This window comes from Streptomyces litmocidini (genome assembly GCF_014649755.1).
In the GTDB taxonomy this organism is placed as follows: domain Bacteria; phylum Actinomycetota; class Actinomycetes; order Streptomycetales; family Streptomycetaceae; genus Streptomyces; species Streptomyces litmocidini.
The window spans coordinates 1-230,686 of sequence record NZ_BMTQ01000003.1 but is presented as its reverse complement, the minus strand read 5'-3'; the positions used below and the strand labels follow the sequence as shown (position 1 = coordinate 230,686).

At 73.1% G+C, this 230,686-nt stretch carries 192 protein-coding genes, 1 tRNA gene and 10 pseudogenes (1 of these 203 cut by a window edge); 114 read left to right on the top strand and 89 right to left on the bottom strand.

What is annotated here, in order from left to right; all coding sequences use genetic code 11:
- The 3 genes from IE180_RS07630 to IE180_RS07620 form a co-directional block, all read right to left on the bottom strand.
- On the bottom strand, positions 1–699 hold the 5' portion of the coding sequence (locus IE180_RS07630; RefSeq protein ID WP_190156002.1) for a sensor histidine kinase. The gene continues 390 nt to the left of window position 1, outside the view; 699 of the gene's 1,089 nt are visible here — the first part of the coding sequence; it begins with the start codon at positions 697–699; its stop codon lies off the left edge, out of view.
- Positions 692–1,387, bottom strand: a complete 696-nt coding sequence (locus IE180_RS07625; protein ID WP_190156001.1) for a response regulator transcription factor — start codon at positions 1,385–1,387, stop codon at positions 692–694. The genes IE180_RS07630 and IE180_RS07625 overlap by 8 nt, the downstream gene beginning before the upstream one ends.
- 70 nt (positions 1,388–1,457) lie before the next feature.
- The gene (locus IE180_RS07620; RefSeq protein WP_190156000.1) at positions 1,458–2,162 is read right to left on the bottom strand and encodes a VanZ family protein; all 705 of its coding nucleotides are present in this window, start codon (positions 2,160–2,162) and stop codon (positions 1,458–1,460) included.
- 465 nt (positions 2,163–2,627) lie between these two features.
- Between IE180_RS07620 and IE180_RS07615 the strand changes: the two genes are divergently transcribed.
- Positions 2,628–3,095: a hypothetical protein gene (locus IE180_RS07615; protein ID WP_190155999.1), complete on the top strand. Its 468-nt coding sequence runs from the start codon at positions 2,628–2,630 to the stop codon at positions 3,093–3,095.
- A gap of 337 nt (positions 3,096–3,432) precedes the next feature.
- On the opposite strand, the gene IE180_RS07610 is transcribed toward IE180_RS07615, so the two are convergent.
- On the bottom strand, positions 3,433–3,729 hold the full coding sequence (locus IE180_RS07610; protein ID WP_190155998.1) for a DUF7489 domain-containing protein: 297 nt from the start codon (positions 3,727–3,729) through the stop codon (positions 3,433–3,435).
- A gap of 682 nt (positions 3,730–4,411) precedes the next feature.
- Between IE180_RS07610 and IE180_RS07600 the strand changes: the two genes are divergently transcribed.
- Together IE180_RS07600 and IE180_RS07595 are read left to right on the top strand one after the other, a co-directional pair.
- A complete protein-coding gene (locus IE180_RS07600) occupies positions 4,412–4,678 on the top strand; it encodes a GlsB/YeaQ/YmgE family stress response membrane protein (protein WP_190155997.1) in 267 nt (88 codons plus the stop codon).
- Between the two features lie 273 nt (positions 4,679–4,951).
- Positions 4,952–5,125, top strand: a complete 174-nt coding sequence (locus IE180_RS07595) for a CsbD family protein (protein WP_123457160.1) — start codon at positions 4,952–4,954, stop codon at positions 5,123–5,125.
- 77 nt (positions 5,126–5,202) lie between these two features.
- On the opposite strand, the gene IE180_RS07590 is transcribed toward IE180_RS07595, so the two are convergent.
- Both IE180_RS07590 and IE180_RS07585 read right to left on the bottom strand, forming a co-directional pair.
- Positions 5,203–6,273 (bottom strand): SRPBCC family protein, encoded by a 1,071-nt coding sequence (locus tag IE180_RS07590; RefSeq protein WP_190155996.1) that lies wholly within the window; start codon positions 6,271–6,273, stop codon positions 5,203–5,205.
- A gap of 4 nt (positions 6,274–6,277) precedes the next feature.
- On the bottom strand, positions 6,278–7,258 hold the full coding sequence (locus IE180_RS07585; RefSeq protein WP_190155995.1) for a histone protein: 981 nt from the start codon (positions 7,256–7,258) through the stop codon (positions 6,278–6,280).
- Positions 7,259–7,458: 200 nt separating this feature from the next.
- Between IE180_RS07585 and gvpO the strand changes: the two genes are divergently transcribed.
- From gvpO to IE180_RS07520, 13 genes are all read left to right on the top strand, one after another.
- Positions 7,459–7,821, top strand: a complete 363-nt coding sequence (gene gvpO / locus IE180_RS07580; RefSeq protein ID WP_190155994.1) for a gas vesicle protein GvpO — start codon at positions 7,459–7,461, stop codon at positions 7,819–7,821.
- 27 nt (positions 7,822–7,848) lie between these two features.
- A complete protein-coding gene (locus tag IE180_RS07575; protein WP_190155993.1) occupies positions 7,849–8,307 on the top strand; it encodes a gas vesicle structural protein GvpA in 459 nt (152 codons plus the stop codon).
- Between the two features lie 2 nt (positions 8,308–8,309).
- The gene (locus tag IE180_RS07570) at positions 8,310–9,023 is read left to right on the top strand and encodes a GvpL/GvpF family gas vesicle protein (RefSeq protein ID WP_190155992.1); all 714 of its coding nucleotides are present in this window, start codon (positions 8,310–8,312) and stop codon (positions 9,021–9,023) included.
- Between the two features lie 46 nt (positions 9,024–9,069).
- Complete coding sequence (locus tag IE180_RS07565; RefSeq protein ID WP_190156352.1) at positions 9,070–9,318, top strand: gas vesicle protein GvpG; 249 nt, start codon at positions 9,070–9,072, stop codon at positions 9,316–9,318.
- A 114-nt stretch (positions 9,319–9,432) separates the two neighbouring features.
- Complete coding sequence (locus IE180_RS07560) at positions 9,433–9,912, top strand: gas vesicle protein (RefSeq protein WP_190156351.1); 480 nt, start codon at positions 9,433–9,435, stop codon at positions 9,910–9,912.
- Positions 9,909–10,766, top strand: a complete 858-nt coding sequence (locus IE180_RS07555) for a GvpL/GvpF family gas vesicle protein (protein ID WP_190155991.1) — start codon at positions 9,909–9,911, stop codon at positions 10,764–10,766. The genes IE180_RS07560 and IE180_RS07555 overlap by 4 nt, the downstream gene beginning before the upstream one ends.
- Entirely contained in the window at positions 10,763–11,005 is a 243-nt protein-coding gene (locus IE180_RS07550) for a gas vesicle protein (protein WP_190155990.1), read from the top strand. Before IE180_RS07555 ends, IE180_RS07550 begins: the two co-directional genes overlap by 4 nt.
- Positions 10,995–11,375, top strand: coding sequence for a gas vesicle protein K (locus IE180_RS07545; RefSeq protein ID WP_190155989.1), 381 nt, complete (start codon positions 10,995–10,997; stop codon positions 11,373–11,375). The genes IE180_RS07550 and IE180_RS07545 overlap by 11 nt, the downstream gene beginning before the upstream one ends.
- Positions 11,376–11,523: 148 nt before the next feature.
- Entirely contained in the window at positions 11,524–11,853 is a 330-nt protein-coding gene (locus tag IE180_RS07540; RefSeq protein ID WP_229860359.1) for a helix-turn-helix transcriptional regulator, read from the top strand.
- Positions 11,854–11,885: 32 nt separating this feature from the next.
- Positions 11,886–12,362, top strand: a complete 477-nt coding sequence (locus IE180_RS07535; RefSeq protein WP_190155988.1) for an STAS domain-containing protein — start codon at positions 11,886–11,888, stop codon at positions 12,360–12,362.
- Positions 12,363–12,541: 179 nt separating this feature from the next.
- Positions 12,542–14,677 carry a PP2C family protein-serine/threonine phosphatase gene (locus IE180_RS07530; RefSeq protein ID WP_190155987.1) on the top strand — a complete coding sequence of 712 codons (2,136 nt, stop codon included), beginning with the start codon at positions 12,542–12,544 and terminating at the stop codon, positions 14,675–14,677.
- An 86-nt stretch (positions 14,678–14,763) separates the two neighbouring features.
- Positions 14,764–15,387: a flavodoxin family protein gene (locus IE180_RS07525; RefSeq protein WP_190155986.1), complete on the top strand. Its 624-nt coding sequence runs from the start codon at positions 14,764–14,766 to the stop codon at positions 15,385–15,387.
- 69 nt (positions 15,388–15,456) lie between these two features.
- Positions 15,457–16,350 (top strand): SDR family oxidoreductase, encoded by an 894-nt coding sequence (locus IE180_RS07520; protein WP_190155985.1) that lies wholly within the window; start codon positions 15,457–15,459, stop codon positions 16,348–16,350.
- Between the two features lie 4 nt (positions 16,351–16,354).
- On the opposite strand, the gene IE180_RS07515 is transcribed toward IE180_RS07520, so the two are convergent.
- The 3 genes from IE180_RS07515 to IE180_RS07505 all read right to left on the bottom strand — a co-directional run bounded on the left by IE180_RS07515 (position 16,355) and on the right by IE180_RS07505 (position 19,537).
- Entirely contained in the window at positions 16,355–17,611 is a 1,257-nt protein-coding gene (locus tag IE180_RS07515; RefSeq protein ID WP_190155984.1) for an extracellular solute-binding protein, read from the bottom strand.
- A 327-nt stretch (positions 17,612–17,938) separates the two neighbouring features.
- Positions 17,939–18,703, bottom strand: coding sequence for a phosphodiesterase (locus tag IE180_RS07510; RefSeq protein WP_190155983.1), 765 nt, complete (start codon positions 18,701–18,703; stop codon positions 17,939–17,941).
- A 237-nt stretch (positions 18,704–18,940) separates the two neighbouring features.
- Positions 18,941–19,537, bottom strand: a complete 597-nt coding sequence (locus IE180_RS07505) for a TIGR03086 family metal-binding protein (RefSeq protein WP_190155982.1) — start codon at positions 19,535–19,537, stop codon at positions 18,941–18,943.
- A gap of 154 nt (positions 19,538–19,691) precedes the next feature.
- Here IE180_RS07505 and IE180_RS07500 point away from each other — a divergent pair, with 154 nt between their 5' ends.
- The gene (locus IE180_RS07500; protein ID WP_190155981.1) at positions 19,692–20,372 is read left to right on the top strand and encodes a DUF6445 family protein; all 681 of its coding nucleotides are present in this window, start codon (positions 19,692–19,694) and stop codon (positions 20,370–20,372) included.
- Between the two features lie 5 nt (positions 20,373–20,377).
- Here the strand turns inward: IE180_RS07500 and IE180_RS07495 are convergent.
- Positions 20,378–20,821: pseudogene (locus tag IE180_RS07495) on the bottom strand (transposase); the annotation flags it as partial.
- 80 nt (positions 20,822–20,901) lie between these two features.
- Here IE180_RS07495 and IE180_RS07490 point away from each other — a divergent pair.
- Both IE180_RS07490 and IE180_RS07485 read left to right on the top strand, forming a co-directional pair.
- Positions 20,902–21,453, top strand: coding sequence for a hypothetical protein (locus IE180_RS07490; RefSeq protein ID WP_190155980.1), 552 nt, complete (start codon positions 20,902–20,904; stop codon positions 21,451–21,453).
- 181 nt (positions 21,454–21,634) lie between these two features.
- Positions 21,635–22,312 (top strand): hypothetical protein, encoded by a 678-nt coding sequence (locus tag IE180_RS07485; protein WP_229860358.1) that lies wholly within the window; start codon positions 21,635–21,637, stop codon positions 22,310–22,312.
- On the opposite strand, the gene IE180_RS07480 is transcribed toward IE180_RS07485, so the two are convergent.
- Complete coding sequence (locus IE180_RS07480; protein ID WP_190155979.1) at positions 22,264–22,482, bottom strand: hypothetical protein; 219 nt, start codon at positions 22,480–22,482, stop codon at positions 22,264–22,266. The genes IE180_RS07485 and IE180_RS07480 overlap by 49 nt on opposite strands.
- A gap of 406 nt (positions 22,483–22,888) precedes the next feature.
- On the opposite strand from IE180_RS07480, the gene IE180_RS07475 reads away from it, so the two are divergent.
- Both IE180_RS07475 and IE180_RS07470 read left to right on the top strand, forming a co-directional pair.
- Positions 22,889–23,947, top strand: a complete 1,059-nt coding sequence (locus IE180_RS07475; RefSeq protein ID WP_229860357.1) for a Gfo/Idh/MocA family oxidoreductase — start codon at positions 22,889–22,891, stop codon at positions 23,945–23,947.
- Positions 23,948–24,148: 201 nt separating this feature from the next.
- Positions 24,149–25,513, top strand: a complete 1,365-nt coding sequence (locus IE180_RS07470) for an NAD(P)/FAD-dependent oxidoreductase (RefSeq protein WP_190155978.1) — start codon at positions 24,149–24,151, stop codon at positions 25,511–25,513.
- Positions 25,514–25,694: 181 nt separating this feature from the next.
- Here the strand turns inward: IE180_RS07470 and IE180_RS07465 are convergent, their stop codons facing one another.
- The gene (locus IE180_RS07465) at positions 25,695–26,108 is read right to left on the bottom strand and encodes an SsgA family sporulation/cell division regulator (RefSeq protein WP_190155977.1); all 414 of its coding nucleotides are present in this window, start codon (positions 26,106–26,108) and stop codon (positions 25,695–25,697) included.
- A gap of 183 nt (positions 26,109–26,291) precedes the next feature.
- Positions 26,292–26,915 (bottom strand): type III effector protein, encoded by a 624-nt coding sequence (locus tag IE180_RS07460; protein ID WP_190155976.1) that lies wholly within the window; start codon positions 26,913–26,915, stop codon positions 26,292–26,294.
- Positions 26,916–27,041: 126 nt separating this feature from the next.
- On the opposite strand from IE180_RS07460, the gene IE180_RS07455 reads away from it, so the two are divergent.
- From IE180_RS07455 to IE180_RS07445, 3 genes are all read left to right on the top strand, one after another.
- Positions 27,042–27,473: an Hsp20/alpha crystallin family protein gene (locus IE180_RS07455; RefSeq protein WP_190155975.1), complete on the top strand. Its 432-nt coding sequence runs from the start codon at positions 27,042–27,044 to the stop codon at positions 27,471–27,473.
- A gap of 98 nt (positions 27,474–27,571) precedes the next feature.
- Positions 27,572–27,967 carry a DUF2267 domain-containing protein gene (locus IE180_RS07450; protein WP_190155974.1) on the top strand — a complete coding sequence of 132 codons (396 nt, stop codon included), beginning with the start codon at positions 27,572–27,574 and terminating at the stop codon, positions 27,965–27,967.
- 68 nt (positions 27,968–28,035) lie between these two features.
- Positions 28,036–28,470, top strand: a complete 435-nt coding sequence (locus IE180_RS07445; RefSeq protein ID WP_373302692.1) for a DUF2267 domain-containing protein — start codon at positions 28,036–28,038, stop codon at positions 28,468–28,470.
- 200 nt (positions 28,471–28,670) lie between these two features.
- Here the strand turns inward: IE180_RS07445 and IE180_RS07440 are convergent, their stop codons facing one another.
- Positions 28,671–29,105 (bottom strand): MarR family winged helix-turn-helix transcriptional regulator, encoded by a 435-nt coding sequence (locus tag IE180_RS07440; protein ID WP_190156348.1) that lies wholly within the window; start codon positions 29,103–29,105, stop codon positions 28,671–28,673.
- Between the two features lie 88 nt (positions 29,106–29,193).
- Here IE180_RS07440 and IE180_RS07435 point away from each other — a divergent pair, with 88 nt between their 5' ends.
- Positions 29,194–30,042: an alpha/beta fold hydrolase gene (locus tag IE180_RS07435; protein ID WP_190155972.1), complete on the top strand. Its 849-nt coding sequence runs from the start codon at positions 29,194–29,196 to the stop codon at positions 30,040–30,042.
- A gap of 120 nt (positions 30,043–30,162) precedes the next feature.
- On the opposite strand, the gene IE180_RS07430 is transcribed toward IE180_RS07435, so the two are convergent.
- From IE180_RS07430 to IE180_RS07370, 13 genes are read right to left on the bottom strand one after another with little or no spacing between them, the layout of a single operon-like run.
- Complete coding sequence (locus tag IE180_RS07430; protein ID WP_229860356.1) at positions 30,163–31,152, bottom strand: sugar nucleotide-binding protein; 990 nt, start codon at positions 31,150–31,152, stop codon at positions 30,163–30,165.
- The gene (locus IE180_RS07425; RefSeq protein ID WP_190155971.1) at positions 31,152–32,225 is read right to left on the bottom strand and encodes an ROK family protein; all 1,074 of its coding nucleotides are present in this window, start codon (positions 32,223–32,225) and stop codon (positions 31,152–31,154) included. The genes IE180_RS07430 and IE180_RS07425 overlap by 1 nt, the downstream gene beginning before the upstream one ends.
- On the bottom strand, positions 32,206–32,610 hold the full coding sequence (locus tag IE180_RS07420) for a cupin domain-containing protein (RefSeq protein WP_190155970.1): 405 nt from the start codon (positions 32,608–32,610) through the stop codon (positions 32,206–32,208). Before IE180_RS07420 ends, IE180_RS07425 begins: the two co-directional genes overlap by 20 nt.
- Complete coding sequence (locus IE180_RS07415; RefSeq protein ID WP_190155969.1) at positions 32,607–33,809, bottom strand: sedoheptulose 7-phosphate cyclase; 1,203 nt, start codon at positions 33,807–33,809, stop codon at positions 32,607–32,609. Before IE180_RS07415 ends, IE180_RS07420 begins: the two co-directional genes overlap by 4 nt.
- On the bottom strand, positions 33,787–35,865 hold the full coding sequence (gene malQ, locus IE180_RS07410; RefSeq protein ID WP_190155968.1) for a 4-alpha-glucanotransferase: 2,079 nt from the start codon (positions 35,863–35,865) through the stop codon (positions 33,787–33,789). The genes IE180_RS07415 and malQ overlap by 23 nt, the downstream gene beginning before the upstream one ends.
- Positions 35,862–38,951 (bottom strand): HAD hydrolase family protein, encoded by a 3,090-nt coding sequence (locus IE180_RS37345; protein WP_190155967.1) that lies wholly within the window; start codon positions 38,949–38,951, stop codon positions 35,862–35,864. Before IE180_RS37345 ends, malQ begins: the two co-directional genes overlap by 4 nt.
- Positions 38,952–38,963: 12 nt before the next feature.
- Positions 38,964–40,079 carry a sugar phosphate nucleotidyltransferase gene (locus IE180_RS07400; protein ID WP_229860355.1) on the bottom strand — a complete coding sequence of 372 codons (1,116 nt, stop codon included), beginning with the start codon at positions 40,077–40,079 and terminating at the stop codon, positions 38,964–38,966.
- Positions 40,072–42,195: a glycosyltransferase gene (locus IE180_RS07395; RefSeq protein ID WP_229860354.1), complete on the bottom strand. Its 2,124-nt coding sequence runs from the start codon at positions 42,193–42,195 to the stop codon at positions 40,072–40,074. Before IE180_RS07395 ends, IE180_RS07400 begins: the two co-directional genes overlap by 8 nt.
- A gap of 1 nt (position 42,196) precedes the next feature.
- Positions 42,197–43,723: a hypothetical protein gene (locus IE180_RS07390; RefSeq protein WP_190155966.1), complete on the bottom strand. Its 1,527-nt coding sequence runs from the start codon at positions 43,721–43,723 to the stop codon at positions 42,197–42,199.
- Positions 43,724–43,731: 8 nt separating this feature from the next.
- The gene (locus IE180_RS07385) at positions 43,732–44,532 is read right to left on the bottom strand and encodes an ABC transporter permease (RefSeq protein ID WP_190155965.1); all 801 of its coding nucleotides are present in this window, start codon (positions 44,530–44,532) and stop codon (positions 43,732–43,734) included.
- On the bottom strand, positions 44,529–45,332 hold the full coding sequence (locus IE180_RS07380) for an ABC transporter permease (RefSeq protein WP_229860353.1): 804 nt from the start codon (positions 45,330–45,332) through the stop codon (positions 44,529–44,531). The genes IE180_RS07385 and IE180_RS07380 overlap by 4 nt, the downstream gene beginning before the upstream one ends.
- Before the next feature lie 8 nt (positions 45,333–45,340).
- The gene (locus tag IE180_RS07375; protein WP_190155963.1) at positions 45,341–46,363 is read right to left on the bottom strand and encodes an ABC transporter ATP-binding protein; all 1,023 of its coding nucleotides are present in this window, start codon (positions 46,361–46,363) and stop codon (positions 45,341–45,343) included.
- Entirely contained in the window at positions 46,360–47,631 is a 1,272-nt protein-coding gene (locus tag IE180_RS07370; RefSeq protein ID WP_229860352.1) for an aspartate aminotransferase family protein, read from the bottom strand. Before IE180_RS07370 ends, IE180_RS07375 begins: the two co-directional genes overlap by 4 nt.
- A gap of 261 nt (positions 47,632–47,892) precedes the next feature.
- On the opposite strand from IE180_RS07370, the gene IE180_RS07365 reads away from it, so the two are divergent.
- From IE180_RS07365 to IE180_RS07350, 4 genes and pseudogenes are all read left to right on the top strand, one after another.
- A complete protein-coding gene (locus tag IE180_RS07365) occupies positions 47,893–48,960 on the top strand; it encodes a glucose-1-phosphate thymidylyltransferase (RefSeq protein ID WP_190155961.1) in 1,068 nt (355 codons plus the stop codon).
- Positions 48,957–49,949: a dTDP-glucose 4,6-dehydratase gene (rfbB, locus tag IE180_RS07360; RefSeq protein ID WP_190155960.1), complete on the top strand. Its 993-nt coding sequence runs from the start codon at positions 48,957–48,959 to the stop codon at positions 49,947–49,949. The genes IE180_RS07365 and rfbB overlap by 4 nt, the downstream gene beginning before the upstream one ends.
- A gap of 156 nt (positions 49,950–50,105) precedes the next feature.
- Positions 50,106–53,171, top strand: a pseudogene (locus IE180_RS07355) (alpha-amylase family glycosyl hydrolase); the annotation flags it as partial.
- Between the two features lie 146 nt (positions 53,172–53,317).
- Positions 53,318–56,371 (top strand): annotated as a pseudogene (locus IE180_RS07350) (alpha-amylase family glycosyl hydrolase); the annotation flags it as partial.
- Between the two features lie 85 nt (positions 56,372–56,456).
- Here the strand turns inward: IE180_RS07350 and IE180_RS07345 are convergent.
- From IE180_RS07345 to IE180_RS07320, 6 genes are all read right to left on the bottom strand, one after another.
- Entirely contained in the window at positions 56,457–58,508 is a 2,052-nt protein-coding gene (locus IE180_RS07345) for a radical SAM protein (RefSeq protein ID WP_190155959.1), read from the bottom strand.
- Between the two features lie 88 nt (positions 58,509–58,596).
- On the bottom strand, positions 58,597–59,541 hold the full coding sequence (locus IE180_RS07340) for an aldo/keto reductase (RefSeq protein ID WP_229860351.1): 945 nt from the start codon (positions 59,539–59,541) through the stop codon (positions 58,597–58,599).
- 35 nt (positions 59,542–59,576) lie between these two features.
- The gene (locus IE180_RS07335; protein WP_190155958.1) at positions 59,577–61,064 is read right to left on the bottom strand and encodes a GMC family oxidoreductase; all 1,488 of its coding nucleotides are present in this window, start codon (positions 61,062–61,064) and stop codon (positions 59,577–59,579) included.
- Entirely contained in the window at positions 61,061–62,002 is a 942-nt protein-coding gene (locus tag IE180_RS07330) for an adenosine kinase (RefSeq protein ID WP_190155957.1), read from the bottom strand. The genes IE180_RS07335 and IE180_RS07330 overlap by 4 nt, the downstream gene beginning before the upstream one ends.
- 98 nt (positions 62,003–62,100) lie before the next feature.
- Positions 62,101–62,352, bottom strand: a complete 252-nt coding sequence (locus tag IE180_RS07325) for a CBM20 domain-containing protein (RefSeq protein WP_190155956.1) — start codon at positions 62,350–62,352, stop codon at positions 62,101–62,103.
- Between the two features lie 211 nt (positions 62,353–62,563).
- Positions 62,564–63,142 (bottom strand): DinB family protein, encoded by a 579-nt coding sequence (locus IE180_RS07320; RefSeq protein WP_190155955.1) that lies wholly within the window; start codon positions 63,140–63,142, stop codon positions 62,564–62,566.
- 204 nt (positions 63,143–63,346) lie between these two features.
- Here IE180_RS07320 and IE180_RS07315 point away from each other — a divergent pair, with 204 nt between their 5' ends.
- Positions 63,347–64,663 (top strand): phytase, encoded by a 1,317-nt coding sequence (locus IE180_RS07315; RefSeq protein WP_190155954.1) that lies wholly within the window; start codon positions 63,347–63,349, stop codon positions 64,661–64,663.
- Between the two features lie 327 nt (positions 64,664–64,990).
- Here the strand turns inward: IE180_RS07315 and IE180_RS07310 are convergent, their stop codons facing one another.
- Positions 64,991–65,518, bottom strand: coding sequence for a PadR family transcriptional regulator (locus IE180_RS07310; protein ID WP_190155953.1), 528 nt, complete (start codon positions 65,516–65,518; stop codon positions 64,991–64,993).
- Between the two features lie 86 nt (positions 65,519–65,604).
- Here IE180_RS07310 and IE180_RS07305 point away from each other — a divergent pair, with 86 nt between their 5' ends.
- Positions 65,605–66,438 (top strand): alpha/beta fold hydrolase, encoded by an 834-nt coding sequence (locus IE180_RS07305; RefSeq protein WP_190155952.1) that lies wholly within the window; start codon positions 65,605–65,607, stop codon positions 66,436–66,438.
- Positions 66,439–66,606: 168 nt separating this feature from the next.
- Here IE180_RS07305 and IE180_RS07300 read toward each other — a convergent pair whose 3' ends face one another.
- From IE180_RS07300 to IE180_RS07290, 3 genes are all read right to left on the bottom strand, one after another.
- The gene (locus IE180_RS07300) at positions 66,607–66,762 is read right to left on the bottom strand and encodes a hypothetical protein (RefSeq protein ID WP_190155951.1); all 156 of its coding nucleotides are present in this window, start codon (positions 66,760–66,762) and stop codon (positions 66,607–66,609) included.
- 62 nt (positions 66,763–66,824) lie between these two features.
- Positions 66,825–67,634, bottom strand: a complete 810-nt coding sequence (locus IE180_RS07295; RefSeq protein ID WP_229860392.1) for an anti-sigma factor family protein — start codon at positions 67,632–67,634, stop codon at positions 66,825–66,827.
- 5 nt (positions 67,635–67,639) lie between these two features.
- On the bottom strand, positions 67,640–68,221 hold the full coding sequence (locus IE180_RS07290) for an RNA polymerase sigma factor (RefSeq protein WP_229860350.1): 582 nt from the start codon (positions 68,219–68,221) through the stop codon (positions 67,640–67,642).
- A gap of 197 nt (positions 68,222–68,418) precedes the next feature.
- Between IE180_RS07290 and IE180_RS07285 the strand changes: the two genes are divergently transcribed.
- Positions 68,419–68,946: a copper-binding protein gene (locus IE180_RS07285; RefSeq protein WP_190155949.1), complete on the top strand. Its 528-nt coding sequence runs from the start codon at positions 68,419–68,421 to the stop codon at positions 68,944–68,946.
- The gene (locus IE180_RS07280) at positions 68,936–69,346 is read left to right on the top strand and encodes a hypothetical protein (protein WP_190155948.1); all 411 of its coding nucleotides are present in this window, start codon (positions 68,936–68,938) and stop codon (positions 69,344–69,346) included. The genes IE180_RS07285 and IE180_RS07280 overlap by 11 nt, the downstream gene beginning before the upstream one ends.
- A 109-nt stretch (positions 69,347–69,455) precedes the next feature.
- Here the strand turns inward: IE180_RS07280 and IE180_RS07275 are convergent, their stop codons facing one another.
- On the bottom strand, positions 69,456–70,067 hold the full coding sequence (locus tag IE180_RS07275) for a hypothetical protein (RefSeq protein WP_190155947.1): 612 nt from the start codon (positions 70,065–70,067) through the stop codon (positions 69,456–69,458).
- A 410-nt stretch (positions 70,068–70,477) separates the two neighbouring features.
- Between IE180_RS07275 and IE180_RS07270 the strand changes: the two genes are divergently transcribed.
- The gene (locus IE180_RS07270; protein ID WP_190155946.1) at positions 70,478–71,722 is read left to right on the top strand and encodes a hypothetical protein; all 1,245 of its coding nucleotides are present in this window, start codon (positions 70,478–70,480) and stop codon (positions 71,720–71,722) included.
- 245 nt (positions 71,723–71,967) lie between these two features.
- On the opposite strand, the gene IE180_RS07265 is transcribed toward IE180_RS07270, so the two are convergent.
- The 3 genes from IE180_RS07265 to IE180_RS07255 all read right to left on the bottom strand — a co-directional run bounded on the left by IE180_RS07265 (position 71,968) and on the right by IE180_RS07255 (position 75,388).
- Positions 71,968–72,897, bottom strand: coding sequence for an oxygenase MpaB family protein (locus tag IE180_RS07265; RefSeq protein WP_190155945.1), 930 nt, complete (start codon positions 72,895–72,897; stop codon positions 71,968–71,970).
- Between the two features lie 718 nt (positions 72,898–73,615).
- Positions 73,616–74,533, bottom strand: a complete 918-nt coding sequence (locus IE180_RS07260; protein ID WP_190155944.1) for a squalene/phytoene synthase family protein — start codon at positions 74,531–74,533, stop codon at positions 73,616–73,618.
- Positions 74,534–74,740: 207 nt separating this feature from the next.
- Positions 74,741–75,388: a TetR/AcrR family transcriptional regulator gene (locus IE180_RS07255; protein WP_190155943.1), complete on the bottom strand. Its 648-nt coding sequence runs from the start codon at positions 75,386–75,388 to the stop codon at positions 74,741–74,743.
- A gap of 144 nt (positions 75,389–75,532) precedes the next feature.
- On the opposite strand from IE180_RS07255, the gene IE180_RS07250 reads away from it, so the two are divergent.
- Together IE180_RS07250 and IE180_RS07245 are read left to right on the top strand one after the other, a co-directional pair.
- Positions 75,533–76,636, top strand: a complete 1,104-nt coding sequence (locus IE180_RS07250) for a serine hydrolase domain-containing protein (protein WP_190155942.1) — start codon at positions 75,533–75,535, stop codon at positions 76,634–76,636.
- A 446-nt stretch (positions 76,637–77,082) separates the two neighbouring features.
- Positions 77,083–80,724, top strand: a complete 3,642-nt coding sequence (locus tag IE180_RS07245) for a hypothetical protein (RefSeq protein ID WP_190155941.1) — start codon at positions 77,083–77,085, stop codon at positions 80,722–80,724.
- Between the two features lie 68 nt (positions 80,725–80,792).
- On the opposite strand, the gene IE180_RS07240 is transcribed toward IE180_RS07245, so the two are convergent.
- A complete protein-coding gene (locus tag IE180_RS07240; RefSeq protein WP_190155940.1) occupies positions 80,793–81,305 on the bottom strand; it encodes a GNAT family N-acetyltransferase in 513 nt (170 codons plus the stop codon).
- Positions 81,306–81,423: 118 nt separating this feature from the next.
- Between IE180_RS07240 and arr the strand changes: the two genes are divergently transcribed.
- From arr to IE180_RS07225, 3 genes are all read left to right on the top strand, one after another.
- Positions 81,424–81,852 (top strand): NAD(+)--rifampin ADP-ribosyltransferase, encoded by a 429-nt coding sequence (gene arr, locus IE180_RS07235; protein ID WP_190155939.1) that lies wholly within the window; start codon positions 81,424–81,426, stop codon positions 81,850–81,852.
- A gap of 154 nt (positions 81,853–82,006) precedes the next feature.
- Positions 82,007–83,500, top strand: a complete 1,494-nt coding sequence (locus IE180_RS07230; protein ID WP_190155938.1) for an MFS transporter — start codon at positions 82,007–82,009, stop codon at positions 83,498–83,500.
- 144 nt (positions 83,501–83,644) lie between these two features.
- A complete protein-coding gene (locus IE180_RS07225) occupies positions 83,645–84,028 on the top strand; it encodes a DUF6479 family protein (RefSeq protein ID WP_190155937.1) in 384 nt (127 codons plus the stop codon).
- Between the two features lie 88 nt (positions 84,029–84,116).
- Here IE180_RS07225 and IE180_RS07220 read toward each other — a convergent pair whose 3' ends face one another.
- Complete coding sequence (locus IE180_RS07220) at positions 84,117–84,770, bottom strand: TetR/AcrR family transcriptional regulator (protein WP_190155936.1); 654 nt, start codon at positions 84,768–84,770, stop codon at positions 84,117–84,119.
- Complete coding sequence (locus tag IE180_RS07215) at positions 84,767–86,263, bottom strand: MFS transporter (RefSeq protein ID WP_373302703.1); 1,497 nt, start codon at positions 86,261–86,263, stop codon at positions 84,767–84,769. The genes IE180_RS07220 and IE180_RS07215 overlap by 4 nt, the downstream gene beginning before the upstream one ends.
- 190 nt (positions 86,264–86,453) lie before the next feature.
- Here IE180_RS07215 and IE180_RS07210 point away from each other — a divergent pair, with 190 nt between their 5' ends.
- On the top strand, positions 86,454–88,775 hold the full coding sequence (locus tag IE180_RS07210) for an FUSC family protein (RefSeq protein WP_190155934.1): 2,322 nt from the start codon (positions 86,454–86,456) through the stop codon (positions 88,773–88,775).
- 17 nt (positions 88,776–88,792) lie between these two features.
- Positions 88,793–89,560 (top strand): uracil-DNA glycosylase, encoded by a 768-nt coding sequence (locus tag IE180_RS07205; protein WP_190155933.1) that lies wholly within the window; start codon positions 88,793–88,795, stop codon positions 89,558–89,560.
- 242 nt (positions 89,561–89,802) lie between these two features.
- Here the strand turns inward: IE180_RS07205 and IE180_RS07200 are convergent, their stop codons facing one another.
- Complete coding sequence (locus tag IE180_RS07200) at positions 89,803–90,381, bottom strand: TetR/AcrR family transcriptional regulator (RefSeq protein ID WP_190155932.1); 579 nt, start codon at positions 90,379–90,381, stop codon at positions 89,803–89,805.
- A gap of 91 nt (positions 90,382–90,472) precedes the next feature.
- Between IE180_RS07200 and IE180_RS07195 the strand changes: the two genes are divergently transcribed.
- Entirely contained in the window at positions 90,473–90,919 is a 447-nt protein-coding gene (locus IE180_RS07195; protein ID WP_190155931.1) for an anthrone oxygenase family protein, read from the top strand.
- 249 nt (positions 90,920–91,168) lie between these two features.
- Here the strand turns inward: IE180_RS07195 and IE180_RS07190 are convergent, their stop codons facing one another.
- The 6 genes from IE180_RS07190 to IE180_RS07165 all read right to left on the bottom strand — a co-directional run bounded on the left by IE180_RS07190 (position 91,169) and on the right by IE180_RS07165 (position 97,284).
- Positions 91,169–91,942 carry an NUDIX domain-containing protein gene (locus tag IE180_RS07190; protein WP_190155930.1) on the bottom strand — a complete coding sequence of 258 codons (774 nt, stop codon included), beginning with the start codon at positions 91,940–91,942 and terminating at the stop codon, positions 91,169–91,171.
- A 342-nt stretch (positions 91,943–92,284) separates the two neighbouring features.
- The gene (locus IE180_RS07185; protein WP_190155929.1) at positions 92,285–93,742 is read right to left on the bottom strand and encodes an NUDIX domain-containing protein; all 1,458 of its coding nucleotides are present in this window, start codon (positions 93,740–93,742) and stop codon (positions 92,285–92,287) included.
- On the bottom strand, positions 93,739–94,377 hold the full coding sequence (locus tag IE180_RS36230) for a hypothetical protein (protein WP_229860349.1): 639 nt from the start codon (positions 94,375–94,377) through the stop codon (positions 93,739–93,741). Before IE180_RS36230 ends, IE180_RS07185 begins: the two co-directional genes overlap by 4 nt.
- Positions 94,365–94,868 carry an NUDIX hydrolase gene (locus IE180_RS07175; RefSeq protein ID WP_190155928.1) on the bottom strand — a complete coding sequence of 168 codons (504 nt, stop codon included), beginning with the start codon at positions 94,866–94,868 and terminating at the stop codon, positions 94,365–94,367. Before IE180_RS07175 ends, IE180_RS36230 begins: the two co-directional genes overlap by 13 nt.
- A 750-nt stretch (positions 94,869–95,618) precedes the next feature.
- A complete protein-coding gene (locus IE180_RS07170; RefSeq protein WP_190155927.1) occupies positions 95,619–95,792 on the bottom strand; it encodes a CsbD family protein in 174 nt (57 codons plus the stop codon).
- 229 nt (positions 95,793–96,021) lie between these two features.
- Positions 96,022–97,284, bottom strand: coding sequence for a beta-ketoacyl-[acyl-carrier-protein] synthase family protein (locus IE180_RS07165; protein WP_190155926.1), 1,263 nt, complete (start codon positions 97,282–97,284; stop codon positions 96,022–96,024).
- Positions 97,285–97,351: 67 nt separating this feature from the next.
- Here IE180_RS07165 and IE180_RS07160 point away from each other — a divergent pair, with 67 nt between their 5' ends.
- On the top strand, positions 97,352–97,969 hold the full coding sequence (locus IE180_RS07160) for a TetR/AcrR family transcriptional regulator C-terminal domain-containing protein (RefSeq protein ID WP_190155925.1): 618 nt from the start codon (positions 97,352–97,354) through the stop codon (positions 97,967–97,969).
- Positions 97,970–98,117: 148 nt separating this feature from the next.
- Entirely contained in the window at positions 98,118–99,707 is a 1,590-nt protein-coding gene (locus tag IE180_RS37340) for a GNAT family N-acetyltransferase (protein ID WP_190155924.1), read from the top strand.
- 436 nt (positions 99,708–100,143) lie between these two features.
- Here the strand turns inward: IE180_RS37340 and IE180_RS07150 are convergent, their stop codons facing one another.
- Positions 100,144–101,085: an SDR family NAD(P)-dependent oxidoreductase gene (locus IE180_RS07150; RefSeq protein ID WP_190155923.1), complete on the bottom strand. Its 942-nt coding sequence runs from the start codon at positions 101,083–101,085 to the stop codon at positions 100,144–100,146.
- A 423-nt stretch (positions 101,086–101,508) separates the two neighbouring features.
- Between IE180_RS07150 and IE180_RS07145 the strand changes: the two genes are divergently transcribed.
- Positions 101,509–101,835, top strand: a complete 327-nt coding sequence (locus tag IE180_RS07145; protein ID WP_190155922.1) for a plasmid stabilization protein — start codon at positions 101,509–101,511, stop codon at positions 101,833–101,835.
- Between the two features lie 245 nt (positions 101,836–102,080).
- Positions 102,081–103,286, top strand: a complete 1,206-nt coding sequence (locus IE180_RS07140; protein ID WP_373302690.1) for an amidohydrolase — start codon at positions 102,081–102,083, stop codon at positions 103,284–103,286.
- A 301-nt stretch (positions 103,287–103,587) separates the two neighbouring features.
- Here the strand turns inward: IE180_RS07140 and IE180_RS07135 are convergent, their stop codons facing one another.
- From IE180_RS07135 to IE180_RS07125, 3 genes are read right to left on the bottom strand one after another with little or no spacing between them, the layout of a single operon-like run.
- On the bottom strand, positions 103,588–105,621 hold the full coding sequence (locus IE180_RS07135) for a S9 family peptidase (protein WP_190155921.1): 2,034 nt from the start codon (positions 105,619–105,621) through the stop codon (positions 103,588–103,590).
- A complete protein-coding gene (locus IE180_RS07130) occupies positions 105,594–107,378 on the bottom strand; it encodes an N-acetylglutaminylglutamine amidotransferase (protein WP_190155920.1) in 1,785 nt (594 codons plus the stop codon). The genes IE180_RS07135 and IE180_RS07130 overlap by 28 nt, the downstream gene beginning before the upstream one ends.
- Before the next feature lie 55 nt (positions 107,379–107,433).
- The gene (locus IE180_RS07125) at positions 107,434–108,597 is read right to left on the bottom strand and encodes a carboxylate-amine ligase (protein WP_190155919.1); all 1,164 of its coding nucleotides are present in this window, start codon (positions 108,595–108,597) and stop codon (positions 107,434–107,436) included.
- 453 nt (positions 108,598–109,050) lie between these two features.
- On the opposite strand from IE180_RS07125, the gene IE180_RS07120 reads away from it, so the two are divergent.
- Positions 109,051–109,890, top strand: a complete 840-nt coding sequence (locus IE180_RS07120; RefSeq protein ID WP_190155918.1) for a class II glutamine amidotransferase — start codon at positions 109,051–109,053, stop codon at positions 109,888–109,890.
- A gap of 88 nt (positions 109,891–109,978) precedes the next feature.
- On the opposite strand, the gene IE180_RS07115 is transcribed toward IE180_RS07120, so the two are convergent.
- Positions 109,979–110,533, bottom strand: coding sequence for a GNAT family N-acetyltransferase (locus IE180_RS07115; protein WP_190155917.1), 555 nt, complete (start codon positions 110,531–110,533; stop codon positions 109,979–109,981).
- A 253-nt stretch (positions 110,534–110,786) separates the two neighbouring features.
- On the opposite strand from IE180_RS07115, the gene IE180_RS07110 reads away from it, so the two are divergent.
- Complete coding sequence (locus IE180_RS07110; RefSeq protein ID WP_229860348.1) at positions 110,787–113,177, top strand: SpoIIE family protein phosphatase; 2,391 nt, start codon at positions 110,787–110,789, stop codon at positions 113,175–113,177.
- A gap of 176 nt (positions 113,178–113,353) precedes the next feature.
- The gene (locus tag IE180_RS07105) at positions 113,354–114,103 is read left to right on the top strand and encodes a ZIP family metal transporter (protein WP_190155916.1); all 750 of its coding nucleotides are present in this window, start codon (positions 113,354–113,356) and stop codon (positions 114,101–114,103) included.
- Positions 114,104–114,310: 207 nt separating this feature from the next.
- On the opposite strand, the gene IE180_RS07100 is transcribed toward IE180_RS07105, so the two are convergent.
- The 5 genes from IE180_RS07100 to IE180_RS07080 all read right to left on the bottom strand — a co-directional run bounded on the left by IE180_RS07100 (position 114,311) and on the right by IE180_RS07080 (position 117,255).
- Positions 114,311–114,577: a DUF4235 domain-containing protein gene (locus IE180_RS07100; protein WP_190155915.1), complete on the bottom strand. Its 267-nt coding sequence runs from the start codon at positions 114,575–114,577 to the stop codon at positions 114,311–114,313.
- Positions 114,574–115,104 (bottom strand): DUF3618 domain-containing protein, encoded by a 531-nt coding sequence (locus IE180_RS07095; RefSeq protein WP_190155914.1) that lies wholly within the window; start codon positions 115,102–115,104, stop codon positions 114,574–114,576. Before IE180_RS07095 ends, IE180_RS07100 begins: the two co-directional genes overlap by 4 nt.
- A complete protein-coding gene (locus IE180_RS07090; RefSeq protein WP_190155913.1) occupies positions 115,101–115,520 on the bottom strand; it encodes a phage holin family protein in 420 nt (139 codons plus the stop codon). The genes IE180_RS07095 and IE180_RS07090 overlap by 4 nt, the downstream gene beginning before the upstream one ends.
- A gap of 104 nt (positions 115,521–115,624) precedes the next feature.
- Complete coding sequence (locus IE180_RS07085) at positions 115,625–116,170, bottom strand: phosphatase PAP2 family protein (protein ID WP_190155912.1); 546 nt, start codon at positions 116,168–116,170, stop codon at positions 115,625–115,627.
- A 32-nt stretch (positions 116,171–116,202) separates the two neighbouring features.
- A complete protein-coding gene (locus IE180_RS07080; RefSeq protein WP_229860347.1) occupies positions 116,203–117,255 on the bottom strand; it encodes a YihY/virulence factor BrkB family protein in 1,053 nt (350 codons plus the stop codon).
- Between the two features lie 512 nt (positions 117,256–117,767).
- On the opposite strand from IE180_RS07080, the pseudogene IE180_RS37475 reads away from it, so the two are divergent.
- The 14 genes and pseudogenes from IE180_RS37475 to IE180_RS07015 form a co-directional block, all read left to right on the top strand.
- Positions 117,768–117,975: pseudogene (locus IE180_RS37475) on the top strand (IS5/IS1182 family transposase); the annotation flags it as partial.
- An 81-nt stretch (positions 117,976–118,056) separates the two neighbouring features.
- Complete coding sequence (locus tag IE180_RS07075; RefSeq protein ID WP_190156338.1) at positions 118,057–118,791, top strand: SOS response-associated peptidase; 735 nt, start codon at positions 118,057–118,059, stop codon at positions 118,789–118,791.
- Between the two features lie 92 nt (positions 118,792–118,883).
- Positions 118,884–119,090 carry a hypothetical protein gene (locus tag IE180_RS07070; RefSeq protein ID WP_190155910.1) on the top strand — a complete coding sequence of 69 codons (207 nt, stop codon included), beginning with the start codon at positions 118,884–118,886 and terminating at the stop codon, positions 119,088–119,090.
- A gap of 398 nt (positions 119,091–119,488) precedes the next feature.
- Positions 119,489–120,505, top strand: coding sequence for a BtrH N-terminal domain-containing protein (locus IE180_RS07065; RefSeq protein WP_190155909.1), 1,017 nt, complete (start codon positions 119,489–119,491; stop codon positions 120,503–120,505).
- A gap of 41 nt (positions 120,506–120,546) precedes the next feature.
- A complete protein-coding gene (locus tag IE180_RS07060; RefSeq protein ID WP_190155908.1) occupies positions 120,547–122,160 on the top strand; it encodes an amino acid adenylation domain-containing protein in 1,614 nt (537 codons plus the stop codon).
- Positions 122,157–122,462, top strand: coding sequence for an acyl carrier protein (locus IE180_RS07055; protein WP_190155907.1), 306 nt, complete (start codon positions 122,157–122,159; stop codon positions 122,460–122,462). The genes IE180_RS07060 and IE180_RS07055 overlap by 4 nt, the downstream gene beginning before the upstream one ends.
- Positions 122,459–123,967 carry a class I adenylate-forming enzyme family protein gene (locus IE180_RS07050; RefSeq protein ID WP_190155906.1) on the top strand — a complete coding sequence of 503 codons (1,509 nt, stop codon included), beginning with the start codon at positions 122,459–122,461 and terminating at the stop codon, positions 123,965–123,967. Before IE180_RS07055 ends, IE180_RS07050 begins: the two co-directional genes overlap by 4 nt.
- Positions 123,964–125,322, top strand: a complete 1,359-nt coding sequence (locus IE180_RS07045; protein WP_190155905.1) for a type III PLP-dependent enzyme domain-containing protein — start codon at positions 123,964–123,966, stop codon at positions 125,320–125,322. The genes IE180_RS07050 and IE180_RS07045 overlap by 4 nt, the downstream gene beginning before the upstream one ends.
- Positions 125,319–125,567, top strand: a complete 249-nt coding sequence (locus IE180_RS07040; RefSeq protein ID WP_190155904.1) for a phosphopantetheine-binding protein — start codon at positions 125,319–125,321, stop codon at positions 125,565–125,567. The genes IE180_RS07045 and IE180_RS07040 overlap by 4 nt, the downstream gene beginning before the upstream one ends.
- Positions 125,564–126,772 (top strand): acyl-CoA dehydrogenase family protein, encoded by a 1,209-nt coding sequence (locus tag IE180_RS07035; protein ID WP_190155903.1) that lies wholly within the window; start codon positions 125,564–125,566, stop codon positions 126,770–126,772. The genes IE180_RS07040 and IE180_RS07035 overlap by 4 nt, the downstream gene beginning before the upstream one ends.
- Positions 126,762–127,928, top strand: coding sequence for an acyl-CoA dehydrogenase family protein (locus IE180_RS07030; RefSeq protein WP_190155902.1), 1,167 nt, complete (start codon positions 126,762–126,764; stop codon positions 127,926–127,928). Before IE180_RS07035 ends, IE180_RS07030 begins: the two co-directional genes overlap by 11 nt.
- Positions 127,925–128,551, top strand: a complete 627-nt coding sequence (locus IE180_RS07025; protein ID WP_190155901.1) for a 4'-phosphopantetheinyl transferase family protein — start codon at positions 127,925–127,927, stop codon at positions 128,549–128,551. The genes IE180_RS07030 and IE180_RS07025 overlap by 4 nt, the downstream gene beginning before the upstream one ends.
- Positions 128,552–128,591: 40 nt before the next feature.
- On the top strand, positions 128,592–129,152 hold the full coding sequence (locus IE180_RS07020; RefSeq protein WP_190155900.1) for a flavin reductase family protein: 561 nt from the start codon (positions 128,592–128,594) through the stop codon (positions 129,150–129,152).
- A 5-nt stretch (positions 129,153–129,157) separates the two neighbouring features.
- Positions 129,158–129,778 (top strand): response regulator transcription factor, encoded by a 621-nt coding sequence (locus IE180_RS07015; RefSeq protein ID WP_229860346.1) that lies wholly within the window; start codon positions 129,158–129,160, stop codon positions 129,776–129,778.
- 76 nt (positions 129,779–129,854) lie between these two features.
- On the opposite strand, the gene IE180_RS07010 is transcribed toward IE180_RS07015, so the two are convergent.
- Entirely contained in the window at positions 129,855–131,159 is a 1,305-nt protein-coding gene (locus IE180_RS07010; RefSeq protein WP_190155899.1) for a condensation domain-containing protein, read from the bottom strand.
- Between the two features lie 226 nt (positions 131,160–131,385).
- On the opposite strand from IE180_RS07010, the gene IE180_RS07005 reads away from it, so the two are divergent.
- From IE180_RS07005 to IE180_RS06985, 5 genes are all read left to right on the top strand, one after another.
- Positions 131,386–132,405 (top strand): NAD-dependent epimerase/dehydratase family protein, encoded by a 1,020-nt coding sequence (locus IE180_RS07005; RefSeq protein ID WP_190155898.1) that lies wholly within the window; start codon positions 131,386–131,388, stop codon positions 132,403–132,405.
- Positions 132,406–132,416: 11 nt separating this feature from the next.
- Positions 132,417–133,592 carry a DegT/DnrJ/EryC1/StrS family aminotransferase gene (locus tag IE180_RS07000; protein ID WP_190155897.1) on the top strand — a complete coding sequence of 392 codons (1,176 nt, stop codon included), beginning with the start codon at positions 132,417–132,419 and terminating at the stop codon, positions 133,590–133,592.
- A gap of 21 nt (positions 133,593–133,613) precedes the next feature.
- Complete coding sequence (locus IE180_RS06995) at positions 133,614–134,117, top strand: NUDIX hydrolase (RefSeq protein ID WP_190155896.1); 504 nt, start codon at positions 133,614–133,616, stop codon at positions 134,115–134,117.
- Positions 134,114–134,935 carry an inositol monophosphatase family protein gene (locus tag IE180_RS06990; RefSeq protein WP_190155895.1) on the top strand — a complete coding sequence of 274 codons (822 nt, stop codon included), beginning with the start codon at positions 134,114–134,116 and terminating at the stop codon, positions 134,933–134,935. Before IE180_RS06995 ends, IE180_RS06990 begins: the two co-directional genes overlap by 4 nt.
- A 62-nt stretch (positions 134,936–134,997) precedes the next feature.
- On the top strand, positions 134,998–136,395 hold the full coding sequence (locus tag IE180_RS06985) for an MFS transporter (RefSeq protein WP_190155894.1): 1,398 nt from the start codon (positions 134,998–135,000) through the stop codon (positions 136,393–136,395).
- A 37-nt stretch (positions 136,396–136,432) separates the two neighbouring features.
- Here the strand turns inward: IE180_RS06985 and IE180_RS06980 are convergent, their stop codons facing one another.
- Positions 136,433–137,530, bottom strand: coding sequence for a DUF1152 domain-containing protein (locus IE180_RS06980; RefSeq protein WP_190155893.1), 1,098 nt, complete (start codon positions 137,528–137,530; stop codon positions 136,433–136,435).
- Positions 137,531–137,791: 261 nt separating this feature from the next.
- Here IE180_RS06980 and IE180_RS06975 point away from each other — a divergent pair, with 261 nt between their 5' ends.
- Positions 137,792–139,171: an STM4012 family radical SAM protein gene (locus IE180_RS06975; RefSeq protein ID WP_190156336.1), complete on the top strand. Its 1,380-nt coding sequence runs from the start codon at positions 137,792–137,794 to the stop codon at positions 139,169–139,171.
- 13 nt (positions 139,172–139,184) lie between these two features.
- On the opposite strand, the gene IE180_RS37705 is transcribed toward IE180_RS06975, so the two are convergent.
- Positions 139,185–140,036: a DMT family transporter gene (locus IE180_RS37705; protein WP_506005089.1), complete on the bottom strand. Its 852-nt coding sequence runs from the start codon at positions 140,034–140,036 to the stop codon at positions 139,185–139,187.
- Positions 140,037–140,646: 610 nt separating this feature from the next.
- Between IE180_RS37705 and IE180_RS06965 the strand changes: the two genes are divergently transcribed.
- The gene (locus IE180_RS06965; protein ID WP_190155891.1) at positions 140,647–141,180 is read left to right on the top strand and encodes a 2'-5' RNA ligase family protein; all 534 of its coding nucleotides are present in this window, start codon (positions 140,647–140,649) and stop codon (positions 141,178–141,180) included.
- 222 nt (positions 141,181–141,402) lie between these two features.
- Here the strand turns inward: IE180_RS06965 and IE180_RS06960 are convergent, their stop codons facing one another.
- The 4 genes from IE180_RS06960 to IE180_RS06940 all read right to left on the bottom strand — a co-directional run bounded on the left by IE180_RS06960 (position 141,403) and on the right by IE180_RS06940 (position 144,978).
- Positions 141,403–143,097 (bottom strand): alkaline phosphatase D family protein, encoded by a 1,695-nt coding sequence (locus tag IE180_RS06960; protein WP_190155890.1) that lies wholly within the window; start codon positions 143,095–143,097, stop codon positions 141,403–141,405.
- A gap of 418 nt (positions 143,098–143,515) precedes the next feature.
- The gene (locus IE180_RS06955; RefSeq protein WP_190155889.1) at positions 143,516–144,112 is read right to left on the bottom strand and encodes a hypothetical protein; all 597 of its coding nucleotides are present in this window, start codon (positions 144,110–144,112) and stop codon (positions 143,516–143,518) included.
- 73 nt (positions 144,113–144,185) lie between these two features.
- Entirely contained in the window at positions 144,186–144,473 is a 288-nt protein-coding gene (locus IE180_RS06950) for a hypothetical protein (protein ID WP_190155888.1), read from the bottom strand.
- 331 nt (positions 144,474–144,804) lie between these two features.
- Positions 144,805–144,978 carry a CsbD family protein gene (locus IE180_RS06940; protein ID WP_190155886.1) on the bottom strand — a complete coding sequence of 58 codons (174 nt, stop codon included), beginning with the start codon at positions 144,976–144,978 and terminating at the stop codon, positions 144,805–144,807.
- Between the two features lie 463 nt (positions 144,979–145,441).
- Between IE180_RS06940 and IE180_RS06935 the strand changes: the two genes are divergently transcribed.
- Positions 145,442–147,037: an FAD-binding oxidoreductase gene (locus tag IE180_RS06935; protein WP_229860345.1), complete on the top strand. Its 1,596-nt coding sequence runs from the start codon at positions 145,442–145,444 to the stop codon at positions 147,035–147,037.
- Positions 147,038–147,229: 192 nt separating this feature from the next.
- On the opposite strand, the gene IE180_RS06930 is transcribed toward IE180_RS06935, so the two are convergent.
- Complete coding sequence (locus tag IE180_RS06930) at positions 147,230–147,721, bottom strand: DUF3237 domain-containing protein (protein WP_190155885.1); 492 nt, start codon at positions 147,719–147,721, stop codon at positions 147,230–147,232.
- Positions 147,722–148,056: 335 nt separating this feature from the next.
- Here IE180_RS06930 and IE180_RS36200 point away from each other — a divergent pair.
- From IE180_RS36200 to IE180_RS06910, 4 genes and pseudogenes are all read left to right on the top strand, one after another.
- Positions 148,057–148,284: pseudogene (locus tag IE180_RS36200) on the top strand (IS5/IS1182 family transposase); the annotation flags it as partial.
- A 159-nt stretch (positions 148,285–148,443) separates the two neighbouring features.
- Positions 148,444–148,517, top strand: a tRNA-Met gene (locus IE180_RS06920).
- 332 nt (positions 148,518–148,849) lie between these two features.
- Positions 148,850–149,251: an SMI1/KNR4 family protein gene (locus IE180_RS06915; protein WP_190155884.1), complete on the top strand. Its 402-nt coding sequence runs from the start codon at positions 148,850–148,852 to the stop codon at positions 149,249–149,251.
- Between the two features lie 160 nt (positions 149,252–149,411).
- The gene (locus IE180_RS06910) at positions 149,412–149,765 is read left to right on the top strand and encodes a hypothetical protein (RefSeq protein ID WP_190155883.1); all 354 of its coding nucleotides are present in this window, start codon (positions 149,412–149,414) and stop codon (positions 149,763–149,765) included.
- Positions 149,766–149,793: 28 nt separating this feature from the next.
- On the opposite strand, the pseudogene IE180_RS06905 reads toward IE180_RS06910, so the two are convergent.
- Positions 149,794–150,123, bottom strand: a pseudogene (locus IE180_RS06905) (ATP-binding protein); the annotation flags it as partial.
- Positions 150,124–150,311: 188 nt separating this feature from the next.
- On the opposite strand from IE180_RS06905, the gene IE180_RS06900 reads away from it, so the two are divergent.
- Positions 150,312–151,259 (top strand): LysR family transcriptional regulator, encoded by a 948-nt coding sequence (locus tag IE180_RS06900; RefSeq protein WP_308434375.1) that lies wholly within the window; start codon positions 150,312–150,314, stop codon positions 151,257–151,259.
- Positions 151,260–151,527: 268 nt separating this feature from the next.
- Here the strand turns inward: IE180_RS06900 and IE180_RS06895 are convergent, their stop codons facing one another.
- Positions 151,528–152,547: a Gfo/Idh/MocA family protein gene (locus tag IE180_RS06895; RefSeq protein ID WP_190155881.1), complete on the bottom strand. Its 1,020-nt coding sequence runs from the start codon at positions 152,545–152,547 to the stop codon at positions 151,528–151,530.
- 160 nt (positions 152,548–152,707) lie between these two features.
- Between IE180_RS06895 and IE180_RS06890 the strand changes: the two genes are divergently transcribed.
- On the top strand, positions 152,708–153,451 hold the full coding sequence (locus IE180_RS06890) for a GntR family transcriptional regulator (RefSeq protein WP_190155880.1): 744 nt from the start codon (positions 152,708–152,710) through the stop codon (positions 153,449–153,451).
- A 17-nt stretch (positions 153,452–153,468) separates the two neighbouring features.
- On the opposite strand, the gene IE180_RS06885 is transcribed toward IE180_RS06890, so the two are convergent.
- From IE180_RS06885 to IE180_RS06875, 3 genes are all read right to left on the bottom strand, one after another.
- Positions 153,469–154,113, bottom strand: a complete 645-nt coding sequence (locus IE180_RS06885) for a DUF47 domain-containing protein (RefSeq protein ID WP_190155879.1) — start codon at positions 154,111–154,113, stop codon at positions 153,469–153,471.
- A complete protein-coding gene (locus IE180_RS06880) occupies positions 154,101–155,075 on the bottom strand; it encodes an inorganic phosphate transporter (RefSeq protein WP_190155878.1) in 975 nt (324 codons plus the stop codon). Before IE180_RS06880 ends, IE180_RS06885 begins: the two co-directional genes overlap by 13 nt.
- Positions 155,076–155,162: 87 nt before the next feature.
- A complete protein-coding gene (locus IE180_RS06875; RefSeq protein WP_190155877.1) occupies positions 155,163–156,440 on the bottom strand; it encodes a phytase in 1,278 nt (425 codons plus the stop codon).
- 289 nt (positions 156,441–156,729) lie between these two features.
- On the opposite strand from IE180_RS06875, the gene IE180_RS06870 reads away from it, so the two are divergent.
- From IE180_RS06870 to IE180_RS06815, 12 genes are all read left to right on the top strand, one after another.
- A complete protein-coding gene (locus IE180_RS06870) occupies positions 156,730–157,926 on the top strand; it encodes an ABC transporter substrate-binding protein (protein ID WP_190155876.1) in 1,197 nt (398 codons plus the stop codon).
- Positions 157,927–157,990: 64 nt separating this feature from the next.
- Positions 157,991–159,847, top strand: coding sequence for an ABC transporter permease (locus IE180_RS06865; RefSeq protein WP_190155875.1), 1,857 nt, complete (start codon positions 157,991–157,993; stop codon positions 159,845–159,847).
- A 6-nt stretch (positions 159,848–159,853) separates the two neighbouring features.
- The gene (locus IE180_RS06860; protein ID WP_190155874.1) at positions 159,854–161,014 is read left to right on the top strand and encodes an ABC transporter ATP-binding protein; all 1,161 of its coding nucleotides are present in this window, start codon (positions 159,854–159,856) and stop codon (positions 161,012–161,014) included.
- Entirely contained in the window at positions 161,002–161,787 is a 786-nt protein-coding gene (locus IE180_RS06855; protein WP_190155873.1) for an HAD family hydrolase, read from the top strand. Before IE180_RS06860 ends, IE180_RS06855 begins: the two co-directional genes overlap by 13 nt.
- Positions 161,788–161,965: 178 nt before the next feature.
- Positions 161,966–162,793, top strand: a complete 828-nt coding sequence (locus IE180_RS06850) for an inositol monophosphatase family protein (RefSeq protein WP_190155872.1) — start codon at positions 161,966–161,968, stop codon at positions 162,791–162,793.
- A complete protein-coding gene (locus IE180_RS06845) occupies positions 162,790–163,647 on the top strand; it encodes an HAD hydrolase family protein (RefSeq protein WP_190155871.1) in 858 nt (285 codons plus the stop codon). The genes IE180_RS06850 and IE180_RS06845 overlap by 4 nt, the downstream gene beginning before the upstream one ends.
- A gap of 590 nt (positions 163,648–164,237) precedes the next feature.
- Positions 164,238–165,179 carry a TIM barrel protein gene (locus IE180_RS06840; RefSeq protein ID WP_190155870.1) on the top strand — a complete coding sequence of 314 codons (942 nt, stop codon included), beginning with the start codon at positions 164,238–164,240 and terminating at the stop codon, positions 165,177–165,179.
- A gap of 4 nt (positions 165,180–165,183) precedes the next feature.
- The gene (gene iolC / locus IE180_RS06835; RefSeq protein WP_190155869.1) at positions 165,184–166,158 is read left to right on the top strand and encodes a 5-dehydro-2-deoxygluconokinase; all 975 of its coding nucleotides are present in this window, start codon (positions 165,184–165,186) and stop codon (positions 166,156–166,158) included.
- Positions 166,158–167,036, top strand: a complete 879-nt coding sequence (locus IE180_RS06830) for a Cgl0159 family (beta/alpha)8-fold protein (protein WP_190156334.1) — start codon at positions 166,158–166,160, stop codon at positions 167,034–167,036. The genes iolC and IE180_RS06830 overlap by 1 nt, the downstream gene beginning before the upstream one ends.
- Positions 167,033–167,998: a 5-deoxy-glucuronate isomerase gene (iolB, locus tag IE180_RS06825; RefSeq protein ID WP_190155868.1), complete on the top strand. Its 966-nt coding sequence runs from the start codon at positions 167,033–167,035 to the stop codon at positions 167,996–167,998. The genes IE180_RS06830 and iolB overlap by 4 nt, the downstream gene beginning before the upstream one ends.
- The gene (gene iolD / locus IE180_RS06820; protein ID WP_190155867.1) at positions 167,995–169,941 is read left to right on the top strand and encodes a 3D-(3,5/4)-trihydroxycyclohexane-1,2-dione acylhydrolase (decyclizing); all 1,947 of its coding nucleotides are present in this window, start codon (positions 167,995–167,997) and stop codon (positions 169,939–169,941) included. The genes iolB and iolD overlap by 4 nt, the downstream gene beginning before the upstream one ends.
- A 591-nt stretch (positions 169,942–170,532) precedes the next feature.
- Positions 170,533–170,832, top strand: a complete 300-nt coding sequence (locus IE180_RS06815; RefSeq protein ID WP_190155866.1) for a DUF6342 family protein — start codon at positions 170,533–170,535, stop codon at positions 170,830–170,832.
- Positions 170,833–170,915: 83 nt separating this feature from the next.
- On the opposite strand, the gene IE180_RS06810 is transcribed toward IE180_RS06815, so the two are convergent.
- On the bottom strand, positions 170,916–171,161 hold the full coding sequence (locus IE180_RS06810) for a hypothetical protein (protein WP_190155865.1): 246 nt from the start codon (positions 171,159–171,161) through the stop codon (positions 170,916–170,918).
- A gap of 180 nt (positions 171,162–171,341) precedes the next feature.
- On the opposite strand from IE180_RS06810, the gene IE180_RS06805 reads away from it, so the two are divergent.
- The 9 genes from IE180_RS06805 (at position 171,342) to IE180_RS06765 (ending at position 179,238) form a co-directional block, all read left to right on the top strand.
- Complete coding sequence (locus tag IE180_RS06805) at positions 171,342–172,232, top strand: SDR family NAD(P)-dependent oxidoreductase (protein ID WP_190155864.1); 891 nt, start codon at positions 171,342–171,344, stop codon at positions 172,230–172,232.
- Positions 172,233–172,296: 64 nt separating this feature from the next.
- Positions 172,297–172,875, top strand: coding sequence for a TetR/AcrR family transcriptional regulator (locus IE180_RS06800; RefSeq protein WP_190155863.1), 579 nt, complete (start codon positions 172,297–172,299; stop codon positions 172,873–172,875).
- Positions 172,876–173,477: 602 nt separating this feature from the next.
- The gene (tap, locus tag IE180_RS06795) at positions 173,478–175,718 is read left to right on the top strand and encodes a telomere-associated protein Tap (RefSeq protein WP_190155862.1); all 2,241 of its coding nucleotides are present in this window, start codon (positions 173,478–173,480) and stop codon (positions 175,716–175,718) included.
- A gap of 12 nt (positions 175,719–175,730) precedes the next feature.
- Positions 175,731–176,288: a telomere-protecting terminal protein Tpg gene (gene tpg, locus IE180_RS06790; protein ID WP_190155861.1), complete on the top strand. Its 558-nt coding sequence runs from the start codon at positions 175,731–175,733 to the stop codon at positions 176,286–176,288.
- Positions 176,289–176,688: 400 nt separating this feature from the next.
- Entirely contained in the window at positions 176,689–177,228 is a 540-nt protein-coding gene (locus tag IE180_RS06785) for a hypothetical protein (protein ID WP_190155860.1), read from the top strand.
- A 2-nt stretch (positions 177,229–177,230) separates the two neighbouring features.
- Positions 177,231–177,632, top strand: coding sequence for a tail fiber domain-containing protein (locus tag IE180_RS06780; protein WP_190156333.1), 402 nt, complete (start codon positions 177,231–177,233; stop codon positions 177,630–177,632).
- On the top strand, positions 177,629–178,309 hold the full coding sequence (locus IE180_RS06775) for a 2OG-Fe(II) oxygenase (protein ID WP_190155859.1): 681 nt from the start codon (positions 177,629–177,631) through the stop codon (positions 178,307–178,309). Before IE180_RS06780 ends, IE180_RS06775 begins: the two co-directional genes overlap by 4 nt.
- A gap of 70 nt (positions 178,310–178,379) precedes the next feature.
- The gene (locus IE180_RS06770) at positions 178,380–178,754 is read left to right on the top strand and encodes a hypothetical protein (protein WP_190155858.1); all 375 of its coding nucleotides are present in this window, start codon (positions 178,380–178,382) and stop codon (positions 178,752–178,754) included.
- Positions 178,755–178,926: 172 nt separating this feature from the next.
- Entirely contained in the window at positions 178,927–179,238 is a 312-nt protein-coding gene (locus IE180_RS06765; RefSeq protein WP_190155857.1) for a hypothetical protein, read from the top strand.
- A gap of 567 nt (positions 179,239–179,805) precedes the next feature.
- On the opposite strand, the pseudogene IE180_RS37660 reads toward IE180_RS06765, so the two are convergent.
- Positions 179,806–179,943 (bottom strand): annotated as a pseudogene (locus tag IE180_RS37660) (IS1380 family transposase); the annotation flags it as partial.
- Positions 179,944–180,073: 130 nt separating this feature from the next.
- Here IE180_RS37660 and IE180_RS06760 point away from each other — a divergent pair.
- Both IE180_RS06760 and IE180_RS06755 read left to right on the top strand, forming a co-directional pair.
- A complete protein-coding gene (locus IE180_RS06760; RefSeq protein ID WP_190155856.1) occupies positions 180,074–180,310 on the top strand; it encodes a DUF6479 family protein in 237 nt (78 codons plus the stop codon).
- A gap of 62 nt (positions 180,311–180,372) precedes the next feature.
- Positions 180,373–180,819, top strand: coding sequence for a hypothetical protein (locus IE180_RS06755; RefSeq protein ID WP_190155855.1), 447 nt, complete (start codon positions 180,373–180,375; stop codon positions 180,817–180,819).
- Positions 180,820–181,091: 272 nt separating this feature from the next.
- Here IE180_RS06755 and IE180_RS06750 read toward each other — a convergent pair whose 3' ends face one another.
- Positions 181,092–181,676, bottom strand: a complete 585-nt coding sequence (locus IE180_RS06750) for a TetR/AcrR family transcriptional regulator (RefSeq protein WP_190155854.1) — start codon at positions 181,674–181,676, stop codon at positions 181,092–181,094.
- 84 nt (positions 181,677–181,760) lie between these two features.
- Between IE180_RS06750 and IE180_RS06745 the strand changes: the two genes are divergently transcribed.
- Entirely contained in the window at positions 181,761–182,630 is an 870-nt protein-coding gene (locus IE180_RS06745; protein ID WP_190155853.1) for a class I SAM-dependent methyltransferase, read from the top strand.
- 104 nt (positions 182,631–182,734) lie between these two features.
- On the opposite strand, the gene IE180_RS06740 is transcribed toward IE180_RS06745, so the two are convergent.
- Positions 182,735–183,892 (bottom strand): PP2C family protein-serine/threonine phosphatase, encoded by a 1,158-nt coding sequence (locus IE180_RS06740; RefSeq protein ID WP_190155852.1) that lies wholly within the window; start codon positions 183,890–183,892, stop codon positions 182,735–182,737.
- Between the two features lie 166 nt (positions 183,893–184,058).
- A complete protein-coding gene (locus tag IE180_RS06735) occupies positions 184,059–184,403 on the bottom strand; it encodes an SCO0607 family lipoprotein (protein WP_229860344.1) in 345 nt (114 codons plus the stop codon).
- Positions 184,404–184,653: 250 nt separating this feature from the next.
- On the opposite strand from IE180_RS06735, the gene IE180_RS06730 reads away from it, so the two are divergent.
- Positions 184,654–185,070 (top strand): hypothetical protein, encoded by a 417-nt coding sequence (locus IE180_RS06730; protein ID WP_190155851.1) that lies wholly within the window; start codon positions 184,654–184,656, stop codon positions 185,068–185,070.
- Positions 185,071–185,390: 320 nt separating this feature from the next.
- Positions 185,391–186,476 carry a tyrosine-protein phosphatase gene (locus tag IE180_RS06725; protein ID WP_190155850.1) on the top strand — a complete coding sequence of 362 codons (1,086 nt, stop codon included), beginning with the start codon at positions 185,391–185,393 and terminating at the stop codon, positions 186,474–186,476.
- 387 nt (positions 186,477–186,863) lie between these two features.
- Here the strand turns inward: IE180_RS06725 and IE180_RS06720 are convergent, their stop codons facing one another.
- From IE180_RS06720 to IE180_RS06690, 7 genes are all read right to left on the bottom strand, one after another.
- Positions 186,864–187,604: a class I SAM-dependent methyltransferase gene (locus IE180_RS06720; RefSeq protein ID WP_190155849.1), complete on the bottom strand. Its 741-nt coding sequence runs from the start codon at positions 187,602–187,604 to the stop codon at positions 186,864–186,866.
- A gap of 285 nt (positions 187,605–187,889) precedes the next feature.
- Positions 187,890–188,585 carry a hemerythrin domain-containing protein gene (locus IE180_RS06715; RefSeq protein ID WP_190155848.1) on the bottom strand — a complete coding sequence of 232 codons (696 nt, stop codon included), beginning with the start codon at positions 188,583–188,585 and terminating at the stop codon, positions 187,890–187,892.
- A 591-nt stretch (positions 188,586–189,176) separates the two neighbouring features.
- The gene (locus tag IE180_RS06710; protein WP_190155847.1) at positions 189,177–189,575 is read right to left on the bottom strand and encodes a YybH family protein; all 399 of its coding nucleotides are present in this window, start codon (positions 189,573–189,575) and stop codon (positions 189,177–189,179) included.
- Positions 189,576–189,963: 388 nt separating this feature from the next.
- Positions 189,964–190,545: an HAD family hydrolase gene (locus IE180_RS06705; RefSeq protein WP_190155846.1), complete on the bottom strand. Its 582-nt coding sequence runs from the start codon at positions 190,543–190,545 to the stop codon at positions 189,964–189,966.
- A 5-nt stretch (positions 190,546–190,550) separates the two neighbouring features.
- On the bottom strand, positions 190,551–191,771 hold the full coding sequence (locus tag IE180_RS06700; protein ID WP_190155845.1) for a cytochrome P450: 1,221 nt from the start codon (positions 191,769–191,771) through the stop codon (positions 190,551–190,553).
- Between the two features lie 76 nt (positions 191,772–191,847).
- Positions 191,848–193,455, bottom strand: a complete 1,608-nt coding sequence (locus IE180_RS06695; RefSeq protein ID WP_190155844.1) for a prenyltransferase/squalene oxidase repeat-containing protein — start codon at positions 193,453–193,455, stop codon at positions 191,848–191,850.
- Between the two features lie 212 nt (positions 193,456–193,667).
- Positions 193,668–194,732 (bottom strand): cobalamin-independent methionine synthase II family protein, encoded by a 1,065-nt coding sequence (locus tag IE180_RS06690; RefSeq protein ID WP_190155843.1) that lies wholly within the window; start codon positions 194,730–194,732, stop codon positions 193,668–193,670.
- Between the two features lie 467 nt (positions 194,733–195,199).
- On the opposite strand from IE180_RS06690, the gene IE180_RS06685 reads away from it, so the two are divergent.
- The 8 genes and pseudogenes from IE180_RS06685 to IE180_RS06650 all read left to right on the top strand — a co-directional run bounded on the left by IE180_RS06685 (position 195,200) and on the right by IE180_RS06650 (position 223,775).
- Positions 195,200–195,607, top strand: a complete 408-nt coding sequence (locus IE180_RS06685; RefSeq protein WP_190155842.1) for a hypothetical protein — start codon at positions 195,200–195,202, stop codon at positions 195,605–195,607.
- 345 nt (positions 195,608–195,952) lie between these two features.
- A complete protein-coding gene (locus IE180_RS06680) occupies positions 195,953–196,171 on the top strand; it encodes an MbtH family protein (protein ID WP_190155841.1) in 219 nt (72 codons plus the stop codon).
- 386 nt (positions 196,172–196,557) lie between these two features.
- Complete coding sequence (locus IE180_RS06675) at positions 196,558–211,353, top strand: non-ribosomal peptide synthetase (protein ID WP_190155840.1); 14,796 nt, start codon at positions 196,558–196,560, stop codon at positions 211,351–211,353.
- Positions 211,350–219,038, top strand: coding sequence for a non-ribosomal peptide synthetase (locus IE180_RS06670; protein WP_190155839.1), 7,689 nt, complete (start codon positions 211,350–211,352; stop codon positions 219,036–219,038). Before IE180_RS06675 ends, IE180_RS06670 begins: the two co-directional genes overlap by 4 nt.
- A 653-nt stretch (positions 219,039–219,691) precedes the next feature.
- A pseudogene (locus IE180_RS06665) lies at positions 219,692–220,219 on the top strand (transposase family protein); the annotation flags it as partial.
- Positions 220,220–220,502: 283 nt separating this feature from the next.
- Positions 220,503–221,051: a hypothetical protein gene (locus tag IE180_RS06660; RefSeq protein WP_190155838.1), complete on the top strand. Its 549-nt coding sequence runs from the start codon at positions 220,503–220,505 to the stop codon at positions 221,049–221,051.
- Between the two features lie 22 nt (positions 221,052–221,073).
- Positions 221,074–221,610, top strand: a complete 537-nt coding sequence (locus tag IE180_RS06655) for a hypothetical protein (RefSeq protein WP_190155837.1) — start codon at positions 221,074–221,076, stop codon at positions 221,608–221,610.
- Positions 221,611–221,639: 29 nt separating this feature from the next.
- Complete coding sequence (locus tag IE180_RS06650; RefSeq protein ID WP_190155836.1) at positions 221,640–223,775, top strand: ribosome-inactivating family protein; 2,136 nt, start codon at positions 221,640–221,642, stop codon at positions 223,773–223,775.
- A 79-nt stretch (positions 223,776–223,854) separates the two neighbouring features.
- On the opposite strand, the pseudogene IE180_RS37470 reads toward IE180_RS06650, so the two are convergent.
- Both IE180_RS37470 and IE180_RS06640 read right to left on the bottom strand, forming a co-directional pair.
- Positions 223,855–224,175 (bottom strand): annotated as a pseudogene (locus IE180_RS37470) (transposase); the annotation flags it as partial.
- 69 nt (positions 224,176–224,244) lie between these two features.
- Positions 224,245–224,961: a DUF1345 domain-containing protein gene (locus IE180_RS06640; RefSeq protein WP_190155835.1), complete on the bottom strand. Its 717-nt coding sequence runs from the start codon at positions 224,959–224,961 to the stop codon at positions 224,245–224,247.
- Positions 224,962–225,628: 667 nt separating this feature from the next.
- Here IE180_RS06640 and uvrA point away from each other — a divergent pair.
- Both uvrA and IE180_RS06630 read left to right on the top strand, forming a co-directional pair.
- Positions 225,629–228,097: an excinuclease ABC subunit UvrA gene (gene uvrA, locus IE180_RS06635; protein WP_190155834.1), complete on the top strand. Its 2,469-nt coding sequence runs from the start codon at positions 225,629–225,631 to the stop codon at positions 228,095–228,097.
- A gap of 60 nt (positions 228,098–228,157) precedes the next feature.
- On the top strand, positions 228,158–228,574 hold the full coding sequence (locus IE180_RS06630) for an AMP-binding protein (RefSeq protein WP_190155833.1): 417 nt from the start codon (positions 228,158–228,160) through the stop codon (positions 228,572–228,574).
- A 182-nt stretch (positions 228,575–228,756) separates the two neighbouring features.
- Here IE180_RS06630 and IE180_RS06625 read toward each other — a convergent pair whose 3' ends face one another.
- The gene (locus IE180_RS06625; RefSeq protein WP_190155832.1) at positions 228,757–229,956 is read right to left on the bottom strand and encodes an FG-GAP-like repeat-containing protein; all 1,200 of its coding nucleotides are present in this window, start codon (positions 229,954–229,956) and stop codon (positions 228,757–228,759) included.
- Between the two features lie 190 nt (positions 229,957–230,146).
- On the opposite strand from IE180_RS06625, the pseudogene IE180_RS36180 reads away from it, so the two are divergent.
- A pseudogene (locus tag IE180_RS36180) lies at positions 230,147–230,436 on the top strand (HNH endonuclease); the annotation flags it as partial.
- Positions 230,437–230,686: the final 250 nt, after the last annotated feature.

Below are 230,686 nucleotides of genomic sequence, written 5' to 3'. Positions count from 1 at the left end.
CGTGGTCCCGCGCCGTTCGGCGAGGGGGAGCAGGGTCTCGGCGGCCTCCTCGGCGACGAGGGAGAGGTCGACGTCCTCGCGGCCGAAGGCCCCCCGGTCGCTGCGGCTGAGCACGAGGAGGGCCTCGGTGAGGCCGATCGCCCGCGTGTTGACGGTCCGCAGCCGCTCCAGGAGCTCGTCCCGGTCCCGCGTGGGGTCCTTGCGGGCCAGGTCGAGCAGCGCTTGCGAGACGGCCAGGGGGGTGCGCAGTTCGTGGGAGGCGTTCGCGGCGAACCTCTGCTGCTCGGCGACGTGCGACTCCAGCCGTTCGAGCATGGCGTCGAACGCGTCGGAGAGTTCGCGGAACTCGTCCCGGCGTCCCCCCATGCGGATCCGGTGGGACAGCGACCCGCTCCCGGCGGCCCGCGCCGCGGCCGTGATCCGCGTGAGCGGCGCGAGCATCCGGCCCGCGAGGAACCACCCCCCGACCAGGCCGAAGACGAGAAGGAAGGCCATCGCCACGGCCGCGGCGGGGCCGAAGGTGTGCACCAGGAGGTAGCGGTTGGGCGAGATCCCGAGAAGACCCTGCGAGTTGTCCGGTACGTAACGCAGCAGGAACCCCCACACCACGGCCAGCAGGAGGGCACCGGCGACGGCGAGGAATCCGGCGTAACTGAGGGTGAGCCTCAGCCGGACGCTGAGCCCAGGCCGTCTAGACATGCGCGCTTCCGGAGCGGGGGCCGTCGGGACCGACGTCGATGCGGTAGCCGACCCCCGGCACCGTGGCGATGACCCACGGCTCGCCGAGCCGTTTCCGCAGGGCGGAGACGGTGATGCGGACGGCGTTGGTGAAGGGGTCCGCGTGCTCGTCCCAGGCCCGCTCCAGCAGCTCCTCGGCGCCCACGACCCCGCCCTCGGCGGCGACGAGGACCTCGAGCACGGCGAACTGCTTGCGGGTGAGCGCGACGTGCCGCCCGTCGCGGAAGACCTCCCGGCGGAAGGGATCGACGCGCAGACCCGCGAGCTCCCGGACCGGGGGCCGGGCGTGCGCGCGCCTGCGGTCGAGCGCCCGCAGCCGCAGGACGAGCTCCCGCAGCTCGAACGGTTTGGTGAGGTAGTCGTCGGCGCCGAGACCGAAACCGGAGGCCTTGTCGTCGATGCGGTCGGCGGCGGTGAGCATGAGGATCGGGATGCCGCTGCCGGAGGCGACGATGCGCCGGGCGACCTCGTCGCCGGAGGGACCGGGGACGTCCCGGTCGAGGACCGCGAGGTCGTAGGAGTGGAGGCCGAGCAGCTCCAGGGCGGAGTCGCCGTCGCCGGCGATGTCGGCGGCGATCGCCTCCAGCCGCAGACCGTCCCGTACGGCTTCGGCCAGGTAGGGCTCGTCCTCCACGATCAGTACGCGCATGGCCGAAGCCTAGACATCCCCGCATATCGCCCGCGTATACGGGGACGCGCGCCCCTCCCCGGCCCGCGGCTCAGCCCACCACCGCCGGAGCGGGGCGGGGCCGCTCCGCCGGAGCGTCCGCCGGGGCGCGCCACCAGCGGCGTGACGCCAGCGCGGCCAGCACGGCGCCGACGGCGTTGACCAGGACGTCGTCCACGGAGGACACCCGGTCGAGCCGCAGGACGTACTGCGCGGTCTCGACCAGGACCGAGCAGCCCGCCCCGAGCGCCAGGACCCTCGGCACGGACGCCACCGCCCGGAACCGCACCGGAGCGAAGAATCCCAGGGACGCGAAGACCAGCAGGTTGCCGGCGATCCCGAGCGGCCCCATCGTGACCAGGTCCCGCAGCGGCACCAGGCTCACCCGGCCGGGGACGGTGCCGGCCCCGGCGCCCGGCATCATGGTCATCCACAGGAACGGCACCGTCCCGTGCACCATCCCCACCTCGGCCAGCGACATCCGCCATGCCGCCGCGACCCCGGCGGCCCGCCGACGGCGTGCCAGGGCCCACGCCACCAGGGCGCCCAGGGGCAGCGTGGCCAGGGTGACGAGCACGACGCCGTTGAAGGTGTCCAGGCAACCGTGCCACCGCCCGGCCAGGCACCTCGGAGCGGACATCATGAGCGGTCCCCGTACGACGAACAGCGCGCTCGCCGTGCCGAGGGCCGTCAGGCAGAGGAGCACGGTCCCGCGCACGCGGCGGGACGGCGGGGTCGGGGACGCGTCGTGGTTCATGCCCCCATGGGAAACGGCGGGCGGTTGCGGGGGCGTATGCGATTTTCGATACGCCCGCGATACACGGGCCTTTTCCGACCCGGCACCGACGCCGGTCGGCGTGCTGTCACCGGCAGGCCCCCGCAGCCGGCACGGGCGCCCGACCGGGGACCTCCACGGCCGGCCGAGGCCTCCGGAGACCGCCCCCGGGCTCCCCCCGGCACGCGCGTCGGGTGGGAAAGGCCCGGAGCGCGTTCTCGCGCGCCGGTACCGCAGGAGTTGCAGGCGCCTTGCCCGTACCGCCGTGGGTGGAGCGGAGATGTCACACCAGCACCGGACGACGCGACGTGCGCGCCCCCGTACGTTTTCGTATCGACCCCGCCGGGCCCGGTCGTGGACCACCGGAGCTGAGGCGCTGAAGGAAGCCGCAGCGCCGGCCGGGGTCGTCCCCCTCATGGTCATCACAACGAAAGGCACGGGGTGAAGATGCTCGAGCAGAACGCACGCGGGACCACGGAGCACGACGCGAGGGCGCGCACGACGCGCTCCGGCAGCCGCATGGTGCTGGCAGCGGTGGCACTCGCCGCGGCGGCCACGGCCACGCTGATCCCCTCGGCCGCGGCCGCGCCGGCGAGCGCGACCGAGGGAGCGTGCACGGCGTGGCGGACCATCCAGGTCAACCACAACGCCGCAGGGGTCAAGTACCGCGAGTGCGACCGGTACAGCGGGCTGAACACGCAGACCAAGGCACAGCTCTACATCTGGGACAACCGCCACGACGGCAAGGTGGCCCAGGTCTACACGGCCACGGGCTCCAACCTGAACGGCCGGTGGCACCAGTCGTGGGAGAAGTTCTACGCCTGGGGCGACGAAAGCCACCACAGCCCGCTCGTGGACACGGGCTGGCACAAGGGCCACGACGTGAAGGTGCTGCTCAAGGCCGTGCGCGGCTGATCCACCCGCGAGGGGCGTGCCGGATCCGGGAGCTGAGGCCGGACCTCGCACGGAAGGGCCCGGTGCCGTACGGGGCGAGAGGCACGTCAGGGCCACCCGCCGCACCACCACCGCGACGGTCTCGCCTCCGCCCACCCCGTACCGGGGTGGGCGGAGGCCGGGTCCGCGTCCCTTGCGCGGTGGTCGCGACGCAGGATGACGGGCCCGGCACCGCCCGTCCGCCGTCCGGTGGGCGTGCTTGCGGGCCTTCGGCCAAGCCGAGTGCCCGGTACGGGGCCGTGAGGTGGTCGCGGGCGGCGAGGGCGTGCCGGACGGTGCGGCAGAGCCGTCCGCTCCGTCACTCCGACCGCTCCGGCCAGCGCCTGCCCCACTCCTTGACCACCCGGTCGCCGACGGCGAGCGACCGATACGTCCGGCCGTTCACCTCGATGCTGAGCTCCCGCCCGTCGTCGGTGCGGATGTGCATCATGTAGTGGCCCGTCGGGCCGTAGGTACCGGTCGAACTGCTCACCCCCCGGCCGGTGACCTCCCCGGTGTAGGCGTCCTTGCTCTCGCCGAACCCGTGCGCGGCGATCATCGCCAGAACCATGGCGAGCGGGCCGATGGAGAGGAGCAGGACAACGGTGTTCGACATGTGCGACCCCCCGCGTCGACGACGGCACAGGCCATCCACGGCAGCGTACCGGTCTTGTGGGCGCCCGCCCAGAAGGCGTACGCGGAGGGGCTGTTCGGCCCCGGTCCGGGGTCAGGGCCGACTCGTGGTCCGGGTGGTGGGCGTCGTGCAGGTCACCGGAGGGCGACGGGACCGGCGAGGCCGTCACGAAAGCGAGGAGGCCCCGGTCGACGGGATGACCGACCCACGCCGCCCTGCACCACCGGAGCCTCGATGTGCCGCCGGTCTGCCATCGTCTGCCTGATCAAGCCGCCCAGCCCCGCCACCCGCGACCTGTCCGTGCCGACGGACCGGTCGACGGCTCTGCCCGACCCGCGCGACCGTCGCGGACGACGACACTCGCTGGTCGCGGTTCTCCTCACCGCCGCCTGCGCGGTCCTGGTCGGCGCCCGCTTCTGCCCGGCGATCGGGCAAGGGGCCCGCCACGCTCCCGGCACACCCCCGACCTGCTCAGGCTGCCCTGACCAGCGACAACCCGTGGCCACGACAACCATGAACCAGCCCTGCCTCCCGGGCGGAGACGGCCGCCCCCTGGCACTTCGACGCTCGTTGACGCTTCAGATTTATGGGCCTTCCATGTTTGGCGTCGCCCGTGCTGCGCAGACGGATTACAGAAGATTGGTGCCCTGACAAGAGGAACACCATGGGAATCATCGGCTGGATCCTGCTGGGCCTGCTCGCCGGAATCATCGCGAAGGCCTTGATGCCGGGCCGGGATCCCGGCGGTTGCATCGTGACGATACTGATCGGAATCGCCGGCGCCCTGCTGGGAGGATGGCTCGGAAAGGTCATTTTCGGCGTCGACTCCATTGACGGTTTCTTCGAGCTTTCCACCTGGATCGCCGCCATCGTCGGATCCGTCATCCTCCTGCTCCTCTACCGGCTCGTGGCAGGCAGAAGACATTCGTGAGGACCGTCGTGGGCCGGAGACGGCATCGCTGGAAGCGGAGCCGACGCCGCAGGCTCGCCCACTGGACGCCCCGCGCCGTGATGTGCCGCGGCGCCGTGCGGACGTCCTGGTGGGGCATGCGGATGACGGCGCGCGGCGGCCGGTGGATGGCCGGCCGAATGGTGCGCACCACGTCTCGGGCCCTGCTGCCGAGATGGCTGCGGCTGGAGGTGTGGTCGCCTCTGGGGGCGTCCTGACTCGGGGAGATCGACAAGCGGTCGGAGGTGAACGTACATGGCCACCGGAAAGAAGGCCAAGAACGTGGGCAAGGGAATGAAGGGCAAGGTGAAGGAGACCACCGGCAAGGCCGTCGGCAACGAGAGCATGGAGATGAAGGGCAAGGCCGAGCAGGCGGCAGCGGACGCCAAGCAGGCCGGGCAGAAGGCCAAGGACACGATGAAGCACTGAATGCCCTGCCCGGAAACAAGATAAGGAGGCTGTCGCCCTCGAGGGCGACAGCCTCCTTCTCCTGTTGCTCTTCTTCCTCAGCGCCTCGTCCGGCGGCCGGAGGGGTCCTCTTCCTCTTCCTCCTCATCCTCCTCCTCGCCCCAGTCGTCCTCGTCCTCGTCCTCGTCCTCGTCCTTGTCCTCGTACTCGCCTTCGTCCTCGTCCTCGTACTCGCCGTCGTTCCCTTCCTCCTCTTCTCCTTCCTCCCCTTCTCCCGCTTCCTCGTCGTCGTACTCCTCGCCCTCGGCCTCCTCCGGCTGTCCCTCCGAGGACTCCTCCTCCGAGGACTCCTCCTCTTCGACCACTTCGTCGTGGCTGCGCACCACCTCTCCGTCGCGGATCTCGCCCCGCCAGCCGTCCGGCTCCTCGTTGGAGAGGGTCACGTGACGGGCGAAGTGCTTGAGGTCGAGGCGCAGCCGCCTCCCCTGGGCGCGCCAGATGTTGCCCGTCTTCTCGAAGAGGCCGGAGGGGTAGTACTCGACGATCACGAGCACGCGGGTGAGGGACGGGGCCAGCTCGTGGAAGCTGACGCATCCACGCGTGGTGCCTTTGGGGCCGTCGGAGCTCCACATGATGCGTTCGTCCGGCACCTGCTCCTGGACGCTGGCCTTCCAGCTGCGCGTGGAGGGGCCGACCTTGATCTTCCAGTCGCTGGTGGTGTCGTCGCCCTGGGAGACGCTGCGCACCCCCTTGGCGAACGTGCTGAAGTCCTCGTACTGCGTCCACTGGTCGTACGCGGTGCGCAACGGGACGCCGATGTCGATCGACTCGCAGATGTGCGTCGGTTTGGATCCGCTCTTGCGGGACTTGCCTTTCTTGCCGACCAGCCCGCCGCCGATGTCCTTGACCTTGTCCTTGACGCTGTCGAAGGTGTTGCCCGCGACGGCCTTCAGGGGCGAGTCGCCCTTGAGGAGACGGCCGCCGATGCCGGCGAGCGACCCCCCGTTCTCCGCCACGTCGGAGAGCTGGTCGGTGAGGTCCCCCACCTTGTCCACGGCCTTGTCGGCCAGGCGGTCCGCCTGCGCCCGCAGGTACTCGCCGGCTTCGGCGAACAGCTGGTCCATGGGGGAGGAGGAGTTCGACGCCGAGCGTTCACGATCGGTGGCCATGGCGCTACCTCCGCGTAGACGGCTTGCGCGCCGTCGTCTTCTTCGCCGACGTGGTCTTCCTGGCGCTGCCACCCGCAGACTTGCGCGCGGTGGTCTTCTTCGCCGGGGTCTTCTTCGCGGCGGCCTTCTTGGCGGGAGGCCGGGACGGCGTGCTCTTCTTCGCCGCGGTACGGCTTCCGGTCGAGGCGGTCTTCTTCGCCGGTGCCTTCTTCGCGGGCGCCTTCTTCGCCGTGGCGCTTCCGCGTGAGGGTGTGGTCTTCTTCGCCGTGCCCCGGCCTCCGGCCGACGTGGTCTTCTTCGCCGCCGTCTTCTTGGCGGCCGCCGGCTCCGGCTTCTTCGCGGGACTCTTGCGGCGAGACCGCTTCGGGGGCTCCTCGTCCTCCTGCTCGTCCTCGGGCTCCCGGCCCTCTTCTCCCTCTCCCTCTTCTTCCTCTCCCTCTTCTTCCTCGGCCTCGGCCTCCTGGTCCTCCTCCGGCTCCTCCTCCTCGTCGTAGGGCTCCTCCTCTTCCTCTTCCTCCTCCTCTTCCTCTCCCCGCGCCTCCTCCGGGCCCGCTTCCTCCTCGTCCGGACCCTCGTCCTCGTAGGCTTCGTCCTCGAGGCCCTCGTCCTCGTCCTCGTCCTCGTACGGCTCCTCCTCGTACTCCTCTTCCTCCTCGTCGGACTCCTCGCCGCGGCGACCGAGGTCGAGCGTGCGCTGGTGGAGGGAGTCGGCGAGGCCGGTGAGCTGACGGTTGGCGGCCGCGCTGAGGGCCTTGCGGCCGGCCTGGAGGGCCTCGCCCCGAAGCTGCTGGCCGAGCTCGGCGGTCTGGGGCATCTCCCCGAGTTTCCGCAGCCCCTGTGCCACGAGCTGTCCGGGCTGGAGATCGAGTTTGCGGCCCGCGATGTAGGTCGCGAGCGACAGGGCCATGCGGCCCTTCTTCGCCCGCCCCAGTACGTAGCCTCCTGCAACGGCGGCTGCCAGGGCGATCTTGGTCGTGTCCTCCATCAGCCTCGTCCTTCCCGGGTGATGGGTGGCCGACGTCCGGTGACGGCCGACCCCGACGCTCGGGGCCTCATCTGGTGGGTGCTCGACACGGCTCCGGATATGCGGCGATATATGAAGAAAATTCCCTTCAGGTGGAGTGGGGGTGGATGTCCGTGGGGAGACGTGGGGGACAGGGGGAGTCCGATTCGCGAAGGAATCAGATGACCACACCGGACCCAGAACGCCGTCGACGCCGTCCCGCACGGGACGACGACGCGCCGCGGTCCACCCGGCCCGCGCGCAAGGCGTCCGGCTCCCGCAGGCAGGGCGCGGCGGCGGCGATGCGGGCCGCGGCCCAGCAGCTGTCGGAACTGCTCGGCAGACCCCCGGAATCGGTGACGTCCCTGAGGCCCACCGACGAGGGCTGGGAGGCGGTGGTGGAGGTGGTCGAGCTCGAACGCGTCCCGGAGACCACCAGCGTCATGGGCAGCTACCGGGTCGAGCTGGACGCCTCCGGCGAGCTGATCTCCTACGAACGCATCCGACGGTACAGCCGGGGCATGATCGACCGGTCCGACCGCTGAGGCGGCCGGACCGCGAAGGGAGACGTCATGACGGTGATGCCGCAGGGAGCGAGCGGGAGTCCCGCTCGCGGCGGCCAAGGCGGTACGGGCAGTCTCTACGACGTCCTGGAGCTCATCCTCGACCGCGGGCTGGTCATCGACGCGTTCGTCCGCGTCTCCCTGGTCGGAATCGAGATCCTCAAGATCGACGTCCGGGTGGTCGTGGCCAGCGTCGACACCTACCTCCGTTTCGCGGAGGCGTGCAACCGCCTCGACCTGGAATCCGGTCGCAAGGCGCCCACCCAGCTGCCGGAGATGATGGACAAGATGGTCGAGGGCGGCAGCAAGGGCAAGACCAAGGGCGCCCTCAGCGGCGCGATGGAGGCCGTCACCCAGTCGCTGTCCGGCCGGGAGGACGAGGACGACGACGAGGGCGACGAAGAGGAGCAGGAGGCTCCTCGGCGCCGGAAGCCGGCGCGGCGGACGGCGCGACGCGAGAGGGAATGACCATGGCCGTCTACGTCTACGCGGTGACCACGCGCGAGCACCCCTGCCGGGTCGAGGGAATGACGGGGGTCGGATCCGAGGGGGCGGCGGTGCGGGTCCTTTCCACGGAGGCGCTGCGCGCCGTGGTGAGCGACATCGAGGGAGAGATCCGTCCGAAGCGGCGGGACGTGGCCGCCCATCAGGCGGTCCAGGACCGTCTGATCGAGGACGGGACCCCGCTGCCGCTGCGGTTCGGCTACACCGCCCCCGACGACGACGCCGTCCTGCGGGTGCTCGACGAGAAGGAGGACTTCTACCGCGGGGCACTGGAGCGCGTCGCCGACTGTGCCGAGTATCACGTGAAGGCCTCCCGGGCGGAGGACCTCCTCCTCCGGGAGATCCTCGACGACCTGCCCGAGGCGCGTCGGCTCAACGAGGAGATCCGCCAGGGCTCCGAGGATCCCCGGCTGCCCGTGGAACTGGGGCGCATGGTCGCCGGAGAGGTCGAGCAGCGCCGCGCGAACGCGGCCGAGGCGCTGATCGGATCCCTGGCACCGCTGGGGCGGGAGTACGTCGTCCACCCCGTCGGCGGCGACGACTTCCTCGCCCTGTCCCTGCTCGTCCGGCAGGACGACGAGGACGCCCTGAAGGCCCTCCGCGAACACGCGGGGGACCGCGGCGACGGCGTCGAGGTCCGGCTGACCGGGCCGCTGCCCCCCTACAGCTTCATGTCGTAGGGCCCGCCGGCGTCCGGCCGGAGGGAGCGAGGGAGGAGTGAGCGCGATGGGCCTGCTGGGAAAACTCGTCACCTTGCCGCTGGCCCCGGTCCGCACCGCGGTGTGGGCCGCCCAGCGCGTCGCGGAGAAGGCGGAGGCCGATTACTACGACCCGGCACCGGTCATGGCCCGGCTCGCCGCCCTGGAACGGCGGCTGCTGGCGGGCGAGATCGACGAGGAGACCTTCGACCGTGAGGAGGACCTCCTGATCGACCGTCTCGAGGAGATCGAGCGGTACCGCAGGGGCGGCCCCTGACCGGGCGGCCCCGATCCGAGTGCGACGGCAGACAGTCCGAGTGCGACGGCAGACAGTGGGAGGCGAACCTTCGTGACCGATCCCCTCGCCCGCAGGTTCGGCGCCGACCCACCGATGGCCGGCTATCCGCCGAGTTCCGCGAGCAGTCTCGCCGACATCCTCGAACGGGTCCTGGACAAGGGCATCGTCATCGCCGGCGACATCCGCATCAACCTGCTCGACATCGAACTCCTCACGATCAAGCTGCGCATCCTGATCGCCTCCGTGGACAAGGCCAAGGAGATGGGCATCGACTGGTGGGAGCACGATCCCTCCCTCTCCTCCCGCCACGACCGGTTCCGCCGCGATTCCTCCCGCGTCGACTCGTCCCACCGCGACTCCTCCCCGCTGGATTCCTCCCGCCAGGACGACGTCGCCTCGCTCGCCGCCGAGAACCGGCGCCTGCGGGAGGAGATCGCGCGAATGCGCCGCGAGGGCCTCACGACCGGGTCGGGTCCGGCCCCCGACGCGATCGGCAGGGAGGAGGCCGAGGAGGAGGCCGAGGACGAGGCACGCCCGGCCCGTCGCACGACGAAGCGGAGGACCGGGACATGAACGGACCCGCCGCGGCGACGCTCACCTACGTCTACGCCGTCACGCCCCCGACGCCCGCCCTGGACGACGTCCTGCCCACCCTGACCGGGGTGGCCGGCAGCCGGGTCACCCTCCTCGCCCCCGTCCCCGACGACACCGGCCCGGTCGCCTTCGCCATCAGCGACGTCCCCCGCGCCGATTTCGGGGAAGAGGTGCTCCCCGCCCGCTTCGAGGACCTGCACTGGCTGGAGGAGACCGCGCGCGCCCACCACCGCGTCATCGAGGCCCTCGCCGCGCGCACCACCGTCCTGCCCCTGCGCATGGCCACCCTCTACCAGGACCACACCCGCGCCCTGCGGGCCCTGCAGCCCCAGGGTCAGGAGTTCGCCACCCAGCTGGCCCGGCTCGCCGCCCACACCGAGTACGGCGTCAAGATCTACGTACGCCCCGCCGGTGCCCCGGACGCCGGGACGGCCGCGCCGGCCGCCACCCCCGGAAAGGCGTACCTCCAGGCCCGCCGAGCACAGCGCGACGCCCACGAGGACCACTACCGGCAGGCCAGGACCGCCGCCGACCGGATCGCCGAGATCGCCCTGCGGTACGCGGCCGACCGCGTCTCCCATCCACCGCAGAGCGGCCCGCTGGCCGCCTCGGTCGGGGAGAACGTGGTCAACGCCGCCTTCCTGGTGCCCGACGCCGAAGCCGACGCCTTCCGCAGGGCGGTCCGGGCCGTCGCGGAGGACCTCCCCGGAATCCTGCTGGAAACGACCGGCCCCTGGGCCCCGTACTCGTTCACCGCCCTCCCTTCCGCCTCCGAGGTGCCGGCCTCCGGAAACCCGGCCCCCGAGCCCCCGCCGTCCAGGCCCCGGTCATGAGTTCCGCCGACCGCGACGACCCCGCGCTGCCCGGCCGACAGGTCGCCCTCGTCGACCTCCTCGACCGGCTGCTCGCCGGAGGCGTGGTCATCACCGGGGACGTCGTCCTGTCCATCGCGGACATCGACCTCGTGCGGATCTCCCTCCGCGCCCTCATCACCTCCGTCACCGACTCGGTCGGCGACCTCGGGGTTCCGCGTCCGGCCGGGCGGGGCGGAGGTGTGTTCGATGGGCCGTGAGACCCCCGACGTGCGGGCCGTCGGAGAGGCGATGGCCGATGCCGTACGGCTCCTGCCCGCCCTGCCGGACGACACCGCCCGGCAGCAGCCCGCGCGGCGGATCCGCACCGGCTCGGACACGGTCGAGGAGGACCTGGTCAAGCTGGTCCTGACCGTGGTCGAACTCCTCCGTCAGCTCATCGAACGCCAGGCCCTGCGCCGTGTCGACGCCGGCGGCCTCACCGAGGGCCAGGAGGAGGAACTCGGCGCGACCCTGCTGGCCCTCCACGACCGCATGACCGAACTGTGCGCCCAGCACGGCTTCAGCCTGGACGACCTCAATCTCGATCTGGGCCCCCTGGGCCCCCTGCTCCCGCCCCCCGGGTCCTGACTCCCCGAAGACCCTCCGAACTCCGGGTGACCTCCGACGGACCGGTGACGGAAGACGGAAGACGGAAGACGGAAGACGGAGGACGAAGGGGAAAGCGGAAAGCGGAAACAAGTATGGCAAAACCGGAATCCCGGTTCATAATGGATGCGTGTCGGAGCAGCAGCGCGCACCGCGGACGGGCTGGACGTTCCTGACCCACCACGCCCGGGTGCTGGTCATGATCTCGCGCGACACCGAGGTGCGCCTGCGCGATCTCGCCGCGGGGTGCGGCGTGACCGAACGGGCCGTGCAGGCCATCGTGAACGATCTGGAGGGTGCCGGTTACCTGACCCGCTCCCGGCGCGGACGGCGCAACCACTACGAGGTCGCCCGACACGCGTTCTTCCGCCACCCCGCGGAGGCCCGGTACGAGATCGCCGACTTCCTGGATCTGTTCGCCGGCCTGCCGCCGCCTCCCCGTGACCCTTCCCCTCCCTGACCCTGCCCGCCGATCCGAAGACGGTGAGTTCCATGACCGGGAACCGGAAGACCGGAGCCGGAGGGAACGCCCCCGGCCCGGGCGCGATCCCCACGGTGGCCGGCAGCCGCCCGCATCCGGTCTACGGGGCGACATCCGGCCACGCCCGGGTGCGGCGCGAGAACACCGGCTCCCCGGCCACGTGGCTGCTCAGCGCGAGCGGCGAGTTCGACGTCGACACGATCGACTGCCTGCGCGACGCCCTGACCGCCGCCCGGCAGGCCGGCGCCGAGCGCATCCTGCTCGACCTCGCCGACGTCGTCTTCGGCGACTGCGCGTTCCTCCATGAACTCGTCCGGGCGCACCGGGGGTCCTCCCGGCTCGTCCTCGTCGGACCGCTGCCCGCCCAGATCCGCCGGCTGCTCGAACTGACGGGCACCTACCCCCTCTTCCGCATCACCCTCGACGGCGACGGAGTCCTCGCGGCCGACGTCGCGCCTCCGGGCGCTTCCGCGGCCGACACCGTCTGACGCGTCCGGTGCCGGGCGTCGGCCGGGCGGCGCGACCTGGTGATGGGACACATCCGGCGTATGGTCGGTATACGGGCGCGACAGGACGTTCTTGTCCGCCCGACGGTCGTGACGGTCGGCACCCGCGCAACCGCTCGGAGACGTCGCGGGGTACGGGCGGAAGGGACGAGGTGCGACGAATGGACAGGCCCGAGGATCCGGACGGGGCCGGGCTGCTGGGCGAGACGCTGGCCGACACGGTCCGGCGCACCGGGGCCTCCGCCGGAGCCCTCTACCTGCTCGACGAGGCCACCCGGATCCTGGCCATGACGGCACTCTGCGGCGTGCCCCTGGAAGTCGTGTGGCCGTGGCGGAGGGTGCCGCTGAACGCGCCCGTCCCGGTGAGCGACGCCGTCCGCGAGAACCGCCTGGTGTGGGTGGGCTCGCAGAACGACATGGCCCGCACCTACCCCCGGGCCGCCGCCAGCCTGCCGTACCGGTTCGCCCTCGCCGCGGCCCCGCTGCCCGGGCGCGACCGCTGCCGAGGAGCGATCTTCCTCCTCTGGCCCGCCAGCCACCCCGCCGAGCCCTCCCGCCGCGAGCACGGCCACATCGCGTCCGCCGCCCGGCGCATGGGCCGTGTCCTGGACGGCGTCACCGTACCGCTCCCCCTCCCCGACCAGCCCCGCCTCGTCCCCGTCGCCCCGGCCGCCCGCTCGCACGGCGACCGGCAGTCCCAGGCCGCCGCGGACTACGCCGAGCGCCTGCCCGAGGGAGCCCTCGGCATGGACCTGGAGGGCCGGATCACCTTCCTGACCGCCGAGGCGGCGTCGCTGCTCGGCCTCGAAGCCGGACGGCTGCTCGGCACCCGGCCCTGGCAGTCCCTGCCCTGGCTGGACGACACGGTGGCCGAGGACTGCTACCGCACGGCCGTCATCAGCCGCGATCCCGTCGCCTTCACGTCCTTGCGCCCCCCGTCCACCTGGCTGCGCTTCCAGCTCTACCCGGACGCCAGCGGCATCAGCGTCCGCATCACCCGCGCCGACGCGACCGCGCAGGGCCGTCCCCCGGCCGCCGCGGCGACCCGGTCCACCCCTTCCGCCTCCGCCCCGTCCAGTACGGCGCAGGTCGGACGCCTCTACCAGCTGGTTCACCTGGCGGCGGCCCTGACCGAGACGGTCGCCGTCCGCGACGTCGTCGAGCTCGTCGCCGATCAGGTGCTGCCCGCCTTCGGCGCCGACGGCCTGGTGCTGTCCGCGGCCGATGCCGGACGGCTCAAGATCACCGGGCACCACGGATACGACCAGGAGACGCTCGACCGACTGGACGGCCTGCCCCTCGACACGGACCTCACCCCCGCCGGGCGGGTCCTGGCCGACGGGGTCCCGTCGTTCTTCGCCGACCGGGACGAGATGGCGCGATGCCACCCCGAGGCGCCCCCGATCAGCGGCAAGCAGGCCTGGGCGTTCCTGCCGCTGATCGTCTCCGGACGGCCCGTCGGCTGTTGCATCCTCTCCTACGAACGGCCCCACGCGTTCAGCGCCGACGAGCGGGCCGTCCTGACCTCCCTCGCCGGGCTGATCGCCCAGGCCCTGGACCGCGCCCGCCTCTACGACGCCGCCCGGGACCTCGCCCACGGCCTGCAGCAGGCCCTCCTGCCGCACCGGCTGCCCGCCCTGCCCGGCCTGGACACGGCGGCCCGCTACCTCCCGGCCAGCCGCGGGATGGACATCGGAGGCGACTTCTACGACGTCATCCGCCTCGACGGCACCACCGCCGCAGCGGTGATCGGCGACGTCCAGGGCCACAGCGCGGCGGCCGCCGCCCTCATGGGACAGGTCCGCACCGCCATCCACGCCACCGCCGGAGGGCCGCCCGGGCAGGTCCTCGCCCGGACCAACCGCGTCCTGACCGACCTCGAGACCGACCTCCTCGTCTCCTGCACGTACGCGCACATCGACCTCGCCCGTCAGGAGGTGCTCCTGGCCAGCGCCGGCCACCCGCCCCCCCTGCTGCACCGCCCCGGCCGGCGGGCCCGCCCGGTGGAACTCGACCCCGGCCCGCTGCTGGGCATCGACCCCGGCCTCTCCTGCCCCGTCACCACGCTGCCCCTCAGCCCCGGGTCGACGCTCGCCTTCTACACCGACGGCCTCGTCGAAGCGCCCGGTGTGGATCCCGACCGGATCGCCGAAGACCTGGCCGCCCACCTCGCCGAGCACGAAGGACAGGACCTGGACCGGCTGATCGACACGCTCCTGCGCAGGGCCCGGCCCACCGCCCACTACACCGACGACATCGCCGTGCTCCTGCTGCGCACCACCCCACGGCCCGGGTGAAGGCCCCGCGGGAACCCGTACGCCCGTACGGGGCATCCGCGGGAGACGGGGAGGATTCGTCCGCCCCGTGCGGGTAGCCGGGGGATATGACTGCCAACGAGAAGACCCCGCTCCGTGCCGTCGCGCTCGTGTGCACGCTGTCCCCTTCCCCCGCCCCCTCCAGCTCCCAATTGCTGGCGGAGCAGGTGCTGGAGGAGCTCTCCGGCCACGGAGTGACGGGAAGGGCCATCCGGATCGCCGACCACGACGTGAAGCCCGGCGTGAAGACCGACATGGGCGAGGGCGACGACTGGCCGGCCATCCGTTCCGCCGTCCTGGACGCCGACATCCTGGTCCTGTCCACCCCGATCTGGCTCGGGCACCCCGCGAGCCTGGCCCAACGCGTCCTCGAACGCCTGAACGCCGAGCTCTCCGAGTCCGACGACGAGGGCCGCATGCTCACCTACGGGAAGGTCGCCGCCGTCTGCGTCGTCGGCAACGAGGACGGCGCCCACAAGGTCAGCGCCGACCTCTTCCAGGGCCTCGACGACGTGGGCTTCTCCCTCGCCCCCAACGCCGTCACCTACTGGGTCGGCGAAGCCATGCAGGGCACGGACTACCAGGACCTGGACAAGACGCCCGAGAAGACCGCGGCCACGACGGCGACCCTCGCCGCCAACACCGCCCACCTCGCCCGGCTCCTCCGGGACGCTCCGTACCCCTCCTCCTGACCCGGAGCCCACCACCGCGAACCGGCCCGGTACCGATACCGGGCCCACGACCGTACGAAGGGACCTGCGATGTCCGACCGGCGAGCCCCCGCCGTCCCCGACCCCACCACCCAGCACCCCGCTCCGCCCCAACCCGACCAGCACCAGCAGCACCCCGGTTCGACCGGGGCCATGGAGCCGCGGCCCGACCACGGCGAGGACTCCTACGAGGGGCACGGCCTGCTGACCGACAGGGCGGCGCTCGTCACCGGCGGCGACTCCGGGATCGGCAGGGCCGTGTGCCTGGCGTTCGCACGGGAGGGCGCGGACGTCGTGTTCACGCATCTGCCCGAGGAGAAGGCCGATGCCGAGGAGACCGCCCGCCTGGTCCGCGAAGCGGGCCGCACCGCGATCGCCGTGCCGTGCGACATCCGGGACGAACGACAGTGCGACGACCTGATCGACCGCACGGTCGGCGAACTCGGCCGGGTCGACCTCCTCGTCAACAACGCCGCGTACCAGATGTCACAGCCCGACGGCATCGAGGCGATCACCACGGAGCAGTTCGACCGGGTGATGAAGACCAACCTGTACGGCATGTTCTGGCTCACCCGCCGGGCCCTGGCCCACATGCCGCGCGGCGGATGCGTCATCAACACCACGTCCGTCCAGGGCTACCAGCCCAGCCCCCACCTCCTCGACTACGCGATGACGAAGTCGGCCATCATCTCCTTCACCCACGGCCTCGCCCAGATGGTCGCGGAACGCGGCATCCGGGTGAACGCGGTCGCCCCCGGGCCGGTGTGGACCCCGCTGATCCCCGCGACGATGCCGGAGACCGGGCACTTCGGCGAACAGTCGCCCCTGGGACGTCCGGCCCAGCCGGCGGAGATGGCCCCCGCCTACGTCTTCCTGGCCTCGCCCCGGGCGAGCTACATCACCGGGGAGATCGTGAACGCCACGGGCGGGACGCCGCTTCCCTGAGCCGCTACTCCTGCCGCTTCTCCTCCCGGGCCTGCTCGGCGATGTCCTCCAGCACGGCCTTCGGGTCGGCGGACGGCGCGACGGCCTTGCCGATGTTCCGCTTGATGGTGTTGCTGACCTGCAGCCAGGACGGCTCGTTGACCGGGTAGAGCTGCGCGCTGTGCAGCGCGTCCAGGAACCGCTCGGTGTCGGGATCGGCCTGCGGGCCCTGGGACGCCTCGGAGGCGGACACCGTCGACGGCAACAGGTGGTAGCGCCCCGCGAACTCGCTGAGGTTCTTGTCCTGGTAGACGAAGTCCAGGAAGGAGCCCACCGGTTCGCGGTTGCCGTCCCGCTTGAAGGCCATCATCCAGTCCGCGACGCCCGCCGCCGGCGGGATCTTCCCGTCCTCCAGCGTGTCCGACACCGGCATGCTCAGGGTGCCGACCTTCATCCCCTTCGCCCTCGCCTCGTGGAGGAGCGACGGGTAGCCGTTGACCATGCCGACGTCGCCGCGGAGGAAGGCGTCGAAGGCGTCCTGCCGGTTGAGCTTGGCCGGCGGGACCGGGCCCGTCAGACCGGGCACGACCAGGTTGTCCTTGATCCAGCGGAACGTCTGCGTGTTCTGCTCGGAGGCGATGGCGTACTGGCCGCTGACGTCGGTGTACCCGCCGCCGTTGCTCAGCTCCCAGATCAGGGCTTCGGCGTGCGCCTCCTCGGGGCCGAGCGGCAGGGCGTACGGATAGGGCACGCCCTTCTTCTTCAGGGCCTCGGCCGCTTCCTTCAGTTCCGACCAGGTCTTCGGCGGCTCGGCCCCGGCCTCGTCGAACAACTCCTCGTTGTAGAAGAGCAGCCGGCTGCTGGCCACGAAGGGCAGGCCGTACAGGGTGTTGTCGACCGAGCCCGCCGCCGCGAGCGGCCGCAGGAAGTTCGCCTCCGCCCTGATCGACAGCAGCTCGTCGGCGGAGTAGAGACGGCCCTCCGCGGCGAAGTCGGAGTACGCGCCCATCAGAGCGACGTCCGGCGCGTTGTCCTCCTCGACCATGCGGGTGACCTCGCGGTCGACGTCGGCCCACGGGTAGAGCGTCACCTCGACCTTCGTGCCGGGGTGGGCGGCGGTGAAGGCGGCGGTCAGCTTGTCCCAGTACGCCTTGGAGCTGGTCGCCGGGCCGTCGCCGTACTCGGGAGCCACCAGACGCAGCGTCGTCCCGGCGCTCTCGGACGAGCCGCAGCCGGTGGCGAGTGAGCCCAGCAGTCCGAACGCGGCCACGGAGGCGGTCATGCCGAAGATTCTCGGTCGCACGGGTCTTCCCTCTGATGTTCTGGACAGTGCGTCCGGGATTCTCCCCTGGCCAGAGGCATATTTCGCCCCCTACTCGGCGGTTGTGGTCCTACCTCCAACAGGGCGGATTCCCCTTGGTGCCTTCCGATAGGAGGGCGCTGGCTCCGACGCGCGTAGAACCTTCCACCCAGTCCACCGTGACTCCGGTGAGGCACATTGACGGGCAGGCGAACGGCCTGGCGCCGCCCCCCTCGACGGGCGTCGAGCCGGCCGGCGGCGCGTTCCTCCGGGCGCCCCCGGGGCCTGCCCGGTCCTCCCGTGCCGGTCTCAGGTGCGGCTGCCCGCAGGACCCCGCCTCCTGTTCCGCCCGGCCCGGGACCCCGCGTACGCGGCGACGCGCAGCGCACGCAGGCGGTCGACCGGGCGGAAACCGGACAGGCAGTTCCGGTAGGGGTCGAACCCGAGCCGGCCGGACGCGGGCTCCTCGCGGAAGAGGGTGAGCCGAGCCAGCAGCCGCCAGCCCACGGACGTCCCGACCCGCAGGTCGAAGACGACCGGCCGCGAGGCCGCCGCCGCCCCCACCGCGGCGGGGTCGGCGGGGATCCTGGGGGAGCCCGGTGCGGGAAACGCCGCCACGACGCCCTGCCCGTCGCCCACGGCATAGGCCAGGAGCGTGGTGTACGGACCGGAGGTGGCGGACGTGCGGGGGATCGGCACGTGCCGGGAAAGGCGCCCCCGGCCGCTGCTGGTGAACAGCAGTTCCAGGGGGCACCCCGGTCCGTCCGCGTCCTCCACCCGCAGCGCGAGCCCCAACCCGTCGGGAAGCGGGCGGGGCAGCCCGGCCGCCCGCGACCACCGTGCCGTCACCGGGTACGACGCGGGGCGGTCGCACCACGGCACGCCCCACCGGATCTCCTGCGCCGGCACGTCGAGGCGTCCCGCGAGCACCACGCCATGGGGATGCAGGGCGGGCCGGGCACCCCGGCGGCGGGCGACGAACCGCGCCGCGCGGAAGACGACGCCCGCCTTTCCGGCGCCGGCGTCCGAACGCCCCGGGTCCGTCCGCCCGGTGCTCCTGCCGTCCGTCCTCATGCCCGCCGACTACCCAGGTCTCGCCGATCGATCCGGCCGTCACCGATCCGTACGCACGCCGATCCGGCCGCACGCCGATCCGGCCGTCACCGATCCGTACGCACGCCGATCCGGACGCCATCGGCCCGTACGCCCCCTGAGGCGCCCCTCACCGGTAGCCGGACGGCAGCTCCTCCGGCCCGGCGGCCCGGGCGGGGCCGCCGGGCCGTGAACTCACGCCGTCGCACGGGGCACACCTCAGGCCGGACGCCAGTCGGGTCGACGGCCGCTGAGGCCGATCACACGGTCCAGCAGGGGCGCGGTGTCCGGCACCGCGACGACGGGGCCGAAGAAGCCCTCGTCGGAGGAACCGTCGGCCGGGGTCAGCAGGGCCTCGGAAACCCTCAGCTCCTCCTCGCTCACCTCGTACGCCTGACCGCTGGCCCGTGCCAGGTCCCAGCCGTGGATCAGCAGCTCGTCGAGCGCGACCCGGCCCATGACGGCGGCCGGCAGGGCGACCCCGCCCGCCTGCGTGTCCCCTTCCCAGGCCCCGGGCTCCCGCCAGGCGGCCGCCAGCTCGCCCAGCGCCCGCGGCAGGGTCGTCCGCCAGTCCTCGGAGAGCACCGGACGGGACGAGCCGGGCGGCGTGGCGGTGGTGGGACCGAAGCGCTTCAGGGCCGCGTCACGGAAGGCGACGCTGAGCCCGGCGACATGGGCGAGCACCTCCCGTACCGCGTACTCGGGGCAGGGCGTCGGGCCGTCGAGCCGCTCGTCGTCGATGGCCTCCGCGAGCCGGGCGACCCGCTCGGCGGCCGCCCCCAGGTCGATGGGCTCCGTGCGTGAAGTGTTCTCCATGCGGGGTGGACCGCCGGGCCGTCGGAAACTCATCGCTCCGCGCCCACCGTCTTTTCCTGCGGATTGCCTGCATGGTGATGTCTTGCCGCAGTCTTGGCGGCGCTTTGGCGACGCCTTGGCGGGACGCATCCTTCCTCGCACTAGCGTTCCCGCCATGCCGTCATACCCCCCACGCCCCGGTGCGCTTCAGGTCCTGCCGTACCGCAAACCCACCCGCGGTCGGGACTACTGGATCCTGGACGACGTCCTGCCCGACCCCGACGCCGTACGAGCCCGCATGCTCGAACGGGACGACTGGGTGGAGGGCTACCCCCACAAGCCCGAGCCCTGGCCGGGACTGCGCACGATGCCCGGACTCGAACCGGCGGAACTCGCGCACGTGGAGAAGCTGGTGCGCAGGACCGTCGGGGCGCAGAGGCTCTGGACGGTGGACCCCTCCGGCGGTGGCACCTTCAACCACAACTGCGTCCAGGTCGTCGGTGAGGGCGAGTGCGAACCGCGCCCGCACACCGACTCCCGGAGCCTGTGCCGTTACGCGGCGGTGCTGTACCTGACGCCGGACCTGCCCAAGGACTGCGGCACCAGCTTCTACCGCCAGAACCTGCCCGGCGGCGTGCTCGGCGGCAATCAGGTCCTCGCCCCGCACAACAACCTGGTGGACGCGCTGGGCACCCGCTTCGTGCCGGGAGACTCCTTCACCGAGGACCTGCGCGTCCCGCCCCGCTACAACCGCCTGCTGCTGTACTCGGCCAACCTCATCCACACCGCGACCGGTTACACCGGCACGACCTTGCGGGACAAGCGGATGACGGCCGTCTTCTTCTGGATGGCCTGAGGGCTGTCCCGTTTCCAGTCCGGAAGTTGGGTCTGGCCTCGCTGTCGGCGGTGCGGGATGACGAGGCCGGTGCCCGGGTAGCCGCCGTCGGCGATCGTGGTGGTCTTGCCGACGGCGGCCTTGGCGCCGGATTCCTCCCATGCCCTGCAGTCGTTGCGGTTCCCGGCGAGCGGTCGGCCGACCACGGCGACCAGGCGAGTGTCGGCGTCGATGACGACCTGGTGGTCGGTGGAGTACCGGTGGTTCTTCGACCGCTCGGTGATGGCGTGGTCGCGGGTGGGGACCAGGGTGCCGTCCACGATGAGCACGGTGTCCTTGGCGAACCGCTTGCGGGGCTGGAGTGCGAGCAGGGGGCCGAGGTGGTTGATGACTCGGCCGGCCGTGGACTTCGAGACGCCGAACAGCGGAGCGAGCTGCCGCAACGTCAGGTTGGTTCGCATGATCATCGCGCAGACCGGCCTCACCCCGAGACAATCCCACAGCTACGCTGCTCGGGGCAGTCCACAGGGAGCAAGATCCGGGGGAAACCGTGAACCGACCTCTGCTGTTCCTCGACGTGGACGGGCCGCTCAACCCTTATGCGGCCAAGCCGGAGAGGCGTCCCGACGGCTACACCACACTCCGGGTCCCCCGGAACGGCGCCCCTCAGGACGGCAGGGGCCTGTCGTCCCGACGACGCCCCCTGCGGGTCTGGCTCAACCCGGAGCACGGACGCATCCTGCTCCGGCTCGGCTTCGAGCTGTGCTGGGCCACCACATGGATGGACGACGCCAACCGGTGGATCGCACCGGTCCTCGGCCTTCCGGAACTTCCCTTCGTGGACTTCGGCGACGTCCTGCTCCAAGAACGCCCCGATGGAGTCCACTGGAAGACCGGACCGCTGGTGGACTACGCAGGCGGCCGTCCCTTCGCCTGGGTGGACGACGAGCAGAGCGCGCTGGATCAGACCTACGTGACGGCCCACCACCCGGGCCCAGGGCTCCTCCACCACGTCAACCCGCGGATCGGCCTACGCGAGAACGACTTCCACACGCTCGCCGGCTTCGCCCAGTCCCTGGACACCTCACGAACCACCGGCTGAGCACCTCGCCGGCCCGGCAGGCAGCTCCGCACTCGAAACCGAGATCTTTGCCGGACAACCCTTAGGGCGTTTCCTTCGGACCTCGCGGGCTTGTCACACTTCCCGAGGGGAGGTGCAGGCCGAGGAGGCGGCGCGGCGGTGACCGGCCGACCAGGGCGTCAGCCGGGTGTGCGACGGGTGGGTGAGCGACGAGGCCCCCGACGTGTTGCTCACCGCCGACCAGGTGGCGCACTCCTGGGCCGGCGACGTGTTCGCCGAAGATCTGGACGCCGCCGACCGGCTGCGGCTGGCCTTCGGGCTGCTGGACCTCCTCGACGAATACTGGGTCACGTGCGAGATCCGGTTCGCGAACGAGGGCGCAGAGGGTCCCCTGCCGGCCGACGTGCTGGGGGACGGCTACCGCCGGCGGCTGGAGGCGGACCGACATGCCGAGGCCGTCACCTACTCGCTGTGGGTGGACTGGTTCGAGGACCCCGCCACGTCCGCGACGGCCTTCGCCGAGGTCCTCGGCGACGACGTCGACCGCGTGGTGACCGAGGCGTCGGAAGCCCTGCTCCGCGGGGCCCGTCGGGTCCTGGAGTGCTCGGGCCCGGTGCGCTGGACGGTGAAGGAGCCGACGTACCGCGCCGCCGTGCGGCTTCCCGCCCTGCACCCCGCCCTCTTCCGCGGCCTCCTGGCGGGCTTCCACGACGTCCACGGCGACCTGGAACCGGCTGCCGCACCGGCCCTGCTCGACCGGCTGGCACTCCCCGCGGGCACCTGGCACCTCGCCGAACTGCGCCACGTGCTCGCCGCGGGGCACAGGAACCACTACCGCAGCCCCGGTGCCTGGGACGACGCGGTCCGCTCCTGCTCCTGAGCCGTGGACCCGGCGGACCGAAGGAAGACGCCCGCGATGTGGAGTCCGGCCGGGTGGAGGGTCGGGGTCTTCCCGTAGCGGTTGGCGACGCCTTGCCGGTCGCCGTACTCCTCGGGCGGGCGGACCCATGGCGAGCCGGTCCGGAACTTCCGGGCGATCGCGTCGATCACTTCACTGTGGTCTCCCCATCGGCCCCGCGCCTCCCCGGTCCTGAGGAGCGAGGTCACGCAGCACCGAACGGTCCGAACGAAGTGCCCTGGTGATCTGAGCCGGGGAGCTCTCGGCCGAAATGGCCGGCCGCGCCGATTCCGGAGGTTCCCGCTCCGGGATCGGCGCGTCGCATCCCTCGACGGCGTCCGACACCTCGGCCGTCATGGCGCTTCCCCGCCGCCCGAGTCGGGCGCGACCGGCCCGTGCACCGTGCACCGTGCTTCAGGGGAAGCAGGTGCTGAGTGTCGTTCTCACCGCGGCCGTGGCTGGCGACAGTGGGGTACGAGGCAACCGCCACGGGCGAAGTCCGGTGTCGCTGAACACCGTGCCGCGGGCGTGTCGACCGGGACAGCCAGGGGAGAGAAGTTGAGTGATCGTGTCGTCGTCGTGGGTCTCGGCGCCACCGGCCGGGCCATCGCTTCTTCCTTGCTGCGACGCGCGGACGTGGAGGTCGTCGGAGCGGTGGACCAGGACCCCCGCGTGGCTGGTCGAGACCTCGGAGCGCTGCTCGGCGGCGCCGCGAACGGCGTCGTCGTCGTGGGCGACCCGGCCGACCTGCCCGCCGCCGACCTCGCGATCGTGGCGACCGTCTCGGACCTGCACAGGGCGGCCGACGTCCTGCTGCCGCTGCTGGAGCGTTCGTACAACGTCCTGAGCATCTGCGAAGAGCTGGCCCATCCATGGCAGAGCCATCCCGACCTGGCCCGACGGCTCGACGACACGGCGAAGGCACACGGCGTGACCGTCCTGGGCGGCGGGGCGAACCCGGGCATCCTGATGGACACCCTTCCTCTCCTGCTGACCGCATTGACCCAGCGTGTGGAGAGCGTGCGCATCCGCCGACGGACGAACATGTCACGCTACGGCGCGATCCTGTCGAAGTTCGGCCTCGGTCTGACCACGCGCGAGTTCGCGACGGCTCGCAGCCGGGGCGAGGTCGTCGGACACCACGGCTTCGAGCAGGCCATCGGGGCGCTCGCGGCAGGGCTCGGATGGGATCTCGACTCGGTGGACGTGGGAGAGGTCGAACCCGCTGTCGTGACGACCTCGCCGCGCGTCGGGGACCACATGCGTATCGAACCGGGGCAGATCGCGGCTGTCACTCATGCCGCCCGGGGCGTGTTCGAGGGCGAAGTGGTGATCGACCTGGAGATCACGTTCGGGTTCTTCGAGCCGGCCGACGAGGTGGCCGCGGGCGACGACTACCGGATCGTCGGAGAGGAGCAGGTCGTCGACCTCCGTTCCTCCGGGGGCTTCGATTCCTTCCTCAGCACGGTCGCGGCGGCGGTCAACGCCTCCACCGCGGTCGTCGGGGCGCGCCCCGGTCTCCTGTCGATGGGAGACCTCCCGGCCCGCTCGGTCGCGGCCAAGGGAGAGCGACGAGCAGCCCGGGCCCCGCTCGGGGCCACGACCTCTCAGGACTGACACGGAGCCGCAGAAGACGGAGAACCTCCTGCTCGCCGTCTTCGCGCGTCTCGCCGAAGAGGCGCCCGTCGCGGTCGATCCGCTGGACGGGGACGAGGGCTCGGGGCGTGCTGCCGAGCATGCCCCGACGCGGGGCGCGAAGCAGGACGGACCCCCCACCCGACAGGACAGAAACCCCACCCAGAAGGAGATCGGGACGACATGAGGACCGACGGCACGAAGTACAACAGCTTCACCGGCTGGATCGACCGGCCGGACGACGTGCGGCCCGCACTGGACCGCGATCTCACCTGTGACATCGCCGTCATCGGCGGCGGCATGGGCGGCATGGCGGCCGCGCTGCGCCTCGCGGAGCGAGGCCAGGACGTGGTGCTGCTGGAGGCCGAGTTCTGCGGCTACGGCTCGGCCTCGCGCAACGGCGGTCAGATCGCCGGGGCGCCGGGTGGCGACCTGCGGATGCTCAGCCTCCAGTCCCCGAAGAAGATGCCGGTCATGACCAAACTGGCGGAGCACGCGGGCCGCTACGTGGAAGACCTCATGAAGACGCACGACATCGACTGCGACTACGTGGCGAACGGCCTGGTGTGGGGTGCGGTCTCCCCCCTCATGATGCTCAGGGTGCGCACCCAGGCGGCGATCCTGCGCGCCTACGGTGGGCACGGGACCGTCGGCAGCAGGGAGGAACTCGGCCTCCCCGCCGGATTCGTGGGCGGTATGCGGGAGTCCGTCGGCGGAATGCTGAATCCGGGCAAGCTCGCTCGTGGTGTGCGTCGCGCGCTGCTCGCCTCCTCGGCCAAGGTCTTCGAGCAGACGCGGGTGAGCGATGTCCGGCGGACGGGCGGCACCGTCGAGATCACGACACCGCACGGCGTCGTGCGGGCCAACAAGGTGCTGCTCGCCACCAGCGTCTACGGCGGCGAGTGGGACATCACGCCCAAGAACCTCGCGACGCCGCTGTACGTCATCGAGATCGAGTCGGAACCCATCGCGCCGGAGCGGCTCGCCGCGCTGGACTGGACCAGTCGGTCCGGCATCATCACCCAGCACCAGTTGATGACCCACTACCGTCTCACCGAGCGCAACACCATCGTCTGCGGGGTCCGCCAAGCGCAGCGGGGCCAGACCTACCCGCTCCCGGACCGGGTCCCGGACCCCGCCGTCGTGCGGGACATGGGGAAGGATCTGGCCAACCGGTTCCCATCGCTGTCCGACGTGGCCATCGAGCGCGCCTGGGGCGGTTGGATCGGCATCAGCCCGGACTGGCTGGCGATCGCCGGGCAGGTGGGCGACAACGTCTTCTACTCGAACGCCTGCAACGGCCACGGCCTCTGTCAGGTGCCGTACGTGGCCCACCAGCTCGCCGACTACATCGTCGACGGTGAGATGCCGGAGGACCTCGCCGGCATCTGGTCGGACGCCACGAAGTACTCACCGTCGATGTCACTGCTGATGCAGCCGTTCGTCCTCCGAGCCGTCTCGGGGCTGGACCGGTTCAACGACTTCTTCAACGGCAGCAGGACGCTGGCCCGGCGGACGCTCCGTCGTGGCAGGCGCGGGAACTCCTGAGGGTTCGGGCGACGCCCGATCCGTGACGGCGTGGTGTGGGATCGCCACCCGCTACGGCAAGACCGCCGAGTCCTGCGAAGCGGCCGTCGCCCTCGCGCCACTCCTGATGCGGGCCTGACGTCCGACGACGGGACCCGGTCCCGCCGACCGGGCCCGAGCGGGGACCGGCACGGGTCGGCGGTCAGTGCCCGAGCGAGGCGAGCAGGGGACGCCAGTCGATGTGGCGTTCCTCCGTGCCCTGGGGGACCAGGGCGAACGTCTCCCGCACCACGGCGGCCAGCCGGTCCGCCTCGACCAGGACGTGGGCGCGGTGCCCGGGGGGACCGAGCCGTATCAGCAGCCTGCCCTCGTCGGCGGGCCGCAGGTGGACCTCCCCGTCGCCGGTCGGCGAGAGCGAGCCGATGACGACCATCTCCCGGTCCAGGTGCCAGACGACGGGATCGGGATCCAGGAGGTGGAAGGTGATGCTCAGCGCATGGGGGTTGCGGGAGGTGTAGTGGAGGGTGGTGTCTACCCGGACCTCGGTGTCCGAGGTGAGCAGTTCCATGGGCATGCTCCGCGTCAGGGTCTTCACCGCGGGGAGCGACTGGGACATGAGATCCTCCGGCTTCGTGCTTCGGAAGCGGGTGTGGTCTGCTCCTCACCCCTCGATCCCTCCTTACTCCTCGCCCTCGTGAGGCAGATGCGATGACCCTGTCGCGATTCTGTGGAGAAGATCCGCGCCCGAGCACCTCCCGGCCCTCGGCGGGGCCCGCGCGCGCCGTGGACTCCGGCACGTTCAAGGGGGCGTCAGGTCGTCGAGCCGCGCCGCGAGTTCGGGATGGTCGGCCAGGTGGGGGCGGGTGGCGGTGAGCGGGTCGACGAGCTCCGCCGGGTCGTTGTGGGCGAGGGCCGCGTGGAGCCGGCTCAGCGGCAGGTCGGCCGCGGTCGGCAGGTCGGTGAGGGCGGTGATCCGCCCGGCGATGCTGCGCAGGTCCGCCGCGTTGCGCCGGGCCCAGGTGGCGGTGGTGCGCTCGGCCGCGCGGCGCTCGCGGGTGGCCTGGACGCGTTGCTCGCCGGTCGTTCCGACGGGCCCGGGCCGGTTGCGCAGGTAGCGGCGCTCGGCGGCCTGGCGGCTGGCGACGCCGAGGGGGTGGGCGAGGTCGGCCCAGCTGGCGCCCGCGTGGCGGGCGGTCTCGATCAGGCCGGTCTCCCATCCGGCGAGCTCCTCGCGCACCTGCCGCAGCAGCAGGAGCGAGGCCAGGGCCTGGTCCGTGCCGACGGCCTCGCCGGTGCCGGGCGCCGTGTGCCGGGCGGCCCGCAGGGTCTCGTCTATGGCCCGGAGGGCCGCCGCGGCGGCGAGGAACGACGCCGGGCTCTGTGCGTCGGCGCCGGACTGGTCCGGTCGGTCGGCCGGGGTCATGGGCATCTCCCTCGGTGGTCATCCTTCGGATGACGGCCTCACTTGTCATCCAATGGATGACATGTTACAACGGTTTCAGTGAGGCGCATTGGCAGCAACTGCCCGAACCTCTGGAGGTGTTCTTCGATGTTGATGCGCACTGACCCCTTCCGCGAGCTCGACCGGCTGGCCCAGCAGATGATGGGCCCGGGGACCTGGACGCGACCGTCCCCGATGCCCATGGACGCCTACCGCGAGGGCGACGAGTACGTGGTGGCCTTCGACATCCCCGGCGTCGGTCCGGACGCGATCGACATCGACGTCGAACGGAACATGCTGACCGTCAAGGCCGAGCGCAGGCCCGTGACCAAGGCCGACGACGTGCAGATGGAACTCTCGGAGCGGCCGCTGGGAGTCTTCTCGCGCCAGATCGTGCTGGCCGACACGCTGGACACCGAGCGCATCCAGGCCGACTACGAGGCAGGCGTGCTCACCCTGCGCATCCCGATCGCCGAGCGCGCCAAGCCCCGCAAGATCTCCATCGGCGTCGGAGCGGGCCGCAAGGAGATCTCCGGCTGAGCCGGACACGCAAGGGCTGACGAGCGGCGGAGGACGGGCGTTCGATCTCCCCCCTCCCGTCCTCCGCGCCCCTGGACCGAGGAAAGGTGGCGGCCGACGTGACCGTACGACGGGAAGCGTTTCTCGATCAGGTGGAGGAACGAGGCAGGTACGACACCGTGCGGGAGGCCGAACGCGCGGCCCGCGTGGTGCTCGCCCTGCTGGGAGCGCACCTGGTGGGCGAGGTGCGCGCCCGGCTGGCCGCGCGCCTGCCGGAAGGCTTCGCCCTGATCCTGCTCAACCCGCTGCAGAGCGCCGAGCCGCTCTCGCCCGAGCGGTTCGTACGGGCGACGGCGGCCTGGATCGAGGGCGCGACGGAGCGGACCGCCGCCTGGGACGTGGGCGCCGTCCTCTCCACGGTCGCCGACGCCGCCGGCGACGACCTCCTCAAGGAGGTCCTGCTCCAGCTGCCCGCGGGCTACGACCTCCTCTTCGGCCGCCCCCAGCCCACCTGACCACCCCACCTCCGGTGGCCGCGCACCGGCCACCACGACCCGGTGACAGAAAGGCAACCACCGCAGTGATGTCCGACCAGAGCGCACCGTCCCGGCAGCCCTACGGAAGGGCGTACGAGCAGATGCTGGAGAAGGTCCGCTACGACGGCGCCTACCCCGACCGCGAGAGGGCCGAGGAAGCCGTCCGCCTCGTCCTCGGGGGACTGGGACGCCAGCTGACCGGCGACGAACGCGTCGAACTGGCCGCCCGCCTGCCGTTCGAGGCCGCGTGCGTCCTCACCGCCCAGATCCCCGACCCCCGGCCGCTGGGGGGCTGGGCGTTCGTGAAGGAACTCGCCGCCCGCACCGGCGCCTCCCTGGCCACCACCCGCTGGGACACCGGATCGGTCTTCTCCGCCGTCGCGGCCTACGCCGGCCCCGACCTCCTGACCCGCATCCTCCAGCAACTGCCCACCGGTTACGCGCTGCTGTTCGGCCGCGCCGAACTCGCGTCCGCCGCGTAGCGCGCGACGCGGGCGCACGGGGCGGGCGCACGGGGCGGACACGACCGACGCGCGACTGCCCGCCTCGCCTCGCCCCGCCCCGTTGCGTGCCGTGGGCCGGGGCGAGGCGGCCACCGAGGGGACGGGGCGGGGCAGTCACCGCCAGGGCGGGGTGGAGCGGTCACCGCCCGGACCGGGTGCTCTCACCGGCCGGAACACCGTCAGCTCGAACGCGCCCGCCCGACGGACCCCAGCACGGCGGTGAGGAAACGGCGCACCGTCTCCAGCTCGCCCGCCCCGAAATCCTCCGCCACCGCCACCACTTCGCCGATCACCGGCCCGAAGAAGGCCCACCCGAGTTCCGCGGCCTTCTCCTCCACCTTCAGCAGTACGCGCCGCCGGTCCGCCGTGTCCCTGCTGCGGGAGGCCAGTCCGAGCCGCTCCAGCCGGTCCACCAGGGAGGTGGTCCCGGCGGAGTTCAGCCGCAACTGTTCGCCGAGCCACCCGGGCGTGGCCCGGAGGCCCGCACGTTCCGCGTCCAACAGGTGGATCAGCGCGCGCACATCGGTGGGATGCAGCCCGTGGCGCGCCGCGAACTCGGCGCCGAGCACGTCGAACTCCACGGTGACCGCGCGCAGCAGGTGCACCAGCCCCATCACCGGGCTCCGGTCGTCCACGTACACTCCTCGGTCTCACGGTTAATATCTCGCTGAGCGAGATTATCGCCCAGCGAGAGGAATCGCCGTGTCCCCGTCCGAGTTCGACCGCGCCTACGACGAGCTGCGGGCCTGCTGGCCCGAGTCCACCGAGGAACACGACGTCGCCACCCCGTACGGGCCCACCCGGGTCCATGTGTACGGCTCGCCCGGCGGCAGCCCCCTGGTCCTGCTGCCCGGCGGCTCCGCGACCGGCCTCGTCTGGTTCGCCAACGCACCGGCGCTGGGGGAGCGGTACCGGATCCACGCGGTCGACCTGATGGGCGACGCCGGCCGCACCGAACGCCGGGGCGCACCGCTGAGGAACGCCGACGATCTCACGGCCTGGATGGACGCGCTCCTGGACGGCCTCGGTCTCCCCCGCACGCACCTGTGCGGTCACTCGTACGGCGCCTGGCTGGCCGCCCGGTACGCGACCCACGCACCGTCGCGAGTGAACCGCCTCGCCCTCGTGGACCCCACCCAGGTCTTCGCCGGCTTCCGCCCCGGCTACCTGCTGCGCGCGCTGCCCACCCTGATCCGCCCGAGCGAGGCCAGGGCGCGCGCGTTCCTGGCCTGGGAGACGGCGGGCACCCGCCCGGACGAGACCTGGCAGCGCCTCTACGCGCTCGCCGCCACCCTCCCCGGCCGCAAGCCGGTCACCGGCAGCCGTCCCCGGGCCGCCGACCTCGACATGCCCGTCCTGGTCCTGCTCGCGGAAGACAGCCGCACCCACGACTCGGCCGCGGTCGCCGACCGGGCCCGCCGGGTGCTCCCGCACGCCGAGGTGGCACTGCTCCCCGGCGCCACCCACCACTCCCTGCCGCTCACCGCGCCGAAGGAACTCGACGGGCGGCTGCTGGCCTTCCTGGACGGAGGAACCGGTGGAAGGCCGTGACTCCCGGCCGCCCCGGCCCGTCCCCACCGGCTCGGCTTCCAGCGGTCCGGCCGGCCCGGGGGCGCTCCGCGCCGCCGCCGTACCGGACGGGGCGGCGGGAGGCGACGTCCCCGTCGCGCCTCAGCGGCGGAGGAACAGCGGCGCCAGGGACTCGGCCGCCGCGGCCACGCCCCGCAGGGGGACGGCGTCCATCCCGGGCACGGCCGACAGCAACGTGCTGGAGAGGCACGTGTTGCGCGGCCGGGAGGCGTAGCGGCCGGCGGCCCGGGGGACCGGCTTCACCAGCTCCGTCGGCACGCCCAGGGCACGGGCGATCTCGCCGGCCCACGCCGCACGGGAGACGCGCTCCGGACCTCCCAGGTGCAGTACGGGGGGAAGACCGCCCTCGTGGGCGAGGAGACGGGCGACCACCAGGGCGACGTCGTCCACGAGGACCGGCGTGGTCCACTGGTCGGCCGGCGCCTCCACCGTCTCGCCACGGGCCAGCCGGTGAGCGCAGGACGAGAAGAAGTTCAGCCACTTCCCGCCGTCCGCGGGCTCGTGGCCGTAGACGAGGCTGACGCGCAGGGCCGTCGCCGGGGAGGCCGCCCGGGACAGCAGGATCTCCTCGGCGGCGCGTTTCGCCGCCCCGTAGGCGTTGGCGGGCGCGACCGGGGTGGACTCGACGTTCTCGGCGCACCTGCCGTCGAACACGTTGTCCGTCGAGATCATCAGGACGCGGTCCAGGCCCGGCAGCGTGGCGAAGTGGGCGGTCGCGGCCCGGTGCGCCGCGGCCGCCTCCTCCGGATGCGCCTCGCACCAGGTGACGTCGGACGGCCCGTGGACCAGGACGACCGTGCGGGGAGCGACCGCCGCCACGACCCGGGCGCAGGCCCCCGCGTCGGTGGCGTCCAGCGCCCTCCAGCGCGCTCCGTACGCCTCGGGACCGACGGCGGGCCGTCCTCGTGAACCGAGCGTCACCTCGTGGCCCTCCAGGACGAGCCGGCGGGCGATCTCGGAGCCGACGAACCCGCTGCCGACCACGAGCGCCCGGCGAGCCGCGCCGGGCGGCGCGGCCGCGGCCGACGCGGAGTCCTCCGTACGGACGGACATCGGAGTGCGGACGGACATCAGAGGGTCACCTTCTCCCGGTGCGCCGCGAGACGGCGGCCCATGAGCCGGCCCACCCCGATCAGGCCGTGGTCGTCGTCGTCCTCGCCCAGCACGACCATGGCGTCCACCCGGTCGGCCGTCAGGCCGAAGCAGCCCTGCCGTACGAGCTCCTCCACCAGCAGCTCCCGGTAGCGCTCGCCGACCGCGAGGGCGAAGCCGCCCATCAGGACGTAGCGGCGGATCCCGATCGAGGCGAACACCGCTCCCACGGCCGCCGCCAGGTGCACGAGGGTGGAGCGCAGCACGGCCGTCGTGAACGGGTCCCCGTCCCGTACGGCCTCCGCGATCTCCGGATTGCCGAGGAGGCGCGGATCGGCCGCCCCGGCGCGGGCCGGTGCCGACCGGGCGTACCCCGCCGGGTCGGCCGCCGCCGCCCGGCGCACCGCGGCGAGGACGCCCCGCCCCGAGGCGATCGCCCCCAGGTGCCCGCGCGCCCCGCAGTCGCACAGCGGGGCGTCGGGGGAACGGTCGCAGGTCCAGTGACCGAGCTCCCCGCCGTACCCCCCGGCGTCCAGGAGCACCTCGCCGTCGCGGAACACCTTGTTCCCGATGCCGGAGCTGACGGTCAGCAGACAGAACGGGACCGCGCTCTCCGTCCCGTACCGCCAGGCGGCCGCCGTGAGGTCGTTGACGACGAGCACCGGCACGGACAGCCGGGCGCTCAGGATCTCCTGGAGCGGGAGGGGATCGCCGCCCCCGCCCCACACCGTCGGGGCGCCCAGGACGGTCCCGTCCCGGGCGACCGGGCCCGCGAAGGCGACGGCCAGGGCCGCCGGGGCGGAGCCGGGGAGCGCTCCGGTCCGCCGCTCGGCCTCGCGCACGATCTGGTCGACCACCTGCCGCTGGAGGACGGGCAGGGGCGTCCCGGGGTGACGGTCCATGCCGTCCACCCGCATCCGGTCCACGTCCGACAGCCGTCCGCCGCCCCGGACGTCGAAGGTGCCGACGCGCAGCGTCGTCCCCCCGACGTCCATGACGGTCAGGAGCCGGCCGGTCTCCGTCACCGCCGGGTCACCGGGCGGAATCGTCATCGTGGTCCCTCCTGCCGTCGGCCTCCACCTCGAAGACGAGAAGCGCCAGTTCCGTATCCGTGTCGTTGCTCAGGCCGTGTTCGCCGAAGGGCTCGTTGGGGACGACGTCCCCGGCCTCCACCCGGAACGACTCTCCGTCCCGGTACATCACGCCGCTGCCGTTGAGCACGACGTACGTCTCGCGGTCGTGACCGTGCCGGTGCCGTCCGATGGACGTCCCCGGCGGCAGGACGGCCAGGTCGATGAAGCCGGCACCGGCCCCCTCGCCCCGGGCGAAGATCCGGTGGGCGAGGATCGTCCCCGTCCCGCCGTGGTCGCGCGGTTTCGGGGACAGCAGGTCCCGCAGGTTCGCGAGGGGCCGCGCGGCCCCGGCGCCCCGGGTCACGACCGGCCCCCCGCGGCGATGCCGTCGGCCCTCAGGGCGAGTTCGTCCAGGGCGAGGCGGAGCACGTCACCGGGCACGTCGGCGAGGTCGTCGACGAACGTCGCCTTGCCCGCGGCGACGGGGACCACCAGGTGCAGCCGGCGGCCACGCCGTTCCCAGGACTCCTCGAGGGCCCGCGTCATCAGTTCCGGCGTGCAGGTCTCCGCGTCGAAGACGGGCAGTCCGATGCGGGCGAGGAGACCGATGATCCGGTCGCACTCCCGCTCGTCGACCAGACCGAGCCGCAGCGCCAGACAGGCCGAGAGCGCCATGTCGACGGCGACGGCCTCGCCGTGTTCGAGGCGGTGGTCGCCGGCCGTCTCGATCACGGGGCTGAAGGTGTGGCCGAAGTCCACCAGACGGGCGAGCTGGTGCTCCCGCAGGTTCGGGCACAGCTCCTCCATCATCAGCCGCATCGAGGTGCGCAGGACGTACGTCTCGACCTCGGGCGGCGTCGGGGTCCCGTCCCGCCGGAACGCGTCCGGGTACCGCTCCAGCGTGCGGAACAGCTCCTCGTCCAGGATCACGGCCATCTTCACGATCTCGGCGAGACCGCACCGGATCTCCCGCGGGGGCAGGGTGGAGAGGAACGCGGGGTCGCTCAGCGAGGCGTGCGCGGGGTGGTAGGCCCCGAACATGTTCTTCGTGTGCAGGGCGTTGACCCCCGTCTTGACGCCGACGCCGACGTCCACCTGGCCGACGAGGGTGGTGTTGACCCGGATGTGGCGGATACCCCGGGAGTACATCGAGGCGGCGAAGCCCACGACGTCCGAGACGATCCCGCCGCCGAGGGCCAGCATGACCCCGTGCCGGTCGAGCCCCGCCGCCTTGGCCAGCGAGCAGACCCGCTCCGCCGTGGCCAGGGTCTTGTTCTTCTCCCCGGTGGGGATCGTGTGCAGGGTCCACGTCCCCGACGTCAGGTTCGCCTCCAGGTAGTCGCGCAGCGCCCGCCCGTACAGACGGCCGACGGTCGGCCCCGTGAAGGCGACGACCCGGCGTCCGCCCACGGCGCGGGCGAGGGCGGGATTCCCGGGGGAGAGCACCCCCGGGACGAGGTCCGACCGGTACCCGGTGCCGTCCGGCGCGAGCAGGCTGAAGCCGTCGGCGTCCTCCCACACCCCCGACAGACGTGCCTCGTCAACTAGAACCCGGCTTGACATGCCTCTCCTCGTTGGTCACTCGGTGTGCTTGCGGCCGGCGTGCGTACACCTCGGCCAGGTGGTGGACGAGCGGAGCCTCGGACAGCTCCTCCAGGGACACGGGACGGCCCCGTCCGTCGGCGATCGGCAGGCACCAGTTGGGGTGGATCCCCGCCGTGCCCGGCAGGTTCTGCGGCCGTCGGTCGCCGGTCGTGTCCGGGAGCCAGACGCCGATCATCCGGGCCGGCGTCAGGCTCAGGTACGCGTGCAGGGCCGCGACCTCGCCGGCGGGATCGGGCAGGAGCCCGAGCCGTTCCAACTCCTCGAGCCAGCCGTCCCGTTCGGCGGCGGCCTCGGCCTTCTCCTCCTCGGGCGCCCGGGCGAGCAGCCCCAGCGAGGCCCGCAGGTCGACGTGTTCACCGCTGAGCCAGGCCGCCGTGGTGGGCAGGTCGTGCGTGGTCAGGGTGGCCAGGCAGTGCTCACGCCACTGGTCCGGCGGCAGGGGACCCACCCGGCCCTCGGAACCGCCCTCGTACTCGAAGCGCTGCACGGCCGTCCCCAGCACGCCCCGCGCCGAGAGCTCCTCGCGGACCTCCGGCTCGACCGTGCCCAGGTCCTCCCCGATGACGAACGCCCCGGCGGCCTCCGCCTCGGCGCACAGCACGGCCAGCATCGCCGCGCCGTCGTACCGGACGTAGGTGCCGTCGGCCGGAGGCCGCCCCTCGGGCACCCACCAGAGGCGGAAGAGCCCCATGACGTGGTCGACGCGGAGGGCGCCGGAGTGCCGCAGCCCCGCACGCAGCAGACGGGCGAAGGGCCGGTAGCCCTCCGCGGCCAGCGCGTCCGGACGCCACGGCGGCTGACCCCAGTCCTGACCGACCGGATTGAAGTCGTCCGGCGGGGCCCCCACCGACATGCCCTCGGCCAGACAGTGCCGGAGCGCCCAGGCGTCGGCCCCCTCGGGAGCCACCCCCACCGCCAGGTCGTGGACGAGCCCGACGCGCATCCCGGCCTCCCGCGCGGCGCGCTGGGCACCGGCGAGCTGCTCGTCGGTGATCCAGGCGAGCCACCGGTGGAAGTCGACGGCGCCGGACAGGACCCGCCGGGCGTCGGCCACGACCGCCGACCGCGGGTCGCGCAGCGCGACGGGCCAGGAACGCCAGGCCGGGCCGTGCACCTCCGCCAGCGCGCACCAGGTGGCGAAGTCCGTGAGGTCGCGGCCCTCCCGCGCCGTGAACGCGGCGAACGCCGCCTCGCGCCCCGGTGACCGGGGCACCTCGTACACCTCGCGCAGGGCCGCCAGCTTCAGCTCGCGCACCTCCTCGCGGCGGATGAGCGACTCCCCGGCGAGGACGGCGGAGTTGAGGGACGCGGCCCGGTCCGCCAGCCGCCGGACGCGGGCGCGCGGCCCCTCCGCCAGGTACGCGAACTCGGGGACGGCCTCGACCCGCACGTGCATCGGATCGGGGAAGCGCCGGCTGCTCGGGCGGTAGGGCGACGGGTCCGGCAGCGGACCCGGCTCCATCGCGTGCAGCGGGCCCAGTTGGACGAAGTCCGCCCCCAGGTCCCGTCCCGCCCAGGAGACCAGCTCGGCGAGGTCGCCGAGGTCGCCCATGCCCCAGGAGCGGCGCGAGAGCAGGAAGTAGAGCTGGACGAGGAAGCCCCAGGAGTACGGCGCCGGGGCCGACCGCTCCGGCGCGACCAGCAGCACCGCGGCGTCCTGCCGTCCGTCCCGCTCCACGCTCAGGGTGTGGGACCCCACGGGCAGCGGCTCGTCGAGTCCCCGCGTACGGCCGTCGGCGCAGAGCACCTCGGCCCGGGCCCCGGCCGGCAGCCCCGGACGGGGGCCGCGGGGCCCCCGCACCACGACGCACGGCGGGACGAGCCGGCGGGCCCGCTCGGCGCGGTGGGCCGCGAGGGCGGCTTCCGCGGCGGCGGGCGTCGAGGCGTCGACGCCGCACGCGGCGAGCACCGAGACCAAGGTGTCCCGGGGGACCTCGACCGGACGCCCCCGGTCGGTGCGGTAGGCCGTCGCCACGCCGTGGGCCTCGGCGAGACGGGAGAGGAGGTCGCTCACGCGCCACCTCCCATGGGCACCACCGGCGCGCCGAAGAGGCGCTCGAGGACCTCCGCCACGCCGTCCTCCTCGTTGCTCGGCGCGATCTCGTCCGCGACGGCCCGCAGCGCCGCGTGCGCGTTGGCGACCGCCACACCGTGGCGGGCGAGTGCGAGCATCGGTACGTCGTTGGGCATGTCGCCGAAGGCCAGGGTCTCCTCGCCCGTGGCGCCGAGGAGCTCCAGGGCCCGCGCCACCCCGGTCCCCTTGGTGACGCCCCGCGGCAGGACCTCGACCATGCCCTGGACGGAGTGCACGACGGTCACCTCCTCACCGCAGAGCCGGCGGGCCGTCTCCGCGAGCTCGTCGTCCCCGAGGGCACGGTGGTGCAGCACCAGCTTGTCGATCGGCGTCTCCCACAGGAGCGGGCGGTCGGCCGTGACGTCCCAGCCGTGCCGCACCCGCTCGCCGAAGCCCGGGGTGACCCGGAAGCGGCTCTCCGGCGGCGAGGTCACCACCCCGAGTTCGAGCGGCCCGACGACGTCCTCGACGCGGGCGACGACCGAGCGCGCGAGTCCGGTGTCGAGCCGCTCCGCGGACAGCAGCCGGTCCGCGCCCGCGTCGTACAACTGCGCGCCCTGTCCGCAGACGGCGAGCCCCGTGTAGCCGAGGGAGTCGAGGAGCCGACGGCACGCGGCGGCCGGACGGCCGGTCACCACGAGGTGCCGGGCTCCTGCCGCGGCCACCAGACCGAGCGCGCGCCGGGTCCGCGACGAGACCGTCAGATCGTCGCGGAGCAGCGTGCCGTCGAGGTCGGTGGCCACGACGCGGTAGGGCGGGGCCTCCGGGAGGGGGATGTTGTCCCAGGTCACGCGGCCGCCGGTGAGCGTGAGCCGGAGGACGAGGCCCGCCCGCAGGCCGTCGGCCAGGACGGAGCCCCGGAAGACGCCGTCGGCGTCCCGCCGCAGCGCGGCGGTCCGGGTCGTGCCGACCGGCGGCACCGGCTCGTCCGACAGCGCGGCCTCGGCAGCCGATTCGAGGGGTTCCGGACCGGACGGGTCCGTGCCGCCGAAAGCCGCCACGTCCCCCTCGACCACGACGTCGACCGCCGCCACCTCCGGATGCCGGTACTCCACCCGGAGCATCCCGCCCGGATCGGCGGGCGAGACGCGGCAGCGGTGCCGGACCGGGGCCATCAGCGCCTCGCGGCCCGCCGCCCCCGCCAGCTCGGCGCAGCGCGGGAAGTCCGCCCGCCGGTACGCGGCGGCGAACAGCGCCTCGTACGCGGCCCCGTCGAGCTCGGCGCACCGCCCGTAGGCGGCGGCGTCCCCCAGCGCGAGGGCGCGCCGGGCGATCGCCTCCCGGTGCTCGGCCCACTCCGCCCCGTCGAGCAGATCGAACCATCCGTACCGGATCGCGTCCCCCGCCGGCAGCCGGCGGGGGACGTCGTCGAGGAGCTCCCGGAACGCGCCGAGGCGGCGGCGCGCGCTCTCGCCCCAGGTGAAACCGCGGGCGGTCACGACGGCCGCGGCGGACAGCCGCGCGTACTCCTCGGGCGCCTCGCGGAACGTCCGCTCCGCGGCACGGATCCGGTCCGCGAGCAGCGACGCGAGCTCGCGGTCGTCGTCGCGGAACGAGCCGCGGACCGCGAAGCCCGTGGCCGCCGGGTCCTCGTGGGGAAGCGCGTGCCCGAAGTGGGCGGTGGCCCGCTGCGCGGTGGCGACGGGCACGGCACCGCAGGCCATCGCCTCGGCCTGGGCGATGAGGAACCCGTCGAGCTCGAACTTCGACGGATAGACGCAGAAGTCGGCGCAGGCGGCCTCCGTGAAGAGCGTCTCCTCGTCGACGAGCCGCCAGTCGAGCCGTACCCGGTCCGGATACGCGTCCGCGACCCGCTGGAAGTACGCGTTGGCGGGCGACGCCCCGGCCGCCCCGCCCGCGCCCGTCGCGCACCGCAGGAGGAAGCTGACCTCCGCACCGCCGGCCAGGACCTCCTCCACGGCCCGCAACAGCTCCAGCTGGCCCTTGTGGTGCACGGCGTACCGGGCCGCGTGGTAGAAGACCGGCCGGGCCGGATCGAGTCCCAGGGAGCGCAGCACCGCATCGCGGTCGACCCCCGCCGGGTCCCTCTCCAGCCACGTCCCGGAGACCCCGCAGCCCCCGTCGAACAGCTTGCCCGCCTGCTCCCGCAGCAGGCCGGAGACGGGCAGCGAGGCGACGTACCGCTCCATCGGAGTGTCGGCGAAGGTGCTGTAGTGGTCGCGCTGGCCGGGGGAGACGAAGTCCACGAGGTCGGCGTGGGCGAGGAGTTGCGGGAAGAGGCCCACGTGGTCGGGGCCGTACTCGGTGTGCAGGCGCGTCGCCGCGAGGGCCCGCACCATGGCGGCGGCCGGCGAGTCCTCCGGCGGCGGCACCTCCTCCCAGGCGTCGAGGGAGATCGCCCCGACCGTCCCGGTGCCGGCACCGGCCGGTTCGGGCGACGCGTCGAAGAGACCCAGCAGGGCCTCGATCTGGGGCCGGTAGACCTTCTGCGTGATCGGCGCGTTGGCCGCCACCGTGCTGACACAGCGCCACCGGGGATCGTCGCGCAGCACCAGCGGGACGAGGTGGTGATAGGACGGTTCGAAGCCGTGGACGATCGCCGGCTCCTTCCCGCCGAGCCGCTCCCGCAGGAAGCGCAGTCCGGCCACCTGGAAGACCAGCGGCTTGAAGAACGACAGGTCCCGGCCCTCGGAGTCCGGCGGGGGGTACAGCCGGTCGGGCAGCAGATCCAGCTGGGCGTCGGACAGGAAGTACACGTCCACGCCGTCGAGCCGCAGCAGATGGGCCCGGGTCGTCAGCGACAGCGCCGTCTCGGCGGGACGGCCCGGCCAGGTCTTCGGATCGAGCACCAGCGGCACCGTGTGGTCGAGCCGGAAGTCCAGGTCCTCGATCGCGTACGACTCGCGCAGCCGGTCGAGGTGCCCGTGCGCGGGAGTGACGATCGACACCCGGTGCCCCAGGGAGGCGTACTCCCGGGACAGGTTCCACACCAGCGGCGAGAGGCCCCCGCGCATCAGCCGGGGGTCGAAGCCGCCGCATTCGTAGGCGAAGTTGATGATGTGCATGGATGTGCTCCCTCAGCGTGCGGCGTTCGGCGCGGGTTCGACGTGCTGGACGAAGCCGTTCTCCAGGACGACCGCGGAGTCGATGTCGGCGCCGTCGGGCACGACGGCGCCCGGCAGCACCACGCTGCGCCGCACCCGCGCCCCCTCGCCGATCCGGACACCGGGGAAGAGCACGCTGTCCTCGACGCGTCCCCGGTTGACCATGTCGAAGGGGACCACGGAGCGGCGGACGCCCGGTGAGTCGACCCGGCGGCGGTGCAGACAGGGCGAGATGGTCCAGGGCAGCGCCTGGACCGGCAGCCCGGCGTCGGGGCGGGTCATCGCGAGGTGGGCGCGGTGGTAGCGCTCCACCGTGCCGATGTCCTCCCAGTGGCCCTCGACGCGGTGCCCCCGGATGCGTTCCCCGGCCGCGAGCATCGCCGGGATCACGTCCCGGCTGATGTCGTGCTGCCAGTCCGTGCCCTCCAGCTCCTCCAGGTACCGCCGGAGCACCTTGGCGTCGAACACGCAGAAGGCGGCGAACACGAGGTCGGACGTGGGGTGCTCGGGCTTCTCCACGAAGGTGGTCAGGGAGCCGTCCCGGTCGAACGCGACCATGCCGAAGAGGTGGACCCAGCGCGGGTCGATCCGCTGGTAGGCGACGGTGAGCGCCGCCCGCGACGCGATGTGCCGCCGGATCAGCGGGCCGTAGTCGAAGCGGTAGACGTGGTCGGCGTGGAGCACCATCACGTGCTCGGTCCGGGGACCGAAGATGTGCTCCCCCTTGCGGATGAGGGCGTCGGCCGTCCCCTTCTCCAGGGGCCAGGTGCGGTCGGGAAGCCGCGGGGGCAGTCCCTCGCCCGCGGCGCGGTACACCGCGTCGTACGGACCGAAGTGGATCCGGAAGTCGCGCGAGGCGCCGTTCCAGGCGGAGTGCAGGTCGTCCATCAGCAGGCGCTCCTCGTACTGCGAGAGCAGGAGCACCTCCCCGAGGCCGGAGTCGCGCGCGTTCGCCAGGCTGAAGTCGATGAGCCGGCAGGCGCCGCCGTACGGCACGAGCGGCTTCAGCCGGCCCTCGCCGAGCCGCCCCATGCGCTCGCCCCTGCCGCCGGCGAGCAGGACGGTGCGGACCGCGTCGAACTCAGCCACGACGCACCTCGTCCCAGGCGGTCCGGCCGTTCGAAAGCGTCAGGAGCAGCCGGGCGTCCGTGCCCGCGGGCGGAGCGGCGCCCACGAACTCCCCGGCCGCCCCGCGGGTCCACTCGGTGACCTCCGCCTCCGCCCGGCCGCCGGGGTCCCGGGGGCCGGGGACGACCAGTTCGACGCGCTCCGCGTGGGCGAGCCGGTACCGCAGGCCCTCGCCGTGGGGCGCGCACCGGTCGCCGAGGCGGGCCACCCGCTCCGGGGACATCGCATCGGGCCACCGCCCCGCCACCTCCTCGCACACGGCGAAGTCGGCGCGCTCCCAGGCGGCGTCGAAGAGCCGGAGGGCCAGGGGCCCGGTGACGGGGCCCAGCCGCTCGACGGCGGCCAGGTCGCCGGCCGCCACGGCCGCGTCGAGCACCTCCCGGGGGCGCTCCTCCCAGGTCCGGGGCGGAAGGACGTCGAACCAGCCGTGCCGCAGGGCCGTGTCGGCCGTCGGCCGGGGGGCGATCCCGTGCCAGAGGTCCCGGAAGACCTCCAGGTGCAGATCGGCGCAGTGGTCCCAGGTGAAGGTACGGGCCACCTGCCGGGCGCGGGCCGACAGGGCCCGGTACTCGTCGGGCTCGTCGTGGAAGAGGCGCACGGCCCGGTGGAAGCGGTCGGCGAGCCCGTCGACGAGGAGCGCGTCGTCCTCCGCGAACGACCGGTTGACCGAGAAACCGGTCCGCGTCGCGTCCTCGGCGGCGTGCCGGAAGTGGGCCGTGCCCCACTGGGCGGTTGCCACCGGCACCGCCCCGCACGCCATGGCCTCGCCCTGGGCGATGAGGAAGGTGTCCATCTCGAACTTGGACGGGAACACGCAGAAGTCGGAGGAGGCGGCGTAGGCGAAGACCCGGCTCTCGTCGACCCGCTCCCACTCCAGGTGCACCCGGCCCTTGTGCCGTTCGGCGACCTCGTGGAAGTACGGGTCGTCGATGCCGGTGCCGGTGATGCAGCGCAGGACGAAATTGGCCGCGAGCCCCTCGGTGAGGACCCGGTCGATCGCCCGGACCAGTTCGACCTGGCCCTTGTGGTGGACCGCGTAGCGGGCGTTGTGGAAGAACGTCGGCAGGGACGGGTCCAGGCCGAGCCCGGAGAGGACGCCGTCCCGGTCCACCGCGTCCGGGTCCCGGGCGAGCCAGCCGTCCGAGATCGCGCAGCCTCCGACGAACTGCTTGTGCGCGTTGCGGCGGACCGTCCGGGAGATCGGCAGCGCCGCGAACAGCTCCTCGAAGGGGGTGTCGCGGAAACCGTTGGAGAAGTCCCGCTGGCCGGGGCAGAGGAAGTCGATCCGGTCGGAGTGGTCGGCGACCAGACCGTAGACGGTGAGGTGGTCGGCCGGGTACTCGTAGTGCAGATGGGTACGGGTCTGGTACTGGCGCTGGGCCTCGCGCTCACCGGCCGGAAGCGACGGCTCCTCGTCCGGCAGCGGGGCCGCGCCGAGGAGTTCGAGGAGCCTGCGGACCTCGGGCCCGTACACCTTCTTGGTGATCGGCATGTTGCTCTGCACGGTGGTGACCACGCTCTTCAGCGGGTCGCCGCTCAGCGCCGGCGGCAGCAGGTAGTGGTAGTAGGGCTCGTGGGCGTGGACGATCGCCCGTTCGTCGCCGAACCAGCCGCGCAGGAAGCGCACGCTGTCGACCTGGAAGACCAGCGGTTTGAAGAAGGTGAGGTCCCGGCCCTTCGCCGAGTAGGGCGGGTAGAAGGTGTCGGGCAGCCGGTCCAGGTAGTCGTTCGACAGGAAGTAGAGGTCGACGCCCTCCAGACGTATCCGGTGCGCCGTGGTGCGCAGCGCCACGTGCACCTCGGAGGGGAAGCCCCGCCACACCTCGGGGTCGAGGACGAGGGGGAGGGTGTGGCGGTCCTCGTAGGCGAGGTCCTCGACCGCGTGGCGGCGGCGCAGGTCGTCGAGGCGCCCGTGGGCGGGCGTCACGACGGACACCCGGTGGCCCTTGCGGGCGAAGGCGCGGGAGAGGTTCCAGAGGTACACCGAGGTGCCGCCCTGGAGGAAGGTGTGGTCGAAGCCGCAGCATTCGAAGTACGTCTCGATGACGTGCAGCGGTTCGTCGGTCACGTGACTCACGTCAGGTCCTCGTGGTCAGGGTGCGGGCGAGCGGGGAGGGGAGACCGAGCGCCATGGCGTGACGCAGGTCGATCGCGGCGTGGTAGGGCCGGGCGTGCGCGAAGTTGTGGTCGAGTTCGTGCAGGAGGCGGCGCAGGTAGAGCAACCGTCGCAACGGCTCGTCGGGGGCGCCGGGTCCGGCACGGTCCCCGTCGGGTCCGGGGGGCGCGAGCAGCAGACCGGCGACGTGCCGGCGCCACGCGTCCGCCGCCCCGAACACGAGCAGGAGCACGGACCGTTCGCGCGGCGGCAGGCCGGCACCGCCGTCGAGCGAGGCGAGCATCGTCTCCGTCGCGTCGACGCCCAGGAGCCGGGCGCTCTCGTACGCGGCCTCGTCGGCGGCGAAGTACTCCAGGGCGCGTCCCAGCGCGACCAGGTCCTGCAGCGGAGACTGCTCGGCCCAGCCCGGGGAGTCCGGGCCCGTGCCGGGAGTGGAGATGTCGATGAGCCCGGGCGGGTCCCCCAGCAGGTGCGACAGGTGGAGGTCGCCGTGGCAGGGCCCCGAGGGGTGCGCGCCGGACGCGTCGAACTCCTTCCGCAGCAGCGCGATCTCCCGGGCCAGGGAGTCGAAGGCGGAGTCCAGCGCGGCCGCGGGGAGCCCCGCCTCACGGCCGGCCCGCTCCGCGAGCGCCCGGCACCGCTCCTCGGCGGCGCGGAGGGCGCGCTCGACGGGGTAGTCCGGCGGGGGAGTCCCCCGGCCGAGGCGCACGCGCAGTTCTTCGTGGAACCCGCCGAGGAACGAGCGGGCCGCGCGGAGCGGGGCGGCGAGGGGAGCGAGGTGCTTCCGGACGAGGGCGTCCAGGTTCGTGGGACCGTCGGCGCCGTCGGACGGGGCGGACTCCCGGACGCCCGTCGGGCCGTCCGTCAGCCCGGGCCAGAGCGCGCGCAGGTTCGCGCGCAGCGGGGCGTCGATCCCACTGCCCGGCGTGTACGTGTAGACCACCCCGAGCGCCAGTCGCTCCGTCCCGCCCGGGGGCACGTAGCCGTAGTCGCCGAACCAGCGGGGCGTGTGGGCGCTGCCGTCCATCAGACGCAGCAGTTCGGGCTCCCGCACCTCGGCACCGAGGGAGCGGTAGGTCTTGTGGAGGTGGGGGCGGCCGTCGATGTCGAGGAGCGAGAGCGAGTTCGAGGACCGGCCCTGTGCGAAGGGGAGCGGGGAGACCGCGCGGGCCGCGGCTCCGCCGCGGAAGTCGACGTGACCGCCGCGGGCGGTGCGGATCCGGCCTCCGGCCGTCATCAGCCGCACACAGGCGAGATCGAAGTCCTCGGAGCCCTGGGCGTCCACCAGACGGCCCGAGCCGTCCGCGCGGGCGGGGACGAGGAGGAGCCTGCCGTGCGCCGGGCCGCCGACGACGGACACGACGCACAGCGTGGTGCCGGAGCCGAGGGGGGCCTCGTCGATCGGCGCGTAGCGGTCGGCCCGGCGGACGTCCTCCGGTGGCCAGTCCGCGCCGCGCAGCAGTTCATGGAGCTGGGTGTCGCTGGTCACGCAGTTCGTCAACTCCCGGTCATCTCGTATCGGGAAAGGCCACGCCGCCAGAGCGACAGCGCGGCGAGCAGGGAAAGGCCGGTCACGACCGGAAGCCACCGGACCAGTCCGGTGGAGCCGTGCAGCAGGTAGACGGCCGGCGCGTAGGACGTGAAGGCGAAGGGCAGCACCCAGGTGAGGAGCGTCCGCAGCGACGGGTGGTACAGGTCGAGCGGATAGCCGGCGAACTCGGACACCTGGGTGGCCGCCTGCATCGCCGGCATGCTCGTCACCGTCCAGAACGAGAGGGACGCGAAGAAGAGCTTCACGGCGGCGTGGACGAGCGCTCCGCAGAGGACCAGCGGCACCACGAGAGCCCATTGCAGGGCGGTGGGGTCGAGGCCCAGCTCGGCTCCGGACCAGAGCACCAGGACGGCGCCGACGGCCAGTTCGCCGAAGCCGTCCGGGTGGAAGAAGCGTTCCGACAGGAGCGAGAAGAGGGGGTTCACCGGGCGGATCAGGTAGCGGTAGAACTCGCCCCGCTGGATCAGCTTGCGGCTCAGCTCCCACAGCTGGTCGGTGAAGAGGTGGTCGAGCCCGCGCGGCAGCAGGGAGCAGCCGAGCAGGAACAGCACCTGGTGGTAGGACCAGCCGGCGACGGCCGGGACGTGGGTGAAGACCACGCCCACCGCCAGGGTCTGGAGCCCCACCCGGACGAGGAAGGCCCCGGAGCCGAGGAGGAAGTCGAGACGGTACGCGGTGAGCCGGTGCAGGCCCACGCCGCCGAGGAAGAAGGCCAGGCGCAGATGGCCGCCGAGGGTCCGGTTCATCCGCCCAGCACCTCCAGCCGGCTCGCCGCGGCACGCCACAGAACGGCGCACAGCAGCACCAGGCCCACGGCCCAGCCGAGCTGGTGGCCGAGGACGGCGGACGCCCCGCCGACCCCCTCGTACCGGCCGAGCAGCAGGGTGAGGGGGCCGTCCGCCATGGCGCGGAAGGGCAGGACCATCGCCAGGGCGTGCAGGGGGCCGGGGAGCAGGGCCAGGGGGACCATCTGCCCCGCGAAGAACGAGACGATCCCCTGCTTGACCATGCGGACGCCCCAGGTGTTGGTGGTGACGAACCCGGCCATGCCGGTCAGCAGGTTCACGCAGAAGGCGATGACCGTCGAGAACGCGGTGGACAGGACGAAGAGCGCCGCGTCCACCGGGGTGGGGACGGTCAGCGGGACGAGGACGGCGAAGAGCGCGAGCAGCGGGACGCCCACGAGGAGCGCGTTGGCGGCGATCACGGGGAGACAGGCGGCGAAGCGGACCAGGGGATAGCTCACGGGGCGCACGAGCATCACCGCGATGTCGCCGCGGTAGACCTCGGCCGCGACCTCGTCGTCGACCCGGTTCGCGTGCACCACGGCCAGGACCTGGGCGACCACCAGGTAGGTGGTGACGCCCGCCGGGGTGAAGCCGCCGGGCCCGGGGCCCGTGGAACCGGCGTAGACCGCCCGCCACAGGAAGACGGTGACGGCGGCCCCCGCCGCGGCGGTGACGCCGGTGATCAGGAAGGTGGATCGGTACTGCAGCAGGGACTGCAGCCCGCTGGTGACGAAGGGCACGTAGGTGCCGGCGCGCACGGGGGCCCTCACCCGGCACCGCCGTCCCGCGCGGCGGGCACGCCACTCCGGTAGGTCTGGCGGAGCACGGTCTCCAGGTCGGGTTCGGGGGCGTAGCAGTCGGCGAGCTCGAAGTGGTCCAGCAGGAAGCCGAGGACGTGCCGGGAGGTGAAGGCCTCCGCCGGGTAGTCGACCCGGATCCGTCCCTCGCCCGTGAGGCCCGCCGTGGCACCGGGGAGTCCCGTCTCGATCCGGAGCACGGCGTCCGCCACGCCGGGACCGCCGCGGTGGTCGAAGACGACCGACCGGCGGTCGGCGCGGCGCAGCAGTTCGTGGAGCGTTCCCTCGTGCACGACCCTGCCGCCGTCCACGACGAGCGCGTCGTCGCAGATGGCGGAGATGTCGGAGAGGTCGTGGCTGGTGAGCAGCACGGTCGTGCCCAGTTCGGCGTTGGCGCGGTTGACGAGGGCGCGGACGGCCTCCTTGAGCACCATGTCCAGGCCGATCGTGGGCTCGTCCCAGAAGACGACCTTCGGGTCGTGCAGCAGGCTCGCCGCGATCTCGGCCCGCATCCGCTGCCCGAGGCTCAACTGCCGTACCGGGGTGGTCCCCAGGGCGTCGATGTCGAGGAGCTCGCGGTAGAGCGCCAGGTTCCGCTCGTACACCGCGTCCGGTACCGCATAGATCCTGCGCAGGATCTGGAAGGAGTCCGGCACGGAGAGGTCCCACCACAACTGGCTGCGCTGCCCGAAGACCACACCGATCGAACGGGCGTTGTCCCGACGCTGCCGGTAGGGCTCGACGCCGTTCACCAGGCACCGGCCGGAGCTGGGGGTCATGATGCCGGTGAGCATCTTGATCGTGGTCGACTTGCCGGCCCCGTTGGCACCGATGTACGCGGTCTTGGAGCCGGCGCGGAGGTGGAAGGAGATGCCGTCCACGGCGCGCACGGTCCGGTGTTCCCGGGTGAGGAGGGTGGAGAGGCTGCCGAGGAGGCCCGGCCGTCGCTCGGCGACGCGGAAGTCCTTGGTGAGCCGTTCGGCGACGATCACGCGTTCACCACCCGTTCGATGGCCTGTCCGAGGATCCGTACGCCTTCGTCGAGGAGCGCCTCGTCCAGGGTGAAGGGGGGTGCGAGCCGGATGATGTGGCCGCCGACCGAGGTGCGGAGCCCCAGTTCGAGAGCGGTGGTGTACACGGCGCGGGCGGTCTCGGGGGCGGGGGCGCGGGTGGCACGGTCCCGGACGAACTCGAGGCCGTGCAGCAGTCCGACGCCCCGGACCTCCCCGACCGCGTCGAACCGGGCGTGCAGGGAGGCGAGCTGCTCGCCCAGCCGGTCGCCCAGCACCCGGACCCGGTCGATGAGCCGGTCGCGCTCCACCACCTCGAGCGTCGCCCGCGCGGCGGCGATGCCCAGCGGATTCCCGGCGTAGGTGGAGGCGTAGGCGCCCGGCGGGGCGGCCGCGGGGGAGTGCAGCAGGTCGTGCCGTCCCGCGAGGACGGCGAAGGGGAAGCCGTTCGCCATCCCCTTCGACATCGCCACGAGGTCCGGCTCCACGCCCAGCAGCTCGGAGGCGAGGAAGGCCCCCGTCCGGCCGCCACCGGTCGCCACCTCGTCGGCGACGAGGAGGACGCCGTTGTCACGGCAGGCCTCCGAGACGCGCTCCCAGTAGCCGGGGGGCGGCACGATGACTCCCGCGGCGCCGAGCACCGGCTCGAAGACCAGGGCGGAGACGTTCGGCTTCGACGCGATGTGCCGCTCGACGAGGGCGGCGCACCGGACGCCGCAGGTGGGGTACTCCAGTTCCAGCGGGCAGCGGTAGCAGTACGGCGCGTAGCCGAGGACGCTGTTCCCGGCGAAGGACTGGTGTCCGACGTCCCAGTGGACCAGCATCCGGGCGCCCATGGTCTTGCCGTGGAAACCGTGCCGCAGCGCGCCGACGCGGTTGCGGCCCGGTTCGGCCGTGGACTGGACGACCCGGAGCGCGGCCTCCACCACCTCGGCGCCGGTGGAGAACAGCGCGTACGTGTCGAGGTGTTCGGGCAGCAGGCGCGCCAACAGCTCGAAGAAGGCGGCCCGTTCGGGAGTGGAGCTGTCGTGCACGTTCCACAGCCGCCCGGCCTGGCGGGTCAGTGCCGCGACGACCTCCGGGTGGCCGTGCCCCAGCGACTGGGTGAGCGTGCCGGCGGCGAAATCCAGGTACTGGTTGCCGTCGAGGTCCGTGAGGACGGCCCCGCGTCCTTCGGCGAAGACGCGCCTGGCGAGTGCCGCCTCCTCCGAGGCGCCAGGGGCCAGATGCCGTGCCTCTCTGACCAGCATCTCTTGCTGGTGTCCTGCCACCGATGCCCCCATGGGTCGGACGAACTGAAGTACGTCGAAAGTCAGTTGATCGTTCCGATGTGCGAGTCAAACACCCTCGGGCGATGGCTAGCAAGAGATTTCAGAAAGTTTCAGACATGGCTTGCAGTTCATGGCGCGGCTCTGCTTGAGTCGCCGGTGCGACCGCCGACAAGTGCCTCGAGAGCGAGGAGGGACCGTGCACAGACACCGCCAGGCCGCACCCCACCGAAGGCAGCCGATGTGAAAGCCCTGGTCCTGGCCGGCGGAACCGGCAGCCGACTGCGCCCCTTCACCCACTCCGGGACCAAACAACTCCTGCCGATCGCCAACAAACCGGTGCTCTTCTACGGCCTGGAGGCCATCGCGGAAGCCGGCATCAGCGAGGTGGGCCTCGTCGTGGGCGACTACGCGGACGACATCCGGCGGGCCGTCGGTGACGGTGGCCCCGCCTTCGGACTCGACGTCACGTACATCCCGCAGAGCCGCCCGCTCGGCCTCGCCCACGCGGTGTCCGTCGCCCGCGACTTCCTCGCCGACGACGACTTCCTCGTCTACCTGGGCGACAACTACCTCCAGGACGGCGTACGGGACTTCATCGCCCACGCGGCGCTCCAGCCCGCCGCCGCCCGACTGCTCGTCACCTCCGTCCCCGACCCCAGCGCCTTCGGCGTGGCGGAGGTCGAGGCGACCGGCCGCGTGACACGGGTGGAGGAGAAACCCGCCCACCCGCGCAGCGACCTCGCCCTCATCGGCGTCTACGCCTTCAGCCCCGCAGTCCACGAGGCGGTGGGTGCGATCCGCCCGTCCCCCCGGGGCGAACTGGAGATCACCCACGCGGTCCAGTGGCTGATCGACGACGGGCAGGACGTCCGCGCCGAGGAGACGACCTCCGTGTGGCGCGACACCGGCAGCGTCGACGACATGCTGGAGGTGAACCGCCACGTCCTGGACGGTCTGCGCGGGCGACTCGACGGAAAGGTGGACACCGACAGCGCCGTCGTGGGCCGCGTCGTCCTCGGCGAGGGCGCCGTGGTCCGGGGGTCGCGGATCACCGGCCCCGTCGTCATCGGCCCGGGCAGCGTCATCAGCAACGCCGTCATCGGCCCCTACACCTCGATCGGCGCCAACTGCCGCGTCCACGACAGCTCGATCGAGGCCTCGGTCCTCCTCGACGGTGCGGACGTCGAGTGCGCCGGCCGCATCGAGCGCTCCTTCATCGGCCGTGACGCCGTCGTGGCGGCCCCCCGATTCCCCTACGCCCACCGCCTCGTCCTCGGCGACCACAGCAAGGTGCAACTCCACCCATGACCCGACGCATACTCGTCACCGGCGGCGCCGGATTCATCGGCTCGGCCCACGTCCTGCGCCTCCTCGGCCCCGACGGGCCGCCGGAGGTCTCCGTGACCGTCCTCGACGACCTGACCTACGCGGCCGGCCCCGCCCATCTGGACCCGGTGCGCGACCACCGGCTCTTCCGATTCGTCCACGGCAGCGTCGCCGACGCGGAACTCGTCGACCGGATCGTGCCCGGACACGACGAGATCGTGCACTTCGCGGCCGAGTCCCACGTCGACCGGTCGATCGAGGACGGCTCGCTCTTCGTCCGCACCAACGTCCTGGGCACACAGACCCTCCTGGACGCGGCCGTCCGGCACGGGGTGCGGACCTACGTCCAGATCTCCACCGACGAGGTGTACGGCTCGATCGCCGCGGGCGCGGCCACGGAGGACGCCCCGCTCCGGCCCAGCTCGCCCTACTCCGCCTCCAAGGCCGCCGCGGACCTGATGGCACTCGCCTACCACGCGACCCACGGCCTGGACGTCCGGATCACCCGCTGCTCCAACAACTTCGGACCGCGCCAGCACCCCGAGAAGCTGATCCCGCGCTTCGTGACCGCCCTCCTGGCCGGCCAGGACGTGCCCCTGTACGGCGACGGCTCCCAGATCCGGGACTGGCTCCACGTGGAGGACCACGTCACCGCCGTCGAACTGGTCAGGAACGGCGGGCGCCCCGGCCGGACCTACAACATCGGCGGCGGGACCTCCCTGACCAACCTGGACCTGACCCGCCACCTCCTCGGTCTCTGCGGTGCCGGACCCGACCGGATCGTCCGGGTGACGGACCGCAAGGGCCACGACCAGCGGTACGCGGTGGACGACACCCGCATCCGGCGGGAACTGGGCTACGAGCCCCGCGCCGACTTCGCCACGGCCCTCGCCGACACGGTCCGCTGGTACGCGGACCGGCGCCCGCGGACGCCCGGCGGACGCCCCGCCGTCGGGGCCGCCCGCCGCTGAGACCGGGCCGGCGCCCCGCCGGGCCGCCTGTCCCCTCCCGGGGCCGGGCCGGGCCGGGCCGGGCCGAGCCTTGCCCGGCCGCCCCTTCCGCACACAGACCCCTCCACGCTCCCGAGGAGCAGCACACCCGTGACCGGACCTCTCCGGCGCTCCGCCATGACCCTGGCGACCGCCCTCCTGGCGACGGCCCTCACCGGCACCCCGTCGACGGCGTCCACGACACCGGCACCCTCGCCGGCTCCGCCGCCGTCGGACCGGGCGCTCGCCGCCCAGCCCGCCCGCCACGACCTCACCCGCGAGCAGTTCTACCTGGCCCTGCCCGACCGCTTCGCCAACGGCGACACCGCCAACGACCGGGGCGGCCTCACCGGCGGCCGTCTGGAGACCGGTTTCGACCCCACGGACAAGAAGTTCTTCCAGGGCGGCGACCTCAAGGGCCTGACCGAGCGGCTCGACTACATCAAGGGCCTCGGCACCACCGCCCTGTGGATGGCCCCCGTCTTCACCAACATCCCCGTCCAGATCAGGGGGGACGCGAAGGACGCCACGGCCGGCTACCACGGCTACTGGATCACCGACTTCACCCGGGTCGACCCGCACTTCGGCACCAACGACGACCTCAGGAAGCTGATCGCCGCCGCCCACGCCAGGGGCATGAAGGTCTTCTTCGACGTCATCACCAACCACACGGCCGACACCGTCGACTACGCCGAGAAGGAGTACGGCTACCGCCCCAAGGGCGCGTTCCCCTACCTCGACAGCACCGGCCGCCCCTTCGACGACACCGCCGAGACCCCCCGGGTCGACGCCGACTCCTTCCCGTACACCCCGGTCGTCACGAAACCGGTCAAGGTCCCGGCCTGGCTCAACGACCCCACAATGTACCACAACCGGGGCGACTCCACCTTCGTCGGCGAGAGCGGCCTCGACGGGGACTTCTTCGGCCACGACGACCTGTGGACCGAACGCCCCGAGGTCGTCGAGGGCATGAAGCGGATCTACGAGAAGTGGGTCGAGGACTTCGCCATCGACGGCTTCCGCGTCGACACCGCCAAGAACGTCGACATGGACTTCTGGACCCGGTGGGCCACCGCGCTCGACGCCTACGCCGCGGCACGGGGACGCGAGGACTTCTTCATGTTCGCCGAGGCCTTCTCGGCCGACGCGACGATCACCGCCCCCTACGTCACCCAGGGACGCCTCGACTCCACGCTCGACTTCCCCCTCCAGGCCGCCCTGCGCAACTACGTCTCGCGCGGCGGACCCGCCGGAGACCTCGCGCACGTCCTCGCCCAGGACCACCGCTACACCACCGACAAGGCCAACGCCTACGAGCAGGTCACCTTCCTCGGCAGCCACGACATGGGCCGGATCGGCGCCTTTCTCACCCAGGACAACCCCGGCGCCACCGACGCCGAACTGCTCCGCCGCGACCGGCTCGCCCACGAACTGCTCCTCCTGAGCCGCGGCAACCCGGTCGTCTACGCCGGCGACGAACAGGGCTTCACCGGCGCCGGCGGCGACGCCGACGCCCGCCAGACCCTCTTCGCCTCACGGGTCCCCGACTACCTCGACGACGACCTCATCGGCACCGACCGCACCCACGCCACCGACGCCTTCGAACCGAGCCACCCCCTCTACCGGACGATCGCCGCACTCTCCCGCCTGACGAAGCGGCACCCCGCGCTGCGCGACGGCGTCCAGATCGAGCGCCACGTCGCCGACGGACAGGGCGTCTACGCCTTCTCCCGCGTCGACCCCCGGGACCGCACCGAGTACCTCGTCGCCGTCAACAACGCCGAGGAACCCCGCACCGCCGAGGTCCCCACCGGCGCTCCGCACCAGGACCTCCTCCCTCTGTACGGCACCCGCCGCCCCCTGCGCAGCGGACCCGCGGGCGACGTGACCGTCACCGTGCCCGCCCTGTCGACCGTCGTCCTCAGGGCCCGCACCCCGCTTCCCCGCAGCGCGGCCGCGCCCTCCCTCACCCTCTCCGTCCCCCCGGCCGGAGCCCGCGGCACCGTGGAGATCGACGCGGCCGTCTCCGGAGACCCCCTCAGCCGGGTGGTCTTCGCCGCCCAGGTCGGCGACGGACCCTGGCAGGTCCTCGGCTCCGCCGACCACGCCCCGTACAAGGTCACCCAGCAACTGCCCGCCACCGTGCCCGCCGGCACGACGGTCCGCTACAAGGCCGTCGTCGTGGACGGCTCCGGCCGCACCGCCGCCGCCCTCGGCACCACCACGACCGGCGAGAACCCGCCCCCGGCCAAACCGAAGGCGGAGCACCGGCACATCGTCGTGCACTACCGGCGGTCCGACGGCGACCACGACGGCCTGCGGCTGCGCGCCGGTTCCGTCACCGCGGAGTTCGCCGGCCGGGACGCGTACGGCGCCTTCGCGTGGGTGACCCCGCCCGAGGGAATGACGAGCCTCTCCTTCACCGTGGAGAAGGACGGCGTGCCCGACGGCCCCGCACGCGTCCTCGACGTCACCGCCGCCGGCGAGATCTGGACCCACCAGGGCACCACCCTGGTCGACGCCGTCCGCCCCGCCGCCGCCGAAGCCCCCCAGGACCCGACCAGGGCCGTGATCCACTACCACCGGCCCGACGGCGACTACGACGGCTGGGGACTGCACGCCTGGACCGGAGCCGCGCACCCGCCCGAATGGAACGATCCGATCCGGCCCGCGCGCCGCGACGCCTTCGGCCTCGTCTTCGAGGTGCCCCTCGGCGAGAGGGCCGGCTCCCTGAGCTACATCCTCCACAGGAAGGAGGAGAAGGACGTCCCCACCGACGAAGTCCTCGACTTCCGCCTCCACGGCCGCGAGGTCTGGCGCCTCGCCGGCGACCCCGTCCCCCTGTCGCCCTCCCTCGGCGGGGCCTTCCCGCTCGACCTGAGCCGCAGCGACGCCGTCTGGCTCGACGACACCACCGTCGTCTGGCGCGGCACCGGCACCGGAGTCGCCAGCCAGCAACTCGTCTACGCCCCCGGAGGCATCACGCTCGCCGACGGGGCCCTCTCCGACGAGGGCCGGTGGCTGCGCCTCCTCCCCACCACCCTCACCGCCGACCAGCGAGCACGCCACCCCCGGTACGAGGGCTGGTCGGCCTTCGCCCTCGATCCCCGCGACCTCGACCGAGCCGCCGAGGCGCGACGAGGACAGCTGATCGCCACCCAGCGGGCCGCCGACGGCGCCCTCCTGGGCGCGACCGGCGTCCAACAGCCCACCCACTGAACCGCCCATCTGGAAGGGACCCAGACGTGCACGAGCCAGCCACCCCCACATCCGCTCCCGCCGCACCGCGCACCGCGCCCGCCCCCGCACGCTCCGGAGCACGCGTCGCCCTCGCCACCGCCGTCGCGCTGATGGCGACGGCCGTCGCCGCCCCCGCACCGGCGGCGACCGGCCACCGGACCCCCGCCCCGCCCTCCGACCGGACCCTCGCCGCCCAGCCCGCCCGCCACGACCTCACCCGCGAGCAGTTCTACTTCGTCCTGCCCGACCGCTTCGCCAACGGCGACACCGCCAACGACCGGGGCGGCCTCACCGGCGGCCGTCTGGAGACCGGCTTCGACCCCACCGACAAGGGCTTCTACCAGGGCGGCGACCTCAAGGGCCTGACCGAGCGGCTCGACTACATCAAGGGCCTGGGCACCACCGCCATCTGGATGGCGCCGATCTTCAAGAACAAGCCCGTCCAGGGCACCGGCAAGGACGCCTCCGCCGGCTACCACGGCTACTGGATCACCGACTTCACCCAGGTCGACCCCCACTTCGGGACCAACGACGACCTGAAGAGGCTGATCGCCGCCGCCCACGCCAAGGGCATGAAGGTCTTCTTCGACGTCATCACCAACCACACCGCCGACGTCATCCGCTCGGGCGAGAACCGGTACGCCTACCGCAGCAAGGGCGCCTACCCCTACCTGGACAGCACCGGCCGGCCCTTCGACGACACGAAGACCGCCGCCCCCGTGGACGCCGACGGCCTCCCGTACACGCCCGTCACCGCTCCCGCGGAGCGGAACGTCAAGAAGCCCGCCTGGCTCAACGACCCCACGATGTACCACAACCGGGGCGACTCCACCTTCGTCGGCGAGAGCGGCCTCTACGGCGACCACACCGGTCTCGACGACCTGTGGACCGAGCGCCCCGAGGTCGTGCGCGGACTCGCCGAGATCTACGAGCGGTGGGTCGGGGACTTCGCCGTCGACGGCTTCCGCGTCGACACCGTCAAGAACGTCGACATGGAGTTCTGGACCCAGTGGGCCACCGCCCTGGACGCCTACGCCGCCGAGCACGGACGGAAGGACTTCCTCGTCTTCGGCGAGGTCCTCTCCTCCGACCCCGCGGTCACCGCCCCGTACGTCACCCGGGGACGACTCGACTCCACCCTCGACTTCCCGCTCCAGCAGGCCGTCCGCGACGTCGTGTCCCTCGGCCGCCCCGCCTCCTCCCTCGCCGACGTCTTCGCCCAGGACTACCGCTACACCACCGACAAGGCCAACGCCTACGAGCAGGTCACCTTCCTCGGCAACCACGACATGGGCCGCCTGGGCGGCTTCCTGCGCAAGGACAACCCCGGCGCCGACGACCGGGAACTCCTCGCCCGGGCCCGCCTCGCCGACGAGATCCTCTTCCTCTCCCGCGGCAACCCCGTCGTCTACGCCGGCGACGAACAGGGCTTCACCGGCGCCGGCGGCGACAAGGACGCCCGCCAGACCCTCTTCGCCTCACGGGTCCCCGACTACCTCGACGACGACCTCATCGGCACCGACCGCACCCACGCCACCGACGCCTACGACACCACCCACCCGCTCTACCGCTCCATCGCCGAACTCTCCCGCCTGACGAAGCGGCACCCCGCGCTGCGCGACGGCGTGCAGATCGAGCGGTACGCGGACACCCGTGCCGCGGGAGTCCACGCGACCTCCAGGATCGACCCGAAGCGGCGGACCGAGTACCTGGTCGCGGTCAACAACGCCACCGCCCCACGGACCGTCACCTTCCGCACCGGGACCTCACGCACATCCTTCACCCCGCTCTACGGACACACCGCGGCGGTCCGCAGCGACGGCGACCGTGAGGTCACGCTCACCGTCCCGGCCCTGTCCTCGGTCGTCCTCGAGGCCGGCCGCCCCCTGGACACCCCCCGCACGGCACCCGCCCTGACGCTCAGGGCCCCGGCCGCCGGAGCCACCGGCACCGTCGAACTCTCCGCCGACGTCCGGGGCGGAGAACTGAGCCGCGTGGTCTTCGCCGCCCAGGTCGGCGACGGCCCCTGGAGCGTCCTCGGCTCCGCCGACCACGCCCCGTACAAGGTCACCCAGAACCTGCCCGGCGACACCCCCGCGGGCACCCCCCTGCGGTACAAGGCCGTCGTCGTCGACGACCTCGGACGCGTCGCGAGCGACCGCGCCGCCTCCACCGCCGGCGAGCCCGCCGCGCCCACGCGGCCCAGCGCCTTCGCACGCGACCACGCCGTCGTCCACTACCGGCGCCCCGACGGGGACTACACCGGCTGGAAGCTCGTGTCCGGCGGCACCACCGCCGAGTTCACCGGCCGCGACGCCTACGGCGCGTTCGCCTGGGTCAAGGTCGACCCCGCCACCGCCGGCGTCCCCTACACCGTCGAGAAGGACGGCGTGACGGACGGGCCCCGGCGCACCGTGGAACTGCGGCGCACCGGAGAGGTCTGGGTCGAGGCCGGCGCCGAGGGCCAGTCCGAGACCGTCCCCGCCGGGGTCTACCCGCCGCAGGACGAGAGGAAGGCCGTCATCCACTACCGCCGGCCGGACGGCGACTACACCGGCTGGGGGCTGCACACCTGGACCGGCGCCGCCGCCCCCACCGACTGGTCCCGGCCGCTCGCCCCGGTCCGCACCGACGCCTTCGGCGCGGTCTTCGAGGTGCCGCTGGCCGAAGGAGCCACCTCCCTCAGCTACATCGTCCACCGGGGCGACGAGAAGGACGTCCCCGGCGACCGCTCGCTCGAGTTCGGCTCCTACGGCAAGGAGGTCTGGCTCGTCGGCGGCGACACCGGCTACCTCCTCCCGAGCATCCGCACCACGCCGGACCTCGACCTCTCCCGCTCGGAGGCGACCTGGCTCGACGCCACCACCGTCGTGTGGGACGTCAAGGCGACCGACTCCACCAGTCAGCAGCTCGTCTACGGCCCCTCGGGAAGCATCGCGATCGAGGACGGCGCCCTCACCGACGAGGGGCGCTGGTTGAGGCTCCTGCCCACCGCCCTGACGGAGGAACAGCGGGCGGCCCGGCCCGACCTGGCGCACGCCCAGGCCTTCACCGTCGACCCCCGCGACCGCGACCGGATCCGGGAGGCGCTGCGCGGCCAGCTCGTCGCCACCCAGCGCAACACCGCGGGCGCCCTCCTCGCCGCCACCGGAGTGAGCGACGCGGACCCGCGCTGACCCGCACCGGAACGCACCGTGCCCCCGAGCCGCGAGCTCGGGGGCACGGTGCGTTCCGCCGGCACCTCGACGTTCAGCCCAGCGGGTGCGCCGAGCGGGCCGACGGACCACCGGCACGACGCAGGGCCTCGCCACGGAGCCGTACGAGCGCCGGGTCCCGCAGCTCGCGGGCGAGCAGCAGTCCGGCCAGCTCCTCGGCCGACACCGCGGAGCGCAGGGCGCGCACCGCGTCGATCAGCGCCGCGACCGACGGCACGTCGGCGGCCGGGGCTCCGTCCAGGAGCCGGTCGAGCGCGTCGGCCGAGGCCCCTGGCGCCCCGCTCGTCGGGGGCGTCGTCCCGAGGAGCGGGGCGGCCGCGTCGGGCGGGAGCAGCGCTGCGTACGCCGCGAGTTCCCCGTCGGCCGCGACCAGGAGCAGGTGCTTGGCCAGCAGCGCGGCCTCCGCGAAGGGCTCGCGGGAGGCGAGGGGGGCGAGCTCGGCCGCAGGGAGACCGAGCACACAGCCGGCGTGGAGCAGGATCTGCCGCACGCGCGCGGACTCGGGGGCCACGGGCAGCAGTTCCCCGGTCCGCGCCAGGAACCGGGCGACCACACCGTCGGCCTGCCGGGTGCACAGCTCCTCGCTGCCCCGGAAGTACCGCCCGAGGTAGGCCCGCCACCAGGCGAGCTGCACCCCGTACAGCCCGGTCACGACCTCCTCGTACGCCTCCCGGGACACCGGGCCCCGCTCCGCGAGGCCGCGCAGCAGGGGCACGAGCTCGCGGTAGACCAGCCGGATCCAGAGGTGCGGCGAGCGCTGCACCTCCCAGCACTGCTCCCGCACGTGGTCGGCGAGGACCTCCTCGACGGCCGTCCGGCCGGCGACGAGGTCCCTGCGCAGCCCGGTGGACGTGACGTCGAAGCGGTAGAGGTGGTCCTCGGCCGATGGTTCGCGGGCGTCCGGCAGCCGGGTGTCGACGAACCGTTCCAGTTCGGCGAACTCGCCGAGCAGCGGTTCGGGCGCGACCGCGACGCGGGGGTGGAGCGGATCGACGAACCGGCCCTTGATCTTGGCTATCTCCTCGGACAGGGCCTGGTAGAGGAAGACCTTGTCGAAGCGGTAGCTGAAGGAGAGCCCGACGTAAGGGAAGACCGTGCACCCCCGGCACTCCGGACGGAAGCCCACCTCCTCGTCCCTGACCCGCGCGAACTCCTCGTCCCGCACCGCGTCGGCCAGCCCCCGGCCCCACGGCACCGAGTTGTCGAAGGCGTGGTAGCAGGGCAGCACCAGCCGCCCGTCGGGGCCGACCGTCAGGATCCGCTTGTTGGCGTAGCACTGCGTCGGCGCGCTCGGGTCCTGCGTCTCCACGTACTTGCGGAAGTGCAGGTTGATCAGCGAGAAGGGCGCGTACAGCAGACCCAGCAGCAGATCGGGGAGGCAGGCGTCGTCGGGGCCGGGCGCCGCGGCGCGGGCCGGTCCGCAGGAGCCCCCGCCGGCCACCGGCCTGCCGTTCTGCTCCACCAGCTTCAGCTTGCGGGCCGTCCTGCGCACGTCCCGGACGGTGTCCTGCTCGTCGAAGTACTCGAACATGGTCGAGAAGTAGACGGTCACCCGGTTCTCCTGGGCGAAACGCAGCAGGTCCGGCACCTCGTCCACGTTCTCGCGCGTCACCACGCAGATCAGCTTCAGGTTCCCGGCGCCGGAGGCGACGATCCCCCGGATCACGTCCAGGGCCCGGTCGAGCGTCGGCACGCCCCGGATCGCCCGGTAGCGTTCGGGCCGCAGCGTGTCCAGGGACACGTTCATGGTGTCGACGTGCGGCACGATCGCGTCGATGTGCCGGGCGAACCGTATGCCGTTGCTGGTGATCTCGACGGTCATGCCGAGGGACTTCGCGTGCTGGACGATGCCGTCGATGTGCGGATGGAGCACCGGCTCCCCGCCGGTGAAGTCGACGTAGCGGACGCCGAGCGCGTGCAGCTCGTCCAGGATCCGGCGGCCCTGTTCGAGGGTGAGTTCCTCGTAGCCCTTGAACTTGTCGTCCTGCCAGACGTTGCAGTAGCCGCACAACGAGTTGCAGCGGAAGGTGATGTAGAACCGGGCCGACTCGAAGGAGCCCGCCACGGTCGCGGCGGTGGTGGTCACGGTGTTTCTCCGTCCAGGGGGCGCGCCGGGGACGGCCGGGGCGCTCGGGGGAAAGCCCGGCGCCGGAGCGGCGCCGGGCGGGGGCGGTTCACGGGAGCGGCGCGCCCCGCGCGGCCGTCCACAGCGCGTACCACTCCTCGTGGCCGAGGTCGGGCATCCGTCCCACCGCGTCGCGGCAGGCCCGGATCCGCTCCGGCCGGGAGGTCCCGACGACCGGGACGATCCCCGCGGGGTGACGCTGGAGCCACCACAGCACCACGGCCTCCGGGGTGGTGCCCTTGGCCTCGGCGAGCCGGGCCACGAGCGCGCCCGCCGGACCCGCCTGCGGGTCGGAGAAACGCCCGCCGGCGAGCGCGCCCCAGGCCTGGAGCTCGATGCCCCGCTCGCCGCAGTACTCCACGGTGCCCGAGGGGAAGCCGACCCCGGCGCCCGCCGGGGTGTTGACGAGCACCGCCTCCTCCACCCAGTCCCTGCGGTGGAGGCTCATCTCCAACTGGTCGACGGTCAGCGGCACGTCGAGGAAGGACTGGAGCCGCGCGATCTGGGCGGCGTTCATGTTGGACACGCCGAACCGGCGCACCAGGCCCTGCCGGTGCAGGGAGGCGAGCGCCCCCGCCAGCTCTTCCGGGTCGGCCAGCGGGTCGGGCCGGTGCAGCAGCAGGACGTCGACCGCGTCGGTCCGCAGCCGGGCGAGGCTCTCCTCCACCCGGCGCAGCACGCTGGGGCCGCGCAGGTCGTACAGGCCCGGCCGGCCCTCCTCCGGGAGCCGGATGCCGACCTTGGTCTGCAGCGTGATCCGGTCGCGCAAGCCCGGGGCCCGGGACAGCACCTCGCCGAACACGGCCTCGGACTTGCCGTACCGGTAGATGTCCGCGTGGTCGAACGCCGTGATGCCGGCGTCCAGCGCCGCCTCGACCGCGGCCTCGGCGCGGGCGACGTCGGCGGCCCGGTACGGCAGGTCGTCCCAGCCGCCGCCGAGCCCCATGCAGCCGTACACCAGTCGTCCGCCGCGGGCGGCGGGACTCTTCGTCATGCTCGTCGATCCTCCTGGGTCGATGCGGCCTCGGGTCACGAGGCGGCCATGGCGGCCGCCAGCATCTCGGCGGCGGCCAGGACGGGCAGCTGGGTGTTGGCGGCCGGGACCGTGGGCAGCACGGACGCGTCCGCCACCCGCAGGTTCGTCACGCCGTGCACCCGGCCCTCGCCGTCCACCACCGAGGACGGATCGTCCGCGGGCCCCGTCGCGCAGGTTCCCACCGGATGCCAGTACGTGCCGAGACGGGCGCGCAGCTCCGCCTCGGGCAGTTCGTGCGCGGCCGTCCCCTCCGACAGCCCGGCGAGCCCCTTCAGCGCCGCGGACCCGGCGAACCGGCGGGCGGTCGCGAGTCCCGACCGGAGCACGGCCACGTCGCGCCCGTCCGGGTCCGACAGGAACGCCGGATCGATCGCGGGCGACTCCTCCGGGTCGGTGGACCGCAGCCGCACCCGGCCCCGCGAGAGGGGCTTCATGAGGAAGGCCGACACCCCCGCCTCGTACCGGCCCGGCGGCAGGGAACCGAAGAGCGGCGGTCCGGCGCAGGGGAGGATGTGCAGGTCCCAGCCGCCCTCAGCGGCGTACTCGCTCGCCGCGCGGACGAGGACCCGGCTGACGTACAGCTCGCCCTCGCGTTCCTTCTCGGCGAGGGCCGCGTCCAACTCCGGTGTCGGCGCGAGCGGCAGGAAGACGCCGGGCTGGTCGCTCAGGTTCGCCCCCACCCCGGGCAGGTCCACCGTCGGGGAGACGCCGGTGTCCCGCAGCAGGTCGGCGGGGCCGATGCCGCTGCGCATCAGCAGCGCCGGGGAACCGAAGGCGCCGCCGGCCACCACGTACAGTCCCGCGCGGAGCGTGCGGGGCACGCCGCCGACGTGCACGACGACCCCCTCCACCCGCCCGCCGCGCAGGATCATCCGGTCGGCCACGGCGTTCCCGAGCACCGTGAGGTTCGCCCGCCCGCGGGTGTCCGCGTCGAGATAGGCGAGTGAGGCGTTCCGGCGGAGGCCGTTCACGGCGTTGATCAGTGGGAAACCGTAGCCGGGCGACCCGGGCAGACCCATGTCGACCTCGCCGTGCCCGAGTTCCCGGGCGGCCTCGACGGCGGCCCGGCTCCACGGGGACAGCTCGCGGTCGGGCACCTCGCGCAGTCCCATGCGGCGCACGGCCGCGGCGCGGTACGGCTCCATGGCCGCGAAGCCCCATCGAGGACCGCCCGCACGCTCCCACTCGTCGTGGTCCGTCGTCGAACCCCAGGTGTTCCAGCAGCCGTTGACACAGGACGAACCGCCGATCACACGGCCGCGGAACCGATGGACGGGCACGTTCCGCTCCCACATGTCCTCGCGCGGGAGCGCACGGGCGTCGAGCGTCCCGGCAGGCCAGCCGCCCGGGTCCGGGCCGTAGTCGGGCCCCGCCTCGACGAGGCACACGGAGCGCCCGCCGTCCTCGCTGAGCCGGGAGGCGAGGACGCAGCCGGCCACGCCTCCGCCCAGGACGACGACGTCGTAGGAGTCGGCGGTCACTCGGCGCCCCCCGCGGCGGACCGGGGGCCGGTGAGCGCGGCGACCTCGTCGATCAGCGTGGCACGGTCGATGGCGTCGCTCCCGGTGGCCGGTACGGTGCAGGCGTAGGCTCCGGCGACGGCGCCGTGGAGGGCGCACCGCCGGGGGTCCTCGCCGGAGAGGCGGGCGAAGAGGAAACCGGCCGCGTAGGCGTCGCCCGCGCCGTTGGAGTCCACCACCGGTTCGCGCGGGGCGACGGCCGGGACGTGGACCGGGTCCTCGTCGGCGGCGGTGAGCAGGTAGGAGCCCTCGGCTCCCGCGGTGGCGACGACGACCTCGGCCCGGCCCCGCTCCAGGACGCGGCGCATGGTCGACGCGGGGTCCGGCAGGGCGGTGGTGGAGACGAAGACGATGTCGGCGGCGTAGGCGAAGGCCTCGTGGTAAGGATTCTCGCCGTCCCAGTTGTGCAGGTCCGTGGAGACGGTGAGGCCGGCCTCGCGCAGGAGGGGCAGGGCGAAGGCACACGGATAGGTGATGGACACGTGGGCGTGGCGGCTGGCCGCGGCCAGCTTGTGGACCAGGTCCTCGGGGAGGCGGTCGGACTCCCGCGAACGGGTGTCGTCGTAGAGCGACAGCCTGCGGCCGTCCGGGTCGACGAGGTTGACGGCCCGCTTCGTGCCGCCCGGCAGGGGGATCTCGGTGAAGCCGATGCCCCTGTCGCGGTGGAAGGCGCGGACGAGGTCCCCGGACGGGTCGTCGCCGATCATGTCGACGTGGTGGGTGCGCAGCCCCAGGGCGTGGAGGCCGAGGGCCACGAAGTCCCCGGTCTGGCCCGCCCGGGTCTCGATGCCCGGTCGGATCATGTAGCTGTCGGCGTAGGGGAGCGGGAGCTCGGGGACGTAGACGATCGTGTCGACGCCCGACCCTCCCAGGACGAGGACGTCGTAGGTGCTGCTCATTGCTGTTCCTCTCGCGTGCGGGTGCTGTCGACTGCCGCGCACCGGGGGTGGGTCCGGCCCGGCGCGGCCGGGCCGGACCCACCCCCGGTGCGGACGGATCAGTCGCGCCAGGTGTCCGTGAGGGACGCGCCGTCCTCCGCCGGCACGGTGGCCGTGCGGTCGGCTCCGCTCTCCCGGGTGACGTCGCCGAGGTGTTCCGTCGGCGAGACGGCCCCGGCGCCGTCGGCGCCGGGGGAAGCCGCCGCGGGCGGGGCGGACGCGGCGAGCGTGGCGGTGAGCCCGGGCGGGAGGGCGGCGGATGCGGATAACGCGGTGGTGCGCCTGGACGTGGCGGCGAGGCCGATCGTCATGGGGCTCCTCTTGCGGGTGCGGGTGCGGGTGCGGGTGCGGGTGCGGGGACGAGGCTCGTATCGTCCCAGGAGGATGGAAGTTCTTGCTGTAAATTTCCGCAAGAACTTGAGCAAGCTAGGGGCGAACTCCCGTGGGAGTCAAGGGTCCTGACGTGGCGTCCGGGGCGCGCGGGCCGCCGACCGGCGCTCGTCGGCCGTCGGCCGTCGGCGTTCAGCGTCCCGGCTCCCACGGCCGGAACCAGGGGTCGGGCCACGCCTCGGCCGCGGCGAGCAGTGGATAGAGGGTCGCGCCGTCGATGCTTTCGCGGATGACGTCGGCGTGACCCCCGTGGCGTGCCGTCTCCTCGATCAGGTGCAGCAGGACCCAGCGGACCGACCACTCCTCGACCTCGGCGGGGAACCAGGGGAGTCCCCGTGGCACGGGAACGGCCTGTCCGAGGTCCGCGACGCCGGCGATCACCGCGTCCGTCCGCTCGGCCGCCGCCGCGTGCGCGGCCAGTGCCCAGGCCAGGGTCTCGTCCGGGGCGAGCCGGAACTCGTCGTCGTCCGACTCGTCCGCCCTCCGCTGCGGCTCCCGCTGCTGCTGGAGGATGAGGTCGGTCCAGAAGGTCTCGCACCGTGCGGCGTGCTTGATCAGCCCGCCGATGCTCAACTCGCCGGCGGAGGCCGCCGTGCGGGCCTGTTCGTCCGTCAGGCCGTGGGCGGTGACGCGCAACGCGCGCCGCTGGTGGGCGAGATAGGCGGTCAGGGCGGTGCGCTCGTCGGCGACGGGCGGGGCGAATCCCGGCATGACTGGTCCCTCTCTGAATTGCAAAGACTTGCAGAAAGTTTCGCCGGACTCTACTGCTCCGCCCCGTCCGCGTACACCGGGTCGGCCGCCCCGCCCCGATCCCGTCGGCCGGCGAGTGCTCACGCCGCGTTCACGACCGTGTGGCGATCCCTTTGCCGAACTTCCCTAACCTCCACGGCGATCAGCCCTCTACCAAGGAGTGACGTGAGCGCCTTCGCTCTCAGCGGCCTGACCGCACTCGCCACCGCGTTCGCCCTGACCGCCGGGCCCGTGAGCCCGGTCCCCGTCACCGCCACCGTGGAGACCCCCGCGGTGTACGACGACGAGGCCGGGGGCAACGCCGACGCCGACGACCCGGCCGTCTGGGTCGACCCCGAGAACCCCGGCCGCAGCATCGTGGTCGGCACGCTGAAGGAGGCCGGCCTCGACGTCTACGGACTCGACGGCCGCCGCCTGCAGCACGTAGCGGCGCCCCCGGCCCCGCACGAGGACGCCAAGCCCGGTCGCTTCAACAACGTCGACATCGTCTACGGGTTCGAGCTGGGCGGCCGGAAGACGGACCTGGCCCTCGTCAGCGACCGGGGTCGTGACCGCGTCCGCGCCTTCGCCATCGATCCCGCCGCCGTCGCGGCCGGCCGGCCGCCGCTGAGGGACGTCACCGCCCCCGGCGCCGCACCGGTCTTCGCCGCCGACGAGGCCGGGGTGGAGGGCCAGCGCACCTCCTACGGCCTGACCGCCTTCAGCGACGGCGACGACGCCTACGCGGTGGTCTCGCAGCGCGAGGAGGCGCGGCTGCGCCTGCTCCGGCTGACGGACGACCACGGGCGCGTCGGCTACGAGACCGAGGACACCCTCGATCTCCCCTCCGCCTTCACCCTGCCCGACGGCAGGACGTGGGCCCCCTGCGCCGACCCGGGCGAGAACCCGCAGGTCGAGGGCATGGCCGTCGACCTGGAGGAGCACGTCCTGTACGCCGCCCAGGAGCGGGTCGGCCTGTGGCGGATCGACCTGGACGACGAGGAGTTCGGGGACCCGAAGCCGGTCGACCGCGTCCACGAGTACGGCACGCCCTGGACGTACGACGCGGCGGAGGAGGAATGCGTCCTCGACACCGCGCACGACCCCGGCTTCGGCGGTGAGCACCTGCGCGCCGACGCGGAGGGCGTCACCGTCTACCACGCCGAGGACGGCACCGGATACGTCCTCGCCTCCAGCCAGGGCGACAACACCTTCGCGGTCTACGAGCGCGACGGCGACAACGACTACGTCGGTTCCTTCCGCGTCGACGACGGCACGGTCGACGGCGTGCAGCACTCCGACGGCTCCACCGTGGTCAACGTCCCCCTCGGCCGGAACTTCCCCGAGGGCCTGCTGGTCACTCATGACGGCGAGGCGACCCCCGCCGACGGCGACCGGGCCGGCACCGGCTTCAAGTTCGTCCGCTGGGACGCCGTCGCCGGAGCCTTCCCCGAGCCGCTGACGGTCGACACCGACTCCTTCGACCCGCGCGACACCGACTGACCCCACCCGGCCCGCCATCCGGGTCGACGCCCGGCCGCCCCGTCACGGCGTGCGGCCATCGGCCGCGCCTCATGATGTCCACGGGGTGGGGGGGACCCGACCCTCCCCTCACCCCAGGACGTGACCGTTCCCCGGGGAGGACGGAGGGTGCGGCAGTGATCGGGGCCGTGTCCCGAGGTGGGGACGCCCCGTCGGCGAGCGGTCCGACCGCCGGCGCGAGCCGATCGGCCGCAGCCGCGCGAACGACACGACCAGCCGTTCGACACGACCGGGCCTCGGACGTGCGCGTCCGGCCGGCGGGCCGATCCGTCGGAGGGGCGGCGCCCGCTAAGCGCTCTCCAGGTCGCTGAGGGTGGCGCGGAGCCAGGTGAGCTCCGCCCGGCTGGTGGCGCGGGCGATGGTCAGGATGCCGTGGCGGAACGGATCGTCCAGTTCCTCGGCGCGCAGGGGGCGGTCGCCGTCGTGGAAGAAGCTGGAGGGCTCTTCCAGGAAGGCGAGGCGGCGGCGGAGGACCGTGGCCTGGGCGGCGGGGTCGTCGAGGTGGCGGAGGAAGGCCAGGAGGGTGAACCAGCGGTTCTCGTCGGTCACTTCGGGGCCTTCGGCGTCGGCGAGGCGGCGTCGGAGTTCGTCCCGGCCGGCGGGGGTGAGGGTGAGGACCTGGCGGGGTGCGGCGGCCGGGCCGGGCCGGGTCTCCCGTACCAGCAGTCCGGCCTTCTCCAGGCGCTTGATCGCCGGGTAGAGCGTGGACTCGCCCACCGGACGGACGTGGCCGGTGAGGGCGGTGATGCGTTTGCGCAGCTCGTAGCCGTGCAGCGGGGTCTCGTGGAGGAAACCGAGGATCGACAGTTCCAGCATGCCCGCATTCTCCCCCAGGGTGACGCTGCCGTAGTACTGCGTTGTCGTAGTACTGTGATGCCGAGGTATCGAGAGGGGAGTGGACCGTGCGCGAAGCGCGATTCGACGAGCGGGGCAGCGTCGTCCGATGGACCGAGGCGGCCGGCGAGGGGCCCGCGGTGGTGTTCGTGCACGGCCTCGGCGCCGCGTCGACCGTCTACCACGCGCACATCGCGGCCCGCCCCGAACTCGCCGGCCGACGGCTCCTCTTCGTCGACCTGCCGGGCCACGGCATCAGCGACCGGCCCGCCGACTTCGCCTACGGGCTGGAGGACCACGCGGACGCCCTGGCCGCCGCGCTCGACGCGGCCGGGGTGCGCGACGGGGTGATCGCGGGGCACAGCATGGGCGGAGCGGTCGCCATCGTCCTCGCCCACCGCAGGCCCGACCTGGTGGGACGGCTCGTCGTCACCGAGGGAAACCTCGACCCGTTCCCGGCACCGGCGGCAGGCAGCAGCGGCATCGCGTCGTACACGGAGGAGGAGTTCGTACGGGGCGGGGGCTTCGCCCGCGTCCTGGAACGCGTCGGCCCGACCTGGGCGGCCACCATGCGCCTGACCGACCCGCTCGCCCTCCACCGCTCCGCCGCCCACCTGGTACGGGGCACCGAGCCCGTGATGCGGGAGATGTTCGTCCACGCGCGCGTCCCGCGCGTCTACCTGCAGGGCGGGCTGAGCGGCGACCTGCCGGGCGCGGACGGACTCCGGGCGGCCGGTGTGGACGTCGTGACCGTGCCCGACGCCGGCCACAACATCATGTTCGACGACCCCGACGTCTTCGCCGGGGCGGTGGCGGCCCGGGCCGAGGGGCCGGCCACCCTGACCGGAACCGGCCGGGGACCGGCCGGTCGGCGGGCGGCGTTCACGGGCCCCGGCTCGTAGGCGCTGATCACCGGCGGGCACGATCGCGCGCCCGCGGCCCGTGCAGGGGCGGCCGGGGCGCGCCGCACCTCGGCGAGCGCCTCCCGGCCGGTCCGCCCGATCGCCCGGAGCGCGTCTCCTCCCGGCGCGCGTCGGCCACGTGGCCGCCGCTCCCCGCCTTCACGACGCTCACGCTGAGGCCGTGCGGACGACGTCGTGCGACTCCCTGGTGGCGCGCAGGCGTTCCCCGGCGAGCGCCACCGCGCAGACGGCCAGGGCCGTGGCGCCGCAGGGGGCACGGACGATGGCGAGGAACGCGGCCGCCACCGAAGCACCGAGGACCACCGCGAGGACGGGCGGCGGACACGGACGCCGAACGGCCGGCGGCATCCCCGCACCCACGGCGATCACCGGCCGGCCGGCCCCGCCCCGCCCCGCTCGTCGGCCCCCGCGCCGGCCGGGCCCGAGGCGAGCGGTGCGGCTCCGGCGAAACGGGCCGTCGCCAGGACCGTCCCGTCCGCGGCCACCAGGCGGGCGCCGCTCAAGGTGCCGGGAGCCAGGTCTGCGGGGGCCGGGGCGCCCCAGTAGCCGTAACCGGCCTTCACGTGGAACGAGCCGAGCGGTACGACGGACCCGTCGGCGCGCACCAGGAGGCACCGCACCGGACCGTCGGCCACCGCTCCGCCACCGAGGTCGACCGACATGTACACCCAGCCGTGTCCGCTCGTGGCGTCCGCCGGGTGCGCGTAGATCCGGCCGACCTCCCGACCGTTTCCGGCCCGGTCCGGGGAGACCAGCGCCGCCTCCAGGACGTGCGGCGCCGGCGCCACCACCCGGGGCGCGCCCTCCACCACGGTCCCCACCGCCCAGCCGCCGAAACCGAAGGCCAGGGCCGTGGCCACGCCCGCCGCCGCCGCCCGGAACCGGAAGCGGCGCTCCCGCAGCCGGCGCCCCCGCGTCCTGGGCCCGGCCGCCGCAGGGGGAGCGGGGTCGGGGGCGGGGCGTACCGTCCGCACCACCCGGCTCTCGAAGCCCACCGGCGGCTCCGCCCCCGGCAGCAGCCCGAGCAGCCCGTCCCCGACCGCCGTCAGCCGCTCCACGTACGCCCGGCAGTCCGGGCAGCGGTCCAGATGGGCCACCGCCTCGGCCCGCTCGCGCGCGGGAAGGATCCCGAGCGCCAGCTCGGCGCCCTCCTCACGCAGCCGCTCGCAGTCCATGCCGCTCACCGCGTCTCCTCGCTCTCCAGGAGCGCCCGCACCTTGATCGTCCCCGCCCGGATCCGGGTCTTCGCCGTGCCCAGCGGCACGCCCTCGAAGGCGGCGACCTCTCGCGCCGTCATCCCGTAGATCCCGGCCATCACCAGCGCCCGTGCCTGCTCCCGGGGCAGCGCCGCCACCGCCCGCCGGACCCGCTCGGCCGCGTCGTCGGCGAGCGCGCGCCGTTCCGGGGTCTCCGACACGATCCCGACCAGCGTCTCCAGGTCCTCCGGCGACACCGGGGTCGCGCGCCGCGCCCGTACCGCGTCGATCGCCAGGTTGTGCGCGATGGCCGTCAGCCAGGTCCGCACCGATCCGCGCCGGCCGTCGTACACCTGGGCGTGCCGCCAGGCCCGCTCGAAGGTCTGCTGGGCCACGTCCTCCGCGAGCCGCGGGTCGCCGACCACGGCGACGGCCACGCCGTAGACCGCGCGCTGGAAGCGGCGTACGAACGCCACCGCGATCTCCGGATCGCCCGTGGCGAGACCGGAGAGCAGTGCCTCGTCGGAAACCCGCTCCAGCGGAAGGCCCATGCGTCCCACACCCATGGATACGTCCGACGTCCCCGAAGGGATCGCCTGCGCCCATTGTCCGCCCGGCCCCGCAATCCCGGAGGGGCCCGGCGCCGTACTCCCTGTGGGGGAGCGAACCGGGGGACCGGGCCGGGACCGATCCGGACGACCGGGCCGGACGACCGGGCCGGACGGCCGGGCCGGAAGGGAAGCCCCGTCAGGAGGACGGAACGATGACGGAACCACGTACCCGCGCAGTGCTCGCCCTGTCGGCCGTCGGGCTGGCCGGCGTCCTCGCCGCCTGCGGAAGCGGCGGGAACGGTTCGAGCAGCGGCACCACCGCGCCACCCCCCGCCCGGAAGAGCACGGCGCCGGCGGGCGCGACCCGGGTGACCGCGGACCTGGCAGACTTCAGGATCACGCTGTCCCGACGGACCTTCACGCCCGGCACCTACGCCTTCGTCGCGACGAACACCGGGAAGCACGACCACGCCCTGGAAGTCGAGGGACCCGGCGGCGGGAACCGCTCCGGCACCGTCGCCCCGGGCGGGGCCACGACCCTCACGGTGACCCTGAAGGCGGGAAGGTACGAGGTCTACTGCCCGGTCGACGGGCACAAGGACCTGGGGATGAAGACCGAGATCACGGTGGCGGGCGCCCCCGTCGACAAGTCCGGCGCCAACGAGTCCGGCACGGTCCCGGCCACCCCGGCGAATCCCGGCACCCCTGCCCCTCCCACCTCTCCCGGCCATGGCTACTGACTCGACCGGCCGTGCCGCCGTGCTCGTGCTGCGGGCGGCCGCCGCGGCACTGACCGCGACGACGGGTGCCATCCACCTCGCCCTGTGGGCCGACGGCTACCGCGACCTGGCCACCATCGGCAGCCTGTTCCTGCTGAACGGCGTCCTCGGCTGCCTCCTCGCCGCGGCCCTGCTCCTCGCCCCGTCCCGCAGGCTCGCCCCGGTCGCCACGGTCACCGCGCTGTTCACGGCGGGCACCCTCGGCGCGCTCTTCCTGAGCCTCACCACGGGCCTGTTCGGCTTCGAGGAATCGGCGGACGCGGAACTGGTCCGTCCCACGGTCGTGGTCGAGGCGGTCGACGTCCTCGTCCTGACCGCCCTGGCGGTGACCGCCCTCGGCCACCGCCACCGCGGGCGGTGACCGGACCGCTCGTCCGGACGCGCGCGGTCCGGACGGGCACGACGTCGTGCCCGTCCGGACCGCGCGGGTCGCCGGAGCGGGGAGTCCCGGCCGGTGTGGTGGCGGGGGGTCAGCCCCGGTCGATCGTCTCGCAGGTGTTCGTGACCCGGTCCAGGACGGCGGGGTCCGCCGTGACGGTGTCGTTGCCGCCCTCGCACTCGACGCGGTCGTAGCCGCCGTTGCGGCTGACGATGACGTCGTTGCCGGCGAGGCCGCGGAAGGTGGCCTGGAGGGGGCGGACGGGCCAGCCGTCGGGATCCTCCAGGTGGTCGTCGGCGGTGCCGCCGACGAGGACGTCCCGGCCGGGCCCTCCGTTGAAGTCGACGGGGACGTTGAGGTCCGCTCCGGCCGCGAGCCGGTCGTCGCCGTCGCCGCCGTCGGCGTGGATGACGGTGATGCCGTCGATCGTGCCGCAGGTCGCCGTGCGGGGGCTGGTCTGGGTGCAGCCGGGGCCCGCGGTGATTCCGTTCGGGTCGGACACCCGCAGGAGCGGGGCGGTGGCGACGTAGAAGGTGACCTGGTTGGCCACGCCCGGCTGCGCTTCGTACGTGACGACGCCGCCGGAGCGGGTGACCGTGCCGTTGGAACACGCCGCGGCGGGGGAGGCGGACACCAAGGGCACGGCCAAGGCGACGGCCAGCGCGGGCAGGACGAGGCCACGACGCCCACGGTCGGTACACAAGCGCATTCCTGACTCCTGTCTGGATTGTCCGACATCAACTGAGATGCACTCTTGAGTGGCTCCTGGGGGATGTCAAACGCTCGCGGTGCGATGTGATGACTCCGAGCCCTCCCGCCCCCCGTGACGACCCCTCACGGCGCGCCCACCACGTCTCCCGTCCACCCGTCCATCCGGCCATCCGGCGCCCCGTCCACCCGACCTCCGCACCGGTCGAAACCGTCGTGCGGGAGCCGACGGGGCCGTGCGTGCCGTGCGGGCGACCGGCTCCGGACGAACTCGACGGCCTCCCCGGCATCAGCGCCCGACGCACCCCTGTGGCGTACGGGGAGAGGTCCCGAAGGCGCGTCGGCCCTCACCTGTAGGGTCTTCCGGTCGGGAGAACGATCACGCAGGGGGAGCAGGGGGAAGCGATGGACACGCCGGCCGCGCGGGAACGGACGCACGAGCGGTTCAGGGCCCGGCTGGCAGCGGCAGTGGGCACCGAGGCCGCCGACCTCGAACGCGTCGCCGAGGAGGTCGCCCTCCAACTCCACGAGAGCGGGCGGGAACCGGACTTCGAGGTCAGGACCGCGGACTTCGCGACCGACCCGTTCTTCGTCTGCGCCGACCGCTACTGGCGGCGGCGCTTCGCCGACAGGCCGTCCACGGACACCGCGTCGGCCTGCGCGCGCTGGATCGCCCTGCACACCACGCCCGGATGCCGTTCCGCCGTCCGCGAGCAGTGGACCCTCGGCAACGGCTTCATCAACCGGTCCCACGTGGAGACCCGCGAACAACTCGACGAGGCGGCCCGAGGTCTCGTCGGAGTCCCCGGAGCCGCCGACACGGCCCTCACCCTCCTCCTCTACCACGCGGGAAAACTCCGCGCGAACTTCGCCTTCGACGACCTGAACGCCGCCCTCACCACCTCCGCCCTCGCCACCGTGGCCGGCCGCCACCGCGACGAGCCGGTGCTCCTGGCCCTGCGCGCGTTCGCGGCGTTCGGAAGCCGCGCCCTGACCACCGGGCACGCCCGCGACCTGCTGGAGCGGGCATGGGAGGCCGCGCACCGCTCGCGGCACGTGATGGACGTGTGCCTGAACGGACTGGCGTTCTCCGTGCCCTTCGACGGCCAGGGCGAACTCCTGCGCCGGCTCGCGCAGGAGGCCGTGGACGCCCACCCCGATAACCACATGTTCCGCTTCCGCCTCGCCACCGCCCACCACCTGTGCGCCGACCACGACGAGGCCCTGTCGCACGTCGACGCCGCACTGGCCCTGCTCGCCCACCACGGCACCTTCAGCCGCGAGCTGCTGATGGAGCAGTACCTCGTCAAGCGGGACGCCATCCAGGAAGCCCGGCTGCGGGCGGCGCGCGAGGCGGAGCACGAGGCCCGCTGGCGACGCCAGGAGGCCGCCAACGCCGACCTGGAACGCGCCCTGCACAGCTCCTCCATACGGGCGGTCGAACTCGTGGCCGTGTTCACCTCGGCGATCGCCTTCGCCGTCGGCTCCCTCCAGGTCACCCTCAGCGGCACCTTGAGGCTGCGCGAACGGCTGTGGTTGCTGACCGCGCTGGGTGCGGTGCTGGCCGTCTTCGCCCTGATCGTCGTCGGCGGCACCTGGTTGATCACCCGCGGGCGCTCCCGCGGCGGGGGTCAGGGGCATTCGGGGTAGAGGAACCCGCCCGGGAGGAGCCGACCGGCGACGGTACGCCCGCCCGCACCGCCCACGCACCGGCGGGCGGTGCGGGAGACGCGGTACCGGTGAGAACGACCGCGCCCGAGGTGCGCGCGAGACGATGCGCCCTGCTGCCGGCAGAGGAAACGTGGGCGTGTGGGTTCTCCGGAACGTCCTGGGGGAGTCGGACGGGAACGCCGTCGCCCACGGGCGCTCCAGGACCGCCGGGGCGTCCCACCGGATCACTCCCGTGGACGGGACGAGGGCGACTCGCGCCGGGGGAGACCGCCTCCGGGACCTCGCGTCCGCCGGGGCGCCGAGGGCATGATCCAGCGGATCCCCGCGACGACGGCGCGCCCGCCGGGACGGGCGAGCGGCAGCAGCAGGCGCGTGGCGTACGGCAGGTCGAGACGGGCCCGGACCCACGGGGGCAGCAGCTCGACCGCCGCGGCGGCCAGGAACGCGTAGGGCAGCCGCGCGGGCCACGGCAGCGGGGGCCGGGAGAGCAGATAACGCGCCGCGGCACGCGACTGCGCGGTGGCACGCAGCTCCGGCCGGTACTCCGCGAGCCGCGCCGTCAGGTCCGCGGTGCTCTCCGGCGGGTCCACGACCCCGAGCCGGCGCGCGACCCCGGCCATGTCGGCGACGTAGCCGTCCGCCGCCGGGGGATCCAGCGGATGCCGTCCGTACCGCTGGTGGGCCCTGAGGAAACAGGCGGTCTCGGCCGCGTGCACCCAGGCGAGCAGATGCGGATCGGAGGCCCGGTACGGCACGCCCTCCGGCGTCCGTCCCCGCACCGAGTCGTGCACCCGGCGCACCCGGAGCACCGCGCGCTCCGCGTCCTGCGCCGTGCCGAACGTCGTGGTCGCCAGGAAGGTGCTGGTGCGCTGGAGCCGCCCCCAGGGGTCGCTCTCGAAGCCGGAGTGCGCGGCGACCGCCGCCATCGCGACGGGGTGCAGCGACTGGAGGAGCAGCGCGGCGAGCCCGCCGACGTACATCGCCGCGTCCGCGTGCACGAGGAGCACCGGACGGTCGGGACCGAACCAGCGAGGCCCCGGCGTCCCGTGGATGCGGGCCCGCTTCTCGTGCGCGCTGGGGCCCGCGACCCGGTGCAGCAGCGCCTCACCGGCCCGCTCCCGCAGCTCGCCGAGACACGGTGGGGTCCAGAGCACCCTTCCAGTGTGCGCCAGGGTCCCGTGTGAGCACTGCTCCCGCCCGGGCCTCCGGGGCCCTCCGGGGCCCTCCGGGGCCCGGAGGGCCCCGGAGGCACCCCAACCCCGTGCGGGCCTCGCGTCCCGCCGGCCGGGCCTCTCACGCCGTACGCCGACGCGGGCAGGTCCTGTGCGCCCCCGGCCCGGGGACGACGGCGCCGCGCCGGTCCTCCACGTTCCTCCACGAGGCGCGCGCCGACCGTTGCGGGTGGGGCCGGAGCCGGCGTCCGGCCGGCCAGGGCGTCGTCCTCCACCGGGGGACCGACGGTCCCCGTGAGCAACCCGGACCGCACGTCGTCGGCCGGTCGGCGCCGGGCGGGCACGCTCCCGTGAGCCTCCCCCACGGAGCCGTTTTCACCGCTTCCGCCGCTTCCGCCAGGAAGACACGCCCGACACGGTCCCGCGGCCCTACGACGGCGCCCCGGCCGGAGCGGGGTCTCCTTCTCCGGCCGCGATCCGCCTGCGGTTCGAGATGAACGTTTCCTCTTCGACCAGCCCCACGGCCCGCCGCCCGAGGTCCTCAGGAAGGCCCGCCGGACGCTCGACGCCGAACGGCTGCGGTACGGCGTCTCACCGCGTGTTCCCCATCCCACCGACGCGGGCAGGAACGGAAGACGGGACGCCTTCGCGATCGAGGTCGCCGACCGGACCCGGCGCGGCACGAGCGGAGCGGACGGCGCTACTTTCCGGACGCCCCGGCCCCCGGGGCCCACCGCACCCGTCGTGCCGCCGTCTCCCGCAGCAACAGTGCGGCGGCCGCCGGCGCCGGCGGCCCGGAGGCCCGCGTCGCCAGGGACGCGCCCGCGCGGCGCATCGCGTCGAGACGGAGGTGCTGGACCCCCACGAGGGCCCGCACGAAGGGCCGGTACGAAGGGGCCACCAGGCCCGTGAGGGAGACGGCGGCCAGGTCGGAGGCGGCCAGGTCCGCCTGTTCCTCGACGAGCCGGCCCAGCGCCGCGTCGGGCCGGGTGAGGTCCGCCCCGTGGCGCGCCACCGCGTCGGCGGGGACGCCGGCCCGGCCCGCGCGCACGTCCTCGGACAGGTCCTCCAGGAAGTCGATGCGCTGCATCGCGCGGATGAGCCGGTGGCAGCCGTCCGTGAACGCCGCCCGGGCCGCCTTGTCGCCGGGGGCGAACAGACAGGCCGTGAGCATCAGGGCGGGCAGGCAGTACTCCCGTACGTACCGCTCCAGCTCCTCGTCGTCCGCGATGGTCCGCCACGCGACCTCGCGTTCGCAGCCCCGCAGGAAATCCTCCACGTGGGCGCGCACGCCGGGGTGGTGCTCGGAGGTGCGCACCAGGCAACGCAGCACGGGCAGCCCGGAGTCGCCCTCGGCGAAGGCCTTCCGCACGAGCCCGTCCCACTCCGCGAGCGCGGCCGCCCGTTCGTCCGGGGTCCCGCGGTCGATCCGCTCGTCGGTGTCGTGCATGAACGCGACGGCGGCCACGACGTGCGGCAGCAGCCCGGCGGGGAGCAGCAGCCGCGCGGCCGCGTACTCGGCCGTCCTGTACCTCCGCGCCGCCCGCCGCTGCTCCGTGTAGTCCCGCCGCAGCCGTGGTTCCCCGACCCCGGCCCGGTCGAGGGCCCGCTTCCACATGCCGACCTCCTGTCGCCGTCGGTGGTGAGCCTACGGGTGTCCGGTTCCGAGCCGGTGCGGGTCACGGCCGAGGCGCTGTCGTGGGGCGCGGAGCCCGAGGGTTCCGGCGGGGGCCCCGGAGCTGCGAGCTGCCGGCGGACGGCCCGGCGTGCGGCCCTGGAGCTCGTCGGGCGGACGAGTGGCCGATGCGCCTCGGGGCTGCCGCCGTCATCGCCGGGGCCGGGCCCGGTTCGTGACGGCGGTGACGAGGAGGTCGATCCCGGCGGCGAAGGCGGTGTCGTCGTCGGGGAGCCCTTCGGCCAGGAGCGCCGCCAGGTGGGGGAGCCGGTCCGGGTCGAACTCGGGGGCGGGGACGGAGGTGTCCGGGCGGTGGTGGGGCGGGTCCCCGCGCCGCTGCTCCTGGAGGACGAAGCCGGTGACGTAGCTGAGCAGGGTGTCCCCGGCGACGGCGGCGAGCGGGAGGGGCAGCCCGGCCTCGCGGGCGATGCCGCACAGGCGGTCGGCGAGGACGAGGGAGTTGGGCCCCGGTACGGCGTGGCCCGCCACGAGGGCGGCGCCGTCGGGGTGGGCGAGCATCGCGTTCCGTACGGCGTGGGCGGCGGCCGTCAGCCGGGCGGCCGGGTCCGCGGGCGGGTCGGCCCTTCCGTCCGGGACGGGGACCCCGGCCAGGCAGGAGCCGACGACCCTGTCCGCGAGTTCGGCGAGGAGCTCGTCCTTGTCCTTCAGGTGCCAGTAGATGGCGCCGACGCGGACGCCGAGCCGGTCGGCGATCCGGCGGGTCGAGAGCTGGTCGAGGCCGCTCTCGTCGAGCAGTTCCATGGCCGCGTCGATCACGTCGGCCCGTCGTACCGGCATGTGTCCGCCCCTTTCCGTTTCCTGAGCGCCCGACACTTCGCGCTCGCCGTCTGCCGCTTGACGCTTGAACAGTGCTCAGGTTAGCTTGAGCACTGTTCAACTTGAGCAGTGTTCAGGACAGCTTACGGGTAAAGGGGAACCCTGATGGCGGACATACAGGCACAGGTCGAGAACATCCTCCGGTCGCTGGTCGACTCCGGCCGGGAGACGGGCGCGCAGGTCGCCGCGTACCTGCACGGCGAGCTGATCGTCGACGCCCACGCCGGCGACGGCGTCGGCTCCGGCTCCCTCTTCCACAGCTTCTCCACGGGCAAGGGGGTGACGGCGACCCTCGTCCACGTCCTCGCGGAGCGCGGCCTGCTCGACTACGACACCCCGATCGCCGCGTATTGGCCCGAGTTCGGAGCCCACGGCAAGGACCGCGCCACCGTCCGCGACGCCCTGGCGCACCGCACGGGCGTGCCGCAGCTGCCGCCGTCCCTCACCATCGAGGAGCTGTACGACTTCGACGGCATGGCCGCGCTCGTCGCCGGCCAGGAGCCGCTGTGGGAGCCCGGGACCGCCACCGGCTACCACGGCTGGACCTTCGGCTGGATCCTCGGCGAACTCGTGCGCCGCGTCACCGGCCTCTCCGCCGCGGAGGCCCTGAGGACCCACGTCGCCGAGCCGCTCGGGATCGCCGACTCGCTCCTCTACGGCGTCCCCGAGGAGCACGCGCACCGCGTGGTCCCGCTGGTGGCGGGCTCCTGGGAGGAGAGCCTCGCGAAGATCCCGCCCGAGGCGCCCTTCTTCCTGGCCCTGCCCCACCGCGGCGTGTGGCCCGCCGCCGACAACGCCAACCGTCCCGACTACCTGCGCGCGGACCTCCCCGCCGCCGCGACCGTGTCCGCCCGGGCGGCGGCCCGGATGTACGCGGCCCTGCTCGGCGAGGTGGACGGCGTCCGACTGCTCCCGGCGGAGGCGCTGCCCCGCCTGTACGAGCTCCAGACGTCGGAGCCGGACCGCGTCCTCGGCGCACCGATCGCCAAGGGCATGGGCTATTTCCTGGACCTGCCGGCGATGGGCGGCGAACCGGCCTTCGGCCACAACGGCAGCGGCGGCAGCATCGCCTTCGCCGACCACCGCCGCGGCCTGTCCTTCGCCTTCACCCACAGCCTCCTGACCGGCGGTCCCGCCGCCACCACCGCCGCCGACCTGGCGGCGGTGATCCGCGCGGCGGTCGACCAGGAGGGCCGGGGCCGGCTCTGAGGCCGGACCCCGAGGACGGTCGGGAGCCGTCGGCGTAACCCACCTCCTGCCGGAGGCCGCCGCCGCGTTGACGTGAGGATCCCGCTCCGGCCCCTTGCCCCGATCCCTGGTTCCGGCCTCCGGGGAAGGCGTGTGCACGACGGGCGAACGGCGTTCACACGACTGGCCGCCGTCCTCGCCGAGCTCGGTCTCTCGCTCGGCACCCAGGAGTACGACGCCCTCGGCGCCACCGAGCACGGGGTGGACCCGGGGAACCCCTGGAGGAACCGATCGAGGCCGAACGCGAGAAGCGCGGTCTTCGCTGAGCGGGAGAGAGGCGCAGAAGCGCAGAGGCGCAGAAGCGCAGAGGCGCAGAAGCTCAGAAGTCCAGAGGCACGGATGCGCTGCACGTCTTCGGCCGTCGCCTCCCCCGCGATTGTCAGTGGTCGCACCTAGCATGGCGACCCATGAGGAAGACGCAGGTGGGGGCGGCCGGACGGCTGCTGCGCGAGATGATCGGGGCCGGCCGGGACACGGAGGACGCGGGTGTGCCGCCCGGCGGCGCGCTGCGAGCCGTGGAGCGGACGCGGCCCGCGCGCTCGGTGGCGGCCGAGGTCGCCGCCGTGGGGGGAGTCGACGAGGAGGCGGCCGCCTTCCTCGCGGAGTTGACGGCACGCCACCTCGGCGCGGACGCGGCCCGTTGGCGCGGGCTGCACGACGCCCTGGCCGGCCACCGCGGCGGCCTGCCCGAACTGATCGCCGCGCCGCCGGTTCCGTCGGTCTCCGACGGCGCCCTCCGCCCGCCCGTGCCGCGCAGCGTCCACCGCACGCTCGGCCTGCTCCTCGGGCACGCGGAGCCGCAGCACGCCGCGGCCGCGCTCGCCGCCCTGCCGGAGCGGGTGACGACGGAGCTGCTCGCCGGTGGGACCCCGCCGGCGCCCGCCCTCGTCGCCGCGGTCGTCGACCACGGCGACACCCGCACCCGGACGGCCCTGGCCCGTCACCCCCGCCTCGACACGCGGGTTCTGGCCCGGCTGGTCGCGGTCGGCGACGCCCGGGTCGCCGCGGCCGTCTATCGCAACCCCCGCACCACCCAGTCCCTGCGCCGCACCGTCGCGGAGCGCCTCGACACCGTTCCGCTCGACGACGGGCTGCGCACCGAGCTGACGGCCCCGCACGGCCGGGTCCCCCGCACCTGGCTCGCCCCGCTGCTCGCCACGGGCGACCCCCAGCTCGTGGTGCCGGCACTGCGGTGGGGTGTGCGCCAGGTCGCCCAGCAGCACGCCCTGTTGAGGATCTGGGAGCGGACCGGCCCGGAGGCCGTACGCGCCCTGCTCGACGACCCCGCCGCGGCCGCCCGGCTGAACCGGGCCGTCGTGGACACGGTCACCGAAGCCCTGGCCGCCCCGGACGGCGAGGGCCCGCGCCGACTGCGCGCGCAGGGCGAGGCGTACGAGGACCCGACCCGGCTGCCCGCGCTGCTCGCCGGGACGCGGGGCACCAGCACCCTACGCGACCTGCTGTCCGAGCCGTACGCCCACGATCTCGACGCCCTCGCGGCGGCCCATGCCGCTACCCCGTTCATGCCCAAGGCCTGCGAGGAGCTGGCCCGCCACGAGGCGGCGAGCGATGCGCAGCGCCACGCGTTCCGGCTGAGCGTCCTCAACGAGCCGTGGCGGGCCGGGGGCCGCCGCGCGGGAAACACCACCCCGCCCGCGCGGCGCCTCGCGGAGGAGGAACTCGACGACAGCGCCGCCGCCTGGGCGGAAGGCATGGCGGCGGCGGGACTCCTCGACCCGGTCGACCTGATCGACACCGCGCGCCCCGCCGCCCGCGCCGTGGCCGCGCTCGCCCGCCTCGCCCGACGGCGCCTGCTGGGCCCGGCGGCGGTCGCCCGGCTGCGCGCATCGACGGAGGCGCACCTGGGGGAGCGGGGGCGAGCCTGGGAAGCGCTCGACGTCCTGCTGCCCGGACACGGAGGCACGGTCGCGGAGCTGATCACCGAGGCGGGGAAGACCCCGGACGAGCCCACCGCGGAGCCCGCACCGCACGCCGAACCCGCACCACCTCCCGAGGGCACCGCCCGGCCCGCACCGCCGCGCGACGACGACGCCCGGCCCGCACCGCACGCCGAGCCCGAGCCGCCGGCCGTGGAACCCGCGCCCCGGCAGGCAGTCCCCCGGAGCGAGCGCGTGCACGCGCTGGCCGCGCTCGACCTGCTGTACTCCCTCGCCCCGGACGACGCGCCCCGCCCGAAGGATCCCGAGGTACTGCGGGCGCTGGCCGTCCACGAGCAGGCGACCGCCCCTGGCCTCGCCACCCCGCGGTGGTTCACCGACGCCTGCGCGGCCCATGGCGTCCCCGCGTCCGAGAGCGGCTTCGCGTACGAGACGCCCAGCCTCCAGCAGGTGCGCGCGCAACTCCCCGAGACGTACGGCTCCGGCGTACAGCACATCGAACAGGCCTACGCACAGGGCGTGTTGCCCGCCGAGGACTTGCTCACCCTGCTGCCCGCACGGCGCCTGCTCCTGCTGCCCCACGACTGGCGGCGGCTCGCGTTCGCCGACGCCTGGCGGGCCGCGCTCGCCCGCCGCCTGCGCGCCGAACTCGGCACCGACCCGGACGCCTGGCTCCGCCTGGCCGCGACCGTGACGGCGTCCGAAGCCGACTCGGAGGGGCTGACCTGGGCGGAGCTGCTGGAGCGCGCGCAATCCGGTGCCGACCCGGTGACCCCCGCCGAGAAGCCCATCGGCAGGGCCAGGCCGGGCACGCCCGACCGGGCGATCGAGCTGCTGGAACACGGCGACCACCTGTGGGCCTGGCCGGAGGGCACCCTGCTCTGCCTCGCCGACCCGGAGGTGGTCGAGGCCGTACTGCCCCGGCTCGGCCCCGACGGGCCGTGGCTGCTCGCCGCGTACCTGCTGCGCCACGAGCGCACACCGCGCGCCGTCCTCGACCGGCTGCTCGCGGACCGCGACCCCGCCGCCCTGCGGATCCTCGCCGCCCAGGCCCGCTGGATGGAGCGGAGCGGCGCGGTGGAGCACCTCGTCGACCTCGACGACCCCGACGTGGACCTCACCCTGCTGCGGTACTGGAACCCCCGGGCGGTCGTCCACCGGATCGTGACCAGGTCGCGTCCCGGCACCGGGCGGCCGTCCCTCGGCGCCCGGGTGCTGGCCGACTGGCGCGCCGGGGGCGCCGCGTGGCCGGTCGGCGGACTGGCGTGGCTGTGCTCCGCCGAACCCGACCTCGTGGAGGAGCTCCTCGAGAAGCACGGCTCGCGACTCGGCCTCGGCCACCAACTGCTCGGCTGCCTCAGGCTGTTCGAACACGGCGGCGCCGACCGGCTGGCGCGGCTCGCGGGGCGGGACGCGCTGGGGCGCTCCGCCACGACCCTGTGCGCGAAGGCCCTCGCGGCCGCCGACCCCGCTGCCGTCCTCCGTGCTCGGCTCGACCGCGAACTGGCGCCGGAGAAGCTCGTCCGGAAGCTGCGACGCGCCCCCCACGCCCCGTACGCACGTGACCTGGTCGAGTCCCTCCCGCCGGGCGAGCCCGTGGACTGGACCGCTCTCGAAGCCGCCCACGCCCAGGAACCGCTCCCGTACTGGCGGGACGTCGTCCGCCTGGCGGGCGTCCCCGAGGACGTACGACTGCGGCATGCGGCGCTCCTGCACGAGCCGGGCCCCGACGGCATGTCCGGCAGCGCGCGACTCACCCGGGAGCGGGCCCGGCACGGCCTGGGCGGCCTGTTCCACTGCGCGCCGTCCACCCAGCTGGACGGACTGCTCACGGCGCGGCTCCTCGACGGCGCGGACCTGGTGCGCCTCGCGGCCCCGGCCGCACGGCTGCTCGCCTACCTGGGGGCCGCCGCCCGCCGCACGGACGCGCCGCCCGAGGCCGCGGAGGCCCGCACCGTCCTCGCCGGCCTCGTGCACTCCGAACTCGGCACGGACCCGACGGCCTGGCACCGGGTCGCCGAGCGGCTGGCCGGCCTCGATCCCGCGTGGGATCCGGTCTCGACGGCGGAGACGCTGCTCGCCGACCGTGAGGCGCCGGCCGGAGGGCGCCGGTCGGAAGGACCCATCCGATGCGTGACCACCGGTGCGTGATCACCGACGGGCGGAGGGCCGGACCGGTCCCGACACCGGCCCGGTCCGTCGAGGCGGACGGGAAGGGGTCACCGCACCAGCTCGGACGCCAGCAGGTCCATGAGCAGCCCGTCGTGCCAGGTGCCGTCCTCGCCCCGCTCGTACTGCCTCATCACGCCGACCGGCCGGAACCCCACCTTCTCGTAGCAGCGGATCGCCGCGCCGTTGTCGGCCGCCGGGTCGATGACCAGCCGGTGGTGTCCGAGGTCGTCGACCAGATGGCGGGCGAGGGTCCGGACGGCGTCGGTGCCGAGACCCCTGCCGTGCACGGAGGGGTCGAGGAACAGGTCGATCCCGGCGTGCCGGTAGTCCGGTTCCTCCTCCACGTACCACTGGATCATCCCGACGATCCGGTCGTGGTGAAGGACCGTCAGGCAGCGGGTGGCGGAGTCCTCCAGGCCGGAGATCACCTCTGCCGTCATGTCGTCCCCGCCGCGCCACCGCGCCCGGACCTCGGGGGTGGCGCGGACGGCCGCCAGGGCCGGAACGTCCCCGGGGCCGGAAGGACGCAGGACGACGGCCGAACCGTGCAACTCGTTCATGCGTACAGCCTGCCCCGAGGAGCGAGCGGGGGAAAGCCACTTCTTCGGGGCCGCGACTGGCAAAATCCCCCAGTGACGTCCGGCCCTCCCGAGGGCGGCCTGAAACACAGGAGGACCCATGACCAGCGAACCCGTACCTTTTCAGGTGTACGAGGCGGGAACCTACCTGCACGGGACGAAGGCGTGCCTGATGCCGGGAGACCTGTTGAGTCCGGGCCACGCCTCCAATTTCGAGGAAGGGCGCGTCTCCCGCCACGTCTACGTCTCCGAGACCCTGGACGCCGCCGCCTGGGGCGCGGAACTCGCCGCCGGCGACGGACGGGGGCGGATCTACGTGGTGGAACCGACCGGTGACCTGGAGGACGATCCCAACGTCACCGACAAGAAGTTCCCGGGCAACCCCACCCGTTCCTACCGCACGCGTCAGCCCGTGCGCGTCCTGTCCGAGCTGGAGGGCTGGTGCGGGCACTCTCCACAGAAGATCCAGGCCATGCGGGAAGGGCTGGCCGAACTGCGCCGCCAGGGCATCGCCACCATCCTGGACTGACCGCAGGACCCGGCACGCGTCCCCCGGACGGCGGGCGTTCGCGTGGTGCGGCGACCGCGGTGGCCACATGCTGGACATGGCGTCCGGCATCTGCGCAGACATGACTGCTCCCGAGCGGGGCACTCGCAGGAGGGTGCCTGACGGAGAGGGAGTCATGACGAGAGAATCGACCCGGGCATCCGCGCCCGCGACCACGGGAACCGTGACCACGGCCGTACCGGCCCGACTGGACCGCCTGCCGTGGTCGCGCTGGCACTGGATGATCGTGATCGGCCTCGGGACCGTGTGGATCCTGGACGGCCTCGAGGTGACGATCGTCGGCAACATCGCCGGCCGTCTCGCCGAGAGCGGCAGCGGCCTCGACATCACCGCCGCCCAAGTGACCGGAACGGCGGCCGCCCTGTACGTCGCGGGCGCCTGTTCCGGAGCACTGTTCTTCGGGTGGCTGACCGACCGTTACGGCCGCAAGAAGCTCTTCATGGTGACGCTGGTCGTCTATCTCGGGGCCACGGCACTCACCGCCCTGTCGATGGAATCCTGGTGGTTCTTCCTCTTCCGCTTCCTCACCGGCTTCGGCATCGGCGGAGAGTACGCGGCCATCAACTCGGCGATCGACGAACTGATCCCGTCCCTGTACCGGGGCCGGGTCGACCTGATCATCAACGGCAGCTACTGGCTCGGGGCGATCGGCGGGGCCCTGCTCTCCATCGTCATGCTGGACACGAACATCTTCGCCGCCGACGTGGGCTGGCGGCTCAGCTTCGCCCTCGGCGTCGTCCTCGGCCTGGTGATCCTCCTGGTCCGACGCCACGTACCGGAGAGCCCGCGATGGCAGTTCATCCACGGTCACGGCGAGGAGGCCGACCGGCTGGTGGCGTCCGTCGAGCGGGAGGTCGAGCGGGAACACGGCCGTCCGCTGCCGGCGCCCGCCGGCGAGATCACCATCCACCAGCGCCGGAGCATCGGCTTCGGACTGATCGCGAAGACGGTCTTCAGCCGCTATCCGCGCCGCGCCGTCCTCGGCCTGTCGCTCTTCATCGGCCAGGCGTTCCTCTACAACGCCATCACCTTCGGATTCGGCACGATCCTCACCACGTTCTTCGACGTGCCGACCGGTCACACGGGCTACTACTTCGCCGTCATCGCCGCCGGCAACTTCCTCGGCCCGCTGCTGCTCGGCAAGCTCTTCGACACCGTCGGCCGCCGCATCATGATCTCGTCGACCTACCTGCTGTCGGGCCTGCTGCTGTTCGGCACGGCCTGGCTGTTCGGCAGCGGCGCGCTCAGCGCCACCACCCTCACCGCCTGCTGGTGCGTCGTGCTGTTCTTCGCGTCGGCCGGCGCGTCGAGCGCGTACCTCACCGTCTCCGAGGTCTTCCCGATGGAGACCCGGGCCATGGCCATCGCCTTCTTCTACGCGATCGGCACGGCGGCCGGCGGCATCAGCGGCCCCCTGATCTTCGCCGGCCTCACCGAATCGGGCGTGCCGTCCGAGACGGTCCTCGCCTTCCAGATCGGCGCCGGTCTGATGTGCGCGGCCGGACTCGTGGCCGCCTTCCTGGCGGTGAAGGCGGAACGCCGCTCCCTGGAGGACATCGCCGAGCCCCTGTCCGCGGCCCGCGACGAGGCGGAGCCGACCCGCACCTGACACCCCACCCTGACACCCCACGAACGCCACCGCTCGACCCCCCGCATCCGCGGCCGGTGCGCGAGCGGAAGGACGAAAGACGTGGCCGGACCCCCGATCCGGCGTTCGGCCCGCGGAGCACGAAGAGATGAGCGAGGTACGTCCATGCACGTGTACGTTTCGCAGGAGCCCGTCCTTGCGGCCGGAGTCTGGCAGTCCGGCCTGGCCCAGGTGCTGGGCGGGCTGGTCGTGGTCGTGATTCTGATCGGAGCCTTCGTGTTGGGCATCCGGATCAAGAACCGCGAGCTCCCGCCGCCGGACCCGAAGTCCCAGCCCCGGCGGCCCGACACGGACCGGCTGCCCGGCGAGTTCTCCGAGCACCGTAAGCCTTCGGAGGTGCCGCAGACCGACGGCGAGCACCGGCTCAGCCCCCACAACCTGAAGAACTCGGGCGAGGCCGACCCCGGCCCGCAGAGCGAGGAGAAGCGCAAGTGGGGCGGCATCTCCAGCGGCGGCTTCGGCAGCGGCGGAACCGGCCACGGGGACTGATTCCCCCGCCTCGTTCCCGCCCGGGGTGGCGTCCGCCCGCCTCGGGCGCGGTCTGCGCCCAGGGGGAGCCGCTCCGGGGGCCGCCGCGTCACGTCCGGGCGACGCCCCCGTCGACCAGGTGCTGGATGCCGGGGGCGTAGAGGTCCGCCAGCCGTTCGGCGCTGGTGTGGGCGGTGGCGCCGTCGGGGCGGTGGAGGCTCAGGGTGGCGCCCAGGCCCAGGAGCTGGCCGGCGACGAGTTCGGCGCGCAGCCGGGCGTCGGGGCCGGTGAGGACCTCCGCGAGGCGGTCGGTGATCTGCTCGCGGAAACGGGCGCGCAGCAGGGTGCGTTCGTCCTCGATGCCGAGGGAGAAGACCACGCGCAGGAGCGGGTCGCCGCGGAGCCGGTCCCGGAGCTCGACCATGGTCAGGACGAGGTGCCGGCCCAGTCCGGGCAGCGGGGCGGCGAAGAGTTCGGCGGCCGCCGGACGGAAGTCGACGACCGTGTTGAACAGGGCCTCCTTGCTGCCGAAGCGCTTGACGATCAAGGACGGGCTCACCCCGGCCGCCGCGGCGACGCCCCGCATGGTGACCTCGGCGTAGGGCTTGAGCGTGAACGCCCGCCGTGCGGCGCGAATGATGGCCTCGCGTCCGGTCTCCGGGCCCGTCCCCCCTCCGTCCGCGGGGGAGTTCCCGGCTTCCCGGTGGACGGTCCCCTCCGTGTCGGCCGTGGCGGGGGAGGCGGATTCGTCGGCGGTGCTCATGCGTTCCCTCGGGCGGCGCTGGCGGGCGGTGGCACCGCGACCGTACCGCCCGGCCGGTCACCGCCGCGCGGGGCGCCCCGGCCCGGCCGGTCGGACGGCAGGAGGAGGGTGGCGACGAGGGCGGCGAGGGCCGCTCCGGCGGCGATCAGGAAGATCAGCAGGTAGGCGTGGAGCGTCGGCGCGGTCCGGCCGTCGGCCACGAAGGTCACACGGGCCAGCACGGCGGTGACCACGGCGCTGCAACACGCCTGTCCCACGGAACGCATCAGGGTGTTGAGGCCGTTGGCCGACGCGGTCTCGCTCACCGGTACGGCCCGCATGACGAGGGCGGGCAGCGCCGAGTAGGCGATGGCGGTGCCGCAGGCGACCACGGTGGCACCGGAGACGATCAGCCAGAGGCTGTGGCTCGTGAAGAAGCGCACCACGTAACCCAGCGTCATGACGACCGCCGCGACGGCGAGCGCGGTGCGGGGCCCGTACGAGGCGGAGATCCGCGCCGAGAGCGGGGACAGGGCCACCATCGCCAGTCCGCCGGGCAGCAGGCAGAGCCCGCTGACGACGAGGGAGGCGCCGAGGCCGTACCCGGTGCTCGTGGGCTCCTGCACGAGCTGGGCGGTGACCAGGGAGTTGGCGTAGAACGAGAAGCCGATGAGCAGGGCCGCGACGTTGGTCAGCAGCACGGCGGGACGGGCGGACACCCTGAGATCCATGATCGGGGACGGGGTACGCAGTTCGTACCGGGCCCAGAGCAGGCCCACGGCCACCGAGGCGCCGAGCAGACCGAGCGTCGGCGCGGAGGTCCAGCCCCAGCCGGAGCCCTGGGTGATCGCCAGGAGCACACCGACCAGCAGGGCGGCGAGGCCCAGCGTGCCCGGCACGTCGAAACGCCCCCGGGAGCGCACGGCCGACTCCGGCACGATCCACAGCACGAGCAGGAGGTCGAGCAGGCCGAGCGCGGCGGACGCCCAGAACATGGTGTGCCAGTCGAAGTGGTCCGTCACGACGGCGGCCAGGGGGAGTCCGATCGCCGCGCCGATGCCGAGGGTGGAGCTCATGAGCGCGATCGACGGCAGGACGCGCTCGGCGGGGAGCTCGTCGCGGATGATGCTGATGCCGAGCGGGATCACGGCGAGGGCCGCGCCCTGGAGGGCCCGGCCGGCGATCAGCACGCCGATGTCGGAGCTGACCGCGCAGAGCACGGAGCCGAGGGTGAGCACCCCGAGCGACGCGAGGAGGACCCGCCGCTTGCCGTACATGTCGCCGACCCGGCCGAGCACCGGAGTGAAGACCGCGCCGGTGAGGAGGGTGACGGTCACGAGCCAGCCCGCCGCGCCCGCGCTCGCCCCGGTCAGCTCGGGCACGTGCGGCAGCAGTGGCACGACGAGGGTCTGCATGACGGCGACGACCACGCCGCAGAAGGCGAGGACGGGTACGACGAGCCGGGAAAGGGCGGGTCCGGACGTCGTGCCGGGCGCGGGTTCGGCGGGGGCCATCATGCTCCAGAGGCGGTGCGAGAGCCGGGAAAGACAGGGGTGAACATCTGTTCACCCCAGGGTAAACGGGTGTGCACCCCCTGCCAAGACCGGGCCCCGGCACCTCGCCCGGCCCCGTACGGCCGCCCCTCCGGGCGGGCGGCGGCCCCTCCCTCGTGCCGGGCGCGGCGGGGCGGGCGATGCTGGGGGCATGGGTGACGCGTTCCCACGACGGCCCTCGCCCGCCTACCGGACCGCGGCGCGGAGGGCCCTGCGCGTCACGATCGCCGCCTCGACCGGGTTCTACGTCCTCCTCCACGGCTTCGACTCGGCGGTCGGCGCGACGTACGCCCTGTTCGGCGCGGTCGCCATGGCCGGGCTCTCGCACCTCCCCGGCTCCGGACGCCAGCGGGCCGTGCTCCTGACGGGCGCGGTGCCGGTGTGCTGGGTGCTGATCACGCTCGGGACGTACCTGTCCGTACGGACGTGGAGCGCCGTGGCCGGCATGCTCGTGGTCGGGTTCGTGCTGGCGTTCATGGCCGTCGGAGGGCCACGGTTCGCCGGCGCGGCCACGGGGCTGCAGCTGATGTACATCCTGCCCTCGTTCCCGCCCTACGACCCCGGTTCGATGGGCGAACGGCTGGCGGGGGCGACCTTCGGGATCGCCCTGCTGGCCGTCGCGGAGGCGGCGTTGCTGCCCGAGCCGACCGCCCTGCCCTACCGCGAACGGGCCGCCCGGGCCGCCGAGGGCGCGGCACGCTGCGCGGACCGGCTGCGTTCCGCGCCGTACACACTGCCGGAGGCCACGCTGCGCACCGCCCGGGCCCTGAGCGCGGGGCTCCGTTCCTCCCGCGTCCCGGAGGCGGAACGACCGGCGGGAGCGGGCGTGCGACCGAGGGCACTGGCCCACACGGGCCTGGCGACGCGCACGCTGCTCGGCCGGTTGACGGCGTTGCCGCCGCCCCCTTCGACCGGGGCCCCGCCCCGGGAAGCCGGGGCCGGGCCCGGAGCGGACGGGGGCGCGGCAACGGGAGGCGCGGACGCGGAAGACCGGGCCGGGGAGGCCGAGCCGTCCGGGGCCGATCCCCCGGACCCGCTGCGGGCGGTCGCGGACGTGGCGGAGGAGACCGCCGCCCGGCTGCGGGGCGCCATGCCCGACGGCCGGGCGCACGCCCGTCTGCGGCGGACCCGTCGAACACTGACGGCAGCCGATGACGCCCCTCCCGCCGTGCTGCGCCGCAACGCGGCGCTCCTGGAGCTGGTGGACGTCGCACTCGCGATGTCCACCGCGGCCGACATCGCCGTACGGGGCCGAGCGGCCGACGCGCCGGCACCCGGCCCGTTCTGGTACGCGCGGATGCGGGCGCCACGGCTGTGGTGGCGGCGCCTGTCGGGCCACGTCGGCAGCCGGTCGGTGTTCTTCCAGAACGCCGTGCGGATCAGCCTGGCCCTGGCGGCGGCCCGGCTGATCGCGGGCATCGACACCCTCCCGCACGGCTTCTGGGTGCTGCTGGCCACCCTGACCCTGACGCGCACGACGGTACGGGAGACCCGCAGGACGGAGCGGATCGCGCTGACCGGCACGCTCGTCGGCGCGTTGGTCGCGGCGGCGTCGCTGGCGCTGGTCGGCACCGACATCGAGGTCTACGCGGTGGCGCTGCCGCCGCTGATGCTGGTCACCTTCACGCTGGGACCGGTGAAGGGCGCGGGGTGGGCGCAGGCGCTGTTCACGGTGGTGGTCGCCCTGGTCTTCGCACAGCTGGCGCCCGCCACCTGGCAGCTCGCCGAGTTCCGGCTGCTCGACGTGCTGACCGGCAGCGCGATCGGCGCCGTGTTCGGACTGCTGGCCTGGCCGCGAGGCGCCCACGACGAGCTGCGGCGGTCGGTCGCGGCGCTGCTGAGGATCGCCGCGGAGATCGTCGTGGCCACGACGGCGCAGATCGCGGCGGGCGGACGGCGCGTGCCGGTGGTCACCGCACCGGGCCACCGCTCGCTGCAGCACGCCCTGGTCATGGCGGAGTCGGCGTACGCGCAGTACCAGAGCGAACCGAAGGGCCCCGCCCGGCCGCCGGCCGGCCAGGACTGGCAGGCCGCGCTCATCGCCGGCCACCACACGCTGTGGGGCGCCGACCGGCTCCTCGTACCTCCCGATCCGGTCGTGGCTCCGCCGCTGGGGAGAGGAGCAGCGGAGTCCGTCATCCGCACGGGCGACCGGATCGCGGCGGACATGCTGCTGGCCTCCGCCCGCATCGACCCCACCGGGGACGCCGTGGACACACCGGTACCGCTCCACGCCCCGACGGCCTCCGCCGTCCTCGCCGCGGACCCGCCCGGCGCACCGCGCGTGTACTACGCGACGGTGTCCTGGCTGACCTCGCTGGCGACGGACCTCGTGCGCCTCTCGGGCGACACCGACACCGACACCGCTGCCGACGCGCCCGTCGGCAAGCGGGGTGTGCCCCGGGCAGGCGATCCGGGAGCGGCACCGACGGCCGACTGCCAGGATGGAACCGACCGTCGGGACCGACCGTGAGGGGGAGTGGGGCGAGGATGCCGACCGCCGAGGGGTATCCGGTGCGTGCCGCCGACCGTGCCCACACGCTGGCCGACCTGGACGCCCGACTCGTGGAGTGCCGGGCGTGCCCCCGGTTGGTGGCGTGGCGGGAGGAGACCGCCCTCGAGAAACGGGCGGCGTTCCGGGACCGGGAGTACTGGGGCCGCCCCGTGCCCGGGTTCGGGCCCGCGGACGCGGCCCTGCTGATCACCGGCCTCGCGCCCGCCGCGCACGGCGCGAACCGGACCGGGCGGATGTTCACCGGGGACCGGGCCGGCGACCTGCTGTTCGCGACCCTGTACGAGCTGGGGCTGGCCTCCCGGGCGACCGTGACCGGTCCCGACGACGGGCTGGAGCTCACCGGCGTGCGGGTCACCGCCCCGGTCCACTGCGCACCGCCGGACAACCGCCCCACGCCCGGCGAACGCGACACCTGCCGCCCGTGGCTGACCCGCGAGACGCAGCTGCTGCGACCGACCCTGCGCGTGGTCGTCGCCCTGGGCGCCTTCGGCTGGCAGGCCGCGCTGGCGGCGCTGGGCGGGGCCGGGTGGAGCGTGCCCCGGCCTCGGCCGGGGTTCGGGCACGGCACGCGGGTGTCCCTGGCCGCCGCGGAGGGGACGGGCGCCCCGCTCGCGGTCTTCGGCTGCTACCACGTGAGCCAGCGCAACGTCTTCACCGGCAGACTGACGCCGGAGATGCTGCGCCGGGTCCTCGCCGAGGCGGCCCGGACCGCTGGTCTGCCGGTCGAACGGCGGGGCGGATAGACCAGACCTCCGGGGACGCGGACCGTGGTCCCCCACGGACGCGGTCACGGCGGAACGCCAGGCGATTCGCGACGCGTCCCGGGCCTCCTGCCCGAACCGGGGGCATCGGGCCCTCCCGCCGCCCTCGTCCGGGCCGGGCCCGGCGGTGGACCGCTGCCAGCGACACCGAGGGGCGGCGGCTTCCGGAGCGGGTGAGCAGCGGCTTCCGGAGCGGGCTCCTGACACCCCGTCGGAACGGCGTGTCAGAGCACGGCGAGCCGCTCCACGAACAGTTCCACCCTCTGCTCGGTGTCCCCGGGCGGTAGCCGTCCCGCCCGGGTCAGGGTGGCCAGCCCGTGCAGGGACGCCCAGAACACCTCGGTGAACAGCGCCGGGTGGACGCCGTCCCCGGCGACCTCGCCGAGGCTCTCCAGCAGGGCGGCGAAGGCGTCCTTCAGCGGCTCCGGGGTCTCCTCGCGCGCGAATGCCAGACCCCCGTCGAGCTGGAACATGGCGTCGTAGACCGCCGGATTGCGCTCGGCGAAGTCCAGATAGGTGCGGGCGAGGGCGGTGACCCGGGCGCGAGGGCCGTCCGCGGCGGAGGTCGCGGCCCGCAGCGCCGCCGCCATCTCGGCGGCACCTTCGAGGGCGACGGCGCCGATGATCTCGCGCTTGCCGCGGAAATGGCTGTAGAGGACGGGCTGGCTGTATTCGATGCGCTCGGCGAGCCGCCGGGTGGTGACCGCGTCCCAGCCCTGCTGCTCGGCGAGTTCGCGGGCGGTCGCCACGATGAGGCGCTCGCGGTCCGCCCGTTCGCGCTGCTTGCGTTCCTGTACCGACATGATTCGATCCTAGCACCGCTAGACAATCGAGCGGCAGCAGTACTAGCGTTGCCTCATCGGCTAGCACTGCTAGACATCTGGAGGGGTCATCATGCTCAACGCACTCGAGGTCTTCACCACCGTGGTCGTCGGCCTGATGGTGGGGGTGGAGTTCTCCGTCGCCTTCGTCATCAACCGGATCCTCGACGCCCTCCCCGAGGACAGCGGCCAGCTCGGCCGCGCCCACGGGGGCCGGATGCTCGGCGCCCTGATGCCCGTCTGGTACATCGGCTCGCTCCTCCTGAGCGCGGCCTGGGCCGTCGCGGGATGGCACCGCCCCGGCGCCGGCCTCGTCGTCATCGCCGCCGCGCTGCTGATTCTGAGCGTGATCATGTCGATCCTGCTGCTCGTCCCGATCAACGACCGGGGCAAGACCTGGACCCCCGAGAACCGGCCCGCCGACTGGAAGCAGCAGATGAACCGCTGGGACCGCTTCCACTACGTCCGCGTCGCCGTCATCGTCGCCGCCTTCACCCTGCTGGTCACCGCCCTCGTCTGAGCCCGCGAGCAGGCATCACATCGGTGCGGCTTTTCGAAGCCCGGTCGCAGCGGCTCGCGATGCCGCGCCTGCGCGGGTGGAGCGGTTCCCGGCCCCGTAAGGGGGCAGGGCGGCGGGGTGGTACTCGCGCGGCGGCGAGCGGATCCCGCGGCGCCCTGATCCCAGAACCCGTCCGTCCGCGTTCGGCACGACATCCCTATGACGTCCCTTCGCGAACACGGAGATCCGAAGGAGGCGGTGGCGCACGGGTCAGGCGGTGAAGTACCGGTCGAACAGCTGAGGCAGGTAGTCCGCCGTCGAACCGAGGCGACCGGCCGCGACCGGCGAGGACACGAAGTCGATCTCGTCGAGTTCCGGTCCCGCGCCGGACGCGGTCTGCACGACAGACAGGTCCGCGTGCAGGCGGCGTACGAGGGCCCCGGACGCGGGCGGACAGAGAAAGTGGAAGCCGAGGCCGCCGAACCGGCTGCTCCGGGTGAGGGCCCACAGCTCCAGCTCCTCGGCGCCGACGCGCACACCGGTCTCCTCCACCAGCTCACGGGCGGCGTGCCGGCGCAGCTCTGCCGCGTTCAGGGGCTCGCCGGCCCCGGGCGGTTCGACCGCGCCGCCCGGCAGGCTCCACCGGCCGGGCGCCGCGGTGGCAGGAGAGCCGCGCCCGACCACGAGGCCGTTCTCGGTGGGCAGGAGGACGGTGACGAACACAGACCCGGGGACCTGCTCGGGCGGCCGCAGCCGGCGCAGGGCACGAAAGCGGTACGTCATCGGGGCCCAGCGCACGACCAGGCTTCCGTCTCCGGACCGGTCGAGGCCGAGAACGGCCACCAGCGGGCCGTCGAACGTGGCGGGGTTGCGGGCCGTCGTCTCCTCCCAGAGCCGGTCCACTTCCCGTTCCTCCCAGGAGGAGAGGACCGGCGTCGCCTGCTCGGCGAACACCAGCGCGCGGGCATCGAGGAACTCGACCGGAGGCCGGGCGGACCCGGGCGCGTCCTCCGGCTCGGGCCGGTCGGCGGTGCTTGTCGTCATCGTTCCTCCGATCGGCGGGGTTCGTGCCGGGGGCGCGGCGCCGCCCGGCGCACCGCCACGTCCGCGAGGGCAGTGCCCTTCCCGCGCCGTCCGCCCGCCTTACCGTACGGCGCGCGGGCGCTGCGCGACCGGCTCGTGCCGGCACGGTGCCCGGGCGTGCGGCCCGGCACCCCCACAGCTCCGGGCCGGTCGGTGCGACCTGCGCGCCGCGGACCGAGGCGGTGAACACGCGGGACGTCCGCGCGACGTCCCCGGTAACGGCCGGCGCCGTGAACACCGGTGGAGGCGTGGTCGGTTGCTCGATTCGCGTCGGCCTCCTCGACGGAGGCGGGCAGGGAAGGGTCACGGCCGACCGCCACCGTCGGGGCTCCGGTCGGATGCGCCACCGGCCGCCCACGTCCCCGTCCTCCCGCCGCCGGGCCACGTGCCGCCGGTACGCAGGCGGGCGAGGGCGCGGCGGCCGCGTTCGACGAGCTCCGGGTCCCCGGATCGCGTCCCGAAAGCGATGCCGGAGACCGAGTCCAGGGCGACGCTCGCGACCAGATGCGCCCCCTCCGTGTCGGACAGCGGGCGGCCGTAGCCGACGAAGAACGCCGTGGCCAGGTCGTCCCGGCCGTCGAAGTGGTCGAAGAGGCGGACGAAGTCCCCCACTCGGGGCCGAAGTTCACTGCGCTCGACGTCGATGAAGCGCACCGCGCCGTCGGCGCCGAGAAGAAGGTTGCGCAGCTGCAGGTCGCCGTGCGTCACCACCGGCATGAGCGGCCCGGAGCCCCGGGCGGCGGCGACGGCCGCGCGGACGCACTCCTCGTCGCCCGGTTCGAGCAGCGGCCGCGCCGCGTCCAGATGCCGCTCCATTCGGTCGTACGGTCCCACGGGCGCGGCACCGGAGGCCGTCGCGGGGAGGGGACTCGCGTGGATGCGGGCCGCGAGCGCGCCGATCGCCTCGAACACCGCGCGCTCCTCGGCGCCGGTCAGCACCATGCCGTGCAGGGAGCGGCCCGCGACCGCGGTCACCACGATCGCCCGGAGGTCCGGGTCCGCGGCCACGAGGCGGGGCCCGGCGCCGCCCAGTCCGGGAACCCAGCCACGCAACGCGGCCGTCTCGCGACGGTGGAACTTCTCGTTCTGGTGGACCTTCACGAACCACTCGCCGCCCGCCGCGCCGCGGACGCGCCACACACGGCTGTTCTCCCGGGCCCAGGACACATCCGCCCATGCGGCGACGCGGCCGACGGCGCGCTCGGCGAAATCCCGCACGCCCGGATCCGGCCCAGGACCCGCGGCCCCCGGCCCGTCGAGGAGGCGGAGACGGTCGACGCACGGGTCGTGGGCGATCGGGTCCTCGGGGGCGTGGAAGTGCAGAGCGACCGGCGCACCGGTCCGATAGGCGTCGAGTCCGGCCCGGCAGTAGGCGACCATCGGCTCCGGCAGCGCCGCGATCGGGAACCACTCCATCGCGTCGCACTTGTCCGGCTCGGCCACCCGCGGCGTGCCCCGCCAACGGCGGACCTCGAAGAAGAACCCGACCCGTTCCCGCCCGCCGCCCGGCGGCCGGTGGTGCACGACCACGGCCGCACGGACGTCCCCCGGATCGACCACGAGGCCGGTCTCCTCCAGCGTCTCGCGTACGACGGCTTCCACGACGGTCTCCCGCTCCACGTGACCCGACGGCGCGTGCCACAGACCGGACGCGTACACGCCGCCGGCCCGCCGGGACAGCAGCACCTCCGGACCCCGCTCTCCGTCGCGGACGGCGATCAGGTGAACGTCCACCGGCACGGTGTGCCGCACGCCGCTCACGTGCCGCCTCCCGGCCGCCGGGCCGACAGCACCGTGCACCCGGTGTCCCCGACGTGCCCGCCGCCGTCCTCGCCGTGCTGCTCCGGCAGTTGCCGGACGTCGCCCTCGGAACGGTCCTCGTCCACCATGTCCACGCGGGCCGTCCGGTGCGCGGCCGGAAGCTCTCCGGCACCGGCACCGGCACCGGCACCGAGATCGAGCGGAACCGGCGAGTCCACGTCTCCCACCATGACGACGAGGACCGGGACCGCCTCGGGGGTGACGCCCGGACGGGCCGCCCGGCGGGAGACCGCGACCCCCGGACCGAGCCGGCCGGGGTTGCGCCGGGCGAAGGAGGCCATGTGGCCGTCACGCTCGGCTCCGGCGGCGAGACGGGGGCCGGTGACGGCGAGGGAGATCCCCGGGCCCGGGCCGAGCTCCAGGTGGCGCTGCCCGGGTTCCAGCCGGAGGACGCGGTCGACGCGGAGGGGCATCTCGCCGTTCCCGCAGCCGGCATCGAGAACCGTGACGGGACGGCCCGGGAGTTCGGTGAGAAGCCGGCGCCCGACCAGACCGCGGCGGAGCCGGCCCCGCGCGCTGTCGGAGCGGGCGGCGTACGCGGCGCCCCCCGTGCCGCAGCCGTTCAACGCCCCCACCCCAGTTCCGTGTAGGCACGACCCGTCCGGATGCCCTCGATCGCCTCACGGGCGTAGGGCACGGTCGGCTCGGGCAGGTCCTCCGCGCTCCACCACTGCCAGGCGACGCACTTGTCCGGTTCCCGGTGCTTCGGGGCGCCCTCCCAGTGGTGGGCACGGAAGAAGAGCTGGATGCGGGGCGGATCGTCGGGCCGGTCCACCATGTGCACCGTGTGGACGGGCTCGACGTCGGCAGGGTCGATCACCAGCCCCGTTTCCTCGTGCGCCTCCCTCGCGAGGCACGCGGTGGCGGCCTCCGCCTCGCAGTGGCCCGCCGGCACGTGCCAGGACCCACCGGCGTACGCCGAATCCGGATGCCGCAGACCCATCAGGACCCGCCCTTCCTGCTCCAGGTAGAGGTGGACACCGACCACGTTCGGCACGGTCCCGGACGGGGCGTTCGCCGGTGCGGTCCCGGCGGCGGCCGCCGGCGCCTCACCGCCGCCCGTCATGCCCCCCACCCCGCGTCCGGCCGCGCCGTGCGACGGGAGGTGGCGGCTGGACGCGGAGCCGTGACCGAAGAGAATCCGCGCCCGCACTGATCGTCCTGAGGCCGCTCGGCCCGAGACCGGTCGTCCTGAGACCGGTCGGCCCGAGCAGGAACAGCGGGAAGGGGGTACATCACGGCCTCCGACGGGTCGAGTGAGGGTGTCGGACGGCTCAACGACGCCGGCCCGCGTCTCGAACACACGTGTTTCGGACGGCATTCGAACCCCGCTGTCGGGCGAAAGCTCGTTCGTGCGGTGTGCATCGATCCGTGCGGGACGGGGGTCCTTGCGAAAGCCGGGTATGGCCGAAACGCCGACATCCAAGGTGCCCCCCCTGTAAAGGAGTCCGGCCGTGAAGGAGACGGCGTCCGCATGCGGGGGAAAGCGGGGAAAAGGGGGGACGCTCAGGAGAAGCGGGCCCGAGCCGTGACCCACCGGTGAAGCCCCCGGCGCGGGCGGAGCGGCCGTCCGAGGCGGGGAGGGCGGGCCGGGGCGGTCACGAGGGCGGGGCCGGGGAGAGGAAGCCGTCGGACGGCGGTCCGCTGTTCCGGAGGGACGGGGCGCACGCCCCGGAGGACCCCGGGGCGGGGCCGAACCGGCCCGGTGCGACACACCGGGCTCGGTTCAACAAGCCGGGTGAGGGAACCCCGAGGGGCGGGGGAGCCCTCCTCGGCCCTCCACGTGCCCCGGCGGGCGCCCCGGCGCCCCGCCGGCTCAGTGCTTGAAGACGTCCTTGCCGCGCTCCTTCGCCTCGCGGGCTTTGCCACGGGTCTCCAGAGCGGCGCCCTTCACCGTGACGCTGCGGTTGCCCACCGCGTGCGCCGCCTTCCGTATGGCCTTGCCGGCCACCTGTTCGGCCTTGGCCTTGATCTTCTCGCTGGCGCTCATGTCCGTTTCCTCTTTCCTCCGTGCCCCTACCCAGACAGGGGCGGAAAATGGGACAGATCCGCGGCTGCCCGGTGATCATGCGGCTTTCGCGGGAGCAAGGTGCGGGACGCGCGCCCGGGAGTGACGTGAGGGCGGGCGCGCATGCGGACGGTGCCGCGAGCGCACCTGCCCGATCGACCGGCGTCCCGTCGACGGCGGCCCTCCACGGACGACGGTGCGTTCGCGTGGGTCATGAGGTGGGGGAGGCCGTACGGGGCGTGCGGTGCCGTGTGCCGGTGACGACGAGCGAGACGTTCTGTCCACCGAAGCCGAAGGAGTTGCTGAGCACGGCTTCCTGGGGGGCGTCTCGCCGCTCCGCGACGACATCGAGATCGATGTCGGGCCCGACGCCGGCCGCGGTGAGGTTGCGGGTCGGCGGGATGACGCCGCGCTCCACGCTGAGGACGGCGATGAGTGCCTCGATCGCACCGGCCGCACCGAAGAGATGCCCGAGCGCCGCCTTGGGGGCCGTCACGGTGGCGCGGCCGAAGACCTCCCTGATCGCGTGCGCCTCCGCGATGTCGCCGACCGGGGTTCCGGTGGCGTGGGCGTTGACGTGGCTGATCCGTTCGGGAACCAGGCCGGCTTGTGCGAGGGCCTTCCGCATGGCCGAGATCTGACCTGAGCCGTCGGCGGCGGGGGCCGTGATGTGGTGGGCGTCGGCGGCGATGCCGGCGCCCGCGAGCACCGCGTGGACGCGTGCGCCCCGGGCGGCGGCGTGTTCGGCGCTTTCGAGCACCACGACAGCGGCGCCTTCGCCGAGAACGAACCCGCTGCGGTCCGCGGCGAACGGCCGGGACGCCGAGGCGGGGTCCGCGGTGTGCCGCGACAGCGCCTGTGCCTGGGCGAAGCCGGCGACGGTGATCGGAGTGATCGCGGCCTCGGTGCCGCCCGCTATGACCACGTCCGCCTCGCCGGCACGGATGAGCCTGGCCCCCAGGGCGATCGCCTCGGCACCGGAGGAGCACGCCGAGACGGGCGTGTAGACCCCGGCCCGTGCGCCGTATTCGATGCTGATCAGCGCCGCCGCCGCGTTGGGCATGAGCATCGGGACCGTGCGCGGCGAGACGCGCCGCACCCCGGCCGCCTCCAGCACGTCGTCCTGCTTCAACAGCGTGTGCACGCCACCGATACCCGTGCCGATCGCCGAGGCGAGCCGGTCCGGGTCCACCGCCGGGGCACCGGCGTCGGCCCAGGCCTCGGCCGCGGCGGTGAGGGCCGCCTGCTGCGAGCGGTCGAGCCGCCTGGCCTGCGCAGGCGGCAGCGATGCCGCGGGGTCGGCCGCCATGGTCCCCGCGACGACGTCGGAAAGGCCGGTCTCCTCCTGGCCTCGCAGGACGTCACCACGGATGCCGGACTCACCGGCCAGCAGGGCTTCCCAGGTGGACTCCACGTCTCCACCGAGCGGCGTGATCGCGCCGAGTCCGGTCACGACGACTTCAGTCCGGTGCATCCTCTTCAGCCTTTCTTGTATGCGATACAAGTCAACAAGGCCATGTTGTATCACATACAATTCGGGTGTGGAGAAGAAGCGAACCGAAGCCCGATCGACGTCCACTCGATCGCGCGACCGTGGCCGCGCGACGAGGCGCCGACTGATCGAGGCGACCGCGCGGCTCTGCAAGGAGCGGCCCGGCGCCGAGGTGAGCGTCGCGGAGATCGCGAACGCGGCAGGCGCCTTCCCCAACCAGGTCACCTACTACTTCGGCTCCAAGGACTCGCTGCTCGTGCACGCCGCCTTTCTCGGCCTGCTGCACGACGCCCGACGGATCGAGCGCATCGGTCGCCAGGCCCCCGACGCGGCGACGTTCCGGCGCAACATCGCCCGTGCCGTACTGGCCATGCCCTCGCTCCCCCCGGTCGCGCGCGCCCTCGCCGCCGCGATCTCCAAGCCCGAACTCGCCCCTGTGGTCGACCGGCACCTCCAGCTGCTGTTCCGGCAGTCCGAACGCTTCGTGGGCCGGCTCGTCGACGGGCGCGGCTGGAAGGCCCGTCGGCCGCTCGACGTGGAGGCCAGGACGTTCTGGAGCACCGCGCTCGGCGCGGTCCTGCTCGTCCGCGCCGGCGCACACGGCACTGTCGCCGATCTCGACCTCGCCGGAGCGCTGACCATCCACGACGAAATCGAGCCCGGCTAGCTCGGTCGAACGGTTTCGGAGCCTGTCTCCCGGGTTCCGTCGGACGACCACGGCGCATGCCGTTCGTGGACGGCCTTCCACGGGCCGAAGCGTCCGCGCGGCGCCCGCTGCCCCGCGCCCGAAGGTGACACGCCCCTTCGGGCGGGCCATGAAGATAAGGGCCGTCGAGAACGCCCGGGTCGTCGTCGAGCCCTGGGAGCCCGAGCATCACGAGCACCTTCGCAGTCGACCGCGCTTCACGGAAGCGGGGTCGAACCTGACGCCGTCCAACTACAGCCGCCACTGGAACAGTTCGCTCACCGTCGCAGGGAACGGCGACCTGTACGACGGTTACACCGCGTACTTCTCGCGCCTCGCCGCCCAGAACCGTTCGGACCGGTCGTACACCTACGGCAACGCGGGCGACCACAAGTACTCCTTCTTCCCGAGGGCAGGCGGGGACGCGAGCACCGACACGGTCGTCAACGCCCTGGACGACGTCACCTGCCGTTGGAGCGACGCCGCCGGCAGCCACCGCACCACCGTCCATGCCGCCATGCCGAAGATCACCCGGCAGGCCGTCGCCGACAAGCTGCGGCAACTGGCCGGGGCGGGATGTCTGGTCGATCTCGTCTACAGCGAGACGGACGCCGGCACGTGGAGCGCCCTGCACGGCGTCTCCGGCATCACCCACCGCTACTACCAGCACGACGACGACGCGGACCCCACCACTCCGAGGCGGATCGTGCACTCCAAGAACCGGCTGATCAGCGGCATGTACGCGGGATCGGTGCAGAAGATGAGGTGGACCGGCAGCCACAACTGGAGCGGTCCGGCCCTGCGCAACAACGACGAGGCGATGCTCCGGGTCACCACCGCCTCGGTGCACGACGCCTTCGAGGCCGACTTCCAGGCCGTCCGTGCCGCCGCGGTCCCCGGTGTCGACGACGACGTCGCCCTCTGCAGGAGCGACGACGCCGACGGACACCCGTCGGCCCGACCCCGCTGCGTGGACCGCCCCTCGCGGACGCTCGCACGGCAGGACGTACGGTCGTCCTGCACCCACAGGAGCTCACCGGAGGCGCGGCTCCCGCCGGCGGGGGCCCCGGCTTCGGGCGGATGCCGACGTTCACGACAACGGACGGCGTCCCTTCGGCATGATGGATCGATGATCGATCCGACAGCCCCCGTGGTGCCGCCCGGCCGCATGAAGCAGACACGGCAGCCCGACTTCACGCTCCCCGGGAACATGCGTCTGCGCCCATGGGAGGAGAGCGACGCACAGGTCCTGGTGCGGTCGTGCCTCGACCCGGACGTCCAGCACTGGAACCGCCCCGGCCGGCTGACCACGGACACGGCCCGGGAGAAGATCGAGCGCTGGAAGCTGCGGTGGCAGGACGAGGAGGCCGCGATCTGGGCCGTCACTCCCGCGGACGGCACTCCCGTCGGATTGATCGGCCTCGCCGACCCGGACCTGCCGGGCGGCGGCGGCGAGTTCGTCTACTGGCTGCTGCCCGCCGGGCGCGGGCGCGGGGCCATGGTCGACGCCATTCTCGCCGTCAGCCGAGGGGCCTTCGACATCCTCGGGCTGCATCGCCTGCGCCTTACGCACTCCGTGGCCAACACGGCCTCCTGCGGGGTCGCCACCCGAGCCGGGTTCGCCCGGGAAGGGACGATGCGCAGCGCGCTCCTCCACGCCGATGGCTGGCACGACGAACACCTCCACGCACGCATCCAGGGCGACACCGGACCCGCGTGACCCGTCGGAGTCGGCTGAACCGTGGGGGCGCCCACCGGTCGGCCACGTTCGGAACCGGCCCCGCGCGTCGACCCCCGATCACGCCGACGACGCCGAGCGACGGCGTCCGGATCCACGGACGGCTGTCTCCACCCCGGGCGGGTCTTCGGCGTCTCTTCTCGGCGGGGCCGTTCGCCGTCCGTGACCTCGGCGCGCAGGGTCTCTTCGACACGGCGCTCCAGGACCCGGCCGCCGGTCGCTGTCGCCGGAGACGCCGGCTGCCGTGACCGACAGGGCCAGGAGCGGGCCGAGGAGGCCGACGCCGACGTGGCGTTCGCGGTCGACGATCTCCTCGTACCCCTCACACGGTCCGCGGGACGGGGCCTGACCCGCCCCGTGGGGCGTCCGGCGTCCGCGGCCGGTTCGACGCCCGTCGGCCACCGCGGGCGTGCCCGGGCTACCCGCAGGCGGTGGAGGGGTCGACGCCGGTCAGTTCACAGCTCGCGTCCCACAACCGCGCCGCGACGGAGCGGTCGGCCAGGTGGCTCCAAACCGCTTCACGTCGAGGCTCGCCGCGCAGGCCGAAGACGCGCGGCCCCCAGAGCTGGCCTCCCCGCACGGCCGGGTCGAGCACCGCCCGGACCGCGGGCCGTGCGCCGGCGTGCTTGCCCTGGACGAGGAGGGCCGCAGGCGCCGCGCTCAGCCGTGCGCCGGTGGCTCGCACATGGACCGGCGGCCGCGACGGGGTGAGGGAGTCCAACGCGCCGCCGGGATGGACCACCACGCTCGCCACCGTGCTGCCGGCAGCACGCAGGCGGCGATCGAGTTCGAGGCCGAAGTGCATCTGCGCCAGCTTGGAGCGTCCGTAGGCGCGCTTGGGCCGGTAGTCCTTCCGGGACTGCAGGTCGTCCAGGTCGAGGCGCTCGGACTTCGCCGCGAAGCTTCCCATGGTCACCACGCGGGCCGCAGGCGCGGCCGACAGCAGGGGCATCAGCCACTGGGTCAGGACGAAGTGCCCGAGGTGGTTCGTGCCGAACATGAGTTCGTGACCGTCCCCGGTCTCCCTGCGCGGCGGGTCGTCGAGCGCGACGCCGGCGTTGTGGACCACCGCGTCAAGGCGCTCCGTCGCCAGTGATTCCACCGCTGTTCCGAGCGACGGGAGGTCGGCGAGGTCCAGTCGTACGGCCCGCACCCGCGCACCGGGGACGCGCGCCCGGATCGAGGCCGTGGCGGCCTCGGCCCTGGCGGGACTCCGGCTGCCGAGCACGACGGTGGCTCCGGTTGCCGACAACTGCTCGGCGACGAAGTACCCGATGCCGGCGTTGCCGCCGGTGACCAGGAAGACGCGGCCCTCGGCACCCGGCAGGCGTCGGACGTTCCAGGGCGGGGTGGGCGACATGACGACGGGGCTCCCTTGCCGTTGAAGACGGTTGCGGCTGCCCCTCGGGCAACCCGGCATCCACGTTTCCAGCGGCCACCGACAGATCGCCTATGAACCACCGACGGACCCACGGGGCGACCGACGGCTACGGCTACGGGCGCGGGCCGCTGCCCGGTCGCGTACGGGGGCCGCCACGGCCGGTCAGGACCGGCCCCGAGCCCTTGCCGTGCGGTGAGGGTGCTGTCCTCCACAACCCGCAGTCGTTGCTCGGCGGATTCCAACGGGGCCCGGGCGCACCGCCCCGGGCGCCTCTGCGGAAGGCCTGCGGTGAACGGAACGGCCCGCTTCCGATTCCCCTTCGGCCGCGCGTGAAATGCGCGACGGTCCGGGTACGCGCAGCATGGCCGGGAACCCCGGATCTCTCACGAAGGAAGTGTTCCCATGCCCAGAGGAAGCAGCTCCAAGCGCGAGCGCCAGTACGAGCACATCAAGGAGTCCGGCGAGAAGCGCGGGATGTCCGAGGGCCGTGCCGAGGAGATGGCCTCCCGCACCGTGAACAAGGAACGGGCGCGGTCGGGCGAGAGCAAGTCGGCCAGCCGCAGCTCGACCTCGGGAAAGTCCGCCTCGCAGCGGGGTGGTGAGAAGTCCGGGGGCGGCGGATCGTCCGAGCGCACCAAGGACGACCTCTACCAGGAAGCGAAGAAGCGCGGCGTCGAAGGCCGCTCCACCATGACGAAGCAGCAGCTCAAGAACGCCCTCGGCCACTGAGCACGAGGAAAGCGGAACCGAGGGCCGGTCGCTCGTGGAGCTGCCGAGGAGCGACGAGGCCCTTTCCGGCCGTTTCCGGAGGACACGACGAGCAGGTCCCGCCGCCCGCTCCTCAGCGAGCGGGCGTGGGCTCCGCGGCCCGGCCGGGTGCCCGGGGCGGGGCCTTCCCCCGCGGTCACACGTCGTGGCGCCCGCCCGTCGTCGTGGAACACGGGGCGGCGAGCGGAGAGTCCTGAGGAGTGCGCGTGTCACAGATGGCGGAGTCCCTGTACGCCCGTGTCAGGCAGGAGGTCGCGGCCCGCGCCGACCGGCTGTGGGAGGTGAGCCTGGCGTTGCACCGAGACCCGGAGACGGCGTACGAGGAGCACCGGGCGGCCGGGCTGTTGGCGGGCGAGCTCGAACAGGAGGGTTTCGAGGTGCAACGCGGGGTGGCCGGCCTGCCGACCGCGTTCACCGCCCGCACCGGTTCGGCCGACAGTGCCCGGGAAGGGCCCTCCGTGGCCCTCCTGATGGAGTACGACGCGCTGCCGCTCCTCGGGCACGCGTGCGGCCACAATCTGATCGCGGCGGCGGGACTCGGTGCCGCACTCGCCGTGCGCGCCGCGCTCGGCGAGGTCGAGGGGACGCTGCTGGCCGTCGGGACGCCCGCGGAGGAGCGCGGCGGCGGCAAGGTCGCGGAGGTGGCGGCGGGGCTGTTCGAAGGAGTGGACGCGGCGCTCATGTTCCATCCGGGCGTCCACGACTGGACGTGGGCGCCGCTGACGGCCAGCGCACAGGTCCGGGTGGGTTTCCACGGTCGCGCCGCGCACCCGACCGGCAGCCCGACCGAGGGGATCGACGCGCTGGGAGCGCTGATCCAGCTCTTCAACACGCTCGGTGTACTGAGCAGGCGGCTCCCCCCGGGATCGCACGTCCAGGGCATCGTGACGGAGGGCGGCCGGGCGACGAACCTCGTCCCCGCCTACGCGGAAGGCCTCTTCGGACTGCGCGGGGAGACCACGTCGGCCTTGGAGCGGCTGGTGGAGGAGCTGCGGTCGTGCGCCCAGGGCGTGGCCCTGGCCACCCGTACCGAGGTGGAGGTGACCGACGTGGGAGGGCGGTACGAGCACTTCCGCGACAACGAGGTGCTGTCGTCCCTGTTCGCCGGACACCTCGAACGGGCCGGCATCCGGCTGTCGGAACCTGCGGCGGGCGTGTACCTGGGGTCGTCCGACATCGGAAACGTCAGCACGCGCGTGCCCGCGATCCACCCGTGGATCGCCATCCTGGGCCCTGAGGCCTCCGACCACACGCCCGAGTTCGCGGAGGCGGCGGCGGGGCCGAGGGCCCGGCACGTGATGACCGCCGCGGCGGAGGCGCTGGCCTGCACGGCGGCCGACGTCCTGCTGCGTCCGGACGTGCGCGAGCGGGCCTGGACCCGCTCGGGGGAGAAGGCCGCGGCGGGGCGGTGAGGGCAGGAGGGGTAGTGGCGGGGCAGGAGCGACGGCCCTGCCGGGTACCGGTGCGCCGATGACCGGAAGGGCCCTGCCGGGTGCCGGGTGCCGGGTGCCGGTGCGCCGATGACCGGAAGGCACGGTCGACCCGGTGGGGTGCGCGGATCCGGTCGGCGATGACCGGGAGGAGGGCGCGGCCGACCGTACGCCCACGGCCGCGGAACTCGTCGCGGCCGTGGCCGTACGCCCCGCCGGTCCGCGCGCCCCGCCCCGGCGTGCGCCCCCGTCCCGGCTTACGTCTGCCGGTCCGCGCCCCGCCTCAGCCGAGCAGCCACCGCTGCATCCACGCCGCGGCGCTGCGGCGGAACAGCCGCCGGTTGTCGGCACGCCGGAAGTCGTGGCCCTCGCCGCGCAGCAGCAGCAGTTCCGCCACCAGCCCCCGTGCGCGTGCGGCGTCGACGATCTGCCCGGACTCTCCCGGCGGGACGTTCGTGTCGTGCTCCCCGTGCACCGCGAGCAGCGGGACGCGCAGTTCGTCCACACGGCTCATGGGCGACAGCGCGCGCAGGAGGGCCCGGTCCCGTTCGGGATGGCCGTACTTGTGGGCGGCCGATTCCGCGAGCCACGGCTCGGTGCCCGCGAAGAAGGTGGCGAAGTCCGACATCCCGCACACGGTGACGCCCGTGCGAAAGAGCTCGGGGTGCCACACGAGAGAGGCCAGAGTGAGGTAGCCGCCGTAGGAGTGCCCCATCACGGCGAGGCGACGGGGGTCGGCGAGGCCCGACGCGACGGCGTGCATCGCGCAGTCCGCGACGTCGTCGATCGCGGCGAAACGGCCCTCGCCCAGATCGGCGTCGACGAAGGAGCGGCCCCAGCCGGAGGAGCCGCGGACATCGGGGGCGTAGACGTCCAGGCCCCGTCCGAGCAGCTCCTGGTAGAGCGGGTCGAAGACGGGGCGTTCCTGCTCCTCCGGGCCGCCGTGCAGATGCAGGACGCAGGGCGCCGGTTCCCCGGGCCCCCGACCGGGGGCCCGGTGGTACCAGCCGCCCAGGAGCAGCCCGTCGCGGGCGGCCGCACGCAGGGGGACGGGCCGGACGGGCTCCATCCCCCGCGGGACCGAGTCGCGGTCGCGCGCCGACCACGGCGTGCGGACGGGCGTCGCGGAGGACGTCACGGCCCATACGCCGGGGCGGCGGCGGGACCCCGACAGCGCGATCACCATCCCGTCGGGCCCCGCCGGCGCGACGCGGGTGACCACCTCGTGGGCCAGCTCCACCCGGCGGGGCGGAGGGCCGGCCCACCCGTCGGTCAGCGGAATGGTCTCGAGCCGGCTCACCCCTCCGTCGTTCCAGGTCAGGGCGGCCCGCCGACCGCTCTCCACGAGAGCGAGCAGTTCGAGGTCGCACGCGTCGCGTGCGGCCACCACGGAAAGGTCCTTCTGCTCGTCGGCGCCGTCCAGGTGGACCGCGAGCAGCGCCGCGAACTCACGGTCGTGGTCGCTGCGCAGCCACACCGTGCGCGCGTCGGACGAGAAGCGGCCGATCCACGGATCGCCGTCCGCGACCCGCAGGACGCACGTCGGCGTCCGGTCGGTCCGGCGCACGACCACGGCTTCGCGCCTTCCCCGGGGTCCGCGGCGCAACAGGGTCAGGCGCCCGTCCTGGCTGAGGTCGCACACGCGGAGCGTCGCCGCCCCCGTCTCGTCGGCCAGGAGCTCGGGCGCGGCCGTCCCGGCGGGATCGACGAGATAGGCCGTGAGCCGGTCACGGGCCGGTTCCGGCGGCCGGCCGCCCGCCGTCGAGTCGGGACGGGGAGCGTCGAGGAGGGTGGCGTGCCCGTCGCGTTCCGTCCAGCCGGCGGGCCGGTCGGCGTCGAACGGGTCCGCCTCCTGCCGGAGGGGCTCGGCGACCGTCACCGCGAGGGCCGATCCGTCCGGTGCCCAGCACCCCAGATAGGCCGAACTCCCCGGTTCCGCGCCCGCCAGGACCCTGCGGTCCGAACCGTCGGGGCGGACGCAGAGCACCCGGGTGTGTCCGCTTCCGCCGGGGGCCGCGGTGTACGCGATCCACCTGCCGTCCGGGGACCAGGAGACCTCCGTGACGTGGTCCGGACCGGTGTCCAGGAGGTGCGCGTCGTCGACGCCGACCGGGCCGGTCCAGAGCTGCGGCGCGCCGTCGCGGTCGCAGATGAACGCCACGTGCTCGCCCCGCGGGTCGGAGGACGGGTACCAGCAGCCGTGGGCCACCCGTGGCGGCGGCGCTTCCCTCGGGCCGGCGGCGTCGGCCAGCGGCTCCGCCAGGGGAGCCGCCGACTCGGGGGCCGCGTTCAGTGGATTCCGTGCGTCTGCAGCCATATCTCCAACAATGCCGCCTGCCACAGGGCATTCGCCCCCCGGTTCGTGCGGTGCTCGTCGGGCGCCGCCAACAGCGAGGCGACGTACTCGTCACGGAACAGCCCGCGCACCCGGGCCTCCGGGGCCGACAGGGCGTCCCGTACGCGTTCGAGGACGGGGCCCGCCATGTGGCGGACGGCCGGCACCGGGAAGTAGCCCTTGGGCCGGTCCACGACGTTGCGCGGCAGCACCGTGCGTCCGGCTCGCTTGAGCACGCCCTTGCCTCCCTCCGCGAGCTTCAGCTCCGGCGGGCAGGCGGCCGCGAGCTCGACCAGTTCGTGGTCGAGGAACGGCACGCGCGCTTCGAGTCCCCAGTCCATCGTCATGTTGTCGACCCGCTTGACCGGGTCGTCCACGAGCATGACGTGGGTGTCGAGGCGGAGCGCCGCGTCCAGTGCGGTCTCGGCCCCCGGCGCGGCCATGTGCGCGCGGACGTACTCCGCGGACACGTCGCGGTCGGGCAGCATGTGCGGTTGCAGGATCTTCGCGAGATCGGCGTGCGAACGGTCGAAGTAGACCTCCTCGTAACGCCGGGGCTCCTGCTCCCGCTCGACGGACGCCAGGTCGGGGTACCAGCCGTATCCGGCGAAGACCTCGTCGGCGCCCTGGCCGCTCTGGACGACGCTGACCTCCTTGGACACCAGCTCCGACAACAGGTGGAAGGCGACGGTGTCGTGACTGACCATCGGTTCGCTCATGGCGGCGATGGCGTCGCCCAGGGCGGTGGCGACCCGGTCCGACGGCACCATCAGTTGGTGGTGGTCGGTCCCGAAGTGCCGTGCGACCTGGTCGGAGTAGACGAACTCGTCGCCCTCCTCGCCCGCCTCCGACTCGAAGCCCACGCTGAACGTCGCCAGGTCCTTCTGCCCCTCCTCCGCCAGCAGGGCGACGATGAGGCTGGAGTCGAGGCCGCCCGAGAGCAGGACGCCGACGGGCACGTCGCCCACCATCCGTCGCCGCACCGCCGTGCGGAGCGCGTCGAGGACGGCGTCCCTCCAGTCGTCCGGTCCCATCCCCGCGAACGCGCTGCGCCGCGTGTAGGAGGGCTGCCAGTAGCAGTGGTCGTGATGGGTGCCGTCCGGCTGCACCACGCGTACGGTGGCCGGCGGAAGCTTGCGCACGCCGGCCAGGACGGTACGGGGCGGAGCCACGGTCGCGTGCCAGCTCATGTACTGGTGCACCGCCACCGGGTCGAGCGTCGTGTCCACCCCGCCGCCCGTGAGGAGCGCGGGGAGCGTCGAGGCGAAGCGCAGCCGGCCCGGCAGTTCGGCCAGGTAGAGCGGCTTGATGCCCAGCCGGTCACGGGCGAGCACGAGCCGCCCCGTCTCGTGCTCCACCAGCGCCACGGCGAACATGCCGACGAGGTGCTGGACGAAGTCGCGGCCCCATTGGCGGTAGGCCTTGAGCACCACTTCGGTGTCGGAGGTGGTGTCGAAGTGGTGACCGAGCTGTCGCAGTTCCTCGCGCAGCTGCCGGTAGTTGTAGATGCAGCCGTTGAAGACGCAGGTCAGCAGTGCCTCGCTGTCGGTCATCGGCTGGGCGCCCCGCTCGGACAGGTCGATGATCTTCAGACGGCGGTGTCCGAGGGCGACGGCCCCCAGGGACCACAGTCCCCGGCCGTCGGGGCCGCGGGCCGCCATCCGGTCGGTCATGCGCTCGACCGCGGCCACGTCCGCAGGTCTCTTGTCGAAGCGGATCTCACCGCTCAAGCCACACATCCACAATCTCCTCGTCGATCGGACACGGATACGAGATCGGTCATCCTCGGCAGCCTTACGCCGGCACGCCCCACGCTCGGGAACGAGGCGTCCTGAAGGCGTTGCCCGCCCGCTTGCGCCCGCTCCAGTCCTCACCGCGGGTCTCGGCCAGGAAGAGGTCCACGGCCGCGAGCAGGTCGGCGTCGGACGCCACGCGGCGGAGCCGGTGGGCGGCGCTGCCGCGGCCCAGTGCCTCCTCGGCCAGGCTCCGGGCGGTCTCCCAGTCCCCGTACGCCTCCAGCGTCGGGCGCAGGTGGCGGAGCAGGGCGCGCACGACCTCCGGCGCCGGCGCCGGCCGGCGGGTGACCGGGTGGACCAGGTCTCCTTCGAGGCCGGAGCGGGCCGCCCGCCACGTCGCGGCCCGCAACCACTCGTGTCTGTCGGTGCAGGGCTCGCCCCCCGCGGCCTCGACGCGCGCGCAGGCGTCGACGACGAGCGCCCGGAAGAGGACCGCGACCAGCACCACCGTCTCGACGCGGGGAGAGGCGTCGCAGACGCGCAGTTCGAGCGTCGACAGGTGCGCGGAGGGGCGGACGTCGTAGTAGATCATCCCCGCGTCGCTGATGACGCCGGAGCCGATCAGCTCGTCGATGGCGGCGTCGTAGTCATCGGCACCGGCGAAGCATCCGGCGGGGCCCGAGGTGGGCCAGCGCTGCCAGATCATGCTGCGCCAGCTCGCGTAGCCCGTGTCGGCCCCGAGCCAGTAGGGAGAACTCGCGGACAACGCCAGGAGGGGCGGGACCCAGGGGTTCAGGACGCAGAGGGCCCGGACCGCGGTGTCCCTGTCGGGGACGTCGACGTGCACCTGGGCGCCGCAGATCAGCTGCTCGTCGGCGACCCGGCGGTAGTCCTCCGCCATGGCGAGGTAGCGGGGGTCGTCCGTCGCCCGTACGGCTCCGAGGCGGGCGATCGGGGCCGTCCCGGCGGCCATGACCGCGAGGCCCTGGGAGGAGGCCGCGGCGTCCAGGAGCCGTCGCGACGCGGAGAGGTCGGCGTACAGTCCTTCGGGGGACGCGTGCACCCCGCTGTTCGACTCGACGACTGATCGGGGCAGCTCCCGCGTGAACTCGTCCCCGCGCCGGGAAAGCCGCCCGAGGACGGCGTCCGCTCGCGGGGTGAGTGCGCCGCTCTCGGCGTCGATCACATGGAATTCCTCTTCGACGCCCATTCGGACGAGCACGGTGACTCCTGGAAAACTCGACGATTCTCGGGCCGGTCGCCATCTGACTGGCGGCTCTGTCTGGTGCGGGTTCCCTGTCGGTCGTGATCTAAGCACACCCGCTCTCATGAGGCAGGAGATGCTCATTCGAGCATCATTCTTCATGGTGCGACACCGGGGCCCGACCGGCCACCCCGCCCGTTTCGGCGGCTGCGCGACGGGCAGGAGGGACCTCCCGGACGGGGAACGAAGATCGCGTGGCGGCGTCCGGGAGCGAGGCCGAGAATGAGAGTCGGACGGGTTCGCTACGGAACGCCCGTGGAGCAGGGGGAGAAGCAACGTCCCCCACCGGGGCTCCTGGAGCACAGCGGGACCGGCGCCCGGCCACGACGGCGGACCGGGCGCCGGTCAGCGCCACGCCGAAGGAGCGGGAACGCCCCCTCCGCCGCGCCACAGGGACGCAGGTGATCACGCATGTGCCGATGGCTCGCGTATTCGGGAACGCCCGTACTGCTCGACACCATCCTGTACAGACCGACCCATTCGCTGATCGATCAGAGCCGTTTCGCCAAGCTCGGCCTCGAGACGACGAACGGCGACGGGTTCGGCGTCGGCTGGTACTCGGAGCACAGCGACACCCCGGCGCTCCTCAGGGACGTGGGCCCCGCGTGGAACAACCGGAACCTGCGGGAGCTGGCGGACCACGTCCGCTCCCCGCTGTTCTTCGCCCACATCCGGGCGTCGACCGGGACGGCCGTGCAGCAGTCGAACTGCCACCCGTTCCGGCACGGACGCTGGATGTTCATGCACAACGGCGCCATCACCGGGTTCCACCTCATGCGCCGCGACCTCATGCTGCTGATAGACCCCTCCCTCTTCGCCCACCTCGAAGGCACGACGGACTCCGAGGTGATGTTCTACCTGGCCCTCACCTACGGCCTGGACCAGGACCCGCCCGGCGCCGTCGCGCGCATGGCGGGGGAGGTGGAACGCGTCGGACGCGAACACGGCGTGGAGTTCCCCCTCCAGATGACCCTCGCCATCACCGAGGGCGAACGCGTCTGGGCCTTCCGCTACTCCACCGAGCGGGCATCACGCTCGCTGTTCTACAGCAGCCGGATGGAGGACCTGCGCAGGCTGCATCCCGACGTCGCCTTCCTGCAGGACATCTCCCCGGAGACCCGCCTCATCGTGTCCGAGCCCCTCGACAACCTGCCGGGCGCCTGGAACGAGGTGCCGGAGAGCAGCTACAGGTTCGTCGGACCGGGCTCCGACGAGCTGCACCCCTTCGCCCCGGCACCCGCGCCCGGCTGAACCGCGCACGCGGACGGCCCCCACGGCCGTCGGCCCCTTCGCGACGACGGCGCGCGTCCTGCCCAACGCGAACGGACCGCCCTGCCCGTCAGCCGCTCGCCCCGAGGCCGCGCTCGTCGCTCCAATCAGGAACCGTCGTGCTGCCGGAAAGCCAGTCACGCCGCAGGATCGCGTACCCGACGGCGTCACGGACCGTGCCGTCGGCCGTCGGCCACGCGTCGCGGTAGTGCGCCTCCTTCGCGTAACCGCACCGTCGAAAAGCGCGGCGCATCGCCACGTTGTCCTGACGAGTGGTGCCCTCGATCCGCCGGACCTCGGGGAACTCGGTGAACACGTACCCGGTGAGCCAGGACAGGGCCTTCCCGCCGAGCCCCCGCCCCCGGTGCCCGGAACCGATCCGCAGATCGAACAGCGGAGTGTCGTCGCACAGGTCCATCAGCCGGACGAGGCCGGTTCGCTCACCGGCGACCACGATCCAGAACGCCCGGTTGTCCCGGCCGTCGTAGCGGCCCTCTCCGATCCACTGCCGGACTTCGGCCCGGCCGACGACGTCCGAGCCGTGAAACGGCCACGTGTCGCCCGAGAGGAAGTCGACCAGTTCTTCCGCGTCGGTCGATTCGAAGCGTTCGTAGGTGATCTCCACGTCCGCACCCTAGGGACGGAGGCAGCGGCCCGGAACCGAATTTTCCGGACCGCCGACGGAACACCCGAGGAGGGCGAGGAGGAAGAGGGCCCCGCCGCGTGATGGCCGAAGCCCACCGCCCGCCGTCCCGCCCCCTCCCCGTTCGAGGATTCCCGTCGTACCGTCACCGCCGCTCCGACCGCCCCCACTGCCCTGACGCCGGGCGCGGACCGGGCACGCTGCGCCCGGGGCCCGCCGGCAGGATGATGGGCGTATGGAAGGGATGCCTTTCCCCGTCGGCGCAGGCACGGGAGAGGCGGACGAAGGCGGGCCCCTCGGCCCGCCCCCGGCTGCCCTCGCCCTGCTCGACGCGGACGGAGTGCTCGTGGGGTGGAGCCACGAGGCCGAGGACCTCCTGGGGTACCCGGCTTCGCAGGTACTGGGACGCCGGGCGGTGGACCTGATCGCCACCGTTTCCACCGACCGCGACGGATCGCGGGAGACCCGGCCCGACGGCCAGCGGCCGAAGCTCGACGGAACGCACAGTTCCGTGGTCGCCGTGCGCCGTCCTTCGGGAGACACCGTGCGCATCGCGGTGACCCTGCACCCCCTGACCCCCGCCCCGGGCGGGGCCGCCTCCTCCGTCCTCATGGCGACCGAGCTGGAAGGCCTTCGCTGGTGGGAGACCCGCCAGGCGATGCTGCGGGGTCTCGTCGCCCAGTCCCCGGTGACTTTGACCATCTACGGCCCCGACACGCGCCTCCTGTGGGCGAACGCGGCCAGCATCCGGGAGCTCGGCGGCGACCTCACCGCACTGGTGGGCCGCTCCATGAGCGAGCTCTTTCCCGGTGATGTCCTCACGGCCCAGCACCTGGCACCGCCGGAGGAGCTCGTCCAGCAGATCCTGGAGACCGGTCGACCCATCATCGACGTACAGTTCCGGGGCCGCGCCCCGGGCGACCTCCGTGAGCACGTCTGGTCCTCCTCCTACTTCCGGCTGGTGGACGGCCGGGGAGAAGCCGTGGGCGTGTGCGAGCAGTCCATAGACGTCACCGACCACTACCGCGCGCAGCAGCGTCTGGCGCTCCTCGCGGAGGCAGGCGCACGGATCGGGTCGACGCTGGACCCGGCCGGCACGGCAGGGGAACTCGCCAAGGCCGCGGTGCCGCGGTACGCCGACGCCGTGGTCGTCGACGTGGCGGCGGAGGTGCTCGAGGGCGAGGACCTGAAACCCGTCACGCCCTGGGACCTCGTGCGGGTGGCGGATTCCGGCGAGAACCCTTCCCGGGTGGGAGAACGGGTCACGTACGCCGCCTCGTCGCCGCAGGCCGAAAGCCTCGCCGGGGCGCGGTCGACGACGGACGCGGCACGCGCGCCGACACGGCTGTACGTCCCGCTCCGCCTGCGGGAGACGCCTCTCGGGCTGGTCACCTTCGTGCGTGCCGGCCACTCCGAACCCTTCGACGAGGGCGACCGGGCAGTGGCCGAGGAACTGGTGTCGCGCACCTCCGTATGCATCGACAACGCCCGGCGCTACCTGCGCGAGCGCACCGCCGCCGTCACGCTCCAGCGCAGTCTGCTGCCCCGCTCGGTCCCCGAGCAGAGCGCGGTCGAGGCGGCGAGCCGCTACCTCCCGGCCGACAGCCACCTCGGCGCGGGCGGCGACTGGTTCGACGTCATCCCCCTCTCCGGCGCACGCGTCGGACTCGTCGTCGGCGACGTCGCCGGCCACGGTGTGGCCGCCGCCGCCGCCATGGGGCGGTTGCGGGCGATGCTGCGGACCCTGGCCGAACTGGACCTCGCGCCCGACGAACTCCTCGCCCGGCTGAACGACCAGGTCGGCAAGGAAGCGCTGGACCAGAACGGCCACGGCTCGGACGGCAGCGGCATCACCGGTGCGACCTGCGTCTACGGGGTCTACGATCCGGCTTCTCGAACGAGCACCTGGGCGCTGGCGGGCCACCTGCCGCCCGCCGTCGTGGAACCGCACGGAGGCACCGTCTCCTTCCTCCGTCTGCCTCCGGGAGCCCCTCTGGGCGTGGGACGGCTCCCTTTCGAGAGCGCGGAGGTGGACCTGACCGAAGGAAGCCTGGTCGTCCTGTTCACCGACGGTCTCGTGGAGGCCCGCGGGCAGGGAACCGAAGCGGGTGTGGACCGGTTGGCGGCCGTCCTCGGCGAGCAGCGGGAATCGTCGCCCGACCGACTGTGCACCCGGATCGTGACGGAGCTGTCCTCGGACCGGGCGCAGGACGACGCGACCCTCCTCGTGGTCCGTACGCGCGCGCTCGGGGCGCGTGAGGTGGCCACCTGGGACCTGCCCCCGGACCCCGCCCTGGTCGCCCGCGCGCGGTCGATGGCCGCGGAACAGCTCGCCCGGTGGGGCCTGGACGAGCTGATCTTCACCACCGAGCTGGTGGTCAGCGAACTGGTCACCAACGCCATCCGGTACGCCTCGGGCCCGATCGGTCTGCGGTTGATCCGGGACCGGTCCCTCATCTGCGAGGTCTCCGACTCGCAGCACACTTCGCCGCACGCCCGCTATGCGGGCAGCGACGAAGAGGGCGGACGCGGACTGTTCATGGTCGCCCAGCTCACCGAGCACTGGGGCACGCGCTACGTGCCCACGGGAAAGACGATCTGGGCGGAACAGGCCCTGCCCTCCTGACGACCACGCCCGTCGACGCGTGCCACGGACTCCCGACGCGTGCCACGGACTCCCGGGCCGTGCTCCGGCTCGACGAGCCGGAGCGCCGGTTCCCCGGACGACGCGGGCCGGCCCTCTTGTTCCTCGACGCAGCGGGTACATGCGGTGCATCTGTCAGCAGTGGGAAAGGGGAGACCGTGACGGGAGCGCTGGTTGCGGGAGGGTGGGGACTGTTCGCGGGAGCGGCGCTGCTGGTCGGCGCCGCTGCCGGTTCGTTCGTACGGGTCCCGCCGCGGTGGATCGCGCTGGTCATGGCGTTCGGCAGCGGGGTGTTGATGGCCGCCGTGTCCTTCGAGCTGATCACCGAGGCGTACGAGCGCTCCGGCCTGGGACCGGTGGTGTCCGGTGCGGTCGGCGGGGCCGCGGTGTACTCGGGCGCGAACGTCCTGCTGGCACGGCGCGGTGCCCAGCACCGCAAGCGCTCGGGACAGCAGCAGCCGTCCGAGTCGGAGGCACCCGGTTCGGGCAACGCCATCGCGCTGGGGGCGCTGCTGGACGGGATACCCGAGTCCGTGGTCATCGGCACCGGTCTCCTGGGAGGCGGCCACCTGGGCGCCGCCACGGTGGGAGCGGTGTTCATCAGCAACCTTCCCGAGGGCCTGGCCAGCGCCGCCGGGATGCGCAGCGCCGGCCGCAGCCGCCGGTACGTCTTCGTCCTGTGGGGCGGCATCGCGCTGATCAGCGGCCTCGCGGCACTGGCCGGGTACGCGCTGCTCGGAGGAGCGTCCGAGACGGTGATGGCGGTGATCACCGCGGTGGCCGGGGGAGCGATCCTCGCCATGATCGCGGACACGATGATCCCCGAGGCCTACAGCAAGGTGCACCTTCTGACGGGCCTGGTCACCGTGGTGGGGTTCCTGTCGGCATTCGCCATGGCCCATGTGTAGGAGACGGTCCACCGTGCGCCGCCCGGCACTCGGCGCTCGCCGTCGCGGCGGCGGCAGCGGCGGCGGCAAGGGCGTGGAGCCCGGGGCGCGTGGCCACGGCGTTCCTCCCAAGAGCAGCGCAAGGTGGGGGCCGGGCCAAGGGCAGTGCAAGGTGAGGGGCCGGGAACCCGTCCGTACGGGACGGGTTCCCGGCCCCCGGGGGCGGGCTCAACCGGGCCAGGTGCCGGTCAGACGCCTGGTGGTGACGGCTCCCGCACGGTCGACCGCGGCCTTGACGACGGCGAAGATCGCCCCCTGCAGGCCTGCGGCCAGCAGGATCTCCCGCCAGGTGCGTTCCTCGTCGGTGGCGTCGGGTGCGTCGTCGTCGTGCCCGATCATCTTCCACGCCTGCTTGAAGGCGGTGCTGGCGATCAGTCCGCTGACGGCACCGAGCGCCAGCCCGACGGGCTTGTAGACGATCTTGGATGCCTTCACTTGCTCCTCCGGCCGCGACGCAGGAGCAGGAACACCGCCAGGGCCGCGACCCCGACGACCAGCGGGGCACGGTTGGCCCTCGCCACGGTCGCGGCCGACGCGGCCTTGTCGCGTACCTGGTCCGGGGTCTTGTCGGCTGCCAGGTGCCCGGCCCGGGTCACGCCGTCGCGTACGCGAGCGGCGGCGAGGGCGGTCTTGTCGAGCACGGGATCGGGAGTCCTGTCCTTGGCGTGCTCGACCGCCTGGGTCACCTTGTGCCGGAGCTGCTCGGCTGCCAGGGTCGCCTTCTCGACGGTCTGCTCCTTGACCACGACCGCCTTCTCCTTGGTCTGCTCCTTGACCATGACCGCCTTCTCCCTGGCCTGTTCCTTGGCCTCGACCGCCTTCTCCTTGGCCTGTTCCTTGACGTCGGCCTTGGCCGCCAGTGCTTCCACGGTCCGGCCGAGCTCGTCGCGGGTGCGCTCGATCTGTTCGCGCAGCAGGTCCGGGGTCGGTGCGGGTTCGTCGTTCTGGGGCTGATGGCTCATCGGTGCGCCCTCTCCTTGATCTCGTCCACGTCGGCCTTGACGCTCTCGATGGTCTTCTCGGGTGCGGGACTCCCCGCCTTGGCGACCTGTTTCTTGCCGACCGCGGCCAGCAGGGCGGCCACCGCAGCGAGCAGGGCGGCGATGACCAGAGCCGAGGCCCACACCGGCAGGACCAGCGCGAGGGCAGCGATCCCGGCGGCCACCAGAGCCTGCGCGGCCAGGACGCCGACGAGGCCGGCCCCGCCGAACAGGCCGCCGCCCACCCCGTAGCGCTTTCCCTTCTGGGCCATCTCCGCCCGAGCCAGCCGCATCTCCTCACGGACCAGCTCCGAGACCTGCCGCGACGCCCGTGTGACCAGCTCGCCCACCGGCTCGTCCCCGCCGTGGCCGTGGCCGTGGGTTCCAACGGCGCTCATCTCATTCCTCACCTTCTTACGCTTTCCCGGTGGTGTTTTCAGACGCGCCTACCCGCCGATCCGCCGGTCACCCGCCGACCACGCCCGGTCGTCACCGGTGGCCGTCACCGGCGGCGGGAGAGGAAACGCGGCACCGTGCGGACCAGGGCGGCGGACGCGGCACCGATCACGGCGCCGGCCGCCACGTCGGAGGGGTAGTGGGCGCCGCTGTGGACCCGCGCGACCGCCACCAGCACGGCCGGGGCCGCGCAGGCGGCCCCGGCCCACGGCCACGTGGGAACCACCGCCGCGGTGAACGCGACCGCGGCGGCCGTGTGCCCCGAGGGGAACGACGAGCTGTCCGGCCGGTCCATGACGTCGCCGTGCGGAATCCACTCCGCGGGCGGTCGACGCCGCTCGACCAGCTGCTTGGCGACGCCGTTCGACAGCAGCTCCGCCACCGCCATCGCCAGGACCCCCGAGGCGGCGGCCCTGCGGCCCCGCCGTCCTCCCCGGGCTGCCATCCCCAGAGCGGCGACCCACCACAGCTTCGTGTGCTCGGCCGTCTCCTCGACCGCGGGCAGCAGCCGGCGCGCCACGGGAGAGTCCCAGGCGGCGATGCGCCGGGTCAGCCGGTGGTCATGCCCCTGCAATCCGGTCGGCACCCGCATGCCCCCACCGCCTCCTCCCGGGCCGAGCCCGCCTACTCCAGGCGGCGACGGTCCTCATCGCTCCACGTCCGTGTGTCCCGCGGCTCGACGTACGGCTCCTCGTCCGCGGGAAGCCCCCCGGCGATCGCGCGCTGGCGGATCATCTCGGCGTCGAACTCCAGACCCAGCAGAATGGCCAGGTTGGTGATCCACAGCCACACCAGGAAGATGATCACGCCCGCGAGCGTGCCGTACGTCTTGTTGTACGAGCCGAAGTTCGCGACGTAGAACGCGAAGCCGGCGGAGGTGACCATCCAGATCGCCAGGGCCAGGAAGCAGCCCGGAGTCACCCACGTGAAGCCGCGGCCCTTCGCGTTCGGCGCCGCCCAGTACAAGATCGCGATCATGATCGTGACCAGGACCAACAGGACCGGCCACTTCGCGATCGACCACACCGTCATCGCGGTGTCCCCGATTCCCAGCGCCGTGCCGGCCTGGCGGGCCAGGCCGCCGGTGAACACCACGATCAGGGCGCTGGCGACGGCCAGGACCATGAGCGTCACGGTCAGGGCGAGGCGCAGGGGCAGCACTTTCCACACCGGGCGGCCCTCGGGCATGTCGTAGACGGCGTTCGAGGCGCGGATGAACGCGGCGACGTACCCGGAGGCCGACCAGACCGCGACGGCCAGGCCCACGACGGCCAGCAGCGAGCCGATGCCGGCGTTGCCCTGCAACTGCTGCACAGCGTTGCTGATCACATCGCGCGCGGCCCCCGGGGTGAGCTTCTGCAGGTTGTCCAGCACCTGCTTCGTCGCCGACTCGCCCGCGATGCCCAGCAGCGACACCAGCACCAGCAGGGCGGGAAAGAGGGCCAGCACGCCGTAGTAGGTCAGCGCAGCCGCCCGATCGGTCAGTTCGTCGTCCTTGAACTCCTTCAGCGTCCCCCGGAGCACCGCCTTCCACGACCGCTTGGGCATCTGCGAAAGCCGATCGGGCGCCCGCTCCTCGACCTCCCTGTCCGGGCCCGGGCCGTCCGGCTGATCAGCGCCGTCCTGCCGGTGGTGGTCAAGGGGTTCACCATGCTGTTCTCTCCCTGTGGACCTCATGGTCGGCGCCTTTCCACTCGTGCCCCACCCATGCATTCCGCGGAGTGCTCCGCGGGTCGGGAGGGGGCCGTCCCCCGTGGAGCGCGTCACGACGGTGAGGAGAGGACGCCTCCGATCCGCAGGAACCGTTCGAGACGGTCGGATCGCCGCAGGAGCGGCGCTCCCGCGGCCGGACCGGGGCGAATGCCGGCATCACCCCGTCACCGCCGGCGCGGCGGCGAAGCCGGCGCCGCGCCGTTCCGGCCACGGGGCCGGAACCCGGCCGGCCCTGACGGGTGATCAGCGGTTCACGCCGAGGCCGTCGGGACCGGCGCCGGGCTGTGGCGGGCGGCCACGTGATCACCGTTCGAGTGGAGCCCGGGACATGCGTACGGCCCGCACCGTTGACCGGTGCGGGCCGTACGTGTGTCGCCGCCCTCGCGGTCGGGGGAGGCCGCAGGGCAGACGGTCGGAGCGGTCCCATTCGCTCACTCCCCGCCTGCCCCCGTTCCTCCCGGCCACACCCCTCGGTTTCCCGTGGCATCCGCGGGGTGATCCCCGAGCGTGCCGATCAGCGGGCCAACCGCACGAGGAAAGGCCGCAGCGGGGGACGCCCCCGGGTCCTGGACAACCGAGACCTACAGGCGCAGGAACGTCGTGGAGCGGACGTTCGGCCTGCCCAAGCAGCGGCGCGGCCCGGCCGCGCGAACGGTCCGGCTCTCCCGCACCCACCAGGCCGCCCTCTCCTCCGACTCCCGCGACTCCCGCGCTCATGGGGCCGGCTTCACCACCTCTGTCAGGGCGCCGTGGCACAGTGGATGCATGTGCGGCCGTTACGCCTCGACTCGCAGTCCTGAGGATCTGACCCGTCTCTTCCAGGTCTCCGACCGGCACCCCGACGAGAAGCTGGCGCCCAGCTGGAACGTCGCGCCGACCGACGAGGTCTACGCGGTCCTCGAACGCGCCGGACAGGACGACGGCGACGGGGTGCGCCGCGAACTGCGGGCGCTCCGGTGGGGTCTGGTTCCGTCGTGGGCGAAGGACCCGAAGATCGGCTCCCGGATGATCAACGCCCGGGTGGAGACCGTGCACGAGAAGCCCGCGTACCGGCGCGCCTTCGCCAGGCGCCGCTGCCTGTTGCCGGCCGACGGCTTCTACGAATGGGAGACGGTGAAGGACGGGTCCACGGGCAAGACCCACAAGCAGCCCTACTTCATCCACCCGTCCGACGGGCAGGTGATGGCCATGGCGGGTCTGTACGAGTACTGGCGCGACCCCGACGTCACCGGCGACGACGAGCCCGACGCCTGGCTGACGACCTGCACGATCATCACCACCGAGGCCACCGACGCGGCCGGCCGCGTACACCCGCGCATGCCGCTCGCCCTCGCCCCGGACCACTACGACGCGTGGCTCGACCCCCACCACCACGACACGGACGACCTCCGGGCCCTGCTCACCCAGCCCGCGGAAGGCCGGCTCGACGCCCGGCCCGTCTCCACGGCGGTGAACAACGTCCGCAACAACGGAGCCCACCTCCTCGCCCCGGCCACCTGATCGCCGTTCCCCGGGCGGCTCGACCGGGATGCGGTGTGGTCCGCCCACTGCGCTGCCCGTCTGCCGGACGGCGAGGCCCCGGAGGTGATCGCGTGAGTTCCGCCCCGGGGACGAGCGGCGTCGCCCCCTCCCGCCACGTCCTCCTCGCCGTCCGCGAGACGGCGAAGGCGGAGGGGGCCGAGGCCCGGCAGACCGAGCCGAAGAGGCGGACCACCGCGGTGCGCGACGAGCTCGGTACCCGTGGTGGGCCGGACCGGGCCCGCTGTGCGACGGCCCGACGCGCACGCGGGCCCTGGTGAAGAGGACCTGACGGCTCCGAGTCCCAGGGATCCGGCGGATACGGAGCGAAGATCCACTTCTCCGCCTTCGCGGGCGTCGCCCGCGCCCTCGGCCGTTGCCGCGGAACCGCCGGTCGGGGCGGCCTTTCGGGGAACCGGAAAATCCCGAAGTGCGTGTCCCCCAAACATGTTACGGGGGGTGTGAGTGTCGGGGTGTGCGGCCCGGGTAGCCGAACGGCGGCATGGCCGGTTTCGTCGTCGACGTCAGGGAGGGGCCAGGGGAATGTGCGGGTGCGGTTCGCCCCCAATGCCTTGACAGGGGTATTTGTCCGGGATGAGAAAGAGTTTCTGCCCATCTGCCTCGTGGGAGATGATTGCGTTGCGTGACGCCTCCCGATCGCAGGGATTATGGAGAAATCATGCATGACTCCGCACCGCTTGACGTGGGGCTTTCCTGTGCCAGGCATCTCGCGCGAGTTCCGGGGGCGCTGCTGGACTGCGTCTCCGACGACCTGTCCCTTCTTCTCGCCCACCATGGAGTGCGGGACAATGAAGAACCCTTTTCCATGGACTGGCGATTCGACCTCCAGGAGGAGTCGCCCGAGGGCCCCGCCCGGATTCTGCTGCCCGTGGCGGACCTGGAGGAGCGGATCGCCGCGAGGACGGGACTGCTCCTGACGTGGCACGCCACGCGGGACGCGGCCGGTGCCGCCCGGGACTGGGCGGACCACCTCACGGCCGGCCGGCCGGTCCTCGTGGTGGGCGACGCCTGTCACCTTCCCTGGCTCCCCTACCACGGCAACGAGCACATGGACCACGGGTTCGTCGTGGACGGCGTGCACGGCTCTCTCCGGCGCCCGCGGGACCTGGTGCTCGATGTGACCGACCCCTACGACAACGCCACGCGCTGGGGGGCCTGCGCACCCCTGTCCACCACGATCACGCTGGGGGAACTCGCCCCGGCACTCGACGGCGGTCGTTGGGGCGTCTTCCGGAGCCTCCGGGAGAATTTTCCGGAAAACCAGTTCCCCTCGGCCCCGGAATGCCTGACGGACAACCTCCTGGCCTTGCGTCCGGCCGTCGAGGAGAATGCGTACAAGGAATTGTGCGGAAGTCTGGACGAGCGGAGTCCGGCGAGCTGGGACCATTACTCCCTGCAGACGTGGCTGCTGGCCCGGTCCCGGGCCCTGCATTCCCGGTGGTTGACCTCCCGCGCACGTGAACTGCCGGAATTCGAGCGAAACGGAAAATTCCTTCCCGCCCTTTTCGACGCGCATGTGACCGAACCGTGGAAGAGAGCCGCGCGGTCCTGTTACCTCGCCTCCCGGCGGACCGCCGCAGGGAAGGACGCGCCACCGTCGGCACGCGAGAGCCTGGAACACGCGGCGACGTCCGAGGCGGAATTCGCCGACGCCCTGATCCGGCACTTCCTCTGACACCGCGCCTGTTCCCGTCCGACCCACAGGTCAGGAGAACGATGTTCTGGTACGAACGCATCCTGGACGAAGCCGTACGCCGGCCGGACACGATCGCGCTGGAGGACCCCGAACGACCGGTTTCCTACGGTGAACTGGCGGCAGCCGTCCGAGCCGTGTCGGCGCGCCTGCGGCGGCTCGTCCCCGGCCGTGGACGCGTCGCCGTGCAGACGGACAAGACGCCCGGCACCATCGCGGCGATGCTCGCCGTCCTCGACAGCGGTCGCGCCTACGTGCCCCTCGACCCCGCCTCCCCACCGGAGCGACGGCGGTTCGTACTCCGCGACGCCTCGTGCGCACTGCTGCTCACCACCCGCCCCGACCCGGCCGACACGGACCTGCCGGTCCCCGTGCTGGTCCTCCCGGAGAACCCCGCCGACCTCGCGGCCCTCCACCGGCACCTGGACGCCGACGCCGATCCCGCGGGCTCCGCCGACGGGCCCGCAGAGCCCGCCACCGAGCCCGGCAGCCGTACCGCCGCCCCCGACGCGGGGGCCGACGCGGAGGCGTACGTCCTCTACACCTCCGGTTCCACCGGCACCCCGAAGGGCGTCGTGATCAGCCGCCGCAACGTCACGGCCTTCCTGGACTCCGTCGGCGGCGCCTACCCCCTGCGCCCGGGCGACCAGGTGGCCGTGCACGCCCCCCTCCACTTCGACCTGCCGGTCTACGACGTGTACGCGGGCCTGACCGCCGGTGCCACCCTGCACCTGGTGCCCGAGCGCACCGCGCTGTTCCCGCAGGCGCTGCTGCGCTTCCTCCAGGAACGCCGCGTCAGCCACCTCTACGCCGTGCCGTCCGCGCTGACCGCGCTGCTCCACCGCAGCTCCCTGGAACCCGGCGCCCTGCCCGACCTGCGTCAAGTGCTGTACGCGGGGGAGGAGTTCCGGCCGAGCGCGCTGGCGTCCTTCCTGGCCGCCGTCGCCCCGGCCCGGGTCGCCAACCTCTACGGCCCCATCGAGACCAACGTCGTCACCGCGCTCGACGTCGAGCGCCGCCACACCGAGGCCGGCCGCGTCCCGCTCGGCCGCCCCGTGCCCGGCGTCACGCTCGCCCTGCTCGCCGAGGACGGCACCGCCTCCGAACGGGCCGCGATGGAGGGCGAGATCCTGGTCGCCGGGGACTCGGTGACCCCCGGCTACCTCAACCGCCCGGAGCTGACGGCGGACGCCACCGTGGTGACGGCCACCGAGTCGGGCTCCCACCGCTTCCACCGCACCGGCGACTTCGCCCGGCGCGACGAGGAGGGACTGCTGCATCTGCTGGGCCGACGGGACGGGCTGGTCAAGACCCGTGGGTACCGGGTCGAACTCGGCGAGGTGGAGGCCGTCCTCGGCGATCACCCGCTGGTGGCCGACGTCGCCGTCCTGGCCGTCCCCGACCCCCGGCTCACCCACACGCTCGCCGCCCTGGTGGTGCCCTCCGGGACCGGAGCAGGCCTCCCCGAGGCGGAACTGTCCCGGACGCTCACCCGGCACTGCCGCGCCAGGATGCCCGCCTACATGGTGCCCGGGACGCTCGGCGTCGTGACGGAACTTCCGCGCACCAGCACCGGCAAGATCGCGCGCGCCGCACTGCGCGACCTGGCCGTCCCGTCGGCGGGGGGCACCCGGTGAACGGCGCCGCGCGACCCCGGGCCGACAGGCCCGCGCTGGAGGACGAGGTCGTCGCGCTGGTGTCCGAACACCTCGGCCTGCCCGAGGAAGAGGTGCGTCGCGCGCCCTCGCTGCTCGACCTGCCCGGATTCGACTCCCTCGCCGTGGTGGCCGTCCTGGAAGGGCTGGAGGAGCGGACCGGCCGCGAGGTCCCGCCCGAACGGATCGTGCCCGAGGCGTTCGAGTCGATCGGCTCCGTCACCGCGCTGTTCCCGCCCGCCGGCTCCCCGGGATCCGACTGCCACGAGAAGGGCACCGCATGACCGTCACCCTGCTCCACGACCTGCTCGACCGACAGGCGGACCGCACCCCCGACGCCCCCGCCCTCACCCGGGGGAACACCACCTGGACGTACGGGGAACTGCGGCGGCACAGCCGGGCGCTGGCCGCGCGGCTCGCCGGGCTCGGGGTCGGCAGGGGCGACCGGGTGCTCGTCCTCGCGCCCCACGCCGCCGAGACCGTCGCCGCCCTCTTCGCGGCCTCCCGCCTGGGCGCGCTGTACTGCGTGGTCAGCGACCAGACCCGTCCCTACCACCTGCGGCACATCCTGGCCGACAGCGAACCCGCGGCCGTCCTGGCCACCGGCGAGGCAGCCGCCCGCGCCGAGGAGGAGGCCGGGTGCGCCGTCCACTGGTACGACGCGCACACGGACGCGCGTGCGCCGCTCGACGACGCGCCGCACGAGGACGACGGCCGGGCGCCCTGCCTGTCGGTCGACGCCGTCGCCCTCACCTACACCTCCGGCAGCACCGCCATGCCCAAGGCCGTCGTCTCCACCCACCGCCAGGTCCTCTTCGCGACCGCCGCCATCCAGGACGCCCTCCACTACCGGGCCGACGACCGGATCCACTCCTGCCTGCCGCTCTCCTTCGACTACGGCCTCTACCAGGTGTACCTGGCCTGCGCCTCCGGCGCCCACCTCGTCCTCGGGGACAGCAGCCAGGCCGGTCCCGCCCTGCTCACCGCGCTGCGCGCCAGCGGCGCCACCGTCATGCCCCTGGTCCCCTCACTGGCCTCCAACCTCCTCCGGCTGCTCACCCGGTCCGGCAGCGCACCGCCGCCCCTGCGGCTCGTCACCAACACCGGCGCGGCACTCCCGCCCGCCCTCAGCGCCCGACTGCGCCAGGCGATCCCCACCCTCGCCGTCGTCCCCATGTACGGCCTCACGGAGTGCAAACGCGTCTCCATCGCCGAACCCGACCTCGACCTGACCCGCCCCGGATCGGTCGGCCGGCCGCTGCGCGACACCGAGGTCTACGCCGCCGACCCGGACGGCCGGCCCCTGCCACCGGGGCGCACCGGGGAACTCGTGGTCCGCGGCCCCCACGTCATGGCGGGCTACTGGCGTGCCCCCGAGCTGACCGCCGCCCGGTTCGGCCGGGACGACATCGGCCAGCCGCTGCTGCGCACCGGCGACCGCGGACGGGTCGACGCCGACGGCTACCTGTACTTCGCCGGGCGCGACGACGACCAGTACAAGCAGCGCGGCTTCCGGGTGAGCGCGGTGGAGGTGGAGGCCGCCGCGCTGGACGTCCCGGGCGTCCATCTCGCCGCCGTACTGCCGCCGTCCGACAACCGCGGGGCGGTACTGGCCGTCAGCGCCGAGATGTCCGCCGCGCACCTGGCCAAGGAACTGGGCGAGCGTCTCGATCCGGTCAAGCTGCCGTCCGACTACCGGGTCCTCGACGAGCTCCCGCTGAGCGTCAACGGCAAGGTCGACAAGCGGGTCCTGGCCGACCTGCTGCGCACGCTGGGGAGGGGCGCGTGACACCCCTCGCCGACCTCGCCCGCGCCTACGGCACACCCGCCTACGTGTACGACCTCCAAGCGGTCCGTTCCGCCCACGCCGACCTGCGGACCGCGCTGCCGTCCGGCACCGGGCTGTACTACTCCGTCAAGGCCAACCCGCACCCCCTGGTCATCGCCTGCCTGGCCGGCCTGGGGTGCCGGGCCGAGGTCGCCTCCCCCGGCGAACTCGACGCCGCCCTCGCGGCCGGCGTGTCACCCGACCGGATCCTGGTGACCGCCCCCGGCAAGAGCGAGAGCGCCGTCGCCCACGCCCTGACCCGGCGGGTGACCCACTTCTCCGCGGACTCCCCGACCGACCTCGCCCGCATCGCCCGCCAGGCCGAACGGCTCGGGGTACCGGCCGACTGCCTGCTGCGGGTCAACGCCGACAGGGCGGTGCCCGGCATGGGGCTGTCCATGACCGGCACCGCGTCGCAGTTCGGTGCCGACGCCTCCTGGATCCTGCGCGAACCCCGACTGTTCCGGGGCCACGACACGGCCCGGGTGACCGGCCTGCACCTGTACATGGGCACCAACATCGGCGAACAGGACAAGCTGCTGAGGCAGTTCTCCATCGGCGTCGAACTGGCCGCCGAACTGCGGGCGTCGATGGGCGAACACCTCACGACCTTCGATCTCGGCGGCGGCTTCGGCACTCCGTTCGCCCGGCAGGGCGAGCGCCCGGTCTTCACCTCCCTGGCCGCGGAGCTGACGTCCGTCCTGGACGACGGCCTGCCGGGCTGGCGCGACGGCGAGATCACCGTCGCGTTCGAGTCCGGCCGCTACCTCACCGGGGACTGCGGCCATCTGCTGACCACCGTCCTGGACACCAAGGAGTCCAAGGGCACCCGCTTCACCGTCCTCGACACCGGCATCCACCACCTCGGCGGCATGTCGGGACTGCGACGGGTCCCGCCGGTGTCTCCCGACGTCCTCCACGCCGACGCCGACGCCGACGCCGACGCCGACGGCGGCACCGGCGTCACCGCCACCGGGTCCGCCCCCGGGCCCGTGCCCGCGTCCGGGGCCGAGCGCCCGGGGACGCCGGGTGTGCTCGCCGGCCCCCTGTGCACCCCCCTCGACACCCTCAGCCGCAGCGTCCCCCTGCCCCCCATGGAAACGGGCGACGTGCTCGCCGTCCCCAACGTCGGCGCCTACGGACTCTCCGCCAGCCTCGTCGCCTTCCTCGGCCACGACCTGCCCGTCGAGATCGTCGTCGACGCCGGACACGTCGTCTCGGCCACCCGCCTGCACCTGACCCGCCACGACGCCGGTCCCGACGCGACCGGACCGTCAGCACACCCCACCCACCCCCTCGAAGGAGCCCCGGCATGACCGACGACCGGTTCGAGAACCTGCTGCGCGCCAGGCTGCCGCACCTGCCGGCCGACGAACCCCTGCGCGACGACGCCGACCTCACCCAGCTCGGACTCGACTCGATGCAGGCCATGGAGCTGCTGTTCGACCTCGAGGAGGAGGCCGGCATCACCGTCCCGGACTCCGCCATGAACGCCGAGACCTTCGCCACGCCCGCCAGTCTGCGCGCCGTCGTGGACCAGCAGGCCGAGGAGGCCGCGTGAGCGCCCCCGCGGCCCTCACGACGCAACGGCCACCGGCGACACCGCTCGACGCACGCGTCGGGGCCGTACTGCCGGTGCTGCGCGAGGACGCCGACCGGATCGACGACGCCGCCGCCTTCCCCGTCCGCGGCCTCGCCGCACTGCGCGAGAGCGGACTGATGGGCCTGCTCGTCCCGCAGGAACACGGGGGCCTGGGCGGATCCTCGGCGGACCTGACCCACGTCGCCCAGGAACTGGCCGGGGAGTGCCTCTCCACCGCCATGATCTGGGCCATGCACTGCCAGCAGGTCGCCGCCCTCACCCGGCACGGCAGCCCCCGCCTGAAGGCACACCTGCTGCCCCGCATCGCCCGGGGCGAGGTCTACGTGGCCTCCGTCACCAGTGAGAAGGCCAAGGGAGGGCACCTGCTCAGCGCCCACTCCCCGCTGACCGGTGAGGGCGACGGCACCCTCCGGTTCGACCGCGACGCGCCCATCGTCACCGGAGGCGCGCACGCCGACGGCTTCCTGATCACCCTGCGCGACGGCCCCGAAGCGGCCCCCCACCGGGTGACCGCCGTCTACGCCGACCGCGACCGGATCACGGTGGAGGAGGGGCCCGACCGGTGGAACCCCATGGGCATGCGCGGCACGCACAGCATCCCGCTGCGCCTGAGCGGCACCGTGGACGAGACCGCGGTCGTGGGACGGCGCGGCGGCTTCAAGGACGTCGCGGTCGCCGACTTCGTCCCCGCCGGCCACCTCGCCTGGGCCGCCTGCTGGCTCGGGGCCGTACGCGGTGCGCTCCGCTCCGTCCTGAAACTGCTCCGGTCCCCGGCGGGACGACGCCAGTTCGACCTCTCCGGGCAGCAGTTGCGCGCCCGCCTCGCCCGGGTCCGCATGGAGCTCGACGCCATGGCCGCGCTGCTCACCCAGGTGACCGCGGACAGCGACCGGCACCGCGGTACGGCCGGCGCCGAATCACCGCCCGTGCAGATGCGGCTGAACGCCCTCAAGGTCTACACGGCTGAACGCTCCTTCGCCTGTGTCGACGAGCTGATCCGGGTGGTGGGCCTGCGCCACGGGTACATGCGCCGCTCCGGTCTCCCGCTGGAGCGGCTGTTCCGGGACCTCAGGTCCGCCGGTCTCAACTACGCCGACGACCGCCTGCTCGCGGCGAACGGCGCCATGTGCCTGCTCGACAGGGAGGTCTCCCTTGCCGACTGAGAGGACCCTCGCGGTCGCCCGGCCGCCGGACACGGACGGCTCCCACGGCACGGTGCCGCGTCTGGCCCAGGCCCTGGAGTCCCTGCCGGTCGCCGCCTCCCGGGCCGACGGCCGGACACTGATCCGCGCCCTCGGCGAGGCCGGAGTCGTCGCGGACTGCCTCGCGGGCTCCGACCCGCGGCAGCCGCTGCGACTGCCGCTCCTGCGCACCGTGCTCGGCGGCCTCACCGGCAGGGTGCCGCACGGTGCCCAACTGGCCTGTCTCCTGCACCTGTCGACCGTCACGCCGCTGGTGCTGCGACTGGCCGGCGGGGAACGGGCCGACCCGCTGGTCCGGGGCCGGGCGACGGCCGCACTGGCCGCCACCGACTCCGGAGCGGCCGGCTCCGACCTGCCGGGCCTGACCACCGCGGTGCGCCGGCACGGAGAGGACCTGGTGATCGACGGACACAAGACCTGGATCACCGGCGCCCGGTGGGCCGACCACTTCCTGGTCCTGGCCCGGCACCGCCCCGGCCGCCACTTCTCCGACTTCTGCCTCGTCATGGTGCCCGCCGACGCACGTGGCGTGAGCGTCGAACCGATCGGCACCCCGGTGATGGCCGGCGCCGGTCTCGGCTCGCTGGCCCTCGACGGCGTCCGCCTGCCCGCGGAGGCGATGCTGGGCCGCCCCGGCAGGGGGATGGTCGCCTTCACGGAGCAGATGGGCGCCGAACGCCTCGCGGGCGGCATGTGGACGGCGTCGCTGTGCCGCCGGCTGCTGGCCACCGCCGCAGCCGGCGCCACCCGGCGCCACCTGGCCGGCCGTGCCCTGTGGACGGAGTCCGCCGTCCGGCAGCGCCTGGCCGCCCTGCTCGCCCGGGTACGGCTCCTGGAGGCCCTCGTCGACGACGTCACCGCGCGCACCACCGCGACCGGCCGCTTCCCGCTCGCCGACACCGCCGTGGTCAAGGCCACGGTCGGCCCGCTGGCCGCGGAGGTGGCGGACGCCTGCCTCCACCTCGCGGGAGCGGCAGGCCTCACGGACGACGGCGACCTGCTGCGCACCGCCCAGGACGTCCGTACCTTCGCGGTCGCGGGAGGCAGCACCGAGACCATGCTCGAACTGGTCGCCGAGGAGCTCCCCGCCGCGGGACGGGCGGAGCCGCGGCCGTGACCCTCGTCCAGGTGGACCCCACCACGTTCGTCCGCGTCCTGCCGAGGCCGGAACACGCCCAGGGGGACGACACCGTGCTGTCGCCCGAGGAACGCGCCAGGTGCGCGGCCATGCCGCCGCACCGGCGCCGGGAGTTCACGCACGGCCGGATCCTGCTGCGCCACCTGGTCGCGGAACTCACCGGAGCCGACCCGCGCCGGGTCCCCCTCCGCCTCGACGCCCGCGGGGCGCCCCACGTGCCGGGAAACGGCCCGGGCGTGTCCGTCTCCCACTCGTCCCGCCACACGGCGGTCGCCGTACGGCTCGCCGGTCTCGTGGGCGTCGACGTCCAGGACCCGCCACCGGTACTGAGCGAGCGCATGGTCCGGCGGTGCTGCGGCGCACAGGCCGACGAACTCCTCGCCCTGGACCGGGCCGAGGCCGGCGCCGCGTTCGCCCGTGTCTGGGCGGCCCAGGAGGCCGTGGTCAAAGCACGGCGCCTGGGACTCGCCGGAGCGCCCTGGCGCGTCCCGGTCGACCTGCACGAGCCGTGCGGTCTCTGGCACGGCGTTTCCTGGCGGTCGCTGCCACAGGTCGAGCCGGTGGCGCTGGCCGTTGCCACCGGTTCCGCCGACACGGTGTGACCCCCGTTCGTTCCCGTCCCATCCCATGGAGGAGTACGCGATGACGGCTCACCCGCTCGCCCGTGCGACGCAGTCCGTCTCCACCCCACCCCTCGACCCGACCGCGGCCGGTCCCCCCGGCGGTGTGGCGCCGGAGGAGTTCCGCGCCTTCATGACCTCCTGGCCCAGCGGCGTCTCGGTGGTCACCGCCCGGCACGGCGACGAGGATCCCGTCGGCTGCACCGTCAACGCCGTACTGTCCTGGTCCCTGCAGCCGCCGATGATCGCGGTGTGCCTGTCGGAGTCCAGCCGGACCCTGCGGGCCGTCCGCGCCTCCGGCACGTTCGGGGTCAACATCCTGAGCTGGGACCAGCGCCGGCTGATCGACCAGTTCGCCACGGCCCCGGCCCACCGGCGGTTCGACGGCGTGGACCCCCTCCACCGCTCCGGTCCGGCGCTGCTGCGCGGCGCCGCCGCCGCGGCGCGGTTCACGGTGTGCGCGACCTTCGCCCACACCGACCACGTCCTGGTGATCGGCCGCCCGGTCGGCCACCTGTACGCGGCGGACGTGTCCCCGGTCGTCCTGCACAACAGGACCCGCCGCCGTCTGACGGAAGGATGAAACCAGTGCCGATCCCGTCCGCCGAGGTCCTGGAAGATCGGACGACGAAAAGACCCGACACCTCGGAATTACATTCGTACACCCTGGCGGTACTGGTCGGGAACATGTCTCCGGAAGACGTGCGCGACGTCTTACGCGGAAACGCGGGATGCGGCGTGCGCGTAGTGGCCGTTTCCAATGTCGCGACGGAGCGCGTCGAAGGAAGGACGAATGTGATGTCGGCCGTCCTGGCGGCGGCCGCCGAAGCCCTCGGGGAAAGCGGGGGCGGCTCGAGGAATTCCGCGCGGCCCGACGGCCCGGCGCGGCGGACCGGAGGCGACGGCGGGGAAATCCGACGGAGCGGGGGGTGCGGGCGGGCCGGGGAGGCGCCCGACACGGACCGGGACCGGCCGCCCGGCCCGTCCGCCCGGGAGGGGTCGCCCGGTCTGTCCGCCCGGGAGCGGGAGACGCTGCTGCTCGTCGCGGACGGACTGACGCGCAATCAGACCGCGCGCCGCATCGGCATCAGCCCGCACACCGTCGACACCTATCTCAAACGGATAAGGGCCAAACTGGGACTCGGCAACAAGGCCGAACTCGCCAGAGCCGCGGAACGCTACCGGCACGACGACGACCCCCGCGCCTGATCCCGCCACCGACCGACCGGACGATCCGCCGCGAGGCCCCCGGGGCCCCGCGGCGGATCGTCTTCCCGGGCCGCCCTCACTCCACCAGCTTGGCCACCGGCTGGTGCCCCGCGCCCGCCGCCCGGCGCAGCAGCGCCACGACCCCGTCGGCGATCTCTCCCGCCGACGGGGCCCCGGAGCGCGGACCGCCGAAGAAGCTGCGCACGAGCGTCTGCCGCGGGTCGAAGTCGAACCGGACCGTCGTGCAGGTCATCGGCCGCCCCGGCAGGAACGCGCCGAGTTCCGTGGTGCGGGGCACCGAGGCGTCGGGGCCGGGCCGGCCGCTGCCCGGCAGCTCGCCCGTGCCGCGGCTGACGTGCAGCTGCACATAGCCGACCCGGTCGTCCTCCAGCACCGCCCGGTAGGCGGGCACCGCCCCGGCCAGCTCGGGGACGGACAGCCGCGAGTGGCGGACGGCGCGCAACGAGGAGTGGTACATGTCCTGCGCGTGCTCGACCAGACCGCGGTCCTCCTCGATGTGGCAGACCAGCGGCCGTTCGTTGATGAAGTAGCCGACGACCTCGTCCACCTGCTGCCGCCGACGGGTGGAGACGGGCGTCTGGACGACGAAGTCGCGCTGCCCCGTGCGCTGCCACAGCACCAGGGAGAGCAGGGCGGAGACGGTGGCGAACTCCGGCACGCCGAGTTCGGCGCTCAGCCGCCGTACCGAGCGGTCCAGGTCCGCGCCGTCGTGGACGCGGTCACGCTGGCTCAGCACCGCGGGGCCGACGGCGCCGTCCAACGCCGGGTCGCGCAGGGGGGAGACCCCTTCCAGGGCGGAGCGCCAGGCGGCGGTCTCCCGCGCCGCGCTCCGTTCGCCGTCCGCCGCGCGCCGCCGGCACCAGTCGGCGTAGTCGCCCGGCGCGGGAAGGCCGGGACCGTACCGCCCGCTCTCGACCAGGGCGGCCAGCTGACGGGCGGCGACGACCGAGGAACGGGCGTCGGACACCAGGTGGTCCATGGCGACGACGAGGACCGCCCGCCCGCCGGGACCGCGGACGAGTTCGAAGGCCGCCCGCATCGGCACCCCGGCCGGATGAAGCTCCGCGAGGTGCAGCGCCCGCAGGCGCTCCCGCACGGTCCGCTCGACGTCCGTGCTCTCGACGACCACCGTCCGGGGAAGGTCGGACCCCGTCCATTGGGCCGTGGGCGGGCCGCCGCGCAACGCCGCGCGCAACGCCGCCTGGTGCTCGCAGAACACGGCCACGGCACCCGCGACCCGCGCCTCTTCGCCGCCCGGGGGGAGCGGTACGGTGAACGTCATGTTGTGCGCCACTCCCGGCCCCAGGAGTTTCTGGGCGTAAAGCATGCTGTATTGCTCGGCGAGGAGGGGAAAGGACATTCCACCTGCTCCTTCGGGGAATCGAGGCATGGCGGTGACATTCCCACCGTATTCCGCGCGGGCTTTTCGCACACGTCCCCGAAAAAAGGGTCAAGATGATCCCGCATCAGCTGGGGAGAGTCGGGAACGCGGTCGGAGCACCGGTCGAGCCGGATCGACGGCGGCCGACACGCGCCCTTTCCAGAAGGGGAACCGGCGCGAAACGTCCCGGCAGAGGAGACTCATCGTGACTTCCCTACTGATCACCGGCGGGCAGGGCTACATCGGATCGACGCTGGTCCGTCAGCTCGTCGCCCGCGGGGTGCGCGTCACCGTCGTCGACAACGGCCTGGTCCCCGGCGCCAGGATCTCCGGCCCCCGGGTCACCTACGTGGACGGGGACATCCGCGAACCGGGCGAGTGGCAGCCGGCCCTGCGGGGCGTGGACGCCGTCATCCACCTCGCCGCGGTCGTGGGCGACCCGGCGTGCGGCCTCGACACTGACCTCGCCTGGCAGACCAACTACCTGGGCACGGTACGCGTCGCGGAGGCGTGCCAGAAGGCCGGCGTCGGCGCCTTCGTGTTCGCCTCGACCTGCAGCAACTACGGGGCCACCGAGAACGACGAGGAGGTCGACGTCTGGTCGCCCCTCAACCCCCAGTCGGTCTACGCCCAGTCGAAGATCATGGCGGAGCACTACCTGCTGTCGCTCGGCGGGAGCGCGCTCACCGCGCACATCCTGCGTTTCGCCACCGTCCACGGACTGTCCGACCGCATGCGGTTCGACCTCGCGGTGAACGTCATGACCGCCCACGCGGTCACCCGCGGCGAGGTCGTCGTCCACGGCGGCCGCCAGTGGCGGCCCTTCCTGCACGTCCAGGACGCGGCCAGGGCCCTCCAGACCGCGACGGACAACACCTCCCCGACCCTCTACAACTGCGGCTCGGGGGAGGAGAACTACCGGATGGCGCAGATCGGCGAGGTCATCGCCCGGGAGGTTCCCGGCACCCGCGTCCTCGTCCAGGAGGACGCGGAGGACCCGCGCAACTACCGGGTCAACTTCGAACGCATCCGCGAGGCCCGCCGCTTCCAGCGCCGCTTCGGCGTCGTCGACTCGGTCCGCGAGATAAGGGACGCCATGACCCGGGGCCGCTACCCGGACTTCGCCGACGCCAAGTACAGCAACTTCCTCACGGCACGGAACGCCCTCGCCGCCGCCTCCGAGCAGGCCGCCGCTCGCGTGTTCTCCCCCGCCGCATCCCTCTGAGAGGAACACCGATGACGCCTGTCAGCACCGACGCCGCCACGCCCGCCCCGTCGCGGACCGACGCCCGCCCGCCCATCCCGCTGGTGCGGCCCACCACCGAACCCGACGGCGTCCTGCTCAGCAGGATGGACGACGTCCTGAGGTCGGGGATGCTGACCAACGGGGCCTGGGTCCGCCGCTTCGAAGAGGCGGCGGCCGAGTACCTCGGAGTGCGCCACGTCGTGGCCGTCAGCAACTGCACGGCCGGCCTGCTGCTCGTCCTGCGCTCCATCGGCAGGGACAAGGACATCGTCGTACCGGGCTTCACCTTCATGGCGACCGGCCACGTCGGCGTCTGGAACGCGCAGCGCGTCCGCTTCGCCGACAGCGACCCGCGCACCTGGACCCTCGACCCGGCGTCCTGCGCCGGAACGGCACCGGACGCCGACGCGGTCGTCGGCATGCACACCTTCGGCACGCCCTGCGACGTGGACGCGCTCCGGCGGGCGGCCGGCTCCCGGACCCCCGTGGTGCTGGACGCGGCGCACGGCTTCGGCAGCCGTTACCCCGACGGCACCATGGTCGGCGGCAAGGGACTCGCCGAGGTCTTCAGCCTCAGCCCCACCAAGCCGCTGTCGGCAGGCGAGGGCGGGCTCGTCACCACCGGCGACGACAGCCTGGCGGAGGAACTCCGGATCGGCCGCGACTACGGCAACCCCGGCGACTACGACGCCCGCTTCGTCGGCCTGAACGCGCGCATGCCCGAACTGTCCGCCCTCGTCGGGCTCTCCGCCCTCGAACGCTTCCCGTACTGGCTGGAGCGCCGGACGGAACTGGTCCGGCGCTACCGCCACAACCTCGACGACCTGCCCGGACTCGCCTTCCAGGACGTCCCCGAGGGCGCCCGCAGCTCGTACAAGGACCTCGGCGTCCAGGTCGACCCCGAGGCGTTCGGCACAGACCGCGCGGGACTCGCCCGGGTGCTGTCCGCCGACGGCATCAGCAGCCGCTTCTACTTCGACCCGCCGCTGCACCGGCAGACCGCGTACCGCTCCGAAACGGCGCCGCCCGCACTGCCGGTGACGGACCGGCTGGCCGCCCGGATGATCACCCTCCCGCTCTACTCGCACATGCCGGAGCACGACGTCGACCGTGTTTGCGACGCCGTGCGCCGGGCACATGTCGATGGCCCCGCGCACGCCGTCTGACCACCGCCGAAAGGAGGACGCGTGAACGACTACGTGGCCGAACTGCGCGCTCTGCTGGGTCACCGGCCCGTCATCTTCCCGGGAGCCTCGGTGGTCGTGACCGACGACTCGGACAGGGTCCTGCTGCTGGCCCGCGCCGACACGGGCGGGTGGGGGCTGCCCGGCGGGCTGATGGATCCCGGCGAGTCCTTCGAGGACACCGCCCGCAGGGAGGTGCTGGAGGAGACTGGGCTGACCGTCGGCGAACTCACCCTGCTGGGCCTGTTCTCCGGCGGGCCGGAGTACTTCTACCGCTACCCGAACGGCGACGAGGTCCACAACGTCACCGCGGCCTACGTCACCTCCCTGCCGGCCGGCGCCACCATGGTCCTCGACCGGACCGAGAACACCGACGCCGCGTTCTTCGACGTCGACGACCTGCCCGCCGACGTCATCGCGCCGGAACGCCCGATCCTCGACGCGTACCGGGACGCGTGCCGGGGCCGGCCGGCCGCGCCCACGGCGAAGCCGACGGGGGAGCGGTGACCGACTACCTGCCCTGGCTCGACACCGTCCTGGACCGCGCGGACGAGCTGGCCCTGCGGTACGCCGGTTCCGGCGGCGCCGTCGAGGTCGTCGGGGTGAAGGCCGAGGACCGCAATCAGGTCAGCACCGCCGCCGACCACGCCATCGGGGAGATGATCGTCGCGGAGCTCGCCCGGGACTTCCCCGCCGACTCGGTCATCGAGGAGGAGAGCGGCGTGCGGGCGGCTTCCGGCCCGGTCACGTGGATCATCGACCCCCTGGACGGTACGAGCAACTACGCGGCGGGCAGCCCCCTGTACGGCGCGATGCTCGCCGCGGTGGACGACCGGGGCCTGCTGGCCGCGGGCATCACTCTGCCGGCCCTGGGACGGCGGTACCTGGCGCAGCGCGGCCGGGGAGCGTTCCGCGACGGCGTCCCCTTCCGCACCCCCGCATGCACCGGCCTGGAGGACCGCCTGGTGGCGTACGGCATGGACAAGGCCGGCCCGGAACGGATGGCCGAGGACGCCCGGCTCATGACCGCCATCGCCGCACAGTGCCTCGGCACGCGCGCCAGCAACAGCGTCTTCGACGCCGCCCTCGTCATCGACGGCGCCTACGCCGGCTACGTACACCGCAGCTGCCGCATCTGGGACGTCGCCGCACCGGCGTGCGTGCTGTCGGAGAGCGGCGGGACCCACGGCGACCTCGGCGGACGGCCGCTGGACTTCCGTGATCCGCTGCTCAAGGTGGACCTGGTCTACGAGGTCATCCTCGCCGCCGACGGCGCACGCGAACCGCTCGCGGCGCTGGGCCGACAGGTGGGAGCGGCAGGATGAGCGGCGGCCGGGCGCCCGGACACCGGACAAGCTCCCGAGCGGAAAGCGATGGACCACCCCCGATGCCGACATCCCCTGGGCGCCCCCTCCGCCGGCCCGGCACGGCGGTCGGTCTCGCCGCCGTGCTCCTCGGCCTGACCTACGGATACGACGGCACGGCGATGGCCGGTGCCCAGATCCTCGTCACCCAGGCGTTCCACCTCTCGCCCTTCGAGCAGGGAACGCTGTACGCCGGTCCCGTCGTGGGCCTGATGGCGGGAACGCTCCTGGCCGGACGGCTCTCCCAGGTGGCGGGCCGGCGCGGCGCGCTCCTCGTCGCCGCGGCCGTCTGCTCCCTCACCACCCTCGTGTCCGCCCTGTCCGTGAACCTCCCGATGCTGGTGGGCACCCGTACGGTGCTCGGCATGACCATGGGGGTGCTCATCGTCATCGCGCCCATCCTCATCGCCGAGTCCGTCCGCACGGCGATCCGCGGCCGGGTCGCCGTGCTCTACCAGTGCGCCACGGCGGGCGGATGCGCCGCCACGTACTTCGTCAGCTACCTGCTGGCCGGCGGCGGCCACTGGCGGCTCATGCTGGCCGTCCCGGCGCTCTGCGCCGCCGCGGCGGCCGTCGCCCTGCTGCGGCTGCCGGAGACGCCGAGCTGGCACCTCATGAGGGGACACGCGGACCGCGCCGCCGAGGCCGCCCGCGTCCTCGGGACGCCGGAGCCGGCCACCGTACCCGGGAAACCCGCCTCCGCCGAGCCCGCCGAGGGGCGGCTGCGCGAGTTGTTCGGTCCCACGTACCGGCAACTGACCCTCTTCGTCGTCACCCTGGGCTTCCTCGTCCAGATCACCGGCATCAGCGCCATCGGCTACTTCAGCCCCCGCATCTTCCAGCGCATGGGCTACGAGGGCGACTTCAGCCTGCTCGTGCTGCCCGGCTTCGTCCAGCTGGTCTCCGCCGTCGCCGCGCTGGTGTGCGCGGTGGCGATCGACCGGGTGAGCCGCCGGGTCGCCCTGCTCACCGGCACCGCGCTGATGACGGCGGGCCACCTGCTGCTCGTCGGCGTGTTCGCGGAGGTCCTTCCCGCCACGGCGGGCCTGCTCGGGCTCGCCGTCTTCGCGGTCGGTTTCAACGCCGGTTTCGGTGCCCTGATCTGGGTGTTCGCCGCCGAAGGCTTTCCCGACCGGCTGCGCGGCACGGGGGCGTCGGCCATGCTCCTGTCCAACCTCAGCGCCAACCTGATCATCGCCCAGTTCTTCCTCAGCGCACTGTCCTCCCTGGGCGGCACCACCACCTTCTCCCTGCTCCTCGCGGTCAACGTCGTCGCCTGGTTCTACGTGTACGCCAAGGTGCCCGACACCACCGGCAGGACCCTCGCCGAAGTGCAGGCGTACTGGGAGAACGGCCGCCGCTGGAACAGCCCTCCCGCCACCTCCGCCGCCCCCGAGGCCGCGGGTGGTGAACGGCCGTGACCCACCGGGCCGGTCCCGTCTGTCGTCCGGCGCCCCCTCAGGCCGTCGCCAGCCGCCACAGCGGTGCCACGCGCCGGGGCGGCTTCCCCGTGGCCAGGGAACGGTGCAGGGCGTCGGCCTCGACCGGGGTGAGGGCGAGTTCCTCGGTGATCCTGCGGGTCGTGACGTAGGCGAGGCCCTCGGCGCGACGGGCGCGTTCGAAGGCGAGGTACCGGTCCAGGACGGCTTCGGGCTCCGCAGGGGGGCGGGGAGCGGGCGGAGCCGGGAGGAGGGCGGCGCGCTGCCGTTCCCGGGCCACCTCGGAGAAGCCGCAGACGGCGTGCGACACCCTTTCGGCGGCCTCCAGGCTGGGGCACAGGGCGAGGGCCCGTGCGAGCGGGCTGAGCCGGAGCGCGTCCTCGCAGGCGAGCCGGTGTACGCGGTGTGAGGAGTCGTCCAGGACGACGGGGGCGGGAGCGTCGCGGGTGCCGCAGACGCCGCGGACGCCGCGGGCCGCCGCGACGAGCATCGCGCCGGCCTCGGAGGGGTGCCAGTCGAAGACGGGCAGCACGCCGTCGGTGTCCTCGGGCGCGAGGGCGAAGGCCGGTTCACCGAGCCGGGGCGCCAGGACGGCCCTCGGCACCTCGTTGTCCAGACCGGGTCCGGCGACGTACACGGTGGTCGAGAGGCCCGTCGCGGCGCAGGCGGCCAGGGCCAGCGCGTCGCCGAGCGGGCTGCGCAGCGTCGGTTCGTCACCGCGCGCGACGATGTCGCCGCCCACGTCCACGAGAGCGATCCGGTCGGTGCCGCACCAGCGGGCCGCCGCCTCGATCTGCCGGGTGAGGCCGACCACTCCCTCGTACGGGTCGAGCAGCCCCAGCGCGGGCTGCAGACCGCCGGCGAGCCGGGGGAGCAGCGAACCGGCCGGAGCCCTGGGAGCGGTCCGCGGAGTGACGAGGGCGAGATGGGGCGCGGGGCGGTCGAGCGAGGTGAAGTCCGCGCTGCCGCGCGGCCCGGGCACGGGGTCGACGACGAGCCGTTCCCACGCGTAGGTGAGCACCAGAGCGGGAGTGCGCGGGCCGTGCAGCGCGGCGTGCACCATGGCCGCCGTGATGGCGTCGCCACCGCCTCCCGCGGCGATGAGAAGTCGCTTCATGGCGGACACACAACCCCATGCGCGCCCGCTCCGTCAGCCGTACCGGACGGTCCGGACCGCCCGCGGCCCGCGCCGGGGGCGGCAATTCGGGAGGAAGTGCGTTCTTCGCGAAAAGTGCAGACGAAGATCTAGGACGTGAAACGTATCTTTTGGTGATCACACTACAGATATCCGCCCTCGGGCCGCCCTAAGGTGCCGAGCTGTCACCCCCCGTGACGACCCCTCAGAGAGCGAGGCACATCGCCCATGGGCAAGCCCGTCATGCTTCCGTCCCCCTCCCTCCCCACCACGGCACCCACCGAGGCCGAAACCCCCTACCAGCAGTACGTCTACGCCTACCCGCACCAGAAGGCCTACCGCCTCCTGGACGACGGCCCCCTCCTGAGCGACCTGTGGTCCGGAGAACGGCTCGACGCCCTCTCCCTCTACGCCCACGTCCCCTTCTGCGAGATGCGGTGCGGGTTCTGCAACCTCTTCACCCGCACCGGCGCCCCCGAAGAAGTCACCGCCGCCTTCCTGGACACCCTCGAACGCCAGGCCCGCGTCACCAGAGAAGCCCTCGACGCCCAGGGCGAGCCGTTACGCTTCACCCTCGCCGCCTTCGGCGGCGGCACCCCCACCTACCTCACGGCCGACGAACTCACCCGGCTCTGCGACATCTCCGAGAACGTCATGGGCGCCGACCTGCAGGCGGCGTCCTGGTCGGTCGAGACCTCGCCCGCCACCGCCACCACCGACCGGCTCGCCGTCCTCGCCGAACGCGGCGCCACCCGGCTGAGCATCGGCGTACAGAGCTTCCTCGACGACGAAGTCCGCGCCGCCGTCCGCCCGCAGAAACGCCAGGAAGTCGAATCCGCCCTCGCCCGCCTGCGCGACGCCCGGTTCCCCATCCTGAACATCGACCTCATCTACGGCATCGACGGCCAGACCGAACGCACCTTCCGGATCTCCCTCGACGCCGCCCTCGCCTGGGAACCCGAGGAGATCTACCTCTACCCCCTCTACGTCCGTCCCCTGACCGGTCTCAGCTCCCGGCACGCCACCAGCCCCGCCGAATGGGACGACCAGCGACTGCGCCTCTACCGCTTCGGCCGCGACCACCTCCTGTCCGCCGGGTACGAGCAGACCTCCATGCGGGTCTTCCGCCGCCTCGGCAGCGCCGCCACCGAGGACACCGAGGGCAACAGCATCAACGAGTACAACCAACAGGCCGGCATGGTCGGCCTCGGTGTCGGCGCCCGCTCCTTCACCACCGACCTGCACTACACCACCGACTACGCCGTCGCCGTCCCCGAGGTGCGCCGCATCATCGACGACTACATCGCGACCCCGACCGAACGCTTCCGCCGCGCCCAGTGGGCCTTCGCCATGAACGACGACGAACGGCGCCGGATGTACGTCCTCCAGCACCTGCTCGAATCGTCCGGACTCGACGTCACCCGCTACGAACGCCACTTCGGCACCCGCTTCGAGACCGACTTCGCCACCCAGCTCGACACCCTCCTGGCCCGCAACTGGGTCCGGGCGGCCGGCACGGTCCTGCTGCTCACCCCGGAGGGCATGGCCCGCGCCGACGCCATCGGCCCGCGGTTCTTCTCCGACCACGTACGCGCGAACATGAGCAGCTACCAGGACCGGTGAGCCGTCCGGCCCCTCACCGCCCCACCGGCTCGGGCCGAGACCCCGGGGCCGCCGTCCGCCGCCGCCCCGGCACCGAGACGGCCACCAGCCCGCCCAGCAGCAGCACGCCGCCCACGACGGCGAGCGGCCCCGGCCGCTCGCCGAGCAGCACCACCCCCAGCGCGGTGGCGACCAGCGGTTCGGTCAGGCTCAGCGTCCCCACCGTGGCGGCGCTGAGCCGGCCCACCCCCCGCGTGAACAGCAGGTACCCCAGGGCCGTCGTCCCCAGCGCCAGCCACCCCACCAGCATCGCCCCGCGCACCGTGAACAGCCCCTCCGGAGCGACCAGGAGGGACGGCGAGACCACCAGACCGGCGCACACCACGCTCACCGGCGCCGCCGCGTCCAGATCGCCGCCCCGCGCGCCCACCCCCTTGGTCGCCGCGATGTAGACGCCGAAGGCGGCACCCGCCGCCACCCCGTACCCCACACCGAGGACGTCCGCCCGTCCCTCACTGCCCGGCAACAGCAACGCCCCGACCCCGATGACCGCGCACAGCGTCCCCACGGCCCACCGCCGCGACAGCCGCTCACCGGACAGCACCAGCCCGCACACCCCGCTGACCACCGGCACCGTCCCGAACGTCGTCGCCGTCGCCAGTGCCGCCCCCGAACGCTCGACCGCCTGCAGGAAGCACACCTGGAACGCGGCCGTCACCAGCACGCTGACCACGATCCACCCCCGCACCCCCCGCCGCGTCAGCGTGCGCAGCCCGGCCGGCCGCACCATCACCACCGTCAGCAACAGCCCGCCCAACAACATCCGGGCCGCCCCCAGCGACACCGGATGCGCCCCGCTTCCGGCCCAGATCTGCGCCGGCCCCACAGTGCCCCACAACACCGCCGCCACCAGCACCGACACCACACCGCCCACGCCGACCCCTCCCTAGGTACAGACGGCGTGAACGTACCGGGGCGGACAGCCCTCCGGCCCTTGGCGGAACCCATGAGATCCGGGCCGCCTCACCGGCGGATACGACGCCGGGCCGAACCTTGCGGGTACGCGTACGGGTACGGGTGCCGGCCAGGTCGAGGTGGATCATGCGACACGGGGCGTCCGGGCACGGAGTGGTTCACGCCGCCCGCGGCGGGTACGCCGACGGACCGTGCGAGGACACGGTCGTCCACCACGCACCGGCCGCGTGAGCTCGTGGACCCACCGGCCCGGCGGCGTCGGCACCGCGGCCGCGCAGGGGGCGGGGACGCCGATCCGGCGCACCCGGGCGACCCCCGGGCCGGGGCCGAGCCGGACGGGTGACCGCTCCGGAGACGAACCACCGCACGAGCGCCGCGGCGAGGTGAGGTCCGGTCCGGGCCGACCCCGGCGTCTCGGGGCAGGCGGGCGACCGGCCCCCGTGACGGGAAGTCCGCCCCTCCCGCAGCGCACGCGTCGCCGCCTCGCCGACTTGTCCCGGCCTCCCCGGTAGGCTGCGGCGGTGCGCACGGTCGAGCTCTTGTTGGACGAGGCGGCGGACCTGGTGGTGCGGGAGGCCTGGCGGCGACTCGCGGACGCGGGGCTGCCCAGCCAGGCGCGCCACCGCTCACCGACCAACAGCCCGCATCTGACCCTGGCGTCCTGCCCGGAGCTGACCGCCCCGATCCGGTGGGAGCTCGCCGAGGCGGCCGCCGTCCTGCCGTTGGCGGTGCGGTTCACCGGGGTGGTCCGCTTCGAGCGGCCCACCTCGGTGCTGGCCTGGGCGCTGGAGCCGGACTCCGCACTGACCGGTCTGCACCGCCGGGTGTGGGAGGCGGTGGTCTCGGACAGCCCGTCCGAGACCCTCAATCCGCTCCACGAACCGGGGCGCTGGAGCCCGCACGTCACCCTCGGCCGCACCCGGCGCGCGGGCGCCTTCACCGATCGGCGCATCCCCGAACTGCTGCCCGGGCCGCCGCCCTCGGCCCGGCTCGTCACCCTGCGCAGCTACGACACCGAGACCGGTGCCCTGGAGGTGCTGGAGCCCCGTCCCTGAGCCCACCCCGACCCCGACCGGCCGGCGCCCCTTCGCCGAAACCGGAGGCGAGGACGGTCCGACCGCGTGCCCCACCGCACCGCGCATACGGTGGCGGGCCCGGTGACGATCGGGGCGGGCCGGGCGGTGGCCCCCTGGTGACGGCCGAGGACCGTCGGCGTACGGATCCGGGCGGCCAGGGCGTGAAGTGCGGGACGGGGAGGCGCGCCGCCCGGCGAGACGTCAGCTTCCCTTCGTCAGGTCCCGGTCGAGGACCCCGATGAGCAGTGCTCCCGCGCGGTCCGTCCCACGGCGCTCCTGCTCCGCGCCCGCCGAGGCCCTCTCCAGTCGCAGCCGTGCTGTACGTCCACGCAGCGTCAGCGTCATCAACTGGTTGCCGAACCAAGGCCCGCCGGTGCGCTCCCACCGGACCGCCGGTCGCGCGACCCGTCCGTGACGGGCGAGGAGGTGCCCGATCCCCTTGGCGAACCGGCTCCAGCCGAAACGGAACCCGGCCCGCATGACCACGGGCACCGAGTTGTGCAGCGGCGAGCAGGTGAACTGGAAGACGCGGGAGCGCGGCGGCCGCCCGGTGGTCCAGACGGGCTCGGCCACATACGCGTGGTGGACGTCCCCGGAAAGCACGCACACGGTCGCCGGGGCGGCGTCGGCCCTCCCCACCCCGGCGACCGTCTCCGTCAGTCTTTCGAACGACGAGGTGAACGCCGCCCAGTGCTCCAGGTCCGCCCGCCGACGCAGCCACTCGCCGAAGCGCGCCCAGCGCGGGCCGCGTTCGCCCCGGCAGAGCGCCGCGTGCCAGCCCTCCGCGAAGTGGACCATCGGAGGCAGCAGCCACGGGAGCGAGGTCCCGACCAACAGGTGGTCGACGCCGCCGAGCTCGTCGAACGCCTGTGTCCGCAGCCAGGCCGCTTCCTGAGCGTCCAGCATCGTCCTGTGCTGCTCCTCCAGCACCCGCGCGGCCCGGGTGTCGACCATCAGCACCCGGGTGCGACCGAAGTCCCTGCGGTAGCTCCAGCGCACCGACGCCGGGTCGGCGTCGGCGCGTTCGGCGAACGCGCGCAGCACTTCCGTGGCGTCGTCGGCCGCCAGTACCGCCGCGTACAGCTCGTCCTCGGCGAGTTCGGCGGGGGAGAGGTTCCCGAGGTGCTGGTAGACCCAGTACGACATCAGACCGCCGGTGATCCGCTCGTGCCACCAGGGCGTCGCCCGCATGTCGGCCACCCAGGCGGCGCTGGTGTTCCAGTCGTCGATGACGTCGTGGTCGTCGAAGATCATGCAGCTGGGCACGGTCGACAGCAGCCAGCGCAGTTCGGGGTCGCCCCAGGACTCGTCGTAGAGGTGGGTGTACTCCTCGTAGTCGGCGACCTGGTCCGGCGGGGCGGCGGAGCCGGTGCCGGCGGCCCGCCGGTGCCGGGCGATCCAGGCGCGGGTGTCGGCGGACGTCTCGTCCGCGTACACCTGGTCGCCGAGGAGGAGGAGGACGTCGGGACGCTCGGCCTCCGGGTCGGCGGCCAGTCGGGCGGAAAGGGTGTCGAGGACGTCGGGGCCCACCGGGTCGGACTCGCCCACGGCAGGCGCCGCCCACCGGCACGAGCCGAAGGCGACCACCGCGCCCGAGGAGGGGACCGGCGGCGTGCGGATGGTGCTGGGCGGCCGGGACGAGTCAGCGAGGGGCCACACCTGCTCGCCGTCCAGCAGCACCTCGTACGCCGTGGCGGACCCGGGGGCGAGTCCGGTCACGATCACCAGCGCGTAGTGGTGGTCGGCGACGCGGAACGTCGGAGCCGAACCCCCCGCGCCCCCCGGGCACCGGACCTCCGCCGTGCACGCCCGGTCGGTCTCGACCCACACCGTCGCGCTCGTGCCCGACTCCCAGTCGACGTGCCGCAGGAGCGGTCCCAGCCTCAGTCCGGCCATCACGAGTCCCCTTCCGGCGCTCCGCACGGTAGGGAACGACTCCTCCGTACGGTACTGAACCCGCTGCGGAAACAGCGCCGTTGCGCCACCCGGACCCCCGCGCCGGGCCCGGCGGAACGCGGGGCCGGGAGCGTCCTCGAACAGGCCGTGCCTCCACGGGGCCGCGGCGTCCCCCGGGCGCCGAGGCGTCCGCGCCTTCGACGCACTCCGGGCCGGACCAGAGACGGCCGCTGCGCCGCCGACGTCCGTCGGGACGACCGGCGGTCCCCCTCGTTGCGGCTGACCACGAGCCCCCGGCCGGTCGGCGAAGGCGGAGCGGCTGAAGACGGAACGGCTCGTTTGATCCGGTCAGGCGCTCGGGGCGTGACCACTCGCGGTCCGGCCGGTACGAGGGCGAGGGGCCGGACGCCGACCGAAGTCAGTGCGGCAGGTGGCAGCTGATGCCGGCCGGCAGGTGCGGGGAGAGGGCCGCGGCGCGCTGCCACATGCCCGAAGCCTGCTCGCCGGGCCGCTGTTGCTCGCCGTGCAGGGCGTTGAGCACCACCAGACACCCCGTGAGCGCCGGTACCACCCACTGCGCACAGGCCAGCTGCCGGCGTGCCTTGTCGAGGTCGAGGGGGTGCTTGCTCGCCTTCTCGGCGTCCTCCGGGTCGGAGGAAGAGGCCAGCTCGACCTTCTTTCCCAGGACGCGGGCGTAGGCGGTGGCTGCCAGGGCCGCCGCGGTGACGACGGTCTTGGCCGCGGTGGAGGCGGCGACGCCCTGCTGGGTGGCGACGCGGTGGGCGTTCACGGCCAGGAGCCCCCCACTGCCGAACAGGTGCACACCGATGGCAGCGGCATTGACCGGCGTCCACTTCGCCCAGCCGGAAGAGGCGATCCGGTCCGTGGCCGCCTTCGTACCGCCCTCACCCCTGGCGGCACCGTTGAGGCCGACCGCGCCCATCAGCGAGCCGCCGAACCAAGCGGCCAGGCCCACATCGTGCAGACTGCGAATCAGCGTGTGACGTTCGGACATGGTAGGTGCTCCTTCTGAGCGGTAGGGGGCCCGGTCGACGCGAATGCCGCATCCCACCCTCACCCGGCCCCGGTCACCCCGCCATCACGGTGAGCCGGACGGGTGCGATCGCCGGGCGGACACCGGACGGGGTGCAGCGGACCACGGACGCCGGCTCCCCGTCCGGCAGCCCCACCTGCACGGCGACGATCCCCCGCGACCCCGGCCGCCGGACCGGCTCCCGCAGCCACTGGTGCGTCAGCGCGCACGAGGCCGGGACGGGGAACAGGCAGACCCCCCGCCGCCCTCCCCGCGCCTTGATCCCGCTCCGCCGGATGCCCGCCGCGCAGGCGGCGGGTGTCAGGTCCACGAAAGTCGCCACGGGGAGATGCGGGGCCGGGCCTCGCCGATCATCGGTCGAGCCGGACGAGAGTGCCGACGAGGGGGAGGGCGGCGAGGCGGTGATCGGGGTGCCTGTCGTAGCGGGTGGCGATGCCGCGCCGTTGCCCGAGGCGGTGGAAGCAGCGCTCGATGACATTGCGGCGCCGGCGGGCGGCCTTCAGAGGCCGAACCCCTCGGGCAGGTCCCTCTGGACAGTGGTGTCGCTCCGGTTCACCGCGACGCGGGACCTCACGCCCAGCTGCCGACGCGCTCCACACCCCGTAGGGCCCCGACCGGGGGAGTGGTCGGGGCCCTACGGGGTGTGGAGCGGCTCAGTGCCGGAAGGTGTCCTTGACGTCTTCCTTGGCCCGGCGCGCGTGGCCCTTGGACTGGTCGGCGCGGCCTTCGGCGGTCATGCGCTCGTTGCCGACGGCGCGGCCGACCGTCTCCTTGACCTTGCCCTTGGCCTGCTCGGCGTTGGCCTTGCTCTTCTCCGTGCCCGACATCGGGACCTCCTCGTGAAGCAACCGGATTGGTCTTGACCCCCGCCTACTCGCCCCAGCCCTTCCTAAACACCCACAACCGGCATGACTTGCTTCTCCACCTTCCTCCCCCCACGCCGCTGACAGCGCAACACGCCCCTGGGGTTGCGGCCCCGGCGCCGGCCGCTCGCGAGGTCGGACCCGTCATCGACGGTCCGGAGACCACCCCGACCGGCTGCTCCCCGCCCGCGTGGGGACGGTCCCGGCCGTCACCCGTCCGTCACGACGAACGGATCTGCTTCCCGCGCCCCGGCTCGTCCGCCTCGACCGGGTTTCCTCACTGCCGCCGGCACCGGACCGGTCCACGCCACGGCACGATCGGGCCGCGGGTGAACTCCCGGAGCGCGAACGCCCGCCACACGGAACCACTGACCCCCCGTTCGCACTCTGGTTGAGCGACAGCAGAGCATCGTGAACGGAGGCCGCCGTGAACCGGCGCACACTGCTCGCAGCGGGTACCGGCTACACGGCGGCCGTCGCCTGGACGATGGGCTGGGGCAGCGGCCAGGTGAGGGCCGCGCCCGGCAGCGGTTCCGCCCCTGCCCCCAGCGGGCAGCGGCCGCCGGGCCCCGCAGCCGGCGGACGCGGGACCGCGCCGCGCACCGCTGACTGGTCCGCGCTCGACAGGGGCCTGCAGGGTGGTCTGATACGTCCGGGCGATGCCGACTACGCCACCGCCCGCCAGCTGTACAACACGCGCTTCGACGGTCTGCGCCCCGCCGCCGTCGCCTACGTGTCCACCACCGCGGACATCGTCGAGTGCCTGGCCTTCGCACGCCGCCACGGCGTCCCCGTCGCCATCCGCAACGGCGGTCACTCCTACGCCGGTTGGTCCAGCGGCAACGGACGCCTGGTCATCGACGTCTCCGCGCTGAATTCCGTGCGCAGCGGCTCCGGCAGCGCCGTCATCGGGGCCGGCGCCAAGCTCATCGACGTCTACACGCAGCTCGGCGCACGAGGCGTCACCATCCCCGGCGGATCCTGTCCCACGGTCGGCATCTCCGGCCTGACGCTCGGGGGCGGCCACGGCGTGGTCTCGCGGTCCTACGGGCTCACCTCCGACAACCTCACCGGCGCCCGCATCGTCACCGCCGACGGCAGGACCCTCGAGGTGTCCAAGGACCGGGAGAGCGACCTGTTCTGGGCACTGCGCGGCGCGGGAAACGGAAACTTCGGCGTCGTCACCGAACTCCGGTTCCGCACCCACGAGGCCGCCGACGGCGTCACCGCGCACATGACCTGGCCCTGGTCCAAGGCCGCCGCCGCACTCCGCTCCTGGCAGGAGTGGGGCCCCGTCCAGCCCGACGAGATATGGTCGGCACTGCACCTGTCCGCCGTCGCCGGCCGGACCCCCACCGTCTCCGTCAGCTGCTTCTCACTGGGCACGTACGGCGCCTTGCAGAACGCCGTCGACCGCCTGGCGGACCGCGCCGGCGGCCCCGGCGCCGCCTCCCGCATCACCATGCGCCGCCGCGGCTACCTCGACACCATGCGGATGTACGCCGGCTGCGCGACGAAGCCCACCCCCCGGTGCCACCTGCCCGGCAGAACCCCGGGGCGGCAGCCCACCGGCGTGCTCCAGCGGGAGACGTACGCGGCACGCTCGGACTTCTTCAACCGCTCACTGAGCACCGCCGGCATACGGTCACTGCTCGACCAGATCGAACGCCACGGGCGCAGCGGCAACAGCGGCGCCGTCTCCATCGCGCTCACCGCCCTGGGCGGCGCCGTCAACCGCGTTTCCCCACGGGCGACCGCCTTCGTACACCGCACCTCACGCTTCCTGGCGCAGTACACCGCATCCTGGCCCGCCGGTCACACCGCCGGACCGGCGACGGCCTGGCTGGACAGCACGCACACCGCGATGCGCCGGTACGCCTCGGGCGCGGCGTACCAGAACTACACGGACGCCAACCTGAGCGACTGGCGCTCCGCCTACTACGGCTCGGCCGCTCCCCGGCTGGCCGAGCTGAAGAGGCGCTACGACCCGGACAGGATGTTCGACTTCCCCCAGGCTCTGTGAGACGACGCGAGGCACCGTCACACAGCGGCACCCCGAACCACCGCCGCCGGGCACGCGATTCCTGCTTTCCGCACCCGCGGGGGAAGGTCCCTGGAACGACATCCAGGAGTCCAGCCCGGCCGGCACGATCGGCGACTGTCTCCGACCGGGCGCGTCCGGGAGGCTTTCCTGTGCGGCTTGTCGCGTCGGCGGTCAGGCCACTGAATAGAAGCGAATGGCGACTTCGGAGTCGTCGCCACGGGCGAGACCGACGAAGACGGTGCGGGCGAGCCAGAGGTGGGCGGGGGCGTCGGTGCGGAAGACGGGAGAGGTGCGGTAGTACACGCCCGTCTCGGACACCTGCAGGGCGCCGTCGTACTGGGCGGGAGCGGTGGGGTCGTCTTCGTGGTAGTAGCCGCGGTTGGTGATGTCGATGATCGCGCCGTCGTCGGCTCGGAGGAGGTATCGGGCGTCGAGCTGGTAGACGCCGCGGCGTCTGTCGCACCAGTCACCGCCGGGCAGAACGGTGCCGCGCAGGCGGGGGCCGTCGACAGTGCCGCCGGTGATGGGGACGTATTCGGTGGTTTCGCCGGCGCCGTGCCCGATGTGCAGGGAGGGGGCGAGGAAGGCACGGACCTCGAAGGCGAAGTCGAGGGAGGGGGCGAAGCCCGGCCGGACGGCGGGCTGCGTCTCTGGGGTGGTCATGGCACTCCGTAGGGCTGGCGGGACCGGGTCGGCGTTGTGGCGGATCCTAGGCGGGCCATGCCCAACCGGGTCAACGGTGTTGACGTAGTGCGGCCTCGTTCCGCACAGCTCGACAGGCCACCGCCAGCACTCCCGGACCTCTCCGTGTCGGGCCGGTGCTCCGTGCGGGGCATGCGGGCGGGCTGGTGGACTTCCGCGGTTTTCCGTCGACCGATCGTTCCGGAACGAGTGCGGCGTGAGGGTTCGGCGACCGGGTCCGGTCGCGGCGGGTACTGCGGGCGTCGGATGATCTCGTGCCTGATGAGCTGTGGGAACGCATCGCTCCGCTGCTGCCGCCCCGCCTGTATGAAGTGCTCCTGACCGGGCTGCGCAAGGCGGGTCTGCTGGACATGGACGATGCCACGATCGACGGCTCGCACGTCAGGGCCTTGAAAAGGGGCCTCACACCGGACCTTCGCCGGTGGACCGTGGCCGGCCGGGCAGCAAGCACCACCTGATCGTCGACCGGCACGGCGCCCCTCTCGCCGCCACCCCGACCGGCGGAAACAGGTACGGCGTCACCCGGCGGACGTCGCTCTCGGCCTGCTTCGACCCGCGTGCGGCATCATCTGCTCGCGACGACTCCGAACCTCGTTCCGAGGCGATCGACCAGGTGCGGTCGACCAAGCCGAATGGCTTGGTCGTGGGCAGTGCCGTGGATGGCGTACAGTTGGGTCTTCCGACGCGGGGTGGAGCAGCTCGGTAGCTCGCTGGGCTCATAACCCAGAGGTCGCAGGTTCAAATCCTGTCCCCGCTACTGAAGTGACGTGAGGCCCGGATCCTGTGGATCCGGGCCTCACGCGTACACCTGCACCTCGAGCCGTCCGCCCGCTTCTCGTCGCCGGGCCGACGAGACCTCCCCTGCCGCGCAGGAGGCGAGGGCCCGTCCCCTGCCCGGCTCCGCGTCGACTGCTTCGCCTTTGTGCCGCTTCACCTGAGCCGGTCCGGTGTGACGGCGCTCGACGCGGCAGCTCTTCCAGGACAGCGCCTGTTCGGACGAGCCAAGCCCCCTTGCTTCGCAAACGTGTCCTCCTCGCCGCAGCACAAGGCGCCCACCGTCCCCCGCTCTGTCCTTGATAGAACTGCTTCATGGGTTCGAACGATGACCAGATCGTGCAGGTCGAGCACCGCTTCGGAGTCCGGTTTCCCCAGGACTACCGGGACTTCCTGGGGACTACAGGCAGTCTGAGCCAGTTCGTTCCTCCCGCTGGCGACTTCCTGGTGATCGATGCGTTGGATGAGCTCATCGGCATCAACGAAGCCGGTGAATTCCAGAAGCGCTTCCCCGGTGCCGTCATCATCGGCGGAGACGGAAGTCGCGAGCTGCTTGCCTACGACTTCCGCCAGGACATCCCGCCTCTGGCGACACTGGACGTCTCCGCGGAAGACTGGTCATCGGCCATCCACCAGGCAGCATCCCTCTCCGCGCTGCTGGATCAGTTCCCTCAAACCGGGTGGAAATGGGACGACACTGATCCCTCGCTCTCCTGACCGTTGCCCTCATGGAATGTGTGCCAGAACCTTCTCGAGGAGTCCTCCGTCGAGGAGTTCGGGAGGCATGCGGCCCGGTGTGCAGTGATCAACATCGATGAGTTTTGATGTCGATGGCGTGTGCGGTCGCGGGTTACGGGGTCTGCTTCATAATCCGGTTGTGGACATATCCGATGAGGGACAGCCGCTCGACCCCGTCTGGCTTGAGATCAGCAACAATGTGTGTGGTGGCCTGGCAGGAGCCCCGAGTGCATCGTTGGTGGCCGAGCGGTTCATCGGGGCTGGCTGGAGTTCCGAATCAGGCTCGTCGTGGGAGTCGTATGAGGTCGAGACCAGCTGGTGCCGCATCGAGGTCGACCCGGCTGACGGGGACACGCTCCTGAACGGAGTTGTCGACCCTCAACGGTTCGAGGAGCTGGCTGCGCTGCTGACCCGGTTCGGTCTGCGGTTCAGTCTTGAACTCTATGACGATGACGGGGAACTGCTGCGGGAGATCGAAGCTGGAACCCCGTGAACGCCTCAAGACGCAGCTCCTCAGCCTTTCAGCCGGCTGCCCGCTCCGCTTGGGCCCGGGTGGTGGCGAGGCGGTAGGAGTCGGTGCCGGTCTCGATGAGGGTGCCGTTGGAGGTGAGGCGGTCGACGATGGCCGCACAGAGCCGGGGGCCGGTGAAGGTCTTGGCCCAGCCGCCGAAGGACTTGGCGGAGGCGATGGCGACGCTGTTCTCCTCCTCCCGTTCGGTGAGGACCCGGAAGAAGAGTCCGGCGCCGTGACGGTCGAGTTCCCTGGAGCCGAGCTCGTCGACCAGCTTGGTCGCCAGGATGTACTTGACCCGGTGGCCGGCCATCGCGGCCTCGGTGCCCAGCGCGATCAGCCGGGAACGACGGGACGACATCCACGAAGCCTTCCCCAGCCCCCTACGTGCCCCGCCACCTGCTTCGTCACCCACCAGAACGTCCGGCGGCGTTGTCGGGTTTCCGCCGATCGGAGAGGTGTCCGATCGGTGATCAACGCCTTCAGCCGTCCCCGCTGTCTGCATATGCTGCTGAGGTGCAGTTGGAATTGAGACATCTCGAAGCCGTCTGCCGGATAGCGGAAGCGGGGAGTCTGGGGCGTGCGGCGGCCCTGCTCGGGGTGTCCCAGCCGGGCCTGTCCGCCCAGCTCCGGCGGATCGAGCGCGTCACGGGCGGAGAGCTGTTCGCCCGCAGCCGGCACGGTGTGGAACCGACGCCGCTGGGCGAGTTCGTGCTCTCCAGGGCACGTCGGGTCCTGGGCGAGATGGACGCCCTCGCGGCCGGCGCCCGGGACGCCGCACCGCACCCGACCCTGCGGCTGGGCTCCGTCATGCTCGTCCTGACCGACCGGCTGTTCGGACGCCTGGAGCGGGAACTGCCCGGCCACGAGGTCGAGGTCGGCATCGAGCACTCGGCGGCCACCCTCACCCGCATGCTCGGCGCCGGACAGTACGACGCGATCCTCTACGGAGAGGTCGCCGACCACGAGGTGCCGCTCCCCGACGGTGTGGCGTCCCGCACCCTCATTCCCAAGGAACCGGCCTGCGTGCGCCTGTCGGCCGCCCACCCGCTGGCCGGACGGGACCAGATCCACCTCGCCGACCTTGCGGAGGAGACCTGGCTGACCATCGTCGAGGACGACGACGGCGGCCCGGAAGCCATGACCGAGGCCTGCCGCGAGGCCGGCTTCACCCCGAAGCTGCGCTACCGGATCGCCGACCGCAAGATGCGCTGGGACCTGATCGCCGCCGGACGGGCCGTCTCCCTGAGCCAGCCGACCTCACCGCACGCCGAGGGCACCGTCCTGCGCCCGCTGGCCGGTGATCCGATCACCGGCCGCATCCGCCTCGCCTGGAACCGAGCGGCCCTCTCCGAGCACCGCGCCCGGCTGCTGTACCGGGCGGCAGGACACGCGTACCTCGACAGCGTCCCCCACAACACCTTCTACCGCTCCTGGTGGAACTCCCGCCCGGAACTCCACCCGAACCTGGACTGAACGCACCCGGGCGGGCCGCGAGCAGGAGCAGACCGGCGAGCGCCCGCCGCTGCGTCCTCGCAGACGGCTTGCTCGGTGTCTTCGCGCTGCGCACAGCCCTGTCCCGTACTCCTGTCTCGGCCTGAGCCGTGGACGTGCACCTGTGGGACCGGGTCTGGAGCGATCCGCCGGAGGAGACGAGCGTGACAGCGGCCTCGGGGGTCAGGCGGTGGAACCCCTGAAGGCCGGCCGAGTGGGTGCCCGGCCCGTTTCCTTTGCCGAGCGAGCGTCAGCGCGGCCCGGTGGACCCGGCCGGAACGGCCGTTTCCACCCGCACCGGACGTCCACTCAGCCGTGAGCGCGTGGCTGCCTCCGCGACCGCCAGGGCCGAGCGCGCGTCATGACCGGTGCAGGGGCTCGTGCGCAGGCCGGCGGCCAGCTCCGTGAAAGCGGTGAGTTCCGCCCGGTAGGCGTCCTGGAAGCGTTCCATGAAACCGGGGTACGGAGTGCCGGCGGTCCGGGCGGGGCTCTGGGCCGGGGTCAGCGGGGTGTGCTCGGTCAGGCCTGCGACCAGGGAGCCCTTCGAGCCGCAGACTTCCAGCCGTACGTCGTATCCGGCGCCGTTGTAGCGGGTGGCGGTGCAGACGGCCAGGGTGCCGTCGTCCAGGGTGAGGACACTGACCCCGGTGTCGACGTCGTCGGCGGCGGCGAAGAAGTCCTCGCCGCGGTTGGCCCCGGTGGCGTACACCTCGACGACCTCGCGTCCGGTGACCCAGCGGACGATGTCGTAGTCGTGCACCGAGCAGTCGCGGAAGATGCCGCCGGAACCGGGCACGTACGAGGGGGGCGGCGGGGTGGGGTCGGCGGTGCAGGCGCGGAGGGTGTGGGTCCAGCCCAGGCGTCCGCTCGCAACCGCTTCGCGCAGCTCCTGGTACCCGGCGTCGAACCGGCGCTGAAAGCCGACGTGCAGCGGCACGTCCGAGCCGGCGAGGGCACCGAGCACCGCATCGGTCTCCGCGAGACTGCCGGCGACGGGCTTCTCGCAGAAGGTGGGCAGTCCGGCACGGTGGGCCGCCAGGATCAGGTGCGCGTGGGTGGAGGTGGGAGAGGCGATGACGACTCCGTCGAGGTCGGCGCCGAACAGGCCGTCGAGGTCGCCGGCCACCTCGCCGCCGGTCCGGTCGGCGATGGCACGGGCGGAGCGCTGGTCGGTGTCGTGGACGACGATGCCGCTGACCGCCGGGAGGCCGACGAGGGTGGCGGCGTGGAACGCGCCGATCCGGCCCGTGCCGATGAGTCCTATACGCATGAGGGGTGAGCCTTTCCTGGGGGAGAGGAGGGGCGTGCGGGATGACCACAGACAGGAGGCATATTGTTATTACATACGGACGTGAGAACATGTAGACGTACGCAACTTATGAGAACGCGGCGTACTGCGTGTGTTCGCAGGCCGCGCCCAGGAGGGTGACGTGGAGCAGGTCGCGAAGTTGATCAGGATTGACCGCAGCAGCCCGGTCCCCCTGTACTTCCAGTTCGCCCAGCAGATGCAACAGCTCATCGAGAGCGGTGTGCTGCCGCCCGGCACCCGGCTGAGCAACGAGGTCGCGATGGCAGAGCAGTTCGGGCTGTCCCGCCCGACCCTGCGTCAGGCCATGCAGCACCTGGTCAACAAGGGGTTGCTCGCCCGCAAGCGCGGGGTGGGCACTCAGGTCGTCACCAACCGCATCCGTCGCCAGATCGAGTTCTCGAGCCTTTTCGACGACCTGCAGCGTGATGACCGCCATCCGCACACCGAGGTGCTCTCGCTGGAGAGCCGACCCGCCGAGACCGGAGTCGCCGCGGCGCTGCGGGTCGACGAAGGGGCCGACGTGCTGGTGATCGAGCGGCTGCGGTTCGCCGACGGCCACCCCATAGCGCTCATGCGCAACCACCTGCCGGCCGACCGGATCCACCTCACCGTCGAGGAGTTGGCCGAGACGGGCCTGTACCAGCTGCTGCGCCAGACCGGCATCGACATGAGCACGGCCGAGCAGACCATCGGTGCCCGCCGGGCCACCTCCGCCGAGGCCACGCTCCTGGAGGAGCCCCGCGGTGCCACCCTGCTCACCATGACCCGCGTGGCCTACGACGAGTCCGGGACGCCGATCGAGTACGGCACCCACGTCTACCGGGCTTCGCGCTACTCCTTCGAGATGACGATCGCCGCACGCTGAGCCGTCCCGCCCCGCCATCAGTGGCCCCGCTTCAGCAGGGCGTCGGACAGGTCGGCTGCGGCCGTGTTCAGCCGCAGCCCGATGACGTCCTGTCGTCGCAGCAGCTCGCGGCGGGGGAGCGTCTCGGCCCGCAGTCCCTCACGGAACAGAGCGGCGAGCGCCTCCTGGTACTCCCGGCGCACCCGGCCGGCCGCCTTGCGGGCGGCCAGCGCGCCCTCCTGCACCAGGCGCGGATCGTCCACCAGATGGGCGACCGCGTCCCGCAGCGCGATCAGGCCCTCGCGTACGGCTTCGAGCGTGGTCAGGTCTGCGGGATCGCCGGGCATGCCGAACAGGTCGGTCTCCCGCACCAGATCCCGCAGGTTGTCCAGGATGTCGTCGACCGAACGGGAGAAGCGGTACAGGTCCTCACGGTCGATCGGTGTGGTCAGGGCTGTGGCCAGCTCTGCCACCAGGGCGGCCCGCCGGCTGTCCCCCTCGTGCTCGACCTCACCCATCCCGGCCCGCGCCGCCGTCGGCGGGACACGGCCGGCGGCCAGGTCGGCGGCGAGGTCGAGGCCCTTGAGGGTGGCGTCCAGCTGTGAGGTGAGCAGGTCGAGCGTACGGCGGTACGAACGTCCGGACAGATCCCGCAGGACACGGCGCAGGTTCACGGCGACCACGTGATGACACCTTCCAGGAACAGGCCGGCCAGCGTGCCGGCGACGAAACTGCCGGGCAACGTCACCAGCCAGGAGGCGAGCAGGGGGAGGGCGTACTGCCAGCGCACCCGCCGGCCTCCTTCGCTGGCACCGGTGCCCACCAGCCCGCCGGCCACGGACTGGGTCATGCTCACGGGCATGCCGAGTCCCGCGGAGGACAGGACCGTGGCGGAGGAGGCGAGTTCGGCGGACAGTACCTGCCAGGGACGGGTGACGATCAGCCGGCTCGTGGCGCCGTGAGCGATGCGGTGCAGACCGGCGAGCGCACCAGCCGTGAAGACCGCGGCGATCATCGCGTCGCCGACCTGCCAGGGATGGGACAGCAGGGCGTCTCCCGTGAAGGCCACGGCGACCACGGCGAACATCTTCTGTCCGTCGTTGGCCGCGTACGCCAGGCACTGGGTGCCGAACGCGACCAGCTGCAGGCCGTGGACCAGCCGGGGCATGCCGCGCACCGCGGGAATGCGGCGCGCGGCCCGGCCGATCAGCCAGCCGGCCGCCGCCCCGACGAGCGGCGCCGCCGCCGCGACGAGCAGAATGACGCCCAGCAGTCCCCAGGAGGGTCGTACCCCCAGCGCCACATCGGCACCGGCCAGTCCGCCGAGGGTCGCCAGCGTCAGCGACGTGGGCACCCCCGCCCGCGTCAGCAGCAGGACGAGGACGGTGGCGGCGCCCGCGCCGGCGAGGAAGACGAGCCGTGCCGTCTCCGGTGGCCCCTCGCCCAGGTGGTCGGTGAAGGCGCGGGCGACGGCGAGACCGAAAAGGTTCGGTCCCAGGGCGACAGCGACGGCGAGCAGTGCCGACACGAAGGCGATCGACCGGCCGCGGTGACGGACGGCGAGCGCCAACAGCGCTCCTCCGTCGTTGGCACCGCAGATGAAGACGAAGGCCACGGCGGTGACGTACAGGGCGACGGTGACCATCGGAGGTCCCTCCCTTCTGGACCGGTCGGGCTGGTTGCCGCCGGCGAGGCGGGTCCCGGACATCGGAGAGTCCGGGACCCGCCCGGGTCAGTCCAGGTCGGCGGCGTCCAGGATCTGACGCAGATCGACGAACTTGTAGTTGGTGTTCTCCCGGTCTCCGTCGGCCGGCGCGTTGTGGCCGTCCTGGGCCACGAAGAGCCCGCCCGGGAAGGCGCTGCCGAGCGGGGCAGACAGAGCGGCGATCCCGTCGGTCTCCTCGGAACCGTCGACCGTGCTGCCCGGCGCCAGGCGGAAGGACGCCTCCCACTCGTCGTCGTCCGAGGTGTCGTAGACGCTGTAGGTGTTGTCGCCCTGGCTGGAGACGATCAGGTACTGGTCACCGGAAGGCGCGCGGAACAGAGTCAGTCCTTCCGTGTCGGCCGTCAGGTGCTTGCCGCCGTAACCGGGGTCTTCACCCGCCACGCACTCCTCGGTCACCGGGTCGTACGTGGCCGGGATTCCGAACTGCTTTGTCCTGTCGACCAGTTCGGGCTCGTCGTCGAGGTCGGCATCGACCTTCCACACGCCGACGTCCTCCTGTCCCAGGTAGGCCACACCGTGGTCCGGATCCACCACGATGCCCTCGATGTGCGGTCCTTCGCCGGGGTCCTCGCACGGGCTCCACCGGCCGCCGGGGGTGTCGAAGGCGCTGGGCAGGCGCAGTGTGCGCACCTTGTGATAGGTCAGGGTGCCGCCGGCGGTGGAGGTGATCTTGAACAGTGCGATGTCGGACGTATTCCGCTGGCTGACCAGTGCGTACGAGGCGCCGCTGTCCGGATCGTGCCAGGTGGCCAGTCCGTAGGCGGTGAACTGGTCGTCGACCTCGGCCTCGGTGGCCGCGAAGGCGCGCGGGGCCGAGGCGTCGGTGACGTCGGTGAGGGGTGTGGTCGGGTTCGATCCGTCGATCCGGTACAGGCGGAGTCGGTCGCGGCCGCGGTCGGTGGCCACGGCGACCGTCGAACGACGGCCGTCGGGGAACCGCACGTTCGGCAGCAGGTCGACGTTGTTGTAGCGACCGGGGGCCGCGTCGGGTCCCGGGGCGGCGGGAGCGGGCAGGCTCTGGACCAGATGGCCGTCCAGGCCGTAGACCTGCAGACCGCCCTCCTTGGCGGTGCCGACCACCAGACTGGCGCTCGGCCGGGCGGAGTTGTACCAGATGGCTGGGTCGTCGGCGTTGGCGTTGCCGCCGGCCTCGTCGTCGAACAGCGGCGGCGTCTCGGCCTTCGCGTAGACCGGCGGCGGGGCGGTGGCGGCGGTCGCCGTGCCGACGGTCAGACCGGTGACGAGCACGGTGATCGCGACGGCCAGGCGGGTGGGGCTGCGCATGCTTCCTCCCTGAGAAGGGTCGAACACCCGATGTTGCGGAGGACCTTACATAAGTATGTATGGACAAAGGAAGAGGCCGTGAGGGATGGCCAGTTGAGGACGGGGAGATGAACTCGAGGTGTCTCAGAGGTGAATGCCCGGTTGCCGACTCGTCTCATCAGAATGTCTTGACATACGGCTGAATTCAGGTCGAAGCTGTCGGCCATCGACCGCTGAGCCGTGCTCCGCCGGTCGTCGCGCCACTCCGATTCGAACCCGGTCACCGCCGGGACACTGCGGGAGGTCAGGCATGTCACGCCCCTCTTCCGGGTTCGGCTCCCCACGCCGCAACCGGTTCGTCGCCACCGCGATCGTCGCCGGCGCGCTCACCGCCGCCGCGTGCGCCCCTCCGGGCGCCGACGGCGCTCCCGGCCCCGGATCCCACGCCGACGCGACACCGGTTGTCGACACCGGTTTCGACCTGGCGAAGCTCGTCGCCGCGGCCAGGAAGGAGGGCGGCGTCACCGTCTACGACTCGACCGGCGACATCACCAAGACCGCCGCCGCCTTCACCGCCAAGTACGGCATCAAGGCCACCGGCGTGAAGAGCAAGGTCGGCGAGACGCTGGAGAAGATGACCAGGGAGAACCAGGCCGGCAACGTCACCATCGACGTCACCAACTACGAGGACGGCCCGTCCCTGGTCGGCCAGTTGCTGGCGCGGCAGGTCGTCTACACCTACGTCCCCGGCCCTCTCGCCGACGACATCCCGGCCACCGGACAGAACCCGCTGCGGGTGCTGTCCAAGGGCAACCTGTGGATCTACAACCCCGAGATCTTCCCCAAGGGCTGCCCCGTCGACAGCATGTGGGATCTGACGGACCCGGCCTGGAAGGGCAAGGTCGCCCTGCAGGACCCGCTGGGGAAGCCGAACATCGTCGAGTTCTTCAACCAGCTGAAGGTCAAGGGGGACGACGAGCTCCGGAAGGCGTATCGGACCGAGTACGGCAAGGAACTGCCCGCCGGCGAACCCGCCGCCGACTCCTGGATCGAGGGCCTGGCCAAGAACGCCCCCATCATCACCTCCTCCGACGACGACGCGGCCGCCGCGGTCGCCGCACCGAACCAGAAGGAACCGCGCATCGGCCTGGTCTCCAACGCGAAGTTCCGCGACGCGAAGGACAAGGGGTACCACATGCGGGTCTGCACCGGGCTGCGGCCCTGGGCGGGCTTCCAGTATCCCAAGTACGCGGCCATCGCCACGAAGACCGAGCACCCGAACGCCGCCAAGCTCTTCGTCCACTTCATGCTGACCCAGGAGGGCATCGGCACTCAGCTGGCCAACGGCGGCGTCCCCGGCAACCCGAAGCTGGAGCCCGGCGCGTTCATGCCCTCCGGGCTGACGGACTGGAACGCCCAGCTGTTCGTCTTCGACCCGACGCGGCTCCGCAAGGACTTCGAGGACCTGCAGCAGATGCAGGACTTCTGGCGCCTCAACCACGGCTGACCGCCCGCCGGTCCGGCCCCGGGGCCGGACCGGCCCGCACCCGGACACATTACGGAGACCGCGCATGGCCGCCGCCACCCGTTCCCCCGCCGACACACCTCCCCCTCCGCACGAGGGTCCGCCCGAATCCCGGCTGAGCCGGCTGCGCTACCGCCTGAGCGTCATACGGCACGCGCCGACCGGACCGCTCGGCATCCTCCTCATCACCGTCCTGCTCTATCTGGTCGTCGCCCCGCTCGTCGCCGTCCTGTCCGACTCCACGCGGGTGCAGATCGGCGACGAGGGACAAGCCCACCAGGACCCCGGCTCCCTCACCAGCTACTACGTCTGGCGGGTCTTCCGGTCTCCGGTCTCCGAGCTGTTGTTCTGGAAGCCGCTGCTGCACACCGTCGTGGTCGCCCTCGGCGTCACCGCGCTCGCCGTGGTCCTCGGCGGCTCCATGGCCTGGCTGCTGACCCGCACCGACGTGGCCGGCCGCAAGTGGCTGTCCACCGCGCTGGTCGTGCCGTACATGCTGCCCTCCTGGACCTTCGCGCTGGCCTGGCTGGCACTGTTCAAGAACTCCTCCTCCGGCGGCCAGATCGGCATCCTCGAGGCGTGGGGGGTGCACACCCCGGACTGGCTCGCCTACGGCCAGTTGCCGATCATCATCTGCCTGGGCCTGCACTACTACCCCTTCGTCCTGCTGCTGTTCGGCAACGCCCTGCGCCGCATCGACAGTCAGCTGGAGGACTCCGCCCGCATCCTCGGTGCCGGCCGGGGCACGGTCGCCGCCCGCATCACCCTGCCCCTGATGCTCCCCTCGCTGTCGTCCTCGGTCCTGCTGGTCTTCGGCCGCATCCTCGGCACCTTCGGCACCCCGTACATCCTGGGCCTGCCGGTCAACTACGACCTGCTGTCCACCTCACTGTTCCGCGCGGTCAACAGCCAGCAGCGCGGTGTCACCGCGGTGCTGGCCGGCGTCATCGTGGTCATCGGCGTGCTGGCCATCGTCGTCGACACCCGGCTCGCCCGTGAGGCGAAGCGGTTCGTCACCGTGGGCGGCAAGGGCGCGATGGACCGCCGGGCCCCCCTCGGGCGATGGCGCCGGCCGGCATTCTGCGTCGCCCTCACGGTGTTCACCGCCGCCGTCCTCGTCCCCGTCGTCAGCCTCGCGCTGACCACCGTCACCAAGACGCCCGGAGTCCTCCGCGCGGACAACTTCACGCTCAAGTACTGGATCGCCGACCACCTGGAAGGCACCCCCGGCTTCCCCCACGGCGTACTGCGCGGCACACAGCTGTACGAGGCCGCCTGGAACAGCCTCCGCATCGTCGGCCTGGCCGCCCTCGTCTGCGGCGTCGTCGGCCTCCTCATCGGGTACGTCGTGGTGCGCGCGGGCCACAGCCGCGTCGGCACCCTGCTGCGCCAGATCAGCTTCCTGCCGTACATGGTCCCCGGGATCGCCTTCGCCGCGGCCTTCCTGTCCCTCTTCGCGGTGCGCCGCGGACCGGTGCCGGCCCTGTACGGCTCGATCAGCCTGCTGGTGATCGTGCTGGCCGTGACCCACCTGCCGTACGCCTCGCGGTCCGGGATCAGCGCCATGACACAGCTCGGCCGCGAACCCGAGGAGGCCGCGCAGATCTCCGGCGCCGGCTGGTTCGCCCGGCTGCGCTGGATCGTCATCCCGATCCAGCGCGGCGCGCTGGTCACGGGCGTGATCCTGCCGTTCGTCTCGGGCCTCAAGGAACTGAGCATCGTGATCATGCTCACCACCTCCGGCACCGAGCTGCTGACCACACTGTCGATCAACCTCGTCGACTACGCGTACGACCAGATGGCCAACGCGGTGGTCCTGGTCATCGCCCTGGTCTCCTTCCTCGCCACCTACTTCACCCAGCGCCTGACCAAGACCAACCTGTCGTCCGGACTCGGAGGCTGACACTCCATGCCGACCATCACGCTCACGTCGGTGCGCAAGAGCTACGGCTCCGGCCCGCCCGCCGTGGACAACCTGAACCTGGAGATCCCCTCCGGCTCGTTCACCTGCCTGCTCGGTCCCTCCGGCTGCGGAAAGACCACCACCCTGCGCATGATCTCGGGGCTGGAGACGCTCGACGACGGCAGCATCACCGTCGGCGGCCGGATCATGGACTCCATCCGCGACGGCCTCTTCGTACCGCCCGAGAAACGCGGGATGGGCCTGGTCTTCCAGAACTACGCGCTGTGGCCGCACCTGACGGTGGCCAAGAACGTCGAGTTCGGCCTGAAGGTGCGGAAGACCAGACAGGCGGAACGGACCGAACGCGCCCTCGCCGCTCTGAAGATGATGCAGATCGAATGGGCCGCCGACCGTTACCCCGCGGAGCTGTCCGGCGGACAGCAACAACGCGTCTCCCTCGCCCGCATGCTCGCCGTCAGCCCCGAGGTGCTCCTGCTCGACGAACCGCTGTCCAACCTCGACGCCCAGCTGCGTCTCGACATGCGTGCCGAGCTGAAGCGCATCCACGACGAGACGGGCCACACCATCGTCTTCGTCACCCACGACCAGCTGGAGGCGATGACCATGGCCACCCACGTCGTGGTCATGGAGAAGGGGGTCGTGCAACAGATGGCCCCGCCCATGGACGTCTACTCCCGCCCGGCCAACACCTTCGTGGCCCGCTTCGTCGGCAGCCCGCCGATGAACCTCTTCGACGTGGGCGGCGACGCCTTCACCGGGGCCGTGCGCGAACGGGTGGAGGACGAACGTCCCGGCCCGGCCGGCCGGCCGGCCACCATCGGCGTACGGCCGGAGGCGCTGCGCCTGCTCGCCGACACCGAACAGGCGACGGAGGCGGACTTCGTCTTCGAAGCGGTCGTCAAGGCCGCACTGCCCACGGGCTCCAGCACGACGGTGCTGGTCACAGCCGTGAGCACCGAGCTGTACCTCCTGGCGTACGGCAAGGTGGACGCCGCACCGGGCGCCACCGTGCGCTGCGCCGTCCGCCCGGCCGACCTGCACCTGTTCGACGAGGAGGGCGATCGGCTGCCCGAAGCCGCGGCTGCCGTACCGGCACCCGCACAGGCCGAGGAGAACGAGGAGAACGCCGCCACATGGACCAGCTGACCCGCCCCGAGACCCTCCTGCTGGACTTCGGCGGAGTGGTCGTGACCACCGCCGGCCGAACCTCATGGTCCCGGGAGATGGCCGCCGAACTGCACGCCGCGCTGACCGCGGCCGGCTGCCACGACCTGACCGCCGAGCACATCGAAGCCGACCTGAAGGCCGGCTCCACCGCCGACTCGCACTGGAAGAACGCCATGAGCCGGCCGTCCGCACCACGCGAGATGACGCACCGGCGCTTCTGGACCGAATTCGTCGCCGCCGACTGGCCCGACTCCGCGCTGGCCTGGGTCACGGCCCACGCCCAGCCGCTGTGCCACCGGCTCGGCCAGCTGAAGCAGGACCGCACCACCCGGCCCGGCATCGACGCACTGCTCGACACCTGCGACGAACACGGCATCAAGGTCGGCATCGTCTCCAACGCGCTGGCCGGGTCCGTGCACCGCGAGTACATGTCCGCGCACAGCCTCGACAAGCGGGTGGCCGTGCAGGTCTACAGCGACGAGGTCGCCGTCCGCAAACCCAACCCCGAACTGATCCGCATCGCCGCCCGCGCGCTGGCGACGGATCCGGCCGCATGCTGGTACGTGGGGGACAACTACGACCGGGACGTGCTGTGCGGCCGCCGCGCCGGAGTGGGGGCGGCCATCCTCATGGAGGCCCGCGGCACCTACGACCGGCCGTACGTCGTCCAGGCCGAACCGGACAGGGTGGTGGGCGATCCCCATGAGTTGCGCCGACTGCTGATCAGCACCGTGTCCTGCGCGGACCGATGAGCACCGCCTCCCGAACGCCGACCACGGGCGTGAGGATCCCCCCGTGGCGCCCGCCCGTCTCCCCGAGGGCTCCGCTCCCGCACCACGGCGACGCACCGGTGCGGTCCGCCGGCAACCGAACCGGACGCCGCCGACCCGACGGAGCTTCCGGCACACGACCCGAGGAGGCGGCCACAGCATGAGTGAACTCGACGACCTGGCGGCCCGGTTGCGGGAGGTCGCCGAGGAGGCGGCGCTCGCCGTCGCGCCCGACCTGCTGACGGCATTCCGCGGCGCGATGGACGTGGACTTCAAACGGGACGAACACGACCCGGTCACCGTGCACGACAAGCGCGCCGAGGAGCGCATTCGCGAACTGTTGCTCGAACGGGTGCCGGACAGCACCGTCGTGGGCGAGGAAGGCGGCCGGCGGAAGGGCGGCGGACGGGTCGCCTGGTACGTCGATCCCATCGACGGCACCGCCAACTTCGCCCGCGGCCTGGCCTTCTTCTGTACGTCCATCGGCGCGACCGTCGACGGCGAACCCGTAGCGGGCGTGATCGTCGACCCGGTGACCGGCCACGTCTTCACCGCCGACACCCGCGGCGGCTACCTCGGCGGCGAGCGGTTGCGCCCCACCGGCGTACGGGACGAGGCCCAGGGCCTGCTCATCACCAGCTTCCCCAACAGCCGCGAGCTGGCCCGGAACGACCCTCAGACCCTGCCGCGCTTCGGGGAACTCGTCGCCCGGTACGGCACCGTGCGCCGCACCGGGAGCGCCGCGCTGACCCTGGCCCACGTGGCCGCCGGATGGTGCGACGTCGCGCTCGGCACCTCCGTCAACGCCTGGGACGTGTGTGCCGCGCAGGTACTGGTACGCGGCGCGGGCGCGGTGTACCGGCCGTTCGCCGGCGCCGGGGGCTGGGACCAGCCCGGCTACCTCGCCCACCGCGCAGGCCCGGTGCCGGCCGCCGAGGAGTTCGTCGACTGGTACGAGTCCGGGCTCCCCGCCAGGAGGGCCCGATGAGCGCCGACCCCACCGCGCCGAGCCCGGCGCCCGCCACCGCGCCCGGCCTCGGCCTGCGCTACCAGTGGCTCGTCACCGACCTCGACGGCACCCTGGTGGACCGTCGGCTGCGCATCGTCCGGCGCAGCGCCCAGGCCCTGCGCCGCTACCAGGACCTCGGCGGCACCGTCGTCATCGCCACCGGCCGCAACGAAGTCTCCGCGGGCCGCTACCACCGCGAACTCGGTCTGACCACGCCGATGATCGTCTACAACGGTGCGCGCGTCGTCGACCCGCGCACCGGCGAGCGGCTGCTCGACCTGAACCTGGGCGCGTTCTGGCCGACGGTGCGCGACGAGCTGCTCCCCGCCCTTCCCGCCGGCACGGGAGCGGTCGCCTTCCTCGGAGAGGACGCCTACGTGCTGCGCCCCGCTCCTGTACTCGTGGCCTACGCCGCACGCGACCGCATCAAGCTGTTGGCGGACCCGCCGGAGGGGGCGCCCACGAAGGTCATGCTCTTCGCCGACCGGCCGGGTCTCGACCCTCTGGTACGGCTGGCCGCGCGGCACTGTCCCGACGCCACGCTGGTGCAGTCCGAGGACACCTACCTGGAGATCCTCCCCATCGGAGCGGGCAAGGAAGCCGCGCTGCGCCACCTCGCGCGGCACTGCGGAGTCCCGATGGCGCGCGTGGCCGCGATCGGCGACAACCCCAACGACACCGGCATGGTGCGCGCCGCGGCCCTCGGCGCGGCGGTCGGCGACGGTCACGAGCAGGTGCGCCGCGCCGCCGACCTGGTGGTCGGCGGGTGCGCCCAGGGCGCAGTCGCGGACCTGGTCGAACACATCCTGGTGGAGCGGTCCCGGCGGCCGTGACCGCTTCCCGGCCCGCCGGGCCGGAGCCGACCGTCCTCCGGCCACCTGCCCGGTGCTGTCCGCCGGCACAGGCGGCCGGAACCGGACACGGGGCGCGTTTCGCGCACTGCTCACCGAGCCCCTCCGAAGCCGGGGAGCGGACGGGGTGCGGGGGAGGGGGCCGCGCGGACCGCGCGGCCCCCTCTTCGCGTTTCTGACGGCGTGACACGCCGATGAACCGGCAGCGCCGATCTACGCCGATCTATGCCGACAGCCGACGGGCCGGCCGACGCGTCGCTCGTACACGAGGCGGACGAGCAGGACGATGAGTATGCGGGACGGCGAGCACGCATGACGGTGAGCACGCGGACGGTCGGCCACGGCATCCCGGCCGGAGCGCCCGCGGCCGGCGCGTCCCGCGCGCGGCGGAGTCCAGACGCCTGGTGACGGTGCTGAGGCCGGCGGCTCGGACTGCACCACAACTCCCGTAAGTACAGGACAACATAATGTCCTGACATACTGTTGACAGGTATCACCGGGAAGGGCAGGCTCGTCTGCAGACGACCGGGCGCCAGGCCCGCACCCCACGACCACCGGAAGAAGGACTTGGTATGCGTATTACGCCGCCCGGCGCCGACGCGCCCCTCGTCAGGCGCATCGCCGGCGCACCGATCTCCTGGGGCGTGTGCGAGGTCCCCGGCTGGGGCCATCAGCTGGCACCGGACGTGGTGCTGCGCCAGATGCGTGACATCGGCCTGGCCGCCACGGAGTTCGGCCCCGACGGTTTCCTGCCCGACGCTCCCGCGGCCAAGGCCGAGATCCTCTCCGCGTACGGGTTGCGGGCGGTGGGCCAGTTCGTGCCCGTCGTCCTGCACGACCCCGACCACGATCCGCTGCCCCGGGTGGAGACCGCGATGGCGGACCTGCTCGTGGCGGGCGCGACCACGGTCGTCGTCGCGGCCGTCGGCGGCGGCGACGGCTACGACGACCGCCCCGCGCCGGACGCCGACGGCTGGAGCACCCTGCTGGCCAACCTCGACCGGATCGACGAGGCGGCCGCCGAGGCCGGTCTCACCGCCGCCCTCCACCCGCACGTCGGCACCCTGGTCGAGACGGCCGAAGAGACCCGGCGCGTCCTCGACGGCTGCCGCATCGCCCTCTGTCTGGACACCGGGCACTACCTCATCGGCGGCGGCGATCCGGTCGCCCTGGCCGCCCGTGCACCCGACCGCATCGCCCACGTCCACCTGAAGGACGTACGCCGACACCTCGCCGACCAGGTCCGATCCGGAGAGCTCACCTACACGCAGGGCGTCGCCGAGGGCATGTACGCGCCTCTGGGCGCCGGTGACGTCGACATCGCCGCGATCGTCCGCGTACTCGAGTCGCACGGCTACTCCGGCTGGTACGTGCTGGAGCAGGACACCGTCCTCCCCGCCCCGCCCGGACAGGACGGCGCCCACGACCCGCTGAACGACGCGAAGGCCTCTCTGGAACGACTCCTGTCCTTCGCCGAAGCCGCCACGGGCCCCTCGCACCCCGCAGGGGCATGAACCGATGGCCCACGACCTGATCGCCATCGGGCGCACCGGAGTCGATATCTACCCGCTCGACCACGGCGTCGGCCTCGACCGCGTGCGCACGTTCGAGAAGTTCCTCGGCGGCAGCGCGACCAACGTCGCGGTCGCCGCCGCCCGCCACGGCCACGCCACCGCCCTCGTCACCCGCGTCGGACGCGACCCCTTCGGCCGCTACGTACGACAGGAAGCCGCGCGGCTCGGCGTCGACCCCACCCACATCCGGCCCCTGACCGCGCCGGACGGGCCGCCCACACCGGTCACCTTCTGCGAGATCTTCCCGCCCGACGACTTCCCTCTGTACTTCTACCGCTACCCCACCGCCCCCGACCTGATGATCGAGCCCGGCGACCTGCCGCTGGCCGACATACGCGACGCGCGCGTGCTCTGGACGACCGCCACCGGCCTCTCGGCCGAGCCCAGCCGCACCGCCCACATCGCCGCATGGCAGGCCCGGGCCCGCCGCCCGCACACCGTCCTCGACCTCGACTACCGCCCGACGTTCTGGACCTCCCCCCAGGAAGCCGGCCGACAGATCGGTCACGCCCTGGAACACAGCACCGTGGCCGTCGGCAACCGGGAGGAGTGCCGGATCGCTGTCGGGGAGAGCGACCCGCACCGCGCCGCCGACGCCCTTCTCGCACGCGGGCTCGACCTCGCCGTCGTCAAACAGGGCCCCGAGGGGGTGCTCGCCGCCACCCGCGACGAACGGGTCGAGGTACCGGCGCACCCCGTCGAGGTCGTCAACGGCCTGGGCGCCGGCGACGCGTTCGGCGGCGCACTCGTCCACGGCCTGCTCAGCGGCTGGGACCTCACCCGGACCATCACCTTCGCCGGCGCCGCCGGCGCACTCGTCGCCGCACGCCTCGCCTGCTCCACCGCCATGCCCACCACCGCCGAGGTGGAGGCGGCCCTGGCCTCCCGGCAGCCGGACCACGCCGAAGGGACCGCATGATGCACGCCGCCGAGATCACCGCCCTCCGGGCCCGTGAGCCCGGACTCATCGCCCACGCCTGGCAGAAACGCTCCCGCCGCCCACTGGCCGGAGAGGACGGCCGGCTTCTGATCATCGCCGCCGACCACCCGGCCCGCGGCGCGCTCGGCGTCCGCGGCGACGACGGCGCCATGGCCAGCCGGACCGAACTGCTGGACCGAGTGGCCACGGCACTCTCCCGCCCCGGGGTCGACGGCGTGCTCGGCACCCCCGACCTGCTCGACGACCTGCTGCTGATGGGCGCGCTCGAAGACCGGAACGTCATCGGCTCGATGAACCGCGGAGGCCTGCAGGGCGCGGTCTTCGAACTCGACGACCGGTTCACCGCGTACACTCCGCGGGCCATCGCCACCCAGGGCCTGGACGGCGGCAAGGCGTTGACCCGGATCTGCCTCGACGACCCCGGGACCGCCGCCACCCTGGAGGCGACCGCTGCCGCCGTCACCGGCCTCGCCGAACACGGCCTGATGGCGATGGTGGAACCCTTCCTGTCGGTGCGCGACGCCGGAGGCGTACGCAACCTGCTCGACCCCGCCAGCATGGTGAAGTCCATCCAGATCGCCACCGCTCTCGGCGCCACCAGCGCCTACACCTGGCTCAAGCTGCCGATCGTCGCCGACCTGGAACGAGTGCTGGACGCCACCACCCTGCCCACGCTCCTGCTCGGAGGCGACCCGCAGGGCGACCCGCACGACACCTACACCGCGTGGGGCGATGCCATGACACTGCCCACCGTGCGCGGCCTCGTGGCCGGCCGCACCCTGCTCTACCCTCAGGGCGGCGACGTGGCCGAGGCCGTCGACATCGCCGCCGACCTCGTCCACGGGAACCGCCGATGAGCACCGCACCGCAGGAGCCCGCCGCCCCCCGCTGGACACGCCCCCGCGGCACCGCCCGTGCCGACGGCTGGGAGGTGGCGATCACCCCCGACGGGACTCACTGGCATCACACCAGCCTGCACGTCGCCCACCTCGGGGCGGGGGAGTCCCGCCGACTGCGAGCCGACGGCCGGGAGCACGTCGTCGTCCCCCTGAGGGGCAGCGTCCACGTCACCGCCGAGGACGCCGACGGCCGTGTCCACCAGGCGCCGCTCGCAGGCCGCCGGGACGTGTTCGCCGCGCCGACCGACATCGCGTACACGGCGGCCGGACTCCGGATCACCGTATCGGCCCCGGCCGGCCCGGCCCGGGTGGCGGTGGCCGGCGCACGGGTGTTCGGCCGCGGCGCCGCGCGGCCCCCGTTCCGGCACCTGGCCGCGGACGAGGCTCCCGTGGAGCGCCGCGGCACCGGCAACGCCTCCCGTGAGGTGCGCAACCTCGGTACGCCCGGAGTACTCGACGCCGACGCGATCATCGTCTGCGAGGTCGTCACCCCGGCCGGCAACTTCAGCTCCTGGCCACCGCACAAGCACGACACCGAGCACCCGGGCGAGGAGACCCGCCTGGAGGAGATCTACTACGTCGAGACCGCCCCGGCCGACCCGCGGGCCACCGACCCGACGGGCTACCTGCGGGTACGGGCCTCGGACCCGGACCGGCCCATCGACGTGCTCGCCCAGGTACGTGCCGGCGACGTGGTACTGGTGCCCCACGGATGGCACGGACCCGCGATCGCCGCCCCCGACACCCACATGTACTACCTCAACGTCATGGCGGGCCCCGGCCCCGAACGGGCTTGGCTGATCTGCGACGACCCCGCCCACGCGTGGATCCGCGACACCTGGTCCCGAACGCCTTTCGACCCGAGGCTGCCGCTCGCCGACAGCCCGGGGAACGTCACCCCCGAGGGAGCCGGCGCATGAGTCCGCACGAACCCCGGACCGTCCGGCTGACGGTCGCCCAGGCGACGGTGGAGTTCCTGGCCAACCAGTGGACCGAGCGCGACGGCGAACGGCACCGCATGTTCGCCGGAGTCCTCGGCATATTCGGGCACGGCAACGTCGCCGGCCTCGGACAAGCCCTGCTCCAACACGAAAGGCGGGCCGGCGGCCGGCCGGACCTTCCGTACGTCCTCGCCCGCAACGAGCAGGCCATGGTGCACACCGCCGTCGCCTACGCCCGCCACCGGGACCGGCTGTCGACCTGGGCCTGCACTGCGTCCACCGGCCCCGGTTCGACGAACATGCTCACCGGTGCGGCGCTGGCCACCGTCAACCGCATCCCGGTCCTGCTGCTGCCGTCGGACACCTTCGCGACCCGCGTCAGTGCACCGGTACTGCAGGAACTGGAACAGCCCTACGCCGCCGACGTCACCGTCAACGACGCCTTCCGCCCGCTGTCGAAGTTCTTCGACCGGGTCGACCGGCCCGAGCAGCTGCCGACGGCGCTCCTCGGCGCCGCGCGGGTGCTCGCCGACCCCGTCGAAACCGGTGCGGCGACCGTCTGCCTGCCGCAGGACGTACAGGCGGAAGCGTACGACTGGCCGGCCGAGTTGTTCGCCTCGCGGTGCTGGCACATCGTCAGGCCTCCCACCGAGGCCGCGCGCGTCGCCGCCGCCGCCGAGACCGTCCGCCGCGCCGAACGCCCCCTGCTGGTCGCCGGCGGCGGCGTCCACTATTCCGGAGCCGAGGACGCGCTGCGCGCCTTCGTCGACGCGACCGGCATCCCGGTGGCCGAGACCCAGGCGGGCAGGGGCGCGCTCCTGCACGGTCACCCCCGCCTGGTGGGCGCCGTCGGCTCGACGGGCACCACCGCCGCCAACGCCCTCGCTCGGGAGGCAGACGTCGTCATCGGCGTCGGCACCCGGTGGAGCGACTTCACCACCGCCTCGCGCACCGCCTTCCAGCATCCGGGGGTCCGTTTCGTCAACATCAACATCGCGGGCTTCGACGCGGGCAAGCACGCGGGTCTCTCCGTCGTCGCCGACGCGCGGGAGGCGCTCACGGCGCTGACCGGGGCGCTGCGCGGTCACCGGGTGACGGACGCCTTCCTGCGGCGGCAGACGGAGCTCGTCATCGACTGGGAGCGACGGGCGGCGGCCGCCTGCGACCCGCCGGAGGAGGTCACCGGCGGGCTCGCGGACGGAAAGCTGACGCAGGGCTCCGTCCTCGGCTGCCTCAACGAACTGTCCGACCCGCGCGACGTGGTGCTGTGCGCGGCCGGCTCCATTCCCGGCGACCTGCACAAACTGTGGCGAGTCCGGGACCGCAAGGCCTACCACGTCGAGTACGGCTACTCCTGCATGGGCTACGAGATCCCGGCGGCGCTCGGCGTCCGGCTCTCGGACCCCACCCGCGACGTGTTCGCGCTGGTCGGCGACGGCGGCTACCTGATGATGCCGACCGAACTGGCCACCGCGGTCCAGGAACGTCTCAAGGTCATCGTCGTCCTGGTGCAGAACCACGGCTTCCACTCCATCGGTTCGCTGTCGGAATCGCTCGGCTCGCAGCGGTTCGGCACCAGCTACCGCTACCGCACGCCCGACCGTGGCCTCGACGGGCCGCCGCTGCCGACCGACCTCGCCGCCAACGCCCGCAGCCTCGGCGCGCGCGTCATCGAGGTCCGTACGCGCGCGGAGCTGGCGGAGGCCGTCGTCCGGGCCAAGCGACTGCCTGACGACGCGGGCCCCGTGGTCATCCACGTCGAGACCGACCCGCTGGTGCACGCGCCCGGCAGCGACAGCTGGTGGGACGTTCCCGTCAGCCAGGTGTCGGAACTGGACAGCACCCGTGACGCGTACGCGGCCTACGCCGTGCGCAAGAGGACGCAGCTTCCGCTCCTCGCCCCCGCTCCCGTCGACGGATGAGAAACCCGCCCGTCCCCCGAAGACGGCCTCGTCCCGGGGCAAGGGGCCCGGCGCCCTGAGACGCGGCCTGCCGCACGAGCGAACTCGACAGCGGTCCGCTGTCCAGCGGCGGGCCGGGCGACCGGTGATGCGGCACCATCACCGACCACTGCGGCTGGTCGCCGATCACGGCTACGACGAGTACCGCCCTCTGCTGCGAGCCTGAGGCATTGCCCCGAGGACCACCCGCCGGGATGTGCGACCGGACCGCCGCCGACCGCCCGTACCGCTCGGGCAGAGTGGAGCGCACTGTCATGGACGTGAGGGATCGTGGTGGTCCCACTGCCACGAGGCGGTATCCGTGCAGGTGGAGCCCTGACGTGCAACCGAGAGGTCGCGTCCGTCACTCCTACAAGAATCTGGCCATCAGGACGGAAAGCGGTCATGATCTGCGGAATGCCTCTTTCCGTACGCCTCTCCTCCCTACGCTCCTCACGCGGGTCGGATCATCCCGGCCGGCACGACTCGACATCGCGGGCACGCCCCGCCGGTCCGCACGGCCGCGTGCCGCGCGCCGGCAGGAGCGTGGCCGCCGGCCCCCAAGGGGGAACCATGGCTGAGCTCGACCTCGGAGTTGCGTCGAACTGGGATGACGGGGAGTACCACGGCCGGGTCAAGCTGGTGGAGAACCGGACGTGGGGGAACTCCCAGGACAAGAACGTCGCGGTCATCTCCCCCAACAGCGTGGAGATCGTGATGAACTCCAATCACTCCACCTCCCAGGAGGCGGACAAGGTGTACTTCGTCACCCACCACGGCAGCACGCGGAAGGTCGTCGGGATCCTCGACTCCGACGGCAACCTGCAGATCGCCGGGAAGCTGATCACCGACCAGAAGAACCTGGACCTGTAGGTTCCGCGGGGAGCAGCCTCCCACCCGCACGGCAAGAGGGCCCGCACGACCTGACGTCGTGCGGGCCCTTCCCCGTCTCGGAGTCAGCCGCGGCCGATCTCCCCGAGCCGGTCGCGCACGGCCTGGTGCTCCTGGGTGCAGACGAGGGCGGCGGAGAGCATCTGCGCCACCGGGTCGGAGCACGGGTGCTCTCCGCGCTCGGCGGCCCGCCCGACTCCCAGGCCCTGTTCTCCTGCTCTCGTCTGCGCGGTGATGGCTCCAGGACGGGTGTGGTGCCGTAGGCCGGTGCCGCATCGAGCAGCGTTCGCCCTCGATGGTGTCGAGCCCATCCACCACCAGGGCTGACTGATGGGCGCCCCGGCCGCCCGGCGCGCTCGGACCGGCGCGGCATCACGGCACCCGGCATCGCTCGTCCCGCCGCCGACACCTCCAACCGGATAGTTCATCCGGTTGTGTGCTACCGTCCGAACAAGCGGATGAACTATCCGAATATCTGGGTGGAGGGGCACATGGTGAAGACGGCTGTGGTCACGGCGGGGACGGCCGGCATCGGACTGGAGACGGCCCTGGGCCTGGCCGACGCCGGGTTCTCGGTCACCGTGGTCGGACGCGACGCCGACCGCGGTGCCCGGGCGGTCGACCGGATCAACGCGAGGAACCCCGCGCATCCCGGACGGTTCCTGCCCGCCGACCTCGGCTCGCTCGACCAGGTGCGCGCGCTCGCCGACCGGATCGCCGCCGAACACGCCGCCTCCGGCGACCCGCTGTCCGTGCTGGTCAACAACGTCGGGGCGATGTTCCCGCAGCGGCAGACCCTGGACGGCGTCGAAGCGTCGTTCGTCGTCAACCACCTCTCGCCGTACCTGCTGACGGAACTGCTGCTGCCCACGCTGACAAACGGGGCGCCGAGCAGGATCGTGAACGTGACCTCGGGCGCGGTCGGGCTCGCGAAGAGGGCTTTCGACGCCGTCGAGCCGCCCGGCGGCTACTACGGCTTCCACTGGTACGGCCGCGCCAAGCTCGCCAACCTCGTCTACACGCTCGACCTGGCGAACCGACTGGAGGGCACGGCCGTCTCCGTCTTCGCCGCCGACCCGGGAGGCGCCGCGACGGACATGACCGACGGCACCATGGCCGACCCGAAGATCGTCTCGCCGCCCCTGCGACTGCTGTGGCCGCTGGTGCGCCGCAAGTTCGAACGTTCCACCTCGGGCCCGGCGTCCGTGGCTGCCCGGCCCTCGATCGTCGCCGCCACCGACGGAGCCCTCGCGGGCCGGACCGGCATCGTCATCGGAGCCCAGGCGCACCCGGTGACGCCGCTGCGCGCAGCGACCGACCCCCGCATCGCCCAGGACGTGCGCCGGCTCAGTGAGCGGTACGCACCTCTCGCCCTCACCTGACCCGCCAGGTGCGGGTGCCGGCGACGGCATCATCCGGATGGAGAATCCGGTTAGCATGTCCCCCATGACGATGCCCCTGCGCAAGGACGCGGCCCGCAACTGGGACCGGATCGTCGCGGTCGCCCGTGCCCTGGTCGACCAGGGCGCACCCCTGCAGCTGAACGACGTCGCCGGCCGCGCCGGACTCGGAGTCGGCACCGTCTACCGGCACTTCGCCACCCCCGAGGCGCTCCTGGAGACCGTCGCCACTCCCTGCCTGGAAGCCCTGGCCGGCCACGGCCGGCAGGCTCTGACCGGCACCGACCCCTGGCGCGCGCTCGAAGGTTTCCTGTTCCGCACCGTCGAAGCGCAGGTCACCGACGCGTCCCTCGCCCCGGTCACCGCGGCGGCCACCGACGCCCTGCCGCGCACCACGGAACTCAAGGAGACGCTTCGGTCGGTCGGCACCGCACTCCTCGACCGGGCTCGTGATGCCGGAGCGGTCCGACGTGACCTGGCCGCCGCCGACCTCGTCCCGCTCATGTGCGGCATCGCCCACGCCGTCAACGTCCACGGCGGCACACCCGCCGACCGGATCGACACCGCACACCGCTACCTGGCCACGCTCCTCGAAGGACTGCGCGCCGCGCCACCACACGCGTGAGAACACCGCCCGCACGGCAATCGGATTGATCCGTGGGTGCCGCCACGCCGTACGCGCCGCCACGGTCCTGCGGGCCCGCGCCGTACGCGCCGGACGACCGTTACCGACCACCGCTCCTGCACCGCGCCAGGCCGGAGGACCGTCTTCGGGGCCGTTCGCGGTGTTGTGGCCGGCGTGGGATCGGTGGAGCGGGCAGGACCCGGCATCGAGGAACGCGCGGACGGTCGGCTCCTCGGTGTCATGCCCGTGCTTCTGGAAGAGGCGGGCGATGGTGACCGTGCTGTTGATCGACGGGGGGAGCGGCCGCATCGTGGCGATGTCCACGCCGAAGGAACCCCCGAGAGCGGCGGGATCGACATCGGCGGGCGGAGGGGCGGCGCCGATCTGTCCGACGTCGTCGGGCAGGACCAGGTGCGGCTCGCCGCGCGATCGCGTCGGACTCGAGGCTCGGGCCGGACCGCGTTTCTCCTCCGCGCGTTCGGTGAGAGCGCGCCCGCAACCATGTCAGCAGGCTCTGCACACCACTTCGTACGCGATAGGTACGTGTTTCGTACGCGAAAGGTACGGTTCGCTGAGTAGGCTGTCGCTCAGGAGGTGTTTCCATGTCCGAGTTGTTCGACGCGGTCGACGCACTGCTCGCGTCCCGCGCCGCGCTGCCGCCCCCGGCGGAGCGCAAGCGGCTGCGTGCCGCGCACGGCCTGACGATCGACGAAGTGGCCACCGCGCTGAAGGTGCGCCGGGCCACGGTGTCCGGCTGGGAGTCCGGCAAGACCGAGCCCCGCCCGCCCGAGCGCGACGCCTACGCCCGGCTCCTGGACAAGCTCGCGGAGCTCTACCCCGCCGCCCCGGCCGACACGGCCGCGCCCGATCCCGACGCCGCGGTGCCGGCCACGCTCACCGCCCCACCCGAACCGGCGGAAGCGCGGACCCCGTCCCCAGGGGGGGCGTCCGAGGCTGCGGCCATGACTGCGACCGAGAACCACCAGCCCAGCCCCGCCCCTGTCGCCGCTGCTCCGGCCGCCGCGACCCGTCCGGCGCGCGCCACCGGGCCGTCGTCGACGTCGCGCCGCCCGGGTGCGAAGAAGGCGGCCCCGGCGGGCGGCACCGATCCGAGGTTCGAGAACGGTCCGCTGGCGGTCGTCGATGTCGAGGCCGGGCAGGTGCTGGCGTACTGCACCGGCGGCCTGGTCCTGGACGTGCCCGCCAAGTCCCTGCCGGCCCTGGTGGACTGGACGCTGCGCGAGGCGAAACTCGGTCAGCCGAAGCTCGCCGGCCCGGGCAAGGACGCCGACCCGCTGCTCGTCCTCACCGAGGCCGCGCTGGAGCGCTACGGCCTGCCCACGACGCTCACGGAGGAGGAGCGGCTCGCCGGGCGTCTGCCGGAGGGCCACAAGGTCGTCAAGCAACTGGTCCGCGCGGAGTGGAAGCTGACGAAGCGCGGCTTCGGTCCGTGGGCGCGGATCTACCGCCCCGCGACCGGTTCGGAGCGGGCCTGCGTGCAGCTGTGCATCCCGTCGTGGCACGCGCTGGACACCCGGCACTGGGGCGAGGCCGGGCAGCTCCCGCCGGCGGAACTCGCCCGCGTCCTGGGCGTGTACGCCTCGCGGGTGATGACGCCGCGCGGCTCCACGGCCGTGACCGGCCTGGAGCTGATGACCGCACTGCACCCGCCGACCCGGGCCTCCGAGCCGGACGCGACGGGGAAGCGGCACTCCGAGCACAACCCCGGCTCGCTGGGCAAGGACGCCATCGACCCGGCGAACTGGCCGCCGTGCGAGGTCCCCGACGGTCACCCCGTCCTGAAAGACCTGCCGCGCTTCCACGTACGTGGCCCGGCGGAGAAGCTGTTCGAGGAGGCGTACGACTGGGCGAGGCCGATGACCGACGCGGAGTGCACCTTGCGCCACCTGGTCGGCATCGACGTCAACATGGCCTTCGCCGCCGGTGCCAACGGCCTGCCGGTCGGCCTCGGCGAGGCGACGCACGTCACGAACCCCGTCTTCGACCCGAAGCTGCCCGGCTCGTGGCTGGTCGACCTCTCCCACGTCGACCTGTCCCGCGTGAAGGTCGGCAAGGAGTGGGTGGAGCTGGACGGCGACCTGCTGCCGAGCCCGTTCACGCCGAAGGGCGAGCGTCCCGAGGGCCCGGCCTGGTACGCGACGCCGACCGTGGCCTACGCGGTGGAACTCGGCTACGAGGTGCGCCCGACCGAGGCATGGGTCCGGTACGAGAACGGCCGGTACCTGGACGGCTGGTACCAGCGGTTGCGCGACGCCTACCTCGCCACGATGGCCGACCTCGGCGTCGCCGCCGACCTGTCGCCGGAGGACTTCCTCAAGGCGATGGACGGCTACAAGAGCCGTGACCCGGAACTGGCGATCGTCGTCTCGGCGGTCAAGGCGACGGTCAAGGGCGGCCTGGGCAAGCTGCGCGAGCGCCCGCGTGGTGAGGGCTGGCGGCCCGGCGAGCCGTGGCGCGCCCTGTCCCGCCCGATCTGGCGGCCGGACATCCGCGCCGCGGTCATCTCCCGCACCCGCGTCAACCTCCACCGCAAGATCGTCAAGCATGCCGCCTTCACCGGCCAGTACCCCATCGCGATCCTGTCCGACTGCGTCGTCTACGCCGCCAACGGCGGGTCGCCGCTGGACTTCCTGCCCTACCGGGAGGGGAAGGCGCTGCCCGGCGGGTTCAAGCTCGGCATCAACCCCGGCCTCGTGAAGTGGGAAGGAACGCAGAGCGTCCTGTGGGGCGAGGAGGTCCGCGAGCGGTTCGACGCCCCGGAACTCAACCTGGCCCGGTACATCAAGGACGGCACCGTCACCGACGCCGACAACGGAGAGTAGGAGAGGGCCACGATGAGCCTGTTCGGGGACGGCCTGGACGCCGCGGTGCAGAAGGCGTTCACGCGCCCGGCGCCCAAGAACGCGGGCCCGCAGATGCGCTATCTGGTCAAGCAGCTCGGCGGCACCAAGGCGGCCGCCCACATGCTGCGGATCTCCCAGCGCACCGTGGAGCGGTACGTGAAGGACCAGATCAAAAAGCCCCGCCCGGGCCTCGCCGCCCGGCTGGAGCGCGAGGTGAAGAAGCGCTGGCAACCGCAGATCCGGGCCAAGGCCAAAGCGAAAGCGGCGAGCACCGGTGGCATCGTCATCGACGCCCGTGCCCGCATGGGCTACACCGCCCCGATCGGGTCGACGGACCAGGACCGCATCCGGCACCTGACCGTCGCCCTGCCCCCGCAGTACGCCGCCCGCCTCTTCGACGCCCAGGAGGCCGGCGCCGGCGACGCCCAGCTCCAGGAGATCGCCGCCGAGGCGCTCAAGGAGGTGTACTTCCAGGACGGCGGCCGCCGCGCCGGCTCCCTGGAAGAGGTCCGCTTCACCGACGTGGAACACCTGGAGTTCGAGCTGTAGCAGCCGTACCCCGAACGGTCCGCGAGCCCCGGCGTGACGGAACGCTTCAGTTGGCCGGGGAGCGGTTGATCCGGCCACCTGAGCGTCCGGTTACGGTCGGGTCCTCGTGTTCCCGTACGGTCGGCCCTCGTGTTCCGGCGCGGTGCTGGGGAGCACGCCGGGTCGGTCGGCACAGTCCTTGCGGCACGTCGACGTTCCGACCGGCTTCGCCGGTCGGCTCACAGCCGGGGGCGTCCGCGGCCCTGTGCTGGCCGGTATGAATCGGCCGTGTTCGTCACGGCCCCGCCGACGATTCATCAGATGGTGCGCACTCGCGTTCATCGGACGTTCGCTCCGGACGGGTGTGGCTACGGTCGTCCGTGCCGCCCCACGGGGGGTGGCGGGTCGATGGGGAGTGGACATGAGTTCTGTCGGTCGCAGGACCGTCGCGGTGATGGCAGCCGCTCTGGCGTCGCTGGGCGCGGGGGGCGCCGTCCCCGCGGCCGCGCTCACGTCGTCGCCCGCACCGTGCAGCGGCGCGGAATGCCCCAGTCTGAAGCCGGTCAGGCTCGTGGCCAGCCAGGCCACCCTGAACGTCACCCAGATGCAACTGGAGAACCTCCACGCGATCGCCTCCGACGCCGTCACCGGGGAGCCCGTCCGGGGCGTGAAGGTCGTGTTCGCCACCATCGGTGGCCGGACGCTCGGGGCGGCCTACACCGACTACGACGGCGTGGCCGCGATCACCGCCCCGGAGAACCTGGGTCCCGGAACCCTCCAGGAGCTCCTCGGCGGCTACGAGGCGGCGCTCCAGGGCGACGGCGTCCACACCCCGGTCGGAGCCCACGGGGCGATCACCGTCGGCACCGACCAGGGCCCCGGGGTGCCGGCCGGCCCGTGCTCCATCTGCAGCGACCGCGGACTCAAGCAGGACGTGGTCCCGGTCGACTGGAGCCGGTGACGATGCGGATCTTCCCCCGGCGCTCCCGGGCGGTCGACCGGGGTCCCGAGGTCCGTGGTGGGGCCGACGTCCGGGAAGGTGGCGCCGTGGCCCCGGCCGGTGCCGTCAACGGGTACCAGGTCCTCGAGACGGTGGCCGCGCTGCCCATCGGTACCTGGCGTTACGTCTGGGAGCCCGAGGACGTACGTCACCTCGGACCGATGGCCCAGGACTGGCACGCCGCCTTCGGCCTCAACCGCGACGACACCAGGATCCCGGTCGTCGACGGCCTCGGCGTGGCCCTGGTCTGCGTCCAGGCGCTCCACCGCCATGTGACGGAACTGGAGGCCGAGGTGTCCCGGCTGCGGGACGCTGTGGCCACGGCCACGGCCACGGCCACGGCCACGGCAGAGGCGGGGCGATGACGGCGGAGAGTCCCTCGCAGGTGTCCACGGACGCGGTCTTCCGGCTTCCGGTCACGGTCTGCCGCATCACCGGGTTCCTCGGAGAGCGGACGTCCGGCGCCCTCCTGGAGCGTGCCGTCGCCTCCACGGGGGACCGCCTCAAGCCCTCCCTGATCCGGGACCGGGAGCTGGACCCCGACCTGCGCCGGTCCCGGTCGTGCCCGGACTTCGAGGCGCCCGAGCTGCTCGCGGCCGTCGAGGACGTCCGGGAGGCGGTCGAGCACACGCTGGGCGTCGACTGCCGGTACACCGAAGCCAGTTACGGCCTCAACGTGCACAACGACGGGGACTTCTACCGGCCGCACCAGGACACCAGCGTCGACCACGCCCCTCGGCGTCTGCTCACGTTCGTGTACTACCTGCATCGCACGCCCCGGCCGTTCACCGGGGGCGAGCTGCGCGTCTTCGACGCCGCCCTGCCCCTGCACACCGGGACGACCGGGGCGTGGGAGGAACGGACCTGGCGGGACTGGGAGCCCGAGCACGACAGCATCGTGTTCTTCCTGCCCACCGCCTGGCACGAGGTACGGCCGGTCGAGTGCCCCGGGAGGGACCACGCGGACAGCCGCTTCGCCGTCAACGGCTGGCTGTGCGCGCCCGACCCCGCACACCGCGCGGACAACGGAGGCCGGCTCTGAGTGCGGGCAGCGGCAGCACGGCAGCGGATCTCGGTGGAGATCGATGACCCCGGCCGGGGACGCTCGCGTGATGAGTGACAGCACACCGCCCGAGCCGGTCGAGCGGGGGTGGGACGAGCCCTGGTACCGGGTCCGCACGCAGGACTTCGAGACGTCGTTCCTGCCCGGCGACGGTGAGGACTTGGACGAGGTCTGCGACGTGGACGTCTTCGTGGCTCCGAAGAACGGAGCTCGTCGGGCCGCGACCGTGTTCACCGTCGCGGAGGTCGAGCGCCTGATGAAACCCTGGGCAGGAACCGACGAGGCCCTGGGGGGCCGGTACTTCTGGGCCTCGGACGGCCTGATCGTCAGGGATCCGGGCATCGGGAGCACGACCGGCGTGATCGCCGGACTGATCGAGAACGGTGAGTTCTCCGAGACCTTTCAGCAGCTGATCAACGACTGATCAAGCGTGGGGCCGGGGCACCGGAAGCGCTGCGGCGTGATCAGGCGTTCTGAGCCCGAGGTCGGCCTGGTCCGGGTGCGACAGCGAGAATGAAGGCGTGTTCAGACGTCGACGGCCGGAGCCATCGCCCGATACCCGGCTCGACCCGTACCGCCGTGCTGCCGCACGTGTCATGGACGGAGACGAGCAGATCGGCGTGCTCGTGATCCGAGTCACGACCTGGTGGTGGAGGGAAGGGCCCTTTCGGCGAAGGCGATGGGGCAACCCGCAAGAGCTTCCCGAATGGGCTCTGTCCTGTACCGATCCCGCCCAGCAGCTGCCCGACCTCGACGACGGGATCATCTCCGCCGGCGAGCTCGACGAGGAGCTTGCCGACTGGTCAGCGGGAATCTTCCGGCTACGGGGCCGGCAGTTCGGCCTCGTCTGGCTTGGCGAAGAGGAAGCCGGCGCAGCACAGGAAGAGCACGGCTGGACGATGCGCTGACCACCCTTGCCCTCACCGGGACGGAAGCGGAGACGTACGTCCGTACGCGGCTGGGGAGGAAAGTCCGTACGCTGACAGCGGCGTCCCCACGGGCGGATCGAGCAGCCGTCACATCGGTCCGGGAAAGCAGTCCGAGCAGGTAGGCACGAGCGGTCGCCCGTGGTTCCACCCTGGGAAACCGGCCCGCGATCCGGGTCATGACCTGGTCGGACATCGCCCGCCATCGGAGTGCGTTCATGCGGTGGCTCGCGTCCACCGCATGATCTTCAGGAGTCCACACAACTCTTGACGGTGCGGTGCTTGTACGTCTCGCGGTCGAAGGCCGACGAGCGGCCCCCGCGGCCGCCCCGCCGGCCCCGGTTGCCGATCCGGCCGGCCCGCTCGGGCGCGTCCCGGTGCGGAACTTCCCCACGATCCCGTTCAGGACCCGGCGGTCCTCCAGCCGCTTCCGTCCCCGCAACGAGGCGGGCGGCAGCGGCCGGACGAACTCCCGCCCGGCATCGGACAGCTCCTGGCGACGTCTCGCGACACCATGACCCACCAGCGGTGATCATTCGAAGACACGGCCCAGCGGCAGGCCAGGCGGGGGCGACTGCGGCGGCCGGTGGTGACGAGCTGGGCTGTGGGGGAGAACAGTGGCAGCCGCATGCGCTTGGGCTCTCACCGGCGGGCGTCGCCGGTCAGGGCGAGCACGGGCATCCGGGCGGCCCCGCGGCATCGATGAGCGGCCACACAGCCTCCCTGTGAGGGCGTTTACACAGGCCGGGAGGGGACAGTCGCCCTGCGCGCCCGCAGCGCCCTGCTGCCGCGGCGCGTTGCCTCTGGAAAGGTGATCATGACTGGCATCGCAGCATCCTCTGTTCTCGCGTCGGCCGGTTCCAACGCCGTGCTCTTCGCCGTCGGCCTGGGGATCGTGGTCGTCGCCCTTCTCGTCGGGGCGTTTTGGTGGGGCAGCCGCCGTGCCGCGCGCAGGCGCCGTTCCGACGTCGATCCCGTGCACACGGACGCCGGGGCGGAGCGCGCATCATGGACCACACCCGAGCATCCGGACCACGGTGGTTCCGGACGCTGAGGGCCGGACTCGACGCACGGCCGACGTCCGAGCCGCGCACCGTCAGCGTGGGGCGCCGGCCGGTGAGGGAGATTGCCGGGGCGCCGTACGAGCTGATCGGCTGGATGCCGGAGCGGGCCCGGGCTGCGGTCGCCGCGATCCGGGCCCGCGTCGCCGATACCCGGGACGTCGCCCTGGCGGCCCCCGGCGTCACGGCGACGGTGTTCGTGATGAGCGGCAATGGCCGCTTCCACCGCTGCCACCTGCTCGCCGGGGTTCGACGCCATCGGAATCTTCTGGCCGGCGCCGGACTTCACGAGGTGGCCGTGGAGGTGCGCACGGCGGTTCTCACGGACGCCCCCCTGCTGCCGGTGCTGTCCGGACCGGCCGAAGCAGCGGCCGTCACCGGCCGTGTCGGCCGTGATTCGGCCACCGCGTGGATCTCCGAACAGCAGGAGCGGGCTTTCACGGGAAGGCTCTCCGTCGCCATCCCCGTGTGCGTGGCCTCAGTGACCGAGGGCGCGCGGTGACCGCTTTCCCAAGCCCGGCCTGCACCGCAGGATCGTCGGGACGGCCCGCCGCCGGACTCCCGCGTGCGGGCTCGTCGTGAGCGTGTCACGCCGACGCCTGGAACGACGCGAGGGTGACGGCACCTGATGGGACGTGGCGGTCACAGTCGTGCCGGGTGACGAAGCCACCCCCGTGCTCATGCGGCCGAAGTGCCGCTCCACCACACTCCGGCGTTTGCTTCCCGGTCCGGGCCGGGCGCGCGTATCGCTTTCACGGGTGTTCGGAGCGCTCTCTAGCTGTGCAGTAGCAGTGCAACCAGGCGTTCCATCTGGTCCTCGGGAGCTGGGCTGCCGGGGGTGCGGGTCATCAAGAGGTGATGCAGGGTGCCGACGAGGGCGAGGGCGGCCGCTGCCGTGTCGGTGTCGGCGGCCACCCGGCCCAGTTCCTGCTCGGCTACGAGGTAGGCGCGGACCGCCTCCTCGATCACCGCGAAGCCCGGCGCACCCTCCTGCCATGCCCGTCGGGTGTGCGAGGAGGCGCCCGGCAGGGTCAGGGCGAGTGCGACGATGCCCGGATCGAGGGAGTCCATGAGGGCTCGGGCCGCCCGGACGAGGTTGTGCGCGACCGTGTCCTGCCCGGCGCGAGCGGGCAGGGCTTGCATCAGCCGGGCCGTCGAGGCGAAGCGGTCAAGCACCAGCTCTGCCACGAAGGTGTCCAGTCCGGCGAAGTGCGTGTGCAGCACGCCCTTGCCACAGCCGGCTTCTTCGGTGACCGCCCGGCTGGTGAGGGCGCCCGCTCCGTCGCGCGCCACCACCCGTTCGGCGGCCGCGAAAAGTCGTACGCGCAGGTCGGGGATGGCCACTCCGCGTGGGGACATCGGCTTGCTCCAGAAAGGACGTGGACAGTATGGGCGTGTGCCCATACTGTTTGGGCACACGCCCATTCTACTCGGGAGACCGACATGGAGTTTCCGGAACTCATCATCAACAGCCGGCAGGCGCAGGCATGGAACGGGACCGAGGGCAGCTTCTGGGCCCGCCACCAGGACCAGTGGGACGCCGTGAACGACGGCTTCAACCAGCGGCTGCTCGACGCCGCCGACATCGCCGGCCACCACCAGGTCCTGGACATCGGCTGCGGGGCCGGACACACCACCCGCCTGGCCGCCGGGCGGGCCCCCGCGGGCACGGCTCTGGGACTGGACCTCTCCGGGCCCATGCTGGAGCGCGCCCGGGCCGCCGCCGACCGCGAACTGCTGCCCAACGTCGCATTCGCCCAAGGCGATGCGCAGGTCCACCCCCTGCCGACCGGCGGCTTCGACCGTGCGATCAGCCGCTTCGGGGTGATGTTCTTCGCCGACCCCGTCGCCGCCTTCGGTCACATCGGCCAGGCCCTGCGCCCCGGCGGCCGTCTGGCCTTCGTCACCAGCGCCGCAGCCGCCGACAACGACTGGGCGATGGTGATGTCGACACTGTCCCGGGCCCTGCCCGAGGCCGACCCCGGAGACTTCGGCGTAACCGGCGCCCCCGGCATGTTCTCCCTCGCCGACCCCGCCCGCATCCGCACCGTACTCGACGCGGCCGGCTTCACGGGGGTCACCTCCGTGCAGGTCGAGGCGCAGGGGAACTGGGGTCCTGATGCGGAACGGGCCGCGGACTTCCTGCTGTCCACCGGCCCGGCGCAGCACCTGCTCGCCCAGGCGTCCACGCCGCAGCGACGCGAGGAGGCCCGGCACGCACTGACCGACGCGCTGCGCCGGTTCGAACGCGACGGCGCCGTGCGGCTGCGCAGTACGGCGTGGCTGGTGACCGCGGAGCGCCCCCGCGGCTGAGACGTGTGGGTGATCCAGCGGCTGCGGCCACTGCTCGCGATCGGGCCGGCCCCGCACCGCCGATGCGGCCGAGCGGCTGTGGATCGCGTTCACGGCCTCTCGGGTCATGCACCCGTGCTGCCGTCCCGGGTCGTGACCGGGCCGTCTGCCAGGCGGCGGATCGCGACGACGGCCGCGTCGTCGTCGAGGTGTCCGTGGACGTGGGCCAGCAGGTCGGCCCGGAGATGGCGCAGGAGTTCGTCGGGGTCGTCCGTGGTCCACTGCGGCGCCCGTTCGGTGAAGGGGTAGAAGCGGCCGTCGGTGTCGCGTGCCTCGATGACGCCGTCGGTGTAGAGGAGCAGCAGGTCGCCGACCTCGAACGGGAAGGTCTGGATGTCGTAGTCGGTGATGCCGAAAGCCCCGCCGAACCCGATCGGAAGATGGCTCGCCTCGGCCACGAGCGGGATGAGCCGGTCTTCGCGGAGGATGAGCGGCGGTGGGTGACCGCAGCTGATGAGGTGGACGACCGGATCGTGGTCGGGGATGTCGAGCAGCACGGCGGTGGCGAAGTCCTCCATGGCGTCCTGCTCCGTCGGCGACCGCCACTGGCCGGTGTCCCACCGGAACGCGGCGTCCAGGTGGACGGCGAGGCGGGGCAGGGTGGCCTGCCGGTGGGCGGCTGCCCGGAAGGCGCCGAGCAGCAGAGCGGTGTTGCTGATGGCGCCCAGGCCGCTGCCGCGCACGTCGCCGATGAGGAGCCGGGTGCTGTGGTGGGCGGTGCGTGCGGCCGCGTACAGATCTCCGCCCAGGTCGGCTTCCTCCTCGGCAGGGATGTACAGACCGGCGATCCGCAGCGGGCCGGCGCGGGTGGGCAGCGGCCGCAGCAGCACGCTCTGGGCCGCCTCGGCCACCGACCGCACCCGGTGCAGCTGCCGCTCGCGCCGCCCCCGCACCACACAGAGGGCGACGCAGACGGCCGAGACGACGATCAGCGCGGCGATCTGAGCCTGGATGTTGGCGGTGTCCCAGGCCCCTCTGAGCACGCCGATCAGCACCTGGGCCGTTACCGCAAGGGCCCCCATCAGCGCCGTCACGCGTGCGCCGGCCAGGGCCACGCTGATCGCGGGCGCTGCCACCAGCAGGGGACCGAGGTGGATGTGCGGCGGCGACAGCACGTCCACGACGCACACGGTGACGATCAGCCCGAGGGGGATCACCAGCAGCGCGGGGGCATGCCCCGGCCGCCAGGAACGCAGGACGTCCCGCCATGCTCGAAAGGCCATGCCCCAAGCCTTCCACCGCCTGCGCACAAGGGGGAGCCGCCGCTCCGGGGCCCACGGTCCGTGGCTGCGCGAGACCGGTGAGAACCCGACAAGGACCCGACCGCCCGACTCTGCGACTGCAGCCGCGTCCCGTGTCGGGCGGGCCGGTCGGATCGGCTTTTCCGGGTCAGCCCGCGTCCGGGGCGTCGATGACATTGCCGTTCTTGTCGAGCGTGTGGGTGTTCCAGTACACGTCCCACTCGTCGTCGACCTGCCGGGGCACTTTGCCCTCCGGGTATCGCACGAATCCCGCCGGAGGTTCCTGCTTGTCCGAGACGCAGACGGAGCCGGTACCGCCCACGGACAGGGCGGGGTACTCGCCGCTGCTGCAGATGTCCTCCCGGTATTCGACACCGGCGCATCCGGTGAGGGCCACGACTGCGGCCGCGCTCGCGAGAGCGGCAGCCACGAGGCGGGTCTTTCCGGGGCGCGGGGCGGTGGCGGGCGGGTTCGTCTTACGGGGCGTGTGCACGGTGGTCTCCCTTTCGCTTGGTCCGGCACCACTCTCGCCACCGGAGAACTGCCGTGTCATGCGTACGCGTACTCAAAGATGTCCGGGCGGATGCTCAGCCCGCCGCGGCCCCGGAGCACGGCACGGTTGTTGGCGCGGCGATCGGCGGGAACGAGGACAGGCGGCTCCGCCGGCCCTCCCGCATCGGGTTGCGGCAGACGGGGAGGCTCGACGTTCTACGCTGGTGACAGGAGCGTGTGAGGAGACCGACATGGCAGGCCACCACCGTTACCACCTGGATCAGGACGGTCAATCGATCACCGTCCTGCACGACCCGCGGCGGCGGCGCGCCGAAGTCTGGGTCAACGGAAAGACCGTCGCCGTGGCCCCGACTCCGCGCCACCAGGCCACTGTCCTGAAGGGGGAGCTCCCCACCCTCCCGCCCAAGCCCATGGTCGTCACGATCGATCACCCCTACGACGGGGACGACGTTCCCCCGTGCGTGTTGGAGATGGACGGCGGCCGCTACCTCATGCCCCACATCGCCCTCACCCCCGAGGAGCGAGAGCCTGCGGAACGGACACCGCCGGCCCGCACACCCGGTGAGCTGCTCGCCCGGTGGAGAGCACGGCGCCGAGACCGCCGAAGCGACCGCCGTACGCGACCGGGCAGCGGCCCGCGCCCGTAGCCGTGGACGCGGCACGTCCGCATCCGCCCGGAGCCGGTCGTCCTTCCCGGCTCCTCGCTGCTGTACGGATTCGGCGCCGAGATCCCGGCAGGGTGCGGCGGCCGGTCCAGGCCGCGTCGGCGCCGAGCTCGTCGAGGACCAGGCGGTGGAGCGGGCCTCACGGCCCGATCGAATGAGATGACCTCTCGGCCAGGTGTGGGCCGTCCCCTTGTCTGCATGTTTTGCACAGGTGGCATGTTTTGCCATCTGCCTTCGATGGGGCGATGTCCAGCCACGCCGCGTTCATGCGACGTTCGCCCCGGCCACCCACTCTCACGACCATGAACAAGGCAACCCTCTCCGCGACCGCCGTCGTCTCCGCTCTCGCCCTCGGCCCGACCCTCGCACCGGCAGCCGGCGCCACCGAGCGCGACCTGCCCGGAAACACCGTCCAGCACCGCTCCGGCCGGGCCATTCCGTTCACCGAGGCCACGGTCACCGACGGCGCCGACGGCTCGTTCTCCCTCAGCTGGAAGGCGGAAGGCGTCACGCGCGTCGAGATCCGCGCGAACGGCAGGGTCGTCGCGCGAGGCGGCTCCACCGGCCGGACCGTCGTCACCGGTCTGCCCGCCGCGGACCGCCAGTGGTTCTGGTTCGAGGCCGATCACGGCCAGGGCCTGCGGCTCGCCGACCGGCTCGTCAAGCTCTCCGGAACCGTCAACCTCCGTGACGCGGGCGGCTACCGCACCGAGAACGGCCAGTGGGTCAGGATGGGCGAGGTCTACCGCTCGGACGCCCTGAACAACCTGACGGCCCAGGACCGGACCACGCTCCGGCGCCTGCGCATCAGGACCGTCTTCGACCTGCGCACGGAGAGCGAGCGCGCCAAGGACCCCGAGAAGGTCCCGGCCGGCGCCGACTACGTCGTCGCCGACGTCTTCGCGGGCTCGGAGGCCTTCCAGGGAATGCCGAGGACCCCCGCCGAGGCCGAGCGGATGATGATCGACGCCGAGAAGGCCATGGTCAGCGGCGACGGCGCCGAGAAGGCGTACGGCCAGGTGTTCGACGGCGTGCGCGAGGACGACGCGCGCTCCGTACTCTTCCACTGCACCGCCGGCAAGGACCGCACGGGATGGTCCAACGCCGCCCTGCTGACCGCCCTCGGCGTGCCGCGGGACACCGTCATGGCCGACTACCTCGCCAGCAACACCTACCGCAAGGCCGCCAACGACGCCCTCCTCGGCCACCTCCCGCCCGAGCAGGCCGCCGTCTACAAGCCGCTGCTGGACGTCCGCCCCGAGTACCTCAACTCCGCCTACGCCGAAGTCGGGGCGAAGTACGGCACCTTCGACCACTATCTGAACGACGGCCTCGGCATCGACCGCCACGAACTGAAGCGTCTCAAGAAGAACCTCCTGGTGGGCTGACGAGCTCGTGAGCGGTGAGCGGTGGGACGTCGAGGACCCTGGTGGGGCCCGGCAACGACCTCCGCCGCGCGGAGACCAGGCCCACGGTCTGCCGACGGGACACCCGGCCCGGTGACGCTCATGCCCCAACGGGCCTACCTCGGAGATGGGTTCGGCGATCACGGAAGCCGACAGGCCCGTGATCCGGCGATTGCTGATGATCACTGCACGAGACGCATTCCCCACGATCTGACCGTGATCGACCATCCGGGGATCGAGGTCTCACCGCCTACCGTGCACGAGCTACCGTGCACGAGCTACCGTGCACGAGCTCGCGGAAGCCCTCCTGCGGGCACGCCCCAGGTCTGCCCGGCAAGGGAACGCCTTCAAGCCCCGGCGCGGCGGAACTCACGGTTTGTGGGTCACCCAGAGCAGTTCCGCCGGCCAGCGGTGCGCCCAGTCGGGCGGGTCGGTTTCGTTGTAGCCGTTGGGCGTTCCGAGTTCGGGCCGCGGCTCGACGAGATCGTCGATGACGAGACCTGCGCCGCGCAGGACCCTGACCCAGTCGCCGTAGGTGAGCTGATAGCTGGTCGCACCGTCGCCCTCGGCGATGGTGTCCAGCCCGAAGTAGTCCTGCTGCAGCGTCGTGGTCACGCGGCCGGCGGCTTCGTCGTAGCAGGCTTCGAACCACGGACTGGCGACGTTGAACACCAGGCGCCCGCCTCGGCCCAGGACGCGTGCGGCCTGCGGGACGGCCAGGTGCGGGGGCGCCCAGCTGAGCCCGCCGAAGTCGCAGAACACCAGGTCGAAGCTGCCGTCGGCGAAGGGGAGTCGCTCGGCGGCGCCTTGCACCAACGGATAGCGGGCCGCTCCCATCGCGTCGGCCGCCGCGCCGAGCTGGGCTTCGGACAGGTCGAGCCCGACCACGGCGGCACCCTCGGCGGCGAGCGCCCTGGACCACTGGCCGGCACCGCAGCCGAGTTCGAGGACGCGCTTGCCGGTGACGTCGCCCAGGGCGCGCAGGTGCGCGTCGGGAATGGAGTACATGCCCCACAGCCGGGGCGCGGCCCCGATTCGTGGGTCGTGCTCGTACTGGTAGGCGTTGCTGATCCGGTTCCAGAGCCGCCGGTTGGCGGGGATGCTGTCCACGCGCCGACTCCAGCACTGCCTGCCGGGGGCGGTCAACACGATCGGGGCACCGGCCGGCCCTCGCATCGGCCCGGCCCCGGCTCGGGACCACCGAACTCTCCCACGCGCGCCCTGGCCGGCGAGGTGCCCGTGGACCGTCTGGTCCGCCTCACGAGCGCGTGCTCTTGGCCCGCTTCCGTGCGCGGTGGAGTCCGTTCCCCACGGAGGGTGGGGCACGCCCACTGGTTCCCCACTCGCGCCGTGGGGAGGGCGTGGAACGCCGCCCTCCCGTACGGGGAACGGGTGCTACGCCTGGGGGACCACGGCGTTGGTCCGGCGGACGCGGGCGGTGGTGCGCTCGTAGAGACGGGTACCGAGGGTGCGCCACAGCAGGCGGGCGGGGGCGGGCATGTGCGAGAGGAACAGCTGCCGTTCCTGTGCGGTCGCGTCCTCGAGGATCGCGCCCAGGAAGATCAGGAGCTTCGTCTTCGGGACGCTGCGGCGTCCGCGTTCGCCGACCTCGGACCACTCCCCGGCGGTGATGTGATCGGCCATCAGGGGCAGGAGGTGCTCTTCCTCGTCGTCCATGTGGGCCGCGGCGTGCCGGTCGAGCTCGCGCAGGGCGTCGGCGAGCCGAAGGGCGGTGTCGCGCTCGGGGTGGGTGCGCCACCGGGACGACAAGTCGGTGGCCGCGGCGAGCGCGCCGGCGATGGCCTCGTGCTGATCGGCCATGCGTGCGACGACGTCGGCACCCGGGATGGCGCGCTCGCGCAGCTTGGGCCACAGCAGGTGATCCTCGCCCTCGTGATGTTCGCCCAGGGCACCGAGGACCAGGTCGAGGTGATCGGCGAGAACGGCGGTACGCCGCCGGTCGCCCGGGACGGCAGCTTCGACCAGGTCGGCCAGGAGCGGTATCTCGCGGCGGAAGACGCGGTGCAGGACGACCATCTCCTGGGGGTCCAGACGGTCATCGGCGGTGAACGGACCGGCGGTGGCGGGCATCGGGTTCCACTTCTGTGAGGAAACGGTGAACATTCCGAGGAACCCGCAGCTTAGTGGCCCCGGCTCTGCCGTCGGCAATCGGGCCGATCTGCTCACTCGCCGCTGGACGGAGCGTCCCGCGCTCTCGCGCTGGACTCCTCATCTGCTTCAGCGGGCGACGAGTTGGGGAGCCGACGGTGACGACCCGTACGAGGCGATTCCCCGCATCCCTGAGGCCGTCCCGGTCCGCACGACGAAGGCGCCGGCGGCCCCGCTCACCCTGCGGGACCGCAGCCTCGATACCGGGCGGCCCGGGTGACGCTGCCGGCCCGGGTGACGCTGCCGGTGCGGTGCGGTGCGGTGCGGTGCGGTGCGGTGCGGTGCGGTGCGTCCGGCGGACGGCCGGGCTGTCGAGGCCCCAGGCAGGTCGCGTCCCCCGCTTCGGTCACGTGTGCACGGGGCACAGCGAGAAGCGGCGTCGTGCGGTCGCGCGGGCCGGTCAGGTCGTCCGGGCAGGCGGTGACCACGGCGCGCAGCACGGGCACGGCGGCGGCCGGGGCCCTGCCCCGACCGCACGGCGCCTCCTGGTCTTCGGCCGCGCGCCGCTCCTCGTCAGTCGGTCACGGTGTCGGCATGCCGGTGGGCGACCCGCCAGGCGCCGTCTTCCCTGCGGTACACCTGGGTGGCGCGCAGCGTGTAGGTACGGGGCTGCCCGTCCACGGAGGCGGAGGTGTGTTCCAGGCCGACGGTGTAGGCCATGTCGCCGTTGACGTCGTAGGCCTGCAGCTCGAACGTGTACGAGGTGCAGTCGGAGAAGGTCTTCGCGAGGCCGGCGAAAAGCGCGTCGAGCTCCTCGTGGCCCGCGGCGCTGCGCCACGCTCCCAGGACGCTCACCGGCTCGGTGCGCGACCACAGCGCACGTCGGGGAGCGGCGTCGCCGTTGTGCAGCGCGACCTCCGCCTCGTACAACGCGGTCCTGACCCACGTCAGGAAGTCGTCACGATCGGACATGCCTCCATCATCACCCGGCGCTGCGCCTGCGGCCTGCGCCACCCCGTACAGGGGGCCGGATGGGTCCCGGCCCCGCGCGAAGCGCCCTCCTCCCGGGCATCGCCCTCCTGACCGTCACCCGCGCGTTCAGGCACCGACGGGCTCTGCTCCCCGTCGCCGCCGAGGTGAGCATCACCCAGCCCGCGCCACACGCTGGGGAAGCCCCGGCACCTGGGCGTGCATAAGACTTCCGGCCTGCGAGAACACGCGCTGATGAGTGCGCGGCCCCCTGCGCGCGAGCGAGTGCCCTTCTCGCCTCCGGCCGCGAAGTCGGGCGTGGGTGCCGTGAGGTCGCCGTCGGGTCCAGCCCGGTCCGCTCGGAGCACCATGCTTGGGTGTGCCGTGGCGTCTACCGCCAAGGCCGGTGCCGGACGTCGACGACGTGCATGCCCGCGGATGTGGCCGCCGCGACGCCTTCGTCGGTGTCCTCGTGGGCGAGGCAGTCGCCGGGTGCCACCCCCATCAGGTGGGCGGCGCGCAGGTAGGCGTCCGGGGCGGGCTTGGGCTGCGGGACGTCGTCGCGGCCGACGATCGTCCAGGGCAGGTCGTCGAGGCCCACGACGGTGAGGCCGTGACGCACGATGTCGCCGTAGTTCGCGGAGACCACCGCGACCGCGCCGCGGTCCGCGGCCGCACGTGCGGCGTGCGCGGCCACGGCGATCGGTCTGATCCGGTCGGTGTGCGCGAACCAGTAGGCGCGGGCGGCTTTGACGAAGGTCTCGTCGGGGAGGGCGTCCGGTGGGATGCCGAGCCGCCGCCGGAGCTGGGCGGCGGTGAACGCGGGTGCGGCGAACAGCCAGGCGTCGGAGACGGGTATTCCGTGCGCGGCGAGCGAAGCCTTCACCGCACCGAGGTTGACGGCGGCTGTGTCGGCCAGGGTGCCGTCGAAGTCGAAGGCGCAGGCGGCGTACGAGCCGTACCGGTCGAGCACCTCGGTTATTTCCTCGTGGTGTCGGGTGAGCGGGGGAAGGTCACCGGGAGTTCGGCGATTCCGTGGACGACCCGGTGCTCGTGGGTGCGGATCTCGTCCGGGCCGGTGGCCAGGCGCAGGTCGGGGAAGCGGCGCAGCAACGTGGTGAGCAGGATGCGCAGTTCGGTCCGGGCGAGTTCGTCGCCCGGGCAGTGGTGCGGGCCGTGGCCGAAGCCGAGGTGTCTGGCGGCGTCGGGGCGGCGGGGGCAGAAGCGGTCGGGATCGGGGAACCGCTCGTCGTCGCGGTTGGCGGCGGGCAGGTGGAGGACGACGCGGTCGCCGGCCTGGATCGATCGCCCGGCGATGGACAGGGGTTCACGCGCGACGCGGAGCAGGCCGAACTGCAGCACGGTCGCGTAGCGCAGGGTCTCCTCGATGACGCCGTCGACCAGTTCGGGCCGGTCGCGCACGGTGTCCCACAGGCGGGGCGGGCGCAGCAGGAGGAAGACGGCCAGGCCGAGGACGTTGGCGGTGGTCTCGTGTCCGGCGATGAGGATGAGCTGCCCCAGGGAGGCGATTTCGTCGTCGGTCAGCGGGGTGCCGGCTTCCTGGGCCCGTACGAGGCCGGACAGGACGTCGTCGCCCGGTTCGGCCCGTTTGGCGTGGACGAGACCCTGCAGGTACGCCTTCATCTCCGCCTTGCTGGCCAGGAGCTGTTCCCGGGTGCGGTCGAGGGAGAGGAGTTCCCTGGTCAGCCGCTGGTACCGGTCGTGGTCGGCGAAGGGGACGCCGAGCAGTTCGCTGATCACCAGGGACGGTACGGGGAGGGCGACCGTCGTCATCAGGTCGGCCGGCTGGGGGGCGTCGGCGAGGGTGTCGAGGTGGTCGTCGACGATCTCCTGGATCCGGGGGGCCAGCGCCTTCATGCGGCGGGTCGTGAACTGCCGGTTGACCAGTCGGCGCAGCCGGGTGTGCTCCGGCGGGTCGCTGGTGAGCAGGTCGGACAGGCGTACGGCCGTCATCTCCTGGGGCGTGATGAGGCTGGCCCGGACGTGGGAGTTGAGGTGGGGGCGGCGGGAGCCGAGCCGCGGGTCGGCCAGCGCGGCCCGTACGTCGTCGTACCGGGTGACCAGCCAGCCCGCCGGCCCGTCGGGAAAGGCCAGTGGCGTCACGGGAGCCTCGGTCCGCAGCCTCCGGAAGGCCGGTGACGGGTCCACCGCGGTGGGCCGGTCGACCGGCAGTGCCATCGGAGTGGCGTCCGTGGGGTCCCCCTGGGGTCCGGGCCGCTGCTCGCGTGCGCCTCCGACCGCCGTCACGAGCGCGTCACCCGACCCCGTCGCCTTCGCAGTCGTCGTCGCAGCTGGTCAGGGCGAGCAGCACCCAGATGTCCGTGAAGACCGGAGCGTCGAAGAGCAGGGGGCGCGGGGCGACCTGGTCGGGCAGCGCGGTGAACGACCCGTCAGGGGCTTGGCGGGACAGCAGGTGGGCCACGCCCGCTCGCACGACTTCGTCTCCGCCGCGGCGCAGGCCCATGGCCGAGAGGGCCAGCAGGGAGTAGCAGGTGCTGGCGATGTCGCTGGGACTGCCCGGTCGGTACCCCCAGCCGCCGTCCGTGTTCTGCGCCTCGACGAGGAACCGGAGCGACGCGGCGCCGGCGTCGGCGATGCGGGGGCCGAGCGCGGTCCGGGTCGCTTCGGGCATCGAGTGCAGGGCCCACATGGCCCGCCAGATCGTGTTGGCCTCGCTCAGGCTCCAGCTCCGCTCGAAGGTGCCGTCCTTGCGCTGGGCGTCGAGCAGCCAGCGGGCGGCACCGTCAAGCAGGTCTCCGTGCGCGGCACCGTTCCAGGCCAGCGCGCTGACCGCGCCCGCGGTCATGCCGACCTCCGGGGGGTCACCCTTCACGTACGTCGGGAACCCGCCGTCCTGCCCGGCGATCCCCCGGAAGTACCCGCCCGCGCGCACCAGGGCGGCCCGGTGACGACCGGGATCGATGGCGGCCAGACACGCCGCGGCGTACGAGCTGGCGTCCACGTCGCTGTGCCGCATCGATTCTCCGTAGGCCCATCCGCCATCCGGCATCTGCTGGGCGAGGAGGTAGTCGCTCAGGCGGTGCAGCAGTGCGGGTGAGGCGTGCGCCCGTACGAGGGCGAGACCGGCGGGCCCGGTGCTGAACACATCCAGGTTCGCCATGCTCGGCGCACCGCCGTCCGGGTTGAGACAGGCCAGCACCCCGGCCACACCGCTGTCCATCAGCGGATGCCCCGGCGCGAACTCCTGGACGGCCAGCAGTGCCAGCAGGTGCGCGGCGGTGTAGTTCTCCCACACCGGGGCCCTGCTGGAGCCGAGCAACTCAAGCAGCTGGTCCCGCTCCTGGTCGGTGATCCGCTCCGGGCATCCGAGACCGTACGCGACCAGGACCCGGACGCTGAGCATGATCATCTCGATCCAGGTGACGGTGTTGTCCTCGCCCGGACCGGCCACGCGCACCGGCCGCAGCATCGACGGTTCGAACGGAACCGCCCCCGCCACGGCCAGGTACACGTCGAACAGCAGCCGCTTGCGCGCCACGGAGAAGTGGTCGAAGCCGGCCAGCAGCTCGCCGCCGACCACGTCGGTACCACTCGTCCGCCCGTCCAGGACCGCCTGGGCCAGCGCCTTGTCGAACCCGGTGGTCCGGGCCTGCGGCGACGCCAGGAAGTCGCGGAGCCCCCGCTCGCGCTCGGGACGGCCGCCACGCTTCCGCAGCAGCACGAGCAGCAGCGCCGACTCCAGCGCCCGGCTGGAACACGGACGCCGTACCGCGCCGTCGGCCCCGACGGCGTCGGCGAGCCGCGCGGACACCAGGTCCCGAACGGCCGCGACCTCCCCCGCACCCGGCTCCCGCTCGCTCGCCGACCGCGCGCCGGCCAGGCCGATCTCGTCCGTCGTCACCCCTACGCTCCTGATTCTCCTGAGGCGATCAGCCCCGCTCTCGAACCGGCTCTGCTGACTGGTGCTCATTGCGGACCAGCTGGGCGTCGCACATCTACCCACCTCACCTGCACGCGACGCGCGGATGCTGAACATTCGTGCTCGGGCACCGCCCCCGGGGCGCGCCGGACCGAGCAACGCCCCGAGAACGGGCTCCCCGGGGAGCCCGGCGCTCAGAGGCCGAGGGCCTCGGCGGCGAGGCGGGTGCCTCGTACGCGGGCCTCGATCTTGGCGAAGGCGAGGTCGCGCGAGGTGGAGGTGTCGTCGGCGTACGGGGCGAAGCCGGCGTCGTCGCAGGTGCCGAGCTGCTCGACGGGGACGTGCTCGGCGGCGGTCAGGACCCGGTCCCGTACCTCCTCGGCGGTTTCGACCCGAGGTTCGAGGGGGTCGATGACACCGATGAAGAGGCGCGTGCCGGCCGGCAGGTGCTGGGCGGCGATGCGCAACACGTGCCCCGGGTCGGGCTCGCTCGCCAGCTGGAGGTAGAAGTTGCCCACCTTGAGCTGGAACAGCTTGGGCAGCAGACCGGCGTAGTCGACGTCCAGGCTGTGGGTGGAATCCTGGTCCGCTCCCGGGGAGGTGTGCACACCGAGCCGGTCCCGCTCCTTCTCACCGAACCGTTCGAGGACCTGGTTGTTGAGTTCGACGAACTGGTCGAGGACACCTCCGCTCGGGTCGAGCTTCAGCGACAGACGGCCCTCGGTGAAGTCCAGCTGTACGCGGTGCGCGCCGGCGTCGAGGCAGGCGCGGATCTCGGCCTCGGACTGGTCGGCCAGATCCCGCAGGAACGCCTCGCGGGAGTAACCGTCGATACCTGCGGCCGGGTAGAGGAGACTGAGGGCGGACGGGGCCACGACGGCCTGCTTGACCGGAAGGTCGGTGTGACCGCGGGCGGCACGCAGGTGGGCGTCCGCGCGGACCTGGTAGCGGAAGGGCCCCGCGGTCAGGCGGGGCAGCCGGCGAGTGTGACCGTCGGCGTAGGGGACGACGACGCCGTCAGGGGCGAGGCCCGTGAGCCCCTGCAGGGGGTAGGTGATCGTGTCGGGCTTGGCCTGGTCGCCGTCGACCAGGACCGGGCTGCCCGTCTTCTCCAGCATGGCGAGGGTGTCGGCGACAGCCTGGTCCTGCACCTTCTCCAGCTCCGAGGCGCTCAGTCGCCCTTCGGCGTGGGCGACGAGCGCCTCCTGGAGGGCGGGCGGACGGGGAAGGCTGCCGATCGGCTCAGTGGGGATGCTCATGAACCCCGACCTTAGGAACGGTGACGGGGCGGGCAGCCCGATTCCCGTCCGGCCCGCCGTCCCGGCCCCCGTATTTCACCGCATCGGTGTGGGGAGGGCCACCGGGTTGACAGGGGAAGAACAGGGCATCCGGCCCCGCCGCGCGGACGTGGGTGCGTGCTGCCTCCCCGAGCGGTCGATGACGTTGCCGTCGGAGCAGTCGTTCGCGTGGGCGCCCGTCCAGTCGCTGAGGGCGGGCACCACGGCCGTCTCCCGGGTGCACGCGGCAGCGCCGGTGGAAGTTCCGTCTCGTCACCTGATCCCCGCCCGGCGACCGCCTCGACGGCCCCGCGATCAACCCCGTCTTCGACGCGGGCACCGTCCCCGTCGGCGCCCCGGTCACGCTGCCCGACGACGAACTCGAAGCCCACCGCTGGGCCCATCCCGAGGAGGCCTGCGAACTCCTGCTCCCGTCCGCCGTCACCCGGATGCACGCCGCCCTCAAGACCTGGAAGACCGGGATCGTCAAGCTCCTCGCCAACCGCCGGGCCACCGTCGACGACCTGGCCGACATCGCGCACCCGTCGGTGCGGCAGTTCGAACGCCGCTTCGCCCGCGCTACGGGGCTGCCGCCGGGCCGCTGGCTCACCCACCAGCGGGTCCGCACCGGCGCCGCGCTGCGGGAGTCCGCGGGCCCGCCCCGTCTCCCCGGCGTTCCAGGACGGCGGCGCGCCCGCCGAGGTTGCTTCGGCGATGGGGCGCACGCCCGGCGCACGGGAGCGCGCGGCACGCTCATGGGGCGCGGAGCGAGGGGCCGGTGGGCCGAGGCACGGCGTGGCGGAAACGCTCGGCCGATAACGGGCGGCTTCCCTGCAAAAGGAACAACCGGTGGCTGAATGTGGAAGGGGGTTTCCTGTTTTGCATATGCCCGCCGCTCGTTCCCGGCGGATCGAGCTTTCGCATCGCCCGCGAGCAGTGGGCGGATTCAAACTCTTGGTCGGCATGAATCCTTTAGTGTGAGAGGTGTGAGCGTTGTTTCCGGGGGAAGCTGGTCGGAGGCCGCGGCGCGGACTGTGAGGAGTGCGCAGGGCCGGGGGCGGCCGGCCGAATGGCCGGAACGAATGCCCCGCGCGTCCGGCGGACGTGGCACACGCACTCCTGGCAAGCAGGAAGGGCGTGGATAATCACGACGCACGCGTACGGAAACGAGCAGGAAAACATCCGAGAACAGGTAGGGGAACGTGAGTAATCCTTTCGACGACGAGTCAGGACGCTTCCTCGTCCTCGTGAACCACGAGCGTCAGTACTCGCTGTGGCCCGCACACCTCGACGTCCCCGGCGGCTGGGAACCGGCAGGGCCCGAGGGGTCACGCCAGGAGTGTCTGGACCGGATCGAGAGCGTCTGGACCGACATGCGGCCCGCCGGCCTGGTACGGGCGATGGACGCCGGCATCGGCTGACGCCCGGCCGGGAGAGGGAGGCGCCGCCCAGGTCGGGCGGCGCTTCCGGGGGCCCACGGCGACTCCCGGCGCCGGCTCCGTACGAGGGCGGATCGGTCCGCGCCGACCGGTGGGCGTTCACGACGGCTCGCGCGGCGGCGGCCGTGCCGCCGTCCCCGGACGGGCGTCCCCGCCCGTGCCCTCCTCACGTGCCGACGACGCGACCCGCGCCCGGCGCGCTTCGCCCCGCGCGTGCACGGACGTGTCCGCTCCCGCCCGCGCGCCCGTTCACCGCTCCGCGTCGCCGTACCGGACTGCCGCCCTTCCCGTGCGCGGCCGTTCGCGTTCCCTTCGCGCCTTCTTTCCCTCACCGTCCCCGAAATCTATCCCCAAAGGTGTGGACCGGCATGCAGGAAAACCTCCCCCGCCCGGACTCGAATTCCACGGAACTGCTCGAACTGACCACCGCGCAACAGGGCGTGTGGTACGGGCAGCTGATGGATCCGGACAGTCCGAAATACAACATCGGGGAATGCCTGGAGATACGTGGCGGACTCGACGAGAGATTATTCGCCGTCGCCCTCAACCGGGCGGTCCACCTCTGCGACAGCCTCCACACCGTCTTCGTGACCGTGGACGGGACGGTCCGACAGCGCGTCGACCGCCCGGCCGCCGTGCGGGACCGGCTGCACCGGGTCGATCTCACGGGCGCCGACGACCCCGTCGCCGCGGCGGAGCGGTACATGGCGGACGACATGGCCACCGTGGACCGGCTCGACGCCCCCCGGCACCATTTCGCCCTGCTGCGGCTCGGTCCCCGCCTGCACTACTGGTACGTCCGCTACCACCACATAGCCGTCGACGGTCTCGGCGGAGCCCTCTTCGCCCGGACCGTTGCGGACCTCTACACGCGGGTGACGCGTGGCGAGGACCTGGCGGCCGTGGCCCCGCCCACCGGTCCGCTGCGCGACCTCGTCGCCGACGAGGCCGCCTACCGCGCGTCCGACCGGCTCGAAGCCGACCACGCCTACTGGACCGGACGGTTCACCGACTTGACCTCCGGCCACGGCGACGGCCCCGCCGCGAGCGGAGCCGGAGCGCTCGTGCGGCGACGGACCGATGCCCCCGCGTCCGGCGCGCGCCCGGCCGCGGGCGATCTCGCCCTGCACACCGGCGAGACCCTTCCCCTCGGCGTCCTGGACGGTCTGCGGCGGCTCGGCGCGGCCGCCCGTACCACCTGGAGCGCCGTCCTCGTCGCGGCGGTCGCCGCCCACACGGCCCGCGCCACCGGCCGTCACGAGGTCTGCGTGGGGCTGGCCTCGCACGGCCGCCCCGGGGCGCTCCGGCACGTCGTCGGCATGACGTCCACGATCCTGCCGCTACGGCTGACCGTCGACCCCGCCATGTCCGTCGCCGCACTCGTCCGGGCGGTCGCCACCGAGATGCGCGGAGCCCTGCGGCACCGCAGGTTCTCCCGGGAGCAGCTGGCCCGCGAGCTGAAGCGGGCCGGCGACGCGCCGCGGCTGACCGACGTCGTCGTCAACGTCATGGGTTACGACTACGCCCTGGACTTCGCCGGCAGCCCCGCGACCTCGCGGCTGCTGTCCATCGGCCCCGTCGACGACGTGTCCCTCTTCGTCTCCGAACGGGCCGAGGGTACGGGACCGTTGGTCGGCTTCGACACCAATCCCGAGCTCTACCACCCCGACGACGTGCGGCTGCACCAGCAGGCGGCGGTGTCCTTCCTGGCGGCCCTCTCGGCCGCCGCCCCCGACACCCCGCTGAGCGCCGTGCGCTCTCTCGGGCCGGACGCCGCCGAGGCGCTGCTCGACCGGGGCCGCGGAACCGCCCTGCCCGGGGGAGTGACCGCGACGAGCCTGCCGGAGGCGTTCGCCGCCCAGGTGCGCCGCACACCCGACGCGCCCGCCGTCGTCGCCGCGGGCGCCACCCTCTCGTACCACCGGCTCGCGGGCGCCGCCGAGGACCTGGGTCGCGCCCTGACCGGCTGGGGCCTCGCCCCGGAGGACGGGGTGGGGGTGCTCCTCGGGCGTTCGGCAGCCGTGGTGGTGGCCTCGCTCGGCATCGTGGGCGCGGGCGCCGCGTACGTGCCGATGGACGCCTCCTGGCCGGCGGAACGGCTCGACCGGGTGGCCGGCATCGCCCGGGTGCGCGCCCTGGTCGTCGACGAGGAGACCGCCGCGGCGGCCTGGGTCGAGCGGGCGGCCGCCGCACTGCCGGTGCTGGTGGTCGACGCGCGGGGCGCGATCGTGCGCGGTGGCCCCGGCCGGTCGGGCGTCCTGCCCCCGGCCGTCCACTCCGACCGGCTCGCATATGTCATGTTCACCTCAGGCTCTACGGGGCTGCCGAAGGGCGTCGGCGTCCGGCACGCCGACGTGCTGGCGCTCGCGGCCGACAGTGCCTGGTCCGACGGGGCCTGCGACGCGGTCCTGATGCACTCGGCATACGTGTTCGACGCCTCCACCTTCGAGATGTGGGTGCCGCTCCTGCGCGGCGGCCGGGTGGTCGTGGCGCCCCCGGGAGTCCTGGAGGCGCGCACGCTTCGGGAGGTCACGGCCCGCGAAGGCGTCACGGCACTGTTCCTGACCACCGCCCTGTTCAACCTCCTGGCCGAGACCGACCCGGCGTCCTTCGCCGGACTGCGCCTGGTCGCGGCGGGCGGCGAGGCGGCGGCTCCGGGCCTCATGGGCCGCGTCGCGGCCGGCGCGCCCGACACCCGCGTCCTGCACGTCTACGGCCCCACCGAGACCACCACGTTCGCCGCCCGGCACCCCGTCCCCGCCGGAGCCGGCGGCGTCCCGCCCGTCGGCCGGCCCCTCGACGGCACCCGGCTGTACGTGCTCGACGCCTCCCTCGCCCTCGTGCCGCCCGGCGCGGTGGGCGAGCTGTACGTGAGCGGTGCCGGTGTGGCCCGCGGCTACCAGGGCCGCCCGGCGGCGACCGCGTCCCGCTTCGTCGCGGACCCCTACGATCCGGTCGGCGGCCGGATGTACCGCACCGGCGACCTGGTGCGCTGGACGGCGGACGGCGACGTCGAGTACGTCGGACGCGCCGACGGGCAGATCAAGCTCCGCGGCTTCCGCATCGAACCGGCCGAGACCGAGAACGTACTCCTCGGCGACCCCGCCGTCCGCGGCGCCCGGGTGCTGGTGCGCGAGGACGTCCCGGGCGACCGCCGACTGGTCGCCTACGTCGTGCCGGCGCCCGGCTCCCGCCCGGACGAGGCCGCCCTCGCCCAGCGGGTGGGCCGCGCCCTGCCCGCGTACATGGTGCCGTCCGCGTTCGTCGTCCTCGACGCCCTGCCGCTGAACGCCAACGGCAAGGTGGACCGGGCGGCGCTGCCCGCGCCCCGGATCCGCGTCACCGACACCCGGCCGCCGCGCACCCCGCACGAGGAACTCCTCGCGGGCCTCTTCGCCGATGTCCTCGCAGTGCCCGAGGTCGGCGTCGACGACGACTTCTTCGCCCTCGGCGGGCATTCGCTGCTCGCCGCCCGCCTCCTGGCCCGCGTCCGGACCGCCACCGGCGGGGAGATCGGGCTGCGGGAGCTGTTCGAGCACCCCACCGTCGCCTCCCTCGCCGGCGTCCTCGCCGCCGCCGGGACCGCCCGGCCGCCCGTCCTGCCGCGCCACCGGCCCGACCCCGTCCCCACGTCCTTCGCCCAGCGCCGGCTGTGGTTCCTCAACCGGACCGAGGAAGCGAGCGACGCCTACAACGTGCCGCTCGTCCTCGACCTCGAAGGACCCCTGGACACCGAAGCGCTGCGCGGCGCCCTGGAGGACGTGGTGGCCCGCCACGAGAGCCTGCGCACGGTGCTCGCCGACCACGACGGCGTGCCCCACCAGGTGATCCGTCCCGCCACGGCGGCCGCCTCCCTCGTCCCCCTGCCGGTCGAACGGCCGCCGGCCGGAGAACCGGCCGCGGCGTGGGCGGAGCGCACGGCGCGAGAGCTGGCCGCCGCGCCCTTCGACCTCGCCACCGACGTCGCCGTCCGCGCGCGCCTGCTCGTGACCGGCCCGGACCGGCACGTCCTGGTCCTCGTGCTGCACCACGTGGCCGCCGACGGCTGGTCGCTCGCCCCGCTCTGCCGCGACCTCGGCGCCGCCTACCGCGCCCGGACGACCGGCGACGCGCCCGATTGGCCGGAACTGCCCGTCCAGTACGCCGACTACACGCTGTGGCAGCGGGAACTGCTCGGCGACGGCGACGGCGATGGCGACGGGGATGGCGACGCGCCGGACGGTCTCGAGGCGCGCCGGCTCGACCACTGGAGGAAGGCGCTGGACGGCGCTCCCGGCCGGCTCGACCTGCCGTACGACCGGCCGCGCCCGGCGGTGCCCAGCCACCGCGGCGCCGCCGTTCCCTTCGCGCTGGACGGCGACACCTACGGGCGTCTGCGACGACTGGCCCGGGACGCGGGGTGCACCCCGTTCATGGTGCTCCAGGCCGCCCTGGCGGTGACCCTCCGGACGCACGGAGCCGGCGACGACATCCCGTTGGGCACCGCCGTGGCCGGCCGGAGCGACGAGGCCCTGGACGACCTCATCGGCTTCTTCGTCAACACGGTGGTGCTCCGCACGGACCTGTCGGGCGACCCCACCTTCCGCGACCTGCTCGCCCGGGTCGCCGCCTTCGACCTGGCGGCCTTCGACCACGCCGACCTGCCGTTCGAACGGCTGGTGGAGGAGCTGAACCCCGAGCGGTCCGGCGGCCACCATCCGCTGTTCCAGACCATGCTGGTGGTGCAGAACCAGGGGCGGGCGGAACTCGCCCTGCCCGGCATCACCGTCCGGGACCGGTCCCGGCACACCGGGATCAGCAAGTTCGACCTCACGTTCTCGCTGATCGAGGTCCCCGACAGGTCAGGGGTCGGAGCCGGAGCCGGGGACAGAACCGGGGTCGGAGCCGGGGACGGAACCGGGGTCGGAGCCGGCTCCGGGGACGGCGAGCGGAGCGGTGACGTCCGGCTGGGCGGTCACCTGGAGTACGCCACCGACCTGTTCGACGAGGCGACCGCCCGCGCCCTGGCCGAGCGGTTCGCCCGGATCCTCGCGCGGGCCGTCGACGCACCCGACCGGCACATCGGCGACCTCGACCCCCTCACGTCCGCCGAACGGACGGAGCTTCTGGACAGCGGCCGCGGCGCCCCGCTCACGCGGCCGCTCCCTCCCGTCCCGGAAGCGGTACGGGAGTGGGCCGCCCGCACGCCCGACGCGGTGGCCGTGCGCGACGGACGGACCGCCCTCACGTACGCCGGTCTTGACGCCCGCGCCGACGCCCTGGCCGCCGTCCTGCGGGCGCGCGGTGCCGGCCCGGACACCCGGGTGGCACTGGCGGTGCCCGCGTCGGTCGACACCGCGGTCGCCTTCCTCGCGGTGCTGCGGGCCGGCGCCGCCTACGTCCCGGTCGACCCCGGCTACCCGCCCGCCCGCGTCCGGCAGATGCTCGAAGACGCGCGGCCCGTCCTGCTGCTGACCGGCGACGGCGTCCCCGACGACCTGCCCGACGCGGGCGTTCCCCGGCTCCCCGTCGGCGCCGCCCTCGCGCAGGCGCCGGCCGGGGCCCGGACCGGGGCCGCGGAGACCGGCCACCGGACACCGCTTCCCGCGGAGGCCGCGTACGTCGTCTACACCTCCGGGTCCACCGGCCGCCCCAAGGGCGTGGTGGTCCCGCACGGCGCCCTGGCCGGGCACACGGACTGGCTGGCCCGCCACCTGGACCTCACCCCCGAGGACCGGGTGCTGGCGCGGACGTCGACCAGTTTCGACGCCTCGGTGTGGGAGTGGTGGCTGCCGTTGACCCGCGGCGCCCAGGTCTGTGTGCTGCCGCCCGACGCCAACCGCGATCCACGCGCCCTGGTGTCCTGGATGCGCCGCTTCGACGTCACGGTCGCCCAGTTCGTCCCCTCGCACCTGGCGCTCGTCCTCGCCGAGGAGCCGGACGCCGCCCCGCCGGCCGCCCTCCGCGCCGTCCTGTGCGGAGGCGAGGCGCTGCCGCGCGATCTCGCCGACGAGACGGCCGTACGGTGGCACGCCGAGGTCCACAACCTGTACGGGCCCACTGAGGCCACCATCGACGCGACGGCCCACCGGGTGCGCGGGCCCGAAGGCGAGGCCGCGGCCGGCAGTGGCGGGTCCGCGCCGATCGGGCGGCCCGTCGACGGCATGCGCGTCTACGTCCTCGACGACCGGCTGAGGCCCGTGCCGCCGGGCGTGACGGGCGAGCTGTACCTGTCGGGAGCCAACCTGGCCCACGGCTACCTCGACCGCCCCGGCCTCACCGCCGAGCGCTTCGTCGCCGACCCGTTCGAGGCGCCCGGCACCCGCATGTACCGCACCGGCGACCTGGTCCGCCAGGACCGCGACGGACTGCTCACCCACGTCGCCCGGGCCGACGACCAGGTCAAGCTCCGTGGCTTCCGCGTCGAACCCGGTGAGGTGGCGGCGGCGCTCCGGGCCCTGCCGGGCGTCACGGCGGCGTGCGCCGTGGTCCGCGAGGACGCGCCCGAACGGCGCCGGCTCGTCGCGTACGCCGTCACGGGCGGACCCGTGTCCGGCGCGGCCGCGTCCCGTGCGCTCGGGGCGGGCGCGCCCGGAGCGGACACGCCCGCGTCCGGTGCGCCCGCGTCCGGTGCGCCCGGGGTCGACGCCTCCGAGGGGCCCGCGCCCGTCAGCGCCGCGCTGCGCGACGTGCTCGCGCGCACGCTCCCGCACCATCTCGTGCCCGACGCGGTCGTCGTCCTCGACGCCCTCCCGCTGCTGCCCAACGGCAAGGTGGACCGGCGCGCCCTGCCCGCGCCGGCGGCCGGCTCCGGTCCGGTGCGCGGCGCGGCCGGGCCGCGCGACGCCCGCGAGGAGGTCGTCGCCGGAATCCTCGCCGACGTCCTGGAGCTCCCCGAAGTCGGTCCGCACGACGACTTCTTCGACCTGGGCGGCCACTCGCTGCTCGCCATGCGCGTGATCAGCCGCGTCCGCGCCGTGCTGGGCGCCGACCTCTCCGTACGAACCCTCTTCGAGCACCCCACCCCCGCCGGACTCGCGCGGGCGCTGGATCCCGCGGCCCGGACGCGGCCCCCGGTGACCCGTGCCGCCCGGCGGCCCGATCCGCTGCCGCTGTCCTTCGCGCAGCAGCGCCTGTGGTTCCTCAACCGGCTGGAAGGGCCGAGCTCCTCGTACAACATCCCGCTCGTCCTCGAACTGCGCGGACCGCTGGAGCCGGACGTCCTGGTCGCCGCACTGGCGGATGTCGTGGAGCGGCACGAGGCCCTGCGCACCGTGTTCCCCGAGCGGGACGGCGTCCCGCACCAGGTCGTGCTGCCCACGGCGGCCGCCGCGCCCCGCCCGGCCGTCGAGAGCACCGCGCCGGCGGACCTGGAGGCCGCCGTCCTGGCCGCGGCCCGCAAACCGTTCGACGTGCTCACCGATCCACCGCTGCGGGCCCGGCTGCTGCGGTGCGCCCCCGAACACCACGTCCTGGTCCTGGTGCTGCACCACGTCGCCGGGGACGGCTGGTCCCTCGGGCCGCTGGCCCGGCACCTCGGCGACGCCTACCGGGCCCGGCTGGCCGGGCGGGCCCCCGCGCCGGGCAGTGGTCTCCAGTACGCCGACTACGCCCTGTGGCAGCACGCGCTCCTCGGCGAGGACGGCGAGAAGGGCGGCCTGGTACGCGAGCAGCTGGACCACTGGCGCACCGCGCTCGCCGGACTGCCCGGTCTGATCGACCTGCCGCTGGACCGGCCGCGTCCGGCCGTCACCGACCCGCGCGGCGCGGTGGTCCCCTTCGACCTGCCGCCGGCCCTGCACGCCCGGCTCGTGGAGCTGGCCCGCGCGTCCGGCAGCAGTCTGTTCATGGTCCTCCAGGCGGCCGTGGCCGCCCTGCTGCACCGGCACGGCGCCGGCGACGACATCCCGCTGGGCACGCCCGTCGCCGGCCGCACGGACGAGGCGCTGGAGGACCTGGTCGGCTTCTTCGTCAACACGCTCGTGCTGCGCACCGACCTCTCCGGCAACCCGACCTTCCGCGAACTGCTGCACCGGGTCCGGGACTTCGACCTCGCCGCCTACGCCCACCAGGACGTGCCCTTCGAACGACTGGTGGAAGCCCTGAACCCGTCCCGGGCACGGGACCACCACCCGCTGTTCCAGACCATGGTGGTGCTGCAGAACCAGGTGCCCGCCCGCCCCGACCTGCCGGGCCTCGACGTCGAGGACCGGCTCGTGCACAACGGACTGAGCAAGTTCGACCTGACCTTCGCCTTCACCGAGGACCGGGCCGGCGGTGGCCTGTCCGCCGGCATCGAGTACGCCACTGCGCTGTTCGACCGAGGCACCGTCGAGGCCCTCGCGGCCCGGCTCCTCCGGCTGCTCGACCGGGTGGCCGCCGAGCCCGACCGGCCCGTGGGCGGCCACGATCTGCTGACAGCAGGCGAACACGCCCTCGTACGGCGCTGGGGCGCGGGCCGGCCCCTGCCGGCGGACGGGGACTCCGGGGACCGCACGCTGCCCGCGCTCTTCGCCCGGCAGGCCGGGCGCGCCCCGGACGCGGTGGCCGTCACCGACGGCGACACGGACCTGTCGTACGCGGAGCTCGACCGTCTCTCCGCCGGCCTCGCCGAGGCCCTCGCCGGTCTCGGCGCCGGACCCGAACGCACCGTCGGGGTCCTGCTGAGCCGGGCCCCCGCGGTGATCACCGCCTCCCTCGGCACCGTGCGCGCGGCAGCCGCCTACGTGCCGCTCGACCCGCGCTGGCCCGCGGAACGGCTGGACCGGGTCGCCGCCGTGGCGGACCTCCGCCTGCTGGTCGTCGACGAGGCCGCCCTCACCACCTCCTGGGTCACCGAGCGGGCCGGACGGATCCCCGTCCTGGTGGTGGACCGCATCGGGCGGCTGCTGCGGCAGGTGCCGGCGGGAGCGGACGACGGCGAGGACGCGGACACGGCCGACGGCCGCGCGGAGACCTCCTCCGGCGGGGCCGTCGGCCCCGGCCGCCCGGCGCAGTCCGGCCCGCCCGCCGTCGACCGCGTGCCCGGTCCGGACTCCCTCGCGTACGTCATGTTCACCTCGGGCTCCACCGGTCTGCCCAAGGGCGTGGGCGTCAGCCACGCCGACGTGGCCGCCCTCGCGGCGGACTCCGCCTGGGCGGACGGCACGGTCGACGCGGTGCTCCTGCACTCCGCGTACGTCTTCGACGCCTCCACCTTCGAGATGTGGGCGCCGCTGCTGGGCGGCGGACGCGTCGTCGTCGCCCCCGACGGGGTCCTGGAGGCCCACACCCTCCAAGAGGCCGTCCGCCGGCACGGGGTGACCGCCGTGTTCCTGACGACCGCGCTGTTCAACGTGATCGCCGAGACCGGAGCGGACGCCTACGCCGGGCTGCGCCTGGTGTGCGCGGGCGGCGAACTCGCCTCGCCCGACGCCATGCAGCGGGTCGCCGCCCACGCACCCGGCACGCGGGTCCTGCACGTCTACGGCCCCACCGAGACCACCACCTTCGCCACCCGCCACCTCGTCACCGCCGAGCTTCCGGCCGGCCCGCCGCCGATCGGCCGCCCCCTGGACGGCATGCGGGTCCAGGTCCTCGACGAGGCGCTGAACCCGGTGCCGCCCGGAGTGGTCGGAGAGCTCTACCTGGCGGGGCACGGCGTCGCCCGTGGCTACACGGGCCGCCCCGGGGCGACCGCCGCGCGGTTCGTCGCCGACCCGTCCGATCCGGCCGGTGGGCGGATGTACCGCACCGGCGACCTCGTGCGCTGGACGCCCCACGGACACCTCGCCTACGTCGGACGCGCCGACGGACAGGTCAAGCTGCGCGGCTACCGCATCGAACTCGGTGAGATCGAGAGCGTCCTCGCGGGCCGCGCCGAAGTGGCGGACGCCTTCGCCCTGGTGCGCGAGGACGTGCCCGGCGACCGGCGGCTCGTCGCGTACGTGGTGCCGAACGCCGGCGCCCGTCCCGATCCCGCCGAACTGGCCCGCGCCGTCGGACGGGTGCTCCCCGTGTACATGGTGCCCGCCGCGGTGGTGCCGCTGGAGGCGCTGCCGCTGAACCCGAACGGGAAGGTGGACCGCGCGGCGCTGCCCCTGCCCGCGTACGACGCCCCGGGGCCCGGCCGGGCCCCGCGCACCGCCCGCGAGGAGATCGTCCGCGGCCTGTTCGCCGCTCTCCTCGGCCGGGGGAGCGTGGGCCCGGACGACGACTTCTTCGCGCTGGGCGGGCACTCCCTGCTCGCCACCCGGCTCGCGGCCCGGCTGCGCACCGCCCTCGGCGTGGAGGCGGAGGTCCGGCTCGTCTTCGAGCATCCGACCCCGGCCGCGCTCGCGGCCGCGCTGGAGGGAGCCGGGACCGCCCGGCCCCGGCCGACGCGGGTGGAACGGCGGCCCGATCCGCTGCCGCCGTCCCCGGCGCAGCAGCGCCTGTGGTTCCTCAACCGCTTCGAAGGACCCTCGGCCACGTACAACGTCCCCCTGGTGCTGCGGCTGGACGGCCCGCTCGACACCGAGGCCCTCGCCCGCGCCCTCGCGGACGTGGTGGAGCGCCACGAAAGCCTGCGCACCGTGTTCCCCGACAGCGGGGGCGTGCCCCGGCAGCTGGTGCTGGACACGGCGGGCGCCGACCTCGACCTCACGCCGCGGGACGTCGCACCGGACCGCCTCGACGCCGTGCTGACCGCCGAGACCGCGTACGCCTTCGACGTGAGCACCGAACGGCCCGTACGGGCCCGGCTGCTGCGCCTCGCACCCGAGTCCCATGTCCTGATGCTGCTCGTGCACCACATCGCGGGCGACGGCTGGTCGCTGGCGCCGCTCGCCCGCGACCTCGGCCGGGCCTACCGGGCGCGGACGGCCGACGAGGAACCCGGCTGGACCGCCCTTCCCGTCCAGTACGCGGACTACACCCTGTGGCAGCGCGCGCTCCTCGGTGACGAGGACGATCCGGCCGGTACGGCGGCCCGGCAGCTGGAGTTCTGGAAGACCGCCCTCGACGGGCTGCCCGATCTACTGGACCTGCCGTGGGACCGGCCGCGGCCCGCGGTCGCCACCCACCGGGGCGACGCCTTCGCCTTCCCGGTGGACGCCGCCACGCACCGGGCGCTGGCCGATCTGGCCCGGGCCCGCGGGTGCAGCCTCTTCATGGTGCTCCAGGCCGGGCTGGCGGTGCTGCTGGCCGCACACGGCGCGGGCGAGGACATCCCGCTCGGCACGCCCGTCGCGGGCCGCACCGACGAGGCCCTGGACGACCTGGTCGGCTTCTTCGTCAACACCCTGGTCCTGCGCACCGATCTGAGCGGAAACCCCGCCTTCACCGAGGTCCTCGACCGGGTGCGGGACTTCGACCTGGCGGCGTACGCGCACCAGGACGTGCCGTTCGAGCGGCTGGTCGACGCGCTGGACCCGGCCCGGGTGCAGAACCGCCACCCGCTGTTCCAGACCATGCTGGTGCTCCAGAACCAGGCCGAGGCGTCCGTCGAGCTGCCCGGTCTCACCGTCCGCGACGTGCCGGTGCGCACCGGCATCAGCAAGTTCGACCTCACGTTCACGTTCACGGAGCGCCGGGACGAGACGGGACGGCCCGACGGCCTCGACGGCGTCCTCGAGTTCTCCACCGACCTGTTCGACCCCACCACCGCGCAGGCGCTGGCGGCGCGGCTGAGCCGGCTGCTCGGCACGCTCGCCGCCGATCCCGGCCGCCGCGTCCGGGACGTGCCGGTCCTGACGGCCGACGAGCGGACGGAGCTGCTCCGGGCCGGCCACGGCCCCGAACGGCCGCTGCCCGCCCGGACCCTGCCCGAGGCGTTCCGCGCGCAGCGCGACCGCACCCCCGGTGCCGTCGCCGTCCGGACGGCCGAGCGGGACCTGACCTTCGCGGAACTCGACCGGCTGTCCGACGGGCTGGCCCGTGAGCTGCGGGCCCGCGCCGTGGGACGCGGGGACGTGGTGGCCCTCGCGCTGCCGGGCACCGCCGCCCAGGTCGTGGCGATGCTGGCCGTGGCCAAGGCGGGAGCGGTCTGGCTCCCGGTCGACCCGGAATATCCGGCGGCCCGCCTCGCCCTCGTCCTGGCCGACGCCCGCCCCGTCCTGCTGGTCGCGCCCGAGGCGCGCCCGTTCACCTGGCCGGAGCCGGCGCCGGCGGTCCCGGTGCTCCTTGTCGGAGCGGCCGGGGAACCGGTGAGGAGGACGGCGCCCGCTGCCGTGGTGGCCGAGGCAGCCGGCGCCGTGACCGCCGCGGACGGCCCGCACCCCCTCGACGCCGCGTACGTGCTCCACACCTCCGGTTCCACCGGCCGCCCGAAGGGCGTCGTCGTCACCCATGCCGCCCTCACCAACCACATGGCCTGGCTGGCGGACCACCTCGCGCTCACCGGTGCGGACCGGATCCTCGCCCGCACCTCGCCGAGCTTCGACGCCTCCGTGTGGGAGACCTGGCTGCCGCTGCTGCACGGCGGCGCCACCTGCCCCGTACCGCCGGCCCTCCACCAGGACCCGGCGGAGCTGCTGGCCCGGATGCGGCAGGCGGGAGTGACCGTCGCCCAGTTCGTACCGTCGCTGCTCTCCCTCGTCCTCACCGAGACCGAGGGCCAGGAGCCGCCGGCCGAGCTGCGCGCCGTCCTGTGCGGCGGCGAGCCGCTCACCGCCGCGCTGGCCGAACGGGCCGCCCGCACATGGGGCGTGGAGGTGCACAACCTGTACGGGCCGACCGAGGCGACCATCGACGCCACCGGCCACCGCGTGTGCGGCCCCGACGGCGCGGGCGCATCCGCCGGCGACGCGTCCGTGCCGATCGGCCGGACCGTCGACAACCTCCGCGCCCACGTCCTCGACACGGCGCTCCGGCCCGTGCCGCCGGGCGTGACGGGCGAGCTGCACCTGGCGGGGGAGGGCCTGGCCCGCGGCTACCTGAACCTCCCCGGGCTCACGGCCGGCCGGTTCGTCGCCGACCCCTTCGGACCCGCCGGCGCGCGCATGTACCGTACGGGCGACCTCGTCCGGCAGCGGGCCGACGGGCTGCTGCGGTACGTGGCCCGCGCCGACGACCAGGTCAAGCTGCACGGCCTGCGCATCGAGCCGGGCGAGATCGAGGCCGCGCTCGCCGGCCTCGACGGCGTCGGCGCCGCCTGTGTGCTCGTCCGCGAGGACCGCCCGGGCGAGCAGCGACTCATCGCCTACCTCGCGGCCGGCCCCGGCGGCGCCACAGCGGACGACGCCACGCTGCGCGAGCGGCTGACGGCGCTGCTGCCGGCCTTCATGGTGCCCGCCGTCTTCGTCCGCATGGACGCGCTGCCGCTGCTGCCCAACGGCAAGACGGACCGGCGGGCCCTGCCCGCCCCGGCCGGGCCGGAGGGCGGCCGTGCGGGCGACGGGACGCCGCGCACCGCGCGGGAGCGGATCCTGTGCGACCTGTACGGGGCCGTGCTGCGCGGCCCGGCGGCCCGGCGCGACGACGACTTCTTCGCGCTCGGCGGCGACAGCATCCTGTCCATCCAGCTGGTCAGCCGGGCGCGCGAGAAGGGCCTCGGCATCACCCCCAAGGACGTCTTCCTGCACCGTACGCCCGAGGCGGTCGCCGCGGCGGCCACCGAGCTCGACGAACAGGCCCCCGCACCGGCCGACGACGGCGTGGGCACCCTGCCGCCCACTCCCATCGCGGCCTGGTTCCTCCACCGGCCCGGTCCCACCGACGGCTACCACCAGTCCGGAGTGCTGCGCACGCCCCTCGGCGCCGCGCAGGACGACCTCGTCGCCGCGCTCCAGCTGCTCGTCGACCACCACGACACGCTGCGGCTGCGCGTCGGCCGCGCGGCGGGCGGCGGGACGGTGCCGGAAACGCTGCCGCGGGGCGCGGTCGACGTCGGTGCGCGCTTCACGCGGATCGACGTCGCCGGACTGGACGCGGAACGCGTCCGGGCCGCCCTCGCCGAGGCGGGGGAGCGGGCACGGGACCGGCTGCGGCCCGCGCACGGCCGGGTGTTCGAGGCTGTGTGGGCGGACGCCGGCCCGCGTGCGCGCGGACGGCTGCTGCTGCTCGTCCACCATCTCGCGGTCGACGCCGTGTCCTGGCGGATCCTCGCCGAGGACCTGGCGACGGCCTGGAGCGCCACGACCGGCTCACGGCCCGCCGGCACGGACCGCGCCGCCCCCGCCACTGCCGCCCTGCCGCCGGTCCGCACCTCCTACCGGGGCTGGGCGAGACTCCTCGCCACGCAGGGCCAGGACGGCACCCGCGCGGCCGAACTGCCGCTGTGGGAGGACATGTCGGCGGGCACGGTGCCACCGCTCGGGCGCCGGCCGCTCGACCCGGAACGGGACACCGCCGGCCGCTGTCGCACCCTCACCACCCGCCTGGACGCCACCTGGACCCAGCCGCTGCTCACCACCGCCCCCCGGGCCTTCCACGCCGGAGTGGACGACGTCCTGCTCACCGCACTGGCCCTGGCCGTCCGCAGCCGGCGCGACCGACCCGCCGCCGGCGCACTCGGCGCGCCCGGTCCCGAGGACGCCGGTGTGCGGATCGACCTGGAGAGCCACGGCCGCGAGCAGATCGCCGGGAACGTCGACCTGTCCCGGACGGTCGGCTGGTTCACCAGCCTGTATCCGGTGCTGCTGGACCCCGGGCCGCTCGACCCGCGGGACCCCGGCCGCTTCGACGGCGGGCTGGTGGACCGGGCCGTCAAGCGGGTCAAGGAGCAGCTGCGGGCCGTGCCGGACCACGGCATCGGATACGGCGTGCTGCGGTGGCTCGACCCCGTGGCCCGCGTCCGTCTCCAGGAGGCCGAGCCCCCCGAGATCGGCTTCAACTACCTGGGGCGGTACCCCGCCCCCGCACGACATGCCGGCCCGGACGGCGGCCCCGGTGGCGACGCGAGCGACTGGGAGGTGCTGCTGGACGGCGGGGCGCCCGCCGTCCAGGACCCCGGCATGCCCGTCCACCACGTCCTCGACGTCAACGCCCACACGGAGGACCGGCCCGGCGGACCGTGCCTCGTGACGCGCTGGACCTGGCCCGCGGAACTGCTCCCCGAGACGGAGGTCACGGCGCTCGCCGAGGCGTTCGGCCGGGCCCTGCGGGCGATCGCCGAACACGCCGAACAGCCCGACGCGGGCGGCTGGACGCCGTCCGACCTTCCCCTGGTCTCCCTCGACCAGGCCCAGATCGACCGACTGAAGACCAAGTGGGGTGGACGCAAGTGACCGGGTTCCAGCTGGAGGACGTACTGCCGCTGACGCCGCTGCAGGAGGGCATGCTCTTCCACGCCCTGTACGACTCCGCGGCCGTGGACGTCTACACCACGCAGTTCGTCTTCGCGCTCGAAGGCACCGTGGACCTGCCGGCCCTGCGCGCGGCCGTGGCGGCCCTGCTGCGCCGGCACGCCAACCTGCGGGCCGGTTTCCTCCACGAGGAGCTGGACCAGCCGGTGCAGGTGGTGGCCGCCGAGGTGTCCGTGCCGCTGACGGAGCACGACCTGACCCCGCCGCCCGGCATCGGCCTCGCCCCCGGCGCCGGCACGGCCGAGGACCGCCTCCAGGACTTCCTCGCCGAGGACCGCCTGCGCCGCTTCGACCTGACCGCGCCGCCACTGATGCGTTTCGCCCTGCTGCGCACCGGCCCGGCCCGGTACCGGCTGGTGATGACGTGCCATCACATCCTCCTCGACGGCTGGTCGATGCCGCTGCTGGTACGTGAGCTGTTCACGCTGTACGCCCACCGGGGCGACGATGCCGCCCTGCCCAGGACCACCCCGTACCGCGACTATCTGGCCTGGCTGGCCGGACAGGACCGGACGGCCGCGCTGGACGTCTGGCGCACCGCCCTCGCCGGGGTGGAGGCGCCGACGCTGCTCGCCGGGCGCGGCGGGCCGGCGGCCGCCCGGCCGGACCCGCGGGACCCCGCCGGGCGAGGGGACACGGAGGACTCGCGGCCCGGGGGCGCCGCGCTGCCGGAGACGCTGGTCCTGGAGCTCGACGAGGCCGTCACCCGGCGGTTACGGGCCACCGCCCGCGACCACCGGCTCACCCTGAACACCCTGCTGCAGGGCGCCTGGGGGCTGCTCCTCGCCCGGCTCACCGGACGTACCGACGTGGTGTTCGGCACGACCGTGTCCGGCCGCCCGCCGGAGCTGCCCGGGGCCGAGTCGATGGTGGGCCTGTTCATCAACACCGTCCCGGTCCGGGTCAGGACGCTGCCCGGCGAGACCACGGGGGAGCTGCTGGCCCGGCTCCAGGACGAACAGGGGCGGCTGCTCGGCAGCCAGTTCGTGGGGCTGACCGAGCTGCGCGAGGTCACCGATCTGGACGAACTCTTCGACAGCCTGCTCGTGTTCGAGAACTACCCGCTGGACGCGGAGGCCCTGAGCACCGCCCGGCAGGGGCTGCCCGGTCTCACCGTCACCGGAGTCGAGGGGACGGACGCGGCGCACTACCCGCTCACCCTGACCGTCGCACCCGGTGACCGGCTACGGGTCACGTTCGGCTTCCGGGCCGCCGTCCTGGACCGGACCGGGGTGGCCCGCATCGTCGAGCGGCTGCGCCGGCTGCTGGTCACCCTGTCCGAGGGCGGCCTGGACCGGCCGGCGGACACCCTGTCGGTCCTGCTGGACGGGGAACGGCAGGAGCTCCTGACACGCGGGCGCGGCGCCGCGCTCCCGCCCGCCTGGGCCACCACCGACCTGGCGGCGGCCGTCGCCCGGCAGGCCGCCGGGCACCCGGACGCGGTGGCGGTGTCCGGCGGCGGCGAGCGGCTGACGTACGCGGAACTCTGCCGCCTCGCCGACGCGGTGGCCGGCACCCTGACCGGCCTCGGCGTGGCCGCCGAGGAAGGCGTGGGCATCCTCCTGGGCCGCTCGGCCGCCCAGGTCACCGCCGCACTGGGGGTGCTGCGGGCCGGCGCCGCCTATGTGCCGCTCGACCCCCGCTGGCCCGCCGAACGGCTGGCCCGGGTGGCCGCCGTCGCCGCGCCACGGCTGCTGATCGTCGACGAGGCCACCCGGACGCATCCCTGGCTGCGGGAGCTGGGGGCCGAGGTGCGGGTGGTGACCGTGGACGGCGCGGGGCGGGTCCGGGACGGCGCGGCCGCCCCGGGTCCACTGCCCGCGCCCGCCGGCGGCGCCCGTCTCGCGTACGTGATGTTCACCTCCGGATCGACCGGGCTGCCCAAGGCCGTCGGCGTCTGCCACCGCGACGTGGCGGCACTCGCGGCGGACCGGACGTGGGACGACGGTGTCGCGGACGTGGTGCTGCTGCACTCGGCGTACGTCTTCGACGCGGCCACCTTCGAGATGTGGGTGCCGCTGCTGCGCGGTGGGCGGATCGTGGTGGCGCCGGAGGGGACACTGCAGCCGGCGGTGCTCCGGGACCTGGTGGACCGTGAGGGCGTGACGGCGGCGTTCCTCACCACGGCCCTGTTCAACGTGTTCGCCGAGACCGATCCCGACGCCCTGGGCACACTGCGGCTGGCCGCCGCGGGCGGCGAGGCCGCCGCTCCCGGCGTGCTGCAACGCCTCGCGGCCGCCTGCCCGGACACCCGGGTGCTCAACGCGTACGGACCCACCGAGGCCACCACCTTCGCCACGCTGCACCGGGTGCGGCCGGACGACGTCCCGGGCGGGGTGCCGCCGATCGGCCGCCCGCTCGACGGCACGCGCGTCCTCGTCCTGGACGCCGCGCTGCGCCCCGTACCGGTGGGAGCCGAAGGGGAGTTGTACCTGGCCGGCCCGGGAGTGGCGCGCGGGTACCTGGGCCGGCCGGGGCAGACGGCGGCCGGGTTCGTCGCCGACCCCACGGACCCCTCCGGCGGGCGGATGTACCGGACCGGCGACCTGGTGCGCTGGAGCGGTGACGGGCGCCTGGTGTACGTGGCGCGCGCCGACCAGCAGATCAAGCTGCGGGGCCACCGCATCGAGCCCGGCGAGATCGAGGCGGTGCTGCGCGACCACCCGTCGGTGCGGTCCGCGTGCGTCCTGGTCCGCGAGGACCTGCCCGGCGACCGGACGCTCACGGCCTACGTCGTACCGGCCGCCGGCCGCACGGCCGACCCGGGCGTCCTCACCGCGCACGTGGGCCGCCGGCTCCCCGCGTACATGGTTCCCTCGGTCGTACAGCCGCTGGCGGCGCTGCCGTTGACGCCGAACGGCAAGCTCGACCGGACGGCGCTGCCGCTGCCCGAGGCGCCGTCCGGCGCACGGGGCCGGGCGCCGCGCGGGGCCCGGGAAGAGATCCTCGCGGGCCTGTTCGCCGATGTCCTCGGCGTGCCGCGGGTCACCGCCGACGACAACTTCTTCGCCCTGGGCGGGCACTCCCTGCTGGCGACCTTGCTGGTGGGACGGATCCGGGCGCTCCTGGACACGGAGGTGGAGATCCGCACCCTGTTCGAGAACCCGACGGTCGCCGCGCTCGCCGCCGCGCTCGAAGGAGCGGGGCGGCCGGCCCGGCCGCCCCTGACGCCCCGGCGCCACCCGGACGCGCTGCCGCTGTCGTACGCCCAGCGCCGCCTGTGGTTCCTGCACCGGCTCGACGGCCCGTCCGCGACCTACAACATCCCCTTCGCGGTGCGGCTCGACGGGTCCCTCGACCCGGAGGCCCTGCGGCGGGCCCTCACCGACGTCGTCGACCGGCACGCGGCGCTGCGCACCGTCTTCCCGGCCGGCGCCGAAGGCCCGGTGCAGCAGGTCCTCGCGGCCGGGGAGGCGCACCCGCCGTTCCTCCTCGACACCGTCGACGAGGACAAGCTGGCGGACCGCATCGCCGCCACGTCCGCCGAACCCCTCGACATCGAACGGACGCTGCCGCTGCGGGCGACGCTGCTGCGGATCACCGACGCGTCCCACGTCCTCGTCCTCGTCGTGCACCACATCGCCGCCGACGGCTCCTCGCTGGCACCGCTCGCCCGCGACCTCGGGGCCGCCTACCGGGCCCGCGTCACCGGCACGGCGCCCACCTGGGCACCCCTGCCGGCCGACTACGGCGACTACACCCTGTGGCAGCACGAACTGCTCGGCGACGAGCACGACCCCGACAGCCTGATGGCGCAACAACTCTCCTTCTGGAAGCAGGCATTGGGCGACCTGCCGGAGCAGATCGAACTGCCCTGGGACCGGCCCCGGCCCGCAGTGCCCCGCCACCACGGCGCCACCCACTCCTTCGCACTGGACGCGGCGACCGCCCGCGGGATCACCGGCCTCGCCCGGGCCCGGGGGTGCAGCGTCTTCATGGTGCTGCAGGCCGCGCTGTCGCTGCTGCTCTCCCGGCACGGAGCCGGCGACGACATCCCGCTGGGCACCGCCGTCGCGGGCCGCACCGACGAGGCCACGACCGACCTGGTCGGCTTCTTCGTGAACACCCTGGTGCTGCGGACCGACCTCAGCGGCGACCCGACCTTCACCGAACTCCTCGAGCGCGTCCGCGACTTCGACCTGGGCGCGTACGCCCACCAGGACGTGCCGTTCGAGCGCCTGGTGGAACTCCTCAACCCGGCACGGTCACAGCACCGCCACCCCCTGTTCCAGACCATGCTGGTGCTCCAGAACCACACCCCGGCCGCGCCCGTCGACCTCCCGGGACTCACCGCGCACGCGCTGCCCGCCGACCTCGGGGTCAGCAAGTTCGACCTGTCGTTCACCTTCACCGAGTCGTACGCCCCCGACGGAACGCCCGACGTCCTGCACGCCTCGGTCGACTACGCGAAGGAGCTGTTCGACGCGGAGACCGTGCGGGCCCTGGCGGAGCGGCTGCGACGGCTGATCGGCGCCGTCGTCGCCGATCCCGGGCTGCCGCTCCACGCCTACGACGTCCTCGGCGCCGAAGAGCGCACGCGGCTCGCCCGATGGGAGACGGGCCCGGTGCGGGAAACGCCGGGGCGCAGCCTGCCGGAGCTCTTCGCGCACCAGGTGCGGCGCGCCCCCGACGCCCCCGCCGTCCGCGACGCCACGACGACACTGACCTACCGCGAGCTGGACGCCCGCGCCGACGCCCTCGCCCGCCGGCTGGCCGCGCGCGGCATCGGACCCGAGGACCGGGTCGCCGTGGCGCTGCCGCGCGACCGCGAGCTGGTCGTCGCCCTGCTCGCGGTGATGAAGGCGGGAGCGGCCTACCTGCCGCTGGACCCGGACTATCCGGCGGAGCGCCTGGCCCACATGCTCACCGACGCCGCGCCCCGCCTGCTCCTGACCACCCCCCGCCTGCACACCGCGCTGCCGGAAACACCCGCGCCGCACCTGTACCCCGGAGCGGACGAGGAGGGCGACGGATCCCCGACGCCGACCACGGCCGGCGGCCGGCCGAACGGACCGGACGGCGAGCACCGCGGCGAGACCCCGGACCCCGCCCACCCCGCGTACGTCATCTACACCTCGGGCTCCACCGGCCGGCCCAAGGGCGTCGTCGTCACCCACCGCGGTGTGGAGGCGATGGCCCGGACGCAGGCACGGCGGCTGCGCGTCACGCCGGAGAGCCGGGTGCTGCACCTGGCGTCGATCAGCTTCGACGCGGCCTTCTGGGAACTGTGCATGGCCCTGCTGTCAGGGGCCTGCCTGGAGATCGACGAGCGCGACGTGCTGCTGCCCGGCCCGGCCCTCGCCGCGCGGGTCCGCGAGCACGCCATCACGCACCTGACCCTGCCGCCCGCCGCCCTGGCCGTGATGCCGCCGGACTCGCTGCCCGCCGGGACCACGATCGTGCTGGCGGGCGAGGCGTGCCCGCCGGCACTGGTGCGCACGTGGGCGGAGGACCGCTTCCTGGTCAACGCCTACGGGCCGACGGAGACCACCGTGTGCGCCACGATGAGCGGCTTCCTGCCCGCGCGGGGACCCCACGCACCGGACCGTACCGTCCCCATCGGGGTGCCCGTCGACGGCACCCGGGTCCGCGTCCTCGACGACCGGCTGCGGCCCGTGCCCCCCGGCGTGACCGGCGAGTTGTACGTCTCGGGCGAGGGAGTGGCCCGCGGCTACCACGGCCGGCCGGGACTGACGGCGTCCCGCTTCGTGGCCGACCCCGCCGACCCGGCCGGCGGCCGCATGTACCGCACCGGCGACCTGGTCCGGTGGACCCGCGGCGGACAGATCGAGTACGTCGGCCGGGCGGACGACCAGGTCAAACTGCGCGGCTTCCGGATCGAGCTGGGGGAGGTCGAGGCGGCGCTGGCCGCGCTGCCCGGGGTGGCGGCGGCCTGCGCGACGGTCCGGGAGGACCGGCCGGGCGACCGGAGGCTGGTCGCGTACACGGTGGCGGCGCCCGGCACGGCGGGCCCGGACGGCGCCGAGGTGCGCTCCCGGCTCGCCGCCGTACTGCCCGCGCACATGGTGCCCTCCGCCCACGTGCCACTCGCCGCCCTGCCGCTGACCCCCAACGGCAAGACCGACCGCCGGGCCCTGCCCGCACCGGGCACCGCCCCCGGCAACGGCCCGGACGCCGACGGCCGCGAGCCGCGCACGGCGCGCGAACGGCAGGTGTGCGCCGTGTTCGCGGAAACGCTGGGGATGGCGCGCGTGGGCGTCGACGACGACTTCTTCGCACTCGGCGGACACTCGCTGCTCGCCGTGACGCTCGCGCAGCGGATCGAGGAGCGGTGCGGTAGGCGCCTGTCGCTGCGGGCCCTGTTCGCCGCCCCGACGCCCGAGGGCGTGGCCGCGCTGCTGGCCGCTCCGGCGGACGCCGCGGCGGCCGTGCCGGAACCGGTGGATCTGACGGCCGAGGTGCGGCTCGCCGCCGACATCACCGGCGCCGGCCGTGCGGTGGACGGGGCGGACGCCGCCCGACGGCCGTCCCGGCCGTCCCCCCGGCCGCTGCTGACCGGAGCGTCCGGCTTCCTCGGGGCCTTCCTCCTGCGCGACCTCATCGAGGCGACGGACGGCCCGGTCGACTGCCTGGTCCGCGCCACCGGCGAACGGGAGGCGGGAGAGCGGCTGCGGGCCAACCTGGAGCGGTACGGACTGTGGCGGGAGCGCTACGAGCACCTGGTCCGGCCCGTGCCCGGCGATCTGGCGGCCCCCGGCCTCGGGCTCGCACCGGAGACCCGGTCCGCCCTGGTGCGCCGCCTGGGCCCGGTGCTGCACAACGGCGCCTCGGTCAACTTCGCCGCCGGGTACGGCGACCTGCGGGCGGCCAACGTCTCCGGCACCGAGGAACTGCTGCGCCTGCTCGCCGACTCCGACGCCCCGGGCCTGCACTACGTGTCGACGACGAGCGTGTACGCGCCGGCCGGCGCCCCGGCCACCGTCACCGAGTCGACGCCCACCGGACCGGCGGACCGCCTCCCCGACGGGTACGCGCGGAGCAAATGGGTGGCCGAGGGCCTGGTGGGGCTGGCGCGGGAACGGGGCCTGCCGGTGACCGTCCACCGCCCCGCCCGGATCAGCGGCGACACGGCCACCGGGGCCTGCCAGGACCGCGACCTGCTGTGGCGTCTGATCAAGGGCTGCCTCCAGGCGGAGGCGGTGCCGGACCTGCCGCCCGGCTCGACGGACTGGGTGCCGGTGGACTACGTCAGCGCCGCGGTGGTGGCCCTGGCGACGACCGTTCCAGCCGGGAAGGGCCGGGGGCCGGACGCGTACCACCTGACCCACCCGGACGCGCCGGGCCTGGACCGGGTGTTCGCCGCGGCGCGGAGCATGGGGTACGCGCTCAGGACGGTGCCGGCGCAGGAGTGGACGTCCCTCGTGGCGGCCCGTCACGACAACGCCGCCCAGCTGTTCCTCGGCGCCGGCCACCTCACCGCGCACGGCGCTCCCCGGCGCTTCGACTCCCGCGCCTCGGCCACGGCCCTCGCGGACCTCGGGGTCGACCTGCCGCCCCTGACGGACGAGGTGCTGCTCCGCTATCTGACGTACTTCGGGAAGACGGGCTTCCTGCCCGCTCCCGGCGGCACGCGGGGCGGCGCGTAGCGGGGCGGGGGAGAGGGGGATGCGGCACGGCGTCCGCATCCCCCTCCCGCACGCGCCGCGCGGAGCGTCAGCGCCGCTCGGAGAGGTCGCGCTCCGCCGACCGGCCCGTCACCGACCCCGTCCCCGGGCGGGCCGGCGTCACGGAGCGGACGCTCGGCGAGGCACCCGTGACCGGCCGCTCGCAGCAGAACACCGCCTCCAGGGAGCCCGCCCGGCGCCGTGCTCGCCGCGCCGTGGTCGGAGGTGTTCGCGAGCGCCGAGAGGCTGCGCCGGCCGTCGCACGTCGCGAAGGCGTACGTACGGGTTCCGGCCGAGGCCGATGCGCTGAGTGAAGGGCTACGTCAAGGAGCGCGAGAGCACCTGCCCATCCCAACCGCGCCTTGGGACCAGCGACCGGGCTGCCGAACCAGCAGCAGACGTGCATGGGGCGTGTTCCGCGTGCGGTGCGCCCCGTGGCACCACTGTCCGCCCGAGCTGGCCTGTCACCTGCCTGCGGAATGTGCACGGATTCGCCTGCGGCCGCCCCGGCGGCTCGGGCGCCGAGCCTTTTCCGACCCGGTCGTAGCAGGCACGAGTGGGACGCTCCTGCGCAACGACGAAGCTCCTGGTGGTGGTGTCAGGACCCAGATCCACCGTGCTGCCGGGAGCCTCACGTGCTCGTCCCCCCGTCGTCGATCGACCTGTCCAGTCGCACCCTGCGGTATCTGGCCGGACGACTCACCTCCCGGCGGCAGGAGATCGGTACGCGGTGGCGACGACTGACGCCAGGGCGTCAGGCGCTGCCCGCCCTCGCCCACCTGCGGTGCGGTGACACCTGCGCCCGGCTCGCCGCCGGGTTCGGCATCGGGATCGCGACCGCCTTCCGCTGCATACGCCAGGCCGTCGACGTACTGGCCGCCCTCGCCCCGTCCCCGGCCGAGGCGATGAAGACGATCCGGGCGAAGGCGTTCGTGATCCTGGACGGCACCCTGCTGCCGATCGACCGGGTCGCCGCCGACACTCCGTGCTCCTCCGGGAAACAGGAACGCCACGGCATGAACGTCCAGAGCCTTGCCGACCCGTTCGGACGGCCGCTCCGGGCCTCGCCGGCTCTGCCCGGGTCGACTCACGACCTGACCGCCGCACGCCACCACGGGGTCGTCGAAGGCTCCGCTGCAGCACACACCGGATCACGGACGTGGTGAAGGACGTCGTCGTCCTTCACCACGCCTCGACGTGAGGTTGGAAAAGTCTCACCAACGCCCCACCAACGACCCGGAGCCCGAACCTTTTCTGATCGGTAGTCATTCATTAGCGAGTCGATAGCGAGGAAGGGGAAAATTGGAGCACTCGCCGCACCGCGGAAGATGAAGTCTAAGGTTTCGCTTCTTGCGGGGGAGCGGGCGATTCAATCGCCATTGAATCATGTCGGGAGTCGACGGTCCTCGGTATGGCGAGCCGACGTGATTTCATGAAGGAGCTGAAATGGGAATCTCCAGGCGTCAGGCGGAGCGCAGGCGCGGGTCACTCCTCCCTCTGGTGGTAGCCACCGCCGCCGTTACCGTGCTGGCGACGCTAGGTATTACGGGGACGTCTACGAAAACTGGTGGCCAGGCGCTGGTGACGGCGTCGTATGTCACGAGCCAGCCCTCCTATGATTCTGATTTCATGCTGCTTGAACCGACGTACACCACCGCGCAGATCCATCAGAAGGGTCTCAACATTCCTGATGATGACACCGGTGTCGTGGTTCCCTACTACGGACCTTTGGGGTGGAATCCCGGCGCGCAGAAGAACAAGGACTGGATCGGGATTTACGAGAAGGGCCAGTTGGACGCCGCCCATCGCATCGACTGGGACTGGGTCTGCCCCAATGAGATCGGAAAGTGTGCCTCGTTCGGAGCGGCGGTCGTCCCGGCTGGAAACGACGGGCTGGCGTCCGGGAAGACGTACACCGTCGCGTACTGGGTCGGCGCGGCGAATGAATCAAAGGGCAGACCGGCGGCCACGGTCGATTTCGTCATCCCCTGGTGAACCTCAAGGAGACAACAATCCCATGCGAACGCGAACACGTTTCTTCGGCCGCTGGAAAGACTCCCGGCGCAACCTTCTTGCCGCCGTCCTGACCGCCGCCGTCACCACCGCAGCCACCCTGGGCGTGCAAGCCTTTGCAGCGAACGGCGAGACCGTGCAAGGCCACAAGTTCATACTCGTGGACGCCCTGTGGACCACCGCGCACATTCGCGAGAAGGGCGTTCTCCAGGAGCTGGATACCGGACTGGTCGTCACCTACATCACCCCCACCGGCCGGGTTCCCGCCAACAACAAGGACTGGATCGGGATCTACGAGAAGGACCAGTTGGATACCGGTCACCGCATCGACTGGGACTGGGTCTGCCGTTCTGCGGAACGATGTACCTCCCACGGCTCGGCGGCGATCCCGGCCGGTGACGACGGGATGCTGCCCGGCAAGACGTACACCGTGGCCTATTGGGCCGACGGTGCCAGGGAGTCGGACGGCTCGCCGGTGGCCACGATCGACTATGTCGTGCCGTGGTCGGGGATCGCCCCGCCCGTGCACGACGAACTCTGAGGAATCCGATGTCCGGAAGAGAGCACCGTATGTTCCCCAAAATCATCCGTGGCCTTCTCGCGATGGTCCTCGGAGTCTCCCTCCTCCCGGCCCTGGCGAGTCCCGCCTCCGCCGTCGAAGAAGATTTCATCTCCAACTACAGAAACCTCGTCCAGGACATCCGGGACGGGGTGGCCAGGGGCGGGGCGCGCACCACCGGAACAAGTTCGGCACAGACGCAGCCGCGTGAACTCGGCGACGGCATGGCCGTGGTGTCGCTCAGGGACATCACCCCCGATCACGCCCCTGAAGTCCAACTCGTCATTAATCGAACGAACACGTACGTCCAGGGCTACTACCTGCCGGCCCAGAACCGGTACTACAGGTTCCCGAACCCGTCCACGGATGACATCAACGCTCTCCCGGCCGGCACCAACCCGCAGCTGTACACGCTGAATTTCGGCGAATCGTATCCGGACATGGGATCCAGCGGGCTCACCCGAGCGATTCCTGACACCTCGGACCGCCGGCCCATCAACATCAGCTGGCCGAGCCTCCAGCAGGCGATCACTGCGCTCGGCGCAACGCAGTCCGGCTCCCTGCGAAGCGACAACCTGGGCGAGCCTCTCACGATGGTCATCGTGGCCCTGGTGGAGGCAGCCCGGAACCGCCATATCGAAGACCTGCTGATAGAAACCTTCAGGACCTGGGGTTCGCTGGACGCCAGCACCATCGCGGTGTTCGTCAACAACTGGGCCACGATGTCCGACACCTACGCTCAGCGGAGTGAGACGAACAACTTCTACTTCCAGTACACCTATTACGACGCCGGGCACCCGGTGACGCAGTTCGTCAACCGGGTCTGGCTGGGCGCCTGGCTGGCGCTCCTGGCGCGCCCGAACATGAGATCGATGCCCATGTGCTCCGACGACCCTTCCCTCCCGCCCTCGCCGGAATGCGCGCAGCCCACCCCAGGCACATCTGTGGCGAACGCCCCGGCGGCGTCGACGCGGGCCGCCTACAGCTACATCGCCGACACGCAGGACGAGTTCGGTACGGGCATCGGCGTCCCCCGCAGCTACACCGGCGGTTTCTTCGGACCCGGCACCAAGTTCGGGACCGAGGGCTACCAGTCGTCGTTCACCTACGACAACGCCGTCACCGTCATCGCCCTGGCGAAGGGAGCCCGTCGTGACCTGACCCGCGCGGTGCGACTGGGCAACAGCCTGCTGTATGCCCAGGACCACGACCCCGAGAACGACGGCCGGATCCGGGCTTCGTACCTGCCCAATCCGTTCGTCACCACGCTCGGCCGCGACTACCCGGCCGGCACGCCCTACATCGGCGGCTGGTCGGTCTACACCGGGAACATGGCCTGGGCAGGCATGGCGTTCTGCCATCTCTACAAGGCCACCGGCGACGGCAGGTACCTCGACGGAGCACTGCGGGCTGCGAATTGGATCCAGACCAACTCGGCCGACGACCGCGGAGCGGGCGGGTACATCGGCGGATACGCCGACACCTCCACCGCCGAGGACGGCAGCGGCATGGTCAAGCGGACCTGGAAGGCCACCGAGCACAACATCGACGTCGGCGCGTTCTTCGCCATGCTGAACCAGCTCACCGGCGACCAGGTGTGGAAAGCCCGGTCGGACAACGCGTTCGCCTTCGTCAAGACGATGCTGAGCGCCGACCGCAACCACCTGTGGACCGGCACCGGCCTCGACGGCGTCACCACCAACGAGGACGCCGTGCCCGAAGACGTGCAGACCTGGAGCTACCTGGCCACCCTCGACCCCGCCTACGAGCGCACCGTCGACTGGGCGGCGGGACGCATGGCCGCCACGGACGGCCCGGTGGACCCCGGCACCGATGAAAAGCTGTTCAAGGGCGTCAGCTTCGGCGCCATGGACACCACCAAGGTCTGGTTCGAAGGCACCGCTCACCTCCTGGCCGCCTACCACGTCCGCAACAAGACCGGCGACGCGGCCGGCGCCGCTGTCCTCCAGAAGACCCTGGAGAACGCCCAGACCTCGGCCCCCAACAATGACGGCCGGGCGATCGTCGCCGCCTCCGACGACGGCCTCGACACCGGCCAGGGCGACCTCTACTACGCCTCCCGCCATACCGGCGCCACCGCCTGGTACCTCCTGGCCGGTGTCGGAGCCAATCCCTTCCGCCTCTGACCACCTCGGTCAGACGCCGTAGACGGGTCCTGACCAAGATCCACCGTCGGCCAGAAGCTTCGTATGCCTGTTTACCCGGCTACCGGGTCACCCGGCTACCTGGCCAACCCGGTTCCCAGACGTCGTCCCATTTGGTGAGTCTGCGGCAGCAGACGAGGGTGCGGGTGATGCTGGTGAGGGCGAGGAAGCGGTCGGCTTTGCGTTGGTGGCGTCGGTGGAGCCGTCGGCAGCCGACGAGCCAGGCCACGGTGCGTTCGATGGTCCACCGGTGTCGTCCGAGCCGCTGAGAGGATTCGATGCCTTTGCGGGCGATGCGGTGTCGGATGCCTCGGCCGGAGAGCCGTTTCCGCAGGTGGCGGTAGTCGTAGCCCTTGCCGGCGTGGAGCTTGCCGGGCCTGCGAGGATGCCGAGACCGTGACCGTGCGGCCCTGCCGCCGTCGTAAGGAGGAGGCCCGGGCCACGCGGCCGGTCAGTGCAGGATGCTGACGGCCCGGGCGATCACGAGGAGCGAGGTGACCAGGGCGGAGACGCTCTGGATGCTCATCAGGAGCTTCGCGCGGGTCGACAGCGGCATCGTGTCGGTCGGGCTGAACGCCGTGGAGTTCGTGACGGACACGTAGAGGTAGTCCACGAGGGTGGGAACCCAGTCCGACGTGCCGCTGGCGCCGTCGGCCACTTCCTGGACGGCGTCGTCGTTCTCGTCCTGCGAGAAACGGAAATCCGCCAGGGGCAGGGCCGAGCGGGGCGCCTGGGTGCGGCTGACCGGGCCGCCGCGGTCCAGCTCCCAGTAGGCCAGGCCGAAGACGATGATGTTGGTGAGCCACACCTGCAAGGCCGCCACCAGCAAGGACCGGCCGTCTTTCACCCCGGCGTACACCAGCTCGTGGACCAGGATGACCAGTGCCATCAGGTTACTGATGGCGATGACCGCCACGAGCGTGAGGGAAAGCACCCGGAACGCCTTCGTCTGCCGGGTCAGACGCTTCGGGTTGATCGCGATCAGCGGAACGAGCAGCAGGCACTCCAAGGTGGGCAGCACGTAGCGCGGAGCGACCAGCAGCCGTTGCGGCAGGAACAGGTACAGGGCGATCGCGGCGAGCGTCGCGACGACCGCGGGCAGCCGTACCTCACCCCTGCGCGCGTGCCGGGGATGCCTGGTGCTCGCTTCCGCACGCGTACGTGCCATCCCACCTGGTCCTTCCGGTCGCCGCCACTGACAGCGCCACGACGTCTGCGTCCTTCAGCGGTACAGGCCACCGGGCACCTCCAGCATCTACCCCGAGTACGGCTGTCGCCCACCTGCCCGGTCCGGCGCGGGGTCAGCGGAGCAGGACAGCACGCGCCCTTCCGCGCGGGCGGGGCCGGTGGCGTCCGTGCGGCCTGCCGCAGCTCGTAAGGGAGCGGCCCGCGCCGCTTCGGCTCGATGTCCGGCGCGGCGGCGACGTCCCCGTACCCGTCCTGCCCCGGCCGCGACCAGTCCTGCGCGGCGACACCCACCGGACAGACACCCGTGGCCGCGACGCACCGGCCGCCACCGACAACGCCCCGGCCCCTCGTGACGGCCAGGGTGAACGAGTACACGGACAGGAAGGGGACCGCGCTCGTGCGGCGCGGGAGACGACCTCGCAGCGGAACGGCGTTCCGGTGGCATTCTCCGGGCCCCCTCGACGAGGGAGCGCCCGGCGACCCCACCCTGACCCCGGCTCCCCACCGGCCGACGGCCGACGGCCGACGAGCGCCAGACGGGCCACTGCTCTCCCCCGTCCGCGGGGAGGGCCGCCGGTGGCGGCGCCCGCTTCGCCCTCCGCGGCGTCTGTCGCGCGGTTCCCGGCGCGATCAGGTAATCAGGAAGGGTGAACGAGAACGCGACCGATCCCTTCGTGCACGTCAGGGGCGCCGGTGAGAACAACCTGCGGAACATCGATGTCGACGTTCCGCGGGACGCGATGGTCGCCTTCACCGGCGTCTCCGGTTCGGGCAAGTCCTCGCTCGCGTTCGGCACGCTCTACGCGGAGGCCCAACGGCGCTACTTCGAGTCCGTGGCACCGTACGCCCGAAGGCTGTTGCAACAGGTCGGCGCACCGCATGTGCAGGAGATCACCGGACTGCCACCGGCCGTGGCCCTGCAGCAGCGACGCGGGTCGCCCAGCTCGCGCTCGACGGTCGGCACCCTCACCACGCTGTCCAATCTGCTGCGCATGCTGTACTCCCGCGCCGGCACCTATCCTCCCCGGGCCGCACGGCTGGAGGCCGAGTCGTTCTCGCCCAACACCACGGCCGGCGCCTGCCCGGAGTGCCACGGACTGGGCGTCGTGCACGACGTCGCCGAGGACCTGCTGGTCCCGGACCCCTCGCTGAGCATCCGCGAGGGGGCGATCGCCGCCTGGCCGGGCGCCTGGCAGGGCGCCAACCTGCGCAGCGTCGTGAACGGTCTGGGAATCGACATCGACCGACCGTGGCGCAGGCTCAGGAAGAAGGACCGGGACTGGCTGCTGTACACGGACGAACAGCCCTCCGTGTACGTCGAGCCGGAGGAGAACCGCGTCGACTACGGATACCAGGGCAAGTTCTGGAGCGCCCGCAAGCACGTCATGCACGTCCTCGCCGCCTCCAAGAGCGAGAAGATGCGCGAACGGGCGCTCCGGTTCGTCAGGAGTGTGCCCTGCCCCGAGTGCCACGGCAGCGGACTGCGGCCCGAGGCGCTCGCCGTGACCTTCGCCGGACGTTCCATCGCCGAGATCAACGCGATGCCGCTCACCGAGGCCGTGGCGCTGCTACGGCCCGTCGCAGGGCGGTCCCAGGCCGACGCCACCACGCCGACCGCCCGCTCCGGGGAGACGACCGAGGTCGCGGTCCGGATCTGCGGCGATCTGGTCGCGCGGATCGACGTACTGCTCGACCTGGGCCTCGGATACCTCAGCCTCGGGCGCCGCTCGACGACCCTGTCGCCGGGCGAGGCGCAGCGCCTGCGGATCGCCACCCAGCTGCGCTCGGGACTGTTCGGCGTCGTCTACGTCCTCGACGAACCCTCCGCGGGCCTGCACCCGGCTGACGCGGAACCGCTGCTGGACGTACTGGACCGCCTCAAGGCGGCGGGCAACTCGCTGTTCGTCGTGGAGCACGACATGGACGTGGTACGGCGGGCGGACTGGGTGGTCGACATCGGCCCCGGTGCGGGCGAGGACGGCGGACGCGTGCTGTACAGCGGCCCGGTGGCAGGTCTTGAGCAGGTCGGGGAGTCGGCCACGGGCCAGTACCTGTTCGGGCGCGCCCGGCCGCTCGGTCACCGCCCGCGCACACCGCACGGCTGGCTGCGCCTGCGTGGCGTCTCCCGCCACAATCTGCACGACGTGTCCGTCGACGTACCGCTCTGTGTACTGACAGCGGTGACGGGCGTGTCCGGTTCGGGAAAGTCGACGCTGGTGACGCAGGTGCTCGCCGAAGTCGTCCGCGGCCACCTCGGACTCGTCCCCGAGGAACCCGACGAGGCGCACCTGGAGGTCGACGTCCAGGACGCGTCGGGGATCGAGTCGTTCGACCGTCTGGTCCTGGTCGACCAACGGCCCATCGGCCGAACTCCCCGGTCCAACCTGGCTACGTACACCGGGATGTTCGACGCGGTGCGCAAGCTGTACGCGGCGACGGACGAGGCCGGGGCGCGCGGCTACTCGGCCGGGCGGTTCTCCTTCAACGTGCCCGAAGGCCGGTGCGAGACCTGCCAGGGCGAAGGATTCGTCGCGGTGGAACTGCTGTTCCTGCCCGGCACCTACGCGCCGTGCCCGGCCTGCGAGGGCGCCCGGTACAACGCCGAGACGCTGGAAGTCACCTACCGAGGCAAGAGCATCGCGGAAGTGCTGGCGCTGTCCGTCGACGCCGCCGCCGAGTTCCTGTCCGCCGTCCCGGCCGCCTCCCGCAGTCTGGAGACGTTGCGCGAGGTGGGACTGGGATACCTGCGGCTGGGCCAGCCCGCGACGGAACTCAGCGGCGGTGAGGCACAACGCATCAAACTGGCCACCGAACTGCAGCGAGCCCGCCGCGGGCACGCGCTCTACCTGCTCGACGAGCCGACGTCGGGGCTGCACCCCTCGGACATCGCGCTCCTGCTGCGACAACTGCACCGGCTCGTCGACGCCGGCAACACGGTCGTCCTCGTCGAGCACGACCTGGACACCATCGCTACCGCCGACTGGGTCATCGACCTCGGCCCGGGCGGCGGCGACGCGGGCGGGCGGGTGGTCGCGGCGGGCCCGCCGACCAAGGTGGCGCGGTCCCGCCGCAGCGCCACCGCACCCTATCTCGCGGCCCGGCTCGCGCACTCCTGACGCCGGCGCGAGAGGCTGAGCACCGGGGAAAGCCGATGACCAGGTGCAGGCCGTGATCGGGTGTTGCTCAACTCGTACGGTCCGACGGAGAACGGCGCCGTCTCCACGGTGCACGAGATCCTCGACGCCGTGCCGCAACCAGGCCCGGTCCCCATCGGGCGGCCGCTGCGCGGCACCCGCGTCGAGGTCGTCACCGCGAGCGGCGCGCCGGCCTGCCCGGGCGAGACCGGCGAGCTGTTGCTGGGCGGCGACGGCCTGGCCGCTGGGTACCTCGGCACGCCCGCGGCCACCGCCGAACGGTTCGTACCGGACCCGTTCGCCGAGCGGGGCGGCCCGCTCCCGTACCGCACCGGCGACCTGGCGGTTCGGCGCCCGGACGGAGTGCTGGAGTTCTGCGGGCGCACCGACCGGCAGCTCAAGGCCGCCGGGTGCCGCGCTGTGGTCGGGCCGGGCGGTCAGCGCTCGTACGTCCGCTGACCGAGGCCGCCCGTGACCGGCTGCTGCCCCGGAGCCTGCGAGACCACCGTCGTCCACTACACCGCTCCGTGACGGTTGTGCCCGGGCAGACCGCACCTGCGGTCTGCCCGGGCACATGTCCGATGAGAGCCGGGCCGGCCCGGAGCAGGTCGCACGGGGTGGCCAAGCCGTTCAAGGGCGGGTCAGAAGGCGGTGGCGTCTTCCAGGCCCCACCAGGATCCGTTGTAGAGGTCGACCTTGCGCAGACCGCCGGCGGCGAGCCCCTGGTACTGGTAGAGCGAGAAGCCGTCGGACGCTTCCAGGTCGGGCCGTCCGTCGCCGGAAGTGTCGCCGACGCCGAGGAGGGGGTTCATGGCGTTCCAGCCACCGGTGCCGATGAGCTTGCGAGCTCCGAGCGTCCGGGTCGAGGTGCCGGGGTAGAGCCACAGCTTCCCCGTGGCCTTCTCACGGGCAACCAGGTCGGCCCGGCCGTCGCCGGTCATGTCACCAGCGCCGACGAGGGCGTTCATGGTGTTCCAGCCGCCGGTGCCGATGAGCTTGCGCGCGCCGAGGCCCCCGCTGCCGGTGCCGGGGTAGAGCCAGAGCTTGCCGGTGGCCTTCTCCACGCCGAGAAGGTCGGAGCGGCCGTCACCGGACAGGTCGCCGAACGCGGCGAGCAGGCCCATGGTGTTCCAGCCACCGGTGCCGATGAGCTTGCGCGCGCCGAGGCCCCCGCTGCCGGTGCCCGGATAGAGCCAGAGCTTGCCGGTGGCCCTCTCGCGGGCGATCACGTCCTCGCGGCCGTCGCGACTGAAGTCACCGTGCCGCACCAGGGCGTTCATGGCGTTCCAGCCGCCGGAGCCGATCAGGCGCCCGGTACCGTTGCCGGGCATGAACCACAGACGCCCGGCCTCGTCACGCAGCACGGCATCCGCCCGCCGGTCGCCGTTCATGTCGCCGAACCCGCCCGCTCGCGGCGACGTCGCCGTCTCCCAGTAGGGATACGGCTTCGCCTCACACTCGCGCAGCGTGGGCACGAGCTTGATGGAGCTGGTATCAGGGTCGCCGCCGGAGGTCGGATAGTTCTGGTCGGGGGTATCCCACGAGTACCCGCCCGCGAGTCCGTAGTTCTGCTGGTCGTACATGCAGACGTTCAAGCCGGTGCGGTTGTATCGCGTCCCGATCTTGTTGTCCCAGCTCCCCAGCGTGGGCATGCTCGTGTTCGTCTTGAACATCGGTCCCGCGCTGCTGCCGTCGCTGCTTGCCCAGCCGCAGAAGTAGCCCTGGGGGCAGTCGCTGAACGCCGCCTGCGCGGGCGCCGCACCGGCCCCGAGCAGCCCCAGCGATGTGAGCCCCAGCGTCATGGCCAACGCGGCCGCGCGCTGAAGCAGAGTGTCGCGCATGGATTCCCTCCCTCACGCGGCACGGAGAAGAGTCTCGACGTGCCGCGCCAGGAAGATATCCCACCCTACGGACAGCTGAGCAAGCGATTCGGCGCTGATCATCGGCTTTGTGGCCGCGCCGCCCGCCAACCGGCGACCGGGCGCGGTCGCAGCTCCGAATATCGCGCACTTGGAATGACGCTCCCTGCCGGCTGGGGCGAGCGCCTGGGACGCCAAGCGCCGCGAGGCGCACGCCAACGACCAGGACGCCGCCACCAGTCTGGTGGCGGTGACCGCGTGCTCAAACCGGCAGAAGGCCGACCAGGGCCCCCGGAAGTGGATGCCGCCGGCCCGGAAGCCACCTGCCGGTACATCTCCGAGTGGGTCGCCACGAAGCTGCGCTGGGGCCTTGTCGCGGACCAGGGCGAGGTCGATGCGCTCGCGCTGTACGCCGACGGCCCGTGCGAGGACACGGTCGTCCACTACACCCCGGCCGCATGAGGCGGTGGGCCCTGCCGGCCGGCAGGGCCCACCGCTCTGGCGTCGTCTGCGCCGCGCCATGAGACGTACTGGGCCGCCCGGTCGGATCTGTATCGCGCGATACAGATCCGACCGGGCAGGATCATGCTCCGTCGCGCAGGACGAAGGCCATCACGGCCCGGGCGGCGCCCGAGCAGACGCCGCCGATCGCGGCCCGGGCGGAGGCCGGATGCCAGGGCGTGCGGTTCGGCCCGGAGGCGGATTCGTTCGG

Excerpts from the sequence above, each read along its gene's own strand:
- IE180_RS07625 (WP_190156001.1), bottom strand. The coding sequence starts at position 1,387 with ATGCGCGTACTGATCGTGGAGGACGAGCCCTACCTGGCCGAAGCCGTA.
- IE180_RS07620 (WP_190156000.1), bottom strand. The coding sequence starts at position 2,162 with ATGAACCACGACGCGTCCCCGACCCCGCCGTCCCGCCGCGTGCGCGGG.
- IE180_RS07615 (WP_190155999.1), top strand. The coding sequence starts at position 2,628 with ATGCTCGAGCAGAACGCACGCGGGACCACGGAGCACGACGCGAGGGCG.
- IE180_RS07610 (WP_190155998.1), bottom strand. The coding sequence starts at position 3,729 with ATGTCGAACACCGTTGTCCTGCTCCTCTCCATCGGCCCGCTCGCCATG.
- IE180_RS07600 (WP_190155997.1), top strand. The coding sequence starts at position 4,412 with ATGGGAATCATCGGCTGGATCCTGCTGGGCCTGCTCGCCGGAATCATC.
- IE180_RS07595 (WP_123457160.1), top strand. The coding sequence starts at position 4,952 with ATGGCCACCGGAAAGAAGGCCAAGAACGTGGGCAAGGGAATGAAGGGC.
- IE180_RS07590 (WP_190155996.1), bottom strand. The coding sequence starts at position 6,273 with ATGGCCACCGATCGTGAACGCTCGGCGTCGAACTCCTCCTCCCCCATG.
- IE180_RS07585 (WP_190155995.1), bottom strand. The coding sequence starts at position 7,258 with ATGGAGGACACGACCAAGATCGCCCTGGCAGCCGCCGTTGCAGGAGGC.
- gvpO (WP_190155994.1), top strand. The coding sequence starts at position 7,459 with ATGACCACACCGGACCCAGAACGCCGTCGACGCCGTCCCGCACGGGAC.
- IE180_RS07575 (WP_190155993.1), top strand. The coding sequence starts at position 7,849 with ATGACGGTGATGCCGCAGGGAGCGAGCGGGAGTCCCGCTCGCGGCGGC.
- IE180_RS07570 (WP_190155992.1), top strand. The coding sequence starts at position 8,310 with ATGGCCGTCTACGTCTACGCGGTGACCACGCGCGAGCACCCCTGCCGG.
- IE180_RS07565 (WP_190156352.1), top strand. The coding sequence starts at position 9,070 with ATGGGCCTGCTGGGAAAACTCGTCACCTTGCCGCTGGCCCCGGTCCGC.
- IE180_RS07560 (WP_190156351.1), top strand. The coding sequence starts at position 9,433 with ATGGCCGGCTATCCGCCGAGTTCCGCGAGCAGTCTCGCCGACATCCTC.
- IE180_RS07555 (WP_190155991.1), top strand. The coding sequence starts at position 9,909 with ATGAACGGACCCGCCGCGGCGACGCTCACCTACGTCTACGCCGTCACG.
- IE180_RS07550 (WP_190155990.1), top strand. The coding sequence starts at position 10,763 with ATGAGTTCCGCCGACCGCGACGACCCCGCGCTGCCCGGCCGACAGGTC.
- IE180_RS07545 (WP_190155989.1), top strand. The coding sequence starts at position 10,995 with ATGGGCCGTGAGACCCCCGACGTGCGGGCCGTCGGAGAGGCGATGGCC.
- IE180_RS07535 (WP_190155988.1), top strand. The coding sequence starts at position 11,886 with ATGACCGGGAACCGGAAGACCGGAGCCGGAGGGAACGCCCCCGGCCCG.
- IE180_RS07530 (WP_190155987.1), top strand. The coding sequence starts at position 12,542 with ATGGACAGGCCCGAGGATCCGGACGGGGCCGGGCTGCTGGGCGAGACG.
- IE180_RS07525 (WP_190155986.1), top strand. The coding sequence starts at position 14,764 with ATGACTGCCAACGAGAAGACCCCGCTCCGTGCCGTCGCGCTCGTGTGC.
- IE180_RS07520 (WP_190155985.1), top strand. The coding sequence starts at position 15,457 with ATGTCCGACCGGCGAGCCCCCGCCGTCCCCGACCCCACCACCCAGCAC.
- IE180_RS07515 (WP_190155984.1), bottom strand. The coding sequence starts at position 17,611 with ATGACCGCCTCCGTGGCCGCGTTCGGACTGCTGGGCTCACTCGCCACC.
- IE180_RS07510 (WP_190155983.1), bottom strand. The coding sequence starts at position 18,703 with ATGAGGACGGACGGCAGGAGCACCGGGCGGACGGACCCGGGGCGTTCG.
- IE180_RS07505 (WP_190155982.1), bottom strand. The coding sequence starts at position 19,537 with ATGGAGAACACTTCACGCACGGAGCCCATCGACCTGGGGGCGGCCGCC.
- IE180_RS07500 (WP_190155981.1), top strand. The coding sequence starts at position 19,692 with ATGCCGTCATACCCCCCACGCCCCGGTGCGCTTCAGGTCCTGCCGTAC.
- IE180_RS07470 (WP_190155978.1), top strand. The coding sequence starts at position 24,149 with ATGAGGACCGACGGCACGAAGTACAACAGCTTCACCGGCTGGATCGAC.
- IE180_RS07465 (WP_190155977.1), bottom strand. The coding sequence starts at position 26,108 with ATGTCCCAGTCGCTCCCCGCGGTGAAGACCCTGACGCGGAGCATGCCC.
- IE180_RS07460 (WP_190155976.1), bottom strand. The coding sequence starts at position 26,915 with ATGACCCCGGCCGACCGACCGGACCAGTCCGGCGCCGACGCACAGAGC.
- IE180_RS07455 (WP_190155975.1), top strand. The coding sequence starts at position 27,042 with ATGTTGATGCGCACTGACCCCTTCCGCGAGCTCGACCGGCTGGCCCAG.
- IE180_RS07445 (WP_373302692.1), top strand. The coding sequence starts at position 28,036 with ATGTCCGACCAGAGCGCACCGTCCCGGCAGCCCTACGGAAGGGCGTAC.
- IE180_RS07440 (WP_190156348.1), bottom strand. The coding sequence starts at position 29,105 with ATGGGGCTGGTGCACCTGCTGCGCGCGGTCACCGTGGAGTTCGACGTG.
- IE180_RS07430 (WP_229860356.1), bottom strand. The coding sequence starts at position 31,152 with ATGTCCGTCCGCACTCCGATGTCCGTCCGTACGGAGGACTCCGCGTCG.
- IE180_RS07425 (WP_190155971.1), bottom strand. The coding sequence starts at position 32,225 with ATGACGATTCCGCCCGGTGACCCGGCGGTGACGGAGACCGGCCGGCTC.
- IE180_RS07415 (WP_190155969.1), bottom strand. The coding sequence starts at position 33,809 with ATGTCAAGCCGGGTTCTAGTTGACGAGGCACGTCTGTCGGGGGTGTGG.
- IE180_RS37345 (WP_190155967.1), bottom strand. The coding sequence starts at position 38,951 with ATGCACATCATCAACTTCGCCTACGAATGCGGCGGCTTCGACCCCCGG.
- IE180_RS07385 (WP_190155965.1), bottom strand. The coding sequence starts at position 44,532 with ATGAACCGGACCCTCGGCGGCCATCTGCGCCTGGCCTTCTTCCTCGGC.
- IE180_RS07370 (WP_229860352.1), bottom strand. The coding sequence starts at position 47,631 with ATGCTGGTCAGAGAGGCACGGCATCTGGCCCCTGGCGCCTCGGAGGAG.
- rfbB (WP_190155960.1), top strand. The coding sequence starts at position 48,957 with ATGACCCGACGCATACTCGTCACCGGCGGCGCCGGATTCATCGGCTCG.
- IE180_RS07340 (WP_229860351.1), bottom strand. The coding sequence starts at position 59,541 with ATGACGAAGAGTCCCGCCGCCCGCGGCGGACGACTGGTGTACGGCTGC.
- IE180_RS07330 (WP_190155957.1), bottom strand. The coding sequence starts at position 62,002 with ATGAGCAGCACCTACGACGTCCTCGTCCTGGGAGGGTCGGGCGTCGAC.
- IE180_RS07325 (WP_190155956.1), bottom strand. The coding sequence starts at position 62,352 with ATGACGATCGGCCTCGCCGCCACGTCCAGGCGCACCACCGCGTTATCC.
- IE180_RS07320 (WP_190155955.1), bottom strand. The coding sequence starts at position 63,142 with ATGCCGGGATTCGCCCCGCCCGTCGCCGACGAGCGCACCGCCCTGACC.
- IE180_RS07310 (WP_190155953.1), bottom strand. The coding sequence starts at position 65,518 with ATGCTGGAACTGTCGATCCTCGGTTTCCTCCACGAGACCCCGCTGCAC.
- IE180_RS07295 (WP_229860392.1), bottom strand. The coding sequence starts at position 67,634 with ATGGACTGCGAGCGGCTGCGTGAGGAGGGCGCCGAGCTGGCGCTCGGG.
- IE180_RS07290 (WP_229860350.1), bottom strand. The coding sequence starts at position 68,221 with ATGGGTGTGGGACGCATGGGCCTTCCGCTGGAGCGGGTTTCCGACGAG.
- IE180_RS07285 (WP_190155949.1), top strand. The coding sequence starts at position 68,419 with ATGACGGAACCACGTACCCGCGCAGTGCTCGCCCTGTCGGCCGTCGGG.
- IE180_RS07280 (WP_190155948.1), top strand. The coding sequence starts at position 68,936 with ATGGCTACTGACTCGACCGGCCGTGCCGCCGTGCTCGTGCTGCGGGCG.
- IE180_RS07270 (WP_190155946.1), top strand. The coding sequence starts at position 70,478 with ATGGACACGCCGGCCGCGCGGGAACGGACGCACGAGCGGTTCAGGGCC.
- IE180_RS07260 (WP_190155944.1), bottom strand. The coding sequence starts at position 74,533 with ATGTGGAAGCGGGCCCTCGACCGGGCCGGGGTCGGGGAACCACGGCTG.
- IE180_RS07255 (WP_190155943.1), bottom strand. The coding sequence starts at position 75,388 with ATGCCGGTACGACGGGCCGACGTGATCGACGCGGCCATGGAACTGCTC.
- IE180_RS07250 (WP_190155942.1), top strand. The coding sequence starts at position 75,533 with ATGGCGGACATACAGGCACAGGTCGAGAACATCCTCCGGTCGCTGGTC.
- IE180_RS07245 (WP_190155941.1), top strand. The coding sequence starts at position 77,083 with ATGAGGAAGACGCAGGTGGGGGCGGCCGGACGGCTGCTGCGCGAGATG.
- IE180_RS07240 (WP_190155940.1), bottom strand. The coding sequence starts at position 81,305 with ATGAACGAGTTGCACGGTTCGGCCGTCGTCCTGCGTCCTTCCGGCCCC.
- arr (WP_190155939.1), top strand. The coding sequence starts at position 81,424 with ATGACCAGCGAACCCGTACCTTTTCAGGTGTACGAGGCGGGAACCTAC.
- IE180_RS07230 (WP_190155938.1), top strand. The coding sequence starts at position 82,007 with ATGACGAGAGAATCGACCCGGGCATCCGCGCCCGCGACCACGGGAACC.
- IE180_RS07225 (WP_190155937.1), top strand. The coding sequence starts at position 83,645 with ATGCACGTGTACGTTTCGCAGGAGCCCGTCCTTGCGGCCGGAGTCTGG.
- IE180_RS07220 (WP_190155936.1), bottom strand. The coding sequence starts at position 84,770 with ATGAGCACCGCCGACGAATCCGCCTCCCCCGCCACGGCCGACACGGAG.
- IE180_RS07215 (WP_373302703.1), bottom strand. The coding sequence starts at position 86,263 with ATGGCCCCCGCCGAACCCGCGCCCGGCACGACGTCCGGACCCGCCCTT.
- IE180_RS07210 (WP_190155934.1), top strand. The coding sequence starts at position 86,454 with ATGGGTGACGCGTTCCCACGACGGCCCTCGCCCGCCTACCGGACCGCG.
- IE180_RS07205 (WP_190155933.1), top strand. The coding sequence starts at position 88,793 with ATGCCGACCGCCGAGGGGTATCCGGTGCGTGCCGCCGACCGTGCCCAC.
- IE180_RS07200 (WP_190155932.1), bottom strand. The coding sequence starts at position 90,381 with ATGTCGGTACAGGAACGCAAGCAGCGCGAACGGGCGGACCGCGAGCGC.
- IE180_RS07195 (WP_190155931.1), top strand. The coding sequence starts at position 90,473 with ATGCTCAACGCACTCGAGGTCTTCACCACCGTGGTCGTCGGCCTGATG.
- IE180_RS07190 (WP_190155930.1), bottom strand. The coding sequence starts at position 91,942 with ATGACGACAAGCACCGCCGACCGGCCCGAGCCGGAGGACGCGCCCGGG.
- IE180_RS07175 (WP_190155928.1), bottom strand. The coding sequence starts at position 94,868 with ATGACGGGCGGCGGTGAGGCGCCGGCGGCCGCCGCCGGGACCGCACCG.
- IE180_RS07170 (WP_190155927.1), bottom strand. The coding sequence starts at position 95,792 with ATGAGCGCCAGCGAGAAGATCAAGGCCAAGGCCGAACAGGTGGCCGGC.
- IE180_RS07165 (WP_190155926.1), bottom strand. The coding sequence starts at position 97,284 with ATGCACCGGACTGAAGTCGTCGTGACCGGACTCGGCGCGATCACGCCG.
- IE180_RS37340 (WP_190155924.1), top strand. The coding sequence starts at position 98,118 with ATGAAGATAAGGGCCGTCGAGAACGCCCGGGTCGTCGTCGAGCCCTGG.
- IE180_RS07150 (WP_190155923.1), bottom strand. The coding sequence starts at position 101,085 with ATGTCGCCCACCCCGCCCTGGAACGTCCGACGCCTGCCGGGTGCCGAG.
- IE180_RS07145 (WP_190155922.1), top strand. The coding sequence starts at position 101,509 with ATGCCCAGAGGAAGCAGCTCCAAGCGCGAGCGCCAGTACGAGCACATC.
- IE180_RS07135 (WP_190155921.1), bottom strand. The coding sequence starts at position 105,621 with ATGGCTGCAGACGCACGGAATCCACTGAACGCGGCCCCCGAGTCGGCG.
- IE180_RS07130 (WP_190155920.1), bottom strand. The coding sequence starts at position 107,378 with ATGTGTGGCTTGAGCGGTGAGATCCGCTTCGACAAGAGACCTGCGGAC.
- IE180_RS07120 (WP_190155918.1), top strand. The coding sequence starts at position 109,051 with ATGTGCCGATGGCTCGCGTATTCGGGAACGCCCGTACTGCTCGACACC.
- IE180_RS07110 (WP_229860348.1), top strand. The coding sequence starts at position 110,787 with ATGGAAGGGATGCCTTTCCCCGTCGGCGCAGGCACGGGAGAGGCGGAC.
- IE180_RS07095 (WP_190155914.1), bottom strand. The coding sequence starts at position 115,104 with ATGAGCCATCAGCCCCAGAACGACGAACCCGCACCGACCCCGGACCTG.
- IE180_RS07090 (WP_190155913.1), bottom strand. The coding sequence starts at position 115,520 with ATGAGCGCCGTTGGAACCCACGGCCACGGCCACGGCGGGGACGAGCCG.
- IE180_RS07085 (WP_190155912.1), bottom strand. The coding sequence starts at position 116,170 with ATGCGGGTGCCGACCGGATTGCAGGGGCATGACCACCGGCTGACCCGG.
- IE180_RS07080 (WP_229860347.1), bottom strand. The coding sequence starts at position 117,255 with ATGAGGTCCACAGGGAGAGAACAGCATGGTGAACCCCTTGACCACCAC.
- IE180_RS07075 (WP_190156338.1), top strand. The coding sequence starts at position 118,057 with ATGTGCGGCCGTTACGCCTCGACTCGCAGTCCTGAGGATCTGACCCGT.
- IE180_RS07065 (WP_190155909.1), top strand. The coding sequence starts at position 119,489 with ATGCATGACTCCGCACCGCTTGACGTGGGGCTTTCCTGTGCCAGGCAT.
- IE180_RS07060 (WP_190155908.1), top strand. The coding sequence starts at position 120,547 with ATGTTCTGGTACGAACGCATCCTGGACGAAGCCGTACGCCGGCCGGAC.
- IE180_RS07050 (WP_190155906.1), top strand. The coding sequence starts at position 122,459 with ATGACCGTCACCCTGCTCCACGACCTGCTCGACCGACAGGCGGACCGC.
- IE180_RS07040 (WP_190155904.1), top strand. The coding sequence starts at position 125,319 with ATGACCGACGACCGGTTCGAGAACCTGCTGCGCGCCAGGCTGCCGCAC.
- IE180_RS07020 (WP_190155900.1), top strand. The coding sequence starts at position 128,592 with ATGACGGCTCACCCGCTCGCCCGTGCGACGCAGTCCGTCTCCACCCCA.
- IE180_RS07010 (WP_190155899.1), bottom strand. The coding sequence starts at position 131,159 with ATGTCCTTTCCCCTCCTCGCCGAGCAATACAGCATGCTTTACGCCCAG.
- IE180_RS07000 (WP_190155897.1), top strand. The coding sequence starts at position 132,417 with ATGACGCCTGTCAGCACCGACGCCGCCACGCCCGCCCCGTCGCGGACC.
- IE180_RS06985 (WP_190155894.1), top strand. The coding sequence starts at position 134,998 with ATGCCGACATCCCCTGGGCGCCCCCTCCGCCGGCCCGGCACGGCGGTC.
- IE180_RS06980 (WP_190155893.1), bottom strand. The coding sequence starts at position 137,530 with ATGAAGCGACTTCTCATCGCCGCGGGAGGCGGTGGCGACGCCATCACG.
- IE180_RS06975 (WP_190156336.1), top strand. The coding sequence starts at position 137,792 with ATGCTTCCGTCCCCCTCCCTCCCCACCACGGCACCCACCGAGGCCGAA.
- IE180_RS06960 (WP_190155890.1), bottom strand. The coding sequence starts at position 143,097 with ATGGCCGGACTGAGGCTGGGACCGCTCCTGCGGCACGTCGACTGGGAG.
- IE180_RS06955 (WP_190155889.1), bottom strand. The coding sequence starts at position 144,112 with ATGTCCGAACGTCACACGCTGATTCGCAGTCTGCACGATGTGGGCCTG.
- IE180_RS06940 (WP_190155886.1), bottom strand. The coding sequence starts at position 144,978 with ATGTCGGGCACGGAGAAGAGCAAGGCCAACGCCGAGCAGGCCAAGGGC.
- IE180_RS06930 (WP_190155885.1), bottom strand. The coding sequence starts at position 147,721 with ATGACCACCCCAGAGACGCAGCCCGCCGTCCGGCCGGGCTTCGCCCCC.
- IE180_RS06915 (WP_190155884.1), top strand. The coding sequence starts at position 148,850 with ATGGGTTCGAACGATGACCAGATCGTGCAGGTCGAGCACCGCTTCGGA.
- IE180_RS06895 (WP_190155881.1), bottom strand. The coding sequence starts at position 152,547 with ATGCGTATAGGACTCATCGGCACGGGCCGGATCGGCGCGTTCCACGCC.
- IE180_RS06880 (WP_190155878.1), bottom strand. The coding sequence starts at position 155,075 with ATGGTCACCGTCGCCCTGTACGTCACCGCCGTGGCCTTCGTCTTCATC.
- IE180_RS06875 (WP_190155877.1), bottom strand. The coding sequence starts at position 156,440 with ATGCGCAGCCCCACCCGCCTGGCCGTCGCGATCACCGTGCTCGTCACC.
- IE180_RS06870 (WP_190155876.1), top strand. The coding sequence starts at position 156,730 with ATGTCACGCCCCTCTTCCGGGTTCGGCTCCCCACGCCGCAACCGGTTC.
- IE180_RS06865 (WP_190155875.1), top strand. The coding sequence starts at position 157,991 with ATGGCCGCCGCCACCCGTTCCCCCGCCGACACACCTCCCCCTCCGCAC.
- IE180_RS06860 (WP_190155874.1), top strand. The coding sequence starts at position 159,854 with ATGCCGACCATCACGCTCACGTCGGTGCGCAAGAGCTACGGCTCCGGC.
- IE180_RS06855 (WP_190155873.1), top strand. The coding sequence starts at position 161,002 with ATGGACCAGCTGACCCGCCCCGAGACCCTCCTGCTGGACTTCGGCGGA.
- IE180_RS06850 (WP_190155872.1), top strand. The coding sequence starts at position 161,966 with ATGAGTGAACTCGACGACCTGGCGGCCCGGTTGCGGGAGGTCGCCGAG.
- IE180_RS06845 (WP_190155871.1), top strand. The coding sequence starts at position 162,790 with ATGAGCGCCGACCCCACCGCGCCGAGCCCGGCGCCCGCCACCGCGCCC.
- IE180_RS06840 (WP_190155870.1), top strand. The coding sequence starts at position 164,238 with ATGCGTATTACGCCGCCCGGCGCCGACGCGCCCCTCGTCAGGCGCATC.
- iolC (WP_190155869.1), top strand. The coding sequence starts at position 165,184 with ATGGCCCACGACCTGATCGCCATCGGGCGCACCGGAGTCGATATCTAC.
- IE180_RS06830 (WP_190156334.1), top strand. The coding sequence starts at position 166,158 with ATGCACGCCGCCGAGATCACCGCCCTCCGGGCCCGTGAGCCCGGACTC.
- iolB (WP_190155868.1), top strand. The coding sequence starts at position 167,033 with ATGAGCACCGCACCGCAGGAGCCCGCCGCCCCCCGCTGGACACGCCCC.
- iolD (WP_190155867.1), top strand. The coding sequence starts at position 167,995 with ATGAGTCCGCACGAACCCCGGACCGTCCGGCTGACGGTCGCCCAGGCG.
- IE180_RS06815 (WP_190155866.1), top strand. The coding sequence starts at position 170,533 with ATGGCTGAGCTCGACCTCGGAGTTGCGTCGAACTGGGATGACGGGGAG.
- IE180_RS06810 (WP_190155865.1), bottom strand. The coding sequence starts at position 171,161 with ATGGGCTCGACACCATCGAGGGCGAACGCTGCTCGATGCGGCACCGGC.
- IE180_RS06805 (WP_190155864.1), top strand. The coding sequence starts at position 171,342 with ATGGTGAAGACGGCTGTGGTCACGGCGGGGACGGCCGGCATCGGACTG.
- IE180_RS06800 (WP_190155863.1), top strand. The coding sequence starts at position 172,297 with ATGACGATGCCCCTGCGCAAGGACGCGGCCCGCAACTGGGACCGGATC.
- tap (WP_190155862.1), top strand. The coding sequence starts at position 173,478 with ATGTCCGAGTTGTTCGACGCGGTCGACGCACTGCTCGCGTCCCGCGCC.
- tpg (WP_190155861.1), top strand. The coding sequence starts at position 175,731 with ATGAGCCTGTTCGGGGACGGCCTGGACGCCGCGGTGCAGAAGGCGTTC.
- IE180_RS06785 (WP_190155860.1), top strand. The coding sequence starts at position 176,689 with ATGAGTTCTGTCGGTCGCAGGACCGTCGCGGTGATGGCAGCCGCTCTG.
- IE180_RS06780 (WP_190156333.1), top strand. The coding sequence starts at position 177,231 with ATGCGGATCTTCCCCCGGCGCTCCCGGGCGGTCGACCGGGGTCCCGAG.
- IE180_RS06775 (WP_190155859.1), top strand. The coding sequence starts at position 177,629 with ATGACGGCGGAGAGTCCCTCGCAGGTGTCCACGGACGCGGTCTTCCGG.
- IE180_RS06770 (WP_190155858.1), top strand. The coding sequence starts at position 178,380 with ATGAGTGACAGCACACCGCCCGAGCCGGTCGAGCGGGGGTGGGACGAG.
- IE180_RS06765 (WP_190155857.1), top strand. The coding sequence starts at position 178,927 with ATGGACGGAGACGAGCAGATCGGCGTGCTCGTGATCCGAGTCACGACC.
- IE180_RS06760 (WP_190155856.1), top strand. The coding sequence starts at position 180,074 with ATGACTGGCATCGCAGCATCCTCTGTTCTCGCGTCGGCCGGTTCCAAC.
- IE180_RS06750 (WP_190155854.1), bottom strand. The coding sequence starts at position 181,676 with ATGTCCCCACGCGGAGTGGCCATCCCCGACCTGCGCGTACGACTTTTC.
- IE180_RS06745 (WP_190155853.1), top strand. The coding sequence starts at position 181,761 with ATGGAGTTTCCGGAACTCATCATCAACAGCCGGCAGGCGCAGGCATGG.
- IE180_RS06740 (WP_190155852.1), bottom strand. The coding sequence starts at position 183,892 with ATGGCCTTTCGAGCATGGCGGGACGTCCTGCGTTCCTGGCGGCCGGGG.
- IE180_RS06730 (WP_190155851.1), top strand. The coding sequence starts at position 184,654 with ATGGCAGGCCACCACCGTTACCACCTGGATCAGGACGGTCAATCGATC.
- IE180_RS06725 (WP_190155850.1), top strand. The coding sequence starts at position 185,391 with ATGAACAAGGCAACCCTCTCCGCGACCGCCGTCGTCTCCGCTCTCGCC.
- IE180_RS06715 (WP_190155848.1), bottom strand. The coding sequence starts at position 188,585 with ATGCCCGCCACCGCCGGTCCGTTCACCGCCGATGACCGTCTGGACCCC.
- IE180_RS06710 (WP_190155847.1), bottom strand. The coding sequence starts at position 189,575 with ATGTCCGATCGTGACGACTTCCTGACGTGGGTCAGGACCGCGTTGTAC.
- IE180_RS06700 (WP_190155845.1), bottom strand. The coding sequence starts at position 191,771 with ATGGCACTGCCGGTCGACCGGCCCACCGCGGTGGACCCGTCACCGGCC.
- IE180_RS06690 (WP_190155843.1), bottom strand. The coding sequence starts at position 194,732 with ATGAGCATCCCCACTGAGCCGATCGGCAGCCTTCCCCGTCCGCCCGCC.
- IE180_RS06685 (WP_190155842.1), top strand. The coding sequence starts at position 195,200 with ATGCACGCCGCCCTCAAGACCTGGAAGACCGGGATCGTCAAGCTCCTC.
- IE180_RS06675 (WP_190155840.1), top strand. The coding sequence starts at position 196,558 with ATGCAGGAAAACCTCCCCCGCCCGGACTCGAATTCCACGGAACTGCTC.
- IE180_RS06660 (WP_190155838.1), top strand. The coding sequence starts at position 220,503 with ATGGGAATCTCCAGGCGTCAGGCGGAGCGCAGGCGCGGGTCACTCCTC.
- IE180_RS06655 (WP_190155837.1), top strand. The coding sequence starts at position 221,074 with ATGCGAACGCGAACACGTTTCTTCGGCCGCTGGAAAGACTCCCGGCGC.
- IE180_RS06650 (WP_190155836.1), top strand. The coding sequence starts at position 221,640 with ATGTTCCCCAAAATCATCCGTGGCCTTCTCGCGATGGTCCTCGGAGTC.
- IE180_RS06640 (WP_190155835.1), bottom strand. The coding sequence starts at position 224,961 with ATGGCACGTACGCGTGCGGAAGCGAGCACCAGGCATCCCCGGCACGCG.
- IE180_RS06625 (WP_190155832.1), bottom strand. The coding sequence starts at position 229,956 with ATGCGCGACACTCTGCTTCAGCGCGCGGCCGCGTTGGCCATGACGCTG.